We start from the raw sequence: 220,791 nt of genomic DNA on the forward strand, positions 1-220,791 counted from the left end.
AAGCAGACCGGCGGCTTCATCTACGTCGATTCCGAGCCGGGCAAAGGTACCTCGTTCCACATCTTCCTGCCGCGGCACCATGCCGAACCCGAAGCGCAGGTCGAGACGCCGGTGACCGGCACGGCCGCGGTCGCCGCGACCGACGGCGCGGCCAAAGAAGCGCCCGCGGCCGAAGCCAAGCCGCGCACCGACCTCACGGGGCAGGGCACCATCCTGCTCGTCGAGGACGAGGAGGGCCTGCGCGCACTCAACGCGCGCGGCCTGCGCTCACGCGGCTACACCGTGGTCGAGGCCGAGAACGGCGTCGAGGCCATGGAGGTGCTGGACGAGCAGAGCGGAGCGATCGATCTCGTCGTCTCCGACGTCGTGATGCCGGAGATGGATGGTCCGACGCTTCTGAAGGCGATGCGGGAGAAGAACCCCGACATCAAGTTCATCTTCGTCTCCGGCTACGCCGAGGACGCCTTCGAGAAGAGCCTGCCCGAAGGCCAGCAGTTCGACTTCCTGCCAAAACCGTTCACGCTGAGCCAGCTCGTCGCCGCCGTGAAGGAGACGATGAAGGCGGGGTGAGGTTCTGTTTACCCAATCTCCCGTCATTGCGAGCCACCGGGTCCGCGCGTAGCGCGGCCCGATGACAGGCTCCGCGAAGCAATCCAGAGGCATTCCGCGGCGGGATTCTGGATTGCTTCGTCGCTTCGCTCCTCGCAATGACGCGCGGAGGGGCGCAGCCGTTATTGCGGGGGGTAATTCCGCACCACCCGCGACTGAGGGCCGCAGCCGCGGTTTCCGAAACCGGCTTCACTTTTGTGTTCCACTGCCCATCTTAGGGGCACTTCCCCATGTCGGGGATTTGGGAAACGCACATGAATTTCTCGTTACGCAGCCGCAGTCTCGTGAAGGCGATGGCCGTCGCGCTGGCGCTGGCGCTGCCGACCGCGCTCGCGATCACATCCGCCGATGCACGCGTCGGTGGCGGCTTCTCGTCCGGCTCGCGCGGTTCGCGAACCTTCTCCGCGCCGCCGTCGACCTCGACGGCGCCGGGCACGGCCACACCCTTCAACCGCACCTATAGCCAGCCGGGCGCGAACTCGACCGCCCCGATGGGCGGCGGCATGTTCAACCGTCCGGGCGGCAGCATGCTGCGCGGGCTCGCGGCGGGCTTCATCGGCGCCGGCCTGTTCGGCCTGTTGTTCGGCGGCGGCCTGTTCGGTGGGCTGGGCGGCCTGTCGTCGATCCTCGGGCTGATTCTCCAGATCGTGCTGGTGGTGTTCCTGGTGCGGATGGCGATGTCCTGGTGGCAGCGCCGTCACACGCCGCAGACGGCCTATGCTGGCGCGGGCGCAGGCAGCGGACCGCAGCCGAGCTACCGCAGCGGACTTGGTTTCGGGCTCGGCGCCAACAACGCGCCGCTGGAGATCCAGCCGGCCGATTATGAGGCCTTCGAGCGCCTGCTCGGGGATATCCAGGCCGCCTGGTCGAACGAGGATGTCGCAAAACTGCATACGCTCGCGACGCCGGAAATGGTTGCCTATTTCGAGAAGGATCTGGCCGAGAACCGCGCCCGCAACGTCGTCAACAAGACTTCCAACGTAAAACTGTTGCAGGGCGACCTGGCGGAAGCCTGGCGCGAGGACGTGACCGACTATGCCACCGTCGCGATGCGCTTCGCGCTGACCGACAAGACGGTCGACCGCAACACCGGCGCGATCGTCGCCGGCAGCGAGCAGCCGAGCGAAGTCACCGAGGTCTGGACCTTCGCGCGCCGGCCCGGCAGCAACTGGGAACTTTCGGCGATCCAGCAGACCAACTGATCGCTCGCAAATCAACGAACAAGGGCGTCGTGCTCCGGCACGGCGCCTTTTTTGTTGTGCCCGCTTGGCGCCGCGGCGGCGGAATAATCTCGCGCGCGGCGGGTTCGACTAGGGCGGCGGCCAAAGAAACACAACTGGAGGAAGAGATGACCCGTTTGATGAAACGTGCGAACCCGTTACGCCCCGCACTCGCTGTGGCCGCGCTTGCCTTGGTCGCGGCGCCGCCGGCACTGGCGCAATCGGCCGGCATAACCTTCTTCGTTACCTCCAGCGGGCCCGGCAAGGGCGCCGATCTCGGCGGTCTCGATGGTGCCGACGCGCAATGCCAGAAGCTCGCGCAATCCGCCGGCGCCGGCACCAAGACCTGGCATGCGTACCTTTCGACACAAGCCGCAGACGGCAAGCCGGCCGTCAACGCGCGCGACCGCATCGGCAAGGGACCGTGGCAGAATGCGAAGGGGGTCGTGATCGCCAAGGACGTTGCCGATCTGCACAGCCCGGCCAATAACCTCACCAAGCAGACCGCGCTGAGCGAGAAGGGCGAGGGGATCAATGGTGTTGGCGACCAGCCGAACCGGCACGACGTCCTCACGGGCTCGCAATCCGACGGCACTGCGTTTGCCGGTCCGGATGATCGCACCTGCAAGAACTGGACGTCGAGCACGCAAGGCGCCGCGATGGTCGGCCATCTCGATCGCCGGGGCCTGCGCGACGACGAGCCCTCGAAATCCTGGAACAGCTCGCATCCCTCGCGCGGACCGGAAGGCGGCTGCTCGCAGGCCGACCTGAAGAGCACCGGCGGCGACGGGCTGCTCTACTGCTTCGCGGCGAATTGACCGAAGGTCATTCCGGGGCGATGCGAAGCATCGAACCCGGAATCTCGAGATTCCGGGTTCGGTCCTTTCGGACCGCCCCGGAATGACGGTGTTTGGGTCGCGTGCTACGCTCGCATCGGCCCAATCACAGGACTGCCCCTCATGAAATACGAGCTTTATTACTGGCCCGAGATCCAGGGCCGCGGCGAATATGTGCGGCTGGCGCTGGAGGAGGCGGGGGCGGCCTATGTCGACGTGGCGCGCGGGCCGCGCGGCACGGCTGCGATGATGAAGATGATGGATGCGCAAGGAGGGACGCCGCCCTTTGCGCCGCCGTTCCTGAAAGCCGGCAAGCTCGTCATCGGCCAGACCGCCAACATCCTGCTTTATTTGGGCAGCCGCCATGGCCTCGCGCCAAAGACCAAGGCCGGCAAATTGTGGCTGCATCAGCTCCAGCTCACGATCGCCGATTTCGTGCTGGAGATCCACGACACCCATCATCCGCTCGGGCCGTCGCTCTACTACGAGGACGCGCGGCCGGCTGCGAAGAAGCGCACGGCCGAATTCTGGAAGGAGCGCGTGCCAAAGTATCTCGGCTATTTCGAGGAGCTTCTCGATACCAATGGCGGTGTCTACGTCACCGGCCGCAAGCTCACCTACGCCGATCTCTCGCTGTTCCAGATCGTCGACGGCCTGCGCTACGCGTTTCCAAAACGCATGCGCGCCTTCGAGAAGGAGATCCCCGGCCTCGTCGCGCTGCGCGAGCGCGTCGCGGCGCGGCCGAACATCAAGGCCTACCTCGCAAGCGGGCGCCGCATTCCCTTCAATGAGCAGGGCATCTTCCGCCGCTACAAGGAGCTCGACGCGTAAGCGGATCATCATCGTGCCAGGTTTATTGTATTGAGCATGATCTCCGCGCAAACGCGTTCCGCGTTTGTCGCGAGGGAAAACCGCTGCACACTTTTTCCGGATCATGCTCACCAGACGCCCGGCAGCAGCCGATGGCGCACGCGCAGCGCATAGTCGGCATAGCCGGGCAGGCCCTGGATCAGGGTGCGCTCCTCGATGCGGATGCGGATCGCAAACAAGACGAGGAACAGCGGCAGCATCGCGACGCCCCACCATGAGCCGACCAGCAGCGGCACGCCGAGGAAGAACAGCACCATGCCGCTGTACATGGGATGCCGCACATAGGCATAGGGTCCGCTCGAGACCACGTGCTGCGCGCGCTCGGTTTGCAGCTTCACCACGGGTGCGGCGAACGAGTTCTCGCGAAACACCCAAAGAATGCAGGCCGTCGAGAGCAGGCTCAGCACGAAGCCCAGCACCTGCAACGCGACCGGCATGTCGGAGGCGCGATAGCGCCGCTCCAGCCCCATCGTGACAAGCCAGGCCACCATCGCCAGGATGAACACGGCCATGAAGACCTTGTCGGCGGCCGGCTGGTCTTTCTGGATGACCGGGCGGAGGCGTTCGGCGAGGAGTGCCGGATCGAGCCGGTACAGCCACCAGCCGCAGACCGGGCCGAGCAGTGCAGAGGTGATCAGCCACACCCACAGGGAGGGCCAGTCCAGCGTGCCGGCGGACGCGAACAGTAGCGCGCCCATTGCGACAACGACGATCGAGTTCTGCAAGAGCAGTCTTGCGATCATGCGCGGTTCCCTGCAATTCGCACATGATGCTAGCGCCGCTATCTGGCAAAGATGCGGCTTGAAGGCGGGCGAGAGCCGAGGTTAGGCGTACTGATCGATCCGCGTGCCCTGGCCCGGCGGCAGCGGCGGCGCCGGCGGCGGCTGATAGCTGGAATCGGAATCGTTGGCCTTGGTCTGGTCGTCCTGCTGCTGGGTCGTGTCGTAGTTCGGCGCCACGATCGCGATCGGCGGCGGCGTAACGCTGGAAACACTCATCACGCAAATCCTCACAGATAGAAACACGCGAACATGACCCGCGGGAGCCGAACCTTCCGTGAAGCAGATCGTTAAAATGCGAGGGATTTTTCTGCGTCAGCCGCAGGACGGCAGCCTTTATCACCGCAATCAAGAGCGCCTCAGCAAGAGCACCGCTCTTTCCCCGTCATTGCGCAATGACGGAGTTTGTGGACCCGACGTCGCGACGGTGCCCGATCGTGAGGAGAGGGACTCCGTCTACTCGTCCTTCGGCCGCGTGATTGCGATCGAGGCTTCGGTCTTGGTGCGTGTGCACTCCATGTTCAGCCGCTTGTAGCGCATCGACACCTTGTCGCCGCGCAAGATGCCCATGCGCTTCAGGCAGCGCGTCGCACCGGTCGTGGTGTCGTCCTTCGGCAGCGTGAAGATGATTGCCGCCGCCGAGGCGACCAGATCATAGAACTGCGACGTCGGCCGCCGGTCGCCCTTGGCATAGAGCTCGTTGGAGTAGGTCTGCCCTTGCGCGCGACAGCCGAGCGACAATTCCTTCGCCGCAGGGTGAGTGAGGTAGATGATGTTGGCGGCCTTGAAGTTGACCTTCAGCCCGTCGATGGCATTGCCGAGCTGCTTTGCGATGTCATCGCACTGGTCCGCGCGCGCAGGCGAGGCGAGGGTGACAAGGCCGGTGATTGCAGCGGCGGCCAGAATCGCGCCGCGAACGTCGAATTTGAAAATCATGATGAAAAGCCCCTTCGGCGCTATAAAAGCGTTGGAGCGCCCGAAGCGCAAGTGTCGCGTTGTCGGTTATGCGGGCCCAATGCGCCGGTTTTTCAGAACCCATAGATCGCCACGCCCACCGCAAAGGCAACCAACATCATCATGTTGAACAGCGTCGGTACGCTGACGAGCAGCGTGGCGAGAGCGAGGCGCTGATTGCGGAGCGCGCAGGCGATGGCGCAGGCGGCCATCAGCGGGAAGGCGATGATTTCGGCCGGGGTCTGGAAGGCGCCGATGCCGGCGACGTCGAAGCCGTGCAGAACCACCGAAGGCATGTGGTTCAGCCAGGTCATCATGATGATGGCGGCAAGTGCGAGGATTGCGCAACGCAGGTGTCCCATGGCCGCGCAGGCGAGCGCCGCCAGCGCCAGCACGGGATGCGTGGCGATATGTGCCTTGATCAGGAATCCACCGAGACCGGGGCCAGGGATCTCCGACATGTCGCCAAACAGCGTCGAAACGCTGGACAAGCCGTCAAAAGCCTCCAGCGCCGCGACGGCGAAGAGGACCATCAAGAGGCCGAACGGGCGGCGTATCGGCAGGGTCGGGACCGGGATGGTGTCAGGTGTAATCGCAGGGGCAGGCATTCGTCATTTCGATTGCTGGAGGGCGTCCGAAAACCTTCCCTTTGTGGGAAAAGTGCTTAGAAGGGTTCAAACCTTGGCGCCTTTTGTCGCGCCCAGCCGACCTAACCCCGAGACCAGACCATGAACGCTCCCACCGCCTTTCCCGACCAGTCCCAGCCCGTTCCGCCCTACAAGCACACCCCGCTGTTTCCGCTCGGCAAGGACGAGACGCCCTACAAGAAGATTTCGACCGAGGGCGTGCGGGTCGAGAAAGTGCTGGGCAAGGACATGCTGGTGGTGTCGCGCGAGGCGCTGCGGGCGCTGTCGGAGGCGGCCTTTGGCGAGATCAACCACTATTTGCGCCCAGGGCATCTGAAGCAGCTCCGCGCGATCCTGGAGGACGGCGAAGCCAGCCCGAACGACAAGTTCGTCGCGCTCGACTTCCTGAAGAACGCCAACATCGCCGCCGGCGGCGTCCTGCCGATGTGCCAGGACACCGGCACCGCGATCATCATGGGCAAGAAGGGCTGCAACGTCATCACCGACGGCGAGGACGAGGCGGCGCTGTCGGAAGGCGCGCGCGACGCTTACTTGCGCCGCAACCTGCGCTACTCGCAGGTCGCTCCGCTGTCGATGTATGAGGAGAAGAACACCGCAAACAACATGCCGGCGCAGTGCGAGATCTACGCCGAGGGCGATGACGCCTACAAGTTCATGTTCATGGCCAAGGGCGGCGGCTCGGCCAACAAGAGTTTCCTGTTCCAGGCAACGCCCTCGGTGCTGACCAAGGACCGGCTGCTCGCCTTCCTCAAGGAGAAGGTGCTGACGCTCGGCACAGCGGCGTGCCCGCCCTATCACCTCGCGATCGTGATCGGCGGCACCTCGGCCGAGCTCTGCATGAAGACGGTGAAGCTCGCCTCCGCACGCTATCTCGATGCGCTGCCGACCCACGGCTCGCCTGATGGCAACGCCTTCCGCGACGTCGAGATGGAGCAGGAAATCCACAAGATGACGCAGTCGCTCGGCGTCGGCGCGCAGTTCGGCGGCAAGTATTTCTGCCACGACGTGCGCGTGATCCGCATGCCGCGCCATGGCGCCTCGCTGCCGATCGGGCTCGGCGTGTCCTGTTCGGCCGACCGCCAGGTGCTCGGCAAGATCACGAAGGACGGCATCTATATCGAGGAGCTCGAGCACAATCCGGCGCAGTATCTGCCGCAGGTCGAAGAAACGCTCGGCGGCGAGGTCGTCAAGATCGACCTCAACCAGCCGATGAAGGACATTCTGGCGACGTTCGCGAAATATCCGATCAAGACGCGGGTCTCGATGACCGGCACCATGATCGTCGCGCGCGACTCCGCACACGCGAAGCTGCGCGAGCGGCTGGAAAAGGGCGAGCCGCTGCCGGATTACTTCAAGAACCATCCGGTCTACTACGCGGGTCCTGCGAAAACGCCCGAGGGCTACGCTTCCGGCGCGTTCGGTCCGACCACGGCGGGCCGCATGGATTCCTTCGTCGACCAGTTCCAGGCCGCCGGCGGTTCGATGGTGATGGTGGCGAAGGGCAACCGTGCGCCGGCCGTGCGCGAGGCCTGCAAGAAGTACGGCGGCTTCTATCTCGGCTCGATCGGCGGCGCCGCGGCGAACCTGGCCGAGCACTGCATCAAGAAGGTCGAGGTGCTCGAATATCCTGAGCTCGGGATGGAAGCGATCTGGCGCATCGAAGTGGTCGATTTCCCGGCGTTCATCATCATCGACGACAAGGGCAATGACTTCTTCAAGGAGTTGAACCTGGGCTAGCACGCGTCCTCGCAGGAGTTCGCAAAGCATCCTGATCAAGTCGCCACGCGTGCGGCCGCGCGCGTGGCTTCTATTCGTTCGGCCGGACCATCTCTGCCTGAACCAACCAAGCTCCGCCTGAACCAAACAAGGCTATTCATCTCGTGTCATTCCCGACCACAAGTCCGCCGCTCGCTCGCGCTCTCGCCGACCGCAACTACGACCGGCCGACCCCTGTTCAGATCGCCGTACTTGCGGACGAAGCCGTTGACCGCGACCTGCTCGTTTCGGCCCAGACCGGCTCGGGCAAGACCATCGCCTACGGGCTCGCCATTGCGAAGAATCTGCTCGGCAGCCTGGAGCGCTTCGAGCGGGCTGCCGCACCGCTTGCCTTGATCGTCGCGCCCACCCGTGAGCTCGCCTTGCAGGTCCATCGCGAGCTCGCATGGCTCTATCAACATGCGGAAGGGCGCGTCGTCTCCTGCGTCGGCGGCATGGATCCGCGCCGCGAACAGCGCGAGCTTGCCGCGGGCGCTCACATCGTGGTCGGGACGCCCGGCCGATTGAGCGATCACTTGCGGCGCGGCCATCTCGACATCTCGGAATTGAGGACCGTCGTTCTCGACGAGGCCGACGAGATGCTCAATCTTGGTTTTCGCGAGGATATGGAATTCATCCTCGAGACCACGCCGGACACGCGCCGCACGTTGTTGTTCTCGGCGACCTTTCCGCGCGGCATCGTCGCGCTGGCCAAGCAATATCAGCAACAGGCGTTCCGGATCGAGGTCGCCGGCGACGAAGGCGGTCATGCCGATATCGAGTACCGTGCCATCCGGATCGCTCCCGGTGACGTCGAGCACGCGGTGGTCAACGTCCTGCGTTTCTTCGAGTCGCCGAGCGCGCTGGTGTTTTGCAACACGAGAGATGCTGTCAGGCATTTGCAGGCGGCACTGCTCGAGCGCGGTTTTTCCGTGGTCGCGCTCTCCGGCGAGTTGACGCAGAACGAACGAACCCAGGCGCTGCAGGCGTTGCGGGATGGACGTTCTCGCGTCTGCGTGGCGACCGACGTGGCGGCGCGCGGCATCGATCTGCCGAGCCTCGACCTCGTCGTTCATGCGGATCTGCCGAACGATGCGGAGGTCATGCAGCATCGCTCGGGCCGCACCGGCCGTGCAGGCCGGAAGGGTGTCAGCGTCCTGCTGGTGCCGCCCGCACGACGACGGCGTGCGGAACTGCTGCTGAACCTGTCCGGCACTGACGCCGTCTGGGGCACCGCTCCGCAGGCGGATGAAATCCGCAAGCTCGATCACGAACGCATGCTGAAGGATGCGGTGTTCACCGAGGAGACGACCTCCGACGATCTGGCAATGGCGCAAGCCTTGCTCGCCGAGCGGTCGCCAGAGGATATCGCCGCCGCGCTCGCGCGTCTCTATCGCGCGCGGCTTCCTTCGCCCGAAGACATTCTCGATCCCGGTGAGGGGAGCGGTCGGCCGCGCGACGGGCGAGGTCGAGAGAATGCTCGCACATCGCGCGGCGATGACCGTCCTGCCACGCCCCGATCGAAGACGGGAAAATCATCGTCGCGTCACGGCATGGCGGAGGCCAGCGTATGGTTCCGCGCCGCCATTGGACGAAGAAAGAATGCGGAGGCGCGCTGGCTCTTGCCGATGATTTGCCGCCGCGGCGGCATCGACAAGCGCGACATCGGCGCCATCCGGATTATGGACACCACCACCGAGTTCGAGATTTCCGAGCGGGTCGCGGAATCCTTCGCCATCAAGATCCGGCGTCCGGACAAGGAAGACAGCATACGCATCGAGCCGATGGCAGATGCTCCCCGAGGCGAGGCGTCTTCGGAAAAGCGCCCACACGCGCCGCGGCGCGACGCCGGCGACACCGATCACCATGCTCGTCGCAACGACAAGTCTCGTGACGCGACAGGACCGAAGCAACGCGGCAAGCCGCACGGCGACAGCGGGTCGAAATTCGCCAGCGAGCCGGAATTCGGGAAGAAAAAGAAACACCGGGACAAGCCCGGCCACGCCGGTCAATCGCGGCCAGTAAGCGCTTGGCCCGCAAAAGGTGCCCCTGGAAAGAAGGCAAAGAAAAATCGTCGCGGCTAATCCGTCGCCGCACAGAGCAACCGCTCGAGGTCTATCGGGTGCTGCGAGACGCTCAATCCTTCAAGTGTGAGCGGCGTTCCTGGGCACCACGGTGAGTCTTCGGTGATCAACGTCGGACGGTCGCCACAATTCCACAAAACCACCCGATGAGCCATCGCCCCTTGTGGATATCGAACTTCACCAAGCCCTCGTCTCGCATCTTCAACAGGAGGGTCGTGTACAGGGCTGCGCCGGTCGACCGCGTTCTTACGCAGCCAAGATCCAAAGCGGACATCGGCAAGCCGGATGCCGCAGACCTTGACGTCGTTCCAATTCATGTTCTATATCGGGCCCAATCGACAGATGGCCGACGACCTGGGTCGCTTCGCCTCGTTGCTGACGGCGCGCACGTTTCAGACCCCTTCTCCAAAAAATAGATCAACCGACGAAGGGTGCCGATCCCTCGGCGCCTGGGTCTTACGTGTACGGTGTCAAGGATATTCTCTGCGAGCTGCGAGGCTGAAAAGTCAGTCCACCCAGGGCGCGATAGGTAGGCCTCGGATATCATCGTGAGCATTAAACATAACTCAGGTCTGGCGACTCCCGACACCCGGCGTTGGACGCGCATTCTGGGCGGCTATCGGACGCCAAATCACGTGCGCAGCATTGCTGAGTTGGCGATCACGGCTTTGCCGCTCGTGACGTTATGGACGGCAGCTTGGTTCACATTCTCCCTTGGCCACGCCTGGGCTTCATTGCTTATCGCGATTCCTGCTGCTGGCTTTCTCTTGCGCCTGTTCATGATCCAGCACGACTGCGGCCATGGCACCTTTTTCGCCAATCGTCTGGTGAACGACTGGGTCGGCCGCGTCATTGGGGTGCTCACGCTGACGCCTTACGACTGGTGGCGCCGCGCCCACGCGATCCATCACGCCACCACCGGCAACCTCGACCGGCGCGGTATCGGCGATATCGATACCCTGACAGTGCGCGAATACCAGGCCCGTTCGCGGTGGGGCCGTCTGAAATACCGACTCTACCGCCACCCGCTGGTCATGTTCGTGCTCGGACCAGCCTATCTGTTTCTCCTGCAACACCGTCTCCCGGTCGGCCTCATGCGTGACGGTTGGCAGCCTTGGGCCAGCACAATGGCAACCAATCTCGGTGTTGCCCTGATCGCCGCCGCCCTCACATGGTTCATCGGTATCAAGGCGTTCCTGCTCGTACATCTCCCGATCATGCTGCTCGCCGCCACGGCCGGCGTATGGCTGTTCTATGTTCAGCATCAGTTTGAGCAAACCGCGTGGGAGCGCGACGAGCGCTGGAATCTGCATCAGGCCGCCCTGTACGGCAGCTCACATTACGATCTTCCGATATTGTTGCGCTGGTTCACAGCCAACATCGGCATCCACCACGTGCACCATCTCTGCAGTCGTATCCCTTTTTACCGGCTGCCACACGTGCTACGCGACCACCCGGAACTGCGCGAGGTCGGTCATATAACGCTCCTGCAGAGCTTTCGGTGCGTAAGGCTTGTGCTGTGGGACGAGGCGCAACGCCGCTTGGTGTCGTTCCGTGAAATCAGAGCTCGAGAGTTTCAGGACACGGCGCCAAAGCTCGCTGTACCATAGCCGATCTTGATAGTGCCACGGTTGGCACATTGCCTAGGTCAGGGGCTCGAGGCATCAACGTCGCCTGTTGGCCCTCAGTGACATGACCTTGCTGTCGGATCGATTGCGACTGAAATCTTGAGTTGTGCGCGCGATGTTGCTCCCGGTACTGGCCGGGGTCAACGGCGGGAGCGCATCGGCCCCGTGGCCGATGACCGCAGACGCGTCCGCGATCAGCTACAATTCGTAACTTGGTTGGAGCAAAGTGAGCGCCACCAGCCGCGTACGCCGTCGTGACTCTCGACGAGGCCCCAATGCCCGCTACAGGCGAGAATGCGCTTGGGGCCACCATCGGTATCCAGCGCACCGCCGAGCGCGCGCTTCGCCGGCGTCCATTTGGCGTCGACGAACGGGGCCTGGAATAATCCGCCCATGCGCGTGCTGCCGTTCGCGAAGGCCGCCCCAACCTTGTTGGCCGCGACCCAGCCGCGCCCGGCATAGGGTTTTGGCGCGTTGCGCGGATATTTCCTGTCGTCTTCATAGTCCCTGCCGGGCGGCTTCGCGCCCTCGATCAGAAACCAGCCGTCCTTGAAGCCGATGATGCGGAATTCGGTGAGCCAACCGCCGTCAGGCGTGTTCTCGCTGCCGCCCATCTTGAGCCGATAGGGCGCGGGCAGCGTGCCGAGCACGCGCGCCTTTACCGTCGGCTCGGCGCGCACGTTGAGGCCTTTCGGGTCCTTGTCCTCGGACCATCCGCCGAGATCGCAAGGCTCGGTGCCATCGGGAAGCGCGTCACGTTTCGTTGCAAGCTCGGCCTGGAGCTTGTCGTACTCGCTCTCTTCGCTGTCGGGGTCGCTCATCGTGGTGTCGCGGTTGCTGCGTGCCGGATCGGTGCGCGGCTGCAACTCCGCCGACACCGCGCGCGTCGCATCTGGCGTGAGCTTGACGACAAGCACCTGGCGCGGTGCGAACACGCTCGCCGGTGTCTTCGGATCGTTTGAATTGGCACGATCGACCGCGAGGTAGCCGGTGAGGCCTGCAGGATCGGTGCGATAAGCCTCGCCCGCGACATATCCCGCAGGCACATGGACGAGCGCGCTTGCGCGCCACGCCGGTTCGTTGTCGTCCGCGCGAGCTGCCGCCGCTGTTGCGACGGACAGGACCGTCGCAGCGATGAGGCGGAGAGCACGCATGGGTGAAGAGGGCTAGGCCCGTGTGCCCGTGAACGGGAAGCTGCCCATCGGGCCGATGCCCATCTCACCGCTCATGCTGTCGCCGGAGACCGTTCCGACGAATTCGAGCGTCAGCGGCATCGGATTGGTGATCGAGACCTTCCAGTTGACGGCATCGCCGCTGACCGCACCGTCGAAGATCTCGGCGGTGTTGCCTTCCGCGCCCTGCGTGCCGGTGAGCGTGCCGCCCGAGCTCGTCAGGCTCAGCGTCGCCTGGCGCTCACCCATCGGCGTCGTCATGGTCAGATTCCAGTTGCCGTCCACAGCCATTCCCGTCTCCCTAAACTGTCGTGGTGAGCCCGCGTTACGCGGTCCGTCCAGAGTTGAGCGTATAGCGCAACTCAAAGCCGCTGCCTAACGCTCTCTTCGCCGCAGTCAGGCGCGGGCGGCGGCGCGCAGGCGGCTGGTGATGATGATGCGGAAGATCACGTATTGGATGGCGAAGGCCGCGATCTTCGCGCTGACGAGAACGACCGAGACGTAGAACGCCCACAATTTGAGATCGCCGGTCCAGGCGACCGCGATGGTGCCGGCGCCGAGTACGAACATCAGCACGGCCCAGGCATAGCCTGCGGCGGTGACATGTTCCGGAATGACGTCGGTCACCCGCGCCGGCATGTAGCGCAGCATCCAGCCGGGCTTGAGCATGATCGCGCCGATCGCGAAATGTGCGATCGAGGGCTTTGCCAGCACGAAGCGCGGATCCTGCGTGAGGATGGTGACGGTGCCGAGCACAATGACCAGCGCGAGCGAGGCATAGGTCATGTAGCCGAGCGAGATGCCCTTGACGCGGGCATAGATCACCTGCGCGATCGCTCCCGCAATCGCCACCGACGTTGCCAGGATGATGTTGTCGGTGGCGAGATAGATGACGAGGAAGACGATGGTCGAGAGGAAGTCGGAGGCGAGGCGGGCGAATACGTCCTTCATCGTCGGTCCTGTCAGTTAGGAGGAGGGCAGTGCGCTCGCGGGCGTACCGTACTTGATCTTACGGTACTCCGGATACCATTTCGTGAAATACATCGCGCTGTTGCGGGCGGCGAAGGCCACCGCGAGGCCCGACCAGATCGGCAGGCCGGGCACGTAGAGCAGCACGGCGTTGGAGGCCATCATCAACAGCGCTGCCGCGGTCCATGCGGCGGTAATGATGTAGTTGGCACGCAGGAAGCCGGGCATTGCCGCCGTCTCGGCGGGGACCTCTTCGAGGGCGTATTGCAGCGTGAACGGGTGTCGGGCCAGCATCGAGCCGAGCGAGATCACGAAGATGCCCGCATCGAGCGAGAATTTCACCGCGAGCGCGCTCAGCATGGGATTGAGCAGCGAGAGATAGATACCGATGCCGGCGAACAGAACCGCCGATCCGGCGGCGAGGATCTTCACCGAGCGGCCGCGCGCAACGTCGATCGCGATGGTGACGAGGCAGATCGCGGAGGCCGTGAACACGCTGGCGGTGGCCGATGTCATGAACATCAGGAAGCCAAAGGCGCCATAGGGGGCAAGGATCAGGAAGATGGTCATGAGCCGCCTCGATCAGGCCAATCTTTACAACGTAAAGATCAATAGTTCAGACCAGGGCAAGGGTCAAGCGAAATCTTTACAGTGTCAAAATGATGTGAATGACCTGTAAAAAGTGAATTACTGCAATGGCTTGGGTCGACACTTCGTCGGCGAAATCGCTCCAGGGCAGCCGCGACAGGATCGTCAAGGCACACGTGATCAACAGGCTGATGGTGATGAAAATGCCGCCGACGCGGCCGATCTGAAACCGCAGCGAGTTCGGCGCGGCGGACAGGCCGAAGGGATGGATCAGCCGCGACACCAACAGGGCGCCCATCAGGAGGTGAACGCGCAGTGTGGAGGCGCCGGACATTTCGATCATGGCGACCATCAGCGTGATGATCGGCACGTACTCCATGAAATTGGCGTGGGCGCGGATCGCATTGCGCAAGCTCGTGTTGCCGCCGTCGCTGAAGGCGGCCTTGTTGCTCCGTCGCAGCCGGATCACCTGAAGCGCGAGGACGGCATAGAGCAGGGCGAGGATCGCGAGATAGAACGCAGTGATGGCTGGCATGTGCATGTGGGGCTCCCTTGAGCTGCGGCATGCTTTTTCCACGGTGTCATTCCGGGGCGCGCCACTTGGCGCGAGCCCGGAATCCATCGTGCCTCATCATGCGCGGCGAAATGGAGTCCGGGCTCGTCGCTTCGCTCCGCTCCGGAATGACGGATGAGCGACTACGCCGCTCCCACCCAGTTGCCGTGAAAACCGTCGGGCACGCGATGGCCGAGCTGCACGAGCGCGACGGGGCCGGCCTCGACATCGGTGGCGTTGAACACGGCGAGATCGCTGCGGTTCTCGCGGGCGCGCCAGATTACCGCGAGCAGCCAGCCATCGCCTTCCGCAGCGTCCTTGCTCCGCTCGACGAACACCGGCTCCGAAATGCTGTCACCGGCCGGCAGCAGATAATGGCCGAGGCGTTTTCCCGCACCATCGACATGCACGATGCCGGACAACGCGGCGAACATCGGCAGCCTTGGATTGGCGCAGGCGTACCAGCCGTGGTTGGTCTTCAATCCTGCGCGACGATCATCGACGCGCGGGAATTCGCCGGTGAGATCGTCGAGATAGGTCTGCTGGAAGCGGTCGGTATTCCCGGTGAGATCGAAGGTCCAGCGGCAATGGCGCGCGAATGATTTGTCGGGATTGGTCGGCCTGCCGTCGGGATGCGGAAACAGCGGCGCCTCCTCGAACTGCATGACATCGGCGATGATGCGGTTGCCGTCCTCCCAGGCGTTCATGACGTGGAAGACGTAGCAGGCTTCGGCGCGGAACCAGACGATGTCCTCAGGCTTGCCGTTGCGCTTCATCACGCCGACATAGGCGCCTTTCTCCGGCTCCCAGGCATAAGGCGGCCGGCCCTTCATCGCGCGCTCCATGCTGCCGGTGATGGGCAGGATCGGAAACAGCACGTGGTTCTCCGTCACGATGAAGTCGTGCACCATGCTGGCATAGGGCGCCTCGAAACGCGCAAAACGCGTCGCCTTGCCGCTGGCGTCGATCGCGCCGTAGGAGAGGGTGGGCGTGAGCGGGCCGCTCGCATTGTAGCCGAAGAACACCATCTCGCCGGTTAGGGGATCGATCTTCGGATGTGCGGTGAAGGGGCCGGCGACGCGGCCCTGGTAGTTGCAATAGCCGCGAGTGGCGAGCGTGCCGGGCTCGATTTCGGTCGGCAGATGACCTTCCTCGAGCGCGAGCAGCTTGCCAGCGTGGAAGATGATGTTGGTGTTGGCGACGCCGCCGTCGGTCAGGTGCGCAGGCGCATCCGGCAATTTGCTGCCGAAGCCCTTGCCGAAGAATGCGCGGCCGGCATCATGCTCAGCCTGCCATTTGGGCGTGCGGACCCAGCGATTGCGATAGCTCGCGCGGCCGTTTTCGAGATGGAATGCGTGCAGCATGCCGTCGCCGACGAACCAGTGCGCGCCCGCCACCTCGAACTGCGGATTGGGGCCGTTGCGATAGAGCGTGCCGTTCAATTCGCGCGGCAACTCGCCGACGACCTTCAGGAACGGCGCGTCGGCCTCGAACGGGATCGGCGCGCGATTGGCCGGCACCTGGCTGAACACATCCTGCTGCATGGCGCATCCTTCTGTATCTTTACACCGTAAAGATACGCTAGTGCCGCTTCAAGCTTCGGTCAAGCGAAATCTTTACACTGTCAAAATGACGTCATATAACGCTGGTCATGGCCAAGACCGAAACCATCCGTCGCGCTCGCCCCAGAAAATCGCCGTCATCCGCGGCCAAGGAGCGGCCGCGCCGCGCCGCGAGCGCGAAGGCCGAGACGCCCTATCATCACGGTGCGCTGCGCGAGGCTCTGCTCAAGGCGGCAGAACGCGTGCTGGAGCGCGACGGGCTCGCCGGCCTGACGCTGCGTGCCGTGGCGCGCGAGGCGGGGGTGTCGCATGCCGCGCCGACCCATCATTTCGGCGATCTCACCGGCCTCGTCAGCGAGCTCGCCGCGGTCGGCTTCCGCAGGTTCAATGCCGCCATGATTGCCGCCCGCGCCAGCGAGACGCATCCGCTGATGCGGGGGATGGCGAATGCAAAGGCTTATGTTGCCTATGCGCAGATGCATCCCGGCATGTACAGCCTGATGTTCCGCAGCGAGCGGCTCGACTATTCCCGGCCGTCGTTGCACGAGGCCGCCACGGCGTCGTTCCAGGGATTGGCGAGCTCCGTCGGCATTTTCAGCCCGGAGCAGCTCACTGAGTCCGCGCTGGACGCTTTGTCGCTCGACCATGCCGCGGTCATCGCGCGCAACTGGTCGCTGGTGCACGGCTTCACCATGCTGATGCTCGACGGGCGGCTCAAGGACATCCTGCACCGGTTGCCGGAAGGCACCACGCCCGAGCAGCTTCTGGTCGCGATCCTGAAATCGACGGTGGCGAGGCGCCGGGCTGCTGACCGGTAGCTAGCGCGCCACGAGCTCGACTGCGCGGCCGCTCGCGCCCATGATCTTCACCTCGTCCTTGCCGCAACCGATGCTGCGGGCGAGATCGTCGGCGGCCTGGCGCGCCAGCTCGTTGGCGTTCGCGTTCGCCTTCACGTCGACATAGGCGACATGGCAGACCGCGCCCGGCGGCAGCCGCGTCACGACCAGCATCGCCTTGGTCTTCGGCCGTCCCTGTTTGTCGAGGTCGTTGCCATCGGCGATGTGCCAGCGCTGGATGATGGCGAACGGTTTTCCGTTCGCCGCCCGCCACTCGACCGTGTGCTCGGACGAGTTGAACGGGCCGAACCAGTCCTCGGCCGCGGGCTCCTTGGCGGCAGTCGCGCGGTTCTTTCCGACTGAGACGACCTCGCGCAGGTCATCCTCGGAAATGAGGACGACGAGGCCCGCCTTGCCGGGGCAGACGCGGATTGTGCTGTCGTCGACACCATTGCCGGCGCTCCTCACGCGGCAGTCCTTCGGCGCGGTCGAGGTGTAGCTGCTGGCGAAAGATTGGGCGCTGGCCTGGTCATAACAGCCGCAGGCGAGCAGCGCGATCAGGCAGCCAAATGTGGCATGCTTCATGATGAGCCCTTTTTGGGCGCGGAACTCTCTCCATCAGACGTGTTCATTGTGGGGAAGGTTCAAACGGGGCCTTGAGACACCTGACATGGCCGCGGAATCGTTCTAGAAGAGCGCCTTCGCCTCGTCCCGCGTTGTCACTTATCTCGATCATGCCAGCCATCTCGTCGAACAAACCCTATCGCGTCGGCCGCTCCAAGACCGGACTTGGCCTCTTCGCCACCAAACCGATCAAGAAGGGTACCCGGATCATCCGCTATTTCGGGCCGATCCTGGACTGTCGGATCCCGGAACAGGACGACATCGAGAACAAATACCTGTTCGAGCTCAACGGCCGCTGGACCATCGACGGCTCGGTCCGCAAGAACGTCGCGCGCTACATCAACCATTCCTGCCGGCCCAATGCGGAATCCGACGTGCGGCCGCGCGAGCGCAAGGTCTTCATCCGCGCCATCAAGAACATCGAGGCGGGCGACGAGATCAACTACGACTACGGCACCGACTATTTCAAAGCCTATCTCAAGCCGATCGGCTGCAAGTGCGCCTCCTGCGAAAAGAAGCGCAAGAAGCTCCGCGCCGAGGCGCGGGCCGAGCGGGCCAAGGTGAAGGTGCGCGCCGAGCGCAAGGCACAGAAGGCGGGCGCGGCTCCGAAAAAGAAGGAGCTCAACGGCAAGCACGCCAACGGCAAGACCAACGGCCGCGCGCGGGCGTAATCATTTATTTCTGCTGTCATGCCCCGGCTTGATGGATAGACCGGGGCATCCAGTGCGCCGCGTCTTATCCACATACGTTTGTCGTCTCTGGAATTCTGGGTCGCCCGGTCGAACCGGGCGACGACTTCTTTGCGTGGTAACGGCGTTGGTCAAGCCGTCACAGCGCTTCCGCTCCTTCGCAACCCAACATACTGCAATTCCGCGAACACGCCGGTCGCGATCGCCTGCGCGACGATCATGAGCTCGCCGGCAAGGTTTGGCGACACGGCGCCGGAGAACAGCAGCGCGATGCTTGCGACTGTCCAGGCGGCGTTGCCGACCACGACGAGGATGACGAGCGCCCTCGGCACCGAGCTGCGCGAAGCCAGCCAGCCGACGAGTGCGGCATAGGCGATCAGGAACAAGCCGGTCTCGCGCAGCAGCGCCTCGGGCAGATTGAAGAGCGAGGCGAAGGCGCTCGCGGCGAAGGTCAGGCCGATGGCCGAGACGCCGCTGAAGATTGCGTCGGCGAAGAGGGCGCGGCGCAGGAAAGTCGATGCAAAGATCATGGTCGTTCTCCTTGTATGGGCTTGGGGGTGAAGATCAGTGCAGGCCGCGCCAGAAGGCGCGAATGACGCGTGCGAGGCGGAACGGGCAGAGGCTTTTTCCCACGCTGTGCTCGAAGGCCAGCACCTGTGCGACGACGAAGTCGCCGGTCGAATGCACCAGCGGTTCCGGCATGTTGAGGCTGCGCGCGAGCATGCGGGTCGCAAACTTCACCGCCCAGGGCAGCAGGGTGTCGGCGACGGTCCGATAGAGAAGCAGCGCGATCATGGTCATCTCCTGTTGCCCGAGAAGATGCGCCATGGCCCTGCGCAATTCGATTACCTCAGGAGTAATGGAAGGGCCGAAATCCACATGCTAGGTTTTTGACCATGAACGCACATGCATCCGCGGCGCAGGCCGAGCGCGCCCAGTCCATCCATATCGGCGATTACCTGCGCGAATGGCGGCAGCGCCGTCGCATGAGCCAGCTCGATCTCGCGGGCGAAGCGGAGATCTCGGCGCGGCATTTGAGCTTCGTCGAGACCGGCCGCGCGACGCCCTCGCGCGAGATGGTGTTGAAGCTCGCCGAGCGGCTCGATGTTCCCTTGCGCGAACGCAACGTGCTGCTGGTCTCGGCCGGCTACGCGCCGGCGTTTCCGCAGCGCCCGCTGGAGGATCCCGCCTTGAAGTCAGCCCGCCAGGCGATCGACCTCGTGCTCAGGGCGCATGAGCCAAATCCGGCGCTGGCCTATGACCGGCACTGGAATCTGGTCTCCGCCAACCGCATGGTGGCGCCGCTTCTGGAGGGCGTCCCGCAGCGGCTGCTCGGCCAGCCCCTCAACGTGCTGCGGCTCGCCTTCCATCCCGAGGCGCTCGCCCCGCGCACCGTCAATCTCGCCGAATGGTGCGGGCATCTGCTGGAGCGGCTGCACCGGCAATGCGAAGCAACCGCCGACCCTGAATTGATCAAGCTCTACAATGATCTGAAGACCTATCCGATTCCGGCGCGCTCCGCGCCGCTCTCGCACGACAATGTCGCGATTCCGTTCAAGCTGCGGCACGAGGGCGAGATACTAAGTTTCTTCTCCACCACCATGGTGTTCGGCACGCCCGTCGACATCACGCTGTCGGAATTGGCGCTGGAGACGTTTTTCCCGGCGGATGAGCTCACGGCAGAGCGGCTGAAGCAGATGGCGGCAAATATTGGCTAGCCCTTGCCTCGGGGCGCGTTCGGCTTATCTTCCGACGGAACCGATGGTCCGCCCGAAGGAGCCTCAGATGAGCACGCTCAAACCGCTTCAGATCGACGTCGTCTCCGACGTGGTGTGCCCCTGGTGCTATATCGGCAAGCGCCGGATCGAGAATGCGCTCGCGCTGGTGCCGGACGTGCCGGTCGAGCTCAACTTCCGCCCGTTCTTCCTCAATCCCTGGGTGCCGCGCGAGGGTATCAGTCGCGAGGATTATCTGACCAAGAAGTTCGGCTCGGTCGAGGCCTATAAGGGCATCGCCGGTCGCGTGGTCGCAGCCGCGGGCGAGGAGGGGCTGACCTATCGGCCCGATCTCGTGCAGCGCCAGCCCAACACCATCGACTGCCACCGTCTGATCCACTGGGCCGAGGCAGCCGGCAAGGCGCCCGAGATGAAGCAGCGGCTGATGGAGCTCTATTTCCGCGACGGCGGCGATCTCACCGACGTCAACGTGCTGGTGCAGGCGGCGGCAGATGTCGGGCTCGATGCCGACGACGTACGCCGGCGGCTTGCCACCGACGAGGACGTCGCTCTGATCTCGGCGCAGGCGCAGGACGCCGCCGAGAAGGGCATCTCGGGCGTGCCGACCTACGTGTTCGCGCAGAAATACGCCGTCTCCGGCGCGCAGGATCCGAACCTGCTCGCCCGCGCCATCCGTCAGGTGTCGGAGGAGATCAACGCGCAGGCGGCGGAGTAGGCGCTCTACCTGCGGAGCAGGCGAACGGCTTGCCGCGCGGTGTCCAGCGCAGCATTGCGCGCAACCAGCGCCGCATGGATCAGCGTCACCGTCGGATCGTTCCGCCGCAGCGGAATCAGCACGTCGCCGATTGCGAAGCGGCCGCGCCAGATCGGGTTGATCATGGGGTGATCGGCGCTTGCGGTGGAATCGGCGCTGGCGATCGCCGGATCGGCGCAGAGGTGGCGCGTCAGCTCGAGCGTGAGCTGCACGCCCGGTGAATATTTTGCAAAGCGCTCGTCGATGCCGAGCTTGAAGAAGAAGGCGCGGTCTAGATGCCGCAGCACGATGCCGGCGGCGACCGGCGTTGGCCCAGTGCGCAGGCTGATGAGCTCGCACTGGCCGGCTTCGGCGAGCGCGGGCACGGCGCGGCGAATGAAGGTGGCATCGCCCGCGTGCTGGATCAGCGCGGTGCCGCGCTTGCCTTTCCAGCCGCTCGCCTCGAGCTGCAAGAAGGTTTCGAGCGCCGTTTTGACCTCGTTAGGCGCACGTGCGACGTCGAACGCGATCGGGCCATGCTCTTCGAGCCGGTGCCGTTGGCGCCGAAGCTCCTTGAGCTTTTTCGCCCCAACTGCCTCGCGCAGCAGCACTTCGCCATCCTGCGTCGCATCAAGGCTGGCGCGGATGTACGAGCCCAGCACGCGCGGCTTCAGAGCGCCGCTGGTCAAGGTTGCAGTCAGCGACTTCATCGCTGCGCCTTCGAGCGCGACGTCTCGCAGGATCAGCGCGTGGGCGCCGGCATCGCGTGCCTGATCGAGCAGGCGCGCGGCGGCTGAGCTCGCGGTGTCACGATCGAGCAGCGGGCTGCACAGCGTGCCGTAGGGATGCGCGCTCACCAGCGCGGGCAGGGGGATTTTCCAGGCGCGCCATAGCGAGACGACCGGCATCAGCCCGATCAGTTGCGTCGACGCATCCACCGCGCACAGCGCCATTGCGCCGGTGCGGCCGCGGGCCGTCGCGCTGGCGGCGAGCGCCCAGGGCGGCAGGTAGTAGCCGTTCGGCTCGATCGCCTGCGCGCCGAGCGCCTGCCATTGCCCCAAATCGACTGACGCCAGCGGAACGAGCGGTGCGGCATCGGAGAGATTGCGGGCGCGCGGAGCCGTGGCATCACTTGCCGATGCGCCGTTGATCGCAGCTCGATGTGCGATATCGACCACGTCCCGTCGTTCCCTGCTCACGCCGGCCGGGCCTACGCCCGAACCGCGTCACGGGCTCATGCTTAGCGCAAAGATTGGAAGATACCGTTGGCGCGAGCCGTCAATTCGAACGGTAGTGTTAACGTCCCGTTGACCATCCGGCGGCGATCCGCCAGATGCCGCGCTGTTATTGGTCGGCCGGCACGAAATGGTCGCGCGTGCTAGCGCTTTCACCGCTGGCGCGATCCGTGATCCTGATCTCGATGTCCACCGGCGCCTGCGGAACGTGGGCGGGATCGACCTGCACCGACATCCTGACTTCGCGGGTCTGGTCCTGCCCGACCTGCACAGTCAGCTTGCCATCCGGCTTGGGCTCGACGCCGGCAATCCGGATCGTTGACCCCGGCAGCCCAAGGACTTCCAGACCAAACGATCGCTCCGGGCCCTTGTTGAGCAGGCGGACCGTGTAGTCGTTGCGGATGCCGCCATCCGAGAGCTGCACGAACAGGGGATTGCGTTCGTGCAGCACGTTGACGTCCATCGTGCTGCGGGTTGCGAGCGTGTAGAGCATGATGCTGCCGACCAGCCCGATCGCCGCCGCATAGATCAGCGTGCGCGGCCGGACGATGCGATAGATCGGCGCCTTGCCCTCGCGCCGCCGCTGCATGTTGATGTCGGTATCGTAGCCGATCAGCCCGGGCGGCCGGCCGATCTCCTTCATGATGTTGTCGCAGGCGTCGATGCACAGGCCGCACTGGATGCAGCCGAGCTGGATGCCGTGGCGGATGTCGACGCCGGTCGGACAGACATTGATGCATTGGTGGCAGTCGACGCAGTCGCCGGCGACGTCGCCGAGCGCGCGTGCGGCTTCCGCCTTTTTCACCGACATGCGCGGCTCGCCGCGATCGCGGCGGTAGGTGACGTTGAGCGCCCATTCGTCAGTCAGCGCCGCCTGGATGCGCGGCCACGGGCACATGTAGATGCAGGTCTGCTCGCGGGCGTGTCCTGCGAACAGGTACGTGGTGGCGGTGAGAATGCCGATCCAGAGATAGGCGATGAAAGGCGCCTGGAAGGTGGTGAGATCCTTCACCAGCGTCGGCGCATCAGCGAAATAGAGCACCCAGGCGCCGCCGGTCCACCAGGCGATCATGATCCAGAGAAAATGCTTGAGCGCCACTTTGCGGACGTGATCGAACGTCCAGTAGCGCTTGTCGCCCTGCATGCGCTCGCGCCGGTCGCCCTCGACCCAGCGCTCGACGGCGTAGAATAAGTCGGTCCATACCGTCTGCGGGCACAGGTAGCCGCACCAGAGGCGCCCCGCTACCGCATTCATCAGGAACAGCGCCATCGCCGCGATGATCAACAGGCCCGTGAAGTAGTAGACCTCCTGTGGCCACAGCTCGATGAAGAAGAAGTAGAAGCGGCGATGCGGCAAGTCGACGAGCACGGCCTGGCTGGGCAGGCCGGGCCCGCGGTGCCAGCGCACGAACGGCAGCAGGTAGTAGATGCCGAGCGTGATGCAGAGGATCGCCCATTTGATGCGGCGGAATCTCCCGTGGACCGACTGCGGGTAGACCTTTCTGCGCCTCTCGTAGAGCGGTCCTTCGATGAAGGTGTCGTCGGTCATCATGCGCTCCTCGTCGTCGCGCGGACAGCGATCCCTGTGCCGGAGCGCAGAACGGGCGGTACAGCGCCTCCAGCACGGAGCGGACCTCAGGGCTCGCGAGGCTGCAGTATATCGTCTGGCCGTCGCGCCAGTTCTTGACCAGGCTCAATGCGCGCATCTTGCCGAGGTGCTGGGATCAGGCGGGCGGTTGAAGACGAGGCCAGCCATCTCGGCCAGTTCCCCAACGGACACGTCTGGAATGACGCTGGCAGGCGGCAGATCGGCTTGAAACCTGAACAATATGCCGCATCGCAACCGTAGGGAGTAAGTCATGGACAAGAACTATCCCGAGATCGTCAGGCAAATTTCCGCAAACATGCGCAAGCTGCGCAACGACATTCCCGACACTATGAAGGGCTTCGCCGCGCTCGCGCAGGCCGCGACGCGGGATGGGGCGCTCGACAAGAAGACCAAGGAGCTGATCGCGCTCGCGCTTGGCGTTGCCGCGCATTGCGACGGCTGCATCGGCTTTCACACCGAGGCGCTCGTCAGGCTCGGCGCCTCGCGCCAGGAAATCGAGGAGACCCTCGGTATGGCCGTCTATATGGGCGGCGGTCCTTCGCTGATGTATGCGGCGGACGCAATCGCCGCCTACGAGCAGTTCCAGCAGCAATCGGTGGCCGCCTGACTGGCGCGACCATCAGCCAATGAATCGAAAAACGACCGGGCGGCAGCGCCGTCCGGTCGTTTCCGATTCCACGCGATGGAACTAGTAGCGATCCTCGCCGATACCCACGCTGACGCCGGGCGCGTAAATGCCGACGCCCGCGCGCGGTCTGTCGTAGTCGCGATAGGTGCGGCGCTCGTAATAGCGCTCGCGCGGCATGTAGTTGTAGGAATCGCGATCGCGGATGATCACCCGCCCGCCGTCGTGGGTACGATAGCAGCGACCGGTGTCATCGCAGACGAGTCGCACCTGCTGCACCAGGTCGGGGTTGGTGTATTCGCTGGTCGTGTAGATGTCGGCAGCCTTCGCGACTCCTGTCGCGGCCAGGGCCCCGACGCCTGCCAGCAACGCAATCATCGTTGTCCTCATCAGTCTTCTCCGTGGCAACTGCCCTCGGGGTGACAAGAATGGCCGCGCGCATTCGTTCCGGATGCTTTTGCGGGTTTTTCCCGGAACACGTGTGACGTTCCGGGGAACAAGACGAGCGGAAGAGGATGCTGTTCCCTAGATCGGCTCGTAGGTTTCGGATCCGCAGATGTCGTCAACCTCTGCGCGCCGCCGGTCGACGACCTTGCCGCCGCTGATGGTCACGACGTAGGTCTGGGTGCCGAGCCCGGTGCCGGTCGCCGACGTGAGTTGCGCGCGGACGCAGGACGTCCAGCCCAGCCCGCGGACCTCGTGATGAGGCGGGGCGACCTGCACCTCGCGCGGATATGACGCCGCCATGAAGACGACGTCGAGCTGCTCGCGAACGATTTTCTTGACGTCGGGTGGCGGTTCGGGAGGCGGCTGCTCGGCGTCTTTCATGCGCATGAACTCCGGCACCGGCGCGCGGCTGTCGGCAAAACCGCACGCGCCGAGCGCCAGCGCGCCGGCAAGCAGTGCCGCATGAGCAACGATTCGTAACATCCGTGAAGATCCCCTGCGTCCCGACAAATGGGTACGAAGACGGCCGATCGAAGTCTCCCTCGATCAACAATTGCTGAGCGGGACTAAAGGGCCAGCGGGATTTGCCAATAGGGCAATGCAGGCTAGGCTGATACGCCAGATGGGAGGGATTGACGCATGAGGTTTCTTGTCGTCGCGGTGACCGTGCTCGCATTCGTTGCCGCGCCCGCGCAGGCCCAGATGGGCGGCCGGCGCCACGGCAGTGACGGTCCCAAGACCGAGAAGAAGACTCCCGAGGTCGATGAGAAGGCGTACAAGGCAGCCCTCGAGCGCATTCCCGATCCCAAGGAGAAATACGACCCATGGGGCGGGGCGCGCCAGACCGAGCCCGCCAAGAAGCCGAAATAGCGCCGGGCGAGCCCCATGATCCACCTGCGCCATCTGGCAGGTCTGTTCGCGGTCCTGATGCTTGGGCTGGGTCCGGCCTCCGGCTGGGAGTTTTGGGGCGGCGATGCCGGCGGTCAAAAATATTCAGCGCTGAAGGAGATCACGCCCGACAATGTCGGCAATCTCGTTCGCGCCTTCGAATATCACACCGGCGATCTCGTGACGCGTCCGAGCGAGGTGATGAAGCGGACGAAGTTCGAGGCGACGCCGCTGTTCGTCGAGGACAGCCTGATCTTCTGCTCGCCTTTCAACGAGGTGATCGCGCTCGATCCCGGCACGGGCGCCGAGAAGTGGCGCTACGATCCGAAGATCAGCACCGATTATCGCCCCGCAAACCGCTTCGTCTGTCGCGGCGTCACCTATTGGGTCGATGACCAGGCGCCGGCGGATGCCGCGTGTCGCGCCCGCATCTTCATGGGCACCAACGACGTCCGCCTGATCGCACTCGATGCGAAGAGCGGAATTCCCTGTGCCGGTTTCGGCAACAACGGCGAGGTCAGGATCGACGTCGGCATGAAGCTGGAATGGCCCGGCGAATTCCAGATCACCTCGCCGCCCGCGGTCGGGCGCGGCGTCGTCGTGGTTGGCTCTGCGATCGGCGACAACCGGCGCGTCAACGCGCCGGCGGGCACGGTGCGCGCGTTCGACGCGCGCAGCGGCCAGCCGCGCTGGAGCTTTGACCCTCTGAATCGCGACGGCATCGAGGCCGGTCACGCCAATGTCTGGGCGCCGATGTCGGTGGACGAGGCGCGCGGACTGGTTGTCCTGCCGACCTCCTCGCCGTCGCCGGATTTCTGGGGCGGCAGGCGCCCCGGCAACAATGAGCACGCCAATTCGGTCGTCGCCCTGCGCATCGAGACCGGCGAGCTCGCGTGGTCGTTCCAGATCGTGCATCACGATCTCTGGGATTACGATCTGCCGGCGCAGCCGACGCTCGCGCGTATCGATACCGGCGCGGGTCAGCGCGACGTCGTGATCCAGCCGACCAAGCATGGCTTCGTCTTCGTGTTCGACCGCGACAGCGGCAAGCCGGTGTGGCCGGTCGAGGAACGCAACGTTCCGCAAAGCGCGGCCGAGGGCGAAAAACTGTCGCCGACGCAGCCGTTCCCGACCCATGTGCCGGCGCTGACGCAGCAGACGATCTCGGCGGACGATATTTTCTCGCTGATCCCCGGCATGGGCGCCGCCTGCAAACGACAGTTCGCGGCGGCACGCAACGAGGGCCTGTTCACGCCGCCCTCGACGCAGGGCACGCTGGAGTTTCCCTTCACCGGCGGCGGCGTGAACTGGGGCAGCGCGGCGTTCGACCCCGTCAACCAGATCCTCTATGCCAACACCAGCCGGGTTGCGCATCTCATCAAGCTGATCCCGCGTGCGGACGCGGCCGGCTTCAATCCGCCGCCGGGCCACGATTTCGGTCAGCAGCAGGGCGCGCCGTTTGCGATGTCGCGTTCGGTGGTGATGTCGCCAATGGGGCTGATCTGCGTCAAGCCGCCATGGGGCGAGATGGTCGCGGTCGACCTCAAGGCCGGCAAGATCCTCTGGCGCTCCACGGTTGGCACCACCGAGGATCTCGCGCCGCTCGACCTGCCGTTTGCGTGGGGAACGCCGCTCGTCAGCGGAGTCGCGATCACGGCGGGCGGTCTCGTCTTTACCGGCGCGATGGACGCATACTTGCGCGCCTTCGATGCACACAGCGGACGCGAGCTGTGGCAGGGCCGGCTGCCCGTACCCGGCGTTGCCAATCCCATGACCTATCTCTGGAAGGGCGAGCAATATGTCGCGATCGGCGCCGGCGGCCATTCGGAAGGCGGCACGTCGATCGGCGACAGCGTGGTCGCGTTTCGCCTGGCGCGGGAAGGGGAGTCGCCCTCGCTATTGTCGCGCACGCTCGATCGTCCCGGCGGCCGGTTCTGGGCAGCGGTCGCCGTGCTGGTGCTCGTGGTGATCGCGCTCGTCATCGCCGGCTTTCGCCGGCGCGTGAGTCGCCGCAGGACGGTCTAGTCCCAGGCGCGAAGACGCGTTTTGCGAACCGCGGTTCACAGCCTCGCGCGTCACTGTTCGAAGGCGAGACCGAGACGTTTGTCGTTGCGCCACACGGTGCGGCACTTGCGCACGAACTGATCGCTGGAGATCGACAGAGTAAACGACGGCGGCAGCAAAATGCGGCCGTCGAGGTCGATTGCAGCGCCTCCGCTCGATAAATTCCGCACCGTGCACGCAACGCCGCGGCTTTCGAAGGTGATCGTCGCGCCTTTGAAAACCCGATGTCGCTGCGCTGCACGCTTCTCGAACATGTCGGTTAATCCAAACTGAGAGAGTGTAAATTACGGCATGAAAATTACATCGAACTAAATTCAATGTACGTCGTACTTGCCCGGCGCTTCATACTTCGTTTACGACAATGCGCGGCGGGCGCGGGCGTTGTGCTCGCGTCCCGCAGCCTCGCAAAAGAGGCTGATCAATTGCGGCGTCCCTCGCCAATGGAGATATTGATGAAGACCACGATTTCGATTTTGTTCGCTGCCGCCGTCGCGCTGTCATCGGCTCCCGCCAACGCCACCAAGCTCGATCTGTCGACCATGAGCTGCAAGCAGTTTCTCGAGAGCGGCGACGACACCATCAAGCTGGTGCTGACCTGGATGGACGGCTGGTACAAGGGTGACGAGGACAACGCGATCATCGACACCGACGTGTTCGTGGAGAACGCCAAGAAGTTCGGCACCTATTGCGGACAGAATCCGACGGTCAGCATCGTCACCGCCGCCGACGAAGTGCTGGGCAAGTAAATTAGCCCGGCAGCATCGCAAACGCGCTCGAGACCATCGCCACCGGCTTGTTGTCGGTGGCGGACAACAGCGTGACGCGACCGAAGCTCATGGTGCGTCCGAGCCGCACCACCTTCGCATCCGCCAGGACGTCCGACGACGAGACCGCGCGCATGAAGTGCGTGGTCTGGTCGACGGTCGTCATCGGTCGGTAGCCGCGGTTGGCGGCGAGGATCGCGATCACCATGGAGGTGTCGGCGAGCGCCATCAGGGCCTGGCCGCAGACCACGCCGCCGCTGCGGCACAGCCGCTCCGAGAACGCCATGCGCAGCACCGCACCTGGCTGCCAGTCCGTGTCGTTCGGCGGCGGTTCGTGGTCGATGCGCTCGACCGACAGGCCGAGATCCTGAACCCATGGCGCGAACACGTCGGCCAGCACGCGTCTTGCCACCTCGATGCCGAATTCGGTTGTTGGCTGCACTGGCATGAATTCCGTTTCCCCCTGTTGCCCGATGTTTCGGCCATTCTGCCCGGTATGGCACGGCAAAGTCACCTCGTTCCGGGCTTTTGCCTTGGCTTGAAAATGCCCGACTTCGCCCCCTATGATGCCGGGCCTGGGAACAGGGTGGATGATGTTGCGGCGATTTGTCCTGGTGTTTTGCTTGGGCCTGGTCGGCCTTGCGCTGGGCGGGTGCACCAAATGCGGCCCGATCTGGGACGATTGGCTGCAATCGCCGAAATCCTGCAAATCGGACCGTTTCTAGCGGATCGCAGGGCATGCGGCGTCACGGCTGACGACGCGCCCGATCGACCATCGATAATCAAGGAGTGACGTGATGAAGGTTTTCCGTATGGCGGCGCTGCTGGCTGTGATCGCCGGGCCGGCCTACGCGCAGAATGCGATGCCCCACATCAACATGATGCAGGACGCGCCAAGCAAGACCGACGAGGAGAAGGCGGCCGATGCCGAGCGCGACCAGCGCTACAAGGAGACGATAAAGAAGATTCCGGACGCCAAGGCCTCCAGCGATCCCTGGGGCGGGATGCGTTCCGATCCCCCCAAGGCTGCTGCGCCGAAGGCCTCTGCCGCGGCCAAGAAGACCAAGACCGCTCCGACCGCGAACTGACCGCCACAGCCAGCCGGACTCCTCTTCGCGCTCCGGTCTCCCTATATTCGGAGGGGGCAGGGTGAAGGAGTTGCGGCATGGTGTTTCGCCCGCGGGATCTTGCCGACCGGATGGCGCGCCGGCGCAAGGCGGGCGACGGCTATTTGCGCGAGACCTTCACATTGCCGCGCGAGGCGGCGAGGGCGAAGGCGCAGGCCTTCTTCGCCCGCTATCCCAAGGCCGGCTATATGAGTGAGGTCGAAAGTTGGCGCGAGCTGCCTGGCGGCGACATCGAGTTCACGATGCGTCGCCTGCCGAGTGCCGACTAGTTGTGAGTGTGAGGCGGTTTTGCTTCGCGATAAACGCGGAATGCATTCGCGCAGAGATCATTTAGGGTCGCCTAGAACCGGCCTACAGTTTGCAGCCACTTTTAGTCTTTTCTGGAAACCCGTTCAAAGACTTTGCGGTTTAGGGTCTCTTCTTCCAGGGGAGAGCGATGGTCCGGCACCGCAAAGATCTAGGCGCCCGCCGACATGTGCGGGTCGATCTCTATAGGCCCGGATTTCTGATTCCGGCGCCCGATGCGCCATGGATCGAATGCACGATCGTCGATGTCTCCGATGACGGCGTGTCTATCGACGTCGGTGCGCTGCCGGTGCCGAAAGTGTTCGGCCTGTCGTTCACGACCGGCGGCGAGGTGATCCGGATCTGCATCCTGACCTGGCGCAATGGCGAGCGCGTCGGTGCGCGCTTCGTTCGTGCCAGGGATTTGCGGCGGAAGCGTCAGCGCGAGGCGGCCAGGGAGCCGGAGGGCAGGGCGGCCGGGCGTGGCTATCCGTGATCAAAGGATTCCGCGACAATTCGAATCCGGAAGACCGGTTGCTTGGCCTCGTCCAGGAGCTCCATGTGCCATTCGGAGTTCTCCTGCAATTTGCGGGCGATGCCGGCGGCCATGTCAGCGCAGACATGGGTCATTTCCTTCCAGGCAGCATCGCGGTCGGGAAATTCACTGGCCTGCTCCGATGAGCCTGAATAGCGCCCGTTCCGGATCCGGAAGAAATAGAGCGGCATGGCTGGCACCGATCGCATGATGGCCGCGCCCCGAGGCCATGAGGCGCGCAGTGCAATCCCAAACCGCAGGCAGATCAACTCCGGAACTCTACGGGATTCATGAGCAGCTAAGCTGTGCGGGCAATGCACATCACTGCGCACCCAAGGGTGCACGGCACGGTCTCGCCGACGATGTCCTCGCGACCCGCTCAGGCCATCTTGCGATCGATGGCCTTCAGTTCGCGGTCGATACGCAGTTGCACGCGACGGATGGCAAGGAGATCGATCTTGGTCTCGGTCTTGCCGGTCTTGACCGTTTCACCGATGCGGAATTGCCACTGCCAGACGCCTTGTATCGCTGTCTTGGCCACGCTGAACTCGATGCCCCTGTGATTCATGGCCTACCTCCACGATTCACCCATGGTTAACGTAACATGTTGGACGTCATAATATTCCCGCCGTCCATTAAATCTGCCGCTAAGCCGTGGATAATGCAAGGAAATCCTTGATCCGCGCGTGGCACGAAACAAACAAGGGCGCCCGCGAAAGATGCTTTCCGTAAATGGTGCGGCGCAAATATCGGCGGGGCCAAAGGGAACCGGTCGGCTGGCCGCGCATTGGCTCGGCAAGGATTCATCCAGGGCCATTCGACTCAAACCCGGCGCGTTCGGATTCCATGAAGCTGATCGTCGACCTCTTCAAGCGGGTCTGGCAGCGCGGCCGGGTCGAGACAGACGGCTACAACTTGCGCGCAAGCGAGGGTGACGACCGTTCGAGCATGGCAGATTTCGTCCGCATCCTTCAGATGCACGACCGGGAGGGCGAGCGAACCAAGTATCCGAATTGATCGGGTGCTACCACTGGTCGCGGCGGGGCAGGAACTTTGTTCATGGCCGGAGAACCACGGGTTCCAGAAGCGACATCTCCGCGGACAATCGCGACATGCAGCGTGAAGCGCGCTGCGGCTGTCTTGCGAAAGGCCGCGCAGTTGGGATGGAACCGACTCGATTCAGATTGGCCTTGTGTTGCAATGTTTGATCGCACATGACAACGAGAGGTTTCATTCTATGGTACTTGCTAACTTGACCTCGTAAGAAACTCGACCTCGTAAAAGAGGATGGCGTGGGCTGGCTTCGTAATCTCGTGTTGCGCTGGGGTGCGCGAAACTTTTCGCTGGTCTGTCCGCATTGCAGGCAGCCGGCATCGCCTGCGGTCTTCAGGCGCGGACGCTACAGCCTCGGTGAGGAGATGCTCGCCTGCGAGCGATGCGGCGAGACGAGCGTGATCACCTTCTGGCGCTTCGAGGGACTGTCGAAACAGCCGCCTGGCTGCGGCGGCGACCCATCTGCCGGGAAGCCGCTAGCGCCCGGGTCGCATCGTGCGATGAGATGAGGCCGCGGCACATGCCTTGCTTCGCCCGTGGCGGGTCGAACGACAAAGGCGTCTCATGCTCGGCATTCCCCGTCGCTACAGCCATTTCGTGTTCGGCGCGATCCAGTCCGGCCTGACCTGCCTGGTCGCCGCCGCCATTGCGAGCCTGCCCGCGACCGCAGCACCCGACTTCCTAGAACACTGGCTCGCGTCCTGGCTGATCTCCTGGGTCGCGATGCTGCCGGTCGTCCTCCTCGCCGCGCCTGCGATCAGAAGCTTCTCGCTGCGGCTCACGCGCGAACCGTAGAGCATGATCCGGAAAAGTGTGAAGCGGTTTTCCCTCGCGACAAACGCGGTACGCGTTTGCGCGGAGCTCAAACAACAACCTAACGCGCGATGATGATTCATCCCAATCTCATCGCGCCTTGGGGGTTGCGGGACAGCGAACAAAAAAAGCCCCACCAGGGGAGAGCCGGGCGGGGCAGAAGGTTATTGGAGGCTGAGGTGCTGGGCTGCAACACCGTAGCCAAGCGAAGTTAACCCGCGCAGCTTACAGGGAGCTTACAAGCGGGAGCGGGCGATTGGCTGTTCAAGGCCAGATTGCGGATAGGTCGCTCTGCCATCTCAAGGACGAATCCCGTCCCAATTCCGACACCCACTCGCAGAAATTACGACACAGCGATTGAAGAGACTCAGCGTTGCTCGGCGACGCCATGGGGGAACGTGGCCCGCCGATCAGGGGTGGCATATGGATAATGTAGAGCGATCATTCGCCGCAGCGACGGCGATGGGTTTTGTCGTGCTGGTCGTGGGGCTCATTCTGTTGGCTGTGTTGTAGGCCGGCACGCGGGACGAGAAGGGGCCGCTGGGCAGGCGGCCTTGCTCGTGTCATGGGCCAAAACTGCGGACGGCGGCGATGAGAAACGCCGCAGCGACCGTGAGCGATATTGCGGCGGCTATGCCCTTTGCCAGCGCCTTCAGTCCCGGCCTTGGCAGCACGAGACCAGTGGCCAAGATCGAAAGTCCGGCAGCGACAGCGGCAATCTTGAAGACAACCGAAGGCATCTTTTCCACCGTTCTTCGATCGGCGCTCGCCTGATCGTAGCCGGTCTGGGGCGCTGTCAAAATCAACTCGATGACATCGAATCCGGCCCGATCCGCCGGCTACTTTGCATGGGGTTGTTTTCAGGGATTTTGGTGAAAGCCCGAAAGGCCGCAACCGAGGCGGCCTGATCCTTGAATTTAAACGGCCCCAAACGGGGGGCCGCCAACCCACTGATGGGGTTTTCCTCCAGCAGTCTGGGGGGCACCTTTCTGGCTGGGGGCCCCAAATCGACGCGCTACCAGGCGGATTGTTCCCTATGCCAAATAGTCTACCCAATTCAGACTAGGCGGGAGCGCCTAGTTCGTCCGAGGCATGAACAGAACTTGGCCAAATGCTGGCAACCGTGAACAGCGGTCATGAACAGAGTTTGACGCGTCCTTGGCAGTCTGCGAACAAATTAGGACACCTCGAAATTCATCTTGGGACACTTGGGGTTAGCTACGGACAGTGCCCCGAAGCGGGTCTTGGCCGAAACCGGCCAGCGCGCCGAAATCGAAAAGAACATATTGCGAACTTGGAACAAACGGTGTACGGTACTTTTATCGCCGACCCGCTTCGCCAATCGTTTGTCGCAACGCCGAATCCCCGCCATAAGGAGTACGACCAGATGTCCGCCACTGCCCTGCGTATCGTCGAAGGATCTTCCATGGACAAGAGTAAAGCCCTGGCTGCCGCGCTCTCTCAGATCGAGCGCCAGTTCGGTAAGGGTTCGGTGATGAAGCTCGGCAAGAGCGACCGTTCGATGGACATCGAGGCGGTGTCCTCCGGCTCGCTCGGGCTCGATATTGCACTCGGCATCGGCGGCCTGCCCAAGGGGCGCATCGTCGAGATCTACGGGCCGGAATCCTCGGGCAAGACCACGCTGGCGCTGCACACGGTGGCGGAAGCGCAGAAGAAGGGCGGCATCTGCGCCTTCATCGACGCCGAGCACGCGCTAGATCCGGTCTATGCGCGCAAGTTAGGGGTCAACATCGACGACCTCCTGATCTCGCAGCCGGACACCGGCGAGCAGGCACTGGAGATCTGCGACACGCTGGTGCGCTCGGGCGCGGTGGACGTGATGGTGATCGATTCGGTCGCCGCGCTCGTGCCGAAGGCCGAGCTCGAGGGCGAGATGGGGGAATCGCTGCCCGGTCTTCAGGCGCGGTTGATGAGCCAGGCGCTGCGCAAGCTGACGGCCTCGATCAACAAGTCCAACACCATGGTTATCTTCATCAACCAGATCCGCATGAAGATCGGTGTGATGTACGGCTCGCCGGAAACCACGACCGGCGGCAACGCGCTGAAGTTCTACGCCTCGGTCCGCCTCGACATCCGCCGCATCGGCGCGATCAAGGAGCGCGACGAGGTCGTCGGCAACACCACGCGCGTGAAGGTGGTGAAGAACAAGCTGGCGCCGCCCTTCAAGCAGGTCGAGTTCGACATCATGTACGGCGAGGGCGTTTCCAAGATGGGCGAGATCCTCGATCTCGGCGTCAAGGCCGGCATCGTCGAGAAGTCCGGCGCCTGGTTCTCCTATGACAGCCAGCGCCTCGGCCAGGGCCGCGAGAATTCCAAAGCGTTCTTGAAGGCCAACCCCGACGTCACCGCCAAGATCGAGACCGCGATCCGCCAGAACTCCGGCCTGATCGCCGAGCAGATTTTGGCCGGCAATCCCGAGCGCGACGCCGACGGCGAGGAGCCGACGGAGGAGTAGGACCTAGCTAGATAATTTTCGCGAGGAGCGGGCGCTGAGGACGTTGAGTTGCCGACGTCTTCGGCGCCCGTTTCGTTTGGGCGCTGAGTGGGGCACGAAGCGGCTGATTTTGACCAACAATTGGCTCTGGCGTTTTCGGCCCTGTTTTAAGCAAGCCTTGAGGCCACGAAGCCATGACACGGCTTATTCTGACAACAGACTCGTCCGCTGCCGGTGCTCTCGAACGCCGTGGCCTTGACGATCTCGTGATCGCGATTGGGCGTCGGCTTGTCTGGGGACCGTTGCCATCCGGCGCGGAGTTCGAAGCATTCTTTGCGCCGCGTAAGTCGCAGCCACGCGGTCTTCATTGGCTCGATGATACGCCACCCTGGCGCCCCGAGAAATCGGGTGCGAAGGATCGTGGATTGATCGAACTGCTTGCGGAAAGTGATTCCGTCGAATTGTGGATAGGCCCAGAGCCGAATGCGCAATTGATTCTGCTCTGGCTGCTCGAGCATTGGGGCAGTGGGAGCGTGGCGGGTTCCAAAATCGTGATGCGCCACTTGGACATCGCCGTCGGTGGCATCGATCCACAGCAGCTTGCGAAGCTTAACCCGCCGGCTGTTCAGATCACACACGATCACCTCGAACTGGCCGGTCGTGCGTGGCGGGCCTACCGAGCGTCGACCCCCAAGGGCTGGATCGAGCTCATCAAAGCGGATTTGAGCCTGCCGCAGCTTGGTCCATGCGCGTGGGACCTCCTCGAAGAGCTTCCGAGTGTCGCTACCGGTCTTGGGGCCACGGAAACGCGGATGCTGGAGTTAATCGCACCAGGCGAGGTGCAGCCCTTCGATGTCTTCCCAGGGCATCAGAAGCGCAACGAGCGGCGTGTTTTCGATTACTGGGAAGTCGGGGCCCTGCTTGACGGACTTGCGCGGTGTCCATGGCCGGCGGTGTCGGGACTGGATGAGGGGCCCTTTTCGCTGGCCATGCACGAGGACGCAGGTCGTCATGAACTGTACAAGCGGTCGCGATTACGGCTCACCGAACTCGGAACAGCGGTGCTGGCAGGAGAGGAGGACTTCCGCCGCCATAACCCGATCCAGCGATGGTGGGGCGGCACTGAATTGAACGGCGATCGACTGTGGCGCTGGGACGCAGAAGGCCGCTCGTTGATCGCGCCTGCCTGATGTGCGCGTGCTGCTTGGGGCGTAAGCATTTTTTGTATCAATTTTGATCGAGAGGCGACCGTGTCACATTTGATCCTTGCTACGAATGGCCTGGCGGCAGGCACCCTGCGCCAGGCTGGAATGATGAACGTTGTCCTCGGCTTTTGCCTTCGCTTCGTCTGGGGCCGGTTGCCGTCCGAGGAGCAGCTTGTGATGGGGCTGGAGCCGCGTTCAGCGAAGCACTGCAACATCGGCGATCACTGGCTCGATGACGTACAGAAGTGCCAGCTGAAAGGTTTCGGCACGCGAGATATCGGCTTTTTCGAGCTCTGCGAGAAATTCGATTCGATCGAAGTGTGGGTTGATCCGCAGCCAAACGATCAACTCGTGCTGGTCTGGCTGCTCAACCTTCTTCGCCCATACAAGGAGATCACGACCAAGCTGAGCCTGGTGCACACGGACGACGCCGTCGCGGGGTATCAGCCGGAATCAGTGGCGGAATGGAAGTTGCCGGCGTTCAAAGTTGCGGATAGTCACCTGACACTTGCGAGCCGTGCATGGCGCGCTTGGCGAGCGCCGACGCCCGAACCGTGGTTCGATCTACTCGCGAAGGATCTGACCATCCTTCCTCGATTGCGATCGGCCGTCATCACCATGCTCGCAGAGTTGCCTGATGTACAATCCGGACTCGGCGAAAACGAAATGGGCATGCTGGGGTGGATTGAAGACGAAGGTACCGAGCCACGAGAGGTGCTCCGTGCGGTTGAGTACCGCGAGGTGTTCGACGAGCTGGAAGCCGGTGAACTGCTCCGGGCGCTGGCGCAGGGTCCGGCACCCGCAATCATTGAACTTGGCGAGGTGCCGCTGGATACGAGTGAGGAGGCCCGTCCCTATCCATTTAGGGGAGGCCGGATCGCGCTTACTGAACTTGGGCGCGCCATTATGGCAGGCGAGGAAGACTTCTCCCGCCATAGCTCGATCCATCGTTGGTGGGGCGGTACTGAACTGACCAACGAACGGCTCTGGCGTTGGGACCCAAAAAGCCGTTCGCTGGTGGCACCCTGAAGTCCTACTCCGCCGCCTGCGCGTAGTCGCTCACCGGCGGGCAGGAGCACACGAGGTTGCGGTCGCCATAGACGTTGTCGACGCGGCCGACCGGGCTCCAATATTTGTCGGTGCGCGAGACGCCATCGGGGAAGCAGCCCTCAGTGCGGGTGTAGGCACGGGTCCAGTTGTCATCCGCGATGTCGTGCACGGTGTGCGGGGCGTTGCGCAGCGGTGACGCTTCGATCTTGAAGCGGCCGGCCTCGACTTCGGCGATTTCTTTGCGGATCGCGATCATGGCGTCGCAGAAGCGATCGAGCTCGGCTTTCGATTCCGACTCGGTCGGCTCGATCATCAGCGTGCCCGGGACCGGGAAACTCATGGTCGGGGCGTGGAAGCCGTAGTCGATCAGCCGCTTGGCGATGTCGTCGACGGTGACGCCGCTGGTCGTCTTCAACGGGCGCGGATCGATGATGCATTCGTGCGCAACGCGACCCTTCGCGTTCTTGTAGAGCACCGGGAAATGCGCATCCAAACGTGCCGCGACATAGTTGGCGTTGAGGATCGCGATCTCGGTCGCACGCTTCAACCCTTCGCCGCCCATCATCAGGATGTAGATGTAGGAGATGGTCAGGATCGAGGCCGAGCCGAACGGCGCGGCTGAGACCGGACCGACCGTCGCATTCGGATTGGTTGAGGGATGGCCGGGCAGGAACGGCGCAAGATGCGCCTTGACGCCGATCGGGCCCATGCCCGGGCCGCCGCCGCCATGCGGGATGCAGAAGGTCTTGTGCAAATTGAGATGGCTGACGTCGGCGCCGTAGTCGCCGGGCCGTGACAGGCCGACCTGCGCATTCAAATTGGCGCCATCGAGATAGACTTGGCCGCCATGACGGTGCACGATGTCGCAGATCTCCCTTATGTGCTCCTCGAACACGCCGTGCGTCGAGGGATAGGTGATCATCACAGCGGCGAGATCGTTCGAATGCTTCTCGGCCTTGGCGCGGAGATCGTTGACGTCGACGTCGCCGTTCTTCTCGCAGGCGACAACCACCACCTCCATGCCGACCATCGCGGCCGAGGCCGGATTGGTTCCGTGGGCGGAGGAGGGGATCAGGCACACCTTGCGATGCGCCTCGCCGCGCGCGGCATGATAGTCACGGATGGCCAAGAGCCCGGCATATTCGCCCTGCGCGCCGGAATTCGGCTGGAGCGAGATCGCGTCATAGCCGGTGATGTCGCACAGCCATTTTTCCAGCCGCGCAAACAGCGCGTGATAGCCGCGTGCCTGCTCGCTTGGCGCGAACGGATGCAAGCTGCCGAACTCCGGCCAGGTCAGCGGCATCATCTCGGTGGTTGCGTTCAGCTTCATGGTGCACGAGCCCAGCGGGATCATGGCGCGGTCGAGCGCGAGATCGCGGTCGCTGAGCTTGCGCATGTAGCGCAGCATCTCGGTTTCGGAACGATGCGCATGGAACACCGGATGGGTCAGGAAGGGCGTCGTCCGCTTCAATGCGTCCGGCAGCGTCTCGCGCGTGGTCGCGTCGATCTCGGCATAGGAGAGGTTGCCGCCGAACGCACGCCAGACCGCCTCAACGGTCGCCGGCGTCGTGGTCTCGTCGAGCGCAATGCGCAGGGCGCCATCACCGAGGCCGAGATTGATCGTCTCGGAAGCCGCGCGCGCGACGATCTCGTCGCGCTTCGCGCCGACGTCCACGCTGACCGTGTCGAAAAAGTTTTCGGAGCGCGGCGCGAAGCCGAGCTTGCGCAAGCCCGCGGCCAGCACCGCGGTGCGGCGATGCACGATGCGCGCGATCTGCGAGAGACCTTCGGGGCCGTGATATACGGCGTACATCGAGGCGATCACCGCAAGCAGAACCTGCGCTGTGCAGATGTTGGAGGTCGCCTTCTCGCGGCGGATATGCTGCTCGCGGGTCTGAAGCGCGAGGCGATAGGCGGGTGCGCCACGCGAGTCCACGGAGAGGCCGACGATGCGGCCGGGCAGCGAGCGCTTCAGCGCATCGCGCACCGCCATGTAGGCCGCGTGCGGGCCGCCATAACCCATCGGCACGCCAAAGCGCTGCGCCGAGCCGATCGCGATATCCGCCCCTAACTCGCCGGGCGAAGCGAGCAGCGTCAGCGCCAGCAGATCGGCGGCAACGATCGCAAGCGCGCCCTTGGCGCGAAGCGTCGCAATGGCCGGCCGCAGGTCGCGCACCGCACCCGAGCTGCCGGGATATTGCAGCAGCGCACCAAGCACGTCTGTGTTGTCGAGATCGGTGAGGGGATCGCCGACGATCAGGTTCCAGCCCAGGGGTTCGGCGCGGGTGCGCATCACCGCGAGCGTCTGCGGATGCACGTCCTTGTCGACGAAGAAGGCTTGCGCCTTCACCTGTGAGTGCCGCTCCGCGAGCGCCATGGCCTCCGCCGCGGCCGTCGCCTCATCGAGCAGCGAGGCGTTGGCAACATCGAGCCCGGTGAGATCGCAGATCATGGTCTGGAAGTTGAACAGCGCTTCCAGCCGGCCCTGGCTGATCTCGGGCTGGTAAGGGGTATAGGCCGTGTACCAGGCGGGGTTTTCCAGAATGTTGCGCTGGATGACCGCGGGCAAAATGGTGCCGGAATAGCCCTGGCCGATCAGCGAGGTGAAGACCTGGTTTTGCGCCGCGAGCTCGCCCATATGCGCGATCGCTTCCGTCTCGCTCAGGGGCTTGCCGAGATCGAGGGGGGCCGCCTGCCGGATCGAGGCGGGCAGCGTCTCCGCCATCAGCGCGTCCACGCTTTTCGCGCCGACGGTGTCCAGCATCGCCGCGACATCGCGCGCGGAGGGGCCGATATGGCGGCGTACGAAAGAGGCGGCGGTATCGCCGTTGGATTTGCGGTGCGCGGTCATCATCGGTCCTCGCTTTACGCCGTGTGCGCCTTGTAGGCGGCTTCATCCATGAGGCCGCCGAGCTCGCTCTTGTCGGCAATCTTGATCTTGAAGAACCACGCCTTGCCTGCGGCGTCCGAATTGACCAGCGCCGGCTCATCGACGACCGCCTGGTTGACCTCGAGCACTTCGCCCGAGATCGGCGCATAGACGTCGGACGCCGCCTTCACGGACTCGACCACGGCCGCAGCTTCCGTCTTCTTCAGGGCGCGGCCGACCTTGGGCAGCTCGACGAACACGACGTCGCCGAGCTGCTGCTGGGCGTAATCGGTGATGCCGACGGTTGCGACATCGCCCTCGATGCTCAGCCATTCATGGTCGGAGGTGTACAGCGTCGTGGTCATTCTCGGTCCTCAGCGTTTGTAGGTGTTTTTCACGAATGGCATGGCGGCGACGGTGAGCGGCAGCCGCTGGCCGCGCACTTCGGCAAAGAGCTTTGTGCCGAGCGCGCTTTTCGCGGTGGGCACATAGCCCATCGCCACCGGTGCATTCAGGCTCGGGCCAAAACCGCCGGAGGTGACGGTGCCGATCGCTTCGCTCGACGTCGCATCCGCAAACAGCAGCGCGCCTTCGCGCACCGGCGCGCGGCCCTCGGCCCGCAGACCGACGCGGCGGCGGTTCGCGCCCTGGTCGAAATGGGCGAGGATCTTTTGAGCGCCCGGAAAACCGCCGGCGCGGGCGCCACCGGTGCGGCGGCTCTTCTGCACCGACCATTCCAGCGCGGCCTCGACCGGCGTGGTCGCGGTGTCGATGTCGTGGCCGTAGAGGCAGAGCCCGGCCTCGAGCCGCAGGCTGTCACGGGCCCCTAGCCCGATCGGCAACACATCGGAATTTGCGAGCAGCGCCTTGGCGAGGCGTTCGGCATCGCCTGCGGGAACCGAGATCTCGAACCCGTCTTCGCCGGTATAGCCCGAGCGCGACACGAAGCAGTCGATGCCGTCGACCTTGCGCGGGCCCGCGTCCATGAATTTCATGGACGGCGCCTCTGCACAAAGTTTCGCCAGCGCGGCTTCGGCCTTCGGACCCTGAAGTGCGATCAGTGCGCGGTCGTTCAGCGAATCGATGATGCAGTCATCGGCGAGGTGCGCGCGCAGATGCGCCTCGTCCTCGGCCTTGCAGGCAGCATTGACGACCAGGAACAGGTGATCGCCGAAATTGGCGACCATCAAATCGTCGAGGATGCCGCCGTCGGGATTGGTGAACTGGGCATAGCGCTGCCGCCCCGGTGCAAGCGCCACGATGTCCTGCGGCACCAGACGCTCCAGTGCTCTTGCCGCGTCCTCGACCTTGCCGGACTTCGGCCGGAGCGCGATCTGGCCCATATGGGACACGTCGAACAGGCCGGCGGAACTGCGGGTATGCAGGTGCTCTTTCAGGACGCCCGCCGGGTACTGCACAGGCATTTCGTAGCCCGCGAACGGCACCATCTTGCCGCCAAGGGACACGTGCAGCCCGTAGAGGGGGGTACGTCTGAGGGAATTTTGGTCGTCGCACGCAAGCATCACAGGGGCCCTCGCGGTTCCCGGGGAGGATTCCCCGAAAAACCAGTCGAAGCCCCATCTGTCGCTGTGCCTGAGAGTATTATCCCGTCGGCGGGTGCCACCCGGGCTTCGATGCCCGTCGGCGCCTCTTTCCAGATGCTGTCAAAGCCACGCGGTCCTTTTGCCTGAGAGTTTCCGGGGCGGTTGCTCCTTCGGCGCCGGCACCAAAGCCGGTCTCTCCCGACGTGGCCGTACGATACAGGTAGGTACAGAACACAGGCCAGCCAAGGCTGTCAACGCACCTGCAGCAGCTATCAACGAGGATTGCGCGCCTGCGGCAACCCTCTGATCTCTCTGCACAGTTTCTGGACAGGGCAGCTCACCTTGTCTAAAAGCGCTATCGCCCGCAGATATCAGCCTTGATGTCGAGTTTGGATGGCTCTGGCGGGTCCTATCACCCGATTGGATGAACATGAGCGGCGTCAACGAGATCAGGTCGACCTTTCTGAACTTCTTTGCCAAGAACGGCCACGAGATCGTGCCGTCCTCGCCATTGGTGCCGCGCAACGATCCGACGTTGATGTTCACCAATGCCGGCATGGTGCAGTTCAAGAACGTCTTCACGGGCGTCGAGAAGCGCCCCTATCAGCGCGCCACCACTTCGCAGAAATGCGTGCGCGCCGGCGGCAAGCACAACGACCTCGACAATGTCGGCTATACCGCGCGCCATCTCACCTTTTTCGAGATGCTCGGCAACTTCTCCTTCGGCGACTACTTCAAGGAGCGCGCGATCGAGCTCGCCTGGAATCTGATCACCAAGGATTTCGGGCTGAAGAAGGACAAGCTGCTCGTCACCGTCTATCACACCGACGACGAGGCGGCCGGCTTGTGGAAGAAGATTGCTGGCTTCTCCGACGATCGCATCATCCGCATTCCGACCTCGGACAATTTCTGGGCGATGGGCGATACCGGCCCGTGCGGGCCGTGCTCGGAGATCTTCATCGATCGCGGCGAGCACATCTGGGGCGGGCCTCCGGGCAGCCCGGAAGAGGACGGCGATCGCTTCCTCGAATTCTGGAATCTCGTGTTCATGCAGTTCGAGCAGGTGACGAAGGAGGAGCGCCAGCCGTTGCCGCGCCCCTCGATCGACACCGGCATGGGGCTGGAGCGCATGGCGTGCATTCTGCAGGGTGTCGACAGCGTCTTCGAGACCGATCTCTTCCGTCAGCTGATCGATGCGACCGCGTCCGCGCTCGGCAGCGGACCGAATGAGCAGACCGTCGCCTCGTTCAGGGTCATCGCCGATCATCTGCGCTCCTCGGCCTTCCTCGTCTCCGACGGCGTGCTGCCCTCGAACGAGGGCCGCGGCTACGTGCTGCGCCGGATCATGCGCCGCGCGATGCGCCATGCGCAGCTCCTGGGCGCGAAAGAGCCGCTGATGCATCGCCTTGTCTGGGCGCTGGTCCGCGAGATGGGCCAGGCCTATCCGGAGTTGGTGCGCGCGGAAAAGCTGATCGAGGAAACGCTGCGGCTGGAAGAGACCCGCTTCCGCAAGACGCTGGTTCGCGGCCTTGCGATCCTCGACGAGAAGAGTTCCGGCTTGAAGAAGGGCGACATGTTCGACGGTGACGTCGCCTTCACGCTCTACGACACCTACGGCTTCCCGCTGGATCTCACGCAGGACGCGCTGAAGTCGCGCGGCATCAGCGTCGACCAGTCCGCCTTCACCGACGCGATGGAACGCCAGCGCGAGAAGGCGCGTGCCTCCTGGGCGGGCTCGGGCGAGGCGGCGAGCGAGGCGATCTGGTTCCCGTTGCGCGAGAAGCTCGGGGCCACCGAATTTTTGGGCTATGAGACCGAGAGCGCCGAAGGCGTCGTTGCTGCACTGGTCAAGGACGGCAAGGAAACCGACAGCCTCAAGGCCGGCGAGACCGGTGCGCTCGTGCTGAACCAGACGCCGTTCTATGCGGAGTCCGGCGGCCAGGTCGGCGACACCGGCGTGATGGTCGGCGAGGGCGGAATCAAATTCCGCGTCACCGACACGCAGAAGAAGCTCAGCGATCTCTTCGTGCATATCGGCACGGTGGAGCAGGGCACGCTGAAGGCCGGCACCGCGCTCCAGCTCGAGGTGGACCACGCGCGCCGTTCCTCGATCCGCGCCCATCACTCGGCGACGCATCTGCTCCACGAGGCGCTGCGTCAGGTGCTTGGCGATCACATCGCGCAGCGCGGCTCGCTGGTCGCGCCCGATCGCCTGCGCTTCGACTTCGTGCATCCCAAGCCGATCACGCCGGAGGAGCTCGCCCGCGTCGAGGACATCGCCAACGACGTGGTGCTGGAGAATGACGAGGTTACCACCCGCGTCATGGGTGTGGACGAGGCCCGCGAGGCCGGTGCGCGTGCGCTGTTCGGCGAGAAATATGGCGACGAGGTTCGTGTCGTCTCCATGGGCAAGACCGCGCGCGAGCACGGCGCCAACGCGCTCGGCTGGTCGGTCGAGCTCTGCGGTGGCACCCATGTCAAGCGCACCGGCGATATCGGCCTGATCACGCTGACGAGCGAGAGTGCGGTCGCCTCCGGTGTTCGCCGCATCGAGGCGCTGACCGGACGCCATGCGCGCAAGCATGCCAACGACACCATGGCGCTGGCGAAGACCGCAGCGGCCGAGCTGCGCACCTCGCTCGAGGATGTGCCGGCGCGCATCACCGCGCTGATGGACGAGCGCAAGAAGCTCGAGCGCGAATTGTCCGACGCCCGCAAGAAGCTTGCGATGGGCGGCGGTGCATCGTCCGGCAATGGCGCTGCCGCTGGCGTGCGCGAGGTCGGCGACGTCAAGCTGATGGCGCGTGCGGTCGAAGGCATCGAGATGAAGGATCTCAAGAGCCTTGCCGACGACGGCAAGAAGCAGATCGGCTCCGGCGTCGTCGCGATCGTCGGCGTCACCGAGGACGGCAAGGCCGGCGTCGTGGTTGGTGTCACCGCCGACCTCACCTCGCGTTTCAACGCCGTCAACCTGGTTCGCGTCGCCTCCGAAGCGCTCGGCGGCAAGGGTGGCGGCGGCCGGCCTGACATGGCGCAGGCTGGCGGGCCCGACGGCGCCAATGCGGCGGCGGCGCTCTCGGCGATCGAAAAAGCCATGGTCGGCGCGTAAACACCGTGCGCCTCGTTCCGCGAGGACGTGGGCTTCGCGATCCCAATTTGAGGGATCGCCTCTACGAGCTCCTGGAGCACGATCCGCTGGCCTATTCCGCCGGGTCGCGCTTCATCCAGGTGATCATTGCCGTGATCGTGCTCGACGTCGTGGCAATGACGCTTGCCTCGGTGCCGGACCTGGACGCGCAATTCGACGCGCTGTTCTCGGCGATCACCATTCTGTCCGTGATCGTGTTCGCGTTGGAATATGTGGCGCGGCTGTGGACGGTCGCGGGCCATACGCAGCGCAAGGGGTCGGCGCTTGCCGACCGGCTCTCCTACGTCTTCTCCGCGCTCGGCATCATCGATCTCATGGCGTTCCTCCCCGCCGCGATCGTGCTTGCCACCGGCCGGCACGCGACGCTGGCTGCGCTCGGCGTGCTGCCGTTCTTCAAGTTGATCCGCTATTCGCCGGCGATGCGCTCGCTGTTTGCAGCCGTCCATGCCGAACGGCGCGCTTTGATCGGATGCATCGTCATCCTGATCGGCGTGGTGCTCACCTTCGCCTCGCTCCTCTATGCCATCGAGCGCGAGGTGCAGCCGGAAAAGCTCGGCACCATTCCGCAGGCGATGTGGTGGGCGATCGTGACGCTCGGCACGGTCGGCTATGGCGACGTCGTGCCCGTGACGCCGCTTGGCAAATTCGTGTCCGTGTTCGCCATCATCAGCGGCTTTGCGATGATCGCGCTGCCGGTCGCGATCATCTCCTCGGCATTTGCCGAGGAGGTGAGGCGCCGCGACTTCGTCGTCACCTGGGGCATGCTGGCGCGGGTGCCGCTGTTCTCGAACCTCTCGGCATTGGAGATCGCCGACATCATGCGGCTGCTGCGGGCACGCACCATCGAGCAGGGTGAGATCCTGGTTCGCCGTGGCGATGCTGCCTCGTCGATGTATTTCATTACGGCCGGCGAGGTCGAGATTTCACTCCCGAGCCAGCGTGTGCGGCTTGCCGACGGCACTTTCTTCGGCGAGATCGCACTGCTGCACAAAACCAAACGCAGCGGCACGGTGACCGCCACGCGCAAGACCCGCCTTCTGGTGCTCGACGCCCAACATTTTCATGCCCTGATCGAACGCATGCCGACGCTCGCCGCGCATGTGCACAACACGGCTAAGGCGCGGCTCGAAGAGACTGGCGACCTCGCGGCGACCGAGCTCGCGCAGGCGGAGCGCGAGGGCACCGACCGCTGAGCGATCAGCCCTTGCGCAGGAAGACGTAATCGGCCGAGTAGGGCGCGCTCTTGAACTCGCCGGCCTTTTCGCAAGGGCCCTCGAGCTTGCCGCCATGGGTGTTGATGCGCTGGACGGTGGTGACGGGCGCCAGAACGCCGCTGCCCCGGCGCGAGGCGACCTCGAGCTTCAGCCAGGGGATGTCACCTGCGGTTGCGCCCGGCGCGTTACCGATGGCCTTGCCGACCACGGCGCTGCCGTCGGCGTGCTCCCAATTGGGGCCTGCATAGTGGCGGCCGATCGTCTTGCCTTCGGAAAGCAGCGTCGCGATCGGCTCGCGGAAGGCCCAGCCGAGCTTGCCGTCGGTCCCTGCCTTGCACTCATAGACCTGCGCGCCCTCGGCGTGGACGCTTAGCACGATGCTCTCGCCGGGCGCGGCGATCGCCTCGGGCAGCGCCTGCTCCGCGGCTGCGGCCGATCCGATCAGGGCCGAGAGCAGCAAAGTGGGGACGGCGAGCTTGATGGACATGGTCGATCTCCGCGCAATGGGCGTCAAAATGGAAGGGCCGCGCTGAGGCGCGGCCCGTGATGATGTCTAACCGTACTCCGGCGAAAATGCGAGACGCCGGCTTACGCCGCCAGCGCCTTCGCGAGGTTCTCGGCGACCTTGTCGAGGAAGCCGGTGGTAGACAGCCAGCGCTGGTCGGCGCCGACGAGGAGCGCGAGATCCTTGGTCATGTAGCCGTCTTCGACGGTGTCGACGCAGACCTTCTCAAGGGTGGTCGCAAACTTCGCCAGCTCCGGATTGTTGTCGAGCTTGGCGCGGTGGGCGAGGCCACGGGTCCAGGCGAAGATCGACGCGATCGAGTTGGTCGAGGTCTCCTTGCCCTTCTGGTGCTCGCGGTAGTGGCGGGTCACCGTGCCGTGCGCGGCTTCAGCTTCCACCGTCTTGCCGTCGGGCGTGAGCAGGACCGAGGTCATCAGGCCGAGCGAGCCGTAGCCCTGCGCGACCGTGTCGGACTGCACGTCGCCGTCGTAGTTCTTACAGGCCCAGACATAGCCGCCGGACCACTTCAGCGCCGAGGCCACCATGTCGTCGATCAGGCGATGCTCGTAGGTCAGGCCCTTGGCGTCGAATTCCTTCTTGAACTCGCGGTCGAAGACGTCCTGGAAGATGTCCTTGAAGCGGCCGTCATAGACCTTCAGAATCGTGTTCTTGGTCGAGAGATAGACCGGGTAGTTGCGCATCAGGCCGAAGTTGAAGGACGCGCGGGCGAAGTCGATGATGGAGTCGTCGAGATTGTACATCTCCATGGCGACGCCGGCGCCGGGCGCCTTGAAGACTTCCTTCTCGATCACGGTGCCGTCCTCGCCGACGAACTTCAGCGACAGCGTGCCCTTGCCGGGAAACTTGATGTCGGTGGCGCGGTACTGGTCGCCATAGGCGTGGCGGCCGATGATGATCGGCTTGGTCCAGCCGGGAACGAGGCGCGGCACGTTCTTGCAGATGATCGGCTCGCGGAAGATCACGCCGCCGAGAATGTTGCGGATGGTGCCGTTCGGCGACTTCCACATCTGCTTGAGGTTGAACTCCTTCACCCGGGCCTCGTCCGGGGTGATGGTGGCGCACTTGACGCCGACGCCGACCTTCTTGATCGCCTCGGCGGCGTCGATCGTCACCTGATCGTTGGTCTGGTCGCGGTACTCCATCCCCAGGTCGAAATAGAGCAGCTGGACGTCGAGGAACGGGTTGATCAGCTTGTCCTTGATGTACTGCCAGATGATCCGGGTCATCTCGTCGCCATCGAGTTCGACGACGGGGTTGGTCACCTTGATTTTTGCCATGGGGAAAAGGGCCTCTTCGAGATCAGCAGCTGTTGGAACAGGTTTGATGAAGCGGGCCTATAGCATCCGCGGGCACCGACCGGAAGGGAGCTGGAGCGGTTAGGTCCTATCCCTCAACGCGGGCCAGTATCGCCGCTCCAGGCGGCGGCGTGCCTTGCCTTCAGGCATGGCCCGAATGATCGAACCGCCTGCACCGGGATGCTGTTCCTCCACGGCCTCTGCGACGTGGCGCCAGAGCCGCGCGGCGCGCCAGCAGCGGTCCGGGTGGCACAGGGCCCGAATGCGGTCCCAGATCGGCCGGGCGAAGGCCGGATCGACCGCATGGCAGGCGGTCCAGAGCACTTCGAGAGCATAGGCCCGGGAATTGTGCGGTTGGACAGTTGGGGCGAGGTCGAGGCAACGCGCGCGCTCCCGCTCGGCAAAGGCCCGAGTGTCTCGTCGCACGGCGACGGCGATCGGCCATGCCATCACCGCGACGGTGCCATAGGCATCGTGGCAGCGGGCGGATTCTTTCGCCGCTTCCTCAAGCACCGAAAGCAGCGTCCGCTCGTCCGGCGCGGCTTCTGCGACATAAGCGAGGGCCTGCACGCGGTACCATGCGTCGGGACATCCGCGAGCAGCTTCCAAAGCCTGACGGATATTGCTGCGAGCTAGCTCTCCGGCTCGCATCCGGCCCATCACGGAGGCATGCGAGGGCGCTGGGGCATGAGAATATCGTGGCGGGAAGGACATGATCGTGCTTTGTCGCGGCAACACGAGAGCCAGTTCGATTTCGGTGGTGCCGGAAAATTCGCTGCTAACCTCATATTTTGCTTGAGAAATCCGGCCCTCGGGGGCAATCGGGGACTTGAATCTGTTTCTCAAGAAGCGCCACGCAACGCCCTGATCTGGAATCGGAAGGACGATGTCGGGTACCGACAAGACCAAGACGGGCTTCGACCTCGAAGGCCCCGCGATCATTCTGGTCGAGCCGCAGCTCGGCGAGAACATCGGCATGGCGGCTCGTGCCATGGGCAACTTCGCCCTCAGCCGCTTGCGCATCGTCAACCCGCGCGATGGCTGGCCCAACATCGCCGCCCAGCGCGCGGCGGCCGGTGCCGACCATATCCTGGAGCGGGTCGAACTGTTCGACACCGTCGAGCAGGCCGTCTCCGATCTCGACCTGTTGTTTGCCACCAGCGCCCGGGCCCATGACCAGGCCAAGCCGGTGGTCGGCCCGGAAGCGGCGACGACCGAGATCGCCGGCCACATTTCCACCGGCGGAAGGGCCGGCATCCTCTTTGGCCGCGAGCGCTGGGGGCTGACCAATGAGGAGGTCGCGCTCGCCAACCGGGTCATCACCTTCCCGGTCAACCCCGGCTTCGCCTCGCTGAACCTCGCGCAGGCGGTGCTGCTGGTTGGCTACGAATGGTTCAAGCGGGCGACGGAGGGCGCGCTGCCGCACGGCATGCCGGAGCGTTCCGAGCGCGCCTCGCAGCACCAGATCCTGGCCTTCTTCGAGAATCTCGTGCGCGAGCTCGACCGGGTTGAATTCCTCCGCCCGGCCGAGAAGCGCGACACCATGCTGGTGAACCTGCGCAACATTTTCACCCGCATGGAGCCGACCAAGCAGGACATGCACACCTTGCACGGGGTGGTGATGGCAATCGCGGAAGGGCGGAAAGGGCCGGCCAAGGGCGGCGTGCTCGACGGCGAGCAGGCAACGCGCCTGCGCGCGCTGCTGGCCGAGCACGGGCAGGGCGGCGGGGTGCCCGACAGCGGCAGCACCGTGCGCGGGCTCGCGCGCCTGCTTCGCCGTAACCCGACCGATGCCGAGCGCCTGCTCTGGCAGGCCCTGACCCGCGACCGCCGCTTCGCCGGCCAGTTCAAGCGCCAGACCCCGGTCGGCCGGCATATCCCGGACTTCGTCTCGTTTCCGCACCGGCTCGCGATCGAGCTGGTTAATCCAGGCGAGGGCGAGACGATCGTCGCCGACCGCGCCGCGCGGCGGGCCTGGCTGGAGGCGCGGGATTATCGCGTGGTCGAGATCAAGGCGGCGGACGTGGAGCGGGATATCGAGCCGCAGCTTGCGGCGTTGCAGGCGATGATCGTCGAGGCTTGAACCGCTGCGGACATGGTTTCCAACGCAGAGGTGAAGGGAAATCTGGCAGTCTTTGCCGACTCGCGGGTGGCTGCGAAGTAGAACGCGGCCCGCTCAAACCGCGGTGTTGCCGCAGATCTCGCGCGAGCGCTCGGCGTGAATCCCTGACGGCCTTGCTGGCACGTTTCGTGCAATCCAAAACGTCACGAAGCGACGTTGCAGCTATCCTCTCTGCCGGAAGGCAAGCGATGGCGCGACACAACGGCCAAGGGAGACCCCGACATGAAACGTTCCGACCTCACCGAAAAGCTGCTCGACATCAAGCGCGAGAAGGGCTGGAGCTGGAAATACATCTGCGAGAAGATCGGCGGCTATTCGGAGGTGCTGATCGTCGGCGCGATCATGGGCCAAATGAAATTGACCAAGCCGCAGGCCGCCAATGCCGGCGAGCTGTTCGGCCTGTCGAAGGCGGAGACTGCGATGCTCAACGAGGTGCCGATGCGCGGCACCGGCACGCCGATGCCGCCGACCGATCCCCTGATCTACCGCTTCTACGAGATGGTGATGGTCAACGGCCCGGCCTGGAAGGCGCTGATCGAGGAGGAGTTCGGCGACGGCATCATGTCGGCGATCGACTTCGACATGGCGATCGAGCGCGTCGCCAACCCGAAGGGCGACCGCGTCAAGATCACCATGAGCGGAAAATTTCTGCCCTACAAATATTACGGCGCGAGCGGCAATGTGCCGGACTACGGTTTCAAGGAGGAGTGACCGCGGCGAAGGCGTCGCGAAGCTCCTTGATCGGCGCCATCTCGCGGACGTAGGTGAAGGCTCCCTTCTCCTTCATCTCGCGCGCGCTGCGCAGGAAGGCTGCGAGCGCAAATCGCGACATGGCGCCCCCGACGCTGATGCGCTTGACGCCGGCCTCCGACAATTGCGCGAGCGTCAGCGTCGGATCGGCAAAGCCCATCACCAGGTTGAAGGGCTTTGTCACCGACGAGACGACCGTCTTGATCGTCGCGAGGTCGTAAACACCGGGTGCATAGAGCACGTCGGCGCCTGCGGCCTCGAACGCCCTAAGGCGCTTGATGGTGTCGTCGAGATCATTGCGCCCGTGCAGCAGGTTTTCGGCACGCGCGGTCAGTGTGAACGGGATCGACAGCGAGCGGGCCGTCTCCACCGCGGCCTGGACACGCTCGAGCGCGAGAGAGAAATCATAGATCGGCCGCGCCCGATCGCCCGTGAAATCCTCGATTGAGCCGCCGACCGCGCCGGCCTCGGCCGCGCGCCGGATCGCCTCGGCCGCGCGTTTCGGCTCATGCGCGCCGCAGTTCTCGAGATCGACGCTGACCGGCAGGTCGGTCGCCGCGGCAATCGCGCGGCAATTGTCGAGGATGCCATCCAGGCTGACGGTCGAGCTGCCGAGCATGTTGGCAAGCCCGAGGCTGGTGGTTGCGAGCGCCTCGAATCCCATGGCTGCGAGCAGTTTTGCGGTACCGGCATCCCAAGGGTTTGGAATGATGAAGGCGCCGGGCCGCTCGTGCAGGGCTCGAAATGTCTTTGCCTTCTCCAATTGGCTCGTCATGGCTCGCTTCCCGTGTCGTGGTGTCTGTTCGGACACCAGCGATAGGAGTATTTCCGCCATTCGCCAAATTTGTTATTTCTCTTAACATCATCAGCTTTTTGCATGAGGTATCCGTGATGGACAGCGATGCCCTCGATACGTTCCTGACCGTTCACCGCAGGGGAGGGATCTCGAATGCGGCCAAGGTGCTGCATCGCTCGCAGCCGGCGATTTCGCGCCGCATTGCTCTGCTGGAGCGGGAGCTCGGCGTGCCCCTGTTCGAGCGGATCGCGGGTCGGACGCTGCTGAGCGATGCCGGGCGCGTGCTGGTCCCCTATGCCGAGCGCGCCGTCGCGGCCGCGCAGGATGCGGAACAGGCGATACGCGCGCTCACGAAACAGAATTCAGGACCCGTCTCGCTCGCCGTGACCGGCACGCTCGCCGACAGCCGCCTCTCGGAGATCATGAAGGGATTTGCGAGAGCGCAGCCGGACGTCGCGCTCACGCTTCGCACCGCCACCAGCACTGAGGTCAGCGATCTCATCCGCCGCGGCGAGGCGACGATCGGGCTGCGCTACAATGTCGATCGGTCGGCGGACCTTGCTTGCGAGCCGATCCTGACCGAGCGGCTGCAAGTCGTGTGCGCGCCCGATCATCCGCTCGCCGGCGAGCGGGTCAGACGTCTCGCCGAGCTTCGCGAGCAACGCTGGATCGCGTTTCCCGAGATACCCGGGCGCCGCGAGATTGCGGCCTCCCACGTCTTTGCGTTGTTTCTCACGCAAGGATTGGGCGAGGTGGAATGGACGCCAGTCGACAGCCTCACGGCGCAGAAGCGCCTCGTCGAATCGGGCTTCGGTCTTGCACTGCTCGCGCAAAGCCATGTGGCCGAGGAGATGGTCTCGGGCACCATGTCGACGATTGCCGTCGGCGATCTCTCGGCAAGCCACGATGTGGTTGTCGTTACCCGGCGCGGCGGATTTTTGAGCATGGCCGCGCGGCAATTGCTGGAGGCGATCCGGCGTGACTACAGCGCTGTCGGTGCCGTGGTGGCCGGGCGTCCGCGGAAACGTCGCACGGCGCGCAAAACGCGTGCGCGCCGGCGCGCTGCATAGACGGCGTTCGCTTATTTCCCGGCCTTGACCTCGGTTGCCGCCGCGGCCAGCAGCTCGGTCATTTTGGCGCGAATCGCTTGCTCGGTGGTCGCGACGCCCTTGGAGGTCAAGTCGCCCAAAACCTTGCGTAGGACGTCACCGTCGCCGGCTTCCTCGAAATCGGCTGCGACCACCTCCTTGGCATAAGCCGTGGCGGCATCGCCCGTGATGCCGAGCTTCTCGGCGGCCCACAGGCCGAGCATCCGGTTGCGGCGGGCCTCGGCCTTGAATTTCTGCTCCTCGTCGAGGGCGAATTTCTTCTCGAATCCTTCCTCGCGCTTGTCGAAAGTGGTCATGCTTTTCCGTTCCAATTCCCTGGCTGAATCCGGCCGTGACGCCGCGTTGCGGTGACCCCGGCCGATGCCTACATAAGGGGCACGAATCGGCAGACCAATGAGCCGTTAAGCCGCAGGCAAGACGGTATAAGTTGGTGCCGGAAGAGCCGGATCGATTGTGCTGGGACAGCCAATCGGATAGGTTGCCTAAAGGTTTGGTTCCTGTTCTGTTTCTATGGGTTCCGGGCCGTTCACGGCAGCTCCGCTGTGGGTCCTAATACTTGTCAACCGGAGCACACCAAATTCATGGATTTTAACAAAACACGGTACATCCCCATGAGCCGTCGGCGTCGCATTTATGAAGGCAAGGCAAAGGTTCTTTACGAAGGTCCCGAGCCCGGCACCCTGATCCAGCACTTCAAGGACGACGCCACCGCGTTCAATGCGAAGAAGCACCAGGTGATCGAGGGCAAGGGTGTCCTCAACAACCGGATCTCGGAGTACCTGTTTCAGCACCTCAACGACATCGGGGTGCCGACCCATTTCATCCGCCGCCTCAACATGCGCGAGCAGTTGATCCGTGAGGTCGAGATCGTGCCGCTCGAGGTGGTGGTGCGGAACGTCGCCGCTGGCTCGCTGTCGCAGCGGCTCGGCATCGAGGAGGGCACGCAGCTGCCGCGCTCGATCATCGAATTCTACTACAAGAACGACCAGCTCAACGACCCGATGGTGTCGGAAGAGCACATCACCGCCTTCGGCTGGGCGACGCCGCAGGAGATCGACGACATCATGGCGCTCGCCATCCGCGTCAACGACTTCCTGACCGGCCTCTTCCTCGGCATCGGCATCCGCCTCGTCGACTTCAAGATGGAATGCGGCCGCCTGTTCGAGAACGAGATGATGCGCATCATCGTCGCTGACGAGATTTCGCCGGACTCCTGCCGGCTCTGGGACATCAAGTCGAACGAGAAGCTCGACAAGGACCGCTTCCGCAGGGACCTCGGCGGCCTGCTCGAGGCCTATACCGAAGTTGCAAAGCGCCTCGGCATCCTCATGGAGAACGAGCGTCCGGCGGGCTCGGGCCCGGTGCTGGTGAAGAGCTAAGAGGGATTATCGACGTGAAGGCACGTGTCACCGTTACCCTGAAGACGGGCATTCTGGATCCGCAGGGCAAGGCCATCGAAGGCGCGCTGAAATCGCTCGGCGTCGACGGCGTTGCCAGCGTCCGTCAGGGCAAGGTGTTCGACATCGAGCTCGCCGGCGCGGACAAGGCCAAGGCCGAAGCCACGCTGAAGGAGGCTGCCGACAAGCTTCTGGCGAACACCGTGATCGAGAATTATCGCGTCGAGATTGTGTGAGTCTGCCCTGTAGACCCTCATGGTGAGGAGGCGCGCACGCGCCGTCTAGCGGACGATGCTCCGCATCGCCGCGAGAACCATGCAGGCCCGGCTCTCACGCCTCGGCCTTCATCCTTCGAGACGCGCGCGAAGGGCGCGCGAGGGGTCGCACTTTGTGGGCTGAGAGCTTTCGCCTAGAGCCACCCGGCGCGGCGGAAGCGCCAGTAGAGCGCGCTGCATGAAATCAGCATCACGCTGAGCAGGGCGTAATAGCCGTACTCCCATTGCAGCTCCGGCATGTTCTTGAAGTTCATGCCGTAGATGCCGGCAAGCGCGGTGGGGATGGCGAGGATCGCGAGCCACGAGGCGAGCTTCTTGGAAACCGCCGTCTCCTGCGCCTGGCCGACCAAGAGGCTTGCTTCAAACGCGAAGGCGAGCACCTCGCGCATGGAATCGATGCGCTCCTGGATATTCCTGACGTGGTCGGTGACGTCGCGGAACAGCGGCTGCATGGTCGGGCGGACCATCGACAACTCGTCGTGCTCCAGCCGGCGGCAGACTTCCACCAGAGGGCCGATAGCATTGCGCAGCCGCAGCAGGTCGCGGCGCAGCATGTAGAGCCGCTCGATCTGCGGCTTGCTGATCGGCTTCGAGAGCACGTCGTCCTCGATCCCCTCGACCTCATCGTGAATGCTTTCGAGCACGGGGGAGTAGTTGTCGACGATGAAATCGAGGATGGCATAGAGGATGTAGTCCTCGCCGCGCGCCAGCGCCCGTGGGCAGCTCTCGCAACGTTCGCGCACCGCCGTATAGGAGGTCGAAGCGCCGTGACGGACGGTCACGAGATAGCCGTCGCCGACGAAGATGTGCGTCTCGCCGAACACGATCCGGCCCTCGAAGAGTTGCGCCGTCCGCGCCACGATGAACAGGGCCTCGCCATATTGCTCGATCTTCGGCCGCTGATGGGCGTGGTTGGCATCCTCGATCGCGAGCTCGTGCAGGTCGAATTGCTTCTGTACCGCGCTGAGCAGCGCCATGCCCGGCTCATGCAGCCCGATCCAGACGACGTGGTCTGGCTTTGCCCGCCAGCTCGAGGCTTCGCTGATCGCGATGTTGGCGACGCGCCGGCCGTCGACATAGGCGCCGGCCGCAACGACGCCCTCGGTGGAGACCGGTTCGGCTGGGGAGGTGGGCGACGACGGGACGTTCATGGCTTCAATCCCGGGCAAAATCGTTCGGCCAAAGGGCGGGCTATGGCCTGTGCACAAAGCGGCCAAGTGAGGCTAGCACTGGTAAAATCCGCGTCAAATGGTTATGTCTCCTCACGATTTGGCCATTGGCCAGCCCGATTCCATTCCTCGCTTCGGAACTCAAAGCCATGAAAGCCGCCATCCTCGTCTTTCCCGGAATCAATCGCGAGCGCGACATGGCGCGTGCGCTGAAGCTGATCTCGGGACACGAGCCGGCGATGGTCTGGCACGCCGAGACGTCGCTTCCGGCAGGAACTGATCTGGTCGTGGTGCCCGGCGGCTTTTCCTATGGCGACTACCTGCGCTGTGGCGCCATCGCGGCGCGCGCGCCGGTGATGGATGCGGTGCGCAACTATGCGGCCAAGGGTGGCCTCGTGCTCGGCGTCTGCAACGGTTTCCAGATCCTCTGCGAGTCCGGCCTCTTGCCGGGCGTGCTGATGCGCAATGCGCGGCTCAAGTTCATCTGTCACGACGTGCATCTGCGCGTCGAACGCTCCGATACGCCGTTCACCCGCGGCTACAATGCCGGCCAGGTGATCCGCGTGCCGGTCGCCCATGGCGAGGGCAATTACGAGGCGGATGAGGAAACCATCAAGCGGCTCGAAGGCGAGGGGCGGGTGCTCTATCGCTACTGCTCGGCCGAAGGTGTCGTCGACGAGGCCCACAACATCAACGGCGCGGCGCATTCCATCGCCGGCATCGTCAACGACAAGGGCAACGTGCTCGGCATGATGCCGCATCCGGAAAACCACGTCGAAGACATCATGGGCTGCACCGACGGGCGCGGCCTGTTCGCCGGCCTCGTCGCGCATCTCGACCGCGCGGCGTGAACCTCATCACGCGACATCGCGACTGACGGAGGATTGTTCGAATGCGCGCGAAGACCCGCGCGCTCCGAACAACTTTGGATTGTCTCATCGCGTTGGCATGCTATCAAGGGTGTCAGCGCCATTGATACGCACGTCGGATTTCGCATGCCTGTTGCCCTGATCGTCCTGTTGTTCGAGATCACGCTCATCTGGCACGCGGCGCGCACCGGGCGGTTGCGGCCTTGGGCGTTCATCATCCTGATGGTGCCGCTGGTCGGCTCGCTGGCCTACATCATCGTCGAGCTCATTCCCGAATGGTTCTCGAGCCCGCAGGCGCGACAGGCCCGCCAACGCTTCGCCAACCGGCTCGATCCGGAAAAGCGCTATCGCGAATTGCAGGATCGCCTCGCCGCGACCGACACCATCGCCAATCGCGCCGCGCTTGCCGAGGAATGCGTGAAGATCGCGCGGTTCGGCGAGGCCGAACGGCACTACGATCACATCCTGAAGCTGCCGATGGGCAACGACCCTGTTTATGCGCTCGGCAAGGCGCAGGCAGAATTTTCAGGCAATCGTCCGGCCGATGCGCTGGCAACGCTCGACAATCTGCAGAAGCAGTGGCCTGAGTTCGATTCGGCCGAAGCGCATCTGCTGTACGCTCGCGCGCTCGCGGAGGTCGGACGCCTTGACGAGGCGCTCGAGGAATATCACGCCGTGTCGTCTTACTTCCCTGGTGCCGAGGCGCGGGTGCGCTACGGCATGCTGCTGCAAATGGTCGGCCGCACCGCGGAAGCGCGGGTGATCTTCAACGAGCTCCTGATTCAGATGCGCCGCGCACTAAAATATCTGCGCAATGCGCAGGCCGAGTGGCTCTCGATCGCCGAGAAGCAGCTCTCGACCTAAGCGCCGGTCGGCGGTGGCGCCTTCCGCTTCACCCGCTTGATCGTGCCGGAGAAGGTGAACAGCCTGCGCTCGCCGGCCATCATCTCCCCGCGCAGGAAGATCAGGGAGCCGCCGGCCCGGGTGACCTCGCCGGTGCATTCGATCAGCTCGCCCTCGTGCCCCGCATCGAGGAATTCGCAGCCAAAATTGACGGTCACGCCCCGCCCCTGCAGCGCATGGCGGCCGATCGCGAACAGGCAGTAATCGGCGAACGCCATGAAGCAGCCGCCATGGACGTTCTGGGACCCGTTGAGGTGCTTTTTCTCGACCCGAAAGGCGCAGCGGACGCGGCCGTCCTCCTCGAAACGGTGCCAGAAGGGGCCGATATGGTTCTCAAAACTGTCGCGAATCCAGGTCTGCCAGCCCTTGAATTCCCCCTCGGTCGCGACATGCAGGTCGGGGCGGTGGGGAGAGGTCGTTTTGGTCGGCTCGTGCAAGGAATGGGGCCTTCAAATGAGGGGTTTTTGCCCTTAAATCCGATCCGTCCGCGCTGTGCAATTCCTGTTCCCGCGGGCCCCTTCTGCAAAACTATGGACAGTGGGAAAATGCGCCTTAAAGGGCTTTTCCCAGGCCGTGGATGTTCCTAAGAACGGCCAGACCCCGCCGAAAGCGCCGAATCCATGCTCAAGAACGAACCGAAGATCACCCCCGAACTCGTTGCCGCCCACGGGCTCAAGCCCGACGAGTATGAGCGCATCCTGAAGCTGATCGGGCGGGAGCCGACCTTCACCGAGCTCGGCATCTTCTCGGCGATGTGGAACGAGCACTGCTCGTACAAGTCCTCGCGCATCCATCTGCGCGGCCTGCCGACGAAGGCGCCCTGGGTGATCCAGGGCCCCGGCGAGAACGCCGGCGTGATCGACATCGGCGACGGGCAGGCTGTCGTCTTCAAGATGGAGAGCCACAACCACCCGAGCTACATCGAGCCCTATCAGGGTGCGACCACCGGCGTCGGCGGCATCTTGCGCGACGTCTTCACCATGGGCGCGCGCCCCATCGCCTGCCTGAACGCGCTGAGCTTCGGCGCACCCGAGCATCCCAAGACGCGGCACCTCGTCTCCGGCGTCGTCGCCGGCGTCGGCGGCTACGGCAATTCCTTCGGCGTGCCGACGGTCGGCGGGCAGGTGCGCTTCCACACCCGCTATGACGGCAACATCCTCGTCAACGCCATGGCTGTCGGCCTCGCCGATGCCGACAAGATCTTCTATGCGGCCGCCTCCGGCGTGAACATGCCGATCGTCTATTTGGGCTCCAAGACGGGGCGCGACGGCATTCACGGCGCCTCGATGGCGTCGGCCGAGTTCGACGACAAGTCAGAGGAGAAGCGTCCCACCGTGCAGGTCGGCGATCCCTTTGCCGAGAAGCTGCTGCTCGAGGCCTGTCTCGAGATCATGGAAAAGGGCTGCGTCATCGCGATCCAGGACATGGGCGCGGCGGGGCTCACATGCTCGGCAGTCGAGATGGGCGCCAAGGGCGACCTCGGCGTCGATCTCGATCTCGACGCGGTGCCGACGCGCGAGACCGGCATGAGCGCCTACGAGATGATGCTCTCGGAGAGCCAGGAGCGCATGCTCATGGTGCTCAAGCCCGAGAAGGAGAAAGAGGCCGAGGCGATCTTCAAGAAGTGGGGGCTGGATTTCGCCGTGGTCGGCTACACCACGCCCACCAAGCGCTTCGTGGTCAAGCATGGCGGCGACGTCATGGCCGACCTGCCGATCAAGGAGCTCGGCGACGAGGCGCCGGTCTATGACCGGCCGCATGTCCCCTCCGTCGCGCTGCCGGTCGTGCATGCCCGCGAGGTCGCGGCGCCGATGGGCATTGGTGCTGCGCTCGAAAAGCTGATCGGCACGCCCGAGCTGTGCAGCAAGCGCTGGGTCTGGGAGCAGTACGACCACGTCATCCTCGGCAACACGTTGCAGCGCCCCGGCGGTGATGCTGCCGTCGTGCGCGTACAGGACGGGCCGAAGGGGCTCGCGATGACGGTGGATGTGACGCCGCGCTATTGCGAGGCTGATCCATTCGAGGGTGGTAAGCAGGCGGTGGCCGAAGCCTGGCGCAACATTACCGCGGTCGGCGGCAAGCCGCTCGCGATCACCGACAATCTCAATTTCGGCAATCCGGAGCGGCCCGAGATCATGGGCCAGTTCGTCGGCTGCCTGAAGGGCATTTCGGAAGCCTGCCGCGCGCTGGATTTCCCGGTCGTGTCCGGCAACGTCTCGCTCTACAACGAGACCAATGGCCGCGCGATCCTGCCGACGCCCTCGATCGGCGGCGTCGGCGTGCTCGATGATTTCACCAAGTCCGCTTCGCTCGCCTTCAAGGCCGAGGGTGAGGCGATCCTCCTGATCGGCGAGACCCATGGCTGGCTCGGCCAGTCGGTCTACTTACGCGACATCTGCGGTCGCGAGGAGGGCGCGCCGCCGCCGGTCGATCTTGCCGCCGAAAAGCGCAATGGCGACGTCGTGCGCGGCATGATCCATGCGGGCACCGCGACCGCGGCTCATGACCTCTCTGATGGCGGTCTTCTGGTGGCGCTGGCCGAGATGGCGATGGCGAGCGGCATCGGCGCGCGCCTGCTAGCTGCGCCGACAGCGCTCGTGCCGCACGCCTATTGGTTCGGCGAGGACCAGGCGCGCTACATCGTGACGGTGCCCGAGACGCAGGCCGGCCTCGTGCTTGCAAAGATGCGCGGCTGTGAGGTGCCCTGCGTGCGCATCGGCACCACCGGCGGCGACGCAATCGCGATTGTCGGCGAGGCGCCGGTCAAGATCGAGACGCTGCGCACCGCGTTCGAGCGCTGGCTGCCGGAATACATGGGCGCGAAGGTGGCGTAAGTCGCCACTTTCTCCGTCATTGCGAGCGCAGCGAAGCAATCCAGAATCCCTCCGCGGAGATAGTCTGGATTGCTTCGTCGCTTCGCTCCTCGCAATGACGAGCGATAGTTTGCTCTATAGGACCCTTGTCGCGCCGGGAATTTTCCGCAGCGCTGCCGTGGCGGCCCAGCTCAGGATTACCGTGAGCACGAACGCGATCGCCGCCTTGACGATCGCCGGCACGCTGACGTCGAACAGATAATACTGGATCCAAAGCACGATCGGGTAGTGCACCAGGAACATGCCGTAGGCTTCGCCCTGCATGCGGTCGAGCAAGGTCGGTCCCGGTGCTTTCGAATGCAGGAAGAAGGCGAGGATCGTCAGCAGGATCGATGCCGAGAACAGCACGAAGAACGTGCCGTAGATCGAATGGTACCACCACGGCAGATGAGGCGGATTGCCCAGGATCTCGCGCTTGACGAAGATCATGCACCACATGCCCGCGTAGGGGAGCAGGGTGACGAACAGCCAGCTCCATCGGCTTTTCGGTAACTGGCCGTCCGGACCCAGCACGCCGGTGGCCATGCCGGCGCAGCCGACACCGGCGCCGATGAAGAAGTAGGACGCATAGAGCAGGACGCGGCTCGCCTGCACCGAGAACGGCCCAAACTCGAACCAGTGATTGACGCCGTAATAGATCAGCATCGGGATGTAGGCGATCTCGGTGACGATCCAGAGCAGCAGCCAGAACCGCCACGGCTCCTTGAAGCCCGATTGCGAGACCCGGTTGATCGGAAACACCAGCGTCGACGAGACCCGGTAGAGCAGGCACGCGGTGACGTCGAAGGCGAGCAGCACCCAGACGAACCAGATCGGACCGCTTGGCCACGGGCCGACCGTCACCGTCTTCCACCAGAACGCCGGGAAGGTGAGATCGGAGCCGCCCTGCAATGCCAGCGCGTAATAGGCGAGCGGGATCAGCGTCAGCGCACAGATCGCAAACGGCAGGCCGAGCCGCAGCAGGCGGTCGCGGATGAAGGCCAGCGGCGCCTTGTGGCCGAGGCCGGGCCATACGAACAGCCCCGACAGGAAGAAGAACATCGCCATGAAGAACGAGTCATTGGCGAGCACGATCAAATCGAACCCGATCCACTCGGTCGGATCGGTGTGACCAAAATAGGTGTAGGGGATGACGGCGTGGTGCAACAGCACCACCAGGGTCAGGAACGTACGCGCCCGATCCAGCGACAGGTTTCGCGTCTTGCTCTTGGGAGCTGCGCTGACGTCCGCACCAGCCGTCGCCGTAGGTGAGATCGTTGTCATGGTCGCCCCGGTCGCGTCTTTCCCAGAACCGGATGTTGCCGCCGGGAACCTGATTCAGCAAGGCCTGTTTGGCAGCGCGGTCTCGGCCAGCGCACCGCACCAATCACGGAGGAACCGGCCGTTCTCCTATAGGTTTAGACCTCGCAACGTTTTCAACCGCCGCCTTCCCGGCGGCGCGGAGGTTTCGCGGAGCGGACGATGACGATTTTGAAGTGGGCTCTGATCTTCCTCCTGATCTCGATCGTGGCCGGCGTGCTCGGCTTTACCGGCATTTCGGCCGCGTCCGCCGACGTCGCGCGCTTCCTGTTCTACGTCTTCGTCGTGATCTTCCTGGTGCTCCTGGTGTTGGGGCTCACGATATTCAGGGCGTAGCTGAGTTCGTCATTTCGGAATGGTGCGTTAGCACCAGCTCGATGCTTCGTATCGCCCCGGAATGACGAGACTACCCGACTTCCTCGATTTTCACCTTGTCCGGATAGAAGGCGAGATGGCCGGAGATCTCCGTCATGGCGGGGAACGGCGTCTCGTAGGTCCAGATCGCGTTGTCCAGCGTCTTGCCGTTGGCCTTGACGCTGAAATAGCTGGCGTCCCCCTTGTAGGGACAATGGGTGACGCGGTCGGTCCGCTCGAGCAAGGCCATGTTGGTATCCTCCCGCGGCACGTATTGGACGGCCGGATACCGACCCTCCTTCAGGGTCAGCGCCTTCGCGGTGTCGGCGATCACGACGTCGCCCGCCGTCACGCGGACGCGCCTAGGGTTGTGAGTGATGGTGATGGGGTGGTCGGGGCCCGGAAGCTTCATGAGTTCACGCCTTTTTGGTCGATTGGCCGCGCGCGGCACTTTGTCGTGCCTTTATCCCGCTTGAGGGGGAAATATAGTGGCTGGAAGCGTGACCCAGAAGGCCGTTCACGCTAAGTTTGGGCCTGCCGGTCCCGGGGACCCCGGCAAGTGATTCGAAGGCCTGAATTGCGAAGACAGGAGCGAGAGCAGAATGCCAATGGACGCCCACGATATCGAGGCGATGATCAAGGCAGCGATCCCCGATGCCGAGGTGACGATCCGGGACCTCGCCGGTGACGGCGACCATTATGCCGCGACCGTGATCTCGGAATCTTTCCGTGGCAAGTCCCGCGTCCAGCAGCACCAGATCGTCTATCAGTCGCTGCGCGGCCAGATGGGCGGCGTGCTTCACGCGCTGGCGCTGCAGACCGGCGTGCCGGGAAGCTGATGTCGAATTGATCTTTTTGCCGGCGGGGTAGGCGATGGCTGCGGACAATCCACGCGGCGCGATGTTTCGTGTCATCGTGCCGGACCAGCCGAGCCGCGTGACTTATGTCGAGCTGTTCTTCGATCTCGTCTTCGTCTACGCCGTCACGCAGATTTCGCACACACTGCTCGGCCGTTTCACGCCGCTCGGCGCGGTCCAGGTCACGCTGCTGTTCCTCGCGGTGTGGTGGGTCTGGGTCTACACCGCGTGGGTCACCAACTGGCTGAACCCCGAGCTGACGCCGGTCCGCGTCCTGCTCTTCCTGATGATGCTGGGCGGCCTCGTGCTGTCGATCTCGATCCCGACGGCATTCGAGGGGCGTGGGCTGTGGTTTGCGATCGCGTATGCCTCCATGCAGGTCGGGCGGACAGCCTTCTGGCTGTTCGCAACGCCGCCGCACCGGATTTTGGTGCGGCATAATGCGATCCGCATCCTGGCCTGGCTTTCCGTCTCTGCCGTGCTGTGGATCGCAGGCGGGTTAGCGGAGGGAGAGGCGCGGCTGTGGTTCTGGCTCGCGGCCGTCGCCTTCGAATACATCTCGCCGGCCGCGCGCTTCTGGGTCCCGAAGCTGGGATTTTCCTCGATGGAGGCCTGGAGCGTCGAGGGCGGCCACATGGCCGAGCGCTGCGCCGGCTTCATCATCATCGCGCTCGGCGAGGCGATCGTCGTCAACGGCGCGACCTTTGGCGAACTGAGCTGGACCGGTGAAAATATCTCCGCCTTTCTTGCAGCTCTCCTCGGCAGCATCGCGATGTGGTGGATCTATTTCCACAAAGGTGCGGAAGCGGGCTCGGAGCTGATCTCGAAATCAGCCGAGTCCGGCCGGCTGGCGCGGCTCGCCTACACCTACCTGCACATGCCGATCATCGCCGGCATCATCCTGACCGCCGTGTCGGATGAGCTCGTGCTGAAGCACCCAACCGGACATTCCGATCTCAGAACGGTCTTGAGCACGGTCGGCGGTCCCCTAGTGTTTTTGGTCGGCACCATCCTGTTCAAGCACACCATCCGCGGCTTCCTCCAGCTCTCGCATGGCGTCGGCATCCTCGCGCTGCTTGGTCTCGGCTGGTTCGGCGGCGAGCTGTCGCCGCTCTGGCTCTCGATTGCGACGACGGCGATCCTGATCGTGGTGGCGGTGTGGGAGTCGGTGTCGTTGCGCGCGAAGGCCGAAGAGGCTGATTGAACCGCGGGTGCCGATCGGACGTCTAACCACGAGCCGTTCTTCGCCAGGGGATATCATTTATGCCCGACGTCTCGCGCCGTGCCGGCCTTGCTGGGGCGTTTTGCGCCTGCATTGCCGCGACGCTGCTTCCGGCGGCCCCGTCCCTCGCGCATGCAGGCGAGGCGACACCGACCGACATGTTGACGGGCATCTATCGCGAGGCCGTCAAAGGCGAGTACCCCGATTGGCTGAAGCCGCAGCAGCGGACCAAATTCCTCTCGAAGTCGCTGCTGGCGCTCTGGGCCAGGTGCGACGCCAGGAAGGCGCCCGATGACGACACAGGTCCGATCGATTTCGATCCGACCACCGACACCAATGGACTCGAGCTCGAGAGTTTCACGATCACGCGCCAGAACGCGACCGCCAATGCGGCGGTGCTCGCGGTGAAGCTGAACTACCGCAAGCCCTATTACCGGCCCGGCCCGCCGGCGGTCGTAACCTATGATTTCGTCCAGGAGGAGGGCCACTGGCGCATCGACAACTTCCACACCACGAAATGGTCGATCCGGGAGATGCTGACGCAATGGCTGAAGAAGCAGTGAGCGGGCCAGCGCATCGCTCGTAACCGAATTTGTGATGTCCCTCGTCAAGGCTCCGACAGACATGGACCTTCCCGTCTTCCGATATCATCCCGATCCGATTGCAAGCGGCAGCATCGTTGCTTCCGAGGCGCAATGCGTTTGCTGCGATCAGCGGCGTGGCTTCATCTATATGGGACCAAGCTATTGCGAGGCGGAGCTCGACGAGGCGCTCTGTCCGTGGTGCATCGCCGACGGCTCGGCGCATGAGACATTCGACGCGAGCTTCGTCGACGAAGCGCTCTTCCCGGACGAGATTCCCCGCGAGGTCGTCGAGGAGATCGCCTTGCGCACCCCGGGCTTCTCCGGCTGGCAGCAGGAGCAGTGGATGGCCTGTTGCGGTGACGCGGCCGCCTTCATCGAGCCTGCAGGCCATGCCGAGATCCGCGCACGCCATCCGCAGCTCGAGGGCACGTTGATGATGCAGATCGTGCACGATCGCGGCGTGTCCGGCGACGCCGCGACGCGATTCCTCACCTCGCTCAACCGCGACCGCGGGCCGACAGCCTACGTCTTCCGCTGTCGCCACTGCGACAGCAAGCTCGCTTACATCGACTGTCATTAGCCGGGCACGCGGAGCCGACATGAGCCACGCCTTCTGGAGCTGCTTGACCTGCCTTGCGATCATGACGTTCTCGTCGACCTCCGGCTTGGCCGACGAGACGGTCCTGCTGGAGGTCGAGCTCAAGCTGACGGATCGGGACTACAAGCCGCTCGCCGGCGTGCCGGTTCGCCTGGTATTCGGCACCGGGGATTGGCAGGCGCCCAATGCCGGCACGCGTGTCCTCTCGGCGGACGATGGCACCGCGCGATTTACGGCGCAGGCCGTCATCGACCGACGCTGGAATTTCAGCAATATCGGCTTCACACCATTCAGCATGCCGTTTCGTGCCGACCATCTTTTTCTTGCGGCCGAGCTCGAATTCGTAATTCCGAGACGGGACGGCGGGGATGCCGTTCATCAGTTTCTCTACACCGCCGATATCGATCGGATGCCGGACGGGGATTGCAGCACGTTGGATCTCGACAAGGTCTATGAAGCGGGGCCGGACGGCCGATTCACCCGGCTCGTCGGCTCCAACGCCGCCGGCCCGAATTTCGACGGCATGATCGAGGGTTGGAAGCTCGACAGCGCCGGATACAGGATGTGGGACTCCATGCTGACGCCGGTCAAGGATGTCCTGACCGGCACGCGCAAATGGCACCTGAAGCTCGGCTTGATGCGCCGGCCGAAGCCCGTTCTGGTGCAATAGGCTGGTCTGCTCTACTCCGACGTGACCAGCGCATGCACGGAGAACATTCGTGCCGCGTCGGTCCACGTCTCCCGCACGCGCCAGCCGGCACCGCGCGCCAGCGCTGCAAACCGCTCCAGGCTGTATTTGTAGCTGTTTTCGGTATGGATGCTCTCGCCGGGCCGGAATGAGAAGCTCGTGCCCAGCATGCGCACGGTCTGGCTCTTCCTGCTGATCAGGTGCATCTCGATGCGGTGCTGCTCGCGATTGTAGATCGCGCGATGGGTGAAGGCGGAGAGGTCGAAATTGCCGCCGAGCTCGCGATTGATGCGGACGAGCACGTTGAGATTGAAGCGGGCGGTGACACCGGCTGCGTCGTTATAGGCTTCGTGGAGCACCCGCTCGTCCTTCTCCAGGTCGGCACCGATAATCATCAACGCGCCCTGGCCCAGAATCTTCCGCGCGCTCTTCAGGAATGCCTTGGCTTCATGCGGCTCGAAATTACCGATGGTCGAGCCCGGGAAGAAGCCGACCTTCGGCAGCGAGGCGACTGCTGGCGGCAGCTCAAACGGCGTGGTGAAGTCTGCGGCCACCGGATGGATGCCGAGCGAGGGAAAATCATGCCGCAGGCCGTTCGCCTGCCCGTGAAGGAAATCGCCGGAGATGTCGACGGGCACGTAGGCGGCGAACCTGCAATGCTTCAGGAGCAGGCGGACCTTGGTGGTCGCGCCGGCGCCGAACTCGACCAGTGCCGCATGCTCCGGGATGATCTTCGCGATCTCACTGCCGCGCTCGCGCAGGATCGAGAGCTCGGTGCGCGTCGGATAATATTCCGGCAGGCGCGTGATCGCTTCGAACAGCTCTGATCCCGTCGCGTCGTAGAAATATTTCGGAGACAGCTTTTTCGGCTGCTGCGACAGATCTCCGATGGCGTCGCGGGCAAAGGCGGTGGTCTGTTCGTCAGGAAGATGGGCTTCGGCCAAAGCGCTGGCGTGCACATTCATGATACTCTCCTGAACGCGCTGTCCGGCGCGCGGTTGTCGTCGGATGAGAACTCAGTCGTAGTCGGCGAGGCGTAATCCCGTGAATTGCCAACGGTGGTGCGGGTAGAAGAAGTTGCGATAGGTGATACGGCTGTGCCCGCCTGGAGTTGCAAGCGAGGACCCGCGCAGCACCAGCTGATTGACCATGAACTTGCCGTTGTACTCGCCGAGCGCACCTTCCACGGCCCGGTAACCCGGGTAGGGCGAATATGAGCTGCGGGTCCATTGCCAGACGATGCCGAAGGCATCGTTGAGCTGGCCGGCGCGGGCCGCGACCTCCCATTCCATCTCGGTCGGCAGGTGTTTTCCGGCCCAGCGCGCGAACGCATCGGCCTCGTAATAGCTGACGTGGCACACGGGCGCGTTCGGATCGACCGGCTTGAGGCCGGCGAGCGTCGTCATGTGCCAGCCACCATTGATCTCGCGCCAGTGGCCCGGCGCCTGCCAGCCCTCGTTGCTGACCGCGGCAAAGCCGTCCATCAGCCATAGCGGCGCGGTTCGGTAACCGCCGTCCCGCATGAAGGCGAGCCACTCGGCATTGGTGACGAGATTGCGTGCGACCCTGACCGGACCGACGAGCGCGCGATGCGCCGGCTTCTCATTGTCGAAATGAAAGCTGTCGTCGGCGTGTCCGATGCTGTGGATGCCTTCGTTCAGGGATAGCCATTCCGGGCCCGTCTTGTTCGAGGCCGGGAAGCGCCACTCGGGGTCGTAAGCGGGCAGGACCGGATTCTGCGCAAAGGCGTGCAGGATATCCGTGAACATCAGCTCCTGGTGCTGCTGCTCATGATTGAGGCCGACGTCGACCAGCGGCCTGATGGCGCGAAGCTTGGCCTCATCCGCCTCGCGGAAGAATCTTACGACGGCGGCATCGACGTGTCTCCGATAGGCGGTGACCTGATCGGTGCTCGGCCGTGTGATGTCGCCGCGGCGATGCCGGGCATGGCGTGGACCGGCACTGACATAATAGGAATTGAACAGGAATGCGAAGTCGGGATGAAAGGGCTTATAGCCCGGACAGTGCTCGCCGAGCAGAAACTGCTCGAAGAACCAGGTCGTATGCGCGCGGTGCCATTTCGCAGGACTCGCATCCGGCATGGACTGGATCTGCTGGTCTTCCGCGCTAAGCGGCGCGGCGCGGCGCTCGGTCTCGTTGCGAACCGCCACAAAGGCATCCACCAGCGCTTCGGCCGAGCTGCCGGAGAAAGGTGACGCAGGGAGCGAGCTGGCCGTTACGGAGGCTTGTTTCGTCACGGTTTTCTCCAGGTGGACAAGAGAACGTTGCAGGCGTAGCTCGGTTCCAAGAGACAGGTTCGTCCTAGATAGGGCCTCCGTTACGGGATAAAAGTCCTCCTCGGTGATGATATTAGAGCCATCAGGCTATAGTCCCGCCGCCCCCGAACTGGCAGATTTGGCCGCATGGCAGGGCTTCGTCGCCGCCATTTTACTTTGGATGTCCAATAGTTTGCGCTACATATTGGGGCAGGTATCGGGTTAGATGGCTGAGCCGGCCCGAAGCGATGAGGGCTCCGCCCCGGAAGGACATGGATATGAGCATCGAGGAATTCATCGACAGCGAAGTGAAGTCGAACGACGTGGTTCTGTTCATGAAGGGCACGCCGCAATTTCCGCAGTGCGGTTTCTCCGGCCAGGTCGTGCAGATCCTCGACCATCTTGGGGTCGGCTATAAGGGCCTGAACGTTCTCGAATCCGCCGAGCTGCGCAATGGCATCAAGGTCTATTCGAATTGGCCGACCATCCCGCAACTTTATGTGAAGGGCGAGTTCGTCGGCGGCTGTGACATCGTGCGCGAGATGTTCCAGGCCGGCGAATTGCAGCAGCTCTTCGCCGACAAGGGCGTTGCGGTCAACGCAGCGGCCTGATCCGTGGCGATGCTGACGCGCCGGATCGGTGGCGCGCAGTTAGAAGTCATTGTTGCCAACATCACGACCTTGAGCGTTGACGCCATCGTCAACGCCGCCAACACGTCGCTCCTCGGCGGGGGCGGCGTCGATGGCGCGATTCACCGGGCCGCCGGTCCGGACCTTGTCGCCGAGTGCCGCATGCTCCACGGCTGCAAGACGGGTGATGCCAAAATCACGCGGGGCTACCGGCTGAAGGCCGCTCATGTGATCCACACCGTCGGACCGGTGTGGAATGGTGGCACTCTCGGCGAAGACGATCTGCTCGCCTCCTGCTATCGCCGTTCGATGGAGCTCTGCCGCAAGCACGAGCTCACTTCCGTGGCATTCCCGGCGATTTCGACCGGCATCTACCGTTTCCCGGCGGACCGCGCCGCGAAGATTGCAGTCGCGACCACGGTCGAAGCTCTGGCCACGACCCCTTGCGTCACGCAGGTCATCTTCTGCTGTTTCTCCGAGCCAAGCGCCGTCTTGCATCGTGAGGCGCTGTTGGCGCACGGCACCGGCGACTGACGATGAGGCTGCCGGACGGTCGTTCCGCTGAAGGACGTCTGGCCCTCCTGCGTTGGCTGCTTGTCTGCGCCGGGCTATTGGCATTCGCCGCGGCTGCAGCGGCAGAAGACCTGCTTGCCGGACGTGAGCTCGATGCGCCACAGCTCGCGCGCGTAAGTGAATATCTTCGTGGCGAGGTCGCGGCCGGCAAGATTCCTGGCGCGATCCTGCTGATCCAGCAGCACGGCAGGCCCGTCGTCTACGAGAAATTCGGCCTGCGCAACGTCAAGACGGCAGAGCCGATGACGGACGACACCATCTTCCGTCTCTATTCGATGTCGAAGCCGGTGACCTCGGTCGCAGCGATGATGCTGGTCGACGACGGCAGGCTTGGTCTCGACGACGCTCTTTCGAAACACATTCAGGCCTTCGCCGATGTGAAGGTTGGCGTCGCGCAGCCGGACGGCAGCTTGCAGCTCGTGCCGCCGGCGCGGCCGATCACCATCCGCGACCTCCTGCGTCACACCTCTGGCGTCACCTACGGCTTCTATGGCGACAGCCCGGTGCGCAGGCTCTATGCGCAGGCCGGCCTGCTTGACGGGGATCCCGACAATGCCGAGTTCGTCGAGCGTCTGGCGCGATTGCCGCTGGCCGAGCAGCCGGCGACGCTATGGGACTACGGCCATTCAACCGATGTGCTGGGGCGGGTGATCGAAATTGTTTCGGGGCAATCGCTCTATCAGTTCGAGAAGGAGCGGCTGCTCGATCCGCTGGGGATGCGCGATACCGCTTTTTTCGTCGCCGACGATGCGAAGCGATCAATGATCGCAGAGCCCTTGCCGAACGACTGGTTCGACCGACCGGTCGCTGGCATCAAGGAGGCGACCGCGCCGCGGCGCTGGGAATCAGGCGGAGCCGGCATGGTCGGCGCCATCAGCGACTATGCGCGCTTTGCGCAGATGCTGCTCAATGGCGGCGAGCTCGACGGAAGGCGCTATCTCGGGCGCGAGACGGTCGCGCTGATGACCTCGGACCAGATCGGCGAGGGGACTGGGATCGGGAAGGATCCCGAATTCTATTTTCCTGGCCCGGACAGCGGCTTCGGCCTCGGCTTTGCGGTGCGGACGGAAGCGAACGCGGCGCTGCCGGCCGGCGAATATCGCTGGGACGGCGTCGGCGGCACCTTCTTCTTCATCGATCCCGCGGACGACATGTTCGTCATCTGCATGATGCAGTCGCCGTCGCAGCGTGGGCCGATCCAGACCGAATTGAGGCGGCTGGTCTACGAGGCGATGGGGCGCTGATCACGCCCCGCGCACGATCTCGCGCACCTGGCCGATCGTTTCCTCGATCATCGCAGCCGTCACGTCCAGATGGGTGCAGGCGCGGATGCGTCCGTCCATCATGGCAAGCATCACGCCGCGCTTGCGCAAGGCGCCGACCATCTTGTCGCCGGGAACGCCGGCGCCGTCGGGCTTGAAGAACACGAGGTTGGTCTCGGGCTCCTGCACCTCGATCCCTGCGATCTGCGACAGCCCGCGCGCCAGCGCGCGTGCATTGGCGTGGTCATCCGCAAGGCGACCGACGTGGTGGTCGAGCGCATAGATGCAGGCGGCTGCGCAGACGCCGGACTGCCGCATCGAGCCGCCGAGACGCTGCTTCCACTGCCAGACCGCGTCGATGAAAACGCGGGAGCCGGCGAGCACGCCGCCGATCGGTGCGCCCAGGCCTTTCGAGAAGTCGATCCAGGCCGAATCCCAGCCTGCCGTCATGTCGCGCGCGGCGATGCCGGTGGCGACAGTGGCGTTGAGCAGGCGCGCGCCGTCCATGTGGGTGGCAAGTCCATTCTGCTTCGCGATCGCGACGATCTCGTCAAGCGCCGCCTTCTTCCAGATCGTGCCGCCGCCGATATTGGCGGTCTGCTCGACGCTGACCACCCTCTGTGTCGGCTGGTAGCGCGTGCGCGGATGAAGCGCCTTACGGAACGTCTCAGGTGTGAACTGTCCGTCGGGGCCCTGGAGCTGCGTGATCTGGAAACCGCCGAGCGCTGCATGCGCGCCGCCTTCGCGCGCGATGATGTGCGCGGTTTCGTGCGCGAGGATCTCGTCGCCGGGACGGCAGTGCACCAGCGTCGCGGTGACGTTGCACATCGTGCCCGAGGGCATGAACACCGCAGCTTCCTTGCCGAGCAGATCCGCAACGCGATCGCAGAGCGCATTCGTGGTCGGGTCGTCGCCGACCTGCTCGTCGCCGACTTCCGCGCGCGCCATCGACTCGCGCATCGCAGGCGTCGGCCGCGTCTGCGTGTCCGAAAGCAGGTTGATGCGCACCGGCGGTGCCTTGGGATCGACGGGGGGAGGGGTGTAGAGCATGCGACGCCTCTTGGATTGGGACGGCCCTTGCCGGGTCTCTTAAACAAAAAGGCCCCGGTTTTGCCGGGGCCTTTCGAACTTCGTTATCAGCGCGAATAGAATTCGACGACCAGGTGCGGCTCCATCTGCACCGGGAACGGCACGTCGGAGAGGCCGGGGATGCGCGCGTATTTCGCGGTCATCTTGCCGTGGTCGACTTCGAGATAGTCGGGGACGTCGCGCTCGGGGAGCTGGCTCGCTTCGAGAACGTGGGCGAGCTGCTTGGAGGCTTCCTTGACCTCGATCACGTCGCCGACCTTGAGCTGGTAGCTCGAGATGTTGACCTTGCGGCCGTTCACCTTGATGTGGCCGTGGTTGATGAACTGGCGCGCGGCGAAGATCGTCGACACGAACTTGGCGCGATAGACTACCGCGTCGAGACGGCGCTCCAGCAGGCCGATCAGGTTCTCGCCGGTGTCGCCCTTCAGGCGGCTCGCCTCGACATAGATGCCGTGGAACTGGCGCTCGCTGATGTTGGCGTAGTAGCCCTTGAGCTTCTGCTTGGCGCGGAGCTGCACGCCGAAGTCGGAGAGCTTGCCCTTGCGGCGCTGGCCGTGCTGGCCGGGGCCGTACTCACGGCGGTTCACGGGGCTCTTCGGGCGGCCCCAGATGTTCTGGCCCATACGGCGATCGATCTTGTACTTCGCCTCACTGCGCTTAGTCATCGCGTCCTCTTGATAGAGTTAGGTTGGTTTGAGGAAACGCGCCCTCCTGTGTGACCGGGAAACCCGGCACCGACAGGCCCCATCCCCAAAGCTTCAAGGGACAAGGCCACGGGTCGCGAAACGCTTCGCGGGCCGAAACCGGCCCGCGAGCAGGCGGCTTTTAGGTGAAATCGGGCCGTCCTGTCAATCCTTTACGTCGCCACAGCTCGGATCGGCTTGGGCTCCGCAGCCTGCCGGCTGCCGCGCAATTCGGCAGCGATTTCAGTGTTCAGGACCTGTTCCAGCCGGGTCAGGACCCGGGCAATCGGGGCGGCATCGGTAATCCGGTGATCCCAGCGCAGGACGACATTGATGGTCTGGTCCGACTCGGCCACCCCATAGCTCAGGATGAACGGCCCTGGCGTGATGGCGTGGAGTTCGCCCCCGCCATAGGCCGCGACCGAGGTAACCGAATAGCTGCCGAAAAAGCTGGCGCGCTGGCGGCCGAAATTGAGCCCGATCAGCCAGGCCAGCCGGCGCAGCGGCAGCGGCAGGTGCATCGCCAGCATCATCTTGCGAACCATCGGCACGTCCCGGAGCGGGGCCTCCTTGGCATGCCGGATCAGGACGTCGATCTCGGTCAGCGCCAAGGCGTCCGGGCCGGCGATCCGCTGCGCCACCACGCATTCCTCGCCGTCCACGACGCGAGCGACAGCCACCATCGCTACGCTCTTGGGCAGCTCATAGAAGGTCGGCCACGGCCATTTGGCGTAGAGGGTGCGCAGGATCGGCTCGTCCCTGGCGACGAGCGCGAAGGCCTTGACGAAGATCGCGGCCCAGCCAGCCGGCACCTTTGCACTGGCGCGCGCCTCGAGCAGGGGGCGGATCTGGAGCGGCCGCGACAGCGAGACGAAGGGCACGCCCATCGAGGCGTGCATGAGGTCGAAGACCATGCGCCGCAGCAGCGAGATTTTCTTGGGTGTACCGCGCATCGTCCTCGGGTTTCCGCGGGCTCAAACAGGTGTGGCGAGTCGGGTCTTCGGCCCGCTGCCCTGATCTAGCATGAACCAGCCGGGTTGGAGCCAGCGGGTTCGTGAATCATCGCCTTCTCAGGCTCAGAAGAAGGTTCGCAAATTTCGGTAAAATCATGTCAATTCAATGCCTTAAATGGCTAATTTGATGTAGTCTGCAACCGGCTTTGAGAAGCGCTCGAAGACCGGCCTACCGCCTGATTCCCTCGAACGCCGCCATGATGCCGCGCTGGAACAGCGACCAGTCGAAGCCGAGCGCGATGGCGCGGTAGCCGCGGTCGATCAGGCGATTGGCCTGCTCGGCGGTGCGTGCTGCCCCGCCGATCGGCACACCGCTTTTGAGGATGCCGGCCTCGGCCCGGGCGATCAGTTCCAACAGCTCGGGGTCGTCCATCTGGCCGCGCTTGTTGATTGAGGTCGCGAGATCGCCGGGACCGATCACCGCGATGTCGATGCCGGGCGTCGCCATGATCTCGTCGATGCGGTTGACGGCGTCGACATGCTCGATGGTGATCATGCAGAGCATCTCGTCGTCGGCTGAGGCCATGTAGTCGGGCATCGACTGGCCCCAGCGGAACGGCGCATGGAAGGGACCCCAGAGACGATCGCCACGCGGCGGATAGTGCACGCTGCGCACCGCCTTCTCGGCTTCCTCGCGGCTGGTGATCATCGGGAAATTGATGCCGAAGGCGCCGATGTCCATCGGGGCCTTGGCAAGCCAGGGCTCGTTGGCGGCGATGCGCACCAGCGGCGTGCATGGCGTGCCGGTCGTGGCGGCGATCATCGCATGCGCCTCGGTCAGCCCGATCGGCCCGTGCTCGAGATCGACGATGATCCAATCGAGCGAGCGCGCCATGATCTGCACGGTTTGCACGCTCGGAATGGTCGCGATTGCTCCGAAGGCGGGACGGCCTTCACGCCAGAGCTGGCGGAGACGGTTGAGTGGCGTTGATGTGGCTGACATGGCGCAGAACCTGCGGGATAGAGGCGGCGCAACCTAGCAGCGTGCCAGCGACGCGAAAAGTCAGGCCGGGACGCGCCCGCCGAAGAATGGTGTCAACGCGGGCCCCAAGGTATGGGTGCGCTTGGACGTGAAAACGATTTCGGCGCCGGACTGGACGAGATCGGTGGCGCACGGGCCGAGCAGGTCCGAAACGCGGCGGGCGATCGCCGGGGCCGGATCGATCCAATTCACGGGCCAAGGTGCGAGCTTGATCAACCGGTCAAGCAGCAGCGGATAATGCGTGCAGGCGAGCACGATCGTGTCGGTGCGCGCAGTCGCATCCTCGGGGTTTCCGACGAAGCAAGGCTTCAGTTCGGCGAAGATATCGCCGTCGCTGATCGCGTTTCCGCTGAGCGCTGCCTCCGCAAGAGAAGCGAGCTCGGGCGAGCCGACCAGCGTCACCTCGCAGCCCTGGCCGTGATCCCGGATCAGCGCCTGGGTGTACTCGCGTTTGACGGTGGCCTTGGTGCCGAGCACCGAGACGCGCCGTGTCTGCGACTGCGCACAGGCAGGCTTGATCGCCGGCACCGTGCCCACGAATGGCACGCGATAGGCAGCACGCAAGTGGCTCATGACCGAAACGGACATGGTGTTGCAGGCGATCACCATCAGGTCAGGCTTGTGTGCTGCGATCAGATCGCCGACCAGAGGCACCACGCGGGCGATGATCTCGTCCTCGCTGTGATGGCCGTAGGGGAAGAAGGCGTCGTCGGCGACGTAGACGTAATGCGCGTCGGGGCGCGCCGCGACGACCTCGCGCAGCACGGTGAGCCCGCCAAGGCCGGAATCGAACACCAATATGGTCGGGGAGTCTGTCACGCGGTTACCCTAGCCGTGCCATGGTTACCATTCGGTTTTTGGGTCGGCTTTTGGGGCGCTTTTGCGGCGAACGCGGGTGCAGCCCAATTTTGAACGATTCAAATCGCCTCGATGGCGCTCGCCCGCTATCAGATCGCGCCATGCTGCGCCGCAGTTGGGGACATCCGCAGAATTCGGGGGCCGACATGATCAGAAACACCAATGCCGGCTGGGGCAGTATCTCCCGCTGGTTTCACTGGATCTTGGCGATCGCGATCATCGGCATGATCGGCTTCGGCTGGTGGGTCAACCACGTGCCGGAGAGGCCCGATCGCTTCTTCTACCGCTCGATCCACGCTGATATCGGCTACATGGTTCTGCTGCTCACCGTCATTCGCCTGGCTTGGCGCATCGGCAACCCGACGCCGTCGCTGCCGGGCGACAGCCGTCCCTGGCAGAAGTTCGCCGCGCGCATCAGCCACGCCGCGCTCTATCTCATCGTCATCCTGGTCGCGATGCTCGGCTGGGCACATTCCGGCGCGCATGCGCCCGACTACTCCAGCTTCTTCGGCCTGTTTCACGTGCCGCAATTCACCTCGCCCGACCGCGAGGCAGCGCGCGCCTACGAAGACCGCCACATCCTCTTTGCCTATGTGCTCTTGGCACTGATCGTGGTTCACGTCGCCGCCACCGCCTGGCATCACTACATCCGCCGCGACCGCGTCGCGGTGCGGATGCTGACGGAGGAAGCGAAGGCGGGGTAGGGAGGCAGCTCTGTTGCGTGCTGCTCGCCTCAATGTCACGCGGGGCATGACGATCGCGAGCGTTGCTTTCTCGTCTATCCCCACTGTCATTGCGAGCGCAGCGAAGCAATCCAGAATACCTCAGCGGAAAGACTCTGGATTGCTTCGCTTCGCTCGCAATGACGAAGCAAGGTGCGAGAGCCCCGCTCGGGAGCGGGGCTCGGTTTTGTTATTCTATTCTTTTTCATTGCCCGGAGACTGGTTGGGGCTCCGAGCCGGCGCCTGCGCGCCTTGACCTTGGCCCGTCGTCGATGATGACGACCCGCTGTTCGGATTGGCGTTCGGCTGATCGCCGCCTTGGTCCACGGTGGACCGGTTCTGCGAAGGGGCAGCCTGTCCGGTCGTGCTCTGTTGTGCAGATGGCTGTTGCGTTCCAGCCTGACCGGTCGTCGTCGATTGGTTCTGCGGCGCCGGTGCGTTCGCCCGGCCGGTCGTCTGTCCAGGCGTGCCCTGCTGCGGGGAAGGCTGCTGGGTGCCGGCTTCACCTTGGGTTTGGCCTTGTGTTTGGCCCTGACCGACTGTCGAGGACTGGCTTGCACCCTGGATCCTGTTCGACAGGCCAAGCGCTGCGACCGTTCGCGTGTCGATGCTGCCGCTCGTCTCGATGCCCTGCTGCCGCTGGAACGTGATCAGGGCCTCACGTGTCCGAGACCCAAGCACGCCATCTGCCTCTCCGACGAGCAAGCCCCTATCGATCAGGACGTGTTGCACCTCGCGGATCTCCGCTGAACTCAGATTGAGCGCTGCGACGCTGCCGCTGCTGCTTGCGTGGCTGTAACGGACCCGCGGCCCGACCGGGACGACGTCGACCACCCGGCGCTCCCGATCGAGGAACACGACTTCATCCTCGACGACGAAGAAGCTGTCATCGCGATAGTACGGGAACACATCGATGAGGGCAGGGAACGCCGCGACTGAGGCGACCGTGAAGCTCGCGGGCACCACCACGCCCCGATTGACCGCGAAGTCGACCGCGTTCGCGTTCACGCGCGGAGCGTTGCTGGCGGACAGTACCGACTGCTGCACCGTGGTTTGCTGTTGCGCCGTGACTGGGCGACCCGCGAGACTTTCAGTGCCTTGCGCAGCAACGTTGGCCTGGCCCTGAGTCTGGGCGGGAGCGGTGGCTTGGCCCCGGGTCTGGCCCTGATTGGCAGTGTCAGTCTGGCCTTGGGGTGTCGTGCCCGTCTGCCGCAGTGGTGCCGCGCCGGTCGTGTTCTGGCCCGCTTTGCTCTGGCCTGTTGTCGTTGTGCTCTGTCCCTGTGTCACACCGGTCCGGTTTTGCTGCTGCTGGCTCTGGCGCGTTTCAGCTCCGGTTGCACGCTGGCCTGTTTCGGATCGACGAATCTGCTCCTTGTCGCGTTTTCCCTGACCGATGGCCTGACTTCCCTGAGTCTGCCCGCGCTGGGTTTGCTCTCGTCCGAGTTGCCGCTCGTTCCTCTCTGCCGCGCGACCGCCTTCTCTCGAGGATTGCCCTGTGGTCTGGTGCTGCATTTGCTCGCCACGCTGAGCCGGACCCTGGCCGATGTGCCCCTCGCTCGGACCGTCCGCCCGTCCACGGCCCTGCGCCAACCCTTCGCCGCGCGATGGGCGGGCAGAGCCTCGATGCATTTCACCGCCCGACTGGCTTGCGGATGAGCCGGCAGACATTCCGTGTTCTCCGGCGCCAACCGTCCCGCCACCCATGCTGCCGCCTTCCCGCATGCCTTGTGCTGACGCCAGACTGACGCTTGCCAAGAGCATAGCCGTGGTCAGCAGAAATTTGTTCTTTGCGATTCTACGTTCCATCATCTCCTCCGATTTCATTCGCCTTCGATTTCTCCTGGCGATTGTCTCTTTTGCTATTTTCTTCTTGCGATCTGGCTCAGTGCGTTCGATCCGTTGTCGGACGGTGCGCTGTTCAGCTTGCTTGAGCCGCTGATCGCGATCGCATTCAGGAAACACCACACCCTGGCGCATCAGAGGAAGGAAGTTCCCGAGACTTCGCACCGCTCTGACAACGCCCAACAGCCCCGCCGGGCCGCTGTTCCTGTCGAGCCTGGCTTGCGACATTTCGGCCTACGGCCTGTCGCCCAGGCCTTCTGGTTCCGGGGGACTGTGCGGCAGCATCATCGGCCCGCAGCGCGCTTTTACGCGATCCTGTTCGTGGTCGTCGCCCGTTCGGCCTTGAGCTGCTCCTGCAAGCGCGAGATGTTCTCGAGCAGGCGCTGGCTGGCGAGGACCAGGAAGTAGTAGCCGAACTGCGGATCCTGGAAGTAGATCTCGAGCAGCCGTTCATAGGTGATGGTCAGCACCTGGCCGTCCTCGATGCACTCCACCGTTCCGGTGCGCTGGTTGTTCGGCGTCAGGAAGCCGAGCTCGCCCATCAGGCGGCCAGGCGGGATCTCGATGTTGAGCTCCTTGACCAGAAACTTGCCGGTCACCGTCAGGAACATCTCGTTGGCGGGGTCGTGTAGCTTGAAGAGGGTGTCACCACGGCGGTATTTGCGCTCGGTCATGAAGGGCTTCAGCCATTCCATTGACATGTCGCCCTGCGTCGCGTGGCGCGCCTTCTTCACGAGCTTGAGCATTTGGCGGAGGCGAATGCCGTTGATGGGGACGAGCAAAAGATACAGCAGGAAAGTCGAGGCGTTTCCGGAGAGCAAGCCATAGGCAGCGAAGAACGCGCAACCGATCATGTTGGCGACCCGCAGCGGCACCATGGTCTGCATCAGAAGCGTTGCGACAAGGAACGTCGCGCCGACGACGGCGAACAGATTGGCCAGCGTGATATTGGCCAGGAAGATTTCCAGCAGGCGGTTGAACAGGGCGTCGTAGGTGATGTTGTTGGGATCGAGGCCCATCTGCATCAGGATCTTCGCGACCCTGAGATTGTCCGCAGCCGTATCGAGAATGCGGTTCAAAATCGACGAGATATCTGCGTTGGACGTCATCATATTTCCCCACGCCTCAAGCCGTCGGTGCTTTTCGGATACAGATAATCGAAATCGATCGTTTGAGTAAGATGACCGGCGGATTCGATGCAAGCGGCCAATTCTAGCCCGCGCGGCGGTTTCGGCAATTGTCCACTCGTCGGGCCCGAAAAACCGGTCCGACCGGGAGGGCGGAACGGGCTCCGTTCGAGGCCATTAGCACTGAAAGCAATGTCCGGTGAGCAGTCATGTCCGATTCTTGCGACTATTTTCGTGAGCACGCGATCGTGGCCACCCGCAAGGCGCGTGCCTTGCCGGCGGGACCGGCAAAGCGCAAGCAGCGAACCGTCGCGCGCGTCTATCATCTCTTGTCCAGGGAGGCGGCGTTCGCGCCCAATATCCATCATCTGGATGAATTTCGCGCGGCGCGGCGCCTGGAGCGGCAGATCACGGGGACCGGTTGATCGTTGGGAGACTTGTGATGCCTTACCCGACTGACGAGCAGATTCGCGCACGTACCCACAGCTCTGGGAAGAAGCCGAGCGGCCGAAGGGCCGGCACCGAGCTGAGCACGCGCTCACCGACGCCGAACGACGGTCCGCAGGCAATGACCGAGCCTACGCCCACCAACCTGCTGGCTGAGCGGGCTTTGACGACGTGGAATGGTCGTCAGCGCCGTCTGCTACAATTCTGTGCAGCGGTTCGATGACAGCTTGACGAAAGCGACAGCAAATTTTGCAGTCTGGAAATCCCTGTCCCGACCACTATGCTCGTTGGTGCGGTCGGCTTGCTGCATCGCCGCGCCGCGAGGGAGATGGTATGCGCACAACATCGGTCGGCGTCGTTCGAATTGCCACCAAAGGGCCGGGCGACGTGGCAGGCCTTTTGGGGTTGATCGAGCAGGGCGAGATCGATCCGAACGCGATCCTCGCGGTCCTGGGCAAGACCGAGGGCAATGGCGGCGTCAACGATTTTACGCGCGAGTATGCCGTGGCGGCGCTCTGCGCGGCGCTCGCGCCGCATATCGGGCTCGAGCCTCATCAGGTCGAGCAGCGCATCGCCTTCGTGATGTCAGGCGGCACCGAAGGCGTGCTGAGCCCGCACATCACCGTGTTCACGCGCCAAATCATCGCGCAACCGTCCGCCGGCCTTGCCGGAAAGCGGCTCAGCATCGGCATGGCACAGACCCGGGATTTCCTCCCCGAGGAGCTCGGCCGCAGCGCGCAGATCGGGGAAACGGCGAAAGCGGTGGCATCAGCCATGGCGGATGCCGGCATCACCGAGCCGAAAGACGTGCATTTCGTCCAGATCAAATGCCCGCTTCTGACCAGCGACCGTGTCGAGGCGGCCTCCGCGCGCGGCAACACAACCGTGACGACAAGTGCCTACACCTCGATGGCCTATTCGCGCGGCGCCTCTGCGCTCGGGGTTGCGGTAGCGCTCGGCGAGATCGATGGCGGGATCCGCGACGAGGACGTGCTGCGGCGGTTCGAGCTGTTTTCGTCGGTGGCCTCGACATCGGCGGGGATCGAATTGATGCACAACGTCGTCATCGTACTCGGCAACTCGGCGTCTTCGGCGAGCACGTTCGAGATCGGCCATGCCGTCATGCATGACGCTATTGATGCCACTGCCGTGATCGAGGCGCTCGCAAGCGTGGGGTTAAAGGCCGGATCGACGGCGGATACGGGCCGCGAGCTCGTCAATATCTTCGCCAAGGCGGAGGCCTCGCCGAACGGCAGCGTACGCGGCTTTCGCCACACGATGCTGGAGGATACCGACATCAGCGCGACACGGCATGCCCGCGCCGCAGTTGGCGGCCTGATCGGCGGTCTTGCAGGAACCGGCGCCGTCTACGTCTCCGGCGGGGCCGAGCACCAGGGGCCTCCGGGCGGCGGCCCTGTTGCCGCCATCGTGCGGGTCGCCGATGATTCCGGTTGAGCGCGGTGGAGGGAGTATCCCCGTGCTCATCGGCGTTCGGCCGGCTGACGTCGGCCAATGTAACGCGTTTACTTCGCGGCGCTGTTCACGCTGCGATGATGGATCGACACGGCGGCCGAATTGAGCGTCGGACCGGAGGCGCTCACGAGGTCACTGCGCAGCGATGGCGAAGCGGCTTGAAGTGCGAAGATGATGGCTATTTGGGTCCGGTTCTGAAGGCGGTATTTGCGCATGATGTTGCCGATATGCGCGCGAACCGTATTTTCGGAGATCTTGAGCTCGTAGGCGATGTTCTTGTTCTGCATGCCACGGGCAATCAGCATCATGAGCTCGCGCTCACGCGGCGTCGGTGTGATTGGTACGCTTGTATTCATGACCAATTCCTCCCTGGCATGAAGGTTGATGTGACCATCCCAGCATTTTTTCTCACTCCACCTTAAGCGCTTCGATCGGACTGAGCTTGGAAGCCATGTGGGCGGGATAGAACCCGAAGATCACACCGGTCACGGCTGAAAATCCAACGGCGAGGCCGATCGACTGCATATCGATCGCGGTGACCCAGCCAGCTACTCGCGCCACCGTCATCGACATCGTGACGCCGCCGACGACGCCGATGGCGCCGCCAAGAAGACAAAGGACGAGAGCTTCACAAAGGAATTGCAAACGAATATCGCGCATCCGGCCGCCAAGCGCGCGGCGAATTCCGATCTCGCGGGTGCGCTCGGTGACGGAAACGATCATGACATTCATGATGCTGATGCCGCCGACGAGGAGCGAGACCGAGGCGATCGCGAACAGCAGCAGCGCCACGGTGCGGATGGCACCCTGTTGCGCCTCCATGGCAGCCGCGGGATCCAGCACCTTGAAATCGTCGGCCTGACCGGCGGGAATCCTGTGTCGTTGCCGCAGCAGGCCTTCGATCTCGCTGGTCGCACCTGCCATCTGGGTATCGGAGGCGACCTTGACGAGGATATAGGCGATGGCGTCGCGGTTGATACCGCTCGCGCTGCCGAGAAAGCGCAGCTTGGCGGTGGTCAATGGAACGAAGGCGACATCGTCCTGCGCCGGACCTTTGCGATCGAGCACGCCGATGACTTCGAGCGGGACCTGCATGATCCTGACTTGCGCGCCGATCGGATCGTCGCCCGGCGCGAACAGCTCTTTGGCGGCGGCACTGCCCAGAATGACGACCTTCGCGGCGCTCGCTTCGTCGGCCGCGGAGAAGTATCGGCCGGATGACAATTGCCAGTCGCGCACCATGAAGTGCGAAGTGGTCGTGCCGTTGATCGTGGTGTTCCAGTTCTTGGCTTCCCGGATGACTTGCGCGGTGCCCGCAACCGAACCCGCCGCGGTCTGGATCTCCGGAATCTGATCGAGGATCGCCTGCACGTCGCCCTCGGTCATCGTCAGCTTGGTGCCGGCCTTCATGCGAACGGCACCCTGTTGAACCGCGCCAGGCTCGATCATCAGCACGTTGGAGCCGATCGAGCGGATCTGCTCCTCGACACGAAGCTGCGCGCCCTTGCCGATGGCGAAAACGGTGACGATCGAGGCCACGCCGATCACGATACCCAGGATGGTCAGGATGCTGCGCAGTGGATTGAGGCGCAGCGCGTGAAGGGCGGTCTGAAGGGCCTGATATGCCGTCATGATGCCCAGACCTTGTTTGGCAATGGGTCACGCATCTCATCTGCGACGACCTCGCCGTCATGCAGGCGAATGGTTCGTTCGCAGCGCGCGGCCACGCTGGAATCGTGGGTGATCATCACGATGGTCTGGCCGCCGTCATGGAGTGCGTCGAACAGAGCCAGAATCTCGGCGCCGGTCCGGCTGTCCAGTGCGCCGGTCGGCTCGTCCGCGAGCACGATCGCCGGCGAGGCGACGAGGGCGCGCGCGATCGCAACGCGTTGCTGCTCGCCGCCGGACAGTTGCCTCGGAAAATGCCGCGCCCGGTGCAGCATGCCGACCGCCTCGAGGCACTGTTCGGCACGCAGCATCCGCTGCTTGTGACGGATGCCACCATAGACGAGCGGCAGCGCCACGTTCTCGACCGCATTGTGCCGCGCGAGTAGATTGTAGGATTGGAACACGAAGCCGATGGCGTGCGCGCGCAGTTCGGACCTGCGGTCATCAGCCAGATCGGCGACGTCGCCACCTTCCAGGAGGATCGCGCCCTCGCTCGGCCGATCAAGCAATCCGATCATGTTCATCAGGGTCGATTTGCCGGACCCCGACGGGCCCATGATGGCAAGACTTTCACCGCGCCGGATGTCGAAGCTGACGTCGCGCACCGCGGTCACCGCGACGCCCTCGGTCCGGTAGGTGCGACAGACTGATCTGACGCTGACGAGTGCGGGCAGGGCGGTCATGATCCGAACCTTATTCCGAGGAGCTCCATGCCCGCAGGCCGGATCGCCTGTCCGACCGCGACCTGGCTGCCTTCCGTCAAGTCGCCGCTCTTGAGCGCGACCTGCTCGGCACCGTCGGTGCCGACTGTGACCGCGATGCGCTTGAGCGAACCCGAGGGCATACGCAGCCATACGCCGTCACGGCTTTGGGGCGTCGAAGGCTGCGTGCCGCTCGGCTGGAAGCGCAGCGCTGCGACCGGTACCTTCAGAACGTCGTCCTGGCGGTCGACCACGATCTTGACGAGGGCGGTCATGCCGGGAAGCAGTGCGCCGTCGAGATTGGAGGTCGACAGCACGACGGTATAGGTGACCACGTGCTGCTGGGTCTGCGGCGCCTTGCGGACCTGTCGCACGATCGCTTCGAAGCGGCGGTCGGGATAGGAATCGACCGTGAAGTGTGCCCGCTGGCCGGCGGCAATGCGTCCGATATCCGCCTCATCGACCTGGGCGTGGATCTCCATGTCCTCGAGCCGGTGCGCCACGAGGAAGGCGGTTCTCGCCTCGAGGCCGACCGCGAGCGTCTGGCCCTCGTTGATGAACCGGCCGACGACCACACCGTCGATCGGCGAGCGGATGATGGTGCGGTCGAGATCGGCCTCGGCGGCGCGGAGGATGGCCTCCTTCTCCGGCACCGCCGTCCTCGCCTGCTGGAGTTCGGCCTCGATCCGGCGCACATCGGCGGTGGCGCCTTCGACGGCGTAGGCGTTCAGCGTCACGAGGACCTCCGCCTCGCGCTCCTGTGCGAGACGCGCGGTGAAATCGGTCTGCGCATCCTCGACCGTCGTGGTTGCCACCACGTTCTGCGACTGCAACGCCAATTTCCGCTGGAGGGTCCGCTGCGCCGACGCCTTCACGGCCTGGGCACTGTCGAGCTTGGCCGACAGCACCGCCCTTGTACCCTTCGCATTCTCCAGGTCGATCTTGCCGCGGTCGAGCTTGGCCTGTTCCAGCTCGACATTGGCGCGCGCCATCTCGATCGCCGCCTTGGCTTCGTCGACCTTGGCCGCAAAGCTCCGCGGGTCGATCTGCGCCAGCGGCTGGTCCTTCCGCACATTGTCGTTGAAGTCGACGTAGACCTTCGAGATCTGCCCCGACAGTTGCGAGCCCACCTCGATCGTCTTCACCGGCTGAAGCGCGCCGGTCACCGTGATCGTCTGCTCGATGCTGCCGCGCTGGATCGAGGCGTAGCGGAACATCAGCGGGTCGGAGCCGAAGGTCGGCGTTTCGTGTAGGGCGGGCAGGATGGCCTGTGTGGTTGCGCGATAGGCGTGTCCGGCTTCGTTTGCGATCCAGGTCGTCGAAGAGCGCACACCGGCGGGGTCGATGGCAAAAGCCGCCGCAAGTGCGGACACGCCACCCAACGCAACGAGGATTGGCACAAAACGCATATTGAAACCCCGGCCTTATCAAAAAGAAGACCGTCAGGCACAATTCGCACCCTCACGCACAGGTAGCAATTTCTGCGCTCTCGCTTGACGGTCCAGCAATATGTCGTCGGTTCTAGGCCCCTGGACGTGTGCGCTCCATGAAACAAACGTCAAGTTGTGAGCCGCCGATCCGCCACTTTTGGGATGTTGGATATACTTCGGGATACGACGCAGCTTCAGAATCGATCTTTTTCAATCACTAATTGTAAGATGTGCTATGGTGGAGAGGGGATATGCGCTGGTGGGAGCGTACTGATTTCTGCTCGTGTATGAGAGCGCACCATGAGTACATGTGCGACACGGCGGCGGCTTCAGCACATTCGTTGCACGAAAGCGCGGCCTTCCGCATCCGCAACGCTGCGTCATGTCGTCGGCGATGCCGTGATCTCACGCAAGACCAAGCTTAATGATCATCGTCGAATGCGACGCAGTGTTTCGACGCCTGCGCATGCGGCGCGTTGTCATCGATCTGTCGCATCGCGGGGAAGGAGCGCAGAAGTGTGAACTGGCCCACAGCGCAGGAAGTGTGAACTGGCCCACAGCAATGTCACGCCGCTGCACTAGGATGGTTGGTTGATTGCGTGTGAGGGAACCCAGCGGCGATCGGTTCTCACGACAAAAAGTTATAGGACAAGGAGACTTTGAGTCATGGGTAGCCCGGCAACGATTTACGTGATTGACGATGACGAGCAAATAAGGAGTGCCCTTGCAGATCTCTGCCATGACGCCGGGCTCGAGGTGAAGCTGTTCGGCTCGACTGACGAATTCTTGGTGGAGCAACTCTCCGATGGCCCGTCGTGCCTGGTGCTCGACGTTCGCTTTCCCGGCACCTCGCCAACCGGGCTCGATTTGCAGCGGATGCTGGCCGATTCGGGGGTCTCGGTTCCGATCGTGTTCATCAGCGGCCATTCGGACATCCGCATCTCGGTGGAAGCGATGAAGCGTGGTGCGGTGGAATTTTTGCCCAAGCCATTTCGCGAGCAGGAGATTCTCGATGCGGTGCGGCTCGGCGTGGAGCGTGACCGCAGGCGGCTCGAGCGCGAGCTCGTCGTGCGCCATGCCCGGCAGCGCTTCGAGGAGCTGACGGGGCGCGAGCGCGACATATTGCTGCTGATGGCGGAGGGACTCGTCGCCAAGCAGATCGCGGCCAGGCTGAATGTCAGCGAGGTGACGGTGAAGGTGCACCGCGCCCGCATGATGCGGAAGCTGCAGCTGCGTTCACCCATCGAGGTGGTGAGGCTCGTCGACAGCATCAGGCCGAACGTTGCGACGACACGTCACGGCGCCGTCGCATTGAATGGAGCCGAATTCGCACGCGGCATCTAGTCCGTCCGGACTAGCATGAACCTCAGTCTATCAGGCGCCGCCTCGACGGTTCAGAGTATCCCGCATGATGTCGCAGAGTTTTGCATACGACATCGCTCACCGCTAACCTTGGCACGAAAGGGATACTCCATGCGTAAGTTGATTCTCGCTTCCGTCGCGCTCTTCGCTCTCACCGCCGGCGCCCGCGCCGACAATACGGCGACCACCTTCCAGTTTGGCGCCGTGAACGGCTCCTCCGTGAACCAGCAGGGCCACGTGAACGACAGCTCGACGACCACTCAGGTCGGCATCGTGAACGGCGCGCTTACCCTGCAGGGCACGACCACGCCTTCGCTCAACAACACCAGCTCGGTGACCCAGGTCGGCGCCGCGAACGCCGCTGTCACCGGACAGGTTGCGACCGGCAACAACACCAGCGGAATCAGCCAGTCCTCGATCGGTGGCCTTCCGAACAACTTCGCTGCCGTTGGGCAGATCGGCCTCGGCGTGAACTCCAGCACCATTACGCAGCACTAAGCCAGCCCCGGACCTACCTGGGCGCGTCACAGCGCGGCGCGCCCGGGCCATATTCCAAATTATTGCGATCAGGCTCGTTGATGCAACGAGCGGATCGGCCAGCTACTATTGACGGAGGAAGTCACATGCGGATCAATTATCTAGTCGCAACGGCCATCATGGTCGTCGCGTTGACCTCTATCGAGGCCAAAGCTGACAACACGGTCCAAGTGTTGCAGTTCGGTACCACGAATACCTCGTCTACGACGCAGAGCGGCCCGGTGAACAACACTGCAACGACGCTGCAATTCGGTGCGACCAACCAGGCGACGAGCGTGCAGTTGGGATCGCTGTCCTCGGTCAACTCGGCGACGATCGGACAGGGTGGCACGACGCCCACCGCGACCAACAATGCCGCGGTCGGTCAGGTCGGCGGCTCCAACACGAGCCTGATCGGTCAGATCGGCTTGAACAACGCGGCCGCCGTGGGCCAGATCGGGATTGTGAACGGCTCCACCATCCTTCAGGCAGCTCCGTGAGCTGAGGTCGCGCCGAGATCTCGGCACTAATGTGGAGGCATGTGATGAACAAGCATCTTGTGGTCGCTGCGATGGCAGCTCTCGTCTCCTGTTGCATGGCGAGCGGCCCGGCACGGGCGCAAAGCGCCGACATCAAGACGATCGTCTCGGTCAACGGGCCGCCGGTCGTCCTCAACCAGAGCAGTTCGACCAACATGGCCGGCATATTCATGGTCGGCGGCACGACCAGCGCGACCGTCACCCAGACCGGCAGCAACAACGCCACCGGCATCCTGCAATTTGGCGGGACGAATAGCGCGTCGCTCTCCCAATTCGGGAGCTTGAATTCCGGGTTCGTTGGCCAAGTCGGCCTGAACAACACGTCGCACGTCACCCAGACCAGTCCGTGAGATCCGAACCCCCGTTCGGAACTGCCGGGAGAAAGATCTCATGAGATTGCGCAGTCACATTTGGGCGGCGACCGCGATCGCCGCCGCAGTCGCGGCGAGTACCGCAGCATCCGCCGGCACAATCAAGACCGGCTTGTCCGCCGGCAAGATCAGCGTCGAGACGGTCTTCGGGTTCGGCAATGATCAGCAGCCGGCCCTGGTCGAGGAAAACAGGCAGTTCAATTTCGCGCGGGTCATCCAACTCGGCGGCACGGGTCCGGTCGATGCCACTATCATCCAGACCGGAGCAACCAATTATGCTAACGTCATGCAGACCGGTGGAACGACGAGTGCGGCGATCGGTCAGCTGGGCGTGAACAACACGGCGAACGTCATGCAGATGGGTAATGCCACGAACACACTGCTTGTGCAGGTTGGCGACATGAATACCGGCGCCGTCAGTCAGTTCGGTCGCTTCAACTGGGCCGCCATCTTCCAGTTCGGGCGGTGATCGCAAGAGGCACGCGCATGAAGCTCGTTCTGTTTGCAGCAGGAGTGGTGATGATGGTGTCGAGCGGAACGGGGCCGGCGTCGGCGGGCAGCGATGGAGACGGCCATACGACGATCGTGCAGGATGCCAACGGCCAGATGGTGATCACCCAAAGCGGCGATCCCGCGCAAGCCGAAGTGCGGATCGAGAAAGAGCCCGGGCGCACCACCGTCTACCGCAAGAGCGGCGGAAACACCGCGGTCGTGACCCAGAGTACGAATCCGGCGGACCTCCCACCCGCCTTGCGCGAATGGTTGCGGAGCCACTCCGGGCAATGAAGACCGAGACGCCGCTTTAGCGGCTCGCGCCGCTTGGCTCCACGACCCGCTGCTCGACCAGCGTCAGACGTCCGGGAAGTGCCGCGGCGACCAGCTTGCTGGCGACGCTGCTGGCCTCTTGAACGGTGAAGTTTCCTGAAATCTTCCCCTGTCCACCGGTGATCGGCTCACGGATGATGGGGGCCGAGAGCACCTTGTCGTCGAGCACGATGGCAAACGGCTTCCCGACATTGTCCTCGGTGGCATGGGCGAAGCGCCGCTGGCCGCGGGCGTTGAAGCGGAAGTTCACGATCGGGTCGTGGGTCCTGGAGTCGTAGCCGGGCGCGGCATCGCTGAGGTCGTCGCCTTCGAGCAGGCTCTCCTTCAGCACGAGCCAAGGCGTGTTGTCCTTGAAGCCGTAGAGGACTTCGGAGCCTGCGGGCAGGGAATCCTTCAGGGCGTCCTGGGAAGACGTCGAAATATCCACCATGCGGAAGCTGACCCGCACCTTCTTTGCGAACAGCGCAGCGACGCGATCGGGATCGGCGACGCCCGGCAGCACCAGGCGAATGCGGTCGGTCCCATCAGGCAGCACGCCGGCCGGCTTGATGTCGATGTCGTACAGGCGCTGATCGATCATGGTCATGGACCGGTCGACCAGGTCGCGCAGATAGGCAGCGAAGGCGGCGTCCGTCGGCGTGAGCCTGATCTGTCCGTTGCCGGCGTCGGCAACGGTCACCGGGCTGCCGGGGATCGGCGGGTAGTCCTTGGCGGCGGTCAGCTTGGCGAGCACGCGGTCGCGGTCCTTCGGCTCGGCGATCTTGACCTCGACGCCGCCGTCGCGGATCGCAAGGCCGGAGAAGGGGACCCGGCCGTCGTGCACGATGCGATAGACGTCGTCGCGCAGATCGTTCACCGTCCGCTCGCGCAAGGCGCCGGCGTCGACCTTGAACACCATGCGCGAGCCGCCCTGTTGCGCGATCGCCTTTTCGGCGAAGGCTCCGATCTTGGCGCGCATCTTGTCGACCGGTGGTGCATCCTCGGCGAGCGCCGCGCGCAGGGGGGCGGCAACTGCGGCGGCGACGACGAGAGCCGCGATCAGCCCGGTCGACCCGGCGCTCGTCCTGCGTCCAAAAGCACTCACGTCGATGGTCATGGCGTTCTCTCTTCCGGCAGACGGCGTCTGCCACGAAACTTCAGTCGTAACCTCAGTCCCTTGGTCCCCCTGCCGGCAAAGGAGGTTCAATCGCCAAATCACCCCTCGCCCGGTGAAGGCCGCCACGTTTCGACGAGTGGGTATAGGCACGTCCGGAACCCGGCTGTCGCTGGTGGACATGACGCCGGAAGGCCGCGGCGATTTCTTTCCCAAGGCGAACTGCGATTGGCCGTCGCACGCGTCCGGACTACCACAGCGGAGCGACTTCCGGTGGCTGAGAGCCTCTGTCTCGTCGCCAGCGAGCGATCGGGGCATGGACGGCGGCCAAATCATCGATCATTCTGTCAGCTCCTGATCCGCGCGGGCGGATCGGGCCCCGCCTGAAAGCAAACTCAAACAAGCCAGGCGGGCACTGGACATGAGGGAGGACGGACGGAATGGCGGGCATTCACGCGCTCGATCGGATCATCGGCGAGGACTATCCGGAATTGGCCACGGACGAGCAGGTCCGTGCCCTGGAGCGGGTGCCTTACGCGGAGCGCATCGCGGCCGAAAGCACCTATGATGCGATCAGGCTCGGGGCGGCCCGGAATCCCGATGCGCCGGCGATCCAGTTCCTGCCCAATGCCGATCCCGCCGATGCGCCGCTGATCATCTCGCACGGGGATTTCGTCGCGCGCGTCACGCAGGCCGCCAACATGTTTCACGCGCTGGGTGCGGGCAAAGACGACGTCATCAGCTTCATGCTGCCGCTGCTGCCGGACGCTTTCGTGACGCTGTTCGCGGCGGAGGCCACCGGCATCGCCAATCCCGTCAATCCGCTGCTGGAGCCACATCAGATCGCGGAGATCCTGGAGGCTGCCAACACCACGATCCTGGTGGCGCTCGGCCCCGTGCCCGGTACCGACATCTGGCAGAAGGTCGAGCAGATCCGTCCGTCCTTGAAGCGCCTCAAGGCGATCGTGCAGGTGGGTGGCGGCGGCGATCCCGCGAACGGCATCTTCGCCTTCAACGATCTCATCAAGCAGCAGCCGGCGGACCAGCTCGTTGGTGGCCGCAAGATTCTGGGCGGCGACATCGCGGCCTATTTCCACACCGGCGGCACCACCGGCACGCCAAAGCTCGTACGCCACACCCATGCCAACCAAGTCTATCAGGCGTGGGGGCTCAACCTGCTGCTGAAGTCGAAGCCGGGCGGCAACCTGCTGTTCGGCATGCCGCTGTTTCACGTCGGAGGCTCGCTGACGCAGGTGCTGACGACGCTCGCGGGCAGCGGGTGCCTCGTGGTGCTGTCACCGTCTGGCTGGCGCAATCCCAATGCGGTGAAGAACATCTGGCAGCTCGTCGAACGCTTCAAGCCGGAGGCGCTGTCGAGCGTGCCGACCGTGCTTGCGGCAACGCTTGCCGTACCGCCGGCTGGCGCCGACATTTCGAGCCTGAAATTTGCCGCGGGTGGCGGCTCGGCGATTCCGGTCGCGGTCGGCTCCGCGATCCAGGACAAGCTGAGGCTCCCGGTGGTCGAGGTCTACGGCATGACCGAGACCTCGAGCGTGCACACCATGGCCTATCCGGACCGCCCCATCCGCCTCGGCTCGGTGGGCCTGCCGATGCCTTACTCCCGCGTGCGCATCGTCAGGCTCGACGCCGGGGGACGACTCGAGCGCGACTGCGCCGTGGACGAGATCGGCGTCGTGATCATGGCCGGGCCCGGCGTGTTCGGCGGCTATCTCAACGATGCCCACAACACGGGCGCGTTCGTCGACGAGGTCTGGGTCAATTCCGGCGATCTCGGCCGGCTCGATGCGGACGGCCATCTCTGGATCACCGGCCGCGCCAAGGACCTCGTGATCCGCGGCGGTCACAACATCGATCCGGCACCGATCGAGGAGATCATGTTCCAGCATCCGGCCGTCGGCTTTGCCGCCGTGGTCGGCCAGCCCGACGCCTATGCCGGCGAGCTCCCCGTCGGTTACGTGCAGCTCAAGCCGGGCGCGAAGGTCGAGCCGGGCGAGCTGGAGAGCTGGGTGCGCGAGCGCACGCCCGAACGCGCCGCCGTGCCCGTGCAGATCATTCCGATCGATCCGATGCCCGTCACCGGCGTCGGCAAGGTATTCAAGCCGCAACTGCGCTGGGACGCAGCCCAGCGCGTGTTTGCCAAGGTGCTCACCCCGCTCACCGAGAAGGGCCTCGACTGCAGGGTAAAGGTCGGCGCCCATGGCAGCCACGGCTCGATCGCGACTGTGACGATCGCGAATGTGCCGGAAGGCAAGCGGGAGGCGGCGGCAAGCGAGGTGCACAAGCTGCTCGATCCGTTCGTGATGCGGCATGAGGTGGTGTACGCTTAGTCTTCTATGAGCTGAGATTCCGGGGGCTTGCGAGCTCCGGAATCGACGCGATTATCCGAACCTCAGGGAGAGATCGAGCGACGAAACCCTGTCGGGCGATAGTGGCCCGGCACCTTCTGCCTGCGCGCAGCGGTTTGGCCTCGAGGATGAACGGATGTCGCCGCTGAAATACCACCGCGATCTGACGCACTGGACCGAGTTCGTGCGCCTTGCGCAGGCGCGCGTTTATGGAAATTGGATGCGGCTCGCGCTCCTGGCGGCCGGTGCCTTGCCGATGCTGCTCGGCATCATCGCCTCGGGGTTGTGGCCGGGATCGGTCGACACGACCTCCGTGCTGTTCGGCATCCTGAGCACGCTCGTGGTCATCGGCGTGCTGTCGCGGTTGGGACTTCGCCGCCACGTCAAGGACGCCGGCTGGGTTCTCGGCAGTCGCGAGATCACAGTGACGGAGCAGGGCTTCGTCGACGCCGGCAACGGCACCGTGCTCAGCGTCGACTGGCCTGCCATCGAAGGGGTGAGCGTGGCCAGGAACATCATCGTTCTCTGGATGGACCGCGCCGCGGGGGTCTTCATCCCCCGTATCGCCTTCCACTCCGACGACGACGAGCGCAGCTTCGTCGAGTTTGCCGGCAAGCGCGCCGGTGCCGCCGCGTAACGGGTAGAATTGCCTAGCCCGCCGGCATCGTCTTCTCGATCAGGCGCACCCAATAGGAGGCGCCGTGACCGAGGATGTTGTCGTTGAAGACGTAAGCGGGGTGGTGGCACTCGTTGCCGTCGCCCATGCCGACCAGGATCATCGCGCCGGGACGCGCTTCCAGCATGAAGGAGAAGTCCTCGGCGCCCATCATCGGAATGAATTTTTCGTTGACGCGATCGGCGCCGGCAATATCGCGGGCGACCTCGGCGGCAACGCCGGCCTCGCGCGCGTGGTTCATCGTCACGGGATACATGCGGCTGTATTTCGTCTCGGCCGATCCGCCATAGGCGCGCGCCACGCTGTCGGCGACCTCGCCGATGCGGCGCTCGACGAGATCGCGCACTTCGGGGTCGAGCGTGCGCACGGTGCCGCAGAGCTCGGCGGTCTCGGGGATGATGTTGAAGGCCGTGCCGGCATTGAACATGGTGATCGAGACGACGGCCGATTTCAGCGGATCGACGTTGCGCGCGACGATCGACTGCAGCGCGTTGACGATCTGCGCGCCGATCAACACGCTGTCGACTGCCTTGTGCGGGCCCGCGCCGGCGTGTCCGCCCTTGCCGGTGACGGTGATCTTCACGTTGTCTGATGAGGCGAGCATCGCGCCGGGCGTCGTTGCGAAATGGCCTTCGGGCAGGCCCGGCATGTTGTGCATGCCGTAGACCTCCTGAATGCCCCAGCGGGTCATCAGGCCGTCGTCGACCATCGCCTTGCCGCCGCCGCCGCCTTCTTCCGCGGGCTGGAAGATCAAGACGGCTGTGCCGTCGAAATTGCGCGTCTCGGCGAGATACTTTGCGGCGCCCAACAGCATCGCGGTGTGGCCGTCATGGCCGCAGGCGTGCATCTTGCCGGGGACTTTCGAGGCATAGGGCACGCCTGACGTCTCCATGATCGGCAGCGCGTCCATGTCGGCGCGCAGGCCGATCGTCCGGCCGGACGTAGCCTTGCGGCCGCGGATCACGCCGACCACGCCGGTGCGGCCGATGCCCGTCACCACCTCGTCGCAGCCGAACGCGCGCAGCTTGTCGGCGACGATGCCGGCGGTGCGGTGCACTTCGTAGAGCAACTCGGGGTTCTCGTGGAAGTCATGGCGCCAGGCGGCCATTTCATCGGACAGGGCGGCAACGCGATTGATGACGGGCATGGGGGATTTCCGTTTCTTGTTGGATTGCCGAGAATAGCGTCATTCCGAGGCGATGCGAAGCATCGAACTCGGAATCTAGAAGTTGCGGCGCGAGATTCCGGTTCACGCGCGATGCGCGTGCCCGGGAATGACGGGGAAATCAGCTCTCCCCGAACACGCGCTTGAAGATCGTGTCGACATGCTTGAGGTGATAGCCGAGGTCGAACTGCTCCTCGATCTCGGCGTCCGACAGATACTTCTTCACCTCGGCGTCCTTCTTCAGGAGCTGCAGGAAGTCGCCTTCACCGCGCCAGACCGGCATGGCGTTGCGCTGCACGAGCTTGTAGGCGTCCTCGCGGCTCGCGCCCTTCTGCGTCAGCGCCAGCAGCACGCGCTGCGAATGCACGAGGCCGCCGAGGCGGTCGAGGTTCTTCTGCATGTTGGCGGGATAGACAAGCAGCTTGTCGATCAGGCCGGCCAGGCGCACCAGCGCGAAGTCGAGCGTGACCGTCGCATCAGGGCCCATCATGCGCTCGGCCGAGGAGTGCGAGATGTCGCGCTCGTGCCAGAGCACGACGTTTTCCAGCGCCGGCGTCACATAGGCACGCACCATGCGCGACAGGCCGGTGAGGTTTTCCGACAGCACCGGGTTGCGCTTGTGCGGCATCGCGGAGGAGCCCTTCTGTCCCTCGGAGAAGAACTCTTCGGCTTCCAGCACTTCGGTGCGCTGGAGGTGGCGGATTTCCACAGCGAGGCGCTCCACGGAGGAGGCGATCACGCCGAGGGTTGCAAAATACATCGCGTGGCGGTCGCGCGGAATCACTTGCGTGGAGATCGGCTCCGGCGTCAGCCCCATCGCTTTCGCAACATGCTCTTCGACGCGCGGATCGATCTGCGCGAAGGTGCCGACGGCACCCGAGATGGCGCAGGTCGCGACTTCCTTCCGCGCCGCGATCAGGCGCTCCTTGGCGCGCGAGAATTCGGCATAGGCAAAGGCGAGCTTGAGGCCGAACGTCACCGGCTCGGCGTGGATGCCGTGGGACCGGCCGATGGTCGGCGTCGTCTTGTGCTCGAAGGCGCGCTTCTTCAGCGCTGCCAGCACCTTGTCGAGATCGGCGAGCAGAAGGTCAGCGGCGCGGGTAAGCTGGACGTTGAGGCAGGTGTCGAGCACGTCGGAGGAGGTCATGCCCTGGTGCACGAAGCGCGCTTCGGGGCCGACGATCTCGGCGAGGTGGGTCAGGAAGGCGATGACGTCGTGCTTGGTCTCCCGCTCGATCTCGTCGATGCGGGCGACGTCGAAGGTGGCGTTCTTCGCCTTGTCCCAGACCGTCTTGGCGGCCTGTTTCGGGATCGTCCCGAGCTCGGCGAGGGCGTCCGCCGCATGCGCCTCGATCTCGAACCAGATCTTGAACCGCGTCTGCGGCTCCCAGATCGAGGCCATTTCCGGGCGGGTATAACGGGGGATCATCGCGGACGCTCCAAGTGGGGCGGGCGCGCCTGGGGGCGCGGACACCGGCCAAAATGCTTTTTACGCCGCGATTTAGCAGAGCGGGGAGGGCGAAACAAACGGCTTGGTCCGGCAAACGGGGGATAGTGAGGGGGTTTTCGAGGTGGACTGTCAATCACAAAAAGCTGACTGACAGATATTGAAATCTGTTATCGCTACGTGTATATCCATCTTCGGACGCTCCGATTGGGCGTCCCGCGGCTCCATCCCGGAGGCCTCAGGTCCGAAACAAAAGGGACCCCCGGGTCGTAATCGTAATGAAGAGGGTGGGTCGTGGACGAAGTGGAGACTTACGACAATGACGACCGAAATCATCAACATCGCCGGGCAGATTGGGCACTGGCTCAATGTACTGGTGGCGCGCCAGATCGCGGCGCAGGCTGCAAAACTGCCGCATTAAGGCAAGAGCTTTCCGAACGACCGGCACGGCCGCTTCGGAACGCGGTCTGATCGCCGGGTGAATGACCCCTCTCACGGGAACATGGTGCTGGCATGAACGAAACCGTTGTCTTGACGCCGGAGCGCATCCTCGAAGTCACGGAGGACGTGCTCAGGCGTTATGGACTTGCCAAGGCCACCGTGGTCGACGTTGCCCGTGCGCTCGATGTGAGCCATGGCAGCGTCTATCGCCATTTTCCGAGCAAGGCCTCGCTGCGCGAGGCCGTGGCCAAGCGCTGGCTCGAGCGCATGGATGCGCCGCTGCGCAAGATCGCCCAGGATACGGGGCCCGCACCGGCGCGGCTCGAGACCTGGCTGCGGACGCTGTTCGCCGCCAAGCGCGAGCGCGTTTGCGACGATCCCGAGATGTTTCAGACCTATCTGACGCTCGCGCGCGAAGCCTGCGCGGCGGTGAAATGCCACAAGGACGGCCTCGTCGAGCAGATGTCGGCGATCCTGTCCGACGGCGTGAAGCAGCGCGTGTTCGACGTCGCCGACACCAAGGCTACCGCGCGCGCAATCTTCGATGCGACCAGCCGCTACCACCATCCGGCCCACGCCGACGAGTGGAAGGACGCCGATCTGCCCGCCCGCGTCGATGCGACGCTCGCGCTGCTGCTGCGCGGATTGAAGGCGTAAGGCCGAGGCTCCATCATCTCGTTCTGCCGCCCCGGAGATCAGATCTGCCGGTGGCCTCTCACCCTCTGGCCTTGTGGGCGAGGGGACCGTCGCGAAGCGAAAGCGGACGAGGGGGTTTTCTCCGCGCGTGGATGGTGGCGTCGGCCGACGGCACGACCGGCGGGCTTTCCGGATATGGATTGATCTCGATTTCGACGACGTCCCTTGACCGCCTTCGAAGGCGGTAGAAGGTTAGCTCCTGTTCGAGCATGGGGCAGCGGAAGCCGACGGCAGCCGTATCCGGCAGGCGGCAGAGTTCATCGATGAGTTCACCTACGGTGATGATCGGGGGATGGGCTGTCTTATGATTAGCCTTACTCATGGCGTTACTCCTCCACTCTGGGACTAACCAGAGTTCGACGGTCTCAGTTCCACGGCGATAGGGTGGAACAAGAGTACTCAAAGGCACCCCGCTTTGGAGTGACGGTCTCTGTGACCATCCTCCCCTGGGTGGCCCAGTGGAGGGCGAGCTGCGCGCCGGTGCGTGCGTTAAAGAGCCGATCCCAACCGAATGCTGCGCAACCGCAATATGCCGAACGGGTCCTCGTGCGCGGCCAGTCTGCGATAGGTGGCAAGGTCGTCGAGCGTCGGACCTTCCCCGCGTCTGACATTCGCGCCTGCAGTCGTTCCGACCGGGATCGACGTGCCGAGGCCGGCATAGAGATAATTGTCGCCGAATGCCTTCTTGAGCGCGGCAAAGGTCGGCTCACCGGTGCAATGTCCCGGTGCAATGCTGTCGATCTTGAACCTGTCCTTCAGCGCGGTGACGACCTTCGCGATTGCCGCGTCAGGAGCGACGACAAGATGAAATCCGCCTGCGACGAGGTGAATCCTGGGATTGATAGCGCTCGCCGCCTCGACGATGCGCTCGATCCCGGGATGCGAACAACCGACCAGAAGGACTATTCCGTCTGCGGTGTTGACGGCCAAAGATAGCTCCTTGAGTTCTTTGGTCCCGGGGGCATCGGAGATCAGCGAGATAAGTGTGATACCAGGGGCAATCTCGGTCGTCTGATCGATCAGTTCGAAATTTGCGCTGGCCCATGCCGAGCCGAACTTCATCACCTCGGGGGGCCTGCCTCCGTAGTACCGCATCTCCGGTGGCAAGGCCTCGTCCTTCCGATAGAAGCTGGAAGGCAGCGACGAGCCGTAGATGCCAAATCCCTCCTTCGGTGCATAGATCTTGACTGTCGGGTTGACGCTTAGGACGTAGGACAGACCCGCCATGTGATCCGAGTGGCGGTGCGAAAGAACGACAAAGTCGAGGTCGGAGAGATTGACACCCTTGGCCTTCACGTTCGCCGCGAAGATATCAGGGTTGTCACCCGTATCGAACAAGATGCGCTTTCCCGCGATTTCGACGAGAGCTGAAAAGCCCCAGTCTTTCGTCATCGTCGCGTCTGTGCCGAAGGCGTCATAAAGGATGGTGATCTGATTTTTTGCCTCGGTCGCTGCACTTTCGGCTGTTGCGACCATCGTGAAAATGCCCGAGGCGATCAGTGCTGCAAAAAGACTTTCCCTGATGTTCATGAAAGCGTCTCCTGTTGTCGTGCAAGACTTGCGACGCGAACGAGGGCGGCTTCTGAAGAGCCGTTCAAAAGTGGTTCGCGTTGTAAAAATTGGAGCCTGACAGACGGTCGCTGGCCTTCCGCCAGATGTCGTGCCTGCGAACCAACTTAGCACGATCTGAGAGATGCTGGATGGCCTTCGTTGGCCTGGCCGGTCAGCAAGCCAGGTAGTTCGGCGGGATGGCTTGAACCGTTCTGGCGGTTCTCAGACCTCGGTGCCCTAAAAGAACGGTAGCATATGGCCGGGTCGAGAAATGATGAGGTGCTTTGGGGACATTATCCAAGATGGACAAGCCGCCGAGCTCTAAAGCTTCGTCAGTCCGCAGCTCGCCGCAAGCCGCACGAGCTGCGCGTCCGTGCGCGCGCCGGTCTTCGTCTTGATCAGATAGTGGTAGTTCTGCACGGTCTTCACACTGAGATTGAGATGCGAGGCGATCTGCTCGGTGGTGGCGCCGCTGACGAACTGCCGCAAAATTTCGATCTCGCGCTCGCCCAGCCGATCGAGCACCGAGCCTGCCGGTGACAGGCTTTCCTCGGCCAAAGCATGGGCGATGTCGTCGCTCATGGCGCGCTCGCCGCGCGCAACCGCGCGGACGGCTGCGACCACCGCCGAGGGCTCGCTGCTCTTGGTGACGAAACCGCTGGCGCCGGCGCCAAAGGCAGCTTTCACCAGCACGGCCTCGTTGTGCATGGTGAAGACGAGAATGCGCGCACGGGGATCGCGGGCGCGGATGTTGCGGATGGCTTCGAGGCCGCTCGCGCCGGGCATCGAGATGTCGAGCACGATGACATCAGGATCGTGCGTCTTGAAGGCGCCGTAGGCGTCCGCGGCATTGTCGGCTTCGGCGACGACATGCAGATCGCCCTGGCTTTCCAGGACGCGCCGGTAGCCTTGCCGGACGATCGGATGATCGTCGACCAGCAGCACCGAGATGCCCTTTGCCGCCACCTCTGTCATGTCAGCCTCATGCGGCCAGCGGAATGGTTGCCGCCACGCTCAGCCCACGATTGGCGTGCGCGATCGACAGCGATCCGCCGGCGGCCGCGACGCGCTCGCGGATGCCGGTGAGCCCGAAGCCGGCCGACTGTGACACCCGCTCTGCATCGCCGCCGCCGTCGTCCTCGACGCGGATCAGGAGGGCATCGTCCTCGCCGGCGCGCCGCTCGATCCGCAAGTTGATCTCGCGTGCCGCGCTGTGGCGCAGCGCATTGGTCAGGCATTCCTGGGCGACGCGGTAGGCGGTGGTGGCAGCCTGGCCGCCGATGTCCGCGAGGTTGCCCTTGAGGTCGAGCTGGATCGTCGGCTGGGTCGCGCTCTGCGAGCGCCAGCTGTCGACGAGATTGACGAGGCTCGCCTCGAGCCCCAGCTCCTCCGGCAAGGGATTGCGCAGCCGCTTCAGCGTGTCGCGGAGCGACGCCATGATGCGATGCGTAGCCTGCGAGATCATACGTGCATCCTGTGCGATCCCGCTTGCATTCGCCTGCTTCGCGCCCGCCGTTTCGATGGTGCTGGCGAAGGCAAGGATGGCGGACAGATTCTGCCCGAACTCGTCATGCAGCTCGCGGGCGAGCGCGCGCCGCTCGTCGTCGCGGATCTCGAGCAGGCGCCTCGTCAGCGCCGCGCGCTGCTCGGTCGCTTCCTCGAGCCGCCCGCTGAGATCGCCGACGGCCTTGCCGATCATCGCAAGCTCCATGGAGCGGAAGCGCGGCAGCGGCGTGCGGTATTGCCCGCGCGCCATCCGCTGCAGGGCGGTCACGATCGAGCGGGCAGGCGCGAGCGTATGCGCGATCGCGAGCGAGGCCAGCAGCGCAATCGCTGCCGACATCAAGAGCGCGACGTCGATCACGTTGAGAATGTACTCCCAGGCGAGCGAGATCGCCGCAGCCTGATCGGGCGTCGCCACGACCGTGCCGGCCGCGGCCGCGCGCGGGCTCACCGGCCGCACCACCTCGGCATGGCTGCCGAGAAAGGCCGGGATCAGGGACGCAAACCAGCGCGGCGGGGTCTGGCCGATCCCCTGGCTCTGGCCGCATAGCGGCTTCTCGAATGCGGCCGCCGGCTGGAACTGCACGCAGACTCCCGGCGCAATCAGCTTCATCGTATCGGTCGTGCGCCAGTCCGGAACAGGTACGAGGTGCTCGCGCATCCTGTTGCTGCGCAGCAAGAGCTCGCGCCAGTACAGCGCCTCCAGCGCATGCGCGACGCGCTGGGCGGAGGCGGCAGTGGCGCGATCGACGCTGCGATAGGCATCAAAAGTCGCCCAGACCGTCGCGGCGGTCAGGCACAGCGCGACGATCACGAGCAAACGGGCGACGAGTTGAAGCACGAGGCGCATGCGATCACCCCCAACGTTTGGTAAGGTCACGATAACAACGCCGCCGCATCTTGCCAATCGCGGCAGCTGATGGGCCATGCTGCTCGGGAAAATTTCCCAAGCCGATTTGGGCATGGCTCTTTGGACTGCGCGCGACGGCTTTGATCTAATCGGCGACGGGTCGTTTTTGGACCGGGGAGCGAGGCAGCATGAGTTCGATCACCATCGGCAAGAGCGCGCCGCCTGCGGCCGACCCGTCGGAGCGGAGCGCGCTCCTGCTCTGGATGATCTTCACGGGTCTGTCGGTCTTCGCCGTCGTGCTGCTGTGGCGCTTCGGCCTGATCCATCTGATGGTGGTCTCCGACCGCACCTACATTTCCAGCCTGATCGCAGTGCTCTATGTCGTCACCTGCGGCCATTGCTTCTGGCGGACCCGCGCGATCGCGCGGGAAGGGACGGCGGCGCGCCGCTGCCGTGCGGTGCTGTCGGCCAAGGACGGCAGCAAGGCGCTCGATGCTGCCGGCACATCGCTGCCGCATGGCCTCGTCAGGAATCACATCGAGAGCCTGGTGACGAAAGCCGCGGCGCAGGACTATAGGCCCGTCGACCAGACGCTCCTGCTGCGAAATCTCGCCGACCGCCTGCGCGGCTCCAACGGCTTCGGCGCCTTCGTCTCCGATACGCTGATGAAGCTCGGCCTGCTCGGCACCATCATCGGCTTCATCATCATGCTGGCGCCGATCGCGGGACTGGACGCGGCCGACAAGGTCGCGATGCGGTCTTCGATGGGGTTGATGAGCGACGGCATGGCGGTCGCGATGTACACGACGCTTGCGGGCCTGGTCGGCTCGATCCTGGTCCGCATCCAGTATTACATGCTCGATGCCGCGACCCAGCGGGTGTTCTCCGACGCCGTCGTGCTGACCGAGACCTACGTCACGCCGGCTCTGGAACGCAAGCGGCCGGGAACGCCGCCATGATGGATGAATTCGGGCTCTATCCGCGCGAGGAGGCGTTCGATCCGCTCGGCGTGATGCTGTTCAAGGCGCTCCAGGTGGTGGCCTTCCTGTTCTTCCTCGCGCTTCTCGCGGTCTCCCCGGATTCCAAGGACGGCAAGATCGACTCCAAGGCCGAGTTCATGATCACGCTGGACTGGCCGGACAATCATCCTGATGATCTCGACCTCTTCGTGCAGGATCCCGCCGGCAACATCGCCTGGTACCGGCACCGCGAGGCCGGTTTCCTCACCCTCGACCGCGACGACCGCGGCGGGGCCAACGACTTCATCGTGGTCAACGGCAAGAAGATCGCATCCCCGATCCGCGAGGAGATCGTCACCGTGCGCGGCATCGTCGCCGGCGAATACACGGTCAACGTCTCGCATTTCCAGGCCACCACCGGCGAGCCCGTCTCGGCAAACATCAAGGTGCAGAAGCTCAATCCGATCGCGCAGGTGATCTTCGACAACAAGCTGACGCTCAACCATACCGGCGACGAGAAGACTGCAGTTCGATTTCGGCTCGATGCAGAGGGCAAGGTTGTCAACGTCGACCAGCGGCCGAAATCGCTGCTGGAGACGTTCCGCAGCAGTTGGCGCAACGGCGCGGATATCGATCCGAAGACCGGCGTGAGGATGCGCCGTGAGTAGCCTGCAACTGGTCATAGTCACGATTTCGGTCGCTTACGCCGTGATCGGCGCGCTGCTCCTGGTCGTCCTGGTCTATGGCCGCCTGCACTGGTCGCTGAAGGCCATGGCGGTCATTGTGACCAGCGTCTTCTATCTCGTCAGCTTCGGCGCGATGCGCGGGCTGCTCGGCTGGGCCAGCAACGACCGGCTGCCCGTGTCATTCAAGCTGTTGGCGGCGCGCATCGTCGAGCCGCATTCGCTGGAGGGTGACCCCGGCTCGATCTATCTGTGGGTCGAGGAGCTGGACGATGACCACCGGCCGAGCGGCATCCCGAGGGCGTTCCGCGTTCCCTATAATGACGCGCTGGCGGAAAAGACCCATGCTGCGGAGAACGAGATCGCGGCGGGACACCCGCAGGGCGGGCGCGCCGCAGATTTTGGCGGCGGTGACGGCACCATCATCGACATGGTCCGGGAATATGTGACGCCCAAGGCCGTGATCGAGACGGCCGGCGGCGATTCATCGACCGGTGAGTTCAATGCCCCACCGGCCGGCGCGCAAGGCGCCGTGTTCACGCCGCTGCCGCCGCCCAGAATGCCCCCCAAGGACGAGCAATAGATCCTGCCACCACCTGAGCGGCGCCGGCTGGTCAACAGCCGTGCGCTGTCGCATCTTGTTGACGTCGCTCAAATTGGCTTTATCGGCGTACGAATAGGATTTTAGGGTGGAGGACGCGTGCGACTGGCCGTCTTTTCGGATATCCATGGCAACCGGCAGGCCTTTGACGCGTGCCTGAAGGCGGCGCGCGAGCGCGGCGCCGAGCGCTTCATCCTGCTCGGCGATTTCGTCGGCTATGGCGCCGATCCGGAATGGGTGGTCGATACCGCAATGGAACTGGTGGCTCACGGCGCCGTCGCTGTACGCGGCAATCACGACCAGGCGGTCCAATCGTCGGCCGAGACCATGAACGCCGAGGCACAGATCGCGATCGAATGGACCCGCGGCCGGCTCGATGCAGCGCAGCGGCGCTTTCTCGCGGAGCTGCCGATGTCCATCGAGGATGACGGCCGCCTCTACGTGCATTCGGAAGCTTCGCACCCGACGCGCTGGACTTATGTCCGCTCGACGACGGACGCCGCAAAAAGCCTGATCGCGACGCCGTGCCACGTCACATTCTGCGGCCACATCCATCGTCCGGCGCTTTATTCGATGTCAGTGACCGCGAAGATGACGAGCTTCGTACCCAAGACCGACGTTCCCGTGCAGCTCCTGCGCGGCCGGCAATGGCTCGCTGTGATGGGCTCGGTCGGCCAGCCGCGCGACGGCGATCCCTCCGCCTGCTTTACGCTGTTCGAGACTGAGAGCTGTCAGATCATCTATTGCCGTGTACCCTATGACATCGAGGCGGCGGCGAGCCGGATCCGGGAGAACGGCCTGCCGCATTGGCTGGCCGACCGGCTGTCGCAGGGGCGCTGAGCGATGCCGAAATCCCTGGTCCAGGTCGGAGCTGAGATCGACGGCTTCATCGTCGGTGAATGCGTCCATGCCGGCGGCATGGCGACGCTGTGGACGGTCACTCATCCCGGCATCGACGCGCCGCTTCTGATGAAGGTCCCGCGGGTGTCCGAGGGCGAGGACCCCGCCGCCATCGTCTCCTTCGAGATGGAGCAGATGATCTTGCCGCGGCTCGCCGGCCCGCACGTGCCGCACTGCTTCGGCACCGGCGATTTCGCGCGCCAGGCCTATGTCGTGATCGAGCAGCTTCCCGGCACCACGCTCTATCCGCGGCTGCCAGACCTGCCGCTTCCTTACGAGGAGGCGCGCGTGCTGGTCGCGAAGATCGCGACAGCCCTTGCCGATCTGCACCGGCAGAACGTGATCCACCACGATATCAAGCCGAGCAGCATCATGTTCCGGGCAAGCGGCGAGGCGGTGCTGATCGACTTTGGGCTGTCGCACCACGACCATCTGCCGGATTTGTTGCAGGAGGAGTTCCGGCTGCCCTACGGCACTGCGCCCTATATGGCGCCGGAGCGGCTGTTGGGCGTGCGCGACGATCCACGCAGCGACCTGTTTTCGCTGGGCGTACTGCTCTATTTCTTCACCACGGGCGAGCGTCCGTTCGGCGAGGGCGAGACACTGCGCGCGATGCGACGCCGGCTGTGGCGCGATCCGCATCCGCCGTGCAAATTGCGTCCCGACTATCCGCCCTGGCTTCAGGAGATCGTGCTTCGGTGCCTGGAGATCGAGCCGGTCCGGCGCTATCCGACCGCCTCGCAGCTTGCCTTCGATCTCACCCATCCCGACAAGGTCAGGCTCACCGCGCGCTCGGAGCGGCTCAAGCGCGATCCGCTCTCGATCGCGTGGCGGCGGCGCTTCAATCACGAGGCGACGCAGCCGCGGCCGAAATCGGATGTTGCCGCGCAGATCGCTTCGAGCCCGATCCTTGCGGTCGCGCTCGACACCGCCGAGGGTGCGGCTGAATTGAACGAGGCGCTACGCGTCACCACCGAGCGGATCCTGGCTACGCTGCCTTCGGCGCGGCTCGCCTGCGTCAACGTACTGAAACTGAACCGTCTCGTGATCGACCGGACGCTCGACGAAGACGGATCCAACAAGCATATCGACCGGATGGTGGCGCTCAGGCATTGGGCGACGCCGCTCAAGCTCGACGAGAGCCGGCTCACGGTTCATGTGCTGGAGGCGATTGATCCGGCCGCCGCGATCCTGGAATTTGCCGAGATGAACCAGGTCGACCACGTCATCATCGGCGCACGGCAGAGCTCGTTCAGGCGCACGCTGCTGGGCAGCGTTTCATCGAAGGTTGCGTCGGAAGCAACCTGCACCGTCACCGTGGTGCGGCCGCCAAGGATGGCTGCGGATTCGGAGGAGGTGAGGGCAGACGAAGCCGCAGGCTAGCGTGCGGATCAGGCTGCGTGGAGGCCGTGACCGTCGCGCTTGCGGCGGACGGGCAACCAGAAATCGGGCTCGGCGTCGCTCCGGTCAGGACCGACGCCGAAGAACTGGATGATCTCGCGGCAGGGCTCACAATTAAACAGATTGCCGGAGGTGGCTGCCTTCGACATCTCATTCAGGCAGTTGGGGCAAAGCGGTTTCATCAGGCTATTCCAAAAAAGGATCTCAGTGCGGACGCGGTGACTGGAACTTGTCCAGGTCCACAATCTCGGGCCCGGTGTCGTCGCTGGTCTCGCACGCGATACGCTCAAAACGATCGAAGAAATAATCGAGGTCCGGATGCGGGCGCCGCGGGATGCGGCACCTGCGCTTCGGCTGACGTTTCACGATCGCGACCTGCACGGGCGTTCAGCCCCGGTGGCGATCAAGATGGATGATGCGGGCGGAACGAGATGCGACCTTCACCGGTCGTGCGACATAGATGCAGCGCGCCGCAAGCGCTGCATTCAAGCCAAGCCACAACGCCACGCCAGTCCAGACCAGGGTCGTCGTCATGATGTGCTCCCGTCAAAAAGGGGGAGCGCTCTTGTGCATCGATTTGTGCGAACCGGGAAAGCTGGGATGATTACGGGGTGCGACACAATCTTTAAGTTTGTCGCGCTGCAACACCCGTAGAAACCCGCAATATATTTCGTGCGCGCCGGCTCAGATCGCTTCGCCGCGCGCGTTGGCGGCTGCGTTGCGGATCGCATCGATGTTGGTCTTGTAGGCCTCTTGCGTGCCGCCGCGGAACACCGCGGTGCCGGCGACGAAGGCGTTCGCGCCGGCTGCTGCAAGCGCGCCGGCGACATCGGGCCCGACGCCGCCATCGACCTCGATGTCGATCGGCCTGCCTGCGGTCATCGCGCGGATGTCGCGGATCTTGCCGAGCGCAGAGGGAATGAAGGTCTGTCCGCCGAAGCCGGGATTGACCGACATCACCAGCACGAGATCGATCAGGTCGACGACGTATTCGATCGCGCTGATCGGCGTGCCCGGATTGAGCGAGACGCCGGCCTTCTTGCCGAGCGCGCGGATCGCCTGGAGCGAGCGGTGCAGGTGGGGACCTGCCTCCGCATGCACGGTGATGTGGTCGCAGCCGGCCTTGGCGAACGCCTCCAGATAGGGATCGCAAGGCGAGATCATCAGATGCGCGTCGAAGATCTTCTTGGTGTGCGGACGCATCGCCTTGATGACGTCGGGGCCGTAGGAGATGTTCGGAACAAAATGCCCGTCCATGACGTCGAGATGCATCCAGTCGGCGCCCGCGGCGTCGACGGCGCGCACCTCTTCGCCGAGCCTGGAAAAATCCGACGCCAGGATCGACGGCGCGATCACCAGGGGGCGGAGTGCGAGGGCTTGGGTCATTGGCACAGTTTCCCGAAAAAGCCGTTGGCCGTGTGACGATGGGCCTCGCCTAACATGGGCGGTGCGGGGGAGCAATGCAGGGGCAGGCGCTTCCTGTGGGCGGAAAATTCTGCCGCAACCGGCACGAATTGCCGGTGCTCCCCGACGGCGCAAGGCGCGGGAAAGTCGGATTTGATTGAGGTTTTTGCGCTGGCACGACGCTTGCTGACCGGATTGGAGCATTGGCCGCGGCTTGCCGCATCGTCTGGAGTTGTCGAATGTTGTTCGCCCTTGGTGCCATATCGGGTGCGCTCGACGCGTTGCAGTCGCTGACGTCCTCCAAGACGTCCTCGACGCAGCAGACAGGTTTCACGCAAGGGACGACGAACCCGTTCTCGATCGACAGCGGCAGCAGCACGACAAGCGGCGCGAGCTCGTCGGTCAACTCCGGCAACTGTCCGCAGATATCGCCTGAGACGATGAGCGCGCTGATTGCGGCGCAAAGCCAGTCGTCGACAAGCACGAGCAGCTCTTCCAGCGCGACCTCGTCGAGCTCCTCAACGAGCTCATCGTCGACGTCGATGAGCCCGCAGGATGCCCTGAAGGATCTGTTCTCGCAGATCGATGCCGATGGCGACGGCAAGATCACCAAATCGGAATTCGAAAACGCGCTGGGCGCGGGCGGCACCAATGTGGCGCAGGCCGACGACGTCTTCTCCAAGCTCGACACCAATGGCGACGGCAGCGTCAGCCTCGACGAGATGTCGAAGGCGCTGCAGGGTGGGCATCACGGTCACCATCACGCGGAAAGCGCCGCCAGCACCAGCGGTTCCGGGGACGCCAGCGGCAGCGGCTCGGACGGCAGCTCCGATCCGTTGACCGGGGCGACCTCGACGTCCGTGACCAACAGCGACGGCTCGACCACGACCACCGTCACCTATGCCGACGGCTCGAAGGTTTCGATGACGACGCCGGCTGCGTCGAGCTCATCGAGCTCGGGCTCCAACTCCAGCGGCTCGAACTCGGCGACATCGTCCTACAACTGGATCGAACGGATGATCCAGCGCGAGGCGCAGCAATTGTCGGCCACTGCGGCCTCATCGCTGTCGGTGAGCGTGTAAGCGGGGCGCGCTGCTCTCGCCCAATCTCCGGTGTCATGCCCCGGCTTGACCGGGGCATCCAGTACGCCGCGGCATCTCCGTATTCGTCACCGTCTCTGGAATACTGGACCGCCCGGTCCCGTCTCCGCCAAGGCTTCGACGAGGCTTGCGAACTCGGCTCGCCGGAGCTTCAGCGAAGGCGGCAAGCCGGGCGGTGACCGGGTGGAGGGAGCGGCGGTCCAACTAAGAGCCGAACCGATCCTTCCACGATGCAAGCGCGCCGGCGAACGGCAACGCCGTGGCGCCGTACACGCCGCGCGCAATCGCGCGCGCCACGACATTGGCTGCGACCATGCCGACCTCGGTGAGGTCGACGATCGGATCGATCGCCTTCTCGCAGGTCGCAGCGGCAAACAGCACGTCGCCGTCGGTCGGCGCATGCACGGGATAGATCGCGCGGGCAAAGCCGGTCTGCCCGATCATGGCGAGGCGCTTGGCTTGCGCCTTGGTCAGCGTCGCGTCGGTGACGACGAGGCCGATCGTCGTGTTCTCGCGCGAACTCGCGGCCGGCCCGCCCTTGATGCGCATCTTGAGCATGTCATCCGTGAAGATGTCCGGCAGGCCGCGTCCGCCGAACTCGCCGCCCACCTCGAACGGGGCGGCCCAGAACCAGGGGCCGTCGCCCACGGTGACGCTGCCGACCGCGTTGACGGCGGCGATCGCCGCGACCTTGATGCCGTTGCTGGTCACGGCGGAAGCCGAGCCGAGCCCGCCCTTGAAATTCGCCGTCGTGGCGCCGAGGCCAGCGCCGACGCTGCCGAGCGCGAAGTCCACGCCGGCTGATGCTGCCGCGGCATAGCCGAGATCGCGATAGGGCGGGAAGCGGCCCCAGGCCTTGTCGCCGCCATTGAGGAGATCGAACAGGATCGCGCCCGGCACGATCGGGATCAGCGCCTCGCGGACCCGGAATCCACGCCCCTGCTCGGCGAGCCAGGCCTGTACGCCGCCGCCGGTCTCGAGCCCGAAGGCGGAGCCGCCCGACAGCGCGATCGCATCGACGCGCTCGACCGTGTTGGCAAGATCGAGCAGCGCGTCCTCGCGCGTCCCGGGCCCGCCGCCGCGCACGTCGATCGCCGCCACGGCCGGCTGGTCGAAGACAATCGCCGTCGCACCCGAGGCGAGCTTTTCGTCGTGGGCGTGCCCGACGCGGACACCGGCGATGTCGGTGAGGAGGTTTTTCACGGCGGCACTCCCGGCGCTGCAAGCGGTCGTGCTTCAGCGATAGCGCAGGAGCAAGCCGCGCTCAACTGGCGAGCGCGGTGCGGAGCATCCTGGCGAGCTCGGACTTGCGGTAGGGTTTTGCGAGCAGCAGCACGCCGGAGTCGAGCCGGCCGTGATGGACGATGGCGTTCTCGGTATAGCCGGACGTGAACAGCGTCTTCAGCGCCGGGCGGCGCCTGGCCGCTTCGTCGGCGAGCTGGCGGCCGTTCATGGCGCCGGGCATGATCACGTCGGTGAAGAGCAGGTCGATGTCGGCATTGCCGTCGATCAGCGTCAAAGCTTCCGCCGCATTCGCCGCTTCCAGCGCGTTGTAGCCGAGGCTCCTGATCTGGGTCACGACATATTGGCGTACCAGCGCGTCGTCCTCGACGATCAGGATCTTTTCGTCGCCGCCCTCGATCGGGACGTTGCGCATCGCCTCGAGCGCGGTCTCCTGCACGCCGGTCGAACGCGGCAGATAGATCTTCACGCTCGTGCCGTGACCTTCCTCGCTGTAGATCTTGACGTGCCCGCCGGTCTGCTTGACGAAGCCGAACACCATGCTCAGCCCAAGTCCGGTACCCTTGCCGACCTCTTTCGTTGTGAAGAAGGGGTCGAACACCCGCTCGATCAGCTCGGCCGGAATGCCGGTGCCGGTGTCGCTCACCGCGATCATCACGTAATTGCCGGCGATGATGTCGGGGTTCATGCTCGCATAGCCTTCGTCGAGGAAGACGTTGCGGGTCTCCAGGACCAGCGTGCCGCCGTCGGGCATGGCGTCGCGCGCGTTCAGAGCGAGGTTCAGGATCGCGGTGGTGAGCTGGCTCGGATCGACCAGCGCCGGCCAGGCGTCCTCGGTCAGTTGCGGCGTGATGGTGATCTGCTCGCCGAGCGTCGGATGCAGCAGCTTGGCGGCTTCCACGACCAGCGCGTTGGGGTCGACCTCGCGCGGCTGCAGCGGCTGCTTGCGGGCAAAGGCGAGGAGGTGCCTGGTCAATTGCGCGCCGCGTTCGGCCGCATCGTCGATCAGCCTGGTGATCGCTGCAAGATCGGGCCGGTCGGCGACGGCCTCGGACAGGATCCCGATCGTGCCCGTGATGACTGTGAGCACGTTGTTGAAATCATGCGCGACGCCGCCGGTGAGCTGGCCGACGGCGTCCATCTTCTGCGCCTGCCTGAACTGCGCTTCAGCCGCCTGTTTTTCGGTGAGGTCGCGTCCGATGAAGAAATGGCGCTTCACCGGCTCCGACCAGCTGCCCATCCAGTTCAGCGTGACGTCGTGCCCGTCCCTGTGGGGGTAGCGCGCCTCGAAGCTGCGCTTGGTCAGGCCGCGTCGCGCGGCGCGCATTTCCTCGCGCGTCCTCTCGAGATCATCGGGATGGATGAACTCCGTCGCGTTGTGTCCGATCATGTCCTCCGGCCTGAAGCCGAGGATATCCCTCACGCTCGGGCTGACCTGGACGAAATTGCCGTAGCCGTCGGTGACCAGGATCAGGTCCTGTGACGTCTCGAAGATGCGCTGACGCTCCTCGACCTCGCGATTGAGCGCGGCCTGCGTTCGCTTCCGCTCGGTGATGTCGCGGGCGATCTTGGAGGCGCCGATGATCTTGCCGTCTGACGACCACAGCGGGAACAGGCTGAGCACGACGTCGAGCGGCTGCCCGCTCTTGTTCACGCGCACGGTTTCGTGCTGCTCGATGACCTCGCCATTGCGGGTGCGGGCGAGGATCTCCTCCGTCTCCTCCCGACGACCTTCCGGCATGATGATGTCGATCGGCTGGCCGACGGCTTCCGCCGCGGAGAAGCCGAACAAGCGCTCGGCGGCGCGATTCCACGCGGTGATGGTGCCATCGAGCGCCTTGGTGATGATGGCATCGTTGGAGGATTCCACGACTGCGCTGAACAGCCGTTCGCGCTCGCCGAAGCGATCGCGCTCCGATGCCGATTGCTGTCGCAGCATGCCGAGCAGATCTATCGTCCGCGCCTGGAGGCGGACATTCTCGATCGACAGCACCGCGAGCACGAAGCTCGCGGCCAAAAGACCGTAGACGCGGCCCGCGTAAAAACCGAGATCGAAACGCGCGCCATTGAGGATTCCCGACAGGGCGATATCGAACAGCCAGGCGCACATGACGACCATGAGCCAGACGTCGATCACGGAATGCGGCCGCCGAAACCACAGCGTGACCAGGGCGGCGGCGCTCAAGGACCATACGAACGAGATCACACCGATCTGCGTGGGCGTAAAGTGGCCGTCGCGCAAAAGGTCCGGCAGCAGGTCGTGCTTGGCTGTGACGATCCAAACGAAGGCGATGACCGCCACGGCCGACCCCAATATGCTGCAGAGGATCGCGCGGCGCACCGTCCCCCTTATTTTGACGCCGCCGCCAGCGTCCTTCAGCCCGGCATAGGCGAGCACGAACAGCGGAAAGCCGCCGTGCCAGATCATGTAGAGCCAGGCGGTGGTCTGTGGACCCGCGCCCAGCAGTCCTGTTGGTGCAAACAGCTCGGGGAAGGTCAGGGCGTGGGCAATCGCTGTGGCCGCGGTGAAGAGGTAGCCGGTCGAGAGCATCAACAGCGCGCGGGTCCGCAAGACCGCAAATTGCGACAGCAGCAGTGCGGCAGTGACGATGTCGCTGACGGCGAGCGCGGACTGGTAACTCGCGACGAACGCCGGAATGCGCGCAAGCGGCACGCGGGCGAAGGGAACGGCAAGTGCGAACAGAATCGACGAGACGCCGACGATCGCCAATGCTGCAGTGCGATCGCTCCGAGCGGCCGGCAACGTCGAAAGGAAGGTGCTTCGGTCGTTCGGTGCCAGCACGTTCACCTCTTGCGGACCACCATTTGACGCTTCCAGTAAGACACTCCCTCGGAAGCATCTTAGCCCGCTACCTCTCTGCGCGGTAGCGGGGTCTGGGCACGCGCTCTGATGGGAAGATACGCGACTCAACCGAGGGTAAGAGCTTACTTAATTTTTCTGAGAACGAGGAGCCGAGGCCGGGTAAGCTGGCCTTTACCGATCGGGGAAATAATACCTCTCCCGCTGTGGCGGGATTCCGTTCCGGGAGGCAGATTCCCGGATCGATACCAATTTCATGATGCCGGGAGTTGTTCCCATGCCCCGTATCCTCGTGATCGACGACCAGAAGGAGGTCCGGGCGATGGTGTCCATCGTGCTCCGGGTCAATCGTTTCGAGGTCGTGGAGGCGGAGAGCGGTGCGGCCGGCCTGAAGGCATTTGGCGAATCGGCGTTCGATGCGGCGATCGTGGACATTTTTCTGGCCGACACCAGCGGCCTCGAGGTCATGACGGCGATCCGCGAGAGCTCGCCAAATTTCCCGATCGTCGCCGTCTCCGGCATGACCGCCCTCGACTTCATGGAGGAGGCGCCCGGCCTCGCCAACGTCGTCTGCCTGCAGAAGCCGTTCCGGCCCAACGATCTCCTCCAGGCGCTCAAGACGGCGCAATCGGGCAAGCTCAAGGCGGCGGTCTGACCGGCAGATGCGAAAACGCCCCGGCGCGCCGGGGCGTTTGTGATGATGGCCTCAAGGCCGAGGCATTGCGAACTCTCGTCAGGAGCCCTTGGCGCCGAGTTCGGCGTAGTTGCCCTTTGCGTCCCACTTGTAGACGACATAGTCGATCTGCTTGATGTCGCCCTTGGCGTCATACTCGATCGGGCCGAGCACGGTGTCCCACTTGCCGGCCTTGATGGTCTCCATCACCTTCTTCGGATCGGTCGTGCCGGCCTTCTTGACCGCCTGCGTCCAGACCTGCAGCGCGGCGTAGGTGTAGAGCGTATAGCCTTCCGGATCGATGCCCTTGGCCTTGAAGGCTTCGACGATCTTCTTCGCGGACGGCTTGTTGCGCGGGTCGGGGCCGAAGGTGAACAGCGTGCCTTCGCCCGCCGGGCCGGTGATGGAGGCGTACTCCTTGTCGGCCAGCGCGTCGCCCGACATCAGCACCGTCTTCAGGCCCTGGTCGCGCATCTGGCGCAGGATGAGGCCGGCTTCCTGATGGTAGCCGCCGACATAGACGAGGTCGACGTTCTCCTTCTTCAGACGCGAGACGATCGCGTTGAAGTCCTTGTCGCCCTTGTTGTAGGACTCGTAGAGTTTCTCGGTGATGCCGGCCTTGTTGAGCGCCTTCTTGGTCTCGTCGGCAAGACCTTTGCCGTAGGTGGTCTTGTCGTTGAGGATCGCGATGTTCTTGCCCTTGTAGTTCTTGGCAATGAACTGCGCGGCGATCAGGCCTTGCTGGTCGTCGCGGCCGCAGACACGCGCCACGTTCCACAGCTTGCGCTCGGTAAAGAGCGGGTTGGTCGAAGCCGGAGTGATCTGCAGGACGTTGCCGTCCGCATAGGCTTCAGAGGCCGGAATCGAGGACGACGAGCAGAAATGCCCGGCGACGAACGGGATCTTAGCGCCGGCGATCTTTTCCGCCACCGAGCGGGCCTGCTTCGGATCGCAGGCGTCGTCTTCGGCGTTGAGCGCGAGCTTCTTGCCGTTGACGCCGCCGGCGGCGTTGATGTCCGCCACCGCCAGGTCGGCGCCGTTCTTCATCTGCCGGCCGAATGCGGACTCGGTGCCAGTCATCGGGCCCGCAACTGCGATGGTGATATCCTGCGCGAACGCTGCCGTCGACAGCGCTACGGACGCGCCAAATGCCAGACCGATGAGCTTCAGTGATTTCATGAGATACCTCGCGGGTGGTCGTCTGTTGGGAGTTGCCGGGTTGGCCCGGTTCAAACCGGCGCCATTCTTGAATGAATTTACGGAGAAGTCACCGGCAAAATACGGGCATTAGCAAAGATATCTAGGCCCATTCTCGCGCAGGGCGGGGCCGGTCAGGCGTGCCGGCCACCTTCCAGATAGGCGGCGCGGATTTCGGGGCGCTGCAGCAATTCGGCGCCGCTGCCCGCCAGCGTGATCAAGCCGTTGACCATGACGTAGCCGCGATGGGCGAGCTTCAGGGCATGGTTGGCGTTCTGCTCGACGATCAGCACGGTCAGGCCGTCCTGCCGGTTCAGGGTGCGGATCGCGTCGAAAATCTGCCGCGCGATGAGCGGGGCGAGCCCCAGCGAGGGTTCATCGAGCATGAGCAGGCGAGGGCGGCTCATCAAGGCGCGGCCGATCGCCAGCATCTGCTGCTCGCCGCCGGACAGGGTTCCGCCGCGCTGGGCGAAACGTTCCTTCAGGCGGGGAAACAGGGCGAACACGCGCTCGAGCGTGCTCTCCCGTTCCGCTGGCGTGCTGTCGGTGACGTCGGCCCCCATCTGGAGGTTCTCGGCGACGCTCATCCGCGGGAAGATGCGGCGGCCTTCCGGCGATTGCGCGATGCGCAAATGGGCGATCTCGTGGGTCGGGACGGCGGTGATGTCCTTGCCCTCGTAGAGGATCTGCCCGGCGCGGGCGCGCGGCTTGCCGAAGATCGTCATCATCAGCGTCGACTTGCCGGCGCCGTTGGCGCCGATCAGCGCGACGATCTCGCCGGAATTGATCTCGACGTCGACGCCCTTCAGCGCCTCGATCTTGCCGTAGGCCGCACGCAGGCCCCGGATCGCGAGCAGGGGGGATGCCGCCGTCACGACCCGCTCTCCATGACCGCCATCGCCTCTTCCTCGTCGGCGCCGAGGTAGGCGGCGATCACCTTGGGATCGTCGCGCACCTCGCGCGGCGTGCCTTGCGCGATCTTCACGCCGTGGTCCATCACCACGATGTGGTCGGAGATCTCCATCACGACCGACATGTCGTGCTCGATCAGGAGGATCGAGGTTCCCAGGTCGTTGCGGATCGAAAGCAGGAGCTCGCTCAAGGCGGCGCTCTCGCGCGCGTTGAGGCCGGCAGCCGGCTCGTCGAGGCACAATAGTGCAGGCTCCGTGCACATCGCGCGCGCGATCTCGAGGCGGCGCTGGTCGCCATAGGCGAGGTTGCCGGCCGCATCGTCGGCGCGATCCAACAGGCTAACCCGCTTCAGCCAATCGGTGGCGAGACCGATCGCATGCGCTTCCGCATTGCGGTAGTTCGGCGCGCCGACCAGGCCGAGAAAGGTGAAACCGGAGGCGCGCATCAACATGTTGTGCTGCGCCACCATCAGGTTTTCCAGCACGGTCATCCCGGGAAACAGGCGGATGTTCTGGAAGGTGCGTGCGACCTTGGCCTGTTTGGCGATGCGGAAGTCGTTGAGCCGCTCGAGCGCGATTTCCTTGCCGTCATCGTGGGTGAGGCGGATGGCGCCGCCGGTCGGCTTGTAGAAGCCGGTAATGCAGTTGAACACCGTGGTCTTGCCGGCGCCGTTCGGTCCGATCAGCGCCGTGATCTTGCGCCGGTCCGCCGAGAACGACAGATCCTGCACGGCGACGATGCCGCCAAAGCGCATGGTGAGCTGATCGACGTTGAGGATACGCTCGCCGCTCATCCGTGGCCTTCCTTGACGAGGTCGGAGGAGATGGCCTGCGCTTTCTTCAGATACACGGTCGGCGCGCGATGGCCGATCAGGCCGCGCGGCCGCCAGATCATGATCAGCACCATCGCCCAGCCGAACACCAGCATGCGGTAGATCTCAAGCCCGCGGAACAGCTCGAAGCCGCCGATCATGGCGAGAGCGGCGAGCGCCACGCCAAGCTGCGAACCCATGCCGCCGAGCACCACGATGGCAAGCACAAGTGCGGATTCCTGGAAGGTGAAGGATTCCGGGCTGATGAAACCCTGGCGCGTGGCGAAGAAGGCGCCGGCGAAGCCGCCGAACAGCGCACCCGTCGCGAACGCCGTCAGTTTCGTGGTCGTGGTGTTGATGCCGAGCGCGCGGCAGGCGACCTCGTCCTCGCGCAACGCTTCCCAGGCGCGGCCGATCGGCAGGCGCCGCAGGCGGATCGTCACCCAGTTGGTGAGCAGCGCCAGCGCCAGGATCAGGTAGAACAGGAAGACGATGCGGTGCGTCGGCGAGTACTCGATGCCGAGCTTTGCGGCGAGCCCGTCGTCGCTGTTGTCGAGCGGGATGCCGAACAGGGTGGGGCGCGGAATACCGGTGACGCCGTTCGGGCCGCCGGTCAGGCTTTGCCAGTTGATGATGACGAGCCGGATGATCTCGCCGAAAGCGAGCGTGACGATCGCGAGATAGTCGCCGCGCAGCCGTAGCACCGGGAAGCCGAGCATAACGCCCCACATGGCTGCGAGGATACCGGCGAGCGGCAGGCAGATCCAGAACGACCAGCCGAAATTGGTGGCGAGCAGCGCGTAGGAATAGGCCCCGACCGCATAGAAAGCGACGTAGCCGAGATCGAGCAGGCCGGCGAGCCCGACCACCACGTTGAGGCCCCATCCCAGCATCACATAGGTGAGCACGAGGATCGCGAGGTCGAGGATGTAGCGCTGGTTATAGAAGATGACCGGCACGAGGAGGGTGAAGATCAGAAGCGCCGGCGCCAGGTAGTGGCCAAGGATCGACATGCCGCGATGCACGGCGGGCGGTACCAGCTTCTCGGCGCCGATAGGGCCGATCCATTGCCGCGCCAATTCGATGAGGATCGATCCTCCGAACACGATGCCGACGATGGAGGCGAGTTCGCCGAACCGCGTCCAGTAGGTCAGCTGCCCATCGGGACCGGCCTCGGTGCGGATGCCGATCATCAGCGAAAACAGCACCAGCGCGACGAGAGCGCTCAGGAAGGCCTTTTTCAGGATGAAGGGGATGCCCGCTGCGGTGCGGGTTGCGGATACCGTTTCTTGCGAAAGAGCTGTCACACTGGCGACCCGTCAGACTTTTTCGACTTCGGGACGGCCGAGCAGGCCGGTCGGCATGAAGATCAGCACGATGATCAAGATCGAGAACGCGGCGACGTCCTTGTACTCGACCGAGAAATAGGCCGACCAGAACGTCTCGATCAGGCCGATCGCAAGCCCGCCCAGCACCGCGCCGGGCAGCGAGCCGATGCCGCCAAGCACGGCGGCCGTGAAGGCCTTGATGCCAGCGACGAAGCCCATGTTGAAATCGACCTGGCCATAGTAGAGCAGGTACATCAAGCCCGCCACCGCCGCGAGCGCCGCGCCGATCACGAAGGTCATGGAGATGGTGCGGTCGACGTTGACGCCGAGCAGCGCCGCCATGGTCTGGTCCTGCTCGCAGGCGCGCATGTCGCGCCCGAGCCGCGTCCGCAAGACGAGCCGGTTGAAGATCAACAGCAGCACGATCGTGGTGATGACCACCAGGATCTGGATGTTGGAGAGCTGGATCACGAAACCGTCCGCGCTCTCGTGCAGCGTGTAGCCGCCGGTGATCAACGGCGGGATCGGCTTGACCCGGGCGCCCTGCGCCACCTGCGAGTAGTTCGTGAGCACGAAGGACATGCCGATCGCCGACAGCATCGGGGCGAGGCGGAAGGAGTGGCGCAGTGGGCGGTAGGCGATGCGTTCGACGGTCCAGCCATAGAGCGCGGTGATCGCCATCGCCACCAGCAGCACGACCAGGAGGATGAGGGGAACCGCGGTCACGCCGATCGAGATCAGGATCAGGAAGGTGATCAGGGCGATGAAGCCGCCGATCATGAAGATGTCGCCATGGGCGAAATTGATCATGCCGACGATGCCGTAGACCATCGTGTAGCCGATGGCGATCAGGCCGTAGATCGAACCGAGGACGAGACCGTTGATGAGCTGCTGGGTGAAATAGTCCATGGGCTGCCGTTGTCTCAACTTGACGCCGCTCAAAGGGAGCTCTTGAGAGAGTTCTTGGGCCCCGGCAGCCCTTGAGCATTTCATTTGTTGTAACAGGAGGGAACTGACCGCCGCAACTGGGCTGGCCTTGGCATAAAGGCTTGTACAGAGTTCATTTCGCATCCTGGTTCCCGCCTCGGGGTAGGGAACCCGGTTCCGGGCAACTAAAATAGGTGTGGGCCGTTATCTCACGTTGTGACGCCCAACAAGGGAGTTTCCCGCGATGACGAAGCAGCAGAACCAGAATCCGGGCCAGCAGAATCAGAAGCCCGGCCAGCGCCCCGATCAGCAGCAGCAGGGTGGCGGCCAAAAACCCGGACAGCAGCAGCAGGATCCGATGCGCCAGGGCGACAAGCCGGGCCAGCATGGTCAGGACCAGCGTTGATCTCGAAGCACCTTGGAATTGTGACAGTCCCGCCGAAAGGCGGGACTTTTCCTTTTGTCCCGCCGCGGCTTGTCCACAGCAGTTAAGGTAAACAAAGGGTTTAAATTGCCGCCTCGAGTCGAGGGGGGTTAGCTGCTGAAAAAGGCCCGACCGGCTCGGGCCGACGGAAATCATGCGGGAAGCGGCAATGCTGAAAAACTGGCGGATCGGCTCAATCAATGGCGTGGTGTTGGCCGCCTATTTCATCCCGGCCTGGACGTTGATTGCCGTCAACATCATGGTCGCCCCCGTGCACGGCCTCTTTGAGCGGCCGAGCGTCGCGGTGGCGCTGTTCATCAGCGACCAGTTCCAGATATCGGGCATGAACACGGTCCGCGCGGCGTGGCTGCTGGCGCTCGGCCGCCTCACCGTGGTGGCGTTCTTTGCCATTTTTCTGGCGCTGCTCTCGATCCCCCGGGTCCGCAGGGCGGGCGGCCCCGACGAGGCGCTCGGGATTGCGCTCTTCATTGGCAGCCTGATCTCGTTCGCAAGCATGGTGATGGCCTCGAAGGTCGGCGAGATGGCCGCCCTCAGGCTGCATGCGACCGAGCTCCTGCTGCTGCTCGGCGCCGCCATCGTGCTGCTGATCGAACGGCCGGCCCGGCGACCTGTTGAAGCCAGGGTTCTGGAAGCCAACGTTCTGGAAAAGGCTCCGCTAGCTTTTGAGCAGGCCGAGCTCCTGCACAATCGCTGAGGCTTCCTTGACGGCGTGGTTGGCCGCCGGCACGCCGCAATAGATCGCCTGCTGAAGAAGGATTTCCTTGATATCGTCGGGGGTGAAGCCGCCCTCGGCGAGGGCTGCGCGCACGTGCAGACGGAATTCGTCCCATTGCCCGAGCGCGACCATGGTGCCGATGACGAGCACGCGCCGCGTCCGCTCGTCGAAATGCTGCCGCGTCCAGATCTCGCCCCAGGCGTAGCGGGTAATCAGGTCCTGGAAATCGGTGTTGAACGCATTGCGGTTGGTGATCGACTTGTCGACCCAGGCGTTGCCGAGCACCTTGCGGCGCACCTTCATGCCGGCATCGCGACGCTTCTCGTCGTCCATTTGTGTCCTCCAGAATTGAGTCATTCCGGGGCGATGCGAAGCATCGACCCCGGAATCTCGAGATTCCGGGTTCGCCTCTTCGAGGCGCCCGGGAATGACAATCAACAACTACCGCTGCGTCAAGAAGCCGACTACCGCGTCGGTGAAGGCGTGCGGCTGCTCGACATTGGAGATGTGGGCGGCATCGATGATGGTCATGCTGGCGCCTGGAATTTGGCTGCGGATCAGTTCGCCCGCCGAGATCGGGGTTGCCGTGTCGTGGCGGCCGGCGATCACCAGCGTCGGGCTCTTGATCTTCGGCAGCAGCGCGCGCTGGTCGAGGGTCGACAGCGCCTCGCAGCAGGCGAGATAGCCTTCGACCGGTGAGGCCACCAGCATCGCCTTCATCTTCGCGGCGATCTGCGGCTCGCGCTCGCGGAAGTCGGCCGTCAGCCAGCCGGCGATCACGGTGTCGGCCACCGCTGCGATGCCGCCTTCCTTCACCGCCTTGATGCGGTTGTGCCAGTTGGTCGGATCGGGGTAGTAGCAGCTCGTGTTGGCGAGGACGATCTTGCCGAGCCGCTCCGGCGCATTGGCGCCCAGCCACTGCCCGACCATGCCACCCATCGACAGGCCGCACCAATGCACCTTCTCGATATTGAGGTCGTCAAGGATCGCTAGCACGTCGCGGCCGAAGCGCTCCATCGAATAGGGGCCGGGGGCTACGGTGGACTTGCCGTGGCCGCGGCGGTCGTAGCGGATGACGCGGAATACCTGCGTCAGGGCCTTCATCTGCGGCTCCCACATCTGCAGCGTGCAGCCGAGCGAGTTGGAGAGCATCAGGGTCGGGCCGCCGTCGCGGCCCTCGACGGAGACGTTGAGCAGGCACCCGTCGGCATCGATCATGGGCATGGCGGGGTCTCCGTTCTATTCGCGGTCGAGGCTGTCGAGCAGCCGGTCGATCAGGGCCTGGGAAGCGCCTTGATAGGCCATCGGCTCGAACAATGCCGCAATTTTCTCCGGGGCAAGATGCGCGGTGACCTTCGAATCAGCCGCGAGCACGTCGCGCAAATGCTTCCTCTCGGCAACCGCCTTTTTGCTGGCAGCCTCGACCAGGTGATGTGCGTCGCTCTTGCCGATCGTCTCGGCGAGCGCGAAGGTGACGGCCTCCGCCATGATCAGGCCATGCGTCGTGTCGAGATTGGCGCGCATGCGCGCCGCGTCGACGTCGAGGCCTTCGGCGATATCGACGATGGCAGCAAGCGCGCCTGAGGCGACCAGCATCAATTGCGGCAGTGTCGGCCATTCCGCGTGCCACGGGCCGGCGCTGCGCTCGTGATCCTGGACCTGGGCCGCGAAGATCGTTGCGGCCAGCTGCGGCGCCATCGTGGCCGCCCCAAGCGCGCTTACCGCTGCGACCGGATTGCGCTTGTGCGGCATAGTCGAGGAGCCGCCGCGGCCTTCCCCGGCGGGCTCAAAGGCTTCGGCGACGTCAGTCTGCATCATCAGCGAGACGTCGCGGGCGATCTTGCCGCAGCTGCCGGCAAGAATGGCAAGGCTTGATGCAGCCTCGGCGATTCGGTCGCGATGGGTGTGCCACGGCGCCTCGGGCAATGGCAGGTTCAACTCCTGTGCAAGCCGCTCGGCGACGACGAGCCCCTTGTCGCCGAGCGCTGCGAGCGTGCCGGCGGCGCCGCCGAATTGCAGCGCGAGGCCTTCGCGGCGCAGCCGCCGCAGCCGGCAGCGTGCGCGGGCAAGGCTTGCGGCATATTCGGCAGCCTTCAATCCGAACGGCATCGGCAGCGCGTGCTGGAGCCAGGTGCGCGCGACCATGGCGGTGTTGCGGTGGGTGCGCGCCAGTGCGGCGAGCCCTTTGATGGCGCGGCTGAGATCGGCATCCAGCGCATCGATCCCGGCGCGAAGCATGAGCATGGTCGCAGTGTCGATGACGTCCTGGCTGGTCGCGCCCCAATGCACGTAGCGCGCGGCCTCCGCATCGGCCTTGGCGACGCTGGCGGTCAGCGCCTTGACGAGGGGGATCGCCAGATTGCCCGACCTGGTCGCGGCCTCCGCAAGCGCGCCAAGGTCGAACGCGGCCACCTGACAGCCGGCTTCGATTGGGCCGACCGCGCTTGCGGGAATCACGCCGGTAGCAGCTTCCGAGCGGGCCAGCGCTGCCTCAAATTCGAGCATGTTTTGCAGGTAAGCCCGATCATCGCAGATCGCGCGCATGGCTGCGCTCGACAGCATCGGCGCAAGCAGGGGGGAGAGGGATGTGCTCATGTTGCGCGGGACCTAACCACCAAGGGCAGCGTCTGCCAATCCCAAACCGCTGGCGCAAGCTTTTTGCAGTTGCGAATATGCATTGCATGTGATCGCCGGCTGCCCTTTCCTTTGCGGCGGCCCTGCGTTACTTGAGCAGCGTTGCGTCAGTGATCCCGGGAGGCAGCCCATGGCCATGACAATGAACGGCGAAGTTCAGCTTGCGGCGTCGCGCGAATCCGTGTGGGCCAAGCTCAACGATCCCGAGGTGCTGAAGGCCTGCATCCCCGGCTGCGAGGAACTGGAGAAGACCGACGACGGCGGATTTCGCGCGGTCGCCAAGATGAAGGTCGGCCCGGTGTCGGCGCGCTTCAAGGGCAAGGTGATGCTCAGCGATCTCGACCCGCCGAACGGCTACAAGATCTCCGGCGAAGGCGAGGGCGGGGTGGCCGGCTTTGCCAAGGGCGGCGCGTCGGTGAAGCTGTCGGAGAAGGACGGCGGCACGCTGCTCTCCTATGATGTCGAGGCGCAGATCGGCGGCAAGTTGGCGCAGCTCGGCCAGCGCCTGATCAACGGCGCCGCCAAAAAGCTCGCCGACGAATTTTTTGCGAATTTCGCCAAGGCGGTACAGGGTTAGCCCTGCGCCTTAAGGCATAACTGCCTGCATTTCGGGCGATGTTGCCCGAAGGTGCAATGGCCCATATGATGGGCTGGAATAACTATAAGAACCGCTTCGCCGGGACCCGGCGGGGTGCTGACCAGAGAGTCCTGATGGCCAAAATCTCCCTTATCGTGAACGGCAATCCCGTCAACGCCAACGTCGACCCCCGCACCCTGCTGGTGCAGTTCCTGCGCGAGCATCTGCGGCTGACCGGGACCCATGTCGGCTGCGACACCTCGCAGTGCGGCGCCTGCGTCGTGCATCTCGACGGCAAGGCCGTGAAGTCCTGCACCACGCTTGCGGTGATGGCCGACGGCCACGAGGTCAAGACCATCGAGGGGCTGGCCGCCGATGGTGCGCCGCTGCATCCGATGCAGGAGGCCTTCCGCGAGCATCACGGCTTGCAGTGCGGCTTCTGCACGCCCGGCATGATCATGACCGCGATCGACATCGTCCATCGCAAGGGCCACGAGCTCGACGACCATACGATTCGCGAAGAGCTCGAGGGCAATCTCTGCCGCTGCACCGGCTATCAGAACATCGTCGCCTCGATCGCCGCCGGCGCGAAGGCGATGGCGAAATCCGATCTCGCGTAAACCGACACTCGCGCGCCTCTCGCGATCAGGAAGTCCATTATGTACGAATTCAAATATCATCGCCCTGGGACCGTGCGGCAGGCGGCCAATCTGCTGGTGAAGAACGAGGATGCCAAGGTGATCGCCGGTGGTCACACGCTGATTCCCGTGATGAAGCAGCGCCTCGCAAGCCCGCCGCATCTCGTCGACCTCTCGCATATCGAAGGTCTCGATACGATCGAGATGAAGGGCCGCTCGCTGGTGATCGGCGCCACGGCCAAGCACGCCGATGTCGCGACGTCGGCCATCGTCGGCGAAGCGATCCCGTCGCTCGCGAGCCTTGCCGGCGGCATCGGCGATCCGGCCGTCCGTCACAAGGGTACGATCGGCGGCTCGCTCGCCAACAACGATCCGACCGCGGACTATCCGGCCGCGGTGCTCGCGCTCGGCGCCACCATCGTCACCAACAAGCGCCGCCTGAAGGCGGAAGAGTACTTCCAGGGCCTGTTCTCGACCGCGCTTGAGGCCGACGAGATCATCACCAAGGTGATGTTCCCGCTGCCGAAGAAGGCGGCCTACGTCAAATTCCGCAACCAGGCCTCGCGCTATGCGCTGGTCGGCGTATTCGTGGCGCGGCGTCCTTCGGATGTGCGCGTCGCCGTCACCGGCGCCGGTTCGGACGGTGTGTTCCGCGTCACCGCGTTCGAGGAAGCCTTGAAGAAGCGCTTCTCCTCGAAGGTGCTCGACGGCATCGACGTGCCGGCGGAAGGCCTCAACAGCGATATCCACGGCAGCGCCGAGTATCGTGCGCACCTGATCGGGGTGCTGACGCGGCGCGCCGTCGACGCTGCCAACGCCAAAGAGTGATGGGCCCGGACAGGGCGTAGCGAGACTGGCTCTTTCATGACTGCAGCGGCACTGCCGGCATCGGTCGATGCGATGCTCGAACTCCTCACTTCGCGCGGCTATCTCGCGGAGCGGTCGCTGGCGACGGTGACATATCTGTCGCTGCGCATGGGGCGGCCGCTGTTCCTGGAAGGCGAGGCCGGCGTCGGCAAGACCGAGATCGCAAAGGTGCTGTCGGCTGCGCTGGGACGGAAGCTGATCCGCCTGCAATGCTATGAGGGCCTCGACGTCTCCTCGGCGGTCTATGAGTGGAACAGCGCCGCCCAGATGATCGCGATCCGGATCACCGAGGCTGCCGGCGACACCGATCGCGAGCAGCTTTCGTCCGACATTTTCGCCGATCGCTATCTGATCAAGCGGCCGTTGCTCCAGGCCCTGGAGCCGGACGTTGCCGGCCCGCCAGTGCTCTTAATCGACGAGCTCGATCGCGCCGACGAGGCGTTCGAGGCGTATCTGCTCGAAATCCTCAGCGACTTCCAGGTGACCATCCCCGAGTTCGGCACCGTGAAGGCGCCGCATCCGCCGATCGTCATCATCACCTCCAACCGCACCCGCGAGATCCACGACGCGCTGAAGCGGCGCTGTCTCTATCACTGGGTCGACTATCCCTCCGCCGAGCGCGAGCTTGCGATCATCAAGACGCGCGTGCCCGGCATCTCCGCAAAGCTGTCGCAGCAGGTCGTGCGCTTCGTGCAAGCGCTGCGCAACCAGGATTTCTACAAGTCCCCGGGCGTCGCCGAGACCATCGACTGGGCCACCGCGCTCTCCGAGCTCGACGCCCGCTCGCTGACGGCGCAGGTCGTCGGCGACACGCTGGGCGCGCTGCTCAAGTATCAGGACGACATCGTCCGCATGCAGGGCGATGCCTTGCAGAAGGTGCTGAAGGACGCGACGAGCGAATAGCCGTCATTCCGGGGCACGCGGAGCGTGAACCCGGAATCTCGCGCCGCAACTTCTGGATTCCGGGTTCGCGACTTCGTCGCGCCCCGGTATGACGTGAGGGTAGGTTACGACCATGGCCATCAATCACCTTGCGCCTGAGAAGACCGAGCAGTTCGCCGACAACATCATCGGCTTCGCCCGCGCGCTTCGTGCCGCCGGTCTTCCCGTCGGCCCCGGCGCGGTGATCGACGCCGTCAACGCGCTCCAGGTGATCGACATCGGCAGCCGCGCCGACGTCTTCACCACGCTGGAGGCGATCTTCGTCAAGCGCCATGAGCATGCGCTGATCTTCAGGCAGGCCTTCAACCTGTTCTTCCGCGCCTCGGAGGAGTGGAAGCACATGCTGGATTCGGTGCCGTTGCCCGATCACGCCAAGAAGAAGCCGCCGCCGGCCTCGCGCCGCGTCCAGGAGGCGCTGTCGCAGCCGCAGATGACGGAGACGCCGCAGCGCCAGGAGCAGGATCTGCGCCTGTCGGTCTCCGACAAGGAAATCCTGCAGAAGAAAGACTTTGCGCAGATGAGCGCGGCCGAGATCAGCGAAGCGCTGCGCGCGATCGAAAAGATGAAGCTGCCACAGGCCGAGCTCTTGACGCGGCGGCACCGGCCCGACCGGCGCGGGCTGCGCCTCGACCTGCGCCGAACCTTGCGCGCTTCGCTGCACACCGGCGGCGACATCATCGACATCCACCGGCTCGGGCGGATCGAGAAACCGGCGCCGATCGTGGCGCTCTTGGATATTTCGGGATCGATGAGCGAATACACCCGCCTGTTCCTGCACTTCCTGCACGCCATCACTGATGCGAGGAAGCGCGTCTCCGTGTTCCTGTTCGGCACCCGTCTCACCAACGTCACCCGTGCGCTCCGCCAGCGCGATCCGGACGAGGCGCTGGCAAGCTGCTCGGCGGCGGTGGAGGACTGGGCCGGCGGCACGCGCATTGCGACCTCGCTGCACAACTTCAACAAATTGTGGGCGCGGCGCGTGCTGAGCCAGGGCGCCATCGTGCTGCTGATCTCCGACGGGCTGGAGCGCGAGGCCGACTCCAAGCTCGCCTTCGAGATGGACCGGCTCCACCGTTCCTGCCGCCGGCTGATCTGGCTGAACCCGCTGCTGCGGTTCGGCGGCTTCGAGGCCAAGGCGCAGGGCATCAAAATGATGCTGCCCCACGTTGACGAATTCCGCCCCGTGCATAATTTGAGTTCGATCCAGGAGCTGATCAAGACGCTCTCCCAGCCGCTGCCGCCGCATCACCGCAGCCTGATCCGTTCCGCAGCTTGAGAGGTAGGCCATGCTCGATCGCGACGAGGATATCCTGAAGGCGGCGGAGGACTGGCAGAAGGCCGGCCATGGCGTTGCCCTCGCAACGGTGGTGGAGACCTGGGGCTCGGCGCCGCGGCCGGCGGGCTCGAGCCTCGTGATCAACGACGACGGCACGTTTCTGGGCTCAGTCTCGGGCGGCTGCGTCGAAGGCGCCGTGGTCACCGAGGCCATGGATGTGATTGAGACGGGCAAGCCAAAAATGCTGGAGTTCGGCGTTGCCGACGAGACCGCCTGGAACGTCGGGCTGTCCTGCGGCGGCACTATCCGCGTCTTCGTCGAGAAGGTCGGCTAGCCGTGAAGCTGGAAACCCTGCACGAACTCAATGCCGAGCGCGCCGCGCGGCGGCCGGTCATCCTCGTCACCGATACGGAGAGCGGTGAGCAGCGCCTGGTGAAAGCCAGGGACTTTGCGAAAGATCCGCTGCGCGCCGAGCTGGAAAAACAGCTCCGCACGGGCAAGAGCGGCAACGTCGAGGCCGGCGGCAAGAAGCTGTTCCTCAATGTCTACGCGCCGACCGCGAAGATGGTGATCGTCGGTGCCGTCCATATCAGCCAGGCGCTGGCGCCGATGGCGCGCTCGCTCGGCTACGACGTCACGGTGGTCGATCCCCGCACGGCCTTTGCGAGCCCCGAGCGGTTTCCGGATGTGCCGCTGATCGCGGAATGGCCCGACGTCGCGCTGCCGCCGCTCAACATCGACCACTACACTGCCTTCGTCGCGCTGACCCACGATCCCAAGATCGACGACCCCGCGCTGCTGCACGCCTTCGAGCGCGACTGCTTCTATATCGGGGCGCTCGGCTCGCGGAAGACGCATGCCAAGCGCGGGGACCGGCTGCGGGCGCAGGGCGCGAAGGACTCTGATATCGCCCGCATCCACGCGCCGATCGGGCTTGCAATCGGCGCGGTCTCGCCGTCCGAGATCGCGGTGTCGATCATGGCAGAGATCACGGCGGTGCTTCGGCTACCTCCAAAAGAAAAAGAAGAAGCGGCATGAAGTTCGGCCCGGCGAGCCCCAAGGATGCGATCGGCGGGGTGACCGTCCACACCCTGCGCCAGGGTCCGCTGGTGCTGAAGAAGGGCACGACGATCGGGCCTGCCGAGGTCGAGGCGCTGACGCGCGCCGGCATCAAGGACATCGTCGTGGTGCGCATGGAGCAGGGCGACGTTTCCGAGGACGTCGCAGCCGCCAGCATTGCGGAGGCCGTCGGCGGCGAGGGCATTCATGTCGAGCGCGCCTTCACCGGTCGCGCCAATCTGTTCGCGGCGCGCCCGGGCGTTCTGGTGATCGACCGCGCTGCGGTCGACCGCATCAACAATGTCGACGAAGCCATTACCTTTGCGACGCTCTCCGCCTTCAAGCCGGTGGTCGAGGGCGAGATGGTCGGCACGGTCAAGATCATTCCGTTCGGCGTCGAAGGGAGTTTGCGCGATGCCGCGGTGAAGGCGGCGGGCCGCGACGTGCTGCGCGTTGCGCCTTACGTGATCAAGCGTGTCGGCGTCGTCTCGACGCTGCTGCCCGGACTGTCCTCCAAGGTCGTCGACAAGACGCTCCGCGTCACCGCCGAGCGGCTCGCGCCCGCGGGTGCGACCATTATCGCCGAGCGGCGGGTGCCGCATGAGGAGACGGCGCTGTCGGCTGCGATCAAGGAGCTGCTCGGACTCGGCGCCGAGCTCGTCATCGTGTTCGGAGCCTCCGCGATCGCCGATCGTCGCGACGTGATCCCGGCGGCAATCACCGAGATCGGCGGCGCGATCGAGCATTTCGGCATGCCCGTCGATCCCGGCAATCTGCTGCTGATCGGCCGCGCCGGCGCAGTGCCGGTGCTGGGCGCGCCGGGCTGTGCACGCTCGCCGGTTGAGAACGGCTTTGACTGGGTGCTGATGCGGTTACTCGCCGGCATCAAGGTCACGCGCGCCGAGCTGATGGGCATGGGCGTCGGCGGCCTCCTGATGGAGATCGTCACGCGGCCGCAGCCGCGTGCAAAACCCGAGACCGAAGGCAACAGCCGGGTCGCGGCGATCGTGCTCGCCGCCGGGCGCTCGACCCGGATGGGCGGGCCGAACAAGTTGCTCGCCGAGCTGGAGGGCAAGAAGCTGGTGCGGATCGCGACCGAACAGGTGCTGGCCTCGAAAGCGTCGGAGGTCATCGTCGTCACCGGCCATCAGGCCGAGCTGGTCGAGCAGGCACTCAGCGGCTTGAAGGTGAAGTTCGTTCGCAATCCGGATTTTGCCGGCGGCATCGCAAGTTCGGTCAAGGCCGGCATCGCGGTCGTGCCGGAGACCTGCGATGGCGTGCTGGTCTGCCTCGGCGACATGCCGCTGATCGATGCCGGTCTGATTGACCGCCTCATCGACAGCTTTGCGCCCGACCGCGGCAACCTGATCGCCGTGCCCGTGAGCGAAGGCCGCCGCGGCAATCCCGTGCTGTGGTCGCGCCGCTTCTTCAGCGAGTTGATGACGCTCGACGGCGACATCGGCGCACGGCACTTGATCGCCAAGCATGCGGAGGTGGTTGCCGAAGTGCCGGTCGACGGCGAGAGCGCCTTCCTCGACATCGACACGCCGCAGGCGCTGGAAGCGGCGAGACGCGTGTGACGCTGCCGTAGGGTGGGTTAGCCGAAGGCGTAACCCACCACTTCTCTCCACGCGGATCGCAAAGAGGTGGGTTACGCTTCTACGAAGTGGCGATTTCAACCACTCGTTCACCATCTGGAAACGACCGGCCGATAGAGTCTCCTCCGCCTGCCTCGGGGGAGGGGAATTTCCATGGCTTCGAACGTCGTCGCGCGCCGTTGCGCGATGTTTTTCTTTGGGCTGAGCGTTGCTGTGGCTGGGGCCCGCTACGTCACGGACGCGCACGCTGCCGGGGCCTTCGCGGTCGGCAGATGCGGCGCTTACGGCCATGCATATGACTTCCCCGGCGAAGCTGCGGCGCGCGCCGCGGCACAAAAGCAGTGCAAGGGCGACTGCACGACCGTGACCATGAAGCGCGCCTGCGCCGCCATGTCCGTCGATCTCGCCAACCCCTGCGGCGCTTATGGCTATGCCGTGAAGCCGAAGATCTCGACCACGCTCAACGCCGCCACGCGCGAATGCTACAAATATGGTGGCAAGGAATGCGTGATCCGCGCCTGGGCCTGCGACGCCAAGGGCTGAAGCCTGCATCGTCCGCAGTGGCTTGCGGTGGCTTGGCCGATCAGGCCTCCGCCTCGATCGACCAGGGCACCTTCGCCTTCACGAAATCCGACCACACCTTCTTCAGGCGCGGTTCGCTGCCGACCATCGCGTGCGCCTGCCAGCCGGCGATCGCGGCTGCCGCGATGCCGCTGTCTGAGGACTCCGTGCCGATATCCGTGAGCAGCGATGCCGTGACCGCCATGTCATTATAGGTGCCGAGCTCGTTCTGCAAATCGACCAGCCTGGCAGAAAAGCGTTTCGCCGATTTCCGCTGTCCGTAGAGCGGCAACAGGAAATCAGCGACATAGCGCAGCCTCTTCACCGAGAGCCGCAAGCGATGTAGTTCTTCCGCCGTGAGCGACTTGAAGCGGCGGCCGCGCTTGAGCACCTTTGCATGCTGGGTGGACAGGATGCGCCGCGCGAAGTTCATGGCGGGCTCGGCCAGTTGTGCCAGATATTCGGGCGCGACGTCGCTGCGCCAGCCGCGCGCCTCGATCCAGCCGCCAAGCCCGATCACGAGATACGAGGCCCGGCGGTCGGCGAGCGCCAGGTGTGCCTTGTCGTAGGACGCCGTCCGCCGCTGCTTTGCAGCCTGGTCCAGCGCCTCGAAGCCTGCGATCGAGGGGCAGCCTTGCGCGACGGTAGCCAGGGTCTCCCGCTGGAAGACGTCCCAATCGCGCGCGGCAGAGAGATTTTGCGCCAGCCATTTGGCCTCCGAGCGCAGCAGCTCGAGCTTGCTCACGGATACGACCGATTGCATCAGGTGCATGGCGGATCGCAGTCGCCGCAGCGCGACGCGAAGCTGATGAATCCCCTCGGGATCGCGTCCATCCTCGGCAGCGGGAAGCGACTGGAGGAGATGAAGGAGACAGGCGCGCAGGATCGCGGCAAAGGTCTCATCGAGTGAGGCCGACGGGTCGAGGCGCAGCTTGCGCGGCCTTCTTGCGGCCGGCGGGGTGTCGGCGGCGAGGTCAAATCCGCGTGCCGATTTGCTGCGGATGGATGGTCTCACCGGCCCATGCTCGGCGAGCCGCAGCGCAAGCTCGAAGATCGCAGACGGGCTGCCGGACTTGAGCTCCAACTCGATCTCGCTGACCGGCATCGTACGATCGCCGGATTTCAGGACGCCCTGGTCGAATGCAATCTCGACCGTGCCGGATGGCAGGTCGACGATGCGCTGATGCCGGTGAATGTCGGTGGTGAAGACCGCCTCGAGCGGATGACGTTCGAGATCGGCCGGCAGCTTGTCAGGAATGAAGGGCAGCGCCAGCGCGATGTCGGGAGCCGTGGAGGGCACGCTCGCTTCCCATTCGCCGCGCCGGAGCGGATCGTCTCCAGACTCGGCCTTCACGGTCTGCGTGAAACGTGCGCCGCTCTGGCGGACCCTGAAGCTCAATCCGTTGCGTTGAAGCGCACGCTTGGGTGTATCGTAGTAGACGGCCTTGAGGTGCTTTCGCGTGCCCTTGTTGCGTGCGTTCGCCGCGATGATCGGGGCAGCGTTGAAATCGGCGAGGCGATCGGCATCGACGAGCAGCTTGAGTTCGAATTCTGCGGCGCCTGGAGCAGCGTCGCGAGACGGGGAGATGTCTGGTGCAGGCTTCTCACCGTGGGGCGGTGCCTCATCGAGGCCAACGCCCTCGGCGCGAGAGAGGTCGTTGAGTGCGCGCGCATTGTCAACGAGCTCTTGCGAGCCATGCTCTCGGTCCATGCTGGAAGCGAGAGAGTCTTTGGTTCTTGCGTCGTGATGGACAACACGGCCATTGGGCCGAGGCACATTACGCGCGGATTCGAAGGCCGGCTTAATGGTGCCAGTTTCGGACATAGGAATGATGTGACAGTTTGATGACAGTGCAGTGACGTATATACCCGACTCGATTCGGGCGGGGAAGCGGTCCCCGGTTGCATCCAGGTCGAAACTTTCGAATTGTGATCGATAGGTCAATCCGCGTTACATTCGCACTCGACCAATGTTCGCGTGAGGAACCGTATTTTGCAATATGCGGAATGCGTGGGAGAAATCATGCAGTTCGATACCAAGATCGCCGTCGTCATCCGCACTGATCTTCAGGCCTGGCAGAAGCTCAACGTCGCATCCTTCCTGACCAGCGGCATTGCCGCAGCCTTTCCCGAATGTATCGGCGATCCCTACGAGGATGCGTCCGCGACGAAATATCTCCCGCTGATCGGCCAGCCGATCCTGATCTACGGCGCCGACGGTGCTGCATTGTCCCGCGCGCTCGATCGCGCGCTGTCGCGCAACGTCACGCCCGCGCTCTATACCGAGGATATGTTCGGGACCACGCATGATGCTGCCAATCGCGCGGCGGTGAAGGCGGTTGGGCGCGCCGATCTCAATCTTGTCGGCATCGCGATGCGCGCCGAACGCAAGGTGATCGATAAAATTGTCGATGGATTGAAGTTCCACAGCTGACGCTGCGAGCTCGCGCGAAGTCGTTGTCACCACGTTGTGATACCGGTGGTTCGCCATGCGCAAAGATTGTGCTGTTTGACGCCAATCAAGGGCGTGCCGCGCGCGGTCGCTAGTCTGCCTTTGCGCAAATGCAAAGGACTTTGCGCAAATGCAAAGGAGCAGACCGATGCCGACCATGAAAGCCGCTGTAGTCACCAGCTTTGGCAAGCCGCTCGAGATCAAGGATGTGCCGGTGCCGCAGCCGGGTCCGGGCGAGGTCCTGGTCAAGGTGAAGGCTTGTGGGGTCTGCCACACCGATCTGCACGCCGCGTCCGGAGACTGGCCGGTGAGGCCGGTTCCGCCCTTCATCCCCGGCCACGAGGTCGCCGGCACCGTTGCCGCACTGGGAACCGGCGTCACCAATCTCAGGGTCGGTGATGCCGTCGGCGTCGCATGGCTGCACGATTCGTGCATGGCTTGCGAATATTGCGAGACCGGCTGGGAAACGCTGTGCGAGCACCAGCACAATACCGGCTACAGCGTGAATGGCGGCTTTGCCGAATACGTCGTCGCCTCTGGCGCGTTCGCGGCGAAGCTGCCGGCAAATATCGATTTTGCCGGCGTGGCGCCAATCCTTTGCGCCGGCGTAACGACCTACAAGGGACTGAAGGAGACCGAGGCGCGGCCCGGCGAGTGGGTGGTGATCTCGGGCGTTGGCGGTCTCGGCCATGTCGCGATCCAATACGCCAAGGCGATGGGGCTCAAGGTTGCCGCCATCGACATCGCCGAGGACAAGCTCGCGCTGGCGCGCACGACCGGCGCCGATCTCGCAGTCAACGCGCTGAATGCGGATGCCGTCGACAAGGTGCTGGCCGCGACCGGAGGAGGGGCGCATGGCGTGCTGGTGACGGCCGTCTCGACGGCCGCCTTCGCGCAGGCGCTGAAGATGGTGCGCCGGAAGGGCACCGTCAGCCTCGTCGGTCTGCCGCCCGGCGAATTCCCGACCCCGATCTTCGACGTCGTGCTCAAGCGCATCACGGTGCGCGGCTCGATCGTCGGCACCCGCAGGGATCTCGACGAGGCCATCGCCTTCGCGACCGACGGGAAGGTCCACGCCGAGGTCACCAAGGTGCCGCTCGCTGAGATCAACACGGTGTTCGACAAGATGAAGGCCGGCAAGATCGACGGCCGCATGGTGCTCGATTTTGGCTAGCGCCGGCGTCTCACGCCGGCGGCATGGTTTCGAACTTCGGCAAGTTGGGGTCGAGGCGATCCCAGTCATGTCCGCGCGCTGCGTAAGTGACCACCTGCGGCTTGTAGCGGGCAGGCTCGTCGAGGCTCGTGGCGCGGATGGTGAAAATTTCGGGCATTGCGGCGAAGGTCATGTAGACCGGCAAGCCGCAGACGGAGCAGAAGGCGCGCGTCTTCACGTTGCCGCTGTCGCCGACCATGTCCCATTGCTTGGCCCCGCCCGTCACCGTGACGCCGGCGCGCGCGAAGGTGAGGTATGAGCCGTGGCCGGTGCCGCTTTCACGTTGACAGTCCCGGCACTGGCAGTGGTTGGCGAAGAGGGGCTCGCCGGCAATCGAATAGCGGATCGCGCCGCAGGCGCAGCCGCCGGTATAGGGCTTGGTCATCGCGATATCTCCTGCTCACTCTTCGCCGCTGATCTCGCCGAGCTGGCGGACAACCTTCTTCCAGCCACCGCTCATGACGTTGTAGGCGGAGTCGTTCCTGGGCATGACGAAGCCCGCATGGACCAGGCGGATCCGTGTGCCTGCTTCGATGGGGGTGAGGGACCAGGTGACGACGGTATCGAGCGGCGCACCGTAGCCGGTGTTGCGTTCGTTGCCGCCCTTCCAGGCGTAGACGAGACGCCGGTTCGGCACGACCTCCAGAACCCGGCAATGGATCACGCCATCCCAGGCGCCGCCCGGGTTAGTCTGGAATGTGAAGGTCTTGCCTTCGATCGCTTCGAAGCCGGTCGGCGGCATCAGCCAGCGCGCGATCAACTGAGCGCTGGTCAGCGCCTTCCAGACCGTAGCGGTCGCGTGAGGGAAGACCTCGTCGATGACGATGTCCTGGGTTTGAACGTTGGAAGCGACAGCACTCACGGATCGATCTCCTTCAACAGGGTACGCAGGTTCTGGAAGCGCTCGCGCCAGAAGACGCCGTAGTGATCCATCCATTCGACCAGAGGCTCGAGCCCCTGCGGCGCGGCGCGGTAATAGACGTTGCGGCCCTCCGCGCGCTCGGCGACGAGGCCAGCTTGCTTTAGGGACTTCAGGTGTTGCGAGATCGCGCCCTGAGTCACGCCGCTGCCGCGCGTCAGCTCCGCGACGCTGATCTCGTTGTTCTCGAAGACGCGCTCGAACACGGCGCGGCGAGTCGGATCAGCGAGAGCGCGCATGACGGTGGTGACGGGGTTTGAGACGGCTTCGAGCATGGTCATTCAATTAGCAATGGCTAATGCATTAGTCAACGCTAATTTGTTTCGATATCTCAAGCGCGGATTGATCGCTTGACTTTGACTGACCGGTCAGTCATATATTGCATATGACAAAGAAGCCAAGCAAACCCGCCATGCCATCCGCAGTCCGCGCCAAAGGCCGTGCGCTCGAAGCCAGCGAAGAAGTTGCCGCTCCCGGATCAAGTCGCGCCGCGCGCGCGGCGGAGCGGCGTGCGGCGATCGTGGAGGCGGCTCTGGAAGAGTTCATCGCGCGCGGTTTTGCGGCGACGCGGCTCGACGACATCGCCAAGCGCGCAGGTGTGGCCAAGGGCACGATCTATCTGCATTTCAAGGACAAGGAATCCATGTTCGAGGAACTGGTGCGCATCGTGATCGTGCCGGTGGTCGAGCGGCTCACCACGCTGCCGCCGCCGACCGGCTCGGTGCGCGACCTCGTCGAGGCCTTTGCCTCCAATTTCCTGAAGGAGGTTGCGAACACCAGGCGTGGCGATCTCGTGCGCCTGATCGTGGCGGAGGGGCCGCGTTTTCCGGCCGTGGCCGACTTCTACTACCGCGAGGTCGTCTCTCGCGGGATGGCCGGCATGCGCGCGCTGATCGAGCTCGGCATCGCCCGCGGCGAGATTCAGCAAAAGAACCTGGCGCGTTTTCCGCAGATCCTGGTCGCGCCCGCCCTGATCGCGGTGATCTGGCAGAGCCTGTTTGCGCGGCACTTCCCGCTCGACGCGCAGGAGATGCTGCGTGTCCATCTTGATTTGATTTTTGGCGAACGGAGGACGACATGAGGTCGTCGCAAGTCATTTTCCGCGCGGCATTGGCCGTTGCTCTCACCATTGGGCTGGCCGCCTGCAAGGACAACCGCGATCCCGGCTTCCAGGGTTGGGTCGAGGCCGACATGATCTTCGTCAGCCCCGATGAGGCCGGCCGCGTCACCAAGCTCAACGTCCGCGAGGGCGACGAGGTGAAGGTCGGCGATGCCCTTTACTCGGTCGACGACGATCTCCAGCTTGCCGACCTCAATCAAACCAAGGCGACGCTGGCGAACGCGCAGCAGACCCATGATCGTGCGGAGTCACTTAGAAAGACCGGCTCCGGGACGCAGGCGACGCTCGATTCTGCCGTCTCGGACCTGCGGGTCGCCCAGGCGCGCGTGGCAACCTCGGAGACGCGGCTTGCGCGGCGGAAAGGTTTTGCCCCGGTCGCCGGCACGATCCAGCAGATCTATTTCCGCGAGGGCGAGATGGTGGCGGCGCAGCGGCCGGTGCTCTCGATCATGCCGCCCGGCAACATGAAGCTGCGCTTCTTCGTGCCGGAGACCGAACTGCCAAAGCTTGCGATCGGCGATCAGGTGCGGGTCGTCTGCGACAATTGCGCGGCCGACCTTACCGCGAAGATCTATTTCATCGCGACCACGGCCGAATACACACCGCCGGTGATCTACAGCCTCGATGAGCGCAACAAGCTCGTCTATCTGATCCAGGCGCGGCCCTCGCGGCCCGATGCGCTGCGGGTGGGCCAGCCGATCGACGTCTATCTCAATCCCAAGACTTCTGAAATCAAGACTCCAGTAGCGGACAAGCGATGAACGGGACAGCCGGCAACGGTATCGCGATCGACGTCAAAGGGCTGACAAAGTCCTTTGGCGGCCGCGAGGTCGTGCATGACCTGTCGATGCAGGTGAAGCGCGGCTCGATCTACGGGTTTCTCGGTCCCAACGGCTCCGGCAAGACCACGACCATCCGCATGCTCTGCGGGCTCTTGACGCCCGACAGCGGCGAGGGCACTTGCCTGGGCTACGACATCAGGCGCGACGCCGAGCGCATCAAGCGCCAGGTCGGCTACATGACCCAGCGCTTCAGCCTGTATCAGGATCTTTCGGTGCGCGAGAACCTGGAATTCGTCGCGCGGCTCTACGGCATGCGCGATGCGCGCGGCGCGGCAGCCGAGATGATCAAGCGGCTCGGTCTCTCCGGCCGCGAGGAGCAGCTTGCGGGCGAGCTCTCCGGCGGCTGGAAGCAGCGGCTGGCGTTAGGGGCCTGCACGCTGCCCAATCCGCAGCTCCTGCTGCTGGACGAGCCGACTGCCGGCGTCGATCCGAAGGCGCGGCGCGACTTCTGGAACGAGATTCATGCGCTAGCCGCCGAAGGTCTCACCGTTCTGGTTTCCACCCACTACATGGACGAGGCCGAGCGCTGCCACGAGATCGCGTATATCGCCTATGGGCATCTCCTGACGCACGGTACCGTGGACGAGGTGATCGCGAAATCGGCGCTCACCACCTACACCGTCACAGGCGATGATTTGAACGGCCTCGCCGCCGAGCTCACCGGCAAGCCCGGCGTCGACATGGTCGCGCCGTTCGGCACCTCGCTGCATGTCTCGGGCCGCGATGTCACCGCGCTCGAGACCAGCATCGCGCCTTGGCGCGACAAGGGCGGCCTGCACTGGCAGAAGTCGCATCCCTCGCTCGAAGACGTCTTCATCGAACTCATGAACCGCTCGAAGGACAATTTCCAATGAGCGCTACAGACATATCAGATCACGGTCACGACATCCGCGAGCGCTTCGGCTTCTGGCGACGCTCCTATGCGATGGTCGTGAAGGAGTTCATCCAGCTCCGGCGCGACCGCGTCTCTTTCGCGATGATCGTGATGATCCCGGTGATGCAGCTCCTGTTGTTCGGCTTCGCCATCAACACAACGCCGCACAATCTGCCGAGCGCCGTCCTACTCCAGGAGGACAGCGATCTTGCCCGCTCGGTGCTGAAGGCGCTGGAGAACACCGCCTATTTCCGCTTCACCCGCGAGGTGCACGACGTCGACGAGTTCGACAATCTCCTGAAGTCCGGCAAGGTGCTGTTCGGCGTCGAGATCCCCCGCGGTTTTGAGCGGGCAGTGCGGCGTGGCGACAAGCCGGCGCTGCTGGTCGCAGCCGACGCGACCGATCCGGTCGCGGCAAGCGCCGCGCTCGGCTCGCTCGGCATGGTCGTGCAGACAGCGCTCCAGCACGATCTCTATATCGGCGATCCCCCGGAAATGCCGTTCGAGATCCGCGCGCACGCCCGCTACAATCCGGCCGCGTCCTCGCGGCTCAACATCGTGCCGGGGCTGGTCGGCACCATCCTGACCATGACCATGCTGATCTTCACTGCGCTGTCGGTGACGCGCGAGATCGAGCGCGGCACCATGGAGAGTCTCTTGTCGATGCCGATCAAGCCGGTCGAGGTGATGTTCGGCAAGATCGTCCCCTACGTGCTGGTCGGCTTCATCCAGGCCTTCCTGATTCTTTCGATCGGCGTGTTGCTGTTCGGCGTGCCCGTGCTCGGCAGCCTCACCCTGTTGGCGCTGCTCTCGACACTGTTCATCACCACCAATCTCGCGATCGGCTACACTTTCTCCACCATCGCGCAGAATCAACTGCAAGCAATGCAGATGTCGCTGATGTTCTTCCTGCCGAGCATTTTGCTGTCCGGCTTCATGTTCCCGTTCGCGGGCATGCCGGTCTGGGCGCAATATCTCGGCGAGGGCCTGCCGCTAACGCATTATGTGCGTATCGTCCGCGCCATCATGCTCAAGGGCGCGACTGTCCAGAACCTGCAATATGACACGTTGGCGCTGGCGGCCCTCATGCTGGTCGCCATGATCATCGCCGTGACGCGCTTCCGCCGCACGCTCGATTGAGGCAAAATGCCCCGCAACGACGAGGGGCGAGATGGTCAGTTTTGCAAGCAGGGCAGCCGGGCAGAAAGCCGCGATATCGGCGGATTTCGAGCACGAGCTGGCACGCGAGGTGCTGCGGACCGAGCTGTTGCGCGTCAAGGCGCTGATCGTGACGGGATGCGTCATGATCCTGTTCATCACTGCGATGTACCTGGTCGCCCCCAGCGTCGTGGACCGGGTCTGGCACGGGACGTTCGGGCTGATCGAGGTCTACGGCCTCCTGATCGGGTTTGTCCTGTTCGAGCTCTGGGTTCAGTCCCAGATCAGTCGAAATCTCAGGCTCGATCGGGACGTGCCGGTGGTCAGGCGGTACATCGGGGCGCTGATCGAGACCTCGCTGCCGACGGTCATCCTGGTCCTGGAGATCCGGAGCATGGGGGCGATCCCGGCACTCGGCTTTGCCGTGCCGCTGGTCTACTTCATCTTCATCATTCTCTCGACGCTGCGCCTCGATTTCCGGTTGTCGGCCTTCACGGGTTTCGTGGCGGCGGCCCAGCTTCTCGCAGTCGCACTCTATTTTGATCCCGTCAGCGGCGCCGGCGAGCCTCAGGCTTACTTCCACGCAGTGCGCAGCTGCATCATCCTGATCTGCGGCGTGCTGGCAGGCTCGGTCGGCGCGCAATTGCGTCGGCAGTTTGCCGCGAGCATTGCTGCCGCCACCGCGCGCGATAGGGTGACGAACCTGTTCGGCCAGCACGTCTCGCCGCAGGTCGTCGAGCGGCTGATGGCGGAGGGCACCAGCGCCGGCGGCGACATCAGGCGCGTCGCGGTGATGTTCGTCGATTTCCGCGGCTTCACTGCCGGCGCACGCTCGCGCTCGCCGCAGGACGTGGTCGACCGGCTCGACGGCGCCTTCGCCGTGCTGGTCGACATCCTCGACCGCCACGGCGGCATCGTGAACAAGTTTCTGGGTGACGGCTTTCTCGCACTGTTCGGCGCGCCGCTGGCGGCGGCCGACGCTGCGCACCGGGCGGTGGCCGCCGGCCGCGAGATGCTCGCCGCGATGGACCGCATCAACGCACAATCGAGCTGGCCGCTGCGGATCGGCATCGGCATCCATTTCGGCGAGGTCGTCGCCGGCAATATCGGCTCGCCCCGGCGCAAGGAGTACACGGTGATCGGAGACACCGTGAACTTCGCTTCAAGGCTGGAGGCTCTGAACAAGGATTTTGGATCGCAGCTCCTGATTTCGGAGTCTGTGCGCGAAGCCTTGGGTGACGATGGTGAGGACGCGGTTGCGCTCGGCGAGGTCGAGGTGCGCGGCTATGAGCGGCCGATGGCGGTGTTTCAACTGGGGTAGGGCGCTCCGCTGATGATGCCGTCATTCCGGGGCGCCCGAAGGGCGAACCCGGAATCTCGAGATTCCGGGTTCGGCTCTTCGAGCCGCCCCGGAATGACGGAATGTTTGGTTTGGTCGACGGAGGTATCATAGTAGCGCTTGACTCTCATTTCATCTAGTCATATATATGACTATATGAATTCAACCCCGCTCGACGACCGCCTGCCTCGCTATCAGCGCCTGCGCGACGATCTCGCCGCGCGGATCAATCGCAATGAATGGCGGCCGGGCGAGCCGATCCCGTCCGAAGCCGAGCTCGCCGCGCACTACAGCGTCGCGATCGGCACGGTGCGCAAGGCGATCGATCAGCTGGTCAGCGACACCGTGCTGGAGCGCCAGCAGGGCCGCGGCACTTTCGTTCGCCGCGCGCGCTTCAACTCCTCGCTGTTCCGCTTCTTCCGCTTCCAGTCCGAGAGCGGCGAGCGCCGCGTGCCGCAGAGCCGCATCCTCAGGCGGAAATGCGTGCCGGCGACCTCCGCCGTTGCATCCGCGCTGCGCATCCCCGTCGGCGAGCCCGTGATCAGTCTGTCGCGCCTGCGTCTGATCGACGACGTGCCGCTGCTCGCCGAAGAAATCTGGCTGCAACGATCGCGCTTCGCGGCGATCCTCGACATTGATCCGTCCGAGTTCGGCGACCTGCTTTATCCGCTCTATGAGGAGCGCTGCGGCGAGGTGGTGGTGTCGGCGGAGGAAATCCTCACCGTCGAGACCGCGAGCGAGATGCAGGCCCGCCTGCTGCGGCTCGAGGCCCACGCGCCGCTTATCGTCATCGAGCGTCTCGCGCTCGATCTCGAACGGCGTCCGATCGAATGGCGCCGCTCGCGTGGGCCGGCCAATCGCTTCCGCTACCACGCCGAGATCCGGTGAGCGCGGGCGTCACATACATCAAGCAATCAAAGAATTCAGGGGAGAGACGATGGCAAACTGGTACAGCGAAAGCTCGCCGCTGGAGCGGCGCACCTTCTGGGCAAGCTTCGGCGGCTGGGCGCTCGATGCGCTCGACGTCCAGATGTTCGGCCTTGCGATCCCTGCGCTGATCGCAGCCTTCGGAATCAGCAAGGCCGACGCCGGCCTGCTCGGCTCGATCACGCTGTTCTTCGGTGCGTTCGGCGGCTGGATCGGCGGCGCGCTCGGCGACCGCTTCGGGCGCGTGAAGGCGCTCCAGATCACGGTCGCGACCTTCGCGCTTGCGACCTTCGCCTGCGCTTTCGCGATGAGCTTTACCCAGCTCCTGGTGCTCAAGGCCATTCAGGGCCTCGGCTTCGGAGCCGAATGGGCCTGCGGCGCGGTGCTGATGGCCGAGATCATCCGCCCCGAGCACCGCGGCAAGGCGCTCGGCTCGGTGCAGAGCGCCTGGGCGGTGGGCTGGGGCGCAGCCGTGCTGCTGTCGGCGCTGGTCTTCACCTATGCGCCGGCGGATATCGCCTGGCGGATCCTGTTCGCGATCGGACTGTTACCCGCGCTCCTGATCATCTTCATCCGCCGCGGCCTGAAGGAGCCGCAGCGCGCGGCACCGAGTGCAGCCCAGCCGCCGTTCTTCGCCACGCTCGGCGGCATCTTCCATCGCGACGTGCTGCGCGCGACGCTGATCGGTGGTCTCTTCGGCACCGGCGCGCATGGCGGCTACGCCGCGCTGACGACGTTCCTGCCGACCTATCTTCGCGAGGTGCGGCATTTGTCGGTGCTGGGTTCGAGCGGCTATCTTGCCGTCATCATCATCGCTTTCTTCTGCGGCTGCGTGATGAGCGGCATCATCAGCGACCGCATCGGGCGACGCGCGAATGTTGCATTCTTCGCCACCGCCTGCATTGTCACCGTGCTGATCTACATCTTTGCGCCGCTCTCCAATTCGCAGATGCTGGTGCTGGGCTTTCCCCTCGGCTTCTTCTCCGCGGGCATTCCGGCGAGCATGGCCGCGCTGTTCAGCGAGCTCTATCCCGCGGGCGTGCGCGGCACCGGCGTCGGCTTCTGCTACAATTTCGGCCGCGTCGTTTCCGCCGCGTTCCCGTTCCTCGTCGGGTATCTCAGTGACCACATCGGCCTCGGGCCGGCGATCGGCATCGATGCGGCCTTTGCCTATTCGCTGGTGTTGATCGCGGTGCTGCTGCTGCCAGAAACCCGCGGCAAGGTTTTTGAGCAGGCCGTAGCCGGCACGCGCGCCTGACCTGCGAATGTGGAGTAACGAACATGATGACAAGCGAACGCGGCCTTACGCGCCGTCAATTCGGCGTGGGCGCTGCTGCCCTTGTGGCGGTGACCGCCGCTGCGGGCAGGGCGGTAGGTGAGGTGACCATGCCTACGATCGATACCCACGCCCACGTCTTTCACCGTGGCCTCAAGCTCGCGCCAGGCCGGCGTTACGCGCCGGACTATGACGCGCCGCTCGATCTCTATCTGCAACAGCTCGATCGCAACGGCATGACCAACGGCGTGCTGGTGCAACCAAGCTTTCTCGGCACTGACAATTCCTATCTCGTCGAATGCCTGAAGGCGACCGGCGGCCGGCTGCGTGGCATCGCCGTCGTCGATCCCGCGGTTCCTGCCGAGGAGCTTGCCACGCTCGACCGCGCCGGCGTCGTCGGCATCCGTCTCAACCTCGTCGGCCAGCCCTTGCCGGATCTCGCTGCGCCAGAATGGAAGGCGCTGCTCGCATCGGTCAAATCGCTGGGCTGGCAGGTCGAGATCCAGCGCAACGCTTCCGATCTCGCAGCGCTCGCGCCGCAGCTTCTCGATCGCGGCATCACCGTCGTGCTCGATCACTTCACGCTGCCCGATCCAAAACTCGGCGTCGCCGATCCCGGCTTCCAGTCGGTGCTGAAGCTGGGTGCGACCAGAAACGTCTGGGTCAAGATCTCCGCGCCGTACCGCAACGGTGCGGCCGGCGAGAGTTTTGCGAAGGAAGCGTACCCGCCGCTGCGCACAGCTTACGGTCTCGACCGTCTGTTGTGGGGCAGCGACTGGCCGCACACACAGTTCGAGGCGACGCAGGTCTACGAGAAGAACCGCCGCTTCCTCGACGAGCTCGTCACGGATAAGGACGAGCGCGCGCAGGTGCTTGCCTCGCCGCGACCACTCTTCCGCTTCTAGAGCATGATCCGGAAAAGTGTGAAGCGGTTTTCCGAAGAGATCATGCTCAAACAAGAATCTCGCGCGATTGCACCGAGTGCTCCGAGTTTTGGGGCATGACGGCTGCTGGCGTCGGCCTGTAACATGCAGGCCGATGCAGCCGGTTGAGGCTGCACTTTGCGTGAGGGAAGAAAGATGCAACGCCGCTACATCACCGTCGACGTGTTCACCAACCGCGCCTTCGGCGGCAACCAGCTTGCCGTCGTGCTCGATGCCGGCGGGCTGTCGACGCAGCAGATGCAGGCGATCGCGACCGAGTTCAACTATTCCGAGACCACCTTCGTGCTGCCGCCGCGCGACAAGGCCAATGATGCGGAGGTGCGCATCTTCACGCCGGTGAGGGAAATTCCCTTCGCCGGTCATCCCAATGTCGGCACTTCCTTCGTGCTAGCGAGCCTCGCGAAGGAGCCGAAGTCGCGCCTGCTATTCGAAGAGAAGGCAGGGCTCGTGGCGGTCGACATTTTTAGGGAGCAGGGCCGCGTGGTTAGCACCGAGCTCACCGCGCCGCAGCCGCTGTCGCGCTTCGCGCAGCTTTCGGCCGAGGACGTCGCGGCCTGCATCTCATTGACTGCGAATGACATTAAGATCGATCGCCATGCGCCGCAGGTCGTCGGCGTCGGAACGCCGTTCGTGGTGGCGGAAGTGCGCTCGCGCGATGCAGTACGACGGGCGAAGCCCGACGCTGCCGCGTTTGGCCGGGTGTTGCCGCGCGACGGCGCCTTCGCGGTTTATTTCTACACGCGCGACGTGCCAGCGGCGGAGAAACCTTGTGATCTCCAGGCGCGGATGTTCTTCCCCGGCGCCAGCGGCCTGATCGAGGACCCCGCAACCGGCAGTGCCACGGTCGCCGCGGCCGCCTTGTTTGCCGATCTCGATCCCCAGCGCGACGGTGAGCTGAAACTCACGATCGGCCAGGGCTTTGACATGGGCAGGCCGAGCATCCTGCTGACGCGCGTGGTGAAACAGAACGGCGCGCTGCTGTCCTCTCACGTCGGCGGCCAGTGCGTGCAGATGATGGAAGGAACGTTCCGCTTGGCGGCGGAGGGCTAAGCTCTCTCAACTCGTCATTCCGGGGCAGCGCGAAGCGCTGAGCCTGGAATCCATCGGGCCGCAGAGTTCGCGGATGAATGGATTCCGGGCTCGCGACTTCGTCGCGCCCCGGAATGACAGCCAGAGTGGAATGGCGGTCAAATCTGCCGTCCCACCAAATTCTCCACCTTCACCCCGTCGCGCTCCTCGATGATCTCGGCGATCATCTGGCGATGGCAGTGAGTGTGGTCGCGCTCGTAGCAGAGCAGGCAGACTGGACCCGCTTTCTTCACCAGCGCAGACAATTCGTCGAGCTCTTCCTTGGCCTGCGGCGTCTTCAGGTGCTTTGAGTAGATCTTCTCGAGCACCGCATACTCGCCGCTGCGCGCGGCGAGCCGCCCTTCTTTGGGCGTGCCGAGGGCCGCGAGGTGGACATAGGCGATGCCGCGCTCGTCGAGCCCCGCCGCGAGCTGCTTCTTGGAAAAGCCCGGCCGGCGCGACGACGTCACCGCGCGCACGTCGACCAGCAGCTTGACGCCGGCATGCTCGAGCTCGTCCAGCACCGCCTTGGGCGGTGTCTGCTCATAGCCGATGGTGAAGAGCTTTTTCGCTTTGGCCATGCCAAAACCTCAGGCGACCCGCGCGATCAGTTCCATGGCGCCGGCCGGCGCGCGCACCTTGCCCTCGTGGATGACATAGGCGAACACGTCGCGCGGCTCCTTCTTGGGCTTTGCCTTGTCAACTTTCGGCAGGTCATCCGGTTCACTACCCGAGGCCCAGGCCTGAAACCGCTTGCCCCAGGCATCGAGATCCCTGGGCGGATAGCAGGTCTTCAGCTCGTCATTGCCCTTCTGAAGCCGCGCATAGACGAAATCGCTGACGACGTCCGCAATCGCCGGATATTTGCCGTGCTCGGCGAATACCACGGGCGTCTCAAACTCGCGCAGCAGCGCGACGAAGTCGGGCGTGCAGAAGCTGTCGTGCCGGACTTCGACCACATGGCGCAGCGCGCGGCCATCGAGCTTGCGCGGCAACAGCTCCAGGAACTTGCCGAAATCGGCGCCGTCGAACTTCTTGGTCGGCGCGAACTGCCACAGCACGGGGCCAAGGCGGTCGCGCAGCTCCAGCACGCCGGAATCGTAGAAGCGTTTGATGGAGTCGCCGGCCTCCGCCAGCACCCTCCGGTTGGTGGCAAAGCGCGGTCCCTTGACCGAGAAGACGAAGCCGTCGGGCACTTCGGAGGCCCATTTGCGAAAGCTCTCCGGCTTCTGCGAGCCGTAATAGGTGCCGTTGATCTCGATCGAGGTCAGCTTCGATGCGGCATAGGACAGCTCCTTCGCCTGCGTGAGCTTCTCCGGATAGAATACGCCGCGCCAGGGCTCGAAAGTCCAGCCGCCGATGCCGATGAAGATGTTGCCCGATTTTTGCGACGCGGTTTTTGCTTTGGCCACCGGAGGATCTCGCGCGAATGAGGGGATGGCCTTCATCCTAATCAAACCAGATCTGATTGGCCAGTTGCGGCGCCCCGTCTAAGCTCGTCATCGGGATCTGCGATTATCGAGAGACAATATAGTTTTGAATAGTTTTGACAGTGACATAAACTCCTTTCTTCTGCATATAGTTTTACATCGAGCTAAGCTGCTGGATAATCAGCAATTTTTGATGAGCCGCAGCGCTTTGGCTCTCAGGCTCGTTCACATGAGACGACCTCGGCGAGACCGCTTCGTCTCCATGTTGCGGACGGCTATGGCCGATCGCTACATGGGCCATGATGCGCGCTGCACACACGGAGGCCTCGCCCGTACGTTAAATATGAATTGCGTGCCCCAGCGATTTCAGCGCGGCCTCGTGGAAGCCCTCGCTTTGGGTCGGGTGCGCATGGATCGTCCCCGCGATATCCTCGAGGCGCGCGCCCATCTCCAGCGCAAGGCTGAAGGCTGCTGAAAGCTCGGCAATGCCCGCACCGACGCCCTGGATGCCGAGCAGGACATGGTTGTCGGCGCGTGCCACGGTCCGGATGAAGCCATCCTCACGATCCAGGGTCAGGGCACGGCCATTGGCCTTGAACGGAAACAGGTCGGTCTTGATGTCGAAACCGGTCTGGCCCGCCTCGCTTGGTGACAGGCCGACGGTGACGATCTCGGGGTCGGTGAAGCAGATCGCCGGAATCGAAATCCGGTCCCAGGCGCGGCGGTGGCCGGCGACGATCTCAGCCACCATCTCACCTTGCGCCATCGCACGATGCGCGAGCATTGGGTCTCCCGTGACGTCGCCGATTGCCGAGATGCCGCGCATCGAGGTGCGGCATTTGTCGTCGATCCGGATGAAGGGGGCATCCATGTCGAGATCAAGAAGTTCAAGGCCAAAGCCGGAGGTCGCGGGCCTGCGGCCGACCGTGACAAGAATCTTGTCGACATCAAGCGTTTTCCGCTCGCCGCCGGCGGTTTCGATTTCAAGCGCCGTGCCATCAGCGACGAGTGCTTTTGCCTTCGCGCCTGTCAGAACCGAGACGCCGAGCGCTCGTAAGCGCCTGGCGACCGGATCGCTCAGGTCGCCGTCATATTGGGGCAGAATACGCGGTGCGGCCTCGACCACGGTAACGGCCGCGCCCAGCTTGGCGAATGCCGTGCCGAGCTCAAGGCCGATATAGCCGCCGCCAACAACAACAAGCTTCTTTGGGATTTCGGTGAGCGCCAACGCCTCGGTCGACGAGATCACGCGGGCGCCGAAGGGAAGAAACGGCAGCGCAACCGGTTCGGAACCTGTCGCGATCACCACCGTTTCGGCACGGATCATTTGCGGACCAGATTGGGTTTCGACTTCGACGGTCTTGCCGTCCCGGAAACGGGCATATCCGGCCACGAGCCTGACGCCTGCTCGCCTCAAGAGACCGGCCACGCCCCCGTTCAGGCGCCGGCCGATATTGTCCTTCCAGGCGATGGTCTTGGCGAAGTCGAGCGACGGCTTCGCCGTGGAAATGCCGAGTACGCTGTTTCTATCCGCGGCCTGCGCAACGGTTTCATACTCGGCGGCCGCGTGGATTAACGCCTTCGAGGGAATGCAGCCGACGTTAAGACAGGTGCCACCCGGCTTTTCAGCTTCGACAATGATCGTGTCGATGCCGAGCTGGCCGGCACGGATCGCGCAGGTGTAGCCGCCGGGGCCCGCGCCGATGACAAGGAGCTTGCAGGTGATCTCGTTCATCGCTCTATGCGTCAATGAAGATCATGGCGGGCGTCTCGAGCTGCGTCTTGATTCGCTGCACGAACTGCGCGGCATCAAAACCGTCGATCACGCGATGATCGAAGCTGGACGACAGGTTCATCATCTGGCGCGGTACGAAGGCCGCGCCGTCCCAATGTGGACGGACGGCGATGCGGTTGACGCCGATGATCGCGACCTCGGGATGATTGATGATGGGGGTGGTCGCAAGCCCGCCCATGGCCCCGAGGGACGTGATCGTGATGGTCGAGCCGCTGAGTTCGTCGCGCGAGGCGCTGCCTTTCCGAGCCGCTTCGGCGAGCCGAGCGACCTCCGCGGCACAACTCCAGATGTCGCGCGATTCAGCATGTCGAACCACCGGCACCACCAGGCCATTTTGTGTCTGCGTGGCGATCCCGATGTGGACGCCGTCATGTCGGTGCACGATGCCGGCCTCGTCGTCGAAATGGGCATTCAGCATCGGCTGTTGGGCGATCGCGCGGACCATCGCGCGCATGAGGAATGGAAGCAAGGTCAGCTTCGGCTTGCCGGGCCGTTGCTGGCCATTAAGCTTGCCACGTAGATCCTCAAGTGCGGTGACGTCGATCTCCTCGACATAGGTGATGTGGGGGATGCGCGAGTTCGCGATCGACATCTTCTCCGCGATCTTGCGGCGGAGACCGGCGATCTTGATGTCTTCGACGCTGGACTTCGTCAGGTATGTGGTCGCCGCGGCACCGACGGAACTGTGCGCAAGATGGGCGTCGAGATCGGCATAGGTGATGCGCCCGGCAGGACCCGTGCCCTGTATCTGGCGCAGGTCGAGGCCTGCTTCACGCGCGCGCAAGCGGACCGCTGGGGAAGCCAGCGGCTTGGTTTGCTCGCCGGGAGGTTCCGCAACCGCTGGCCGAAGCGGTGTCGCGGCCACAGGTTGAGCGACTGTTTTGGTCGTCTTCATCTCGGCCGGTGGCTCGGCCTTGCCTTCAACTTCCAGCCGAACGAAGTCCGAACCAATGGCGAGCACATCGCCCACATGCCCGGCGAGCCAGATGACGCGGCCTTCGGCGGGCGAGGGGATTTCCACCGTCGCCTTGTCGGTCATGACTGCACCGAGCACGGCGTCCTCGCGCACGATGTCGCCGACCTTCACGTGCCATTCCACGAGTTCGGCTTCCGCGATGCCTTCGCCGACGTCGGGCAGCTTGACGGCGCGTTCCGCCATCTCACGCCTCCAGCGTTTCGATCAGCGCACGGCCGATCCGCGCGGGTCCGGGGAAGTAGTCCCATTCCTGCGCGTGCGGGTAGGGCGTGTCCCAGCCGGCGACACGCGCGATCGGCGCTTCCAGATGATAGAAGCATCGCGTCTGAACGAGTGCGCAGAGCTCGGCACCGAAACCTGAGGTCAGTGTCGCCTCGTGCACGATAACGCAACGTCCGGTCTTCTTGACGGAGCTTTCGATGGTATCGAGATCGAGCGGCAGCAGTGTGCGAAGATCGATGATCTCGGCGTCGACACCGGTTTCGGTTGCCGCAGTCTCGGCGACGTGCACCATCGTCCCATAGGCGAGAATGGTGACGGCTTTGCCCGGCCGGCGGATCGCGGCGCTGCCGAGCGGAATGGCAAAATGTCCGTCGTCGACCTCGCCGAGATCGTGCTTCGACCATGGCGTGACCGGCCGATCATGATGGCCGTCGAATGGGCCGTTATAGAGCCGCTTCGGCTCGAGGAAGATCACGGGATCGGGGTCCTCGATAGCCGAGATCAGGAGACCCTTGGCGTCGCGGGGATTCGAGGGCACCACCGTCTTGATACCGCAGACATGGGTGAACAACGCTTCCGGGCTCTGGCTATGCGTCTGGCCGCCGAAAATGCCGCCACCGGTTGGCATCCGCACCACGAGAGGGCAGGTGAACTGGCCGTTGGAGCGATAGCGCAGCCGCGCCGCCTCGGAGACGATCTGGTCGTAGGCCGGATACATGTAATCCGCGAACTGGATTTCGACACAGGGTTTCAGGCCGTAAGCGGCCATGCCGACGGCGATACCGACGATGCCGAGCTCGCTGATCGGCGTATCGAAACAACGGCTCGTACCATATTTCGCCTGCAGGCCCTGGCTTGCCCGGAATACCCCGCCGAAATAGCCGACGTCCTCGCCGAACACGACGACATCGTCATCGCGCGACATCATCACGTCCATGGCGTCCCGGATCGCTTCGATCATTGTCCGCCGTGGCACGTTTCAGACTCCCGCTTCCTGGCGCTGGCGGCGCAGATGCGGCGGCATCGCCGCGAATACGCCCTCGAACATGTCGCGCGCGGATGGACGTTGCTCGGAATGAAGCGTGCCGTAGCTTTCGGCCTCCTTCTGTGCCGAGGTCACGGTGTCGAGGATCTCGGCCTCCGTCTGCTTATGCCGTTCCTCCGACCAGACACCGCGAACGATCAAATGGTTCTTGAGCCGGATCACGGGATCGCCCAACGGCCATGCCTCGGATTCCGTCTTCGGCCGATAGCCCGCGGGATCGTCGGAGGTGGAATGCGCGCCGACGCGATAGGTCACGTGTTCGATCAGGGTCGGGCCGAGATTGCGGCGTGCACGCTCGCAGGCCCATTTCGCGACGGCATGGACCGCAAGGTAATCGTTGCCGTCGACGCGCAGCGCCGGAATGCCGAAGCCAAGACCGCGTGCCGCGAACGTGCCGGAGCCGCCGCGTGCGATGCCCTGGAAGGTCGAGATGGCCCACTGATTGTTGACGATGTTGAGCACGACCGGCGCGCGATAGGTCGAAGCGAACACCAGCGCCGCGTGGAAGTCGGACTCGGCGGTTGCGCCGTCGCCGATCCACGCAACGGCGATCTTGGTATCGTTCTTGATCGCAGATGCCATCGCCCAGCCGACCGCCTGGATGTACTGGGTAGCGAGATTGCCGGAGATCGAGAAGAAGCCGTGCTCCCGCGAGGAATACATCACGGGCAGCTGACGTCCCTTCAGGGGATCGTGCGTGTTCGAGTAGATCTGGTTGGCCATGTCGACCAGCGAGTAGCCACCGGCGATCAGAAGTCCCGCCTGGCGGTAGGTCGGAAAATTCATGTCGCCCGGCAGGAGCGCCCTGCGGAAGGCGCAGCTCACGGCCTCTTCGCCCATATGCTGCATGTAGAAAGACGTCTTGCCCTGGCGCTGCGCCATCTGCATGCGCGCATCGAACGCGCGCAAAGTCATCATGTGCCGAAGGCCCTCGAGCAATTCGCTGTCAGAGAGCGTGCCCGCCCATGGACCGACGGCTTTGCCCTCGCGGTTGAGCACGCGGATGACAGAGAAGGCGAGGTCGCGGATCGCCTCGGCGTCCACGTCGATTTCGGGACGGTCGACCTGGCCTGCGCGGGGAATCCGGATGTTCGAGAAATCGGGCGTGCCGCCTGGGCGCACCGCGGGCTCCGGCACGTGCAGTTTCAGGGGCGCATGCTCCGCGGATTGAACCGCCTCGCCCCGCGGGATCATGGCGTCACGCATGAGGTTGGGTTCGGGCATTGGCATTCACCTCTCACCTCAATTGCATCGATGCAGAACAATGCGTCGACGCGGCGAGCGAGCCGGTCGATGACGTCGCGATCATCAATGTCTATGGAAGCCGAGATACGGCATTCGTTCGCTTCGGCCCGAGCGCTGACGGCAACGAGCCGAAGTCCCGCGACGCGCGTCTGGTCGAGCAGGCGGCCGAGTGCGGCGTGCATATCGCTGGTCTGGAGCTCTAGAAAATACACCGCATGTGTCTCGTTTTGTTAGTATATCGTACTGGCAAAGTTCGGGATTGTTGTTCTTTTGATCTGGGTATCCTGCGAAGATGTGATATATGTTTTCTGCACATTGGCCATAGGCTCAGAATGGAGTTCTTGGTATGGCGCCAGTCCGACATGCCACAGGGCCAGTCAAGGCTCCGCGCAAGGATGCGCTTCGGCTCGACGAGATCGATCGCAAGATCCTGCGCGCCTTGCAGCAGGATGCGCGCCTGACCACGGCGCAACTCGCCGACCGGATTGGCCTCTCCACCACACCATGCTGGAATAGACTGAAGCGCCTCGAGACGCAGGGCTATATCGATGGCTACGTCGCGCTGCTCAATCAGGACAAGCTCGGCCTGCCTGAAACGGTCATCATAGAGGTGACGCTCGATCGCCACGACGAGGAGGCGCTCGAACGTTTCGGTCAACTGCTCACGAGTTTGCCGGAAGTGATCGAAGCCTATCTCACCACCGGCGATTACGATTACGTCGTGAAGGTCGCCGTTGAAAGCACCGCCGGCTACGAGCGGTTTCTGCGCGAAAAGCTCTATCGCATCCCAGGCATCCGCCACAGCCGGTCGTCGTTTGCGCTACGCTGCCTGAAGAAACTGACCTCGGTGCAGGTCTAGTCAAATGCGCCGCGGCGATGAGAAGACGTCACACAATGTGACGTCTGCTCCTTGCGTTCCAGTTGAGAGAGTGGGGTTCGTCAGAAAGCGGTCTTCTTGCCGGTGATGCCGACATAGCTTGATCGCACCAGCGCTCACCAGCACCCATCCTTCTTGACGATCACATAGAAGGAATCGGCCGACAATATCGGCTTGTCGTCGGCGTCATAGCGCGTAAACCTCGTGACAAGCTAGCTCTTCGTCTTATTGGTTTACCCTCAATCCAGCGTCGATCAGTCCCTTGCGAAGAGCGCGCATCTGTGGATCGAAGGGGAGGGCAATGGGAAAGCACCTGCGCGGGGGAGTGCTGAATGCAGAAGCAATTCCGTCGGAGTGCTGGCCACAAAATGATGACGCCATCTGCGGAAAAACATTTCGCCGCAAGGGGTCGCACAATCCAGCTGACAGTAAAAACTCAGGGCGAACCGGTCTTCGATTGACATCGAAATGACTTGTCCTTTTGCAAAATCTGCAAAGACTCTATTGTCATTCGACCGCGATAACAGGAGAACAAGATGCGGATGCTGATCGCACTGGCGCTGGTCATGATGACGTCTGCTGCCGTTGCCGATGACGATGATGCTGGAGGGGCGCACAAGCTGGCGATCCAGGGCCGCGACGACTACTGGCACTGCCTGGCGCGGGAATATTCACGCGACAGCAATCAGGGCCTCTCGGAACAGGATTTTTCCCGCTCGGTCGCCGGCGCCTGTCCCTCAGAGCGGCAGTATTACCGGGTGGCGTTGCTCGACTATCTGACGATGCAATATCCCAACATCGATGCTGGCGCTCATCTCGCGACCGCGAACAGGGCGGTAGAATCGGCGCAGAAGGACATCGTGACGGCCTTCGCCAAGCACAGGACACCTCAGCGCTAGCTGGCTGCGAATTAACCGTCGGAACCTGCGGCCCTTCCGGCTGGCTGCGCTTCCGTGATATCAGAAGGGCTCACCGGAGCGGGAACGGGCAGGATGACGTCTGAGTCGGTCGGAGGCATTTTTGGCGCGATCGTCGCAGCTATCGTGCTGGCGGTTGCCGTCGTGTTCGGGCCCATCGGCCAATACGGCAAGCCGCCGAAGCCGAAGGCGGCGGCCCAGCCTGCGGCCGCGGCACCCGCGGCCCCGGCCGCGCCTGCTCCGCGCGGACCGGTCATCCGCGAAGTGCCAAACCAATAAGCCGGCCCTCTTGCGGAGGGCCAGTGACGTTCCTATCTAGCTGATAACGGCGACGTTGCAGCTCACCGCTCCGGCGCCGGGACGACCTTGGAATAGCTTGGGCTGCGCCGGATGTACGCGCGGCTCGTTATTCTGGGGTCGTTGGCATTTTTGTACCCCTTTTTTGGGTGCGCTCCCCTCAAAACCCCGGCTTGGCATCGCAGGACGCGGCGGATATACGCTCACCGTCATGAACGAAGCGATCAGACCAGCCCCCGAGACCCTGCCCCAGGCCCCGCAATCGGGTCCGCGGTCGCCAGAGCTGTCCGTCGTCGTCCCCACCTTCAACGAGCGTGACAACGTCACGGTCCTGTACCGGCGGCTAGAGGCGACGCTGGCCGGCATCGCCTGGGAGGTGGTGTTCGTCGACGACAATTCGCCCGACGGAACCTGGGACGTGGTGCGCGCGCTCGCCAGGCGCGACAGCCGCGTGCGCTGCATCCGCCGCATCGGCCGCCGCGGCCTGTCGGGCGCCTGCATCGAAGGCATTCTGGCCTCAAGCGCGCCCTATGCGGCCGTGATCGACGCCGATCTCCAGCATGACGAGACGCAACTGCCGAAGATGCTCTCGCTGCTCGCGAGCGGGCAGGCCGAGCTCGTCGTCGGCAGCCGCTACATCGAGGGCTACAAGAGCGAAGGCTTCAACAAGCAGCGCGCCGGCGCCAGCGCGCTTGCGACCGAAGTCGCCAGGCAGGTGCTGCAGGTCGAGATCGCCGACCCCATGAGCGGCTTCTTCATGATCCGCACCGACCGCTTCGAGCAACTGGCGCCAAAACTCTCGGTGCATGGCTTCAAGATCCTGCTCGATGTCGTCGCGTCCGCGCGCGGCGGCTTGCGCACCGTCGAGATTCCCTACACCTTCGGCGCGCGCCAGCATGGCGAGAGCAAGCTCGATTCCATGGTCGCGCTCGATTTCCTGGGCCTCGTGCTGGCGAAGCTGACCAACGACGCGGTGTCGCTGCGCTTCCTTCTGTTCGCGATGGTCGGCGGCATCGGCCTCGTCGTGCATCTCACGACGCTTTTCATCGCCCTCGAGATCTTCAAGGCGCCGTTCGCGGAGGCGCAGGCCTCCGGCGCGCTCGTCGCCATGACCAGCAACTTCATCCTCAACAACTTCCTCACCTATCGCGACCAGCGGCTGAAAGGCTTTGCGATCGTGCGCGGCCTGATCGCCTTCTACATCGTCTGTAGCGTCGGCCTGTTCGCCAATGTCGGCGTCGCCTTTTCGGTCTACGACCAGGAGCCGATCTGGTGGCTTGCCGGCATGGCCGGCGCGCTGATGGGCGTGGTGTGGAACTACGCGATGTCCGGACTGTTCGTCTGGCGCAAGAAATAGCGCATCATGGGCGGGGCCGACGCGCGGATCGTCCGTAACACCGCGCTGATGATCATCGCGCTCGTCGTGCTGCGGCTGGTCGCTGCCGCCTTAACGCCGATCACCTTCGACGAAGCCTATTACTGGATGTGGTCGAAGAGCCTGGCGGGCGGCTACTACGACCACCCGCCGATGGTCGCCTACGTCATCCGCGCCGGCACCATGATCGCGGGGGACACCGAGCTCGGCGTGCGGCTGGTCTCGGTCCTGCTCGCGCTGCCGATGAGCTATGCGGTCTACCGCGCCGCCGCGATCCTGTTCGGCGGCGCGCGCGTGGCCGCAACCAGCGCCATTCTGCTCAACGTGACCATGATGGCTTCCATCGGTACGCTGATCGTGACACCGGATGCGCCGCTGCTGGTTGCTTCCAGCTTCGTGCTGTTCTTCCTGGCCAAGGTTCTGGAGACCGGCCGCGGCGCATGGTGGCTTGCGGTTGGAGCGGCCGTCGGTGCGGCGCTGCTGTCAAAGTACACCGCGATGTTCTTTGGCGCCGCGATCCTGATCTGGCTCGCGGCGGTGCCGAAGCTGCGGCGCTGGTTCCTGTCGCCCTGGCCCTATCTCGGCGGCCTCGTTGCGCTCGCGCTGTTCTCGCCGGTGATCCTCTGGAATGCGGATCATCACTGGGTCTCGTTCGCAAAGCAGCTCGGGCGCGCGAGGATCGAGGACTTCCGTCCGGTCTTCATCGCCGAGCTGATCCCGACTCAGATCGCGTTCGCAACACCCCTGGTCTTCATCCTCGGTGCGATGGGCCTGCACGCGCTGACCTGGCGACGGGCCGGCGCGCTGGCCTCGCGCGTGCTGATCGAGGCGATGTTCTGGACCATCGTCGCCTATTTCGTCTGGCATTCGCTGCATGCCCGCGTCGAGGCGAACTGGTTCGCGCCGGTCTACCCTGCCTTCGCGGTCGCGGCCGCGGTCGCCGCCCACATCGCGCGATGGAAGCCGCGACAGCAGGACCTTGTCGCATTCTGTCTGAAATGGACGGCCCCCGCCGGCATCGCGATGTTTGCGGCCCTCATCGTGCAGGCCAATACCGGTTGGCTGTCCGGCTATCGCCGCGACGCCACCGTGCGCAGCGTCGGCGTCGGCTGGCGCGCGCTCGCATCCGAGATCGAGGCGGTCCGCGCGAAGACCGGCGCAACCTGCATCCTGGCGCCGGACTACGGCACCACGGCCTGGCTCGCCTTCTATCTGCCGCGCGGCACCTGCGTGGTCCAACGGGACCAGCGTATCCGCTGGGTCAACATGGGCGAGCCCGATCCGAAACTCTTGGCCGGCAAGCTGCTCTATGTCGACGAACTCCGCGCCGGCGGTCACCCCTTCTTCAACGAGATCTTCGCGCAGGTGACGCGCGTTGCGGAATTGCAGCGCAAGCGGGGGCCGTTTGTCGTCGAGACCTACGGGATCGATTTGCTGGAGGGCGCCAGAGGCGATGTTCTCGACCGTTCGCCGCCGCCGGAAGCCCGGTAACGGGTTTCGAGCTCGCAGCCCGCAGCGTCGGCCTCAGTCGCGGTCTGTCCCGGCTGCTGCTCTTCGTGCCAGAACCAGACGGTGACCGCACTGGCGCGGCCACGAACCTTCGTCTGCAACGGTCCCGTCAGAATGCCGTGGGGATCACCGTGGAAGTCGGCCGCGTCCAGCAGGGTATCGCTGAACGCGAGCCGCGCATCGTGCTGGGCGGCGACCTCCATCAACCGGTTCGCCACGTTGACGTTGTCGCCTGTCGCGGTGATGTGCTGGTGGCTTCCGCCGAGGCGCGAGGCGACGATCGGACCAAAATGCGCGCCGATCTTGAAGCCGAGCTGATCCCTGTATGGTGCTGGCAGCGATGCCATCCAGTCTTTCACAACGCGGTGCAGCTCGAGCGAGCATTTGACGGCACGCGCAGCGTCGTCAGGCGTTGGGCGCGGCAGGCCGAACAGGATCATGGCGCCGTCGCCGAGGAAGCCGGTGATCATTCCACCGGACGAGACCGCCGTCTTGTCGACCAGCGCATGAAACGCCTTGAGCAGCTCGCGAAGCGTGTCCGGATCAAGACGTTCGCTGAGCGCAGTGAAGCCGGAGAGGTCGATGAAGACGATGGCGGCATTCTGGCGAACCGGCTCGCTGAGGAAATCGGGATCGCGCGCCAGCCACTCCTGTACGGCGAGTGCCTGGAATTGCGCCAGCGACCTGCTCTTTGCTGTCAGGTACTGCGTCCTGCGGCTGTCCGCCCACAATTGCACGCCGGTAAAGATCGCAACCGGCGGCACCGCGGCCGCGAGCGTGGTTGCGGCGTTGAGCCAGACACCGTGCGTGAACGCGAACAGGTTGAGAGCGGCCCACGCCATCACCACCACCACGGCAGCAATGAGGCCGATCGCGCTGCGCCGCCAGGCAAGCAGGCCCACCAGGACCATTGGCAGCAGGATCGCGGCGAATGCGTCCGCGACATGAACCTTGCGGTCGCGCACGATGCCGTCGCCGGCGACGAGGTGCGTGATCGCGGTCGAGACGACCTCGACGCCGGGCATCAGGGTGTCGAACGGCGTCGGGAAGAAATCGCCGCCGCCGGACACCGATGCGCCGATCACGACGATCCGGTTCTCGATTGTCCCGCGATCGAGCGTGCCGTCGAACACGTTCTGCGCGCTCAACGTGCGGATCGTGCGGCGCGGGCCGTAATATGTAATCGGTAGCGAAAAGTCGGTGTCGGTCGAAACCGTGCGATCGCCGAGCATCAGGTGATCGGGCGCAATCGTCAGCGGCTGGCCGAGCGCGCGGCTCGCAACACGCAGCGGAAACGACAGCTCAACCTTGTCGCCGGTCCGGAACAGCATCGGGACCGAGAGCGGGGAGCCGGACTGCCCCGTCGCAACATTGACGATGCCGACCTCGGCGTGATCGGCGAAGGCCGGCAGCGGCAGCAGGAAACGCTCGGCCTGGGGCAGGGCGGCGAGCGGCCCTTCGCTGCTCCTTGCCACGGTATCGCTGGTGGTTGGAAAGATCGCCGCGGCGGCAAGCACCGTTGGGCCGGCAGCGAGCGAACGCGCCAGCATGGCATCGCCGAGTCTGGCGCCTGGATCGACCAGCAGGAGGTCGACGGCAATTACCTTCGGCTTGAATTGCGCGACGGCATCGACGACGCGCGCGAGGTCGGCGCGAGGGAGCGGATAACGGCCGCCGCGCTTCACGACGGTGTCGTCGATCGCAACGATGGTGACGAGATCGGGGGGAGGCTGCGCGCCGCGCGCCAAGGTTCGCAAGTCCGTCAGCGTCGCCTCGAGACGATCGAGAAACCGCAGACGGCCGTTCGCGTGAGCGACGTAAATGGCGGCGCCCCACAGCGCAGTGAGGACGAGCGCAACCAGGATCTGAACACGTCGGCTACTCATACCCTTCGTTCTGCCGTCACCTATTGTCCGAACCTCTATTGTCCGAGTCTTATTGTCCGAGTCTTGCCATCAAGGCGTCGATGCGTGGCTGGCCCCAGCGCTTGACCTCCGCCATGCTGGTCGCCTCGACGTCGATGCCTTCGCCCGGTCCGAGCACGACGGCCCGTCCGCGAGCCCTGCGGCTGACGCCGACACGTCCGTCGGCGACGAATACGGACGTCTTGCTGCCGTCGGCGGCATCGACGGCCCATCTCGTGCCGCGCACCGCGGCGATCGCCTGCGGCGTCAGCACCTTGAAGGGATTGCCGCGGGGCTTCTTGGGAACTTCGACCAGCAGTGCCTTGCTGCTCAACTCGACCGAGTCGATATGTCCGTCGCGGTTGGCGTCCTTAAGTTCAAATCTGGCGCCATTTTCCGCAACGATCGTGATGCCGTTGTCGCAGCGCCAAGTCTGCGTATGAGCGGTCTGCGTTCCCGCGGCCGACGGCGATGACGTGCAACCCGCGCCGGCAGGCTGCGCGACAGCCTGTCCGATCAACAAGAACGACGACGCCAGAGACCAAAATCCGGCGTGTGCGACCCTTCTCATGCCAGCCTCCATTGGCGTGCTCGGCACATTTCAAGGCGATCTTGATACGGTACCGTATCACGCGCAGAGGCTGCCGAAAAGTGCCGAGATGGGACCTATTTTGTCGCTGGGCTCTTTTCCAGATCGTGAGCAATCAACTCTGGGTCAGCGCGCCGTGTAGCGTGGGCGTTCGGCGCGCGATGAGACCGATGTCAGCCGGCGCATCGCGTGTCGCATCAGAGGAGTCCGCCAGCCTCGCGCAACGCTCCGTCGCTATGATCCGGCGGCGTTCAAGATCACGAAAAGGCCGTGGTTGGATGCGTCATGAGATGTGACCGGAGGGGGCAGATCATCGCGCCAAACCGGTCGAGAAATATGGTTAACAACTTCGTCTAAGTCCGTAATTCTGCGGACTTTTTCCCGAAATGGGACAGCCTTTGCGGGATGCCCCATATCCGCCCGAACTTAATCCGCATTTAACTAAAAGTCGCCTTAATGACGCTCCGACCCTCTGCGAGATGCAGCTCTCGGACCGTGACCAGCAGCGGCACTTCGAAGGGGGACTGAGTGACACCGTCCTGGACGCAAGGCGAATGAGTACGAGTATCGCTGCGCAAAGTAACGCGGCACGGAAGTCCAAGAAGAATTCTCGGAAGTCTTCCCGGAAAGTGACCACCCAGACCATCGTCGGCGCCGCCGCGATCGGCTGCCTCGTGCTGGGCGCCGGCTGGACCGTCTACAACAACGTCTTCGGCGCGAACGTCTATCCGACCGTTGGCACCGCCGGCTACGACGAGCCCGTGATCAAGCGTGCGCCGAAGGTCGCGCTGCGCGAGGCCGGCGAAGCGGTCAGGGAAGTTTTTGCGATGCTGCCCGATCGCGGGCGGGTGGTCACGCCGATGACCCGCGAAATGTTCAACGAGCGTTTTGCCGCCGCAGCCCCGCAGAGCGTGGCGTCCAACGCGGCGAGCGCGGCGCCGCAGGCGCCCGCCACGAACGTTGCCGACGCCAAGGAGACCGCGAAGCCCGCCGCGCCTGTGAAGGTCGCGGAAGCGCCGAAGGCGCAAGGCCCCGCCAAGATCGCAGACGCCGCAAAGGCCAAGCGCGGCGCAGATGCGCCGGTGCAGCTTGCCTCGGCCGAGCCGGCCGAGACCGCGCGCGTGCCAGAGGCGAAGCCCAAGTCTTTCGCCGATCGCGCGAAGGCGGCGGTGATGGCGATCACCGGGCCGCGGCAGTCGATGGTCGAGAAGCTCTGGGGCAAGCGCGAGCCGTCAGGCGGCCTGCTTGCTTACGCTTCAGCCGATGCGAGTGTGACCGCGAGCATCGCGCCGAAGGAGCAGAACCCGATGCTCGGCGGTGCGCCGCCCTATGACCGCGACACGGCGGTCTACGACATCACCGCCAAGACGGTGTATCTGCCCGACGGCACGAAGCTCGAGGCGCATTCCGGCCTCGGCTCGAATCTCGACGATCCGCACTCCTCGCGTGTCCGCATGCGCGGCGTGACGCCGCCGCACATCTATACGCTGAAGCCGCGCGAGGCGCTGTTCCACGGCGTACCGGCGTTGCGGCTGACGCCGATCGGCGGCGAGAACGCGATCTACGGCCGCGACGGCCTGCTCGCGCACACCTTCATGCTCGGACCCAACGGCGATTCCAACGGCTGCGTGTCGTTCCGCGACTACTCGGCCTTCCTTGATGCCTACCGCAACAGGGGCATCCGCAAGCTCGCCGTGCTCGCGCGGGTGGAGTGAGACCTTAAGCCGTCACTGTCTTGCGCAGCGCCATTTCGGTCGCAATCGCGTCCCGCACCGCGGGCCGCGCCTGCATGCGGGCGAGATAGCTGACCAGCGACGGCCATTGCGCAATGTCGACGCCTGCGGGACGGAGCAGCAGCAAGGCCCAGGTGAGATGCGCATCCGCAACGGTGAAGCGGTCGCTGACCAGGAATTCGCGCTCGGCGAGATGCGTGGCGGGCATCGATAGTGTCTGTCCGATTCTTGCACGCGGCTTCGCAAGCGACGCCTCGTCCTTGTACCAGAAGCTCGGAAACAGGAACGCCTTGTGGATCTCGGCGCCGATGAAGCTGAGCCACTCCTGCAGGCGATAGCGATCGGGATCGCCGGGCCGCGGCGCGAGACCGAGCTCAGGCTTCAAGTCGGCGATATATTGCAGCACCGCTGCGCTCTCGGTCAGCCGTTCGCCATTCTCCAGGACCAGCACCGGCACGGCGCCTTTTGGCGAAACGCTACGGAAGTCGCTGCCGTCGTCCACGACCTTCTTGGTCCAGAGATCGACGAGGTGATAGCGCGCCTCGATGCCAGCCTCCATCAACGCAATACGGCTTGCGAGCGAGCAGGCCATTGGCCGGAAGAAGAGCTGCAGCATGTGTTGATATGCTCCGTGTTCGGATTTGATCAGATCAACGCATCGCTGCGCGCGATGATGGCAAAGCGGTCAGACAGTTCGGCGAGTGCAACGTCATGAACGGTTCTGGCTGCGATCGTGCCGCCGCGGCCGTCAGGCAGGTCGCGCGTCGCGCAGGCATCCGAGGCAATCGTGGTGCGCAGACCGAGATCGAGCGCGGCGCGCGCGCTCGAGCTGACGCACATGTGGGTCATGAAACCCGCGATGACGATGTTCTTGCGCCCGGTCGCGGCAAGCCGTGCTTGCAGGTCAGTGCCGGCAAACGCATTCGGCAGCGCCTTTTCGATCACCGGCTCGGTTGCGAGCGGCGCCAGGCTCGCAATGATCGCGCCGCGCTCCGCCTCGCGGTCGAACAGGCCGCCCGATCGGCCCTTGTGCGCGATATGGAGGATCGCCGCACCGCTCTGCCGCGCGCGGGCCAACAGTTGCGCCGCGCGCGCGATGGCCGCCTCCGCATCGGGCAGCGCCAGCGGGCCTGCGCGATATTCGTTCTGGAGATCGATCAGGACGAGACAGCTCTCGCCGAGCCGGGGCAGGCTCAAATCAGCGCCGGCGAGTTCGAGCAGGGTCTTGGGAGCGGTCATGGTGAGGCTGCCTTTCGGTGACGTCAGATCGACAAAACCTAGCGCAGCTCCCGCCTGCTATTGTGCAGGAATATTGCAGCATATGGCTGCGAATTTGCAGGCGTGGCGCCGTGCGTGCTAAATGGCTGCATGAACTGGGACGATCTCCGCATCATCGCGGCCGTGCGGGAGGAGGGCACCTATGCCGGTGCCAGCGCACGGCTGCGCATCGATGAGACCACGGTCGGGCGCAGGCTCGCCCGGATCCAGCGCGACCTCGGCGTGCCCCTGTTCGAGGCGGTCGACGGATTGCGCCGGCCGACCCGCCATTGCGAAGCGGTGCTCGAGCACGTCAAGGCCATGGCGGCGCATATCGCCGCGATCGATCGCATCGGCGAGAGCGAGCCCGGTGCAGTCGGCCGCTTGCGTATCGCTTCCACCAATACGGTCGCCGAGGAGCTGCTGGCGCCGCGCGCGCAAGCTTTTCTGCGCGACAATCCCGGGCTGACGCTGCAATTCCTCACCTCGAGCGAGAATGTGAAATTCTCGCGCTGGCAGGCCGATCTGGCCATTCGCCTGCGCAAGCCCGATAAGGGCGATTTCACGATTTCGAAGCTCGCCGACGTGCGCCTGTATTTCTTCGAGCCGGCGGATCGGAGCGACATCGACCCGATCGTGTGCGGCTATCCGGACGAGCTCGACGCGATCCCCGAGGCGCAATTCTTGCGCGCGAAGCGGCTGAAGAATGCGCGCTGCGTCACCGACAACATCCGCGTCATGCGCACCCTGATCCAGTCGCATCAGGTGATCGGCGTGCTGCCCGAATACAGCTGCGAGGCGTTGCTCGCCGATCGCAGCCTGCGCGCCACCTTGCTTCCCCGGCGCCGCGACGTCTGGCTGCTGGTGCAAAACCACCTCAAGCGCGATCCCGCAACGCGTCTGACGATCGAGTGGGTGCGCTCCTGCTTCAAGGATTTCGCGAAAAGCTAACTGCTTCCGGCGACCAATCTCGCGGCTTCGCGCGCCGAATTCAAATTGTCGCAAGAATCACGCTTGCAATCGAGCTCGGCTTGCCTTATGAGCGCGCTCCTTCGCGTTGGCCATGTGTTCGGGCTCTCTGAGACCCGACTGGCGCGGGCCGGTCTCCGGTTTCGTGTTCCGCCGAACGAAGATGCAGGATGTAGCTCATGGAGAGCGTCGGGGTAAAATCCGAAGGCATCGGTTCGATTCCGATTTCTTGTACCAACCAAAGGATAGCTCAGTGGTAGAGCAGATGACGTTTAATCATCGTGACGCGGGTTCGAATCCCGCTCCAGCGCTCCGTTTCAGCCTAGAAAGCTGATTCCTCTGAAGGGGACCGGACGCGCGCTTCAGTCGCAGTCCGGCCGTTTTGCCGAAAGGCTTTCCGTCCGCACAACGACACTGTGAGACCGGCTTTGCGCCGCGGGTAGATACCGCTTGCGCCGATGCCGGGTGGCTCCGTGCGACCGCTCGACACACGTCGGGCGATTGCGCGCGTGCGCCCGTCATCACGCAAGCTCAAGCCCCGGCCCGCCGATTTCTCAGGAAGCGTCGTCCGCGTCCTCACGTCCTTTGCAAACGAAACCCGCCGTCCGGCCGCGTCTGGCCGGAGGGCAACATGATGGAGGCGTGCCATGAGCTGGCATTTGCTGATGCTGAACGTGACGGTGAAGGATGGCGAGCGTGCGTTGCTCACGCGCAACGGGCAGCTCGTGCGCGTGCTTGCGCCCGGTCGGCATCGCCTGTTCGATCCCCTGCACGAGCTCAGGGCCGAGCTGTTCGACGTCGTGCGCGCGGAATTCTCCGCGGATCGCTACGCGGTGCTGAAGGCCGCACGGCCTGATCTTGCCGCCGAGCTGTTCGAGGCGGTCGAGACCAAGGCGGACGAGATCGCCATCGTCAGCCTTGACGGGCGGCCCGTGCACCTGATGACGCCCTGGCAGGTGCGCGTCTACTGGAAGGTCGCAACCCGCATCGATGTCGAGCGCATCGATGTGTCGCGCGATCCCCAGGTCGATGCGCGGCACCTGACCATGATCGAGCGCAATCGTTCGACCGTCGTGAGCGAGACGGTGGTCGAGAACCACGAGGCGGGCCTGCTCTATGTCGAGGGCCGGCTCGTGGAGCGGCTTGCGCCCGGCCGGCACGCCTTCTGGACCGTCGGCCGCAAGATCGAGGTGAAGCGCCTCGACCTGCGGCCCCAGGCGGTCGAGATCACCGCGCAGGAGATGCTGACCAAGGATCGCATCGCGCTGCGGGTGACGCTGACGGCGTTCCGCAGGATCGTCGATCCCGAGCGGACGGTTGCGACCGTGCCCGACGTGGATGCGTGGCTGTACCGCCTGGTGCAGTTCGCGATCCGCGAGGCGGTGGCGGGCCGAACGCTGGACGAGGTGCTGTCGGCGAAGGCGGCGCTGGATGCGGAGCTGCGCGACTATGTGCGCGCACGCGTCGCGGTATCCGGCGTCGAGGTCACCGAGCTCGGCGTCAAGGATGTGATCCTGCCCGGCGAAATCCGGGAGCTGGTGAACAAGGTGGTGGAGGCGGAGCGGGTCGCGAAGGCGAACCTGATCCGCCGGCAGGAAGAGACCGCGGCGACGCGTTCGCTTCTGAACACCGCCCGCCTGATGGAGGAGAACCCCCTGCTGCTGCGGCTCAAGGAGCTGGAGTCGCTGGAGCGGCTGGTCGAGAAGGTCGGCCGCATCGACCTCCATGCCGGTGACGGCGAGGGCCTCGATGCCCTGCTCACCCGGCTGGTGCGCCTGAAGGCGCCCGAGAGCGCGTGACGTCAGAAAGGCCGCCCACGGGCGGCCTTTCGTTTATCCGGTGAACGAAGTGCAGGGACACTGCGACCAAGGTGAGGCGAGTATTGCGTGCGCCGAGCCGCGCGACAGTCTCGACGCGTTCGAAGGTATCGCGGGCAGGATTATGACCACTCTTCAAGAATCCGTTCGTCCGAAGCCGCGATCCAGTGAATGGAAGGCGGTTCTGATCCTGATTCTGTTGATCCCGGTGCTGTGGTCGCCGCCGCTCGTGTTTCGCTTCTTCCTGTTCGAGCCGTTCAGCATCCCCTCCGGCTCGATGGCGCCGGCGCTGCTAACGGGCGATTACGTCCTCGCCAGCAAGTATGCCTATGGCTACGGCCGCTACTCCTTTCCCTATGCACTACCCTTGTTCTCGGGGCGCATCTCCGCATCCGATCCCGTGCGCGGCGACATCGTGGTGTTTTGCTCAGGGATGGATTCGAACGTCGACTACATCAAGCGCGTGGTGGGGCTGCCCGGCGACCGCATCCAGATGCAGGAGGGCGAGCTCGTCATCAACGACCGCCCGGTTGCGCGCGAGCGGTTGAAGGATTCCCCCAGCACCAACGTGTGCGGCCTCGATCGCGCAAGAGTGAAGCGCTGGCGCGAGACGCTGCCGAACGGCGTGAGCTACGAGACCTATGACTGCATCGACAACGGCCTCTACGACAACACGCTCGTCTTCACCGTGCCGGCCGGCCACGTCTTCGTGCTCGGCGACAACAGGGACAGCTCGACCGACAGCCGCGTGATGACCTCGATCGGCTACGTGCCGATGGACAATCTCGTCGGCCGCGTCAGCCGCATCTTCTGGTCGATGGACGAGGACGGCGACCCGCGCATGGAGCGGTTCTGGAAGGTGGTGAGGTGAGGGGGCTGCAGCTCTCTCAGCTGTCATTCCGGGGCGCGCGAAGCGCGAGCTATGATGCGCAATTGCGCATCTGAGAATCCATAACCCCAGGCGCTTGCAATGGCCTACTACGTCTACATCCTCGCGAGCAAGAAGCACGGCACGCTCAACATCGACGTGACCAACGACCTCGTACGCTGCGTTTGCGAGCACAAAACGAAAGCCGTTCCCGGCTTCACGACAAAGTACGGCGTCGACAAGCTCGTGCTGTTTGAGGTCTACGATGACGCAGCGATGCCATCGCGCGCGAGAAGGAGCTCAAGAAGTGGCGGCGCGATTGGAAGACGCGGCTGATCGAGGAGCAGAACCCGAACTGGGACGATCTCTATTCCGGGATAACCAACTGACGTTCGTGGTTATGGATTCTCAGATGCGCAATTGCGCATCATAGCTCGCGCTTCGCGCGCCCCGGAATGACGGGCGGAGAAAGTGCGCATAAAAACAAAAACCCCGGCATCGCTGCCGGGGTTTCGCATTTCTTGAGTTTGCCAGAACGGCTGGATCAGAAGTCCATGCCGCCCATGCCGCCGCCCGGGGGCATGGCGGGGCCGGCAGCGGCCTTCTTCGGCAGCTCGGCGACCATGGCCTCGGTGGTGATCAGCAGCGCCGCCACGGAGGAGGCGTTCTGGACTGCAGTTCGCACGACCTTGGTCGGGTCGATGATGCCCTTGGTGACGAGGTTGCCGTACTCGCCGGTCTGCGAGTCGAAGCCGTAGGCGTACTGATCCTTCTCGAGGATCTTGCCGACGATCACCGAACCGTCTTCGCCGGCGTTGATCGCGATCTGGCGAGCGGGCCAGGACAGCGCCTTGCGCACGATCTCGACGCCGGTCTTCTGGTCGTCGTTCTTGGTGCGGATGCCCTTGAGCTGCTCGGAAGCACGGAGCAGGGCGACGCCGCCGCCCGGGACAATGCCTTCCTCGACCGCGGCGCGGGTCGCGTGCATCGCGTCATCAACGCGATCCTTGCGCTCCTTGACCTCGACCTCGGTCGCGCCGCCGACGCGGATCACCGCGACGCCGCCCGCGAGCTTGGCGAGACGCTCCTGGAGCTTCTCACGGTCGTAGTCCGAGGTGGTCTCCTCGATCTGCGCCTTGATCTGGGCCACGCGCGCCTCGATGTCGGCCTTCTTGCCGGCGCCGTTGACGATCGTGGTGTTCTCCTTGTCGATCATCACCTTCTTGGCGCGACCGAGCATGTTGAGCGTGACGTTCTCGAGCTTGATGCCGAGATCTTCCGAGATCGCCTGGCCGCCGGTCAGGATCGCGATGTCCTGCAGCATGGCCTTGCGCCGATCGCCGAAGCCCGGAGCCTTCACGGCTGCGACCTTCAGGCCGCCGCGCAGACGGTTGACGACCAGGGTCGCGAGCGCCTCGCCTTCGACGTCCTCGGCGACGATGATCAGCGGCTTGCCGGTCTGCACCACGGCCTCGAGCAGCGGCAGCAGCTCGTTCAGCGAGGAGAGCTTCTTCTCGTTGATGAGGATGTAGGCGTCGTCCATTTCAACGCGCATCTTGTCGGCGTTGGTGACGAAGTAGGGCGAGATGTAGCCGCGGTCGAACTGCATGCCCTCGACGACGTCGAGCTCGGTCTCGAGCGACTTGGCTTCCTCGACGGTGATGACACCCTCGTTGCCGACCTTCTTCATGGCGTCGGAGAGGAACTTGCCGATCTCCTGGTCGCCATTGGCCGAGATGGTGCCGACCTGGGCGATCTCTTCGTTCGAGGTGACCTTCTTGGAGTTCTTCTGGAGGTCCGCGACGACGGCGTCGACGGCGAGGTCGATACCGCGCTTGAGGTCCATCGGGTTCATGCCGGCGGCAACCGCCTTGGCGCCTTCACGGACGATCGCAGCCGCGAGCACCGTCGCGGTGGTGGTGCCGTCGCCGGCCGCGTCAGCGGACTTGGAGGCGACTTCGCGCACCATCTGGGCGCCCATGTTCTCGAACTTGTCGTCGAGCTCGATCTCCTTGGCGACGGTGACGCCGTCCTTGGTGATGCGGGGAGCGCCGAACGACTTGTCGAGGACGACGTTGCGGCCCTTCGGACCGAGCGTGACCTTCACGGCGTTGGAGAGGATCTCGACGCCGCGCAGCATGCGGTCGCGGGCGTCGACGCCGAATTTCACTTCTTTGGCTGACATATTGGTTTCCCTGAGTTGTCTTGGTCTCATCTCACCCTTGGCGAGGCGCCCGGCAGGCGCTCCTCAGGGGTGAGCGGTGCGAGCGGTTGAATTAGGCGGCCTTCTTCTTCGAAGCGGGAGCTTCGAGCACGCCCATGATGTCGCTTTCCTTCATGATCAACAGGTCCTGGCCGTCGATCTTGACCTCGGTGCCCGACCATTTGCCGAACAGCACGCGGTCGCCGACCTGGACGTCGATCGGGATCAGCTTGCCGCTCTCGTCGCGGCCGCCGGGGCCAACGGCGATCACTTCGCCCTGCGAGGGCTTTTCCTTGGCCGTATCGGGAATGATGATGCCGCCAGCGGTCTTCTCTTCTGCGTCGATGCGCTTGACCACGACGCGGTCGTGAAGCGGACGGAATTTCATGCAGTCCTCCTAAGCATTTGCACGAGATGGAGATTTTTGGGTTGTTAGCAGTCGATGCCCGCGAGTGCTACGCAGGCAAAATGGAGATAGGACAGGTTTTTTACGGGAGCAAGGGCTTCTAGCAGAAAAATCAGCACTCAGAAGGCCTGTCTGCCAAAAACATTTACCATCGTTAACCGGGCCTCGCCGGCTATTAGCAGGCGCCGCGATCTGCTGCTAAAGCATTGAATTTCAACAACTTGTTAAACTTTTGGGCTTGAGATGGGGTGGCAGTGTGCGTCACATTTCTCTCATGTGAGCGCATCGTTTCCGGGTGGCTCTTTAGGGCAGTCCGAGTAAGCCACCCCTTGAATATGCGCTCCTGAAAAGGAGGCTGGCATGGGCTTGCGGGTTGGGGGCGTTTCCGACGACCTCCGGAAACAGTTGCTGGGTTACGGGCTGACGACGGCGCAAATTCTTTATCGGATGCCGGATCATCCTTCGCTGCTCCAGACCTACATCTGGCAGAACTACGATCTGTTTCCGAAATTTCCGGCGCTGACGGATTTCCTCGCCTTCTGGGAGGAGAAGCTCGACGGCCCCCTCTATTCGGTGACGGTGGCGCATTCCAAGCTGATCAAGCCGGCCGAACTGCGCGCGGTCGACGGCGTGTTCAGGCTGCATTGACGGCTTGGACGGATCTGTAGGGTGGGCAAAGCGAAGCGTGCCCACCTCTTTGGTCGCCACGGCGCAGAAGTGGTGGGCACGTCGCTTGCGCTTCTTTGCCCACCCTACGGTTTTGAGAATTCGTGCTAGCCTTTGCCTCCAGAACAAGAATGGGAGGAGGCCATGGCCAAGCGGAAGGTGACCTCGCGCAGCGCGGCGCAATCGGCGGTGAAGAAGAAGTGGCACGGCAACAAGGTCGCTACGCGATCTTCAGCCCGCAAGGCGGTGAAGGCAAAAGCTCGCACCACACCTGCGAAAACACGCGCCCGGCCCAAGCAACGCATCGCCGTCAGCCATCACCGTGAGGAGGATTTCAAAGCCGACGGCCTGCGCACCTACGCGCATTATCGCGATCTCGGCATTGCCGCGGCAACGCACGGTCTCGCGCAGGCCCACGTCATCCGCCTGCTGCCGCCCTGCAATCCGGCCGAGGTGTCAAAGCTCCACTATCACGACGTCGAATTCCAGATGGTCTACGTGCTCAAGGGCTGGGTGAAGACCTACATGGACGGCCAGGGCGAAACGCTGATGAAAGCCGGCAGTGCCTGGACGCAGCCGCCGAAGATCAAGCACATGATCCTCGACTATTCCGACGACGTGGAATTGCTGGAGATCATCCTGCCGGCCGAGTTCAAGACGGTGGAGATCACGGCGTAAGCGCGCCAGGAATTCCGCCGTCATTGCGAGCGAAGCGAAGCAATCCAGAAATGTATCCGCGGATGCACTCTGGATTGCTTCGTCGCTTCGCTCCTCGCAATGACGGGCGGAGAGAGCCTAATTCAGCACCCCCACGATCGCGCCCATCAGGCACGTCGTCAGTGTGCCCGACACGATTGACTTCAGCCCAAGCGCGTTGATCTCATCACGGCGCTCCGGAGCCATGACGCCGAGGCCGCCGATCATGATGCCGAGGCTCGCGAAATTGGCGAAGCCGCACATCGCATAGAGCATGATCAGGCGCGAGCGCGCATCGAGCGCGTCGGGGGCGAGTTTTGACAGATCGACATAGGCGATCAGCTCGTTGAGCACCGTCTTGGTGCCCATCAGGCTGCCGGCGGTGACGGCCTGGTCCCATGGCAGCCCCATCAGCCAGCACACCGGCGCCATCACGAGCCCCAGCACCCGCTGCAGCGAGATCGCGGTGCCGCCGACATTGGGCAACAGGCCGAGCACCGCATTGGCAAGATAGACCAGCGCCACCAGCACGATCAGCATGGCGACGATGTTGAGCAGCAGCTCGAGCCCCGCGGAGGTGCCCTTGACGATCGCATCCATCGTACCGGAGGCGTGCATGTCAGGGTCTTCGAGCGAGCCGCCGGTGAGCCGGTCACCGGTCTCCGGCACCATGATCAGGCTGATCAGGATTGCGCCCGGCGCGCCGAGCACGGAGGCGATGACGAAATGCGCGGCCGCATCCGGGATCAGCGGCGCAAGCAGCGTCGCATAGAGCACCAGCACGGTGCCGGCGATGCCGGCCATGCCGCCGGTCATCACCAGGAACAATTCGCTGCGCGTCATCTGCGCCAGATACGGACGCACGAACAGCGGCGCTTCCACCATGCCGAGGAAGATGTTCGCCGCGGTCGACAGCCCGACTGCGCCGCCGACCCCCAGCGTGCGCTCGAGCAGCCACGCCATGCCGCGCACGATCGGGGGCAGCACGCGCCAATAGAACAACAGCGTCGTCAGCACGCTCATGACGAGCACGATCGGCAGCGCCTGGAAGGCGAGGATGAAGTCGGCGCCGGGTGCCTTGAGGTCGAAGGGCAGGGGGCCGCCGCCGACATAGCCGAACACGAACGACGTGCCGGCGCGCGAGGCCGCCGAGATCGCCCCGACCGCGTCGTTGATGGCGCCGAAAGCATGCGCGACGAATGGCAGCTTGAGCAGGACGATCGCGGTGAGGAAGGTCACGACGAGGCCGATTCCCGCCTGGCGCAGCGATACCGCGCGACGGTTCTCCGCCAGCGCGAAGGCGATCAACAGCAATGCGAAAACGCCGAGTGCCGATTGCAGTCGCAGCATGATGTCCCCAATCCCGCAATGATTATGGCAGCCGGGCCGTCGTAAAGGCAATGCCGGGCGCGCCGGAGCCGACCGGTTGTTGACAAGACCTCCGGCCTCAGTCACGCGTCAACGTCAACACCAGCCGCGCGGGGCGCCACGGGCCTCGCTCAAGAGCAGCCAATGTCCGCGAACCCGCCGGTCAGAGCCGGCGAACTCATCAAGCACCCGCCATTCCTCTTCTTCCTGCTCTCGCGCAGTCTGTCGCGTTTTTCCAGCCAGATCGCGGCGGTTGCGATCGGCTGGCAGATCTACGATCTCACGGGTTCGGCCTTTGCGCTGGGCCTGGTCGGGCTGGTGCAGTTCCTCCCCACAGCGCTGTTGGTGTTCGTCGCCGGCCACGCCGCCGACCGCTTCGAGCGCAAGCGCGTCGTCCAGCTCTGCCAGCTCGCGGAAGCCGCCACCGCGCTCTATCTCGCCGCGAGCACATATCTCGGCGCGATCGGCGAGGTGCAGATCTTCGTCGCGACCTTCGCGCTCGGCATCGCCGGCGCGTTCGAAAGCCCGACCACCGCGGCACTGCTGCCGCTGATCGCGCCGCAGGGCTCGCTCCAGCGGGCGACTGCGATTGCCAGCGGCGCGGGGCAGGTCGCGACCATCACCGGACCGGCGCTCGGCGGCTTCGCCTATGCGGTCGCGCCGCACTTCGCCTATGCCGTGATGGTGCTGTTCTGGATTCTGGGCATGATCCTGACCGGTTTCATCCAGCCGGGCCCGCAGGCGACCGCCAGGGGCGCGGCGGACGATGACATCTTTGCCGGCGTGCGTTTCATCCGCTCCAATCCGGCGATCCTCGGCACCATCTCGCTCGATCTGTTCGCGGTGCTGTTTGGCGGCGTCACCGCGCTGTTGCCGATCTATGCCCGCGATATACTCCAGGCCGGCCCTCTCGGTCTGGGCGTCCTGCGCGCCGCGCCTGCGGTCGGCGCCCTGATGATGACCATGGTGCTGGCACGTCACGCCATTGCTCGTCACGTCGGCATCAGGATGTTTCAGGCGGTGATCGTGTTCGGCATCGGTACCGTCGTGTTCGCGCTGTCGCAGTGGATGTGGCTCTCGGTGCTGGCGCTCGCGGTGCTGGGCGCGGCCGATACGATCAGCGTCGTGATCCGTTTTTCACTGGTGCAGCTCGCAACGCCCGACGAGATGCGCGGCCGCGTCGGCGCGGTCAACTTCCTCTTCATCAACGCCTCGAACCAACTCGGCCAGTTCGAGAGCGGGCTCACCGCCGCGCTGTTCGGCGCGATGCCCGCCGCCGTGCTCGGCGGCATCGGCACCATCGCGGTCGCGCTGCTATGGATGAAGCTGTTCCCGAGCCTGCGGAAAGTGGAGCGGCTGGAGTAAAATGATACCGTCGGCGCCGCTGCGCCTACTGTGCATGGGGTTGTTTTCGGTTTTTTGAGAGCAGGGGCGACGCTCTCCCCGCAATGCGGGGAGAGCGAGAGACAGAGTTAGCCGCGTCCCACGAACGGCATCTTGGTCGCCATGACCGTCATGAACAGCACGTTGGCGTCTAACGGCAGGCCGGCCATGTAGGCGACGGCATCGCCGACCGCATTCGCGTCCATGCGCGGCTCGTGCTTCGTCGTGCCATCGGGCTGCAACACGCCGGGACCGTTGACCATGCGGTCGGTCATGGGGGTGGCGGCATTGCCGATGTCGACCTGGCCGACCGCGATGTCATAGGCGCGGCCGTCGAGGTTGGAAGCCCTGGTAAGGCCCGTGATCGCGTGCTTGGTCGAGGTATAGGCGGCCGAGAACGGCCGCGGCGCGTGCGCGGAGATCGAGCCGTTGTTGATGATGCGGCCGCCGCGCGGGTTCTGGTCCTTCATGATGCGGAAGGCGTGCTGGGTGCAGAGGAAGGGGCCGGTGAGGTTGGTGTTCACCACCGCCTGCCACTGCTCGAGGCTGAGATCCTCGAAGTTCACGGGAGGCGCGCCCATGCCGGCATTGTTGAAGAGCACGTCGAGCCGGCCATAGGTGTCCTTGACCTTGGTGAACAGCGCGGCGATCGAGCCGGGGTTGGTCATGTCGGCGGAGACGCAGAGGCTCTTGCCTGCGGGGCCGAGCTTTGCGGTCTCCTCGAGCATCTCGAGCCGGCGTCCGGTCAGCACCACGGTGAAGCCGGCGTTCATCAGCGCCAGTGCGGCTGCGCGTCCGACACCGGTGCCGGCGCCGGTCACCACTGCGATCTTTTTCGCTTCACTCATCGTTTCCTGCCTTTTCTTCTCTGTCAGGTTTTGGGTTCTTTGTCGTTCTTGTAGGGCGGCCGCGGAATGTTCTGATGCGCGGCGCGCAAGGCCGCCGACCAGCGCGAGCGCAGGTCGTGGAAATAGGGCTCGCCGGCCTCGATGCGGTGGTTGAGGTCGGCGTCGCAGGCATCGGTGCGAGCCACCAGCACGTCGATCGGAAGGCCCACGCCGAGATTGGAGCGCATGGTCGAATCCATCGAGATCAGGCCGGTCTTCAGCGCCTCATAGAGCTCGATATCGTAATGCATCGCGCGGTCGAGCACCGGCTTGCCGTATTTATGCTCGCCGATCTGAAGGTACGGCGTGTCGGTGGTGCACTCGATGAAGTTGCCAGCCGGATAGACCATGAACAATCGCATCCGCGAGCCCTTGATCTGGCCGCCGAACAGGAACGAGACGTCGAAATTGATGTCCTCGGCCTTGAGCGGCGCAGCCTCGGTGGCGTGCACGGCGCGGATCGCACGGCCGATGCGCTGTGCCGCCTGGAACATGGTCGGCGCGTTCATCAGCGTCTCGATGTCGCCCGTGTCGGGATCCTCCATACCCTCGGTCAGCGTCGACAGCACGGACTGGCTGATCGCGAGATTTCCGGCGCTGGCGACCGCCATGATGCGATCGCCGGGCTTGGAGAAGATGTGCAGCTTGCGGAAGGTCGAGACGTTGTCCAGCCCCGCATTGGTCCGGGTGTCGGCGATCATGACCAGACCTTCCCGAACCAGGATTCCGCAGCAATAGGTCATTTCTGTCCCCGAACGCGAACAAGTTGCGCAAGACTAGTAGCCAATTTCGCGTGGCCCTCCAACCAATTTCCCCGCCCGCGGCCCCGTGAAACCTTTCCTTGGCGCGCGCCGTAGCAACCCGCTAGAAGGCAGGTGAGGGACGAGGGAGCGGGCGATGAGAAAGCTGGTGATCGGCAGCCTGATTGCGGCTGTGCTGGGCATGACGGGCTCTGCGGCCATGGCCGGCCCGTGGGAGGACGGCATGGCCGCCTACAACCGCGGCGATTATGTGCCGGCGATCCACGTGTTCCGCGGCATGGCGAAGGCCGGCAATGCAAAGGCACAAGCGATGCTGGGCGCGATGTATCAGCGCGGGCAGGGTGTGACGAAAAGCTCGGCGCACGCCTTCATGTGGCTGAGCCTGGCTGCTTCCCGCGGTGATGCCACGGCCAAGGCGGAGCTCAGGACCGTCTCCGCGACGATGACGCCGGAAGACACGGCGCGCGCGAAAGAGATGATGCAGGCCTGCGAGACGTCCGACTACAGGAATTGCGAGTACTGATTTCCAGCGCCGTCATTCCGGGGCGATGCGAAGCATCGAACCCGGAATCCCGAGATTGGGGCGCGAGATTCCGGGCTCGCGCCAAGAGGCGCGCCCCGGAATGACGAGCTAGACAACTATCCCTGCCACTGCGATTGCGACTGTCCGGAACGTCCGGCCTGATCCACCTTCACCGCGACCGTCAGCGTCTCCGCGCCGCCGCCATAGCGGGTACCGCGCACCGGCGCGGCGCCGAGATAGTCGAGCCCGATCGCGACGCGGACATGGGCATCGGTCGAGCAGATGCAGTTGGCGGGATCGAAGCCGACCCAACCCAAATCAGGCACGAAGGCTTCCGCCCAGGCATGGCCGGCGTCCTGGTGGACGGTGCCGTCCGAGCGCAGGAAATGGCCGGAGACGAAGCGCGCCGGCACGCCGGCTGTGCGGGCGCAGGCGATGAAGATGTGCGCGTAGTCCTGGCAGACGCCGCGCTTGAGCGTGAACGCCTCGACCGCCGAGGTGCCGCTGTTGGTCGGGTCCTCGTCGAACGTCATGTGCTCGCTGACCTCCGACATCAGCGCGTGCAGGAAGCCGAGCGTGTCGCTCTCGGCTTCGCTGCGCAATTGGCGCGCGAAGCTCGCCATCGCCGGATTGACCGCGGTGAGCTCGGTCGAGCGCAGGAACAGCCCCGACGGAAAGCGCTCGTCGGCGCCGCGCAGCACGCCGCCGGTGTCGTGGGTCTCGATCAGGCCTTCGGCGCTGATCTTGATGTCGGCGACGGGGCCACAGGACAGTACATGGGTGACGTTGCCGAAGGCGTCCTCGTGCATGTCGAGCTTGGTGTCGGTGGAGACGTCGATCTGCCATTCCGCCACATATTGCCCGTCATGGCTGCCGGGCGTCATGCGCAGGATCTGGATCACGCTCGTTGCCGCCGGCTCGTAGCGATAGGTCGTGGTGTGTTGGATTCGCAGGCGCATGGTGTTTTGATTCCGTCATTCCGGGGCGGTCCGCAGGACCGAGCTATGGTGCGCAATTGCGCCCCAGAGAATCTCGAGATTCCGGGTTCGCGCTGCGCGCGCCCCGGAATGACGAGGGCTGAGGTGGGTCCCTGTTCGGCTAAATCAAATACTGCTTCGTGACGATTTCGCCCAGCCTTGAATTGTCGGCGATGAATTCCTGAATGAATTCATGCACGCCGTGCTGGAAAATGTCGTTCATGTTGGAGTGTTCCAGCCGGTTGCGGATGCCACGGGCGTGGCGCTGGGCTGGGCCCTGGCGGCCATAGGCGACGCCGATCTGGTCGAGATTGCGCACGAGATTGCCGTAGCAGCTCGCCAGCGACCGCGGCAGCGTGTCGTTGAGGATCAAGAGGTCCGCGATCAGCCAGGGTTTCAACGTTTCGCGATAGACCCAGTGATAGGCGGTGAGTGCCGAGACCGAACGCAGGATCGAGCTCCACTGATAGAAGTCGAGCGGGCCGCCGACGTGTTCCTCCTCCGGCAGCAGCACGTGGTACTTCACGTCCAGAATGCGCGCGGTGTTGTCAGCGCGTTCCAGATGCAGGCCAAGCCGCGAGAACCAGTAGGCGTCGTTGCGCAGCATGGTCCGGTAGGCCGAGCCGTCGAACCGCAGCGATGTCTCCTGCACGAAGCGCAGGAATTTTGCCAGGTCCTCGCGTGTCGAGGCGCCCTTGCTCCAGACCGCTTGGAGCTCGATCCAGGCCGAGTTGATGGTGTCCCACATCTCGCTGGTCAGCGCAGTGCGCACCGAGCGCGAGTTCAGCCGCGCCGCTTCGATGCAGTTCCTGATCGAGGACGGGTTGGTCGAAGAGAACGAGAGATAGTCGATGACGTTGTGCTCGTTGGCTTCCTCATAGTTCTGATAGAAGCTTGCCGCGACGCCGGCGGTGAGCAGCGCCGAGTCCCATTCGTTAGTCTTGCCGACATAGGTTGCCGGCAGAGCGGTGACACGCAGCGTCGCATCGATGGTGCGCGCGAGATATTCGGCGCGCTCGACATAACGGGCGAGCCAGTAGAGGTTTTCGGCGGTACGCGACAGCATTCTCTCTACTCGTCCAGTATCCAGGTGTCCTTGGTGCCGCCGCCCTGGCTCGAATTCACGACCAGGGAGCCTTCCTTCAGCGCCACGCGGGTGAGCCCGCCCGGCACGATGGTGGTGCGCTTGCTGCCCGTCAGCACGAAGGGCCGCAAATCCACATGGCGCGGCGCGAGGCCGCTTGCGGTGCAGGTCGGGCAGGTCGACAGCGCCAGTGTCGGCTGCGCGATGAAACCTTCGGGCTCGCGCTTGAGCTTCTCGCGGAAGGCTTCGATGGTCGCTTTCGTCGCGGCGGGGCCGATCAGCATGCCGTAGCCGCCGGAGCCGTGCACCTCCTTGACGACGAGCTCGCTTAAGTTGTCGAGCACATAGGCGAGGTCCTTCGGCTCGCGGCAGCGCCAGGTCGGCACGTTCTTCAGGATCGGCTCCTCGCCGAGGTAGAATTTCACGATGTCCGGCATGTAGGAGTAGATCGCCTTGTCGTCGGCAATCCCGGTGCCGACGGCGTTGGCGAGCGTGATGTTGCCGGCCGCATAGGCCGACATCAGCCCAGGCACGCCGAGCACGGAGTCGGGGCGGAAGGTGAGTGGATCGAGGAAGTCGTCGTCGACGCGGCGATAGATCACGTCGACCCGCTTCAACCCCTCCGTCGTGCGCATGAACACTTCGTTGTTCTTGACGATGAGATCTCTGCCCTCGACGAGCTCGATGCCGAGCTTGTCGGCGAGGAAAGAGTGCTCGTAATAGGCGGAGTTGTAGACGCCGGGCGTGAGCAGGGCGACCGTCGGCTCGGCCGAGGCACTGAGCGGCGCGACGGAGCGCAAGGCGGCCAGCAGCTCATCCGGATAGCGCTCGACCGGCGCCACCCTGTGGCGGGCGAACAGGTCTGGAAACAGCCGCATCATGATCTCGCGGTTTTCCAGCATGTAGGACACGCCGGACGGCGTGCGCGCATTGTCCTCCAGCACGATGAAATCGTTGGCGTCGACCCGGACGATGTCGATGCCGGCGATGTGCACGTAGACGTCGTGCGGCACCTGCTGGCCGTTCATCTCGGGCCGGAACACCGGGTTGTGGAAGATCAGGTCGTCGGGCACGACCTCGGCGCGCAGGATATCGCGACCATGATAGATGTCGCGCAGGAACATGTTCAGCGCGCGCACGCGCTGCTTGAGGCCCTTCTCCAGGAGCGCCCATTCCTTGCCCGACATGATCCTGGGAATCACGTCGAACGGGATCAGCCGCTCCGTGGACTCGGAATCCCCATAGACCGCGAAGGTGATGCCGATCCGGCGGAACAGGAGCTCCGCTTCCTGGCGGCGATATTCGAGCGCCTCGGGAGGCGTCTCCTCGAGCCAGCGTGCCAGCTCCTGATAGGCGGGGCGCAGGTCCCCGCCGGGAATGTTCATTTCGTCAAACGCGACTGCCATAGATCCCGACTGTTCTCCCCAGGCGTTGCGCCACTGGTTAGGTCGTCTAGGTCTTGGTGAAGACCGCAACGTCCTGTGGCCATGCATGCGAGAGTGCATGACTTACCCCGGTAGTAGCAAGGGCCGGGCCAGCGCGATAAGCATGGACTGTGGGCATTTGCCTGACATGGCCGGAAAGGTGCCTGAAAAAATGGCTGAGGACTGCTTATTTCGGCAGCAAAACCGCGTGACTTCAACGCGTTACCTCGGCAAAGTCGACGTTACAGGTGAGGGACAAATTTATGAGCGAGATCGTCACGGCGGGCATTCTGGTCATTGGGGATGAGATCCTGTCCGGCCGGACCAAGGACAAGAATATCGGCTTCATCGCCGAATACCTGACCAATATCGGCATCGACCTGAAGGAGGTCCGGGTCGTCTCCGATGACGAGCCCGACATCATCGCGGCGTTGGATGCGCTGCGGCATCGCTACACCTATGTCTTCACCACCGGCGGCATCGGGCCGACCCATGACGACATCACCGCCGACAGCGTCGCAAAGGCCTTCGGCGTCGGTATCGATCATCACCCCGAGGTGGTCGCCCGCTTCCGCGAGCGCTGGAGCGAGCAGGATTTGAACGAAGCCCGCCTGCGCATGGCCCGCATCCCCGACGGCGCCGAGCTGATCCAGAGCGCGACCATTCTTGCCCCCGGCTTCAAGATCGGCAATGTCGTCGTGATGGCCGGCGTGCCGTCGATCATGCAGGCGATGATGGATATCGTCTCGCCCAAGCTGAAATCCGGCGTGCGCATGCTCTCTGAATCGGTCCGTGCCAATGCGCGGGAGGGCGACATCGGCGGCCCCTTGCGTGCAATCGCCGGCGCCCATCCCGACACCATCATCGGCAGCTATCCCTTCATGGACGAGGAGCAGAAGCCGAACACCAATCTGGTGGTACGCTCGCGCGATCCGGAGAAGTTGGCAGCAGCAATGGCAGCGGTGAAGGAAATGCTGGCGGGATTGAGCATCACCCGCTAGCAGAAGACGATTGCGAGGAATGGAGACGACGATGGGTGAGGCACCGGAACTGAGTGCGCAGGAGCGGGCCGGCAAGGCCTTTCCGGTCTCGTGGGACCAGTTTCACCGGGACTGTCGGGCACTGACCTGGCGCCTCAACGAGGTCGGCCCGTTCCACGCGGTCATCGCGATTACCCGCGGCGGCCTGGTGCCGGCCGCGATCGTGGCGCGCGAGCTCGGTGTGCGCGTGATCGATACCGTCTGCATCGCCAGCTACGACCACACCAAGCAGGGCGACCTTCAGGTGCTCAAGGGCATTTCCGACGCGGCCATGAAGCTCGGCGGCGGCACCGGCAAGGGGCTTCTGATCGTCGACGACCTCGTCGACACTGGCAAGACCGGCAAGCTGGTCCGCGAGATGTTGCCGGAGGCGCATTTCGCCACCGTCTACGCCAAGCCCAAGGGCCGCCCGCTGGTCGACACCTTTATTACGGAAGTCTCGCAGGACACCTGGATCTTCTTCCCCTGGGACACCGCGCTGTCCTATCACCCGCCGCTCCGCGACGGTGCGGCGTAAGCCACGGGAGCTGATCACGATGGCCGGACGCGCGCGGTTGGCATGGTTCGGCGTCGTCGTCGCGTTCGCAGGGACACTGCTTGCGGCTGAGGCCCGATGCCAGGATCGCCAGGCCTCGGCTCTCGACCCTGCCGTGATCGAGGACATCGTGGTCGGCAGCCGCGTTCTCGCCGACCTCGGCGTGCTCGACGGCTTTGGCCATGTCAGCGCCCGTGATCCCAAAAATCCCGATCACTTCCTGATGTCGCGCTCGCTGGCGCCGGCGCTCGTCAGCGCCGACGACATCATGGAGTTCGATCTCGACGGCAATGCCGTGGATGCCAAGGGGCGTAGCGTCTTCCTGGAGCGCTTCATTCACAGCGAGATCTACAAGGCCCGTCCCGATGTGATGGCGGTCGTGCACACGCACTCGCCTGGCGTGATCCCGTTCACGATCAGCCAGGTTGCGCTGCGCCCGGTCTTCCACAACGCGGCGTTCCTCGCCGCGGGTGCGCCGGTCTGGGACATCCGCAAAGACTTCGGCGAGACCAACATGCTGGTCAGCAATTCGGCTATCGGCAAGGGACTGGCGCTCGCGCTCGCCGACAAGTCGGTGGTGCTGATGCGCGGCCATGGTGATGTCACCGTCGGCCCGTCCGCGAGAGTCGCGGTCTTCCGCGCCTACTACACCGACGTCAACGCGCGGCTGCAGTCGCAGGCGATCGCGCTTGGCGGCGAGGTGAACTATCTGACGACAGCGGAGGGCGCCAAGGCCGATGCGATCAATCTGCAGGTTCTCGACCGTGTCTGGAACCTGTGGAAAATGCGCGTCACCGCGGCGCCACCAAAATAGTGCCGCTGCAAAACCGCGTCATGCCGACGGGCGAAATCATCGCCGCCCCACATCGCGGCATGTTCACGGGCAACCGCGGCATCATCCATGATCCCGCGACGAAGACGCTGCTCAAAAAGCGCTGGTCGACGCCGGCCTGGTTGACCTGCACGTGCGAATTCCGCGGCCGTCGCCGCGAGGTGATGGCGACGCAGAGCTGGACCGAGCTGTTCTTCCTGGACGAGGCCACCGCGCTTGCTGCCGGACATCGTCCCTGTTTCTATTGCCGCCGCGACGATGCCAATCGCTTCCGGGCCGCATGGGAGAAAGGCAATCGCGTGCATGATGTGCGCATGCACGACATCGACACGGTGCTGCACCACGAGCGACTCGATCACGGTCAGAAACGACTGCATGCGCTGCTGATGCCGCTCGACCAGCTTCCGGTCGGCGCAATGGTGAGCCAAGGCGAGGAAAGCTTTCTGGTCACGCAGGGCAGGGTGCTGTTGTGGTCGCCGGCGGGCTATGTGGAAGCGAAGCGTGAGCTCGACGAAGCAATGCTGCTGACACCGCCGTCGACGCTGCGCGCACTGCACGCCGGTTACGAGGCTACACTGCATCCCAGCGCAAGGACCGTTCCCTCCCCCCTTGCGGGGGAGGGCTAGGGAGGGGGGTAGCCCCGGGTGAGGTCAGCGCTTGTGGCACCCCTTCCCCAACCCTTCCCCGCAAGGGGGAAGGGAACGCAGTGTGCTTGTGACTCCAGCGCAGCGGCCGTCCCTGTTCGTCCACTGTCATCCGCGCATCGCGCAGGGCCCATTCGCGGATCACCTGGCGGCAGCGGGCGAACTCCGCATCGCTTGCCGTGCCGGTATCCTTCGCGGCGCGCTCCACCATCGCCTTGCAATTGACGAGCACGGAACGATCCTCGGCGTGCGCCGGAAGCGCGAGGGCTGCCAGCAACGCGGTGCTGCACGCAAGCCGCATCAACTCAGCCTCTCGCGCGCGAGCGCAGCGCCGGCGCAGAGCGCCATCAGCTTGGCTTCCGCGATCTCCCGCCGCATCGGCGCCATGCCGCAATTGGTCGTCGCGATGATGTTGCTCTTGGGCACGAATTTCGACACCGCGTCGATCACCTGAACGACGTCGTCCGCCGTCTCCACCGTGTCGCTGGCGACATCGATTACGCCGGCCTGAACGATCTTGCCCTTCAACAGCGCGAGCAGATCGAGCGGCACCTTGGAATTGCGGCATTCGATCGCAACCTGCTGGATCGAGCTCGCGTCGATCGCGGGGAAGATCTGCTCATACTGCCGCCATTGGCTCCCGAGCGTTTCCTTCCAGTCGGTATTGGCCTTGATGCCGTAGCCGTAGCAGATGTGCACGGCGGTCGTGCAGGTGAGGCCCTCGGCAGCGCGCTCCAGCGCCTTGATGCCCCAGTCGTTGACCTCGTCCATGTAGACGTTGAAGGCGGGCTCATCGAACTGGATGAGATCGACGCCGTCGGCCTGCAGTGCCTTGGCCTCCGCGTTCAGGAGGTCGGCGAAGGCAAAGGCCATCTTGACCCGATCGCCGTAGTAGCGATCGGCAATCGTGTCGATGATGGTCATCGGGCCGGGCAGGGTGAATTTCAGCTTCTTCTTGGTGTGCGTCCGCGCCACGCGCGCCTCGAAGGCGTGGACGCGATCCCTGAGCTGCAACGGCGCGACCACCTGCGGCACCATCGCCTTGTAGCGATCCTTGCGGATTCCCATCTCGACCTTGTGCGCGAAGTCGATGCCCTCGATCTTCTCGAGAAAACCGTGCACGAAATGCTGCCGCGCCTGCTCGCCCGTCGGTGACGATGTCGATGCCGGCGTCTTCCTGGATCTTCAGCCAGATCAGCGTCGCGTCGCGCTTGGCGCGCAGGAGCTCGTTCCCCTTCGACTTCCAGGGCGCCCAGAGCATGTTCGGCTCGGCGAGCCATTCCGGTTTCGGCAAGGAGCCGGCGATGGTGGTCGGAAACAGCATGGCGCCCTCCGTATCTGATATCATTGCGCACCTTCCTGCCATGTCTTAACGTCGAGGTACAGAACAACAAAAGTCGGCTCATATTCCGGCGGTCTCGACAGGGAACAAATGGAGACAAAGGAAACCCCATGATCGAGTTCTTCTTCGACTGCTCCAGCCCCTGGACCTATCTCGCCTTCCACAACATCCAGCCGCTGGCAAAGGAGCTCGGCGTCGAGATTTCCTGGCGGCCGATCCTGGTCGGCGGCGTCTTCAACAGCGTCAATCCGAGCGTCTATGCGCAGCGTGAAATGCCGGTGCCGCTGAAGGCGCGCTACATGCTGAAGGACCTCGGCGACTGGGCGCGCTCGGCGGGCCTGTCGATCAAGATGCCGCCGACGGTTTTCCCGGTGAACAGCGTGAAGGCGATGCGCGGCTGCATCTGGCTCGGCAAAGACATGATGCCGTTCGCGACCGCGGTGTTCGAGGCCTATTGGGGCGGGGACAAGGATATATCGCAGGACGCGGTGCTCGCGGACATCTGCAGGACGGTCGGCGTCGACACGCAACAACTCTTCGCCGGCATTTCCGAGCAGGCGATCAAGGATCAGCTCAAGGCCAACACGGAAGAGGTTGTCGCGCGCGGTGGCTTCGGCTCGCCGACGATCTTTCTCGACAAGACCGACATGTATTTCGGCAATGACCGGCTGCCTTTGATCCGCGAAGCGCTGCTTCGCCGCAAGGCGAGTGCGGCCTGATGGTGCGGGCTGTCGTTTGCCGCGAGCTCGGACCGCCCGAAAGCTTGCGGCTCGAAACCTTCCCGTCGCGGCCGCTTGGGGAGGGCGAGGTGCGGGTTGCGATCCGCGCCGCCGGGCTCAATTTTCCGGATATTCTGATGGCGGCCGGCGAATATCAGCTCAAGCCCGAGCTGCCGTTCACGCCGGGTGTGGAAGCCGCAGGCGATGTGACCGAGGTCGATGCTGCGGCGCGCGGCATCGCCGTCGGCGACAAGGTCATCGTGAAGATGCGCTACGGCGCGTATGCCGACGAGGCCGCCGTGGCGAGCTCGCAATTGGTACCGATGCCGTCGACATTCGACTACGCGGAAGGCGCGACCTTCCTCGCCGGCCACGGCACCGCCTATCACGCGCTGATCGATCGCGGCGGACTCCAAGCTGGTGAGGTGTTGCTGGTGCACGGCGCCGGTGGCGGTGTTGGGCTTGCAGCGGTTGAAATGGGCAAGCTGCTGTGCGCCACCGTGATTGCCTGTGCCTCCTCGGAGGAAAAGCTTGAAATCGCGAAAGCAAAGGGTGCCGATCACCTGGTGCTCTATTCGCGTGAACCGTTTCGCGACGCCGTAAAACGTATCACGGACGGCAGAGGCGCCGACGTGGTTTTCGATCCTGTCGGCGGCGAAGTCTTCGAAAGCAGCCTACGCTGCATCGCCTGGGGCGCGCGCGTGCTGGTGATCGGCTTCACTGGCGGTATTGGACTTGCGCGCACCAATCTTCTGTTGATCAAGGGCGCGAGCGTGCTGGGTGTGCGTGCCGGCGAAGCCGTGCGAAGAAATCCGGCGCTCGGACAGGTCCGTTTGGCGGCGTTGTTGCAATGGGCCGAGGATGGGCTGCGCCCTAACGTCTCGCATCGCCTGCCGTTGGAGGACTATGCGAAGGCGATGCGATTGCTGATCGATCGCAAGGCGATCGGGCGCGTGGCGCTGGTAATGGATTGATGCTGCGTAGGGTGGGTTTAGCGAAGCTAAATATTTTTTGAGATACGCGGTGTGACGGCCTGATACGGTGTGGGACACGTAAACCCTTACGGTTACAGGCTTTCTGGCGTATCTCGCCTCTATCTTGCCGTCTCTCAGCGTACCCTACTGTATCGCCGTTTTTGTTAGCGCAAGCTGACACGCAACCCTGAGAGACTGCATCATGAAAGCGAAGCTCACCGACACGGGCATACGCTGCTGCTCGTCGCCGAAGGTGACGGCGAAAATCCAGAGTTTGCGTTCGCGCCTGAAGGTGCGCCGCCAAGGCTGCGCTTTGGGGAGACCTACTTAATCCCGGATGCAGAAGGAAAGGAAATCCCGGCTCGACAAATCTACCCCCCGTGAAAAGTTGCTTGAGTGGATGAAAGACGCCGATGACATCGAGTATCTCAAGACACTTTCACAAGCAGACCTTGCAATCCTGTATTGCGAGCGCCTTGGTTGGGGAGGGGCAAACAAAGCGTAGCATATCGAGAGAATTTCATTCTAGGATTAAATTCCGTAACTTACGGGGACTAAGGTGCGACCGCCGCCGCGTTCGGAACCCTCCGGGGGTTCTACTTTTCAGACCCCGCCCCGGCCCCTTTTAACGATGTCCGCTATGCCCTCAACAGCGGCAAAGCGGACGTCGCACGAGGTCGCAGATGGGCCAACACGTGACATTCGCCGAATTAAAGAGGCCGCCGCCTTACTTTCGGACTATGCGGCTTTGTTCGCGCAGGACCGCGTTGTATCGGTCGATCTGGCCCGCAAGTCTTGACCAGCTTTGAGCAATATTCCTCAGAATCATAGCCTCTTCGTCGCACTTCGACTTTTTGGTCATGCGAAGGCATTCCGCCGCCTTATCTTGGCAGTGCTTCGCGCTGTCCATTGCCATTTCTCGCGCCGGATTCTGCCTTTGGTTTAGTACCCGTGAGTTGCCAGCCATTTCCAGCAAATGTTGTACGGAGGCGGGGATATTCTCCCCTTCGTCTCTGCGCTGCTTCAACTCGGCAGCGATTTCGGTCGTGATATTGCGCGACCATCCGTCGGCGGTGTTGAAGGCGACGATGCGCACCGGATGACTGTACGCGCCGTCCAAGAGGTCGCGGATTAGCATCTCGCGATACGTACCCTCATCATCATCGGTCTCGCCCCAGGCGCGGCCTACCCATGTCCCAAAGGCGTCCAGTAGTACAAGATACATGTCATGGTCCGCATCCTGCGGCATGATCGATGATGGTGAGCTCTGCGGCGACGCAGCTTCGAAGCGGGCTTTCTCCGCGTTCGGATTCTCTTCAAATGTATGGGGCTGTGAGCGTCGTCGCATGGCGCACTCTTTCCAAGGCTAGAGTGAGGCGGGAGCGCCTGACGGGCGATCTCATCACCAATACTGACAGGGGTCCGCGCGGTGATGGCACCTAACGCCTGTCCGGATTGCAGGTTGCTATTCGATCGAGAGCATTGATCAAGCCGCCTAGGTAGTCCCGAGAACGCTAAGCCATCGTGTGTTCTCGGTTAATTGAAAGTAATGTCCGTTGAGGGGCATAGGCCGTAATACCAAGGTCGAGCACAAGATTTCCGCTCCACCCTCGAAAGCGGACATGCCGTCAGTTCACTGCTCGCATCGACGGCACGTCGATCACCTCGTCGCGTGTGCGTCGTGGCGCGATCTCGTCGAGCTTCTTCTCTTGTGGACGTTCATCTGGTCTCTCCTTGGAACACTGAAGCTTCGCAACCTCAGCTTCCTCGGTTCAGACCAGATGGACAACCTCCTGAGAGACCAAAGCTAGTCTAACCCAGCCTACGATCACGAATCCGTCGGGAAACATCCGTTCTGCAGGAAGGCGATGGTCGCGGCGATCGCCTCGTCATTTCGCATCAGCCACGGATGCGACGCGTGTACAACGATATGGTCGGCCATGCCGTCGACCGTGGTGTTCGAGACCGAGACCCGCCCGTCATGGGGGCGCGGCAGCAAGGCGCCCGCCACCGGATAGATCGAGCGGTCGCCGGCGATAATGCCGAGGGGATAGCTGATTGGCGGCAGCAGCGCCGTGGTTGCGGCGTCGCGATAGGTGCCGAGTTGCTGTCCGGCCGGGCCGAAGAAGGCACGGTAGGGGAAAGAGCCCATCAGTCGGTCGGCGATCTCGCTGCCGCCGTTGGGCGTCCCCAGCATCACGACGCGCCCGAGGTTTTGCGTCCGGTGCCGCGCGAGATAGACGCGTGCCAGGAGGCCGCCCATGGAGTGGCAGACGAAATGCACGGAGCCGTTTACTGAGCCGGCAAATGATTCGATCGCGGGATGAATGTCATCCGCGAGCTCTTGAAGCGCCTTGCGACGGCTGGCGTAGTCGAGGTTGAGCGTTGCGTAGCCGGCGCGCTCGATCGCAATCTCCATCTTGCGAAACGAGCGCGCCGTCCGGCTGATTCCGTGCAGGAGGACGACGCCGTCTTGCGGCTTCGTCGGCTCCAGGCTCACTTGTACTCCCGCTCCGTCCACCACGGAAAATAGTCCGGCATGTCGCTCGACACCTTGTTCTTGAACTGCGCGGGGCGCTTCTCCAGGAACGACGTCACGCCTTCCTTGACATCGTCCGAGCGGCCGCGGGCATAGATGCCGCGGCTGTCGACTTTGTGCGCTTCCATCGGATCGTCGGCGCCCATCATGCGCCACATCATCTGGCGGATCAGCGCGATCGACACGGGCGCGGTCTTGGCTGCAATCTCCTTGGCGAGCGCGCGCGCGGTCGGCAGGAGGTCATCCGGCGGCAGCACCTTGCTCACCAGCCGCCCGGCGAGGGCTTCCTGCGCCGGGAAAACGCGGCCGGTGTAGCACCATTCCAGCGCCTGCGAGATGCCGACGAGGCGCGGCAGGAACCAGCTCGACGCTGCCTCCGGCACGATGCCGCGCTGGGAGAACACGAAGCCGAAGCGCGCCGCCTCCGAGGCAATGCGGATGTCCATCGCAAGCTGCATGGTGACGCCGATGCCGACCGCAGGCCCGTTCACCGCGGCGATCACGGGTTTCAGGCTCTTGAAGATGCGCAGCGTGACCTGGCCGCCGCCATCGCGCACCTGCGGATCGCTGTAATCGACCTGGCCGCTCGCAAGCCGCTTCACCGGTCCCCGCCGCGCGTCGCGGTCAAAGGTGTCGGCGCCGGAGGAGAGATCGGCGCCGGCACAGAAGGCGCGGCCTTCGCCGGTGACGATGATGGCGCGGATGTTGTCGTCCTTGTCGGCGGCGTCGAACGCCTCGATCAGCTCCGCCTGCATCTTGGCGTTGAAGGCGTTGAGCTTGTCCGGACGGTTCAGCGTGATGGTGAGGATCTCGTCGGCGACCTCGTATTTGATCGTCTCATACGCCATGGTGGTTTCCTTCCCTCGTTTCTTGTCTTGATACCTAGCACGTCATTCCGGGGCGATGCGAAGCATCGAACCCGGAATCTGGAGATGTGGCGCGAGATTCCGGGTTCGCGCTGGCGCGCGCCCCGGAATGACGGAAGGGTTATTTCTTCGGCGGCTTCGGCCAGGGCCGCTGCGCACCGCGCAGTCCCTCGAACGCCTTGGCCATGCCGAGCACGCCGATGTCGTCGAAGCGGCGGCCGACGACCTGCACGCCGATCGGAAAGCCCTTGGCGTCGAAGCCGCCATTGACTGAGATCGCCGGGTTCTCCGACATATTCCACGGCACGGTATAGCAGATGTGCTCGAACGGCTTCATCGGATCGTTGGTAGGCGAGGCGAGCTCCGCCGGGAAGTTGACGTTCGGCGCCGTCGGCGAGATCACGTAGTCGAGCTCGCAGAACAGCTTTGCCGCGGCGGCGCGGATCGCCATGGTCTGGTTGAAGCCGCGGATCACATCGACGCCGGAGAGCTTTGCGCCGGACTCGCCCCATTTGAAAATGTAGGGCAGCACTTTGGCCTGGTCTTCGGTCGAGAGTTTCGCGAGATCGTCCCACATCCGCGCGCGCCAGAAATTGTCGAGGCCATCGAGCATCTCGCGCGTCAAGATGCCGTCGACCTCGGTGACGACAGTGCCGGCGGACTCGAACGCCTTCGCGGCTTTCACCGCGACGTCACGCACCGGCTTCTCCAGCGGGAGGCCAACGCCGAGATCGAGCATCAGGCCGATGCGCAACTTGCGCGGCGACTTCTCCAGCGTCTTCCAGTTGATGGTGTCGGCCGGCAGGCTCATGCCGTCGCGCCGGTCGGGCTTTGCGATCACGCTCATCATCAGCGCGCAATCGTCGACCGTGCGGGTCATGGGACCTGCGACACGGCCGACATAGGTCGGATCGATCGGCACGCGGCCAAAGCTCGGCTTCAAGCCGACGAGGCCACACCAGCCGGCCGGCAGCCGCACCGAGCCGCCGATATCGGTGCCGAGATGCAGGGGGCCGTAACCGGCGGCCGCTGCGGCGCCGGCACCCGCGCTCGAGCCGCCGGGATTTTTCGAGAGGTCCCAAGGGTTGCGCGCCAGCGCATGGAAGCTGGAAAGACCCGACGACAGCATGCCGTAATCGGGCATGGTGGTCTTGGCGAAGATGATCGCGCCGGCTTCGCGTAGGCGCGCGGCCGGCGGCGCGTCCTTCGCCGCCGGCACGAGCTTCACGCTCGCCGCGCCCAGCGGCACGGACACGCCCTTGGTCGCGATGTTGTCCTTCACCGTGACCGGCACGCCATCGAGCGGACCGGACGGCTCGCCGCCGGACCAGCGCGCGGTCGAGGCCTTTGCGGCCTCGCGCGCGCCGTCGGGATCGTAGGCGTAGAGCGCCTTGAGATGCGGCTCCCACGCCGCGACATGCGCGATCACGTCCTCCAGCACCTCGCTCGGCGAGAACTGCCTGGCCTTGTAGCCCGCGATCAGATCGACCGCGGACAGATCGTGCAGCGAGGTGACGTTCTCGTCGGCGCGCGGTTTATGCATGGCCACCGACCGGCATGCGGGATTCGACGATGCGGGCGAACATGCTGGCGCCGATCGGCAAAATCTTGTCGTCGAGCACGTAGCCGGGATTGTGCACGGGCACCGAGCCGTCATGCCCGACCCAGAAATAGGCGCCGGGAATGGTTTGCAGCATGTCGGCAAAATCCTCGCTGCCCATCTTCGGCTGGGTGCGGGTGATGACCTTGGCGGGATCGACGACGGTGCGCGCGACCTCTTCGACCACCTTGGACTGCTCGACCTGGTTCACCAGCACGCCAAAGGCGTCGCGGATGTCGGCCTCGATCTCGACCTGGAAGGCGCTGGCGACGCCGGCGCAGATCGTGCGCATGCGCTCGCGGATCAGGGCGCGCACTTCATCGGAGAAGGCGCGGACGGTGCCGCAGAGATGGGCTTCGCCGGGGATGACGTTGTAGGCGGAGCCGGCATGGATCTGGGTGATCGAGACGACGGCGGCCTGGAGCGGCTCGACGTTGCGGCTGACGATGGTCTGAATGGCCTGCGCCAGCGTGGTTGCGATCACCACGGCGTCCTTCGAGCGCTCCGGCATCGCGCCATGCGCGCCATAGCCGTTGATGCGGAGGTCGAAGAAGTCGGCGCCGGCCATTGCGGGTCCCGGCAGGATCGCGACCTCGCCGAGATTGAGGTCGGGCGCGTTGTGCAGGCCGTAGAGTTCGTCACAGGGAAACTTTTCGAACAGCCCGTCCTTGATCATGGCGCGCGCGCCGCCGAGGCCTTCCTCGGCCGGCTGGAAGATCAGATGCACCGTGCCGTCGAAATTCTTCGTCTCGGCGAGATAGCGCGCGGTGCCGAGCAGCATGGTGGTGTGGCCGTCATGGCCGCAGCCGTGGAAGCGGCCAGGAATGGTGGAGCGCCATTTCAGATTGGTGTTCTCCTCCATCGGCAGCGCGTCCATGTCGGCGCGCAGGCCGATGCGCTTTCCGCCCGAGCCCTTGCCCTTGATGACGCCGATCACGCCGGTGCCCCCCAAGCCGCGATGCACCTCGATGCCCCAGCTCTTCAGCTTGTCGGCGACGATGCCGGAGGTGCGGACCTCCTCGAAGCCGATCTCGGGATGGGCGTGCAGGTCGCGGCGGATGGCGGTGAGTTCGTCGGCATAGCCGTCGATGCGGTCGATGGTGGGCATCTTGTCCTTGATCCCTTAGCGTGATGGAGGAATGAAAACGGGGCCGTTCGGCTTGATGCGGATTCCCGGGCGCAGGCGTGTCCAGGGCAGCGAGGCGGTATCCGCCGGCATCGCGCCGGGCGCGGCGCAGATCAGCAGCTTTGCGGCGATCGGCTCGAAGTCGGCGCGGAAATGCACCGAGCTCTTGTTGACGAGGATCTGTTGCTCGGTCGGCTCGATGCCGACATAGCGGTACATCGCCTGATCCGCGAGCTGCGCCTTGTGCGAGCTCACGACCACGCGGACTTCGCCGATGCGAAGGCAGGCGGAGGGACCCATCTCCATCTCGCGGCCGCCGTAATAGGGGCCCGGCGCGATGAAGCGTCCGTCGGACAGCTTTTCGACGACGAACGTCTCCTGATAGGGCTCATCGCCGGGAATGCCGGACTTGCCGCCGAGCGACAGTGCCACGGTCGCGCCGACGCCGGCCGCATGCGCGGCCGTGGCGGAGACCGGATCATAGATCACGCCGGTCGCCGCGCTCGCTTTGTTGCGCACCAGTGCGCGCAGCATGCCCGTGGTGTCCGAATCGCCGCCGGCGCCGGGATTGTCCTGGGTGTCGGCGATGATGATCGGCTTGCTCGCGCACTTCGCAAGCTCCATCGCATGGCGCACGCCTTCGTCCGGCAAAAAGATCTTGCCGTCGAAATCGTCCTCATGGCTTTCGATCAGTTTGACGATTGCCTCCGCTGCGCGGTCGGCATCTCCTTGCGTCTTGCCGTAGGCGAACACGCTCGGCCCGCAGTCGCGGAAATCCGCGGCGGGGAAGCCGGGCGCAAAGGACAGCGTCGGCACCGCTTCGCTCTCGAGCGCGGCGAGCTTTTCGTAGATGCTCTTGGTGGGCTGGTCGTTGGTGCACTGCCAGCTGATCGGGATCAGGAACGGCAGCTGGCGGAACGCCTTGGCGAGGCATTGCTTGGTCTTCAGGAGCAGCGCGAGGTGTCTGGCGCAGGCGCGGCCCGTGTCGGCCATGTCGACATGCGGATAGGTGCGGTAGGCGATCAGCGCATCAGCGTGCGCGACCATCTCCGGCGTGACATTGGCGTGCAGGTCGAGGCTGGTGACGAGAGGAACATGCGGACCGATGACGCGGCGCACGCGTGCGAGAATCTCGCCTTCGCCGTCGTCGAGATGCTCGGTGACCATCGCGCCGTGCAGGTCGAGATAGACCGCATCGAGCGGGCCGGCCGCTTTGATGCCGTCGACCATCACCTTCACGATCCGCTCGAAGGCATCCCTGGTGACATGCGCCGAGGGGCTCGCGCCGCAGGCGATGATGGGAACGAGTTCCCAGCCAGTGGTCTCGGCCGCCTCGACGAAACCGGCGAGACCCACATTGATGCGGCGCATCACCTTGAGCACATCGGCGCCTTGCGTCATCGCCGGCCAGCCGCCGCCGTGCTGGAAGTCCGCGAACGTCGCCTTCGTCGGAGCGAAGGTGTTGGTCTCGTGCAGGAAGCCGCCGACGGCGATACGGGTCATTCAATTCTGGTCCAACGCAAATGATGCGCGACGTTACCCGCCTTTGCGGCAAGAGCAAGCAAGGCAGACAATCGCGCCGCGCATGGCCTCAAGCCGTTTTGGGAATGGTGCGGATACCGCGTTTGGATAGCGCAGCCGAATGCCTCCGTTGTCATTCCGGGGCGCGCCCCCTTGGGCGCGGAATCCATACTCACGATGGTGGTTATGGATTCCGGGCTCATCGCTTCGCGATGCCCCGGAATGACGAAAGGAGTGTGCGGCCTACGCGCTCGCCGCCGCGCCTTCCACCGGCCGGAAATTGGCAAAATCCCAGCCGCGGCCCGGTGCCGCATCGAGCAGGGACTTGGTGTAGGCTTCCTTCGGGTGCGTCAGCACCTCCGCCGCCGGGCCCTGTTCGACGACGCGGCCGTGCTGCATCACGACGACCTCGTCGCAGATCTGCGCGGCGACGCGTAAGTCGTGGGTGATGAACAGGATGGCGATGCCGAGCCGCTTCTGGATCTCATCCAGAAGTTCCAGCACCTGTGCCTGCACGGAGACGTCGAGTGCGGAGACCGCTTCATCTGCAACCAGCACATCGGGATCGAGCGCGAGCGCGCGCGCAATCGCGATGCGCTGGCGCTGGCCGCCCGAAAACTGGTGCGGATAGCGCGACACCGCATCCGCCGGCAGGCCGACCAGTTCCAGAAGCTCGCGTGCGCGCTTCAGCGCATCGGCGCGCGAGACGCCGTAGTTGATCGGGCCTTCCGCGATGCTCTCGCCGACGCTGACGCGCGGATTGAGGGAGCGGTAGGGATCCTGGAACACGATCTGGATCTTCTGGCGATGCGGCTGGAGCAGCCGCCGCGACAGGTCGGAGATTTCGCGGCCGGCGAGGCGCACGCCGCCGGAGGTCGGGTCGATCAGGCGGACGATGCAGCGCGCCACCGTCGACTTGCCCGAGCCGCTTTCGCCGACGATGCCGAGCGTGCGACCCTTGTGCAAGGTGAGGGTGACCTTGTCGGCGGCGACCACCTCGCGGCCTTTGCCGAAGAAGGTGCGCTCGCGATAGACTTTTCCGAGGTCGTTGGCCTCCAGCACCACCGGTTCCTTGGTCTCAGGCCGTGCCGCGCGCGGCACCAGGCTCGGCACCGAGGCGAGCAGGTTGCGGGTGTATTCCATGGTTGGATTGCGCAGCACGGCATCAAGCGTGCCGGTCTCGACCAGGCGGCCCTGCCGCATCACTGCGACGCGGTCGGCGATCTCGGCCACCACGCCCATGTCGTGGGTGATGAAAAGCACGGCGGTGCCGTGATCGCGCTGGAGGTCGCGGATCAAGGTGAGGATCTGTTTCTGCGTGGTGACGTCGAGCGCGGTGGTCGGCTCGTCTGCGATCAGCAGTTTCGGCTCCAGCACCAGCGCCATCGCGATCATGATGCGCTGGCGCTGGCCTCCGGAGAGGCGGTGCGGGTAGGAGGCGAAGATGCGCTCGACCTGCGGCAGCCGCACCTGCTCCATCATCTCGAGGATGCGCTTGCGCCGCGCCTTGGCGTCGAGATTGGTGTGGGCGCGCAGGACCTCGTCGATCTGGCGGCCGACATGAACGACCGGGTTGAGCGCGGTCATCGGCTCCTGGAAGATCATCGCCATTTGCGTCGCGCGCAACTGCCGCAGGCGGCGGTCGGTCGCGGTGAGGAGTTCCTCGCCGACGAGCTTGACGCTGCCGCCGGTCGGCGTCAGCGCGCCCTTCTGCAACAGCCCCATCACGGTGAGCGAGGTCACCGATTTGCCCGAGCCGCTCTCGCCGACGAGGCACAACGTCTCGCGCTCGCGGACCCGGATGGAGATGCCGTCGATGATCTTCGGGCCATTCGGCGTCTTGCCGATGGAGACGGTGAGGTTGTTGATGTCGAGGACGGTATTGGTCATCAAATTACTCCGTCGTCATTGCGAGGAGCGAAGCGACGAAGCAATCCAGAATCTTCCCGCGGATGCAGTCTGGATTGCTTCGCTTCGCTTGCAATGACGGAACAAGGGACGTGGCCGGCGGGACAATCACTTGCCCTCCCGCTGCTTCATGCGGGGGTCGAGCGCGTCGCGGGCGGCGTCGCCGATCAGGTTGATGCTGAGGATCGCGAGCGAGAGCAAGAGGCCCGGCCAGAAGATCAGCGAGGGCTTGATCTGGAAGAACTGGCGCCCCTCGGCCATGATGTTGCCCCAGGTCGGCGTCTCCGGCGAGATGCCGGCACCGAGGAAGGAGAGGATGGCTTCGGTGAGGATCGCGGATGCGCAGACATAGGTGCCTTGCACGATCAGAGGCGCGATCGTGTTTGGCATCAGGTGGCGCCACATGATCTTCGGCAGTGACGAGCCGACCGAGATTGCCGCCTCCACATAAGGCTCCTCGCGCGCCGACAGGACGACCGAACGCACGAGGCGTGCCACGCGCGGAATCTCGGGAATGGTGATCGCGACCAGCACGGTCCAGATGCTGGCGCCCGACAGCGAGACGACGGCGATCGCGAGCAGGATGCTCGGCATCGCCATCAAGCCGTCCATGACGCGCATCATGATCGAATCGACTAGCTTGAAGAAGCCGGCGACGAGGCCGATCGCCAGCCCAATGGCGATCGAGAGGATCGCCGAGCCGATCCCGATCAGCAGCGAGACGCGGCCGCCATAGATCACACGCGACAACAGATCGCGGCCGAAGGCGTCGGTGCCGAGCAGGAACTGCGCGGAGGAGGGCTTCAGCCGCTGCGAGGGCGCGAGCAGAACCGGATCATGCGGCGCGATCAGCGGCGCGAGGATCGAGATCAGCGCGATCAGCGCGAGGCAGATCGTCGCGGCCGCGATGATCGGCGTCGACGTGAGGAATCCGAACTTTGGCCGCAGCGGCGAGGTGATCGGGATGGATGATTGGGGAAGAGTATCGACCGACATGCTTGATCCTCAGTACCTGATCCGCGGATCAAGGAGCGTGTAGGCGACGTCGATCAGAAGATTGACGACGACGTAGATCAGTGACGTGAGCAGGATCATCGCCTGGATCACCGGATAGTCGCGCGCCAGCACCGCATCCACCGTGAGGCGGCCGATGCCGGGAATGTTGAACACGCTTTCGGTGACGACGACGCCTGAGATCAGAAGCGCAAAGCCGGTGCCGATCACGGTGATCACGGGAACGGCGGCATTGCGCAGCGCATGCCGCATCATGACCGCGACCTCGCTGATGCCCTTGGCGCGCGCGGTGCGCACATAGTCTTCGCCGAGTACGTCGAGCATTGCCGCCCGCGTCATGCGCGCGATCAGCGCGATATAGATGAAGGAGAGCGCGCAGGTCGGAAGGATGATGCGCTCGAAGAACGGTCCGAAACCGGCCGTGATGCTCTTGAAGCCCTGCACCGGCACCCAGCGCAGGTCGATCGCGAAGATCTCGATCAGGACGTAGCCGACCACGAACACCGGCACGGAGAAGCCGAGCACCGACAGGCCCATCACGAAGCGGTCGATCCAGGTGCCGTGCTTCCACGCCGCGATCACGCCGAGCGGCACCGCGACGACGACGGCGAGGATGATGGTGGAGAGTGCGATCGAGATCGACGGCTCGACGCGCTGGCCGATCATCTTCAGCACCGGCAGGTTCGAAATCAGCGACGTCCCGAGATCGCCGTGCAGGAGCTTGTTGATCCAGGTGATGAATTGCACGATCAACGGCTCGTTGAGGCCGAGCGAGGCGCGGATGCGCTCGAGCCGCTCTGGCGTCGCGTTGTCGCCGGCGAGAATCGCGGCGGGATCGCCCGGGGTAAGCCGGAGCAGGAGGAAGACGAAGAGCGCGACCACGCCCATCACGGGAACGGCGGCGAGGATGCGGCGAACGAGATATCCGAGCAAGTTGGATCCGTCAGATTAGAGTCAACCGGCAGCACGCACCATCATGGCATGGTTCTGCCGTAAGCCCAAGAATTCAGCAATTCCCGTGCCATCCGGACCGCGCTTTTTGCGATGCAGCCAACGCGTTTTGCGAGACGCTTACACTGTCATTCCGGGGCGATGCGAAGCATCGAGCCCGGAATCTCGAGATTCCGGGTTCGCGTCCTCGACGCGCCCCGGAATGACACTGTTCAATTCATTCCAGCGTGGCCAATAGCCCAGCCATCAACCGCCCGCGCTCGGCGAGGCTATCGACCTCGATGTGCTCGTCGAGCGTGTGGGCATTGGCGCCGCGCACGCCCAGGCCGTCAAGGGTCGGAATCCCCATCGCTCCGGTGAAGTTGCCATCGGAGCCGCCACCGGCGCTGGCATGCGGCAGCTCCGCGCCGAGCTCGCGGGCAATCCCGCGCGCCTTCTCGTACAGCGCCATGGTCCCGGTATCGGGTTCCCAGACCGGCCGCGTGACGCCGCGCGTCACCTTGAAGCCGACATCATTGGTTGTGCCGGACAGCGCCAGCATCTTCTCGACGCCGCGGTCGAGGTCGGCCTGGCGCTTGGCCATGGAGAGCGCCTCGCCGGTGCAGGTGGTGGCGACGCAATTGACCCATTGTCCGCCATGCACGATGCCGACCGAGAAGGTGCAATCCTCCGTGGTCATCGCGTCGATCGCAAGGATCTGCCGCGCCATTTCCCGTATCGCGGAACGGCCCGAGGAGAGCGTGGCGCCGGCATGGCTTGGCCGCCCCGTCGCTTCGAGGTTGAAGCGCGCGATCGCGTAGCGCCCGGTGACGACGCCGTTGTCGGGCCGGCCGGGCTCGGGCACCAGCACATATTTGTTGCGCGCCGCCTCCGCCTCGATGATGTCGCGGGTCGACGGCGTGCCGACTTCTTCATCCGGCGTGAACAGCACCGTGATCGGCAGCGGCGTCGCGAACGAGGCGCGGGCCAGCTGCCTGATAGCCTCGAGCGAGAGGTAGTTGCCGCCCTTCATGTCGAAGATGCCGGGGCCGTAGCATTTGTTGCCCTCGCGCCGCCATCTCAGCTTCTCGATGGTGCCGACGGGATGCACGGTGTCCATGTGCCCGGCGATCAGGATGCCGGGCTCGCCTTGCTTTGGATGCGGAAAGCGCGCGCGTACGACGCCGCCAAAACCCTGCCGTCCAGCGATGCGCTCGATCGTCGCGCCCATGATCGCCATGTCGCGCGCGGCGAGGTCGAGCATGCGGTTTACGGCAACCGCGTCCCAGGTCGGGCTCTCGCATTCAACCCATGCGCGCAGGCCCTGCAGCATGGCCTCGGAATCAAAGGGGAGATTGGCTGGATTCATGGGCGGTCTCTTCAGGCTTCGCAACGCGTGGGGCGCGCATCGCTGCGCGTCGGGAAACGATCGGCGTGACGCGTTGTAGAACCAAACGCGCAAGGGCGGAGCCCGTGCGCGCGCCGGCATGGGCATGCAGCGAAAGCGGATTGACGCTTTCGATGCTCTCTGCAAGTCTCGAAAAGATAAAGGCATTGCATGAGGTTGGTTCGCCTAAGGAACGATCCGAATGCTCAACCAATAACCTGCCTTTGACCAGTTTCACGTCAGGAGAAACTTCGATGTTCCACTTCATGCGCCGGGGACGCCGCGCAATCGTCTCCAAACTTGCGCTGTCGGCTGTCGCGCTCACGGCACTGGCCCCGCCGGTGCTTGCCGCCGGCAAGACCATCACGGCGGTGATGCACTCCGACCTCAGGATCATCGATCCGATCTTCACCACCGCCTACATCACGCGCGACCATGGCTACATGGTTTACGACACGTTGATCGCGACCGATTCGAATTTCAAGATCCAGCCGCAGATGGCGGACTGGAAGATCTCCGACGACAAGCTCACCTATACCTTCACGCTGCGCGACGGCTTGAAGTGGCATGACGGCACGCCCGTGACCGCCGAAGACTGCGTCGCCTCGCTGCAACGCTGGGCCAAGGTCGACGGCATGGGCCAGAAGCTGATGGACTTCACAGCCAGCCTGGAGGCGACCGACGCCAAGACCATCACGCTGAAGCTCAAGGAACCGTACGGCCTCGTGCTCGACTCCATCGGCAAGCCGTCTTCGCGCGTCGCCTTCATGATGCCAAAGCGCCTCGCCGAGACACCAGCCGACAAGCAGATCCCCGAGCAGATCGGCTCGGGCCCCTTCAAATTCGTGCAGGCTGAATTTCAGCCGGGTGTGAAGGCGGTCTACGAGAAGAACAAGGACTATGTGCCGCGCAAGGAGCCGTCGAGCTGGACGGCCGGCGGCAAGGTGGTGAAGGTCGACCGCGTCGAGTGGGTCACGATGCCGGACTCGCAGACTGCGGTGAACGCGCTGCAATCGGGCGACATCGACTTCATGGAAAACATTCCGTGGGACATGCTGCCGGTGCTCGAGGCCAACAGCGATTTGAAGATCGAGGTGCTGAACAAGTTCGGCTACCAGACGCTCGGCCGCATGAACTTTCTCTATCCGCCCTTCGACAATCCGAAGGTGCGGCGCGCAGCGCTGCTGGCGATGAGCCAGAAGGACGTGCTGGACGCGCTGGTCGGCAATCCCAAATACTACAAGGTGTGCGGCGCCTTCTTCATCTGCGACACGCCGTTCGCAACCGACGTCGGCTCCGAGACGCTGGTCAAGGGCGGTGGCCTGGCGGAAGCCAAGAAGGCGCTCGCCGAATCCGGCTATGACGGCACGCCTGTCGTGATCATGGCGCCCGGCGACGTGATCACGCTGAAGGCGCAGCCGATCGTGGCGGCGCAGCAGCTCCGCGAGGCCGGCTTCAAGGTCGACCTCCAGGCGACCGACTGGCAGACCGTGGTGAGCCGCCGCGCCAGCCAGAAGCCGCCGAAGGAGGGCGGCTGGAACATGTTCTTCACCAACTGGGTGTCTGCCGACGTCTCCAACCCGATCGCCAATCTCTCGATCGGCGGCCTGGGCAAGAAGGGCTGGTTCGGCTGGGCGGAAGACGCCAAGATCGAGCAACTCAAGGACGCTTTCGTGCGCGCCCCCTCGCTCGACGAGCAGAAGAAGATCGCCACTGAGATCCAGAAGGAAGCCTACGATCAGGTGATTTACGTCCCGCTCGGGCAGTATCTGGCGCCGAGCTCCTGGCGCAAGTCGCTCACCGGCGTGCTCGATGGCCCGGCGACGCCAGTGTGGTGGAACGTGGACAAGTCCGAATAGGCGGCAGGCCGCCTGACGATTTGACGATGATGGCCGGGTACTTTGTACCCGGCCATTTTCGTCGTGATCCGCGTATTGGGCCAGGCAACCGCCTTTAACTTTTCCAGTCTTCGATTGTTGCCATTTGTTTCGAGGGCTGAAATAGATGGCGCCGCTCTTCCGCCTCTTTTCCCCTCCGTCGATTTGAATGACGTGCCGATAGATTTTGCATTCCAGGCGATGGCCGAACGCTCGGACCACGCGCCTGCGCGCTGGCGCCGTCCCTTCCTGCGCTGGCTCGATGGTGTGGAGACCGGCTGGGCCGTGCCGCTGCTGCTCACCGCCTTCACCGCAGTCTGGACGCTCTATCTCGTGATCGCCTATCTCGGCGCCGGCCTGCATCCAGACACGCTCGAGGCCTGGACGCTGGGTCGGCATTTTGCCTGGGGTTATCCAAAACATCCGCCGCTGATGGGGTGGGTGGCGGCCGCCTGGACCGCGATCTTCGCGTTGAGCGACTGGTCGATGCAGTTGATGGCGATGGCCAACGCCGCGCTGGCGCTGTGGTTCGTCGACCTGATTTCGCGCCGCTTCGTGAGCCGGCACAAGCGGCTTCTGGTGCTGCTGTTATTGATGCTGACGCCGGCCTACCAATTTCACGCCCAGCGCTTCAACGCCAATAGCGTGCTGCTGGCGACCTGGCCGCTCGCGACCTTCTGCTTCCTGCGCGCCTTCGAGACGCGTGCGGTGCGGTGGGCCATTGCAGCGGGTCTTGCGACGGCGCTGGCGATGGTCGGGAAATACTATTCGGTCTTCCTGGTCGCGAGCTTCGTGCTCGCCGCGGCGATGCATCCGGCGTGCCGCGCTTATTTCATGTCGGCCTCGCCCTGGATCTCTTCCGTCACGGGGCTTCTGGCTCTGTCGCCGCATCTCCACTGGCTCGCGACTACGGGGGCCCCGACCTTCTCCTACGCCCTGACGCATGCCAATGCCGACCTCGTCACGGCAATCGGCGAGGTGAAGTCATTTGCGCTCGGCCTCGTTGCGGCGATGAGCGCGGCAGCAGTCACCTGGGTAATGATTGCAGGTCACCGGCTGAAACGCCTGCCGGCGGACTTTGTCGCGATGGATTCAGGATTGAAGCTGCTGTTCTACGTCGCGCTCGGTACGTTGCTCCTGCCGATGTTGACCTCGCTCGCCGTGGGCACAGACCTGCCGTCGCTATGGGCGTTGCAGGGCCTGTTCCTGTTCGTCGTGCTGATCGTGTGCGGCACGCGCTATCCGATCGAGCGCTTCTATGCCGTCAATGCCACGGTGCTGGTTGCCGGCGTCAGCCTCGTCGCGCTCGTGGTCGTGGGGCCCATCCATGCCGCCTACCGCAACGCGCACGGCTACGAAGAGGGCAGGGAGTTTTATCACGAGGCGGCCGCCGAGCTCACGCGGCAGTGGCGCGATCTCACCGGCGTGCCACTCTCGGCCGTCAGCGGCGACGATGCGCTGGCCTTTGCCACCGCCTTCTACAGCCCCGATCATCCGCATTATTCGCGGCCGTTCGCCTACCAATATACGTGGGGCTTGCCGCGCAAGAGCACGCTCGAGCGCGGCTGGGCGGCGCTGTGCTTCCACGACCAGCCCGATTGCCTCGGCTGGATGGAGCAGACCTCGGCACGTGCCGGCGATTTCGTCAGGCGTGAATTCAGTCTTCAGGCGGCGCTGCTCGGCCGGGGCGGCGTCTCGCGCAAGCTCGTCGTGCTACTCGTGCCGCCGCATGATGACGGGCACAATCCGCCCGCCAGCAACGCGGATGATTTCAGCGCGAGCAGGCGCGCGCCGCGAGAGTAAGCTCCATCAACAGTGGGTGTCGCGCACCTGCTCGAGGCCTTCGCTCGCGAAGGGCAGGGTGGGCTCCTCTCGTTCCGAGACGTCCTGCTCGACCTCGTCAACGTCGTGCGCGCGTTGATCCTTGCGCTCTGGTTCCATGTCGTAACTCCATTGCTGCAGGACAACATGGAGGGGAGAGGGAAGTTCCTGCGCGCGACTTAAGCGCCCGCGCGATGGTGCGGCTGGAACAGCCGGCCCTTCTCCACCACGGCGACGACCGCGAGCGCGGCCAGCGTGCACAGGAAGAAACCGGTCGAGAACGGCAGCAATGTTCCGTCAAAACTCTGGCCGATCGTCATGCCGACGACGATGCCGAACAGCGTCGTGATCGAGCCGTAGAGCGAGGACGCTGTGCCGGCGATGTGGCCCTGCGGCTCCATCGCGAGCGCGGTGAAGTTGGCGATCATCATGCCGAACGAGAACATCATCAGCGCCGAAAGCACCATGAACAGCCACAGCGGCAGCACGTGCAGGATCGCGGTGAGCAGCATGAGGCCGGCAACGAGGGCATAGCCGACCAGCGCGCCATGCGAGATCACGCGCATGCCGAGGCGGCCGACCAGCCGCGCATTGGCAAAGCCCGCAATGGCGGTGCCGGCCGCGATCGCCGCGAAGGCGAGCGGAAAATAATGGCCGAGATGGTAGATGCCGGTGAACACCTGCTGCGCGCAGAACACGAAGGCGAACAGCGAGCCGATGACGAAGCCCGCGGCAACCGCGTAGCCGAGCGTTTGCCGGTTGGTCAGGGTCTGGCGGAAGGCGTCGAGCACGTCGCGCGGCGCCAAGGACTTGCGCTCGCTCTCGGGCAAGGTCTCCGGCAGCCGCAGCACGGTCCAGCCGAGCGCCAGGAGGCCGTAGGCCATCAGCACGATGAAGATGCCGCGCCAATGCGTCACCAGCAGCACCGCTTGTCCAAATGACGGCGCGATCACGGGCACGGCGATGAATACCATCATTGCCAGCGACATCACGCTCGCCATGCGCCGGCCGACATAGCAATCGCGCACGATCGAGGTCGCGATCACCCGCGTTGCCGAGGTGCCGAGCCCTTGCAGCGCGCGCGCCAGCAGCAGCGTCTCGAACGAGGGCGCCGCGACCGCGAGCACGCTGGCGATCGCATAGACCGTCATGCCGCCGAGCAGCACCGGCCGCCGGCCGAACCGGTCCGACAACGGCCCCATCACGAACTGTCCCGCGCCGAACCCGATCAGGAACGTCGACAGCACGAGCTGGAGATGATTGGCGACGGGAATGTGGAAAGCCGCCCCGATGTTCGGCAGGGCGGGCAGCATCATGTCCATCGCGAGCGGATTCAGCGCCATGATGGCGGCGATCACGATCACGAATTCCGGAAACCCCATCGGGCGGTGTCCCGAGGACACCCAACTGTCGGCATTGACGTCGGACAAGGAAGCTACCTCTACATTTGCAGAGGCTGTCTTAGTAGGCATGCTGCGTTGCACAACCCACATTTGGGGATGGCAGGTAGGCGGGCAGGAATCCGGCAAGAATTGGCGCCGCTTGGAGATGGTGAATTGGGCCGGGCGACCTAGGCTGCCAATGGTGCCGCGCTATGGGCGCTAACGCCTTATCAGGAAGAGACCCACAGTTTTCGGTCCCGTTCTCTGCTCTCCCAGCGCTCCAGCATTTGTCCGAAATCGCCGAGCTCGTAGCTTCCGTGCGAGCTGCAGCTTCATTCGAGTTGGCCGGCCGCACCCATTCGGGCTCCACATAGCCCTTCCAGCTGCGCGCCTGTTCGCGTCGTTCGCGAGAAAGATGATCGCATGTGACGCACTTCACACCTGAGCCATCACGGTCTCGTCACGCGAGTGGCGTGTGGCAGTTGTGAAATAGTAAATATACAACCTAGCTACAGTTCCATTTGCTCAATCCTTCATCGGCAAACACCGCAAAGGTCGCGCGCGCGATCACGTGTTGCATCAAATCGACGCGTCACGTGCGCCGCGTTGAACCGGACGGATGGCTAAAAGACCAATTTGCAACTGGAGGGCGATCTGCCGCCAGCCGCTGCGCAATGGATTTATGGGGGCGTGGCGCGACGATAACGCGAATTGATTCAAAACAGCCATTTTGAAGGAGCGTTGAAATGTCGGACATGAAAATGAAAAGCGACCAGTTGCAGGGCGGACATGGCGGGCAGGGTTCCGATGAAGCGAGCTTCATGCGCCTGTTGAAGCGCGACACGTATCAATCGTTGCAGCTCTCCGATCCCGACACGATCGTGAGCATCATCGCCAAGGCGATCGACCAGGGCCTCGACGATGCCTCCGATACGCCGGACGACGAGGAAAATCCCTTCGTGCCCGCGGCCTACACCTATCTCGGCCAGTTCATCGACCATGACCTGACCTTCGACACGCGCTCGACGCTCGCAACTCTCCCGCCAGGCCTGTCGAGCTTCCCCAACGACGTGCGCACGCCGCGGCTCGACATGGATTGCCTCTACGGCCTCGGGCCGTCCGCATCGCCCTTCATGTATGACGAGGACGGGCGGCTCGCGACCAACATGGATCGGCCTTACGACCTGCCGCGTTCGACGATCTACTATAAGCCTGATGATGCCGGCAGCCATCGCGCCATCATCGGCGATCCCCGCAATGACGAGAACTCCATCGTCTGCCAGCTTCAGCTCGCCTTCATCCACTTCCACAATGCGATGATCGCGTTCTTCAAGTCGCAGGGCCTGACCGGACAAACGCTGTTCCAGACGGCGCAGCAGGAGGTCCGCTTCACCTACCAGACGATCATCGTCACCGACCTCCTCAAGCGCATCGTGCAGAAGCCGGTCTATGACAGCTTCGTCCAGGACCGGGCAGCCAACGGCGATGAGGCCTACAAGCTCTACAAGAAGGGCGATCGCACCGCGCTGCCGCTGGAATTCACGGGGGCTGCCTATCGCTACGGCCATTCGGCCATCCGCAACGCCTACCGGCTCAACGAGAATTTCCAGCGCCGCATCTTCGATGGCGCCGACAACGCCGCCGAAAGCCTGGTCGGCTTCGGCGACCTGCCGGAGAGTCACCGCATCGACTGGTCGCTGTTCGTCACTGATCAGCTCGCGCCGGGTACCAAGGGCGACAACCCCTCACAGGTCGGCGGCGTGGGCGTCGGGCCCGACAAACACCGCCTGCAATACAGCTACAAGATCGACACCAGCCTTGTGAATCCGCTCCTGGTGTTGCCGCCGCGGATCGGTGGACAGGACATGCTGTTCCGCTCGCTCGCGGCGCGCAACCTCAAGCGCGGCTATAATTTCTCGCTGCCCTCGGGCCAGGATGTCGCCGCAGTGCTCGGCGTGAGCAGCCAGCCGCCTCTGGTATTCGGCGAGCGCCTCTTGTCGTTCAAGGACATGCCAGAAATGCCAAGTGCGGACGCAAGCAAGCTAGAAGACAGCACACCGCTCTGGCTCTACGTGCTGGCCGAAGCCCAGGCCTGCCTCGCCAAGGCCGACGGCACGTTCGACATGAAGATCGAGGACGGCGTCAAGGTCGCCGACAAGGATTCCAACGCCGGCACCCAGCTCGGCCCGGTCGGCGGCCGCATCGTGCTCGAAGTCTTCTTCGGCATCCTCGACGACGACCAGAGCTCTGTCGCCAATGCCAGCGGCTGGACCTCCGTCGTCAAGCCCAACGCGCCCACCATCACGCTGTGGGACATGCTGCGGTATATCGGCGAGGTCTGAGGACGGCGCGCCTGACGAGAACGCGAGAGACAAGGGCCTGGTGCGCCGCGCCGGGCCTTTGGCATCGGAAGTGCGCCTGTGATGGTGCGGGCAGCCGGGGTCGAACCGGCACAGCGCTTGCGCACCGAGGGATTTTAAGTCCCTTGCGTCTACCAATTCCGCCATGCCCGCTTGATCCAACGGGATCAAACACTTAAAGCCCTTGCTGGCCGCCTGGCTTGGGACCCGGACGGGGCGAGGGGTGCCCTTCCTTAAGCGAGCCGGCCGCACAAGGCAAAGCCTCAATCCGCTCAAGCCTCAATCCGGGATATGAGGCCAAGCCTCAATCCGGACATCTCTGGCTGCTTTAGGCAATGTCAATCTACGGGGACTACCAATCCGGCATGTCTGTTTCGATTCTGAACCGCCGCCGTCGCGCGCTTGCGCTGGTCGCGCTGCTGTCGCTGGGCGCTGTGCTCTCCGGCTGTGCCGGCGTGAGCGACGCCATCAGCCCGGCCTTCGTCGATCCCGGCAAATACGAGCTCTGGGACTGCAAGCAGCTCGGCCCCGAGCGCAAGAGCCTCGCCAAGCGCGTCGAGGACCTGGAGAAGCTGATGGCGAAGGCGGAGACGGGCACCGGCGGCGCGGTGGTCTCGGAGTTGGCCTACCGCAACGACTATATCTCCCTGCGCGGGCAGCAGAAGCTTGTGGAAGAGAACTGGCGCCGCAACAAGTGCCGCGACAGCGACATGGAGCCGACGCCCCCGCCAGCGCCGCCCGTAGCCCCGACCGCCGCCAAGCCTGGGGCAAAGCCGGCACCTGGCTCGAAGTCCGGCAGCGCCGTTCACTGAAGTCAGCGTCGCGTTTTCACGCGCGCCAGCGATAGATCCAGTCCTGCCGCGCCAGCATGCGCTCCGGCCCGAGCGTGCGGATCGCAAGATCGCGCGCCAGCGCGAGAGGGCCTGCGAGGTGGTAGATGCGGCCCTGCTGCCGCGCGGTCCGCTGCACGCGCTTCACGCGGTTCTCGCGCGCCCGGCCATAACGCGCCAGCGCGGCGGCGATACTGGCTGCGCTCTCGGTGGCGTTGCCGCTCAGGTGCTCGGCGAGCACGGCCGCGTCCTCGATCGCCATTCCTGCTCCCTGCGCGGCGAAGGGCAGCATCGCATGCACGGCGTCGCCGACCAGCGCAATCGCGCCTTTGCTCCACGCGACGCCCTCGGGCAGCGTGAACAGCGCCCATTTGCGCCAGCTGTCGACCGCGGTGAGCATCATCCGCGCCGGGCCTGGCCAGCGTGGCGCCGCGAAGGCGTCCATCACCTCGCGGTGATCGCCGGGCGTGCTCCAGCCCGGTCTGTTCCAGGTGCCGGGCACGACCGCCACGACGTTGATCTGGTGTCCGCCTGTGATCGGATAGGCGACGAGATGGGCGTTCGGCCCCATCCAGAGCTGCACGCGGCGCGAGGCATACTCCTTCGGCAGCTGCGTCGCCTCGAACGTGCCGCGCCAGGCGATCAGGCCGGAGAAGCGAGGTGCTACGTCCGGAAACAGATGCTGGCGTACTGTGGACCAGACGCCGTCGGCGCCGATCAGCGCGCTTGCCACTTCGCTCCGGCGCAACGTGCCGCTGCGATAGACGACGGAGAGTCCCTTGGCGTGCGCGGCGACGTCCTCGAAAGTCCCACCCAGCCGCAAATCGATATCAGGATGGTCAGCGACCGCGGCGGCGAGTGCTGCCTGCAGATCGGCCCGGTGCACCACCCAATAGGGAGCGCCGGCGCGCTCGGCGGCCGCCGCACCCAGCGGCAGGCGCATCAGCTCGCCGCCGGCGCGCGTGCTCATGATGCTGACCGCCTCCGGCGTCACCGCGCGCGAGCCGAGCCGGTCCTGCAGCCCGAGGTCGACCAGGATGCGGCTCGCATTGGGCGACAATTGCAGGCCGGCGCCGACTTCCTCCAGCCGCTCGGTCTTCTCCAGCACGACGACGCGAAAGCCCTTGGCGGCAAGCGCGAGCGCGGCCGTCAATCCTCCGATTCCGGCACCGGCAATGATGATCGTTCGGGAGACGGCCACCCCTTAGCGGATGCCGCCGGTCAGGCCACCTTGTCCTTCAGCACGCATTCGGGCGGGCGCGCCTCGCCGGCCTTCAGGTCGGTCGCGAGGCGGTACAGCGTGGAGCAATAGGGGCAGATGATCTCGTTGTCGTTGCCGAGATCAAGGAAGACGTGCGGATGGTCGAACGGAGGGTTGGCGCCGACGCACATGAACTCCTGCGAGCCGATTTCGATGACGGGGACACCGGCATCGTTGTGGAAGTGCGGGACGACATGGTCGGACATCGGAACTCATCCTGGAGTGGCAATGGCGGCAGACACAATCAAAACTGACGCGGCATCTTTGAACGCCGCGGACCATACTGGTGGGTGCAGATGATTGCTAGCCCAGTGGAACCAAAAGGTTGCAACTGCCCCATGCTCATTTGCTCATGCAAATTCGACACAATCTTGTCGCTTCAGAGAAGCCCTTCTTTCGTCGGGGCCGTTGTGTCGCAAATCTGGCATACTATGTCTGTGGACGAACGAAAATCCGGGCGGCAGGCGAATTCCCAAACGAATTTCCAGGCAGGCATCCAGGCTTGAGCATGAAGTGGCTGCGAATCAGCACCGCGTTGACCACCCTCGTGGCATGCAGCGTTGTACTCGTGCAGGTCGTGCCACATGCGCGCGAGGCGGGTGCTGTTCTGGCGGCGAAAGACGATCCGGCCGTGCTGTCGGAGCTGAAGCTTGATTCCCTTCTGGGCAAGAATACACCGGGCGAGAACGCCGCGCTTGTTCAGGACAATATCGAAGCGGCGCTCGCAGCCCGCGACGCCGATCTTGCGAACAGCTTCGTCGAGCTCGCGCGCGATCGCAGCATCGCGCTGCCTGACGACCTCTTGAGCCGGGTCAACGACGCCGTGCGGGAGGAAAACTCCACCTCGCATTTCGCCAAACGTTTTGCCACCGGTCTCGTCACCGGCAATGCCGACGACGTCGCGAGCCTTTCCGGGACGGTGGCCGGCGATCTCTTCGTGATCGGTGATGTCAGGGACATCGTGCGCGAGGGCAAGCATCTGGCCATGGGCGAGGAGACCGACCGCCTCGTACTCGGGCTCGCCGCGGCAGGACTTGCGGTGACGGCGGCGACCTATGTCTCGGTCGGCGGTGCGGCGCCGGTGCGCGCCGGCCTGTCGCTGGTGAAGGACGCCCGCAAGGTCGGGCGGCTCGGCGAGGGGCTCGCGGCATGGGCCGGCCGCTCCGCGCGCGAGGTGGTGGACATGCCGATGCTCCAGAACGCGGTCGCCACCGGTTCGGTGCTGCGGCCGGGCGAAACCGCGAGCGCGATCAAGGCCGCTTTCCGGGTCGAAAAGGCTGGCGCACTGGTCAGGCTCGGCAAGGACGTTGCCCGCGTTACCGAAAAGGCGGGCACCCGCGGCGCGCTCGATACGCTGCGCGTCGCCGAGGGGCCGAAGGACGTTGCGCGTGCGGCGCGGCTCGCCGAGGCCCAAGGCGGCAAGACCCGCGCGATCATGAAGCTGCTCGGCCGCGGTGCGCTGCTACTTGCGACCGGTGCGTTCGATCTTGCACTGTGGCTGTTCGGCGCGCTGGTGACACTGTTCGGCGTCCTGTCCTCGATCAAGGCCACCACCGAGCGGCTGACGCAGGCCTGGTGTGACCGCAGGCGGGCGCGGCGGCTGCGCCGGGCGCAACTTGCGCTGGCGGGCGGCGAAGCCGCGGCCTAATATCACCCTCTCCCCAACAGACGCGGACTTATGTTGATGCCGAGCTTTCACAACGGCGCAGTCGAAATTGCCTATCTCGACGAAGGCGAGGGTGACCCGATCATCCTGGTGCACGGCTTTGCCTCGAGCAAGAACGTGAACTGGGTCTATCCGACCTGGGTCTCGGAATTGCGCAAGAACGGCCGCCGCGTGCTTGCGCTGGACAATCGTGGCCATGGCGAGAGCGCAAAACTCTACGATCCCGCGCAATATTCCATTCCGGTCATGGCCGGCGATGTACTTGCGCTGATGGACCATCTCGGCATCCCGCAGGCCGACATGATGGGATATTCGATGGGCGGGCGGATGACCGCCTGGCTCGGTCTCAACGAGCCGCAGCGCCTGCGCTCGGCGATCCTCGGCGGCATCGGCATCGGCGGCCTGATCGAGGGCACCGGGCCCGGCGAGAACGTGGCCGAGGCGCTGGAAGCACCCTCGCTCGACGACGTCACCGATCCCGTCGGACGCACCTTTCGCGCGTTCGCCGATCAAACCCGCTCAGACCGCCAGGCGCTCGCGGCGTGCCTGCGCGGCACCCGCGATCTGATGAAGAGGGAGGAAGCCGCATGCATCGACGTGCCGGTCCTGATCGCCGTCGGCACTACCGATGATGTCGCGGGCTCAGCCTCAGAGTTGGGAAAGATCATTCCCGGTTCGGAAGTGCTTGATATCCCGAACCGCGATCACATGCGCGCGGTCGGTGACAAGGTCTACAAGACCGGCGTGATCGACTTCCTGTCACGCCGCGGCTAAGGCGTCGTCTGCCGGCTCGTCCCTGCCGAAGGCGCGCGCCAGCGCCGTCAGCACGACGAAGGTCGCAAGCCACACCATCCGTGCGCCGTAGCGGTCGTGGGGGCCGGAGATGACGGCGCAGATCAAGGCGTTGCCGAGCAGTGCCAGCGTCACGGTCGTTGCGAGCAGCGTCAGATCATCGAGCCGTCGGCTTGCCAGCGCATGGCCGAGCAGGGTGAGGAGTGCCAGCATCGAGGCGAGCGCGACCGGCACGTGCAGCCAGTTGACGTAATCGAAATCAAGATTCCAGTTCTGCTGCCGCGCCGCGCGCATCGGGACGATCTGCGAGGGGATGTAGCGCTCGATGATGCCGTAGGTGTGGGGGATCCAGCCATTGGTGCCTTCGCCGGTCGCGACATGCAGCAATTGCTGGCCCATCGCACGGAGCGCTGCGCCCGCGTGCCAGGCCGGATAGTCGGCGAGCGAATGCACGACGATGTAGCTCATCTCGTCGTTCATCCCCTCGAAGCGGCCCAGCGTGTTGAACATGCTTTTGCCCCACAGAAACTCGTCCGCGGTCGCCGGCAATTCGTTGCGGTAGGGGCAGAGCTTGAAACTCTCGCGCGGGCAGTGATCGCCCAGAAACCTCGCCACGATGCCGTCCTGCATCATGCGGCCGAAAGCGACGCCATAGCCGCCCGGCGTCCAGGCCCATTGGCCCGACAGCGCGTGGTTCGCCATGATCAGCATGGCCCCGCCGGCGACGATGGTCAGGCTGCCTTGCGCAAGCCCTGCAAGGGGAAGGCGCTTGCCGAGCAGCGGCCGCACCAACCAGCCGGCGGCGCAAAGCCCGAACAGGACGCCGAGCGTCGCGCTGTGGGTCGCTGCGGCAAAGGCGGTGAAGGCGAACAGCGAGATTTTTTCAATGCCGGAGATCCGGTTGCCCGCGACCACCAGGATGAACAGCGACAGCACCGAAAGCCCGGCGAAGATGTCGGTGAGCAGCATGCTGGCAAGCCACGGCAGCGCGGTCGACAGGATCAGGACCAGGCTGATCGCGACGAAGCGGGAGGTCTGCATCAGGCCGAGCACGCGGAGCGTCAGTTGCAGCAGCCACAGCGTTGCCAGCGACTGGACGGCGAGGTTGAGCCAGAAGCTCGAGCTCTCGCCCAAATGCAGATAGAGCCCGAACACCGTCGAGCGGCTCGGGACCAGATAGCCCTCATACCAGCGCGCCAGATAGCCGCCAGTGTCCCACTGAAGCAGGGGGTATCCGTTCCAGAACGCCGGCGCGATCAGGAGGAGGGGCAGGGCGACGGCGACGAGCCGCAGCCACAAGGACCCCGCGGCGCGGGCGCGCAGAATGTCGGTCGTAATGCTCAAATCGTCTCCGTCGTCTCTCGACCATGCCCGCAATAACCGTTGAGACAGAATTCACCAATAGTTTGACGCTGCCCGGCTTGAATTTGGCAGAACTCTGACCACTTTGAGCCGACCTCGTCGTGTGGGACGTCAGAAGAAATCCTTTTGATTCAAGGCTTTGAGGGGGTGTCGTGGGTAACTCCGTGTTCGCTCTCAGGCAAGCCTGCAAGGACAGGGCACGCTAGACTGTGCTATAGGTCAAACGAAACGAGCGAATTTCGAGAGCACGCCATGGCAATGCATCAGGTCAATCCGGCAGGAAAGCTCGCAGCGCTCGATCCGATCTGGGATCGGATCCGGGGCGAGGCCGAAGACATCGTCCAGCGCGAGCCCGAGCTTGCGACCTTCATCTATTCGACTGTGCTGCATCACAGTCGGTTGGAAGATTCGGTCGTGCACCGGTTGGCCGATCGGCTCGATCATGCCTCGCTGTCGGGCGATCTCGTGCGCCAGACCTATAACGAGGCGCTGCGCGACGAGCCCGATCTCGGCAACGCCTTCCGCGCTGATCTCGTCGCGGTCTACGACCGCGACCCTGCGACCTCCCGCTTCATCGATCCCTTGCTCTACTTCAAGGGCTTTCACGCGATCCAGACCCATCGTCTCGCGCACTGGCTCTATAAGAAGGGCCGCAAGGACTTTGCGTATTATCTCCAGAGCCGCGCCTCCGCCGTCTTCCAGACCGACATCAATCCCGCCGCGCGCATCGGCCGCGGCATCTTCCTCGACCACGCCACCGGCTTCGTCTGCGGCGAGACCGCGCTCATCGAGGACGACGTCTCGATCCTGCATGGCGTCACGCTCGGCGGCACCGGCAAGGAGAACGAGGACCGCCATCCGAAAATCCGTCACGGCGTCATGATCGGTGCCGGCGCAAAGATCCTCGGCAATATCGAGGTGGGCCATTGCGCGCGCATCGCGGCCGGCTCGGTCGTGGTCAAGCCCGTGCCGCACAACGTCACCGTTGCCGGCGTTCCCGCCAAGATCGTCGGCGAGGCCGGTTGCGCCGAGCCGTCGCGCACCATGGACCAGATGATCAACGCCATGGGACTTTGATCCTGGTTCGATTTGAATCGGGGCCTTGCCTTCCGGCCCCGATCGTCCCCAGAATTCTTTGGGAATTCATGCTGGCGGTTCGTCGCGTCTCGTCCTAAAACCCCGCCACGTTAGATTTCGATTGGAGACTTGCCGTGGACGTCAAAGAAGTGAGGAAGCTCGACGCGTATCTGAAGCGCGTGTTCGGCAATCCCAAGATTCGTGTCGTGCCGCGGCCGAAGAAGGACGATTCCGCCGAAGTCTATATCGGCGAGGAGTTCATCGGCGTGCTGTTCGTCGATGACGAGGACGATGATCGCTCGTTCCAGTTCCAGATGGCGATCCTCGAGGACGATCTCGTCGATCAGGAGTAGGCGCCGCCCCGCTCTGGGGCCTGCGGCCCGTTCGGGGTCACGCATCCATCGCGGCAAGCATGTCCGGGATCGTGACGAATTTCTCCCGGGGCTTGCCGAGCAGGGCTCCCCAGCGTTTCTCGGCCGCGTCGACCGTGGTCCAATCCGGATAGCTCACGATGCGCGCGACGCGGCTGGAGAGCCGCGCAAGCAGCGCATCGGGACTATCCGAGCGCGGCCGTCGATGGGCTAGATCCGCAAGAACGGCCTCAGCCGTCGCAATCCCGCAGCCGCGATTGGTGCCGATCGTGCCACTCGGTCCGCGCTTGCTCCATCCGCAGGCATAGAGACCCTCGAGCAGGGAATCACCGATCGCGACGCGTCCGTCGATGTTCGCATGGACTCCGCGATGCGCGTCATAGGGAACACCGGCGACAGGCGCCGTCCTGCGGCCGACGCTGCTGAACGAGAGGCCGCACGCGATGTTCTCCACAGTGCCCGACCGGTCCCTGAACGAGATCGTCTCCAGGCGACCGCGTCCGTTGATTGCGACGGGCGACAGGCCAAATCGAAAAACACAGCGCCGCGGCTTCGTGGTTGCCGCCTGCGAGAACGTGCGCAGCAGTGACAGCTTTTCGGCCAGCTCTGGATCATCGGGACGTCGCGGCTCGAATTCATCTGCTGCAACGTCGCGCCCCTCGACCGACGGGTCGCATGCACTCAATTCGAGAAAGTCGCGCAATTCCTTCGCAGTGAATTTGGCCTGCGCCGGCCCGCCGCGGCCGACGACGTAGACGGTGCGAATCCGGCTTTCCGCCAAAGCCTCGAGCGCATGGCGCGTGATATCGGTCTGGCGCAGCTCGTCAGCGGTCTTGGCAAGAATGCGCGCAACGTCGAGCGCGACGTTGCCATGGCCGATCACGATCGCCGCCTCATGGTCAAAATCGAGCTGGCGATCGCGGAAATCGGGATGCCCGTTGTACCACGCGACGAAATCGCCGGCACTGTGGCTGCCCGGCAGTGCCTCGCCGGGGATGTCGAGCGCCCGGCTCAGTTCGGCGCCCGTCGCGAGCACGACAGCGTCATAGGCCTCGCGCAGCTCGTCGACCGTGACGTCGTCTCCGACCGCAACGCCGCCGATGAAGCGAAAGCCTGGCATGGCGGCGATGCGGTCGAAGGCCGTCGTGACCTGCTTGAGCTTGGGATGGTCGGGCGCAACGCCGAACCGCACCAGCCCATACGGCACCGGAAGCCGTTCGAACATATCGACGGCGACCGCTGTGCCCGAGCGCAACAACGCCTCAGTTGTATAGAAGCCGCTCGGTCCGCTGCCGACGATGGCGACGCGGCGTGCGCTTTCAGCCGGGGCCGTCATCGGCCCAGCGCCTGCCTGCGTTCATCGGCGCCTGGCAAAGGGGGCAGGCGCGCGCTGAGGACAGGGGTTTCGGCGGCGCGTTTGCGGTTGACGTCGATCCAGAACTTCTTGTCCGCAGGCAAGCGATAGTCGGGCTCGATCGCGCCGACCGGGCAGGCCGGCGCGCAGCCGCCGCAGTCGATGCAATTCTCCGGGTCGATATAGGTCATGGCGTCGTCGACATGGAAACACTCCACGGGGCAGACGGTGACGCATTCCGTGTACCGGCATCCGCGGCAATTGTCGGTGACCACATACGTCATCGTCAGGCTCCGCTGACCTGAACGAGGATGTCGGAGAAGGTCGGGGCCCGGCCGAGATCGGCGAACGCGGGCGGCGTCAGCGCGTGCACCGTCGCGCCCTTGCGATTGGAGCGCTGCCAGTAGCCGGACGGAGCCACCACGACGCCCGGCATGATGTCGGATGAAACGGTCGCAAAAGCCTCGAACGCGCCGCGATCGTTGAACACGCGAATCGGCGCACCCGCGACGATCCCGCGTTGTGCCGCATCGTCCGGATTGAGAAGCACCGCTTGTTCCTCGCCGGCCTGGGCCGTCTGGGCCGGCAGGTTGCCGTAGTTCGAATTCAGGAAGGCGTGGCTCTTCGGCGAGATCAGGCTGAGCGGGTAGCGCGTTGCGAGCGCGGGTGCCGTGCGCGCGTTCTCGTTCGGCGGGATGTAGTGGGGCAGGGGATCAACCAGCGCGCCGTCCTGGTCGCCATTGTAGCCTTGGCGGAACAGCGGCACCACGAAGTTGCCGCCGCCGGCGATCGTCGACTTGAATTCGCACTTGCCCGACGCGGTCGGAAAATTGCCATCGCGATGCGGCGCCCAGTCCGCAGGTGCCGGCATGTTGAGGCGCGCATAGCCTTTGGCCTTGACGTCATCGAGCGTGATGCCCTCGAGGACCGGACTGCTCCAGTCCAGCGAGCCTTCGATGATCTCGTCGTCGGTCCGGAAGAAGGCCGGGTCGGTGATGCCCATCGCGCGCGCGAGCCGGCGGAACAGCTCGGTGTTGGGAACGGCTTCGCCGAGCGGCTCGATCGCCTGATTGTTGTAGGACAAATAGAGATGTCCCCAGGAGAACATGATGTCCTTCTGCTCGAGCTGGGTGGTCGCGGGCAGAACGATGTCGGCATATTTTGCGGTGTCGGTCAGGAAGTGTTCGCTGACGATGGTGAAGAGATCCTCGCGTTCCAACCCCTTTTCGAGCTTGCCCTGTTCGGTCACCATCGCCATCGGATTGGCGTTGTAGACGAGCAGCGACTTGATCGGCGGGTCGAAGCCGAGTTCGCCGGTCAACGCCGCTCCGAGGCGCCAGGAATTGAGCACGCGCATCTTCTCGGGCTGCAGATCGGGGCGCATCAGCACGTCCCATCTGACCGGGAATGCCCAGATCGGAAGCTGGAGCAGGCCGCCACCGACATGCTTCCACGCGCCGATCAATCCCGGAAGGCAGGCGATCGCGCGCACGGTCTGGCCGCCGCCGGCATGCCGCTCGACTGCGACGCCGATGCGCACGACGGCCGGCGGCGTGGTCGCAAATTCCCTGGCCAGCTTGACGATGTCGTCAACGGGAATGCCGGTTTCCTGCGACGCGAATTCGGGGGTGTAGCTCGACACCCGCTCCGCCAGCTCATCATATCCGACGGTGTGCTTGTCGACGTAATCGCGATCGACGAGATTCTCCTTGATGATGACGTGGATCATCGCGAGTGCGAGCGCAGCGTCGGTGCCGGGCCGGATCGGGATATGCCAGTCGGCGAGGCGCGCCGTGCGGGTCCGCACGGGATCGATCACCACGAGCTTGGCGCCGGCCTTCTTCGCCTGCTCGATGAACGGCCAGTGATGCGAGTTCGTGCTCAGTGTGTTGCAGGCCCACAGGATGATGTATTTCGAGTGCACGAAGCTTTCGGGATCGACGCCCGGCGTGTGCCCGATCGTCATCATGTACGCCGTGCATGACGCGGAATCGCAGAACGTGCGTTCCAGAACCGTCGCCCCTAACTTGTTGAAGAGCGGATCGCCGACGTTCAGCCCGTTGATGATGCCCTGCGTGCCCAGATAGCTGTAGGGCAGGATCGCCTGCGCGCCGTGCTCGGCAATGATCGACTTCCAGCGCGATGCGATGGTCTCGATCGCCTCGTCCCAGGAGATCCGTTGAAACTGCCTGGAGCCTTTCGGGCCGACCCGCTTCAGGGGATGGAGGATGCGCTTGTCGCTGTAGACGCGTTCCTCATAGTTGTTGACCTTCACGCAGAGCCGTCCGCGCGTGAACGGATGATCGGGATTGCCGCGGACGGCGATGGCCTTGCCATCCTCGACCGTGGTCAGGATGGAGCAGGTGTCCGGGCAATCGTGGGGGCACGCGCCAATTACCGTGGTCCGGACCATGGGTCTCTCCGTTTCCCGATTCAAGACGGTGAAGGATGCGGCGGCCGGGCGCGGCCTGGCTTTTCAAAACGTGCGGTGTTGTTGTCCCGGACTGCTCTGGGTTGATGGACGGCCTGCCGGATCTCTGGCATGGTAATTGCTGGACCCCAGCAATACCTTTTTACCCACATCGCGTTATCTGGCGGAGATTCCCGATGGGTATGCTTGGCAATTCTGTCGATAAATATGTTACCGGCAGAATGCTTCAGACGTCCAACGACCGGCGATGGGGGCATCTCCTCGCCGAGCGATGGAGTCATGAGCCGGGCGATCTGCCGCCGCAACTGCCGCGCGACACCGAGATCGCAATCCTGCTGCGTGGCAACTCGGTCGTCGATCGCGAAGGCGCGGGCATGCGGCAGCGGACCTTCGGCAGAAAGGGCACCGTGTGGCTCTGTCCGGCCGGCATTCGCGAAGATTTCATCCGCGTCGAGAACCAGATGCAGGAATGCCTGCATCTCTTTCTTCCCGGCCAGCCGTTCGACGACACCATGCTCCGGGATCTCGACATTGACCCCTCGGGAATCTCGATCCGCTACGAGAGCATCGATCAGGACATGTTCATCGAGCACGTCGCGGATCGGATTTTGAAGGAGCTCGAACAGGAGACCTCCACCGGCCGGCTCCTGATCGAAAGCCTCGGGCGTGCGTTGTCCGCCCATCTTGTGCATGCCTACTCGGCCACGGCGGTCAGGCTGCGGCGATTGAATGCCGGTCAAAGGCCGCTCGACGCCAAGCGGCTGTCGCGCGTGACGGAGTTCATCGACGCATCCGTCGAGCGCGATTTCACGGTCAAGGATCTGGCGTCGGTGGCCTGCATGAGCCCCGCGCATTTCTCCCGCAGCTTCAAGGCGGCGACCGGTGCGGCGCCGCATGAATATGTCAGCCGTCAGCGTCTCGATCTAGCCAAGCGGCTGCTGGCCACCAGCGATCGCCCGCTGGTCGATATCGCCTATGCCACGGGATTTTCGTCGCAGGCCAATTTCAACCGCGCTTTCCGCAAGGCCGTCGGCACGACGCCGAGCCTCTATCGCGCGCAGAAGGTTCGCGACTGACGCGGCGGGCTGCCCTCGGCCCCGCGCGACTCATAGGATGGGAGGAACGCAAGGTTGGCGCTTGGTAGTCTTGAGAGGGCGACCGGTCAGTCGCCAAGCGGCTGCTGTCCGGATTAGCGCGCTGACCATGGCCATGCCAATAATGGTTGCGGTTTCTTGGCTTGCGACCGCTCCGCGGTTTGCGCCGGCTTTTGCGTCTGGGCGACACTGGCCGCCTGCCGCGGACGCGGCAGTGGTATTGCGGGCATTACCTTTGGCTCTTCGGGGCTCACCTTTGGTGGCGTGTCGGGCGTCGCCTTTGGCTCGGAAGTGTTGGCGACGACCTGGGCGAGTTGTTCCTGGCTCGCGTTGAACCGTTCGGCAAGCATCTGGCTTTCGTGCGCCATCTCGGTCTGGTCCGCCTTGATCTGGTCGATGATACTCTTGTTGCGCGCACTTTCATCCCGGCTCGCCTTGAGCTGGGTCGCGAGATTTTCATTGTCGCTGACCAATTGGTCTTGCCTCGCTTTGAGCTGTTCGACCATTTGGCTCAAGGCAGCGACGTCGCGTGCGATCGGTTGCAGCTGCTGCGCCAACTCGGAATGCAGGTCCACGACAGTTGGCGCGACGTCTTTCGGCGCGGCGATGTCTGGCGTGGCGTGTGTCAGACGTGCGGTGTCTGCGGGGGGCATTATCGCGGTATCAACGGAGGATGACGACCACGAGGCAGCGATACCAATGGAAGCCGCCAACAGAGAACCGGCGAGAGCCGCATAGCGCCAATCTGCCAATCGATGAATCGCTGCCAGGGGGGCGCGAGACGTCTTCGTGTTAGCCAGCGGGATGCTGGTCGGCGGGTCCGTGGCACTGACCCCCGCTTCGCGTGCCAAATTCGAAAGCTGTTCCTCCAGGCTCGCGATCTGTCCTTCCGCGAGATTGTCGTCCAGCGTGGAATTCATTGGCTGCTCCGTATCAAATGCATTGGCATCCGCCTGAGAGCGGTCCACGCATCTGCGCTGCGGCGAAGCTATGTTCAACGGAACGCAGATGGTTCTTGAGTCTGCGACGCTTTCCAGGGCTCGGTTTAACGCAGCCGAGAAGGCGGAACTATGTTCACGGCCGGAGAACTACGGAAGGAACCCTGACCCGTCGGGAGAAAAAAACTCGTCGCCCGTTTCATGGCTCTCTGCTCTGATGCACGGGAGACGACTCCAACGCGGCTTGTAGGACGCGTATCGCTGCGCTCCACCATCCTACGGGCTAGCGTGCCAGGCGCCTCTCATACGCAAGAAGGCGATCGGTCAGTCCTTTCGGATTCGACAAGGCGACGAGATGGCCACCGGGAATTTCCTCTAGTTCCTTTCCAAGCCTTTCACGCGCGACACGCCGTTGAAACTCGACCGGGAAGAAACGATCGTCCTTTGCCGCAAGAACATGAATGGGGATGTCGGGCCAGCGCTCGAAGCGACAGGGCTCGCCGAAAACGGCATCGGCTTCCTCGCGTGGGTGTTCCGGGCCGGTGCGCAGCACGTCCTGCGGCACGTCGTGCAGAAAATAGGTTGCGACATCGAATTCCGTCGCATAGCCGCGGCGCGTCGCAGCTTTTTCCCGCGCTTCGACCGCTCCCGTGGCGCCCCACCATGCGCCGGCGGTCTCCCCGGGTTCGGGGATCATCGCGTTGACGAGCACGGCCATCCGCACGGGCGCACGCTTGCAAACGAGGGGAGCCGTGAAGCCCGCGAGCGACTGGGCGACAAGTATCACGTCGCTTCGTTTCGCGATCGCGCGGATGACGATGTCAGCATACGCCGCGAGACCGGAGTTTCTGTCGTCGCCAGGCAGATCGACCGCGATGGCTTCGTGCCCCGCCGCGCGAATGAGCGGGGCCACGCGGTGCCAATACCAAGCCATGCCGCCTGCCCCGGGGACAAGGACGAATGTTCCCATATGAGTTCTCCTCCGTTGCTGCCGGAATAGTTGCTCAACGAGCTTGCCCCGCTTGATCGGGATTGATCTCACTATGATGTGAGGCCGGGCTGGTTGGAGTCACGAGCTGCACAGAGGAAGTCGATTCACTCCCGACAAGGGAGTGGCAGCGACCTTGTCTCTTTCTCCGTCCCTGAACAGTTGATGTTCGAAATCAAAGGAGGTCGCCATTGAGACGATCCGCTATGCTCCTCTTGCGGCGAGGACTTGATTTCGACCTGGACCAATGCAGCGCGGAGGCGTCATGAGATATTTGACCGCGAGCGTCGTCGCGATTGGGCTGGTGAATTGTCCTGCCATCGCGATCGCGCAGAGGGACTGCAGCACGATACCTCGCGGACCGGCGCGCACCGATTGCTACCTCGCCCTAAGCCAGTTCTATCAGGGACAATCGGAGCTCGCCGCTGCCAGAGCACAGGCGCAATCAGACGCCGCGTGGTATCGGGCAATTACGGGGACGGACCCTCCGAAATACAAGCCGCATCGTCGCAAATAGAGGTTACGCACGCCGCGCCGACCTTGCGACGCTCTGGCCTGCCACCATTCGCTTTTCACCTGGCGCTCGACAAGATCATCTGGCAGTTCGAAGCGCATAAGGCGTAGGCGGTCGATCGCCGGCATTCATAATGCTGGCTTCTCGCTCACCCGTTATTTCATGGCCTGTTTGCTCGGGTCGTCGGCCGGATTGACGTAGTTGATAGCGAACGGCCCGGGTCCGGCGATCTGAACCACGGTCTCTTCCGTGGTCCAGGCATAGTGGTTCATGCCTGCTGGCATTTCGCCAAAAGCTCCGGCTTTCAGGGACTGCCCCTTGTCCATATCGAGCTTGTCGCCGAGACCGACACGGAAATCACCGGAGATCACTGTCACGAATTCGTCGGTGGGATGGTTATGGGCCGGAACTTTGTAGTTGGCCGGCATCTTCAACCGCATTGTGAACAGCCCCTCCTTGCTGGGGTCACCAGCTACGACGGCGAGCTGCGCGCCGGGCGGGATGGTCGGTGGAGCGGGACCCCACTTAATGTCTTCCACATTGACTGGAGGCTTCATTTGCATCTCGGCGGCCTGCGGTGCCGCCTTCGGCAGGATGATCTGTGCTGCTGCTACGACAGCAAGGCCAGAAGCAACGGCAAGTGATAGGGTTGGTCGCTTCATTTCCTTTCCTCCTTGGCTTACTTCTCACTTCACTCACCACAAGCTAGAGGGTTGGGCATCCCCCCTCGTAGCGCTCAGATACGGTGGCTTGTTTCTGTTCGACGCCAATGATCCGGAAATCGGCATACTTGCCTTTCGGACTTGCAACCATCTTACTATGCCCGTCCTTCACGGTCACGCTGTAACCGTAGGGCCGCTGCAAGCTGGCGATAAGCTCACGGTGGCGAATGATACACCTGCGAAGCAGAAGCAGTTCTGGTCGCTGACGACGTGTACGACCCAGCGCGGCCTGTCACTTTTCGACCGCTTTAGAGCTCTCGCTCCATCGCCGGATGCTGCCGGTTCTTCACCTTGACCCGATGCTTCTGCCGCTGGCCTCGGTAAGGTCGATCGCGGTGCTTGGAGAAAAGGCCCTCGCGCCCCATGCTGCGCGCCGCGCGGAAACGCTCGGGACCGACCGAGCCACCTAGGACGAACCGTTGCGCGCTGCCTCACCCCTTAGCGGGGGCGTTTTGAGCGGCGGGCAGCTCCAAGGTGTTTCTGCTCTGTGGGGATGGCCATTTGCAACAAATATTGCAGAAAGGCTGGGATATTTTCCCCTTCGGCCGAACGCCGCTGCAGCTTAGCGGCGATGTCTGTCGTTACAACGCGCGACCAGCCCTCGGTGGTGTTAAAACAGACGATGCGCAGGGGAGGGGTATAGCGGCCCTCCAATAAGTCGCAGATCAGTCTTTCATGGTTATCCTCACCGTACCACCAGGTGCGCCCTACCCAAGTTCCGGAGGCGTCCAGCACGATGTAGGTGTCGTCGTTTAAATCTTTCGGCACGATGGGTGGCGAGCGAGACATAACAAACACTCCCGCCCCGGAAGTGGAAGGCTGTGACGATGAACACCGCCCAAGCGGGCTTATGCCACGGGCGGCTTGCAAATGCGGATTACCTCAATCGGGTATGCGGTAAGATTTTGAACGTCAGCCCACCGCTTTCGCCAATGTCGCTTACCGAACTGACAATTCGAAACGCATCAGCCATACTGACAGGATCCGGGATTTTGCAGCACCCTTCCCGGGGCTGGACAGCGCCGCCTGCATTTATTTCGAGCGGGCGGCGTTGTGTTTCACTCAGGGAAAAGGCAGTCGCGCAACGGGCGCGGGGCTTCGGTCCCGCCTTTCCCTGATCAGGACAATGTCATGGTTGTCGTTCATCGGGCAGACACCTAATCGCTGCGCGCCCATGTCGCATGCTTCCGCGCCGTCCAATCTAGCTGTTCCCGCCACGCCTCAAAGTCGGCTTCGGTCCGCTTGAACAAGAGCATCGCCCACGCCGCCGAGAAAGCTGCGCGTGCGCTCTCGACGCTCACGGCGGTGCCGGAGGTGCATTCGTTGGGACGTGATCCGGGATAGAAGCCGCAGCGCCATTGCCACTTGGTCGGGTTATCCGAGGGAGGCCGATGCCGCCGGACTACTGAGCGTCGTGGGTGTGGATAGGTCTGCTGTTAGCAGTACACCGGACGCTGATCCATGCTCGCATGCACCGCTGCTTTTGACCGGGAGCGGACCTCGGCTGCTCACTGCAACTAAATCTGCCGAAAGCGCATAGTTTCCCATACTAACTTTGGTTCATGGTCAGAGAGATGGCGCGAACCGTCGTGTGTTTTGGGGCGCTCAGTTGTGTACGCGCGTGAGTGCGGTGCGCTGAAAAGTATGAACGTAAAGGAGGATCCTATGAGTGATCTCGTCGTAATCGCATTTCCGACTGAGACGAAGGCAGAAGAAGTCCGTCAGAAACTGTTGGCCATGCAAAAGGAATATTTGCTCGAATTGGGCGATGCCGTGGTCGCGGTGAAGGACGACAAGGGCAATATCAAGCTGAATCAGATGATCAACACGACTGCAGCTGGCGCTGTCGGTGGTGCATTCTGGGGTACACTGATCGGCTTGATATTTTTGATGCCGCTTGCAGGTGCCGCCTTGGGCGCCGCCGGCGGTGCCGTCGGCGGCGCTTTAACGGATGTTGGTATCAACGACAAGTTCATGAAGGACACGGCGGCTGCGATCAAGCCGGGGACAGCGGCGCTGTTCGTCCTCGTGCGGAAGCTAACCGCAGACAAGGTGCTGGAAGGTCTCAAGGGGGAAGGCGGCACAGTGCTGAAAACCTCGCTCGATCACACGAAGGAAGCAGCGCTTCAGGCGGCTTTAGCCGGCGTCAAGGCGGCCATGCCCGCTGCGGCCGCCTGACTGGCCTTCGCGAACTCGACGGCGAGGCTGGAAGCGAGCGTCGCCGTCCGGCGGTAACGGACATTGAGAGGCCATGCCATGTCATTCGGACCAAGCCGACTTCGCGTCGGAGAAGTTGCACGATCGCGTTCGCTGATCGTGATTTTAGAGCACGGCTTTCGACGTGTCACCTCGGTGTTTGTGCTCTTGATGCTTCTCTGCTGGGGTGCGCAAAACAGCTATGGCGCCGAAAATCTGGAATGTCCGGAAATCAGCGCTGCGTCCGTTTCTGATCTCATGGGCGACGCTTCCGGCGGCGGGCTGTTCGTCAGTGAAAACCGCGTCGATCTCGCTAACGAAATCAACGAGGCGATCAATCGGCTGCAACTCGCCAATCCGAATGTCTCGTGGAGCGAGGTGCAGAATGTGCTGATTGCAGCGTATTGTCGTGTCGTCGCCCGCAAAGCGGGGTTCACCGCCGCCGAGCGATGGAGCCGCATGCGCCGGTTCAGCAGCGTTGTGGAACAGCAGATCGCGGCGAACTTGATGGCGCCAGGGGAGCTGATCGTCGCCAACGTTCCGCTTCTTCCCGGCGTCTTTCGGGAGCTCAGGAGCCAAGCCGCAGCCTCGGGTCAGACAACGAGCCAATTGATGGCCGCCATCCTGACGCGCGCCGCAGGGCGATAACGAGGTGGGCAAGCATGGCTGGGAGAGGCTAACGGACGGGGGCATCGACTAGAGGAAGGAGCTGCTCATGGCGCGCGCAGAGGCCGACCGAACACTGAGTCATCTGGATCACGAGATTGTCGCGGCGCTGACCGACTTCCGCGATCCGAACCAAGAGTGGCGCCGTCTCTTCTCCGAGCTGCTCGGAACGTTCGGGACGCCAAGCGATCAAGGCCGGACCATGAGGTCTGGGTTCTGAGATGCGATAACGCGACCTACAGGATCGCCCGCTATCCCGACATGGCAGCCAAGGTAGAGCAATTGCGGTAGCGCCATCTGCGTCGGGGCGCAGGTGCAGCAACAAGGGAGATGGTTATGAAAATATCCGTACTGTTACTCTCCGCCGCTGCATTGACCGTGCTCTCCTCTGTGCAGGCGCCGGGACAACAGACCACCGGCACGCCGGGCTCACCCGGTGCCACGACGACGATTGATGGAAAATATCTTCCGCCGCCGCCGCCAAGGTTTGGCGGGGAAATTGGCCTGCAAGCCAGCCAGTCAAAGCCATATTGGCCCGCCCGTGTGGTGCCACCGCAGGGTGCACCCAACATTCTCCTGATCATGACCGACGACCAAGGCTATGGCGTCTCGGGCACGTTCGGCGGTGTTGTTCCGACACCAGCAATGGATCGCATCGCGCAGATGGGACTGCGCTACACGCAGTTCCATTCCACCGCGCTCTGCTCGCCGACCCGGGCAGCGCTCATCACCGGCCGCAACCACCACTCGGTGGGGTTCGGCACTATCTCCGAACAGTCCACCGGCTATCCCGGATACGACAGCATCATCGGACCGGAAAGCGCCACCATCGGCACGATCCTGAAGCAAAATGGCTACGCCACGTCGTGG

Annotated in this window: 230 protein-coding genes, 3 tRNA genes, 2 pseudogenes and 1 riboswitch (2 of these 236 running past the window's edge); of the genes and pseudogenes, 120 read left to right on the forward strand and 115 right to left on the reverse strand. The window is 64.1% G+C overall.

What is annotated here, in order from left to right; genetic code table 11:
- The 4 genes from cckA to NLN62_RS33610 form a co-directional block, all read left to right on the forward strand.
- A protein-coding gene (gene cckA / locus NLN62_RS33595; RefSeq protein WP_027526304.1) for a cell cycle histidine kinase CckA crosses the window boundary here: on the forward strand, window positions 1–570 show its end. The gene continues 2,016 nt to the left of window position 1, outside the view; 570 of the gene's 2,586 nt are visible here — the last part of the coding sequence; the start codon falls outside the window, past its left edge; it ends in the stop codon at window positions 568–570.
- Between the two features lie 269 nt (window positions 571–839).
- Complete coding sequence (locus NLN62_RS33600) at window positions 840–1,811, forward strand: TIM44-like domain-containing protein (RefSeq protein ID WP_027526303.1); 972 nt, start codon at window positions 840–842, stop codon at window positions 1,809–1,811.
- A 146-nt stretch (window positions 1,812–1,957) separates the two neighbouring features.
- Window positions 1,958–2,647 (forward strand): lectin, encoded by a 690-nt coding sequence (locus tag NLN62_RS33605; protein ID WP_027526302.1) that lies wholly within the window; start codon window positions 1,958–1,960, stop codon window positions 2,645–2,647.
- Between the two features lie 141 nt (window positions 2,648–2,788).
- Entirely contained in the window at window positions 2,789–3,496 is a 708-nt protein-coding gene (locus tag NLN62_RS33610) for a glutathione S-transferase (protein WP_254111666.1), read from the forward strand.
- 107 nt (window positions 3,497–3,603) lie between these two features.
- Here NLN62_RS33610 and NLN62_RS33615 read toward each other — a convergent pair whose 3' ends face one another.
- From NLN62_RS33615 to NLN62_RS33630, 4 genes are all read right to left on the reverse strand, one after another.
- Window positions 3,604–4,278 (reverse strand): isoprenylcysteine carboxylmethyltransferase family protein, encoded by a 675-nt coding sequence (locus tag NLN62_RS33615; protein ID WP_027526301.1) that lies wholly within the window; start codon window positions 4,276–4,278, stop codon window positions 3,604–3,606.
- Between the two features lie 81 nt (window positions 4,279–4,359).
- The gene (locus NLN62_RS33620) at window positions 4,360–4,533 is read right to left on the reverse strand and encodes a hypothetical protein (RefSeq protein ID WP_198031875.1); all 174 of its coding nucleotides are present in this window, start codon (window positions 4,531–4,533) and stop codon (window positions 4,360–4,362) included.
- A 237-nt stretch (window positions 4,534–4,770) separates the two neighbouring features.
- On the reverse strand, window positions 4,771–5,250 hold the full coding sequence (locus NLN62_RS33625; protein ID WP_027526300.1) for a hypothetical protein: 480 nt from the start codon (window positions 5,248–5,250) through the stop codon (window positions 4,771–4,773).
- Window positions 5,251–5,342: 92 nt separating this feature from the next.
- Window positions 5,343–5,876, reverse strand: coding sequence for a hypothetical protein (locus NLN62_RS33630; protein ID WP_254111667.1), 534 nt, complete (start codon window positions 5,874–5,876; stop codon window positions 5,343–5,345).
- Between the two features lie 120 nt (window positions 5,877–5,996).
- Between NLN62_RS33630 and NLN62_RS33635 the strand changes: the two genes are divergently transcribed.
- The gene (locus NLN62_RS33635) at window positions 5,997–7,652 is read left to right on the forward strand and encodes a fumarate hydratase (protein WP_254111668.1); all 1,656 of its coding nucleotides are present in this window, start codon (window positions 5,997–5,999) and stop codon (window positions 7,650–7,652) included.
- A gap of 143 nt (window positions 7,653–7,795) precedes the next feature.
- Window positions 7,796–9,754, forward strand: a complete 1,959-nt coding sequence (locus NLN62_RS33640) for a DEAD/DEAH box helicase (RefSeq protein WP_254111669.1) — start codon at window positions 7,796–7,798, stop codon at window positions 9,752–9,754.
- On the opposite strand, the gene NLN62_RS33645 is transcribed toward NLN62_RS33640, so the two are convergent.
- Entirely contained in the window at window positions 9,751–10,071 is a 321-nt protein-coding gene (locus NLN62_RS33645) for a hypothetical protein (protein ID WP_254111670.1), read from the reverse strand. The two genes, NLN62_RS33640 and NLN62_RS33645, sit on opposite strands and share 4 nt — an antisense overlap.
- A gap of 231 nt (window positions 10,072–10,302) precedes the next feature.
- Here NLN62_RS33645 and NLN62_RS33650 point away from each other — a divergent pair, with 231 nt between their 5' ends.
- A complete protein-coding gene (locus NLN62_RS33650; RefSeq protein ID WP_254111671.1) occupies window positions 10,303–11,364 on the forward strand; it encodes a fatty acid desaturase in 1,062 nt (353 codons plus the stop codon).
- A 212-nt stretch (window positions 11,365–11,576) separates the two neighbouring features.
- On the opposite strand, the gene NLN62_RS33655 is transcribed toward NLN62_RS33650, so the two are convergent.
- The 6 genes from NLN62_RS33655 to NLN62_RS33680 all read right to left on the reverse strand — a co-directional run bounded on the left by NLN62_RS33655 (window position 11,577) and on the right by NLN62_RS33680 (window position 16,208).
- Window positions 11,577–12,536: an SH3 domain-containing protein gene (locus NLN62_RS33655; protein WP_254111672.1), complete on the reverse strand. Its 960-nt coding sequence runs from the start codon at window positions 12,534–12,536 to the stop codon at window positions 11,577–11,579.
- A gap of 12 nt (window positions 12,537–12,548) precedes the next feature.
- Window positions 12,549–12,845 carry a hypothetical protein gene (locus NLN62_RS33660; RefSeq protein ID WP_027526294.1) on the reverse strand — a complete coding sequence of 99 codons (297 nt, stop codon included), beginning with the start codon at window positions 12,843–12,845 and terminating at the stop codon, window positions 12,549–12,551.
- Between the two features lie 105 nt (window positions 12,846–12,950).
- Entirely contained in the window at window positions 12,951–13,505 is a 555-nt protein-coding gene (locus NLN62_RS33665; protein WP_027526293.1) for an inner membrane-spanning protein YciB, read from the reverse strand.
- A gap of 15 nt (window positions 13,506–13,520) precedes the next feature.
- Entirely contained in the window at window positions 13,521–14,093 is a 573-nt protein-coding gene (locus tag NLN62_RS33670; RefSeq protein WP_027526292.1) for a hypothetical protein, read from the reverse strand.
- Between the two features lie 76 nt (window positions 14,094–14,169).
- Window positions 14,170–14,652, reverse strand: a complete 483-nt coding sequence (locus NLN62_RS33675) for an MAPEG family protein (protein WP_254111673.1) — start codon at window positions 14,650–14,652, stop codon at window positions 14,170–14,172.
- Window positions 14,653–14,807: 155 nt separating this feature from the next.
- A complete protein-coding gene (locus NLN62_RS33680) occupies window positions 14,808–16,208 on the reverse strand; it encodes a carotenoid oxygenase family protein (RefSeq protein WP_254111674.1) in 1,401 nt (466 codons plus the stop codon).
- Window positions 16,209–16,315: 107 nt separating this feature from the next.
- Here NLN62_RS33680 and NLN62_RS33685 point away from each other — a divergent pair, with 107 nt between their 5' ends.
- Complete coding sequence (locus NLN62_RS33685) at window positions 16,316–17,044, forward strand: TetR/AcrR family transcriptional regulator (RefSeq protein WP_254111675.1); 729 nt, start codon at window positions 16,316–16,318, stop codon at window positions 17,042–17,044.
- Here the strand turns inward: NLN62_RS33685 and NLN62_RS33690 are convergent, their stop codons facing one another.
- A complete protein-coding gene (locus tag NLN62_RS33690; protein WP_254111676.1) occupies window positions 17,045–17,647 on the reverse strand; it encodes a hypothetical protein in 603 nt (200 codons plus the stop codon).
- A 149-nt stretch (window positions 17,648–17,796) separates the two neighbouring features.
- On the opposite strand from NLN62_RS33690, the gene NLN62_RS33695 reads away from it, so the two are divergent.
- Window positions 17,797–18,357, forward strand: coding sequence for an SET domain-containing protein (locus NLN62_RS33695; protein ID WP_254111677.1), 561 nt, complete (start codon window positions 17,797–17,799; stop codon window positions 18,355–18,357).
- 149 nt (window positions 18,358–18,506) lie between these two features.
- Here the strand turns inward: NLN62_RS33695 and NLN62_RS33700 are convergent, their stop codons facing one another.
- Both NLN62_RS33700 and NLN62_RS33705 read right to left on the reverse strand, forming a co-directional pair.
- Entirely contained in the window at window positions 18,507–18,905 is a 399-nt protein-coding gene (locus NLN62_RS33700) for a hypothetical protein (protein ID WP_254111678.1), read from the reverse strand.
- A gap of 34 nt (window positions 18,906–18,939) precedes the next feature.
- On the reverse strand, window positions 18,940–19,170 hold the full coding sequence (locus NLN62_RS33705; protein ID WP_198031874.1) for a hypothetical protein: 231 nt from the start codon (window positions 19,168–19,170) through the stop codon (window positions 18,940–18,942).
- Between the two features lie 101 nt (window positions 19,171–19,271).
- Between NLN62_RS33705 and NLN62_RS33710 the strand changes: the two genes are divergently transcribed.
- Together NLN62_RS33710 and NLN62_RS33715 are read left to right on the forward strand one after the other, a co-directional pair.
- Window positions 19,272–20,093, forward strand: coding sequence for a helix-turn-helix domain-containing protein (locus NLN62_RS33710; RefSeq protein ID WP_027526285.1), 822 nt, complete (start codon window positions 19,272–19,274; stop codon window positions 20,091–20,093).
- Window positions 20,094–20,160: 67 nt separating this feature from the next.
- A complete protein-coding gene (locus NLN62_RS33715; RefSeq protein ID WP_027526284.1) occupies window positions 20,161–20,826 on the forward strand; it encodes a DsbA family oxidoreductase in 666 nt (221 codons plus the stop codon).
- Window positions 20,827–20,831: 5 nt separating this feature from the next.
- On the opposite strand, the gene NLN62_RS33720 is transcribed toward NLN62_RS33715, so the two are convergent.
- Together NLN62_RS33720 and ccoG are read right to left on the reverse strand one after the other, a co-directional pair.
- The gene (locus tag NLN62_RS33720) at window positions 20,832–22,022 is read right to left on the reverse strand and encodes a GNAT family N-acetyltransferase (RefSeq protein ID WP_027526283.1); all 1,191 of its coding nucleotides are present in this window, start codon (window positions 22,020–22,022) and stop codon (window positions 20,832–20,834) included.
- 166 nt (window positions 22,023–22,188) lie between these two features.
- Window positions 22,189–23,628 (reverse strand): cytochrome c oxidase accessory protein CcoG, encoded by a 1,440-nt coding sequence (gene ccoG, locus NLN62_RS33725; protein ID WP_254111679.1) that lies wholly within the window; start codon window positions 23,626–23,628, stop codon window positions 22,189–22,191.
- A gap of 310 nt (window positions 23,629–23,938) precedes the next feature.
- On the opposite strand from ccoG, the gene NLN62_RS33735 reads away from it, so the two are divergent.
- Window positions 23,939–24,295: a carboxymuconolactone decarboxylase family protein gene (locus NLN62_RS33735; protein ID WP_027526281.1), complete on the forward strand. Its 357-nt coding sequence runs from the start codon at window positions 23,939–23,941 to the stop codon at window positions 24,293–24,295.
- A gap of 81 nt (window positions 24,296–24,376) precedes the next feature.
- Here NLN62_RS33735 and NLN62_RS33740 read toward each other — a convergent pair whose 3' ends face one another.
- Window positions 24,377–24,703, reverse strand: a complete 327-nt coding sequence (locus NLN62_RS33740) for a hypothetical protein (RefSeq protein ID WP_027526280.1) — start codon at window positions 24,701–24,703, stop codon at window positions 24,377–24,379.
- A gap of 135 nt (window positions 24,704–24,838) precedes the next feature.
- Window positions 24,839–25,243 carry a hypothetical protein gene (locus tag NLN62_RS33745; protein WP_254111680.1) on the reverse strand — a complete coding sequence of 135 codons (405 nt, stop codon included), beginning with the start codon at window positions 25,241–25,243 and terminating at the stop codon, window positions 24,839–24,841.
- A gap of 156 nt (window positions 25,244–25,399) precedes the next feature.
- Between NLN62_RS33745 and NLN62_RS33750 the strand changes: the two genes are divergently transcribed.
- Window positions 25,400–25,630, forward strand: a complete 231-nt coding sequence (locus NLN62_RS33750; protein WP_027526278.1) for a hypothetical protein — start codon at window positions 25,400–25,402, stop codon at window positions 25,628–25,630.
- A 57-nt stretch (window positions 25,631–25,687) separates the two neighbouring features.
- Entirely contained in the window at window positions 25,688–27,673 is a 1,986-nt protein-coding gene (locus tag NLN62_RS33755) for a pyrroloquinoline quinone-dependent dehydrogenase (protein ID WP_254113786.1), read from the forward strand.
- Window positions 27,674–27,723: 50 nt separating this feature from the next.
- Here the strand turns inward: NLN62_RS33755 and NLN62_RS33760 are convergent, their stop codons facing one another.
- Window positions 27,724–27,966 carry a PilZ domain-containing protein gene (locus NLN62_RS33760; protein ID WP_027526276.1) on the reverse strand — a complete coding sequence of 81 codons (243 nt, stop codon included), beginning with the start codon at window positions 27,964–27,966 and terminating at the stop codon, window positions 27,724–27,726.
- A gap of 198 nt (window positions 27,967–28,164) precedes the next feature.
- Between NLN62_RS33760 and NLN62_RS33765 the strand changes: the two genes are divergently transcribed.
- Window positions 28,165–28,458, forward strand: coding sequence for an HdeA/HdeB family chaperone (locus tag NLN62_RS33765; protein WP_027526275.1), 294 nt, complete (start codon window positions 28,165–28,167; stop codon window positions 28,456–28,458).
- 1 nt (window position 28,459) lies between these two features.
- On the opposite strand, the gene NLN62_RS33770 is transcribed toward NLN62_RS33765, so the two are convergent.
- Window positions 28,460–28,924 carry a PaaI family thioesterase gene (locus NLN62_RS33770; RefSeq protein WP_254111681.1) on the reverse strand — a complete coding sequence of 155 codons (465 nt, stop codon included), beginning with the start codon at window positions 28,922–28,924 and terminating at the stop codon, window positions 28,460–28,462.
- A gap of 349 nt (window positions 28,925–29,273) precedes the next feature.
- Here NLN62_RS33770 and NLN62_RS33775 point away from each other — a divergent pair, with 349 nt between their 5' ends.
- From NLN62_RS33775 to NLN62_RS33785, 3 genes are all read left to right on the forward strand, one after another.
- Window positions 29,274–29,564, forward strand: coding sequence for a hypothetical protein (locus NLN62_RS33775; protein WP_254111682.1), 291 nt, complete (start codon window positions 29,274–29,276; stop codon window positions 29,562–29,564).
- 77 nt (window positions 29,565–29,641) lie between these two features.
- Window positions 29,642–29,872, forward strand: a complete 231-nt coding sequence (locus NLN62_RS33780) for a hypothetical protein (RefSeq protein WP_027526271.1) — start codon at window positions 29,642–29,644, stop codon at window positions 29,870–29,872.
- Window positions 29,873–30,039: 167 nt separating this feature from the next.
- The gene (locus NLN62_RS33785) at window positions 30,040–30,384 is read left to right on the forward strand and encodes a hypothetical protein (protein WP_156944646.1); all 345 of its coding nucleotides are present in this window, start codon (window positions 30,040–30,042) and stop codon (window positions 30,382–30,384) included.
- Here NLN62_RS33785 and NLN62_RS33790 read toward each other — a convergent pair.
- Together NLN62_RS33790 and NLN62_RS33795 are read right to left on the reverse strand one after the other, a co-directional pair.
- Window positions 30,375–30,614, reverse strand: coding sequence for a hypothetical protein (locus NLN62_RS33790; protein ID WP_027526269.1), 240 nt, complete (start codon window positions 30,612–30,614; stop codon window positions 30,375–30,377). The genes NLN62_RS33785 and NLN62_RS33790 overlap by 10 nt on opposite strands.
- Before the next feature lie 188 nt (window positions 30,615–30,802).
- Window positions 30,803–30,991, reverse strand: coding sequence for a hypothetical protein (locus tag NLN62_RS33795; RefSeq protein WP_254111683.1), 189 nt, complete (start codon window positions 30,989–30,991; stop codon window positions 30,803–30,805).
- Window positions 30,992–31,269: 278 nt separating this feature from the next.
- Between NLN62_RS33795 and NLN62_RS33800 the strand changes: the two genes are divergently transcribed.
- The 6 genes from NLN62_RS33800 (at window position 31,270) to NLN62_RS33825 (ending at window position 36,978) form a co-directional block, all read left to right on the forward strand.
- Window positions 31,270–31,440 (forward strand): hypothetical protein, encoded by a 171-nt coding sequence (locus tag NLN62_RS33800; protein ID WP_254111684.1) that lies wholly within the window; start codon window positions 31,270–31,272, stop codon window positions 31,438–31,440.
- A 600-nt stretch (window positions 31,441–32,040) separates the two neighbouring features.
- On the forward strand, window positions 32,041–32,271 hold the full coding sequence (locus NLN62_RS33805) for a DUF2798 domain-containing protein (protein ID WP_254111685.1): 231 nt from the start codon (window positions 32,041–32,043) through the stop codon (window positions 32,269–32,271).
- Window positions 32,272–32,843: 572 nt separating this feature from the next.
- Window positions 32,844–33,197 (forward strand): hypothetical protein, encoded by a 354-nt coding sequence (locus NLN62_RS33810; RefSeq protein WP_254111686.1) that lies wholly within the window; start codon window positions 32,844–32,846, stop codon window positions 33,195–33,197.
- 479 nt (window positions 33,198–33,676) lie between these two features.
- On the forward strand, window positions 33,677–34,765 hold the full coding sequence (gene recA / locus NLN62_RS33815) for a recombinase RecA (RefSeq protein ID WP_027527840.1): 1,089 nt from the start codon (window positions 33,677–33,679) through the stop codon (window positions 34,763–34,765).
- Window positions 34,766–34,938: 173 nt separating this feature from the next.
- Entirely contained in the window at window positions 34,939–35,934 is a 996-nt protein-coding gene (locus NLN62_RS33820) for a hypothetical protein (protein WP_254111687.1), read from the forward strand.
- A gap of 60 nt (window positions 35,935–35,994) precedes the next feature.
- The gene (locus tag NLN62_RS33825) at window positions 35,995–36,978 is read left to right on the forward strand and encodes a hypothetical protein (RefSeq protein ID WP_254111688.1); all 984 of its coding nucleotides are present in this window, start codon (window positions 35,995–35,997) and stop codon (window positions 36,976–36,978) included.
- A gap of 4 nt (window positions 36,979–36,982) precedes the next feature.
- On the opposite strand, the gene gcvP is transcribed toward NLN62_RS33825, so the two are convergent.
- The 3 genes from gcvP to gcvT are packed head-to-tail and all read right to left on the reverse strand — an operon-like array spanning window position 36,983 to window position 41,391.
- A complete protein-coding gene (gene gcvP / locus NLN62_RS33830) occupies window positions 36,983–39,850 on the reverse strand; it encodes an aminomethyl-transferring glycine dehydrogenase (RefSeq protein WP_254111689.1) in 2,868 nt (955 codons plus the stop codon).
- A 14-nt stretch (window positions 39,851–39,864) separates the two neighbouring features.
- The gene (gene gcvH, locus NLN62_RS33835; RefSeq protein ID WP_027527836.1) at window positions 39,865–40,233 is read right to left on the reverse strand and encodes a glycine cleavage system protein GcvH; all 369 of its coding nucleotides are present in this window, start codon (window positions 40,231–40,233) and stop codon (window positions 39,865–39,867) included.
- Between the two features lie 9 nt (window positions 40,234–40,242).
- Complete coding sequence (gcvT, locus tag NLN62_RS33840) at window positions 40,243–41,391, reverse strand: glycine cleavage system aminomethyltransferase GcvT (protein WP_027527835.1); 1,149 nt, start codon at window positions 41,389–41,391, stop codon at window positions 40,243–40,245.
- Between the two features lie 143 nt (window positions 41,392–41,534).
- A riboswitch (glycine riboswitch) is annotated at window positions 41,535–41,623 on the reverse strand.
- 219 nt (window positions 41,624–41,842) lie between these two features.
- Between gcvT and alaS the strand changes: the two genes are divergently transcribed.
- Window positions 41,843–44,521, forward strand: a complete 2,679-nt coding sequence (alaS, locus tag NLN62_RS33845) for an alanine--tRNA ligase (protein WP_027527834.1) — start codon at window positions 41,843–41,845, stop codon at window positions 44,519–44,521.
- A gap of 5 nt (window positions 44,522–44,526) precedes the next feature.
- Window positions 44,527–45,753, forward strand: coding sequence for a cyclic nucleotide-gated ion channel (locus tag NLN62_RS33850; protein WP_027527833.1), 1,227 nt, complete (start codon window positions 44,527–44,529; stop codon window positions 45,751–45,753).
- 4 nt (window positions 45,754–45,757) lie between these two features.
- Here the strand turns inward: NLN62_RS33850 and NLN62_RS33855 are convergent, their stop codons facing one another.
- The 3 genes from NLN62_RS33855 to NLN62_RS33865 form a co-directional block, all read right to left on the reverse strand.
- Window positions 45,758–46,261: a DUF3455 domain-containing protein gene (locus NLN62_RS33855; protein WP_027527832.1), complete on the reverse strand. Its 504-nt coding sequence runs from the start codon at window positions 46,259–46,261 to the stop codon at window positions 45,758–45,760.
- A gap of 101 nt (window positions 46,262–46,362) precedes the next feature.
- A complete protein-coding gene (locus NLN62_RS33860; RefSeq protein WP_027527831.1) occupies window positions 46,363–47,577 on the reverse strand; it encodes an NADP-dependent isocitrate dehydrogenase in 1,215 nt (404 codons plus the stop codon).
- 99 nt (window positions 47,578–47,676) lie between these two features.
- Window positions 47,677–48,165 (reverse strand): hypothetical protein, encoded by a 489-nt coding sequence (locus NLN62_RS33865; RefSeq protein WP_027527830.1) that lies wholly within the window; start codon window positions 48,163–48,165, stop codon window positions 47,677–47,679.
- Window positions 48,166–48,481: 316 nt separating this feature from the next.
- On the opposite strand from NLN62_RS33865, the gene NLN62_RS33870 reads away from it, so the two are divergent.
- Together NLN62_RS33870 and cynS are read left to right on the forward strand one after the other, a co-directional pair.
- Entirely contained in the window at window positions 48,482–49,678 is a 1,197-nt protein-coding gene (locus tag NLN62_RS33870) for a TrmJ/YjtD family RNA methyltransferase (RefSeq protein WP_254111690.1), read from the forward strand.
- A gap of 261 nt (window positions 49,679–49,939) precedes the next feature.
- A complete protein-coding gene (cynS, locus tag NLN62_RS33875; protein ID WP_254111691.1) occupies window positions 49,940–50,428 on the forward strand; it encodes a cyanase in 489 nt (162 codons plus the stop codon).
- Here the strand turns inward: cynS and NLN62_RS33880 are convergent.
- On the reverse strand, window positions 50,415–51,242 hold the full coding sequence (locus tag NLN62_RS33880) for an oxaloacetate decarboxylase (RefSeq protein WP_254111692.1): 828 nt from the start codon (window positions 51,240–51,242) through the stop codon (window positions 50,415–50,417). The two genes, cynS and NLN62_RS33880, sit on opposite strands and share 14 nt — an antisense overlap.
- A gap of 116 nt (window positions 51,243–51,358) precedes the next feature.
- Between NLN62_RS33880 and NLN62_RS33885 the strand changes: the two genes are divergently transcribed.
- Window positions 51,359–52,333: a LysR family transcriptional regulator gene (locus NLN62_RS33885; RefSeq protein ID WP_254111693.1), complete on the forward strand. Its 975-nt coding sequence runs from the start codon at window positions 51,359–51,361 to the stop codon at window positions 52,331–52,333.
- A gap of 11 nt (window positions 52,334–52,344) precedes the next feature.
- Here the strand turns inward: NLN62_RS33885 and NLN62_RS33890 are convergent, their stop codons facing one another.
- Window positions 52,345–52,668 carry a DUF1476 domain-containing protein gene (locus tag NLN62_RS33890; protein ID WP_027525391.1) on the reverse strand — a complete coding sequence of 108 codons (324 nt, stop codon included), beginning with the start codon at window positions 52,666–52,668 and terminating at the stop codon, window positions 52,345–52,347.
- Between the two features lie 315 nt (window positions 52,669–52,983).
- On the opposite strand from NLN62_RS33890, the gene purC reads away from it, so the two are divergent.
- Together purC and purS are read left to right on the forward strand one after the other, a co-directional pair.
- Window positions 52,984–53,751, forward strand: coding sequence for a phosphoribosylaminoimidazolesuccinocarboxamide synthase (gene purC, locus NLN62_RS33895; protein ID WP_008974302.1), 768 nt, complete (start codon window positions 52,984–52,986; stop codon window positions 53,749–53,751).
- Window positions 53,752–53,765: 14 nt separating this feature from the next.
- Entirely contained in the window at window positions 53,766–54,005 is a 240-nt protein-coding gene (gene purS, locus NLN62_RS33900; RefSeq protein WP_027525390.1) for a phosphoribosylformylglycinamidine synthase subunit PurS, read from the forward strand.
- Between the two features lie 173 nt (window positions 54,006–54,178).
- Here purS and NLN62_RS33905 read toward each other — a convergent pair whose 3' ends face one another.
- A complete protein-coding gene (locus NLN62_RS33905; RefSeq protein ID WP_254111694.1) occupies window positions 54,179–55,195 on the reverse strand; it encodes a magnesium and cobalt transport protein CorA in 1,017 nt (338 codons plus the stop codon).
- A 167-nt stretch (window positions 55,196–55,362) separates the two neighbouring features.
- On the opposite strand from NLN62_RS33905, the gene purQ reads away from it, so the two are divergent.
- A complete protein-coding gene (gene purQ, locus NLN62_RS33910; protein WP_027525388.1) occupies window positions 55,363–56,064 on the forward strand; it encodes a phosphoribosylformylglycinamidine synthase subunit PurQ in 702 nt (233 codons plus the stop codon).
- A gap of 144 nt (window positions 56,065–56,208) precedes the next feature.
- Window positions 56,209–56,946 (forward strand): tetratricopeptide repeat protein, encoded by a 738-nt coding sequence (locus tag NLN62_RS33915; RefSeq protein ID WP_254111695.1) that lies wholly within the window; start codon window positions 56,209–56,211, stop codon window positions 56,944–56,946.
- Here the strand turns inward: NLN62_RS33915 and NLN62_RS33920 are convergent.
- On the reverse strand, window positions 56,943–57,422 hold the full coding sequence (locus tag NLN62_RS33920; protein WP_027525386.1) for a PaaI family thioesterase: 480 nt from the start codon (window positions 57,420–57,422) through the stop codon (window positions 56,943–56,945). The two genes, NLN62_RS33915 and NLN62_RS33920, sit on opposite strands and share 4 nt — an antisense overlap.
- Before the next feature lie 183 nt (window positions 57,423–57,605).
- Here NLN62_RS33920 and purL point away from each other — a divergent pair, with 183 nt between their 5' ends.
- Entirely contained in the window at window positions 57,606–59,819 is a 2,214-nt protein-coding gene (purL, locus tag NLN62_RS33925) for a phosphoribosylformylglycinamidine synthase subunit PurL (protein ID WP_027525385.1), read from the forward strand.
- 114 nt (window positions 59,820–59,933) lie between these two features.
- Here purL and NLN62_RS33930 read toward each other — a convergent pair whose 3' ends face one another.
- A complete protein-coding gene (locus NLN62_RS33930; RefSeq protein ID WP_254111696.1) occupies window positions 59,934–61,121 on the reverse strand; it encodes an acyltransferase in 1,188 nt (395 codons plus the stop codon).
- Window positions 61,122–61,319: 198 nt separating this feature from the next.
- Here NLN62_RS33930 and NLN62_RS33935 point away from each other — a divergent pair, with 198 nt between their 5' ends.
- Window positions 61,320–61,493 carry a DUF1328 domain-containing protein gene (locus NLN62_RS33935; RefSeq protein ID WP_027525383.1) on the forward strand — a complete coding sequence of 58 codons (174 nt, stop codon included), beginning with the start codon at window positions 61,320–61,322 and terminating at the stop codon, window positions 61,491–61,493.
- 70 nt (window positions 61,494–61,563) lie between these two features.
- Here the strand turns inward: NLN62_RS33935 and NLN62_RS33940 are convergent, their stop codons facing one another.
- The gene (locus NLN62_RS33940; protein ID WP_027525382.1) at window positions 61,564–61,923 is read right to left on the reverse strand and encodes a DUF427 domain-containing protein; all 360 of its coding nucleotides are present in this window, start codon (window positions 61,921–61,923) and stop codon (window positions 61,564–61,566) included.
- A gap of 190 nt (window positions 61,924–62,113) precedes the next feature.
- Here NLN62_RS33940 and NLN62_RS33945 point away from each other — a divergent pair, with 190 nt between their 5' ends.
- The 5 genes from NLN62_RS33945 to NLN62_RS33965 are packed head-to-tail and all read left to right on the forward strand — an operon-like array spanning window position 62,114 to window position 65,442.
- Window positions 62,114–62,350: a BolA family protein gene (locus tag NLN62_RS33945; protein WP_027525381.1), complete on the forward strand. Its 237-nt coding sequence runs from the start codon at window positions 62,114–62,116 to the stop codon at window positions 62,348–62,350.
- A 34-nt stretch (window positions 62,351–62,384) separates the two neighbouring features.
- Window positions 62,385–63,572, forward strand: a complete 1,188-nt coding sequence (locus tag NLN62_RS33950; protein ID WP_027525380.1) for a low temperature requirement protein A — start codon at window positions 62,385–62,387, stop codon at window positions 63,570–63,572.
- Window positions 63,573–63,631: 59 nt separating this feature from the next.
- Window positions 63,632–64,153, forward strand: a complete 522-nt coding sequence (locus tag NLN62_RS33955; RefSeq protein WP_254111697.1) for a hypothetical protein — start codon at window positions 63,632–63,634, stop codon at window positions 64,151–64,153.
- A gap of 34 nt (window positions 64,154–64,187) precedes the next feature.
- Window positions 64,188–64,754: a CbrC family protein gene (locus NLN62_RS33960; RefSeq protein ID WP_254111698.1), complete on the forward strand. Its 567-nt coding sequence runs from the start codon at window positions 64,188–64,190 to the stop codon at window positions 64,752–64,754.
- 19 nt (window positions 64,755–64,773) lie between these two features.
- The gene (locus NLN62_RS33965) at window positions 64,774–65,442 is read left to right on the forward strand and encodes a hypothetical protein (protein ID WP_254111699.1); all 669 of its coding nucleotides are present in this window, start codon (window positions 64,774–64,776) and stop codon (window positions 65,440–65,442) included.
- Between the two features lie 11 nt (window positions 65,443–65,453).
- Here the strand turns inward: NLN62_RS33965 and egtD are convergent, their stop codons facing one another.
- Both egtD and egtB read right to left on the reverse strand, forming a co-directional pair.
- The gene (egtD, locus tag NLN62_RS33970) at window positions 65,454–66,425 is read right to left on the reverse strand and encodes an L-histidine N(alpha)-methyltransferase (RefSeq protein WP_254111700.1); all 972 of its coding nucleotides are present in this window, start codon (window positions 66,423–66,425) and stop codon (window positions 65,454–65,456) included.
- 51 nt (window positions 66,426–66,476) lie between these two features.
- Window positions 66,477–67,718 (reverse strand): ergothioneine biosynthesis protein EgtB, encoded by a 1,242-nt coding sequence (gene egtB / locus NLN62_RS33975; protein ID WP_254111701.1) that lies wholly within the window; start codon window positions 67,716–67,718, stop codon window positions 66,477–66,479.
- 296 nt (window positions 67,719–68,014) lie between these two features.
- Between egtB and grxD the strand changes: the two genes are divergently transcribed.
- From grxD to NLN62_RS33990, 3 genes are read left to right on the forward strand one after another with little or no spacing between them, the layout of a single operon-like run.
- Window positions 68,015–68,347 (forward strand): Grx4 family monothiol glutaredoxin, encoded by a 333-nt coding sequence (gene grxD / locus NLN62_RS33980; protein ID WP_027525374.1) that lies wholly within the window; start codon window positions 68,015–68,017, stop codon window positions 68,345–68,347.
- A 3-nt stretch (window positions 68,348–68,350) separates the two neighbouring features.
- Window positions 68,351–68,899, forward strand: a complete 549-nt coding sequence (locus NLN62_RS33985) for an O-acetyl-ADP-ribose deacetylase (protein ID WP_254111702.1) — start codon at window positions 68,351–68,353, stop codon at window positions 68,897–68,899.
- Between the two features lie 2 nt (window positions 68,900–68,901).
- Window positions 68,902–70,182 (forward strand): serine hydrolase, encoded by a 1,281-nt coding sequence (locus NLN62_RS33990; RefSeq protein WP_254111703.1) that lies wholly within the window; start codon window positions 68,902–68,904, stop codon window positions 70,180–70,182.
- On the opposite strand, the gene NLN62_RS33995 is transcribed toward NLN62_RS33990, so the two are convergent.
- The 5 genes from NLN62_RS33995 to murI form a co-directional block, all read right to left on the reverse strand.
- Window positions 70,183–71,250 carry a low specificity L-threonine aldolase gene (locus NLN62_RS33995; RefSeq protein WP_254111704.1) on the reverse strand — a complete coding sequence of 356 codons (1,068 nt, stop codon included), beginning with the start codon at window positions 71,248–71,250 and terminating at the stop codon, window positions 70,183–70,185. It abuts the gene before it with no gap.
- Window positions 71,251–71,336: 86 nt separating this feature from the next.
- The gene (gene rpsD / locus NLN62_RS34000; RefSeq protein ID WP_018647416.1) at window positions 71,337–71,954 is read right to left on the reverse strand and encodes a 30S ribosomal protein S4; all 618 of its coding nucleotides are present in this window, start codon (window positions 71,952–71,954) and stop codon (window positions 71,337–71,339) included.
- A 191-nt stretch (window positions 71,955–72,145) separates the two neighbouring features.
- Complete coding sequence (locus tag NLN62_RS34005; RefSeq protein ID WP_027525370.1) at window positions 72,146–72,925, reverse strand: hypothetical protein; 780 nt, start codon at window positions 72,923–72,925, stop codon at window positions 72,146–72,148.
- A gap of 229 nt (window positions 72,926–73,154) precedes the next feature.
- Window positions 73,155–73,928 carry an HpcH/HpaI aldolase/citrate lyase family protein gene (locus tag NLN62_RS34010; protein WP_254111705.1) on the reverse strand — a complete coding sequence of 258 codons (774 nt, stop codon included), beginning with the start codon at window positions 73,926–73,928 and terminating at the stop codon, window positions 73,155–73,157.
- Window positions 73,929–73,988: 60 nt separating this feature from the next.
- Window positions 73,989–74,786, reverse strand: a complete 798-nt coding sequence (murI, locus tag NLN62_RS34015) for a glutamate racemase (protein WP_254111706.1) — start codon at window positions 74,784–74,786, stop codon at window positions 73,989–73,991.
- A gap of 185 nt (window positions 74,787–74,971) precedes the next feature.
- Between murI and NLN62_RS34020 the strand changes: the two genes are divergently transcribed.
- Complete coding sequence (locus NLN62_RS34020) at window positions 74,972–75,529, forward strand: cytochrome b (RefSeq protein ID WP_027525367.1); 558 nt, start codon at window positions 74,972–74,974, stop codon at window positions 75,527–75,529.
- A 213-nt stretch (window positions 75,530–75,742) separates the two neighbouring features.
- Here NLN62_RS34020 and NLN62_RS34025 read toward each other — a convergent pair whose 3' ends face one another.
- Window positions 75,743–77,524 (reverse strand): peptidoglycan-binding protein, encoded by a 1,782-nt coding sequence (locus NLN62_RS34025; RefSeq protein WP_254111707.1) that lies wholly within the window; start codon window positions 77,522–77,524, stop codon window positions 75,743–75,745.
- Window positions 77,525–77,694: 170 nt separating this feature from the next.
- A complete protein-coding gene (locus tag NLN62_RS34030) occupies window positions 77,695–78,501 on the reverse strand; it encodes a cyclic nucleotide-binding domain-containing protein (protein WP_027525366.1) in 807 nt (268 codons plus the stop codon).
- Window positions 78,502–78,725: 224 nt separating this feature from the next.
- Between NLN62_RS34030 and NLN62_RS34035 the strand changes: the two genes are divergently transcribed.
- Both NLN62_RS34035 and NLN62_RS34040 read left to right on the forward strand, forming a co-directional pair.
- On the forward strand, window positions 78,726–78,941 hold the full coding sequence (locus tag NLN62_RS34035; protein ID WP_027525365.1) for a hypothetical protein: 216 nt from the start codon (window positions 78,726–78,728) through the stop codon (window positions 78,939–78,941).
- 355 nt (window positions 78,942–79,296) lie between these two features.
- Window positions 79,297–80,418: a ring-opening amidohydrolase gene (locus NLN62_RS34040; protein ID WP_027525364.1), complete on the forward strand. Its 1,122-nt coding sequence runs from the start codon at window positions 79,297–79,299 to the stop codon at window positions 80,416–80,418.
- A 68-nt stretch (window positions 80,419–80,486) separates the two neighbouring features.
- On the opposite strand, the gene NLN62_RS34045 is transcribed toward NLN62_RS34040, so the two are convergent.
- Genes NLN62_RS34045 through NLN62_RS34060 form a run of 4 tightly spaced genes read right to left on the reverse strand, consistent with a single transcriptional unit; the run spans window position 80,487 to window position 84,214 of the window.
- Window positions 80,487–80,792: a response regulator transcription factor gene (locus tag NLN62_RS34045; RefSeq protein WP_051389916.1), complete on the reverse strand. Its 306-nt coding sequence runs from the start codon at window positions 80,790–80,792 to the stop codon at window positions 80,487–80,489.
- 52 nt (window positions 80,793–80,844) lie between these two features.
- On the reverse strand, window positions 80,845–82,068 hold the full coding sequence (locus NLN62_RS34050) for an ABC transporter permease (RefSeq protein ID WP_027525363.1): 1,224 nt from the start codon (window positions 82,066–82,068) through the stop codon (window positions 80,845–80,847).
- Entirely contained in the window at window positions 82,065–82,787 is a 723-nt protein-coding gene (locus NLN62_RS34055; protein ID WP_027525362.1) for an ABC transporter ATP-binding protein, read from the reverse strand. Before NLN62_RS34055 ends, NLN62_RS34050 begins: the two co-directional genes overlap by 4 nt.
- Entirely contained in the window at window positions 82,784–84,214 is a 1,431-nt protein-coding gene (locus NLN62_RS34060) for an efflux RND transporter periplasmic adaptor subunit (RefSeq protein ID WP_027525361.1), read from the reverse strand. Before NLN62_RS34060 ends, NLN62_RS34055 begins: the two co-directional genes overlap by 4 nt.
- Before the next feature lie 687 nt (window positions 84,215–84,901).
- Here NLN62_RS34060 and NLN62_RS34065 point away from each other — a divergent pair.
- From NLN62_RS34065 to NLN62_RS34090, 6 genes are all read left to right on the forward strand, one after another.
- The gene (locus tag NLN62_RS34065; protein WP_051389915.1) at window positions 84,902–85,579 is read left to right on the forward strand and encodes a response regulator transcription factor; all 678 of its coding nucleotides are present in this window, start codon (window positions 84,902–84,904) and stop codon (window positions 85,577–85,579) included.
- 129 nt (window positions 85,580–85,708) lie between these two features.
- Window positions 85,709–86,095, forward strand: coding sequence for a hypothetical protein (locus NLN62_RS34070; protein ID WP_027525360.1), 387 nt, complete (start codon window positions 85,709–85,711; stop codon window positions 86,093–86,095).
- A gap of 125 nt (window positions 86,096–86,220) precedes the next feature.
- Window positions 86,221–86,613, forward strand: coding sequence for a curlin (locus NLN62_RS34075; protein WP_254111708.1), 393 nt, complete (start codon window positions 86,221–86,223; stop codon window positions 86,611–86,613).
- Window positions 86,614–86,657: 44 nt separating this feature from the next.
- Complete coding sequence (locus tag NLN62_RS34080; RefSeq protein WP_027525358.1) at window positions 86,658–87,002, forward strand: curlin repeat-containing protein; 345 nt, start codon at window positions 86,658–86,660, stop codon at window positions 87,000–87,002.
- 40 nt (window positions 87,003–87,042) lie between these two features.
- Window positions 87,043–87,492, forward strand: coding sequence for a minor curlin subunit (locus tag NLN62_RS34085; protein ID WP_027525357.1), 450 nt, complete (start codon window positions 87,043–87,045; stop codon window positions 87,490–87,492).
- A 17-nt stretch (window positions 87,493–87,509) separates the two neighbouring features.
- Window positions 87,510–87,809 (forward strand): hypothetical protein, encoded by a 300-nt coding sequence (locus NLN62_RS34090; protein ID WP_027525356.1) that lies wholly within the window; start codon window positions 87,510–87,512, stop codon window positions 87,807–87,809.
- A gap of 16 nt (window positions 87,810–87,825) precedes the next feature.
- On the opposite strand, the gene NLN62_RS34095 is transcribed toward NLN62_RS34090, so the two are convergent.
- Window positions 87,826–88,944, reverse strand: a complete 1,119-nt coding sequence (locus NLN62_RS34095; RefSeq protein WP_254111709.1) for a preprotein translocase subunit SecD — start codon at window positions 88,942–88,944, stop codon at window positions 87,826–87,828.
- A gap of 437 nt (window positions 88,945–89,381) precedes the next feature.
- On the opposite strand from NLN62_RS34095, the gene NLN62_RS34100 reads away from it, so the two are divergent.
- On the forward strand, window positions 89,382–91,289 hold the full coding sequence (locus NLN62_RS34100; RefSeq protein ID WP_254111710.1) for an acyl-CoA synthetase: 1,908 nt from the start codon (window positions 89,382–89,384) through the stop codon (window positions 91,287–91,289).
- 154 nt (window positions 91,290–91,443) lie between these two features.
- Window positions 91,444–91,944, forward strand: coding sequence for a YcxB family protein (locus NLN62_RS34105; RefSeq protein WP_027525353.1), 501 nt, complete (start codon window positions 91,444–91,446; stop codon window positions 91,942–91,944).
- 13 nt (window positions 91,945–91,957) lie between these two features.
- Here the strand turns inward: NLN62_RS34105 and NLN62_RS34110 are convergent, their stop codons facing one another.
- Both NLN62_RS34110 and purB read right to left on the reverse strand, forming a co-directional pair.
- On the reverse strand, window positions 91,958–93,130 hold the full coding sequence (locus NLN62_RS34110) for a M20 aminoacylase family protein (RefSeq protein WP_027525352.1): 1,173 nt from the start codon (window positions 93,128–93,130) through the stop codon (window positions 91,958–91,960).
- Window positions 93,131–93,269: 139 nt separating this feature from the next.
- Window positions 93,270–94,577, reverse strand: coding sequence for an adenylosuccinate lyase (gene purB, locus NLN62_RS34115; protein WP_027525351.1), 1,308 nt, complete (start codon window positions 94,575–94,577; stop codon window positions 93,270–93,272).
- 531 nt (window positions 94,578–95,108) lie between these two features.
- Here purB and NLN62_RS34120 point away from each other — a divergent pair.
- Window positions 95,109–95,693, forward strand: coding sequence for a TetR family transcriptional regulator (locus tag NLN62_RS34120; protein ID WP_254111711.1), 585 nt, complete (start codon window positions 95,109–95,111; stop codon window positions 95,691–95,693).
- 58 nt (window positions 95,694–95,751) lie between these two features.
- Here NLN62_RS34120 and NLN62_RS34125 read toward each other — a convergent pair whose 3' ends face one another.
- From NLN62_RS34125 to NLN62_RS34140, 4 genes are all read right to left on the reverse strand, one after another.
- Window positions 95,752–96,054 (reverse strand): hypothetical protein, encoded by a 303-nt coding sequence (locus NLN62_RS34125; RefSeq protein WP_027525349.1) that lies wholly within the window; start codon window positions 96,052–96,054, stop codon window positions 95,752–95,754.
- 167 nt (window positions 96,055–96,221) lie between these two features.
- Entirely contained in the window at window positions 96,222–97,262 is a 1,041-nt protein-coding gene (locus tag NLN62_RS34130; protein ID WP_254111712.1) for an MBL fold metallo-hydrolase, read from the reverse strand.
- 342 nt (window positions 97,263–97,604) lie between these two features.
- Window positions 97,605–98,258: a response regulator transcription factor gene (locus NLN62_RS34135; protein ID WP_254111713.1), complete on the reverse strand. Its 654-nt coding sequence runs from the start codon at window positions 98,256–98,258 to the stop codon at window positions 97,605–97,607.
- Between the two features lie 7 nt (window positions 98,259–98,265).
- The gene (locus tag NLN62_RS34140) at window positions 98,266–99,636 is read right to left on the reverse strand and encodes a sensor histidine kinase (protein WP_254111714.1); all 1,371 of its coding nucleotides are present in this window, start codon (window positions 99,634–99,636) and stop codon (window positions 98,266–98,268) included.
- 188 nt (window positions 99,637–99,824) lie between these two features.
- Here NLN62_RS34140 and NLN62_RS34145 point away from each other — a divergent pair, with 188 nt between their 5' ends.
- The 5 genes from NLN62_RS34145 (at window position 99,825) to NLN62_RS34165 (ending at window position 104,162) form a co-directional block, all read left to right on the forward strand.
- A complete protein-coding gene (locus NLN62_RS34145) occupies window positions 99,825–100,595 on the forward strand; it encodes a MotA/TolQ/ExbB proton channel family protein (protein WP_027525346.1) in 771 nt (256 codons plus the stop codon).
- Window positions 100,592–101,263: a hypothetical protein gene (locus NLN62_RS34150; RefSeq protein WP_027525345.1), complete on the forward strand. Its 672-nt coding sequence runs from the start codon at window positions 100,592–100,594 to the stop codon at window positions 101,261–101,263. The genes NLN62_RS34145 and NLN62_RS34150 overlap by 4 nt, the downstream gene beginning before the upstream one ends.
- Complete coding sequence (locus NLN62_RS34155) at window positions 101,256–101,861, forward strand: hypothetical protein (RefSeq protein WP_027525344.1); 606 nt, start codon at window positions 101,256–101,258, stop codon at window positions 101,859–101,861. The genes NLN62_RS34150 and NLN62_RS34155 overlap by 8 nt, the downstream gene beginning before the upstream one ends.
- A 117-nt stretch (window positions 101,862–101,978) precedes the next feature.
- Window positions 101,979–102,719, forward strand: coding sequence for a metallophosphoesterase (locus NLN62_RS34160; RefSeq protein WP_027525343.1), 741 nt, complete (start codon window positions 101,979–101,981; stop codon window positions 102,717–102,719).
- A gap of 3 nt (window positions 102,720–102,722) precedes the next feature.
- Window positions 102,723–104,162 (forward strand): bifunctional serine/threonine-protein kinase/universal stress protein, encoded by a 1,440-nt coding sequence (locus NLN62_RS34165; RefSeq protein ID WP_027525342.1) that lies wholly within the window; start codon window positions 102,723–102,725, stop codon window positions 104,160–104,162.
- Window positions 104,163–104,170: 8 nt separating this feature from the next.
- On the opposite strand, the gene NLN62_RS34170 is transcribed toward NLN62_RS34165, so the two are convergent.
- From NLN62_RS34170 to rpe, 4 genes are all read right to left on the reverse strand, one after another.
- Window positions 104,171–104,362: a hypothetical protein gene (locus NLN62_RS34170; protein ID WP_254111715.1), complete on the reverse strand. Its 192-nt coding sequence runs from the start codon at window positions 104,360–104,362 to the stop codon at window positions 104,171–104,173.
- Window positions 104,363–104,384: 22 nt separating this feature from the next.
- The gene (locus NLN62_RS34175) at window positions 104,385–104,561 is read right to left on the reverse strand and encodes a hypothetical protein (protein WP_198031834.1); all 177 of its coding nucleotides are present in this window, start codon (window positions 104,559–104,561) and stop codon (window positions 104,385–104,387) included.
- A gap of 6 nt (window positions 104,562–104,567) precedes the next feature.
- Window positions 104,568–104,714: a hypothetical protein gene (locus NLN62_RS34180; RefSeq protein ID WP_198031833.1), complete on the reverse strand. Its 147-nt coding sequence runs from the start codon at window positions 104,712–104,714 to the stop codon at window positions 104,568–104,570.
- 150 nt (window positions 104,715–104,864) lie between these two features.
- Complete coding sequence (gene rpe / locus NLN62_RS34185; RefSeq protein WP_027525340.1) at window positions 104,865–105,566, reverse strand: ribulose-phosphate 3-epimerase; 702 nt, start codon at window positions 105,564–105,566, stop codon at window positions 104,865–104,867.
- 257 nt (window positions 105,567–105,823) lie between these two features.
- Between rpe and NLN62_RS34190 the strand changes: the two genes are divergently transcribed.
- Complete coding sequence (locus NLN62_RS34190; protein ID WP_254111716.1) at window positions 105,824–106,666, forward strand: EF-hand domain-containing protein; 843 nt, start codon at window positions 105,824–105,826, stop codon at window positions 106,664–106,666.
- Window positions 106,667–106,888: 222 nt separating this feature from the next.
- Here the strand turns inward: NLN62_RS34190 and NLN62_RS34195 are convergent, their stop codons facing one another.
- Window positions 106,889–107,887: a P1 family peptidase gene (locus NLN62_RS34195; RefSeq protein ID WP_254111717.1), complete on the reverse strand. Its 999-nt coding sequence runs from the start codon at window positions 107,885–107,887 to the stop codon at window positions 106,889–106,891.
- Window positions 107,888–107,948: 61 nt separating this feature from the next.
- The gene (locus NLN62_RS34200; RefSeq protein WP_254111718.1) at window positions 107,949–110,729 is read right to left on the reverse strand and encodes a PAS domain S-box protein; all 2,781 of its coding nucleotides are present in this window, start codon (window positions 110,727–110,729) and stop codon (window positions 107,949–107,951) included.
- 295 nt (window positions 110,730–111,024) lie between these two features.
- Here NLN62_RS34200 and NLN62_RS34205 point away from each other — a divergent pair, with 295 nt between their 5' ends.
- Window positions 111,025–111,402, forward strand: a complete 378-nt coding sequence (locus tag NLN62_RS34205; RefSeq protein ID WP_027525336.1) for a response regulator — start codon at window positions 111,025–111,027, stop codon at window positions 111,400–111,402.
- Between the two features lie 78 nt (window positions 111,403–111,480).
- Here the strand turns inward: NLN62_RS34205 and NLN62_RS34210 are convergent, their stop codons facing one another.
- From NLN62_RS34210 to NLN62_RS34230, 5 genes are all read right to left on the reverse strand, one after another.
- Window positions 111,481–112,599 (reverse strand): branched-chain amino acid ABC transporter substrate-binding protein, encoded by a 1,119-nt coding sequence (locus NLN62_RS34210; RefSeq protein WP_027525335.1) that lies wholly within the window; start codon window positions 112,597–112,599, stop codon window positions 111,481–111,483.
- Window positions 112,600–112,751: 152 nt separating this feature from the next.
- Window positions 112,752–113,492 (reverse strand): ABC transporter ATP-binding protein, encoded by a 741-nt coding sequence (locus NLN62_RS34215; RefSeq protein ID WP_027525334.1) that lies wholly within the window; start codon window positions 113,490–113,492, stop codon window positions 112,752–112,754.
- Window positions 113,489–114,322, reverse strand: coding sequence for an ABC transporter ATP-binding protein (locus NLN62_RS34220; RefSeq protein WP_254111719.1), 834 nt, complete (start codon window positions 114,320–114,322; stop codon window positions 113,489–113,491). Before NLN62_RS34220 ends, NLN62_RS34215 begins: the two co-directional genes overlap by 4 nt.
- A complete protein-coding gene (gene livM / locus NLN62_RS34225; protein WP_305881684.1) occupies window positions 114,319–115,647 on the reverse strand; it encodes a high-affinity branched-chain amino acid ABC transporter permease LivM in 1,329 nt (442 codons plus the stop codon). The genes NLN62_RS34220 and livM overlap by 4 nt, the downstream gene beginning before the upstream one ends.
- A gap of 12 nt (window positions 115,648–115,659) precedes the next feature.
- Window positions 115,660–116,577 (reverse strand): branched-chain amino acid ABC transporter permease, encoded by a 918-nt coding sequence (locus tag NLN62_RS34230; protein ID WP_027525331.1) that lies wholly within the window; start codon window positions 116,575–116,577, stop codon window positions 115,660–115,662.
- Between the two features lie 262 nt (window positions 116,578–116,839).
- On the opposite strand from NLN62_RS34230, the gene NLN62_RS34235 reads away from it, so the two are divergent.
- Window positions 116,840–117,001, forward strand: a complete 162-nt coding sequence (locus tag NLN62_RS34235; protein ID WP_254111720.1) for a hypothetical protein — start codon at window positions 116,840–116,842, stop codon at window positions 116,999–117,001.
- A 187-nt stretch (window positions 117,002–117,188) separates the two neighbouring features.
- The gene (locus tag NLN62_RS34240) at window positions 117,189–117,734 is read left to right on the forward strand and encodes a hypothetical protein (RefSeq protein ID WP_254111721.1); all 546 of its coding nucleotides are present in this window, start codon (window positions 117,189–117,191) and stop codon (window positions 117,732–117,734) included.
- On the opposite strand, the gene NLN62_RS34245 is transcribed toward NLN62_RS34240, so the two are convergent.
- The 3 genes from NLN62_RS34245 to NLN62_RS34255 all read right to left on the reverse strand — a co-directional run bounded on the left by NLN62_RS34245 (window position 117,696) and on the right by NLN62_RS34255 (window position 120,350).
- Entirely contained in the window at window positions 117,696–118,088 is a 393-nt protein-coding gene (locus NLN62_RS34245; protein ID WP_254111722.1) for a carboxymuconolactone decarboxylase family protein, read from the reverse strand. The genes NLN62_RS34240 and NLN62_RS34245 overlap by 39 nt on opposite strands.
- A gap of 108 nt (window positions 118,089–118,196) precedes the next feature.
- Window positions 118,197–118,979: a 3-oxoadipate enol-lactonase gene (gene pcaD, locus NLN62_RS34250; protein ID WP_254111723.1), complete on the reverse strand. Its 783-nt coding sequence runs from the start codon at window positions 118,977–118,979 to the stop codon at window positions 118,197–118,199.
- A 15-nt stretch (window positions 118,980–118,994) separates the two neighbouring features.
- On the reverse strand, window positions 118,995–120,350 hold the full coding sequence (locus tag NLN62_RS34255; protein ID WP_254111724.1) for a 3-carboxy-cis,cis-muconate cycloisomerase: 1,356 nt from the start codon (window positions 120,348–120,350) through the stop codon (window positions 118,995–118,997).
- Window positions 120,351–120,519: 169 nt separating this feature from the next.
- Here NLN62_RS34255 and NLN62_RS34260 point away from each other — a divergent pair, with 169 nt between their 5' ends.
- The 9 genes from NLN62_RS34260 to NLN62_RS34300 all read left to right on the forward strand — a co-directional run bounded on the left by NLN62_RS34260 (window position 120,520) and on the right by NLN62_RS34300 (window position 127,889).
- Window positions 120,520–120,966 (forward strand): carbon monoxide dehydrogenase subunit G, encoded by a 447-nt coding sequence (locus NLN62_RS34260; protein ID WP_027525326.1) that lies wholly within the window; start codon window positions 120,520–120,522, stop codon window positions 120,964–120,966.
- 134 nt (window positions 120,967–121,100) lie between these two features.
- Complete coding sequence (locus tag NLN62_RS34265; protein ID WP_027525325.1) at window positions 121,101–121,586, forward strand: (2Fe-2S)-binding protein; 486 nt, start codon at window positions 121,101–121,103, stop codon at window positions 121,584–121,586.
- A gap of 39 nt (window positions 121,587–121,625) precedes the next feature.
- On the forward strand, window positions 121,626–122,432 hold the full coding sequence (locus NLN62_RS34270; protein ID WP_027525324.1) for a xanthine dehydrogenase family protein subunit M: 807 nt from the start codon (window positions 121,626–121,628) through the stop codon (window positions 122,430–122,432).
- Between the two features lie 36 nt (window positions 122,433–122,468).
- The gene (locus tag NLN62_RS34275; RefSeq protein ID WP_027525323.1) at window positions 122,469–123,374 is read left to right on the forward strand and encodes a MoxR family ATPase; all 906 of its coding nucleotides are present in this window, start codon (window positions 122,469–122,471) and stop codon (window positions 123,372–123,374) included.
- A gap of 112 nt (window positions 123,375–123,486) precedes the next feature.
- A complete protein-coding gene (locus NLN62_RS34280) occupies window positions 123,487–124,689 on the forward strand; it encodes a VWA domain-containing protein (protein ID WP_254111725.1) in 1,203 nt (400 codons plus the stop codon).
- A gap of 10 nt (window positions 124,690–124,699) precedes the next feature.
- Entirely contained in the window at window positions 124,700–125,023 is a 324-nt protein-coding gene (locus NLN62_RS34285) for an XdhC family protein (RefSeq protein ID WP_027525321.1), read from the forward strand.
- Between the two features lie 2 nt (window positions 125,024–125,025).
- The gene (locus NLN62_RS34290) at window positions 125,026–125,727 is read left to right on the forward strand and encodes an XdhC family protein (RefSeq protein ID WP_254111726.1); all 702 of its coding nucleotides are present in this window, start codon (window positions 125,026–125,028) and stop codon (window positions 125,725–125,727) included.
- On the forward strand, window positions 125,724–127,328 hold the full coding sequence (locus NLN62_RS34295; RefSeq protein WP_254111727.1) for an NTP transferase domain-containing protein: 1,605 nt from the start codon (window positions 125,724–125,726) through the stop codon (window positions 127,326–127,328). The genes NLN62_RS34290 and NLN62_RS34295 overlap by 4 nt, the downstream gene beginning before the upstream one ends.
- 171 nt (window positions 127,329–127,499) lie before the next feature.
- A complete protein-coding gene (locus NLN62_RS34300; protein WP_027525318.1) occupies window positions 127,500–127,889 on the forward strand; it encodes a DUF4189 domain-containing protein in 390 nt (129 codons plus the stop codon).
- 40 nt (window positions 127,890–127,929) lie between these two features.
- Here NLN62_RS34300 and NLN62_RS34305 read toward each other — a convergent pair whose 3' ends face one another.
- Window positions 127,930–129,618: a CYTH and CHAD domain-containing protein gene (locus tag NLN62_RS34305; protein WP_254111728.1), complete on the reverse strand. Its 1,689-nt coding sequence runs from the start codon at window positions 129,616–129,618 to the stop codon at window positions 127,930–127,932.
- A gap of 312 nt (window positions 129,619–129,930) precedes the next feature.
- Here NLN62_RS34305 and NLN62_RS34310 point away from each other — a divergent pair, with 312 nt between their 5' ends.
- Both NLN62_RS34310 and adhP read left to right on the forward strand, forming a co-directional pair.
- On the forward strand, window positions 129,931–130,341 hold the full coding sequence (locus NLN62_RS34310; protein ID WP_254111729.1) for a DUF2000 family protein: 411 nt from the start codon (window positions 129,931–129,933) through the stop codon (window positions 130,339–130,341).
- A gap of 166 nt (window positions 130,342–130,507) precedes the next feature.
- On the forward strand, window positions 130,508–131,533 hold the full coding sequence (adhP, locus tag NLN62_RS34315) for an alcohol dehydrogenase AdhP (protein WP_254111730.1): 1,026 nt from the start codon (window positions 130,508–130,510) through the stop codon (window positions 131,531–131,533).
- A gap of 10 nt (window positions 131,534–131,543) precedes the next feature.
- Here the strand turns inward: adhP and NLN62_RS34320 are convergent, their stop codons facing one another.
- From NLN62_RS34320 to NLN62_RS34330, 3 genes are read right to left on the reverse strand one after another with little or no spacing between them, the layout of a single operon-like run.
- A complete protein-coding gene (locus NLN62_RS34320; protein WP_027525314.1) occupies window positions 131,544–131,957 on the reverse strand; it encodes a GFA family protein in 414 nt (137 codons plus the stop codon).
- Between the two features lie 15 nt (window positions 131,958–131,972).
- Entirely contained in the window at window positions 131,973–132,434 is a 462-nt protein-coding gene (locus NLN62_RS34325) for an SRPBCC domain-containing protein (protein ID WP_254111731.1), read from the reverse strand.
- Window positions 132,431–132,766, reverse strand: coding sequence for a helix-turn-helix transcriptional regulator (locus NLN62_RS34330; protein ID WP_254113790.1), 336 nt, complete (start codon window positions 132,764–132,766; stop codon window positions 132,431–132,433). The genes NLN62_RS34325 and NLN62_RS34330 overlap by 4 nt, the downstream gene beginning before the upstream one ends.
- A 110-nt stretch (window positions 132,767–132,876) precedes the next feature.
- Here NLN62_RS34330 and NLN62_RS34335 point away from each other — a divergent pair, with 110 nt between their 5' ends.
- From NLN62_RS34335 to NLN62_RS34375, 9 genes are all read left to right on the forward strand, one after another.
- Window positions 132,877–133,572 (forward strand): TetR/AcrR family transcriptional regulator, encoded by a 696-nt coding sequence (locus NLN62_RS34335; protein WP_254111732.1) that lies wholly within the window; start codon window positions 132,877–132,879, stop codon window positions 133,570–133,572.
- Complete coding sequence (locus NLN62_RS34340) at window positions 133,569–134,372, forward strand: HlyD family secretion protein (RefSeq protein WP_027525310.1); 804 nt, start codon at window positions 133,569–133,571, stop codon at window positions 134,370–134,372. The genes NLN62_RS34335 and NLN62_RS34340 overlap by 4 nt, the downstream gene beginning before the upstream one ends.
- Window positions 134,369–135,307 (forward strand): ABC transporter ATP-binding protein, encoded by a 939-nt coding sequence (locus NLN62_RS34345; RefSeq protein WP_027525309.1) that lies wholly within the window; start codon window positions 134,369–134,371, stop codon window positions 135,305–135,307. Before NLN62_RS34340 ends, NLN62_RS34345 begins: the two co-directional genes overlap by 4 nt.
- Complete coding sequence (locus tag NLN62_RS34350; protein WP_027525308.1) at window positions 135,304–136,467, forward strand: ABC transporter permease; 1,164 nt, start codon at window positions 135,304–135,306, stop codon at window positions 136,465–136,467. The genes NLN62_RS34345 and NLN62_RS34350 overlap by 4 nt, the downstream gene beginning before the upstream one ends.
- A 31-nt stretch (window positions 136,468–136,498) precedes the next feature.
- The gene (locus NLN62_RS34355) at window positions 136,499–137,806 is read left to right on the forward strand and encodes an adenylate/guanylate cyclase domain-containing protein (protein WP_254111733.1); all 1,308 of its coding nucleotides are present in this window, start codon (window positions 136,499–136,501) and stop codon (window positions 137,804–137,806) included.
- 174 nt (window positions 137,807–137,980) lie between these two features.
- The gene (locus NLN62_RS34360; protein ID WP_254111734.1) at window positions 137,981–138,712 is read left to right on the forward strand and encodes a GntR family transcriptional regulator; all 732 of its coding nucleotides are present in this window, start codon (window positions 137,981–137,983) and stop codon (window positions 138,710–138,712) included.
- A 49-nt stretch (window positions 138,713–138,761) separates the two neighbouring features.
- Entirely contained in the window at window positions 138,762–140,009 is a 1,248-nt protein-coding gene (locus tag NLN62_RS34365; RefSeq protein WP_254111735.1) for an MFS transporter, read from the forward strand.
- Window positions 140,010–140,032: 23 nt separating this feature from the next.
- Window positions 140,033–140,932 carry an amidohydrolase gene (locus NLN62_RS34370; RefSeq protein ID WP_254111736.1) on the forward strand — a complete coding sequence of 300 codons (900 nt, stop codon included), beginning with the start codon at window positions 140,033–140,035 and terminating at the stop codon, window positions 140,930–140,932.
- Between the two features lie 174 nt (window positions 140,933–141,106).
- A complete protein-coding gene (locus NLN62_RS34375) occupies window positions 141,107–142,021 on the forward strand; it encodes a PhzF family phenazine biosynthesis protein (RefSeq protein WP_027525303.1) in 915 nt (304 codons plus the stop codon).
- A 137-nt stretch (window positions 142,022–142,158) separates the two neighbouring features.
- On the opposite strand, the gene NLN62_RS34380 is transcribed toward NLN62_RS34375, so the two are convergent.
- From NLN62_RS34380 to NLN62_RS34405, 6 genes are all read right to left on the reverse strand, one after another.
- Entirely contained in the window at window positions 142,159–142,620 is a 462-nt protein-coding gene (locus tag NLN62_RS34380; protein ID WP_027525302.1) for a DUF488 family protein, read from the reverse strand.
- A 9-nt stretch (window positions 142,621–142,629) separates the two neighbouring features.
- Window positions 142,630–143,487: a DUF72 domain-containing protein gene (locus NLN62_RS34385; protein ID WP_371933056.1), complete on the reverse strand. Its 858-nt coding sequence runs from the start codon at window positions 143,485–143,487 to the stop codon at window positions 142,630–142,632.
- Window positions 143,488–143,806: 319 nt separating this feature from the next.
- Window positions 143,807–145,204, reverse strand: a complete 1,398-nt coding sequence (lpdA, locus tag NLN62_RS34390; protein ID WP_254111737.1) for a dihydrolipoyl dehydrogenase — start codon at window positions 145,202–145,204, stop codon at window positions 143,807–143,809.
- Window positions 145,205–145,208: 4 nt separating this feature from the next.
- Window positions 145,209–146,423 (reverse strand): dihydrolipoamide acetyltransferase family protein, encoded by a 1,215-nt coding sequence (locus tag NLN62_RS34395; RefSeq protein ID WP_254111738.1) that lies wholly within the window; start codon window positions 146,421–146,423, stop codon window positions 145,209–145,211.
- Window position 146,424: 1 nt separating this feature from the next.
- On the reverse strand, window positions 146,425–147,438 hold the full coding sequence (locus NLN62_RS34400) for an alpha-ketoacid dehydrogenase subunit beta (RefSeq protein WP_254111739.1): 1,014 nt from the start codon (window positions 147,436–147,438) through the stop codon (window positions 146,425–146,427).
- A 3-nt stretch (window positions 147,439–147,441) separates the two neighbouring features.
- Window positions 147,442–148,701, reverse strand: coding sequence for a 3-methyl-2-oxobutanoate dehydrogenase (2-methylpropanoyl-transferring) subunit alpha (locus NLN62_RS34405; protein WP_254113792.1), 1,260 nt, complete (start codon window positions 148,699–148,701; stop codon window positions 147,442–147,444).
- 29 nt (window positions 148,702–148,730) lie between these two features.
- Between NLN62_RS34405 and NLN62_RS34410 the strand changes: the two genes are divergently transcribed.
- The 6 genes from NLN62_RS34410 (at window position 148,731) to NLN62_RS34435 (ending at window position 153,709) form a co-directional block, all read left to right on the forward strand.
- Window positions 148,731–148,955, forward strand: coding sequence for a hypothetical protein (locus NLN62_RS34410; RefSeq protein WP_027525296.1), 225 nt, complete (start codon window positions 148,731–148,733; stop codon window positions 148,953–148,955).
- A 143-nt stretch (window positions 148,956–149,098) separates the two neighbouring features.
- The gene (locus NLN62_RS34415) at window positions 149,099–149,611 is read left to right on the forward strand and encodes an Lrp/AsnC family transcriptional regulator (RefSeq protein WP_051389911.1); all 513 of its coding nucleotides are present in this window, start codon (window positions 149,099–149,101) and stop codon (window positions 149,609–149,611) included.
- Between the two features lie 554 nt (window positions 149,612–150,165).
- A complete protein-coding gene (locus NLN62_RS34420) occupies window positions 150,166–150,528 on the forward strand; it encodes a hypothetical protein (protein WP_027525294.1) in 363 nt (120 codons plus the stop codon).
- Window positions 150,529–150,621: 93 nt separating this feature from the next.
- The gene (locus NLN62_RS34425) at window positions 150,622–150,825 is read left to right on the forward strand and encodes a hypothetical protein (RefSeq protein ID WP_027525293.1); all 204 of its coding nucleotides are present in this window, start codon (window positions 150,622–150,624) and stop codon (window positions 150,823–150,825) included.
- Window positions 150,826–151,054: 229 nt separating this feature from the next.
- Window positions 151,055–152,200: a glycosyltransferase family 2 protein gene (locus NLN62_RS34430; protein ID WP_254111740.1), complete on the forward strand. Its 1,146-nt coding sequence runs from the start codon at window positions 151,055–151,057 to the stop codon at window positions 152,198–152,200.
- A gap of 6 nt (window positions 152,201–152,206) precedes the next feature.
- Window positions 152,207–153,709: a glycosyltransferase family 39 protein gene (locus tag NLN62_RS34435; RefSeq protein ID WP_254111741.1), complete on the forward strand. Its 1,503-nt coding sequence runs from the start codon at window positions 152,207–152,209 to the stop codon at window positions 153,707–153,709.
- On the opposite strand, the gene NLN62_RS34440 is transcribed toward NLN62_RS34435, so the two are convergent.
- Both NLN62_RS34440 and NLN62_RS34445 read right to left on the reverse strand, forming a co-directional pair.
- The gene (locus tag NLN62_RS34440) at window positions 153,637–155,613 is read right to left on the reverse strand and encodes a CHASE2 domain-containing protein (RefSeq protein WP_254111742.1); all 1,977 of its coding nucleotides are present in this window, start codon (window positions 155,611–155,613) and stop codon (window positions 153,637–153,639) included. The two genes, NLN62_RS34435 and NLN62_RS34440, sit on opposite strands and share 73 nt — an antisense overlap.
- A gap of 49 nt (window positions 155,614–155,662) precedes the next feature.
- Window positions 155,663–156,202 (reverse strand): FecR domain-containing protein, encoded by a 540-nt coding sequence (locus tag NLN62_RS34445; protein ID WP_254111743.1) that lies wholly within the window; start codon window positions 156,200–156,202, stop codon window positions 155,663–155,665.
- 572 nt (window positions 156,203–156,774) lie between these two features.
- On the opposite strand from NLN62_RS34445, the gene NLN62_RS34450 reads away from it, so the two are divergent.
- Window positions 156,775–157,935, forward strand: a complete 1,161-nt coding sequence (locus NLN62_RS34450; protein WP_371260508.1) for a DUF2778 domain-containing protein — start codon at window positions 156,775–156,777, stop codon at window positions 157,933–157,935.
- Window positions 157,936–157,939: 4 nt separating this feature from the next.
- Here the strand turns inward: NLN62_RS34450 and NLN62_RS34455 are convergent, their stop codons facing one another.
- Together NLN62_RS34455 and NLN62_RS34460 are read right to left on the reverse strand one after the other, a co-directional pair.
- Complete coding sequence (locus NLN62_RS34455) at window positions 157,940–158,569, reverse strand: glutathione binding-like protein (protein ID WP_027525288.1); 630 nt, start codon at window positions 158,567–158,569, stop codon at window positions 157,940–157,942.
- A 29-nt stretch (window positions 158,570–158,598) separates the two neighbouring features.
- Complete coding sequence (locus NLN62_RS34460) at window positions 158,599–159,192, reverse strand: cysteine hydrolase family protein (RefSeq protein ID WP_027525287.1); 594 nt, start codon at window positions 159,190–159,192, stop codon at window positions 158,599–158,601.
- A gap of 129 nt (window positions 159,193–159,321) precedes the next feature.
- Between NLN62_RS34460 and NLN62_RS34465 the strand changes: the two genes are divergently transcribed.
- The 6 genes and pseudogenes from NLN62_RS34465 to NLN62_RS34490 all read left to right on the forward strand — a co-directional run bounded on the left by NLN62_RS34465 (window position 159,322) and on the right by NLN62_RS34490 (window position 163,253).
- Entirely contained in the window at window positions 159,322–160,161 is an 840-nt protein-coding gene (locus tag NLN62_RS34465; RefSeq protein WP_027525286.1) for a LysR family transcriptional regulator, read from the forward strand.
- Between the two features lie 183 nt (window positions 160,162–160,344).
- A tRNA-Leu gene (locus NLN62_RS34470) sits at window positions 160,345–160,416 on the forward strand.
- Window positions 160,417–160,422: 6 nt separating this feature from the next.
- Window positions 160,423–160,486, forward strand: a tRNA-Lys gene (locus tag NLN62_RS34475).
- A gap of 340 nt (window positions 160,487–160,826) precedes the next feature.
- A complete protein-coding gene (locus tag NLN62_RS34480; RefSeq protein ID WP_027525285.1) occupies window positions 160,827–161,978 on the forward strand; it encodes a slipin family protein in 1,152 nt (383 codons plus the stop codon).
- Between the two features lie 142 nt (window positions 161,979–162,120).
- A complete protein-coding gene (gene lepB / locus NLN62_RS34485) occupies window positions 162,121–162,867 on the forward strand; it encodes a signal peptidase I (protein WP_027525284.1) in 747 nt (248 codons plus the stop codon).
- Between the two features lie 99 nt (window positions 162,868–162,966).
- Window positions 162,967–163,253, forward strand: a pseudogene (locus NLN62_RS34490) (GIY-YIG nuclease family protein).
- Between the two features lie 155 nt (window positions 163,254–163,408).
- On the opposite strand, the gene groL reads toward NLN62_RS34490, so the two are convergent.
- Window positions 163,409–165,049, reverse strand: a complete 1,641-nt coding sequence (gene groL, locus NLN62_RS34495) for a chaperonin GroEL (RefSeq protein WP_254111744.1) — start codon at window positions 165,047–165,049, stop codon at window positions 163,409–163,411.
- Between the two features lie 91 nt (window positions 165,050–165,140).
- On the reverse strand, window positions 165,141–165,455 hold the full coding sequence (gene groES, locus NLN62_RS34500) for a co-chaperone GroES (RefSeq protein ID WP_212407848.1): 315 nt from the start codon (window positions 165,453–165,455) through the stop codon (window positions 165,141–165,143).
- Window positions 165,456–165,833: 378 nt separating this feature from the next.
- On the opposite strand from groES, the gene NLN62_RS34505 reads away from it, so the two are divergent.
- Window positions 165,834–166,121 (forward strand): usg protein, encoded by a 288-nt coding sequence (locus NLN62_RS34505; RefSeq protein ID WP_027526399.1) that lies wholly within the window; start codon window positions 165,834–165,836, stop codon window positions 166,119–166,121.
- A 162-nt stretch (window positions 166,122–166,283) separates the two neighbouring features.
- Window positions 166,284–166,817, forward strand: a complete 534-nt coding sequence (locus NLN62_RS34510) for a cupin domain-containing protein (protein WP_027526400.1) — start codon at window positions 166,284–166,286, stop codon at window positions 166,815–166,817.
- A gap of 117 nt (window positions 166,818–166,934) precedes the next feature.
- On the opposite strand, the gene NLN62_RS34515 is transcribed toward NLN62_RS34510, so the two are convergent.
- Complete coding sequence (locus NLN62_RS34515) at window positions 166,935–168,185, reverse strand: NupC/NupG family nucleoside CNT transporter (RefSeq protein ID WP_027526401.1); 1,251 nt, start codon at window positions 168,183–168,185, stop codon at window positions 166,935–166,937.
- A 162-nt stretch (window positions 168,186–168,347) separates the two neighbouring features.
- Here NLN62_RS34515 and NLN62_RS34520 point away from each other — a divergent pair, with 162 nt between their 5' ends.
- Window positions 168,348–169,568, forward strand: a complete 1,221-nt coding sequence (locus NLN62_RS34520; protein WP_027526402.1) for an MFS transporter — start codon at window positions 168,348–168,350, stop codon at window positions 169,566–169,568.
- Between the two features lie 107 nt (window positions 169,569–169,675).
- Here NLN62_RS34520 and NLN62_RS34525 read toward each other — a convergent pair whose 3' ends face one another.
- Together NLN62_RS34525 and NLN62_RS34530 are read right to left on the reverse strand one after the other, a co-directional pair.
- The gene (locus NLN62_RS34525) at window positions 169,676–170,434 is read right to left on the reverse strand and encodes an SDR family oxidoreductase (RefSeq protein WP_027526403.1); all 759 of its coding nucleotides are present in this window, start codon (window positions 170,432–170,434) and stop codon (window positions 169,676–169,678) included.
- Window positions 170,435–170,457: 23 nt separating this feature from the next.
- Window positions 170,458–171,216, reverse strand: a complete 759-nt coding sequence (locus NLN62_RS34530) for a peptidase (RefSeq protein WP_027526404.1) — start codon at window positions 171,214–171,216, stop codon at window positions 170,458–170,460.
- Between the two features lie 154 nt (window positions 171,217–171,370).
- On the opposite strand from NLN62_RS34530, the gene NLN62_RS34535 reads away from it, so the two are divergent.
- Window positions 171,371–171,757 (forward strand): hypothetical protein, encoded by a 387-nt coding sequence (locus NLN62_RS34535; RefSeq protein ID WP_254111745.1) that lies wholly within the window; start codon window positions 171,371–171,373, stop codon window positions 171,755–171,757.
- A gap of 116 nt (window positions 171,758–171,873) precedes the next feature.
- Here NLN62_RS34535 and NLN62_RS34540 read toward each other — a convergent pair whose 3' ends face one another.
- The 3 genes from NLN62_RS34540 to NLN62_RS34550 all read right to left on the reverse strand — a co-directional run bounded on the left by NLN62_RS34540 (window position 171,874) and on the right by NLN62_RS34550 (window position 175,224).
- Window positions 171,874–172,716 (reverse strand): transglutaminase family protein, encoded by an 843-nt coding sequence (locus NLN62_RS34540; protein WP_027526406.1) that lies wholly within the window; start codon window positions 172,714–172,716, stop codon window positions 171,874–171,876.
- Between the two features lie 139 nt (window positions 172,717–172,855).
- Window positions 172,856–173,800: an alpha-E domain-containing protein gene (locus tag NLN62_RS34545; protein WP_027526407.1), complete on the reverse strand. Its 945-nt coding sequence runs from the start codon at window positions 173,798–173,800 to the stop codon at window positions 172,856–172,858.
- 5 nt (window positions 173,801–173,805) lie between these two features.
- Window positions 173,806–175,224 carry a circularly permuted type 2 ATP-grasp protein gene (locus tag NLN62_RS34550; protein WP_027526408.1) on the reverse strand — a complete coding sequence of 473 codons (1,419 nt, stop codon included), beginning with the start codon at window positions 175,222–175,224 and terminating at the stop codon, window positions 173,806–173,808.
- Window positions 175,225–175,505: 281 nt separating this feature from the next.
- On the opposite strand from NLN62_RS34550, the gene NLN62_RS34555 reads away from it, so the two are divergent.
- From NLN62_RS34555 to NLN62_RS34570, 4 genes are read left to right on the forward strand one after another with little or no spacing between them, the layout of a single operon-like run.
- On the forward strand, window positions 175,506–176,243 hold the full coding sequence (locus tag NLN62_RS34555; RefSeq protein ID WP_254111746.1) for a molybdopterin-binding protein: 738 nt from the start codon (window positions 175,506–175,508) through the stop codon (window positions 176,241–176,243).
- A 31-nt stretch (window positions 176,244–176,274) separates the two neighbouring features.
- Window positions 176,275–176,799, forward strand: coding sequence for a xanthine phosphoribosyltransferase (gpt, locus tag NLN62_RS34560; RefSeq protein ID WP_254111747.1), 525 nt, complete (start codon window positions 176,275–176,277; stop codon window positions 176,797–176,799).
- Window positions 176,800–176,818: 19 nt separating this feature from the next.
- Window positions 176,819–177,631: a class II aldolase/adducin family protein gene (locus tag NLN62_RS34565; protein WP_254111748.1), complete on the forward strand. Its 813-nt coding sequence runs from the start codon at window positions 176,819–176,821 to the stop codon at window positions 177,629–177,631.
- Complete coding sequence (locus NLN62_RS34570; RefSeq protein ID WP_254111749.1) at window positions 177,631–178,275, forward strand: hypothetical protein; 645 nt, start codon at window positions 177,631–177,633, stop codon at window positions 178,273–178,275. Before NLN62_RS34565 ends, NLN62_RS34570 begins: the two co-directional genes overlap by 1 nt.
- Window positions 178,276–178,593: 318 nt before the next feature.
- Here the strand turns inward: NLN62_RS34570 and NLN62_RS34575 are convergent.
- Window positions 178,594–179,617, reverse strand: a pseudogene (locus NLN62_RS34575) (methionine synthase).
- A 128-nt stretch (window positions 179,618–179,745) separates the two neighbouring features.
- Here NLN62_RS34575 and NLN62_RS34580 point away from each other — a divergent pair.
- Together NLN62_RS34580 and NLN62_RS34585 are read left to right on the forward strand one after the other, a co-directional pair.
- Window positions 179,746–180,354, forward strand: a complete 609-nt coding sequence (locus tag NLN62_RS34580; RefSeq protein WP_254111750.1) for a 2-hydroxychromene-2-carboxylate isomerase — start codon at window positions 179,746–179,748, stop codon at window positions 180,352–180,354.
- Complete coding sequence (locus tag NLN62_RS34585) at window positions 180,354–181,328, forward strand: NADPH:quinone oxidoreductase family protein (RefSeq protein WP_254111751.1); 975 nt, start codon at window positions 180,354–180,356, stop codon at window positions 181,326–181,328. Before NLN62_RS34580 ends, NLN62_RS34585 begins: the two co-directional genes overlap by 1 nt.
- A 727-nt stretch (window positions 181,329–182,055) precedes the next feature.
- On the opposite strand, the gene NLN62_RS34590 is transcribed toward NLN62_RS34585, so the two are convergent.
- From NLN62_RS34590 to NLN62_RS34640, 11 genes are all read right to left on the reverse strand, one after another.
- Window positions 182,056–182,676: a hypothetical protein gene (locus NLN62_RS34590; protein WP_254111752.1), complete on the reverse strand. Its 621-nt coding sequence runs from the start codon at window positions 182,674–182,676 to the stop codon at window positions 182,056–182,058.
- Between the two features lie 480 nt (window positions 182,677–183,156).
- Complete coding sequence (locus tag NLN62_RS34595; RefSeq protein WP_027526417.1) at window positions 183,157–183,828, reverse strand: alpha/beta fold hydrolase; 672 nt, start codon at window positions 183,826–183,828, stop codon at window positions 183,157–183,159.
- Entirely contained in the window at window positions 183,825–184,715 is an 891-nt protein-coding gene (locus NLN62_RS34600) for a crotonase/enoyl-CoA hydratase family protein (protein ID WP_027526418.1), read from the reverse strand. The genes NLN62_RS34595 and NLN62_RS34600 overlap by 4 nt, the downstream gene beginning before the upstream one ends.
- Window positions 184,716–184,854: 139 nt before the next feature.
- Entirely contained in the window at window positions 184,855–186,276 is a 1,422-nt protein-coding gene (locus tag NLN62_RS34605; RefSeq protein ID WP_254111753.1) for an amidase, read from the reverse strand.
- Window positions 186,269–187,441 (reverse strand): M20 aminoacylase family protein, encoded by a 1,173-nt coding sequence (locus NLN62_RS34610; RefSeq protein ID WP_254111754.1) that lies wholly within the window; start codon window positions 187,439–187,441, stop codon window positions 186,269–186,271. Before NLN62_RS34610 ends, NLN62_RS34605 begins: the two co-directional genes overlap by 8 nt.
- Before the next feature lie 15 nt (window positions 187,442–187,456).
- Window positions 187,457–188,962: a M81 family metallopeptidase gene (locus tag NLN62_RS34615; protein WP_254111755.1), complete on the reverse strand. Its 1,506-nt coding sequence runs from the start codon at window positions 188,960–188,962 to the stop codon at window positions 187,457–187,459.
- A 261-nt stretch (window positions 188,963–189,223) separates the two neighbouring features.
- Window positions 189,224–190,870 (reverse strand): ABC transporter ATP-binding protein, encoded by a 1,647-nt coding sequence (locus NLN62_RS34620; RefSeq protein WP_254111756.1) that lies wholly within the window; start codon window positions 190,868–190,870, stop codon window positions 189,224–189,226.
- A 126-nt stretch (window positions 190,871–190,996) separates the two neighbouring features.
- Window positions 190,997–191,884, reverse strand: a complete 888-nt coding sequence (locus tag NLN62_RS34625) for an ABC transporter permease (protein ID WP_027526423.1) — start codon at window positions 191,882–191,884, stop codon at window positions 190,997–190,999.
- A gap of 9 nt (window positions 191,885–191,893) precedes the next feature.
- On the reverse strand, window positions 191,894–192,835 hold the full coding sequence (locus NLN62_RS34630) for an ABC transporter permease (RefSeq protein WP_027526424.1): 942 nt from the start codon (window positions 192,833–192,835) through the stop codon (window positions 191,894–191,896).
- A 235-nt stretch (window positions 192,836–193,070) separates the two neighbouring features.
- Window positions 193,071–194,201, reverse strand: coding sequence for a M20/M25/M40 family metallo-hydrolase (locus tag NLN62_RS34635; RefSeq protein ID WP_254111757.1), 1,131 nt, complete (start codon window positions 194,199–194,201; stop codon window positions 193,071–193,073).
- The gene (locus NLN62_RS34640; RefSeq protein ID WP_254111758.1) at window positions 194,176–194,487 is read right to left on the reverse strand and encodes a hypothetical protein; all 312 of its coding nucleotides are present in this window, start codon (window positions 194,485–194,487) and stop codon (window positions 194,176–194,178) included. The genes NLN62_RS34635 and NLN62_RS34640 overlap by 26 nt, the downstream gene beginning before the upstream one ends.
- On the opposite strand from NLN62_RS34640, the gene NLN62_RS34645 reads away from it, so the two are divergent.
- Both NLN62_RS34645 and NLN62_RS34650 read left to right on the forward strand, forming a co-directional pair.
- Window positions 194,474–196,078 (forward strand): ABC transporter substrate-binding protein, encoded by a 1,605-nt coding sequence (locus tag NLN62_RS34645; RefSeq protein WP_254111759.1) that lies wholly within the window; start codon window positions 194,474–194,476, stop codon window positions 196,076–196,078. The two genes, NLN62_RS34640 and NLN62_RS34645, sit on opposite strands and share 14 nt — an antisense overlap.
- Before the next feature lie 219 nt (window positions 196,079–196,297).
- Complete coding sequence (locus NLN62_RS34650; protein ID WP_254111760.1) at window positions 196,298–197,899, forward strand: glycosyltransferase family 39 protein; 1,602 nt, start codon at window positions 196,298–196,300, stop codon at window positions 197,897–197,899.
- Between the two features lie 6 nt (window positions 197,900–197,905).
- Here NLN62_RS34650 and NLN62_RS53055 read toward each other — a convergent pair whose 3' ends face one another.
- A complete protein-coding gene (locus tag NLN62_RS53055) occupies window positions 197,906–198,037 on the reverse strand; it encodes a hypothetical protein (protein WP_256375318.1) in 132 nt (43 codons plus the stop codon).
- 59 nt (window positions 198,038–198,096) lie between these two features.
- A complete protein-coding gene (locus tag NLN62_RS34655; RefSeq protein WP_254111761.1) occupies window positions 198,097–199,347 on the reverse strand; it encodes a multidrug effflux MFS transporter in 1,251 nt (416 codons plus the stop codon).
- Window positions 199,348–200,045: 698 nt separating this feature from the next.
- Here NLN62_RS34655 and NLN62_RS34660 point away from each other — a divergent pair.
- A complete protein-coding gene (locus NLN62_RS34660; protein WP_254111762.1) occupies window positions 200,046–201,641 on the forward strand; it encodes a peroxidase family protein in 1,596 nt (531 codons plus the stop codon).
- An 82-nt stretch (window positions 201,642–201,723) separates the two neighbouring features.
- On the opposite strand, the gene NLN62_RS34665 is transcribed toward NLN62_RS34660, so the two are convergent.
- Window positions 201,724–201,812, reverse strand: a tRNA-Leu gene (locus NLN62_RS34665).
- 212 nt (window positions 201,813–202,024) lie between these two features.
- Between NLN62_RS34665 and NLN62_RS34670 the strand changes: the two genes are divergently transcribed.
- A complete protein-coding gene (locus NLN62_RS34670) occupies window positions 202,025–202,471 on the forward strand; it encodes a twin-arginine translocation pathway signal (protein ID WP_254111763.1) in 447 nt (148 codons plus the stop codon).
- 16 nt (window positions 202,472–202,487) lie between these two features.
- Here the strand turns inward: NLN62_RS34670 and NLN62_RS34675 are convergent, their stop codons facing one another.
- Both NLN62_RS34675 and NLN62_RS34680 read right to left on the reverse strand, forming a co-directional pair.
- A complete protein-coding gene (locus tag NLN62_RS34675; protein WP_254111764.1) occupies window positions 202,488–203,690 on the reverse strand; it encodes an FAD-dependent monooxygenase in 1,203 nt (400 codons plus the stop codon).
- A 20-nt stretch (window positions 203,691–203,710) separates the two neighbouring features.
- Window positions 203,711–203,956: a zinc-finger domain-containing protein gene (locus NLN62_RS34680; protein ID WP_027526433.1), complete on the reverse strand. Its 246-nt coding sequence runs from the start codon at window positions 203,954–203,956 to the stop codon at window positions 203,711–203,713.
- A 302-nt stretch (window positions 203,957–204,258) separates the two neighbouring features.
- On the opposite strand from NLN62_RS34680, the gene NLN62_RS34685 reads away from it, so the two are divergent.
- A complete protein-coding gene (locus tag NLN62_RS34685) occupies window positions 204,259–205,398 on the forward strand; it encodes a hypothetical protein (protein WP_254111765.1) in 1,140 nt (379 codons plus the stop codon).
- A gap of 36 nt (window positions 205,399–205,434) precedes the next feature.
- Window positions 205,435–206,190 (forward strand): alpha/beta fold hydrolase, encoded by a 756-nt coding sequence (locus tag NLN62_RS34690; protein ID WP_254111766.1) that lies wholly within the window; start codon window positions 205,435–205,437, stop codon window positions 206,188–206,190.
- Here the strand turns inward: NLN62_RS34690 and NLN62_RS34695 are convergent.
- The gene (locus NLN62_RS34695) at window positions 206,176–207,552 is read right to left on the reverse strand and encodes a hypothetical protein (RefSeq protein ID WP_254111767.1); all 1,377 of its coding nucleotides are present in this window, start codon (window positions 207,550–207,552) and stop codon (window positions 206,176–206,178) included. The two genes, NLN62_RS34690 and NLN62_RS34695, sit on opposite strands and share 15 nt — an antisense overlap.
- Before the next feature lie 270 nt (window positions 207,553–207,822).
- Between NLN62_RS34695 and cysE the strand changes: the two genes are divergently transcribed.
- Entirely contained in the window at window positions 207,823–208,647 is an 825-nt protein-coding gene (gene cysE, locus NLN62_RS34700; protein ID WP_254111768.1) for a serine O-acetyltransferase, read from the forward strand.
- 134 nt (window positions 208,648–208,781) lie between these two features.
- A complete protein-coding gene (locus NLN62_RS34705) occupies window positions 208,782–209,000 on the forward strand; it encodes a DUF3126 family protein (RefSeq protein ID WP_007602550.1) in 219 nt (72 codons plus the stop codon).
- Between the two features lie 37 nt (window positions 209,001–209,037).
- On the opposite strand, the gene NLN62_RS34710 is transcribed toward NLN62_RS34705, so the two are convergent.
- Genes NLN62_RS34710 through NLN62_RS34720 form a run of 3 tightly spaced genes read right to left on the reverse strand, consistent with a single transcriptional unit; the run spans window position 209,038 to window position 212,785 of the window.
- Window positions 209,038–210,354, reverse strand: a complete 1,317-nt coding sequence (locus NLN62_RS34710) for an FAD-dependent oxidoreductase (RefSeq protein ID WP_254111769.1) — start codon at window positions 210,352–210,354, stop codon at window positions 209,038–209,040.
- Window positions 210,351–210,656, reverse strand: a complete 306-nt coding sequence (locus tag NLN62_RS34715) for a ferredoxin family protein (protein ID WP_027526439.1) — start codon at window positions 210,654–210,656, stop codon at window positions 210,351–210,353. The genes NLN62_RS34710 and NLN62_RS34715 overlap by 4 nt, the downstream gene beginning before the upstream one ends.
- 2 nt (window positions 210,657–210,658) lie before the next feature.
- Window positions 210,659–212,785: a molybdopterin-dependent oxidoreductase gene (locus NLN62_RS34720; protein WP_254111770.1), complete on the reverse strand. Its 2,127-nt coding sequence runs from the start codon at window positions 212,783–212,785 to the stop codon at window positions 210,659–210,661.
- Between the two features lie 194 nt (window positions 212,786–212,979).
- Between NLN62_RS34720 and NLN62_RS34725 the strand changes: the two genes are divergently transcribed.
- Window positions 212,980–213,879 (forward strand): AraC family transcriptional regulator, encoded by a 900-nt coding sequence (locus tag NLN62_RS34725; protein WP_254111771.1) that lies wholly within the window; start codon window positions 212,980–212,982, stop codon window positions 213,877–213,879.
- Window positions 213,880–213,992: 113 nt separating this feature from the next.
- Here the strand turns inward: NLN62_RS34725 and NLN62_RS34730 are convergent, their stop codons facing one another.
- From NLN62_RS34730 to NLN62_RS34745, 4 genes are all read right to left on the reverse strand, one after another.
- Window positions 213,993–214,817 carry a hypothetical protein gene (locus NLN62_RS34730; RefSeq protein ID WP_254111772.1) on the reverse strand — a complete coding sequence of 275 codons (825 nt, stop codon included), beginning with the start codon at window positions 214,815–214,817 and terminating at the stop codon, window positions 213,993–213,995.
- Between the two features lie 301 nt (window positions 214,818–215,118).
- Entirely contained in the window at window positions 215,119–215,805 is a 687-nt protein-coding gene (locus NLN62_RS34735) for an alpha/beta fold hydrolase (RefSeq protein WP_254111773.1), read from the reverse strand.
- Between the two features lie 687 nt (window positions 215,806–216,492).
- The gene (locus NLN62_RS34740; RefSeq protein ID WP_254111774.1) at window positions 216,493–216,999 is read right to left on the reverse strand and encodes a cupin domain-containing protein; all 507 of its coding nucleotides are present in this window, start codon (window positions 216,997–216,999) and stop codon (window positions 216,493–216,495) included.
- Window positions 217,000–217,497: 498 nt separating this feature from the next.
- On the reverse strand, window positions 217,498–217,848 hold the full coding sequence (locus tag NLN62_RS34745) for a hypothetical protein (protein WP_254111775.1): 351 nt from the start codon (window positions 217,846–217,848) through the stop codon (window positions 217,498–217,500).
- An 876-nt stretch (window positions 217,849–218,724) separates the two neighbouring features.
- Between NLN62_RS34745 and NLN62_RS34750 the strand changes: the two genes are divergently transcribed.
- From NLN62_RS34750 to NLN62_RS34765, 4 genes are all read left to right on the forward strand, one after another.
- Window positions 218,725–219,237 (forward strand): DUF1269 domain-containing protein, encoded by a 513-nt coding sequence (locus NLN62_RS34750; RefSeq protein WP_027526446.1) that lies wholly within the window; start codon window positions 218,725–218,727, stop codon window positions 219,235–219,237.
- 276 nt (window positions 219,238–219,513) lie between these two features.
- Window positions 219,514–219,903, forward strand: coding sequence for a hypothetical protein (locus tag NLN62_RS34755; RefSeq protein WP_254111776.1), 390 nt, complete (start codon window positions 219,514–219,516; stop codon window positions 219,901–219,903).
- A 67-nt stretch (window positions 219,904–219,970) separates the two neighbouring features.
- Window positions 219,971–220,141, forward strand: coding sequence for a hypothetical protein (locus NLN62_RS34760; RefSeq protein ID WP_156944660.1), 171 nt, complete (start codon window positions 219,971–219,973; stop codon window positions 220,139–220,141).
- 116 nt (window positions 220,142–220,257) lie between these two features.
- Window positions 220,258–220,791 carry the start of an arylsulfatase gene (locus NLN62_RS34765; protein WP_254111777.1) on the forward strand. 1,965 nt of this gene lie beyond the right edge of the window, so the window shows 534 of its 2,499 coding nt (coding positions 1–534); its start codon is at window positions 220,258–220,260; its stop codon lies off the right edge, out of view.

It is taken from the genome of Bradyrhizobium sp. CCGUVB23 (assembly GCF_024199885.1).
Lineage (GTDB): Bacteria > Pseudomonadota > Alphaproteobacteria > Rhizobiales > Xanthobacteraceae > Bradyrhizobium.

Bases quoted from the DNA above. Each gene is read 5' to 3' on its own strand.
- NLN62_RS33600 (WP_027526303.1), top strand. From the start codon at position 840: ATGTCGGGGATTTGGGAAACGCACATGAATTTCTCGTTACGCAGCCGC.
- NLN62_RS33605 (WP_027526302.1), top strand. From the start codon at position 1,958: ATGACCCGTTTGATGAAACGTGCGAACCCGTTACGCCCCGCACTCGCT.
- NLN62_RS33610 (WP_254111666.1), top strand. From the start codon at position 2,789: ATGAAATACGAGCTTTATTACTGGCCCGAGATCCAGGGCCGCGGCGAA.
- NLN62_RS33615 (WP_027526301.1), bottom strand. From the start codon at position 4,278: ATGATCGCAAGACTGCTCTTGCAGAACTCGATCGTCGTTGTCGCAATG.
- NLN62_RS33620 (WP_198031875.1), bottom strand. From the start codon at position 4,533: ATGAGTGTTTCCAGCGTTACGCCGCCGCCGATCGCGATCGTGGCGCCG.
- NLN62_RS33625 (WP_027526300.1), bottom strand. From the start codon at position 5,250: ATGATTTTCAAATTCGACGTTCGCGGCGCGATTCTGGCCGCCGCTGCA.
- NLN62_RS33630 (WP_254111667.1), bottom strand. From the start codon at position 5,876: ATGCCTGCCCCTGCGATTACACCTGACACCATCCCGGTCCCGACCCTG.
- NLN62_RS33635 (WP_254111668.1), top strand. From the start codon at position 5,997: ATGAACGCTCCCACCGCCTTTCCCGACCAGTCCCAGCCCGTTCCGCCC.
- NLN62_RS33645 (WP_254111670.1), bottom strand. From the start codon at position 10,071: ATGAATTGGAACGACGTCAAGGTCTGCGGCATCCGGCTTGCCGATGTC.
- NLN62_RS33655 (WP_254111672.1), bottom strand. From the start codon at position 12,536: ATGCGTGCTCTCCGCCTCATCGCTGCGACGGTCCTGTCCGTCGCAACA.
- NLN62_RS33660 (WP_027526294.1), bottom strand. From the start codon at position 12,845: ATGGCTGTGGACGGCAACTGGAATCTGACCATGACGACGCCGATGGGT.
- NLN62_RS33665 (WP_027526293.1), bottom strand. From the start codon at position 13,505: ATGAAGGACGTATTCGCCCGCCTCGCCTCCGACTTCCTCTCGACCATC.
- NLN62_RS33670 (WP_027526292.1), bottom strand. From the start codon at position 14,093: ATGACCATCTTCCTGATCCTTGCCCCCTATGGCGCCTTTGGCTTCCTG.
- NLN62_RS33675 (WP_254111673.1), bottom strand. From the start codon at position 14,652: ATGCACATGCCAGCCATCACTGCGTTCTATCTCGCGATCCTCGCCCTG.
- NLN62_RS33680 (WP_254111674.1), bottom strand. From the start codon at position 16,208: ATGCAGCAGGATGTGTTCAGCCAGGTGCCGGCCAATCGCGCGCCGATC.
- NLN62_RS33685 (WP_254111675.1), top strand. From the start codon at position 16,316: ATGGCCAAGACCGAAACCATCCGTCGCGCTCGCCCCAGAAAATCGCCG.
- NLN62_RS33690 (WP_254111676.1), bottom strand. From the start codon at position 17,647: ATGAAGCATGCCACATTTGGCTGCCTGATCGCGCTGCTCGCCTGCGGC.
- NLN62_RS33695 (WP_254111677.1), top strand. From the start codon at position 17,797: ATGCCAGCCATCTCGTCGAACAAACCCTATCGCGTCGGCCGCTCCAAG.
- NLN62_RS33700 (WP_254111678.1), bottom strand. From the start codon at position 18,905: ATGATCTTTGCATCGACTTTCCTGCGCCGCGCCCTCTTCGCCGACGCA.
- NLN62_RS33705 (WP_198031874.1), bottom strand. From the start codon at position 19,170: ATGATCGCGCTGCTTCTCTATCGGACCGTCGCCGACACCCTGCTGCCC.
- NLN62_RS33710 (WP_027526285.1), top strand. From the start codon at position 19,272: ATGAACGCACATGCATCCGCGGCGCAGGCCGAGCGCGCCCAGTCCATC.
- NLN62_RS33715 (WP_027526284.1), top strand. From the start codon at position 20,161: ATGAGCACGCTCAAACCGCTTCAGATCGACGTCGTCTCCGACGTGGTG.
- ccoG (WP_254111679.1), bottom strand. From the start codon at position 23,628: ATGACCGACGACACCTTCATCGAAGGACCGCTCTACGAGAGGCGCAGA.
- NLN62_RS33735 (WP_027526281.1), top strand. From the start codon at position 23,939: ATGGACAAGAACTATCCCGAGATCGTCAGGCAAATTTCCGCAAACATG.
- NLN62_RS33740 (WP_027526280.1), bottom strand. From the start codon at position 24,703: ATGAGGACAACGATGATTGCGTTGCTGGCAGGCGTCGGGGCCCTGGCC.
- NLN62_RS33745 (WP_254111680.1), bottom strand. From the start codon at position 25,243: ATGTTACGAATCGTTGCTCATGCGGCACTGCTTGCCGGCGCGCTGGCG.
- NLN62_RS33750 (WP_027526278.1), top strand. From the start codon at position 25,400: ATGAGGTTTCTTGTCGTCGCGGTGACCGTGCTCGCATTCGTTGCCGCG.
- NLN62_RS33755 (WP_254113786.1), top strand. From the start codon at position 25,688: ATGCTTGGGCTGGGTCCGGCCTCCGGCTGGGAGTTTTGGGGCGGCGAT.
- NLN62_RS33760 (WP_027526276.1), bottom strand. From the start codon at position 27,966: ATGTTCGAGAAGCGTGCAGCGCAGCGACATCGGGTTTTCAAAGGCGCG.
- NLN62_RS33765 (WP_027526275.1), top strand. From the start codon at position 28,165: ATGAAGACCACGATTTCGATTTTGTTCGCTGCCGCCGTCGCGCTGTCA.
- NLN62_RS33770 (WP_254111681.1), bottom strand. From the start codon at position 28,924: ATGCCAGTGCAGCCAACAACCGAATTCGGCATCGAGGTGGCAAGACGC.
- NLN62_RS33775 (WP_254111682.1), top strand. From the start codon at position 29,274: ATGAAGGTTTTCCGTATGGCGGCGCTGCTGGCTGTGATCGCCGGGCCG.
- NLN62_RS33780 (WP_027526271.1), top strand. From the start codon at position 29,642: ATGGTGTTTCGCCCGCGGGATCTTGCCGACCGGATGGCGCGCCGGCGC.
- NLN62_RS33785 (WP_156944646.1), top strand. From the start codon at position 30,040: ATGGTCCGGCACCGCAAAGATCTAGGCGCCCGCCGACATGTGCGGGTC.
- NLN62_RS33790 (WP_027526269.1), bottom strand. From the start codon at position 30,614: ATGCCGCTCTATTTCTTCCGGATCCGGAACGGGCGCTATTCAGGCTCA.
- NLN62_RS33795 (WP_254111683.1), bottom strand. From the start codon at position 30,991: ATGAATCACAGGGGCATCGAGTTCAGCGTGGCCAAGACAGCGATACAA.
- NLN62_RS33800 (WP_254111684.1), top strand. From the start codon at position 31,270: ATGAAGCTGATCGTCGACCTCTTCAAGCGGGTCTGGCAGCGCGGCCGG.
- NLN62_RS33805 (WP_254111685.1), top strand. From the start codon at position 32,041: ATGCTCGGCATTCCCCGTCGCTACAGCCATTTCGTGTTCGGCGCGATC.
- recA (WP_027527840.1), top strand. From the start codon at position 33,677: ATGTCCGCCACTGCCCTGCGTATCGTCGAAGGATCTTCCATGGACAAG.
- NLN62_RS33820 (WP_254111687.1), top strand. From the start codon at position 34,939: ATGACACGGCTTATTCTGACAACAGACTCGTCCGCTGCCGGTGCTCTC.
- gcvP (WP_254111689.1), bottom strand. From the start codon at position 39,850: ATGACCGCGCACCGCAAATCCAACGGCGATACCGCCGCCTCTTTCGTA.
- gcvH (WP_027527836.1), bottom strand. From the start codon at position 40,233: ATGACCACGACGCTGTACACCTCCGACCATGAATGGCTGAGCATCGAG.
- gcvT (WP_027527835.1), bottom strand. From the start codon at position 41,391: ATGCTTGCGTGCGACGACCAAAATTCCCTCAGACGTACCCCCCTCTAC.
- alaS (WP_027527834.1), top strand. From the start codon at position 41,843: ATGAGCGGCGTCAACGAGATCAGGTCGACCTTTCTGAACTTCTTTGCC.
- NLN62_RS33855 (WP_027527832.1), bottom strand. From the start codon at position 46,261: ATGTCCATCAAGCTCGCCGTCCCCACTTTGCTGCTCTCGGCCCTGATC.
- NLN62_RS33860 (WP_027527831.1), bottom strand. From the start codon at position 47,577: ATGGCAAAAATCAAGGTGACCAACCCCGTCGTCGAACTCGATGGCGAC.
- NLN62_RS33870 (WP_254111690.1), top strand. From the start codon at position 48,482: ATGTCGGGTACCGACAAGACCAAGACGGGCTTCGACCTCGAAGGCCCC.
- cynS (WP_254111691.1), top strand. From the start codon at position 49,940: ATGAAACGTTCCGACCTCACCGAAAAGCTGCTCGACATCAAGCGCGAG.
- NLN62_RS33880 (WP_254111692.1), bottom strand. From the start codon at position 51,242: ATGACGAGCCAATTGGAGAAGGCAAAGACATTTCGAGCCCTGCACGAG.
- NLN62_RS33885 (WP_254111693.1), top strand. From the start codon at position 51,359: ATGGACAGCGATGCCCTCGATACGTTCCTGACCGTTCACCGCAGGGGA.
- NLN62_RS33890 (WP_027525391.1), bottom strand. From the start codon at position 52,668: ATGACCACTTTCGACAAGCGCGAGGAAGGATTCGAGAAGAAATTCGCC.
- purC (WP_008974302.1), top strand. From the start codon at position 52,984: ATGAGCCGTCGGCGTCGCATTTATGAAGGCAAGGCAAAGGTTCTTTAC.
- NLN62_RS33905 (WP_254111694.1), bottom strand. From the start codon at position 55,195: ATGAACGTCCCGTCGTCGCCCACCTCCCCAGCCGAACCGGTCTCCACC.
- purQ (WP_027525388.1), top strand. From the start codon at position 55,363: ATGAAAGCCGCCATCCTCGTCTTTCCCGGAATCAATCGCGAGCGCGAC.
- NLN62_RS33915 (WP_254111695.1), top strand. From the start codon at position 56,209: ATGCCTGTTGCCCTGATCGTCCTGTTGTTCGAGATCACGCTCATCTGG.
- purL (WP_027525385.1), top strand. From the start codon at position 57,606: ATGCTCAAGAACGAACCGAAGATCACCCCCGAACTCGTTGCCGCCCAC.
- NLN62_RS33930 (WP_254111696.1), bottom strand. From the start codon at position 61,121: ATGACAACGATCTCACCTACGGCGACGGCTGGTGCGGACGTCAGCGCA.
- NLN62_RS33935 (WP_027525383.1), top strand. From the start codon at position 61,320: ATGACGATTTTGAAGTGGGCTCTGATCTTCCTCCTGATCTCGATCGTG.
- NLN62_RS33940 (WP_027525382.1), bottom strand. From the start codon at position 61,923: ATGAAGCTTCCGGGCCCCGACCACCCCATCACCATCACTCACAACCCT.
- NLN62_RS33945 (WP_027525381.1), top strand. From the start codon at position 62,114: ATGCCAATGGACGCCCACGATATCGAGGCGATGATCAAGGCAGCGATC.
- NLN62_RS33950 (WP_027525380.1), top strand. From the start codon at position 62,385: ATGGCTGCGGACAATCCACGCGGCGCGATGTTTCGTGTCATCGTGCCG.
- NLN62_RS33955 (WP_254111697.1), top strand. From the start codon at position 63,632: ATGCCCGACGTCTCGCGCCGTGCCGGCCTTGCTGGGGCGTTTTGCGCC.
- NLN62_RS33960 (WP_254111698.1), top strand. From the start codon at position 64,188: ATGTCCCTCGTCAAGGCTCCGACAGACATGGACCTTCCCGTCTTCCGA.
- NLN62_RS33965 (WP_254111699.1), top strand. From the start codon at position 64,774: ATGAGCCACGCCTTCTGGAGCTGCTTGACCTGCCTTGCGATCATGACG.
- egtD (WP_254111700.1), bottom strand. From the start codon at position 66,425: ATGAATGTGCACGCCAGCGCTTTGGCCGAAGCCCATCTTCCTGACGAA.
- grxD (WP_027525374.1), top strand. From the start codon at position 68,015: ATGAGCATCGAGGAATTCATCGACAGCGAAGTGAAGTCGAACGACGTG.
- NLN62_RS33990 (WP_254111703.1), top strand. From the start codon at position 68,902: ATGAGGCTGCCGGACGGTCGTTCCGCTGAAGGACGTCTGGCCCTCCTG.
- NLN62_RS33995 (WP_254111704.1), bottom strand. From the start codon at position 71,250: ATGCTCTACACCCCTCCCCCCGTCGATCCCAAGGCACCGCCGGTGCGC.
- rpsD (WP_018647416.1), bottom strand. From the start codon at position 71,954: ATGACTAAGCGCAGTGAGGCGAAGTACAAGATCGATCGCCGTATGGGC.
- NLN62_RS34005 (WP_027525370.1), bottom strand. From the start codon at position 72,925: ATGCGCGGTACACCCAAGAAAATCTCGCTGCTGCGGCGCATGGTCTTC.
- NLN62_RS34010 (WP_254111705.1), bottom strand. From the start codon at position 73,928: ATGTCAGCCACATCAACGCCACTCAACCGTCTCCGCCAGCTCTGGCGT.
- NLN62_RS34020 (WP_027525367.1), top strand. From the start codon at position 74,972: ATGATCAGAAACACCAATGCCGGCTGGGGCAGTATCTCCCGCTGGTTT.
- NLN62_RS34025 (WP_254111707.1), bottom strand. From the start codon at position 77,524: ATGCGCCAGGGTGTGGTGTTTCCTGAATGCGATCGCGATCAGCGGCTC.
- NLN62_RS34030 (WP_027525366.1), bottom strand. From the start codon at position 78,501: ATGATGACGTCCAACGCAGATATCTCGTCGATTTTGAACCGCATTCTC.
- NLN62_RS34035 (WP_027525365.1), top strand. From the start codon at position 78,726: ATGTCCGATTCTTGCGACTATTTTCGTGAGCACGCGATCGTGGCCACC.
- NLN62_RS34040 (WP_027525364.1), top strand. From the start codon at position 79,297: ATGCGCACAACATCGGTCGGCGTCGTTCGAATTGCCACCAAAGGGCCG.
- NLN62_RS34045 (WP_051389916.1), bottom strand. From the start codon at position 80,792: ATGAATACAAGCGTACCAATCACACCGACGCCGCGTGAGCGCGAGCTC.
- NLN62_RS34050 (WP_027525363.1), bottom strand. From the start codon at position 82,068: ATGACGGCATATCAGGCCCTTCAGACCGCCCTTCACGCGCTGCGCCTC.
- NLN62_RS34055 (WP_027525362.1), bottom strand. From the start codon at position 82,787: ATGACCGCCCTGCCCGCACTCGTCAGCGTCAGATCAGTCTGTCGCACC.
- NLN62_RS34060 (WP_027525361.1), bottom strand. From the start codon at position 84,214: ATGCGTTTTGTGCCAATCCTCGTTGCGTTGGGTGGCGTGTCCGCACTT.
- NLN62_RS34065 (WP_051389915.1), top strand. From the start codon at position 84,902: ATGGGTAGCCCGGCAACGATTTACGTGATTGACGATGACGAGCAAATA.
- NLN62_RS34070 (WP_027525360.1), top strand. From the start codon at position 85,709: ATGCGTAAGTTGATTCTCGCTTCCGTCGCGCTCTTCGCTCTCACCGCC.
- NLN62_RS34075 (WP_254111708.1), top strand. From the start codon at position 86,221: ATGCGGATCAATTATCTAGTCGCAACGGCCATCATGGTCGTCGCGTTG.
- NLN62_RS34080 (WP_027525358.1), top strand. From the start codon at position 86,658: ATGAACAAGCATCTTGTGGTCGCTGCGATGGCAGCTCTCGTCTCCTGT.
- NLN62_RS34085 (WP_027525357.1), top strand. From the start codon at position 87,043: ATGAGATTGCGCAGTCACATTTGGGCGGCGACCGCGATCGCCGCCGCA.
- NLN62_RS34090 (WP_027525356.1), top strand. From the start codon at position 87,510: ATGAAGCTCGTTCTGTTTGCAGCAGGAGTGGTGATGATGGTGTCGAGC.
- NLN62_RS34095 (WP_254111709.1), bottom strand. From the start codon at position 88,944: ATGACCATCGACGTGAGTGCTTTTGGACGCAGGACGAGCGCCGGGTCG.
- NLN62_RS34100 (WP_254111710.1), top strand. From the start codon at position 89,382: ATGGCGGGCATTCACGCGCTCGATCGGATCATCGGCGAGGACTATCCG.
- NLN62_RS34105 (WP_027525353.1), top strand. From the start codon at position 91,444: ATGTCGCCGCTGAAATACCACCGCGATCTGACGCACTGGACCGAGTTC.
- NLN62_RS34110 (WP_027525352.1), bottom strand. From the start codon at position 93,130: ATGCCCGTCATCAATCGCGTTGCCGCCCTGTCCGATGAAATGGCCGCC.
- purB (WP_027525351.1), bottom strand. From the start codon at position 94,577: ATGATCCCCCGTTATACCCGCCCGGAAATGGCCTCGATCTGGGAGCCG.
- NLN62_RS34120 (WP_254111711.1), top strand. From the start codon at position 95,109: ATGAACGAAACCGTTGTCTTGACGCCGGAGCGCATCCTCGAAGTCACG.
- NLN62_RS34125 (WP_027525349.1), bottom strand. From the start codon at position 96,054: ATGAGTAAGGCTAATCATAAGACAGCCCATCCCCCGATCATCACCGTA.
- NLN62_RS34130 (WP_254111712.1), bottom strand. From the start codon at position 97,262: ATGAACATCAGGGAAAGTCTTTTTGCAGCACTGATCGCCTCGGGCATT.
- NLN62_RS34135 (WP_254111713.1), bottom strand. From the start codon at position 98,258: ATGACAGAGGTGGCGGCAAAGGGCATCTCGGTGCTGCTGGTCGACGAT.
- NLN62_RS34140 (WP_254111714.1), bottom strand. From the start codon at position 99,636: ATGCGCCTCGTGCTTCAACTCGTCGCCCGTTTGCTCGTGATCGTCGCG.
- NLN62_RS34145 (WP_027525346.1), top strand. From the start codon at position 99,825: ATGAGTTCGATCACCATCGGCAAGAGCGCGCCGCCTGCGGCCGACCCG.
- NLN62_RS34150 (WP_027525345.1), top strand. From the start codon at position 100,592: ATGATGGATGAATTCGGGCTCTATCCGCGCGAGGAGGCGTTCGATCCG.
- NLN62_RS34165 (WP_027525342.1), top strand. From the start codon at position 102,723: ATGCCGAAATCCCTGGTCCAGGTCGGAGCTGAGATCGACGGCTTCATC.
- NLN62_RS34170 (WP_254111715.1), bottom strand. From the start codon at position 104,362: ATGAAACCGCTTTGCCCCAACTGCCTGAATGAGATGTCGAAGGCAGCC.
- NLN62_RS34180 (WP_198031833.1), bottom strand. From the start codon at position 104,714: ATGACGACGACCCTGGTCTGGACTGGCGTGGCGTTGTGGCTTGGCTTG.
- rpe (WP_027525340.1), bottom strand. From the start codon at position 105,566: ATGACCCAAGCCCTCGCACTCCGCCCCCTGGTGATCGCGCCGTCGATC.
- NLN62_RS34190 (WP_254111716.1), top strand. From the start codon at position 105,824: ATGTTGTTCGCCCTTGGTGCCATATCGGGTGCGCTCGACGCGTTGCAG.
- NLN62_RS34205 (WP_027525336.1), top strand. From the start codon at position 111,025: ATGCCCCGTATCCTCGTGATCGACGACCAGAAGGAGGTCCGGGCGATG.
- NLN62_RS34210 (WP_027525335.1), bottom strand. From the start codon at position 112,599: ATGAAATCACTGAAGCTCATCGGTCTGGCATTTGGCGCGTCCGTAGCG.
- NLN62_RS34220 (WP_254111719.1), bottom strand. From the start codon at position 114,322: ATGAGCGGCGAGCGTATCCTCAACGTCGATCAGCTCACCATGCGCTTT.
- NLN62_RS34230 (WP_027525331.1), bottom strand. From the start codon at position 116,577: ATGGACTATTTCACCCAGCAGCTCATCAACGGTCTCGTCCTCGGTTCG.
- NLN62_RS34235 (WP_254111720.1), top strand. From the start codon at position 116,840: ATGACGAAGCAGCAGAACCAGAATCCGGGCCAGCAGAATCAGAAGCCC.
- NLN62_RS34240 (WP_254111721.1), top strand. From the start codon at position 117,189: ATGCTGAAAAACTGGCGGATCGGCTCAATCAATGGCGTGGTGTTGGCC.
- NLN62_RS34245 (WP_254111722.1), bottom strand. From the start codon at position 118,088: ATGGACGACGAGAAGCGTCGCGATGCCGGCATGAAGGTGCGCCGCAAG.
- pcaD (WP_254111723.1), bottom strand. From the start codon at position 118,979: ATGCCCATGATCGATGCCGACGGGTGCCTGCTCAACGTCTCCGTCGAG.
- NLN62_RS34255 (WP_254111724.1), bottom strand. From the start codon at position 120,350: ATGAGCACATCCCTCTCCCCCCTGCTTGCGCCGATGCTGTCGAGCGCA.
- NLN62_RS34260 (WP_027525326.1), top strand. From the start codon at position 120,520: ATGGCCATGACAATGAACGGCGAAGTTCAGCTTGCGGCGTCGCGCGAA.
- NLN62_RS34265 (WP_027525325.1), top strand. From the start codon at position 121,101: ATGGCCAAAATCTCCCTTATCGTGAACGGCAATCCCGTCAACGCCAAC.
- NLN62_RS34270 (WP_027525324.1), top strand. From the start codon at position 121,626: ATGTACGAATTCAAATATCATCGCCCTGGGACCGTGCGGCAGGCGGCC.
- NLN62_RS34275 (WP_027525323.1), top strand. From the start codon at position 122,469: ATGACTGCAGCGGCACTGCCGGCATCGGTCGATGCGATGCTCGAACTC.
- NLN62_RS34280 (WP_254111725.1), top strand. From the start codon at position 123,487: ATGGCCATCAATCACCTTGCGCCTGAGAAGACCGAGCAGTTCGCCGAC.
- NLN62_RS34285 (WP_027525321.1), top strand. From the start codon at position 124,700: ATGCTCGATCGCGACGAGGATATCCTGAAGGCGGCGGAGGACTGGCAG.
- NLN62_RS34295 (WP_254111727.1), top strand. From the start codon at position 125,724: ATGAAGTTCGGCCCGGCGAGCCCCAAGGATGCGATCGGCGGGGTGACC.
- NLN62_RS34300 (WP_027525318.1), top strand. From the start codon at position 127,500: ATGGCTTCGAACGTCGTCGCGCGCCGTTGCGCGATGTTTTTCTTTGGG.
- NLN62_RS34305 (WP_254111728.1), bottom strand. From the start codon at position 129,618: ATGGACCGAGAGCATGGCTCGCAAGAGCTCGTTGACAATGCGCGCGCA.
- NLN62_RS34310 (WP_254111729.1), top strand. From the start codon at position 129,931: ATGCAGTTCGATACCAAGATCGCCGTCGTCATCCGCACTGATCTTCAG.
- adhP (WP_254111730.1), top strand. From the start codon at position 130,508: ATGCCGACCATGAAAGCCGCTGTAGTCACCAGCTTTGGCAAGCCGCTC.
- NLN62_RS34320 (WP_027525314.1), bottom strand. From the start codon at position 131,957: ATGACCAAGCCCTATACCGGCGGCTGCGCCTGCGGCGCGATCCGCTAT.
- NLN62_RS34330 (WP_254113790.1), bottom strand. From the start codon at position 132,766: ATGCTCGAAGCCGTCTCAAACCCCGTCACCACCGTCATGCGCGCTCTC.
- NLN62_RS34335 (WP_254111732.1), top strand. From the start codon at position 132,877: ATGACAAAGAAGCCAAGCAAACCCGCCATGCCATCCGCAGTCCGCGCC.
- NLN62_RS34340 (WP_027525310.1), top strand. From the start codon at position 133,569: ATGAGGTCGTCGCAAGTCATTTTCCGCGCGGCATTGGCCGTTGCTCTC.
- NLN62_RS34345 (WP_027525309.1), top strand. From the start codon at position 134,369: ATGAACGGGACAGCCGGCAACGGTATCGCGATCGACGTCAAAGGGCTG.
- NLN62_RS34350 (WP_027525308.1), top strand. From the start codon at position 135,304: ATGAGCGCTACAGACATATCAGATCACGGTCACGACATCCGCGAGCGC.
- NLN62_RS34355 (WP_254111733.1), top strand. From the start codon at position 136,499: ATGGTCAGTTTTGCAAGCAGGGCAGCCGGGCAGAAAGCCGCGATATCG.
- NLN62_RS34360 (WP_254111734.1), top strand. From the start codon at position 137,981: ATGAATTCAACCCCGCTCGACGACCGCCTGCCTCGCTATCAGCGCCTG.
- NLN62_RS34365 (WP_254111735.1), top strand. From the start codon at position 138,762: ATGGCAAACTGGTACAGCGAAAGCTCGCCGCTGGAGCGGCGCACCTTC.
- NLN62_RS34370 (WP_254111736.1), top strand. From the start codon at position 140,033: ATGATGACAAGCGAACGCGGCCTTACGCGCCGTCAATTCGGCGTGGGC.
- NLN62_RS34375 (WP_027525303.1), top strand. From the start codon at position 141,107: ATGCAACGCCGCTACATCACCGTCGACGTGTTCACCAACCGCGCCTTC.
- NLN62_RS34380 (WP_027525302.1), bottom strand. From the start codon at position 142,620: ATGGCCAAAGCGAAAAAGCTCTTCACCATCGGCTATGAGCAGACACCG.
- NLN62_RS34385 (WP_371933056.1), bottom strand. From the start codon at position 143,487: ATGAAGGCCATCCCCTCATTCGCGCGAGATCCTCCGGTGGCCAAAGCA.
- lpdA (WP_254111737.1), bottom strand. From the start codon at position 145,204: ATGAACGAGATCACCTGCAAGCTCCTTGTCATCGGCGCGGGCCCCGGC.
- NLN62_RS34395 (WP_254111738.1), bottom strand. From the start codon at position 146,423: ATGGCGGAACGCGCCGTCAAGCTGCCCGACGTCGGCGAAGGCATCGCG.
- NLN62_RS34405 (WP_254113792.1), bottom strand. From the start codon at position 148,701: ATGATCCCGCGGGGCGAGGCGGTTCAATCCGCGGAGCATGCGCCCCTG.
- NLN62_RS34415 (WP_051389911.1), top strand. From the start codon at position 149,099: ATGGCGCCAGTCCGACATGCCACAGGGCCAGTCAAGGCTCCGCGCAAG.
- NLN62_RS34420 (WP_027525294.1), top strand. From the start codon at position 150,166: ATGCGGATGCTGATCGCACTGGCGCTGGTCATGATGACGTCTGCTGCC.
- NLN62_RS34425 (WP_027525293.1), top strand. From the start codon at position 150,622: ATGACGTCTGAGTCGGTCGGAGGCATTTTTGGCGCGATCGTCGCAGCT.
- NLN62_RS34430 (WP_254111740.1), top strand. From the start codon at position 151,055: ATGAACGAAGCGATCAGACCAGCCCCCGAGACCCTGCCCCAGGCCCCG.
- NLN62_RS34435 (WP_254111741.1), top strand. From the start codon at position 152,207: ATGGGCGGGGCCGACGCGCGGATCGTCCGTAACACCGCGCTGATGATC.
- NLN62_RS34440 (WP_254111742.1), bottom strand. From the start codon at position 155,613: ATGAGTAGCCGACGTGTTCAGATCCTGGTTGCGCTCGTCCTCACTGCG.
- NLN62_RS34445 (WP_254111743.1), bottom strand. From the start codon at position 156,202: ATGAGAAGGGTCGCACACGCCGGATTTTGGTCTCTGGCGTCGTCGTTC.
- NLN62_RS34450 (WP_371260508.1), top strand. From the start codon at position 156,775: ATGAGTACGAGTATCGCTGCGCAAAGTAACGCGGCACGGAAGTCCAAG.
- NLN62_RS34455 (WP_027525288.1), bottom strand. From the start codon at position 158,569: ATGCTGCAGCTCTTCTTCCGGCCAATGGCCTGCTCGCTCGCAAGCCGT.
- NLN62_RS34460 (WP_027525287.1), bottom strand. From the start codon at position 159,192: ATGACCGCTCCCAAGACCCTGCTCGAACTCGCCGGCGCTGATTTGAGC.
- NLN62_RS34465 (WP_027525286.1), top strand. From the start codon at position 159,322: ATGAACTGGGACGATCTCCGCATCATCGCGGCCGTGCGGGAGGAGGGC.
- NLN62_RS34480 (WP_027525285.1), top strand. From the start codon at position 160,827: ATGAGCTGGCATTTGCTGATGCTGAACGTGACGGTGAAGGATGGCGAG.
- lepB (WP_027525284.1), top strand. From the start codon at position 162,121: ATGACCACTCTTCAAGAATCCGTTCGTCCGAAGCCGCGATCCAGTGAA.
- groL (WP_254111744.1), bottom strand. From the start codon at position 165,049: ATGTCAGCCAAAGAAGTGAAATTCGGCGTCGACGCCCGCGACCGCATG.
- groES (WP_212407848.1), bottom strand. From the start codon at position 165,455: ATGAAATTCCGTCCGCTTCACGACCGCGTCGTGGTCAAGCGCATCGAC.
- NLN62_RS34505 (WP_027526399.1), top strand. From the start codon at position 165,834: ATGGGCTTGCGGGTTGGGGGCGTTTCCGACGACCTCCGGAAACAGTTG.
- NLN62_RS34510 (WP_027526400.1), top strand. From the start codon at position 166,284: ATGGCCAAGCGGAAGGTGACCTCGCGCAGCGCGGCGCAATCGGCGGTG.
- NLN62_RS34515 (WP_027526401.1), bottom strand. From the start codon at position 168,185: ATGCTGCGACTGCAATCGGCACTCGGCGTTTTCGCATTGCTGTTGATC.
- NLN62_RS34520 (WP_027526402.1), top strand. From the start codon at position 168,348: ATGTCCGCGAACCCGCCGGTCAGAGCCGGCGAACTCATCAAGCACCCG.
- NLN62_RS34525 (WP_027526403.1), bottom strand. From the start codon at position 170,434: ATGAGTGAAGCGAAAAAGATCGCAGTGGTGACCGGCGCCGGCACCGGT.
- NLN62_RS34530 (WP_027526404.1), bottom strand. From the start codon at position 171,216: ATGACCTATTGCTGCGGAATCCTGGTTCGGGAAGGTCTGGTCATGATC.
- NLN62_RS34535 (WP_254111745.1), top strand. From the start codon at position 171,371: ATGAGAAAGCTGGTGATCGGCAGCCTGATTGCGGCTGTGCTGGGCATG.
- NLN62_RS34540 (WP_027526406.1), bottom strand. From the start codon at position 172,716: ATGCGCCTGCGAATCCAACACACCACGACCTATCGCTACGAGCCGGCG.
- NLN62_RS34545 (WP_027526407.1), bottom strand. From the start codon at position 173,800: ATGCTGTCGCGTACCGCCGAAAACCTCTACTGGCTCGCCCGTTATGTC.
- NLN62_RS34550 (WP_027526408.1), bottom strand. From the start codon at position 175,224: ATGGCAGTCGCGTTTGACGAAATGAACATTCCCGGCGGGGACCTGCGC.
- NLN62_RS34555 (WP_254111746.1), top strand. From the start codon at position 175,506: ATGAGCGAGATCGTCACGGCGGGCATTCTGGTCATTGGGGATGAGATC.
- gpt (WP_254111747.1), top strand. From the start codon at position 176,275: ATGGGTGAGGCACCGGAACTGAGTGCGCAGGAGCGGGCCGGCAAGGCC.
- NLN62_RS34565 (WP_254111748.1), top strand. From the start codon at position 176,819: ATGGCCGGACGCGCGCGGTTGGCATGGTTCGGCGTCGTCGTCGCGTTC.
- NLN62_RS34580 (WP_254111750.1), top strand. From the start codon at position 179,746: ATGATCGAGTTCTTCTTCGACTGCTCCAGCCCCTGGACCTATCTCGCC.
- NLN62_RS34585 (WP_254111751.1), top strand. From the start codon at position 180,354: ATGGTGCGGGCTGTCGTTTGCCGCGAGCTCGGACCGCCCGAAAGCTTG.
- NLN62_RS34590 (WP_254111752.1), bottom strand. From the start codon at position 182,676: ATGCGACGACGCTCACAGCCCCATACATTTGAAGAGAATCCGAACGCG.
- NLN62_RS34600 (WP_027526418.1), bottom strand. From the start codon at position 184,715: ATGGCGTATGAGACGATCAAATACGAGGTCGCCGACGAGATCCTCACC.
- NLN62_RS34605 (WP_254111753.1), bottom strand. From the start codon at position 186,276: ATGCATAAACCGCGCGCCGACGAGAACGTCACCTCGCTGCACGATCTG.
- NLN62_RS34610 (WP_254111754.1), bottom strand. From the start codon at position 187,441: ATGCCCACCATCGACCGCATCGACGGCTATGCCGACGAACTCACCGCC.
- NLN62_RS34615 (WP_254111755.1), bottom strand. From the start codon at position 188,962: ATGACCCGTATCGCCGTCGGCGGCTTCCTGCACGAGACCAACACCTTC.
- NLN62_RS34620 (WP_254111756.1), bottom strand. From the start codon at position 190,870: ATGACCAATACCGTCCTCGACATCAACAACCTCACCGTCTCCATCGGC.
- NLN62_RS34625 (WP_027526423.1), bottom strand. From the start codon at position 191,884: ATGTCGGTCGATACTCTTCCCCAATCATCCATCCCGATCACCTCGCCG.
- NLN62_RS34635 (WP_254111757.1), bottom strand. From the start codon at position 194,201: ATGAATCCAGCCAATCTCCCCTTTGATTCCGAGGCCATGCTGCAGGGC.
- NLN62_RS34645 (WP_254111759.1), top strand. From the start codon at position 194,474: ATGTTCCACTTCATGCGCCGGGGACGCCGCGCAATCGTCTCCAAACTT.
- NLN62_RS34640 (WP_254111758.1), bottom strand. From the start codon at position 194,487: ATGAAGTGGAACATCGAAGTTTCTCCTGACGTGAAACTGGTCAAAGGC.
- NLN62_RS34650 (WP_254111760.1), top strand. From the start codon at position 196,298: ATGGCCGAACGCTCGGACCACGCGCCTGCGCGCTGGCGCCGTCCCTTC.
- NLN62_RS53055 (WP_256375318.1), bottom strand. From the start codon at position 198,037: ATGGAACCAGAGCGCAAGGATCAACGCGCGCACGACGTTGACGAGGTC.
- NLN62_RS34660 (WP_254111762.1), top strand. From the start codon at position 200,046: ATGTCGGACATGAAAATGAAAAGCGACCAGTTGCAGGGCGGACATGGC.
- NLN62_RS34670 (WP_254111763.1), top strand. From the start codon at position 202,025: ATGTCTGTTTCGATTCTGAACCGCCGCCGTCGCGCGCTTGCGCTGGTC.
- NLN62_RS34680 (WP_027526433.1), bottom strand. From the start codon at position 203,956: ATGTCCGACCATGTCGTCCCGCACTTCCACAACGATGCCGGTGTCCCC.
- NLN62_RS34685 (WP_254111765.1), top strand. From the start codon at position 204,259: ATGAAGTGGCTGCGAATCAGCACCGCGTTGACCACCCTCGTGGCATGC.
- NLN62_RS34690 (WP_254111766.1), top strand. From the start codon at position 205,435: ATGCCGAGCTTTCACAACGGCGCAGTCGAAATTGCCTATCTCGACGAA.
- cysE (WP_254111768.1), top strand. From the start codon at position 207,823: ATGGCAATGCATCAGGTCAATCCGGCAGGAAAGCTCGCAGCGCTCGAT.
- NLN62_RS34710 (WP_254111769.1), bottom strand. From the start codon at position 210,354: ATGACGGCCCCGGCTGAAAGCGCACGCCGCGTCGCCATCGTCGGCAGC.
- NLN62_RS34715 (WP_027526439.1), bottom strand. From the start codon at position 210,656: ATGACGTATGTGGTCACCGACAATTGCCGCGGATGCCGGTACACGGAA.
- NLN62_RS34720 (WP_254111770.1), bottom strand. From the start codon at position 212,785: ATGGTCCGGACCACGGTAATTGGCGCGTGCCCCCACGATTGCCCGGAC.
- NLN62_RS34725 (WP_254111771.1), top strand. From the start codon at position 212,980: ATGGGTATGCTTGGCAATTCTGTCGATAAATATGTTACCGGCAGAATG.
- NLN62_RS34730 (WP_254111772.1), bottom strand. From the start codon at position 214,817: ATGAATTCCACGCTGGACGACAATCTCGCGGAAGGACAGATCGCGAGC.
- NLN62_RS34735 (WP_254111773.1), bottom strand. From the start codon at position 215,805: ATGGGAACATTCGTCCTTGTCCCCGGGGCAGGCGGCATGGCTTGGTAT.
- NLN62_RS34740 (WP_254111774.1), bottom strand. From the start codon at position 216,999: ATGAAGCGACCAACCCTATCACTTGCCGTTGCTTCTGGCCTTGCTGTC.
- NLN62_RS34745 (WP_254111775.1), bottom strand. From the start codon at position 217,848: ATGTCTCGCTCGCCACCCATCGTGCCGAAAGATTTAAACGACGACACC.
- NLN62_RS34750 (WP_027526446.1), top strand. From the start codon at position 218,725: ATGAGTGATCTCGTCGTAATCGCATTTCCGACTGAGACGAAGGCAGAA.
- NLN62_RS34755 (WP_254111776.1), top strand. From the start codon at position 219,514: ATGGGCGACGCTTCCGGCGGCGGGCTGTTCGTCAGTGAAAACCGCGTC.
- NLN62_RS34760 (WP_156944660.1), top strand. From the start codon at position 219,971: ATGGCGCGCGCAGAGGCCGACCGAACACTGAGTCATCTGGATCACGAG.